Annotated in this window: 240 protein-coding genes and 2 tRNA genes (2 of these 242 only partly in view); 130 read left to right on the top strand and 112 right to left on the bottom strand. The window is 69.5% G+C overall.

Annotated features, from left to right (window positions below; all coding sequences use genetic code 11):
* From ACFWN2_RS20835 to ACFWN2_RS20825, 3 genes are all read left to right on the top strand, one after another.
* Nucleotides 1-237: the final stretch of a DsbA family protein gene (locus ACFWN2_RS20835; protein WP_382429551.1), read on the top strand. The gene continues 549 nt to the left of window position 1, outside the view; 237 of the gene's 786 nt are visible here — the last part of the coding sequence; its start codon lies off the left edge, out of view; its stop codon occupies nt 235-237.
* Between the two features lie 280 nt (nt 238-517).
* A tRNA-Ala gene (locus ACFWN2_RS20830) sits at nt 518-590 on the top strand.
* Nucleotides 591-1,252: 662 nt separating this feature from the next.
* Complete coding sequence (locus tag ACFWN2_RS20825; RefSeq protein WP_382429549.1) at nt 1,253-1,858, top strand: hypothetical protein; 606 nt, start codon at nt 1,253-1,255, stop codon at nt 1,856-1,858.
* A gap of 235 nt (nt 1,859-2,093) precedes the next feature.
* On the opposite strand, the gene ACFWN2_RS20820 is transcribed toward ACFWN2_RS20825, so the two are convergent.
* From ACFWN2_RS20820 to ACFWN2_RS20810, 3 genes are read right to left on the bottom strand one after another with little or no spacing between them, the layout of a single operon-like run.
* A complete protein-coding gene (locus ACFWN2_RS20820) occupies nt 2,094-3,317 on the bottom strand; it encodes a hypothetical protein (RefSeq protein ID WP_382429547.1) in 1,224 nt (407 codons plus the stop codon).
* Nucleotides 3,318-3,374: 57 nt separating this feature from the next.
* Nucleotides 3,375-3,932, bottom strand: a complete 558-nt coding sequence (locus ACFWN2_RS20815; RefSeq protein WP_382429545.1) for a hypothetical protein — start codon at nt 3,930-3,932, stop codon at nt 3,375-3,377.
* A gap of 9 nt (nt 3,933-3,941) precedes the next feature.
* The gene (locus ACFWN2_RS20810; RefSeq protein ID WP_382429543.1) at nt 3,942-4,553 is read right to left on the bottom strand and encodes a YiiX/YebB-like N1pC/P60 family cysteine hydrolase; all 612 of its coding nucleotides are present in this window, start codon (nt 4,551-4,553) and stop codon (nt 3,942-3,944) included.
* A gap of 181 nt (nt 4,554-4,734) precedes the next feature.
* Between ACFWN2_RS20810 and ACFWN2_RS20805 the strand changes: the two genes are divergently transcribed.
* From ACFWN2_RS20805 to ACFWN2_RS20780, 6 genes are all read left to right on the top strand, one after another.
* On the top strand, nt 4,735-7,770 hold the full coding sequence (locus ACFWN2_RS20805) for a BTAD domain-containing putative transcriptional regulator (protein WP_382429541.1): 3,036 nt from the start codon (nt 4,735-4,737) through the stop codon (nt 7,768-7,770).
* 104 nt (nt 7,771-7,874) lie between these two features.
* Nucleotides 7,875-10,361 (top strand): ATP-binding protein, encoded by a 2,487-nt coding sequence (locus ACFWN2_RS20800; RefSeq protein ID WP_382429539.1) that lies wholly within the window; start codon nt 7,875-7,877, stop codon nt 10,359-10,361.
* 100 nt (nt 10,362-10,461) lie between these two features.
* Nucleotides 10,462-10,938 (top strand): hypothetical protein, encoded by a 477-nt coding sequence (locus ACFWN2_RS20795; protein WP_382429537.1) that lies wholly within the window; start codon nt 10,462-10,464, stop codon nt 10,936-10,938.
* 102 nt (nt 10,939-11,040) lie between these two features.
* Entirely contained in the window at nt 11,041-11,604 is a 564-nt protein-coding gene (locus tag ACFWN2_RS20790; protein WP_382429535.1) for a hypothetical protein, read from the top strand.
* A 5-nt stretch (nt 11,605-11,609) separates the two neighbouring features.
* Nucleotides 11,610-12,704: a sensor histidine kinase gene (locus tag ACFWN2_RS20785; RefSeq protein ID WP_382429533.1), complete on the top strand. Its 1,095-nt coding sequence runs from the start codon at nt 11,610-11,612 to the stop codon at nt 12,702-12,704.
* Nucleotides 12,701-13,324, top strand: a complete 624-nt coding sequence (locus tag ACFWN2_RS20780; RefSeq protein WP_382429531.1) for a response regulator — start codon at nt 12,701-12,703, stop codon at nt 13,322-13,324. The genes ACFWN2_RS20785 and ACFWN2_RS20780 overlap by 4 nt, the downstream gene beginning before the upstream one ends.
* A 9-nt stretch (nt 13,325-13,333) precedes the next feature.
* On the opposite strand, the gene ACFWN2_RS20775 is transcribed toward ACFWN2_RS20780, so the two are convergent.
* The 7 genes from ACFWN2_RS20775 to ACFWN2_RS20745 form a co-directional block, all read right to left on the bottom strand.
* Nucleotides 13,334-14,506, bottom strand: coding sequence for a pyridoxal phosphate-dependent aminotransferase (locus tag ACFWN2_RS20775; protein ID WP_382429529.1), 1,173 nt, complete (start codon nt 14,504-14,506; stop codon nt 13,334-13,336).
* 28 nt (nt 14,507-14,534) lie between these two features.
* Nucleotides 14,535-15,932: a 3-deoxy-7-phosphoheptulonate synthase class II gene (locus ACFWN2_RS20770; protein ID WP_382429527.1), complete on the bottom strand. Its 1,398-nt coding sequence runs from the start codon at nt 15,930-15,932 to the stop codon at nt 14,535-14,537.
* Nucleotides 15,933-15,959: 27 nt separating this feature from the next.
* On the bottom strand, nt 15,960-17,846 hold the full coding sequence (locus tag ACFWN2_RS20765) for an FAD/NAD(P)-binding protein (protein ID WP_382429525.1): 1,887 nt from the start codon (nt 17,844-17,846) through the stop codon (nt 15,960-15,962).
* A 5-nt stretch (nt 17,847-17,851) separates the two neighbouring features.
* A complete protein-coding gene (pheA, locus tag ACFWN2_RS20760) occupies nt 17,852-18,688 on the bottom strand; it encodes a prephenate dehydratase (protein ID WP_382429523.1) in 837 nt (278 codons plus the stop codon).
* Nucleotides 18,685-19,866, bottom strand: a complete 1,182-nt coding sequence (locus tag ACFWN2_RS20755) for a LeuA family protein (RefSeq protein WP_382429521.1) — start codon at nt 19,864-19,866, stop codon at nt 18,685-18,687. Before ACFWN2_RS20755 ends, pheA begins: the two co-directional genes overlap by 4 nt.
* 43 nt (nt 19,867-19,909) lie before the next feature.
* Nucleotides 19,910-20,914 (bottom strand): TauD/TfdA family dioxygenase, encoded by a 1,005-nt coding sequence (locus ACFWN2_RS20750; RefSeq protein WP_382429519.1) that lies wholly within the window; start codon nt 20,912-20,914, stop codon nt 19,910-19,912.
* Between the two features lie 217 nt (nt 20,915-21,131).
* Nucleotides 21,132-22,388 (bottom strand): MFS transporter, encoded by a 1,257-nt coding sequence (locus ACFWN2_RS20745; protein WP_382429517.1) that lies wholly within the window; start codon nt 22,386-22,388, stop codon nt 21,132-21,134.
* 181 nt (nt 22,389-22,569) lie between these two features.
* Between ACFWN2_RS20745 and leuC the strand changes: the two genes are divergently transcribed.
* The 4 genes from leuC to ACFWN2_RS20725 are packed head-to-tail and all read left to right on the top strand — an operon-like array spanning nt 22,570 to nt 25,605.
* Nucleotides 22,570-23,976: a 3-isopropylmalate dehydratase large subunit gene (leuC, locus tag ACFWN2_RS20740; RefSeq protein ID WP_382429515.1), complete on the top strand. Its 1,407-nt coding sequence runs from the start codon at nt 22,570-22,572 to the stop codon at nt 23,974-23,976.
* Between the two features lie 7 nt (nt 23,977-23,983).
* Nucleotides 23,984-24,586, top strand: coding sequence for a 3-isopropylmalate dehydratase small subunit (leuD, locus tag ACFWN2_RS20735; protein ID WP_382429513.1), 603 nt, complete (start codon nt 23,984-23,986; stop codon nt 24,584-24,586).
* Nucleotides 24,583-25,155, top strand: coding sequence for a cysteine hydrolase family protein (locus ACFWN2_RS20730; RefSeq protein ID WP_382429511.1), 573 nt, complete (start codon nt 24,583-24,585; stop codon nt 25,153-25,155). Before leuD ends, ACFWN2_RS20730 begins: the two co-directional genes overlap by 4 nt.
* A 57-nt stretch (nt 25,156-25,212) precedes the next feature.
* Complete coding sequence (locus ACFWN2_RS20725) at nt 25,213-25,605, top strand: cupin domain-containing protein (protein ID WP_382429509.1); 393 nt, start codon at nt 25,213-25,215, stop codon at nt 25,603-25,605.
* Between the two features lie 72 nt (nt 25,606-25,677).
* Here ACFWN2_RS20725 and ACFWN2_RS20720 read toward each other — a convergent pair whose 3' ends face one another.
* Nucleotides 25,678-26,211, bottom strand: coding sequence for a CGNR zinc finger domain-containing protein (locus tag ACFWN2_RS20720; RefSeq protein ID WP_382429507.1), 534 nt, complete (start codon nt 26,209-26,211; stop codon nt 25,678-25,680).
* Nucleotides 26,212-26,304: 93 nt separating this feature from the next.
* On the opposite strand from ACFWN2_RS20720, the gene gap reads away from it, so the two are divergent.
* Nucleotides 26,305-27,309 (top strand): type I glyceraldehyde-3-phosphate dehydrogenase, encoded by a 1,005-nt coding sequence (gap, locus tag ACFWN2_RS20715; protein ID WP_382429505.1) that lies wholly within the window; start codon nt 26,305-26,307, stop codon nt 27,307-27,309.
* Nucleotides 27,310-27,377: 68 nt separating this feature from the next.
* On the opposite strand, the gene ACFWN2_RS20710 is transcribed toward gap, so the two are convergent.
* Nucleotides 27,378-28,034 (bottom strand): LuxR C-terminal-related transcriptional regulator, encoded by a 657-nt coding sequence (locus ACFWN2_RS20710; protein WP_382429503.1) that lies wholly within the window; start codon nt 28,032-28,034, stop codon nt 27,378-27,380.
* An 822-nt stretch (nt 28,035-28,856) separates the two neighbouring features.
* On the opposite strand from ACFWN2_RS20710, the gene ACFWN2_RS20705 reads away from it, so the two are divergent.
* Nucleotides 28,857-29,549 carry an excalibur calcium-binding domain-containing protein gene (locus ACFWN2_RS20705; protein ID WP_382429501.1) on the top strand — a complete coding sequence of 231 codons (693 nt, stop codon included), beginning with the start codon at nt 28,857-28,859 and terminating at the stop codon, nt 29,547-29,549.
* On the opposite strand, the gene ACFWN2_RS20700 is transcribed toward ACFWN2_RS20705, so the two are convergent.
* Nucleotides 29,501-29,734 (bottom strand): hypothetical protein, encoded by a 234-nt coding sequence (locus ACFWN2_RS20700; protein ID WP_382429499.1) that lies wholly within the window; start codon nt 29,732-29,734, stop codon nt 29,501-29,503. The two genes, ACFWN2_RS20705 and ACFWN2_RS20700, sit on opposite strands and share 49 nt — an antisense overlap.
* 167 nt (nt 29,735-29,901) lie before the next feature.
* On the opposite strand from ACFWN2_RS20700, the gene ACFWN2_RS20695 reads away from it, so the two are divergent.
* Nucleotides 29,902-30,768: a peptidase inhibitor family I36 protein gene (locus ACFWN2_RS20695; RefSeq protein WP_382429497.1), complete on the top strand. Its 867-nt coding sequence runs from the start codon at nt 29,902-29,904 to the stop codon at nt 30,766-30,768.
* A 53-nt stretch (nt 30,769-30,821) separates the two neighbouring features.
* Here ACFWN2_RS20695 and ACFWN2_RS20690 read toward each other — a convergent pair whose 3' ends face one another.
* Nucleotides 30,822-32,048 (bottom strand): PucR family transcriptional regulator, encoded by a 1,227-nt coding sequence (locus tag ACFWN2_RS20690; RefSeq protein ID WP_382429495.1) that lies wholly within the window; start codon nt 32,046-32,048, stop codon nt 30,822-30,824.
* Nucleotides 32,049-32,214: 166 nt separating this feature from the next.
* On the opposite strand from ACFWN2_RS20690, the gene ACFWN2_RS20685 reads away from it, so the two are divergent.
* From ACFWN2_RS20685 to ACFWN2_RS20660, 6 genes are all read left to right on the top strand, one after another.
* The gene (locus tag ACFWN2_RS20685; RefSeq protein ID WP_382429493.1) at nt 32,215-32,511 is read left to right on the top strand and encodes a hypothetical protein; all 297 of its coding nucleotides are present in this window, start codon (nt 32,215-32,217) and stop codon (nt 32,509-32,511) included.
* Nucleotides 32,512-32,523: 12 nt separating this feature from the next.
* Nucleotides 32,524-33,366 carry an NYN domain-containing protein gene (locus ACFWN2_RS20680; RefSeq protein WP_382429491.1) on the top strand — a complete coding sequence of 281 codons (843 nt, stop codon included), beginning with the start codon at nt 32,524-32,526 and terminating at the stop codon, nt 33,364-33,366.
* 70 nt (nt 33,367-33,436) lie between these two features.
* Entirely contained in the window at nt 33,437-34,327 is an 891-nt protein-coding gene (locus tag ACFWN2_RS20675) for an ABC transporter ATP-binding protein (RefSeq protein WP_382429489.1), read from the top strand.
* Complete coding sequence (locus tag ACFWN2_RS20670; RefSeq protein ID WP_382429487.1) at nt 34,324-35,067, top strand: ABC transporter permease; 744 nt, start codon at nt 34,324-34,326, stop codon at nt 35,065-35,067. Before ACFWN2_RS20675 ends, ACFWN2_RS20670 begins: the two co-directional genes overlap by 4 nt.
* A complete protein-coding gene (locus tag ACFWN2_RS20665) occupies nt 35,064-36,128 on the top strand; it encodes a sensor histidine kinase (protein ID WP_382429485.1) in 1,065 nt (354 codons plus the stop codon). The genes ACFWN2_RS20670 and ACFWN2_RS20665 overlap by 4 nt, the downstream gene beginning before the upstream one ends.
* The gene (locus tag ACFWN2_RS20660) at nt 36,125-36,721 is read left to right on the top strand and encodes a response regulator transcription factor (RefSeq protein ID WP_382429483.1); all 597 of its coding nucleotides are present in this window, start codon (nt 36,125-36,127) and stop codon (nt 36,719-36,721) included. The genes ACFWN2_RS20665 and ACFWN2_RS20660 overlap by 4 nt, the downstream gene beginning before the upstream one ends.
* Here the strand turns inward: ACFWN2_RS20660 and ACFWN2_RS20655 are convergent.
* The gene (locus tag ACFWN2_RS20655; RefSeq protein WP_382429668.1) at nt 36,718-37,356 is read right to left on the bottom strand and encodes a DNA alkylation repair protein; all 639 of its coding nucleotides are present in this window, start codon (nt 37,354-37,356) and stop codon (nt 36,718-36,720) included. The genes ACFWN2_RS20660 and ACFWN2_RS20655 overlap by 4 nt on opposite strands.
* 113 nt (nt 37,357-37,469) lie before the next feature.
* Nucleotides 37,470-37,985, bottom strand: a complete 516-nt coding sequence (locus ACFWN2_RS20650) for an RICIN domain-containing protein (RefSeq protein WP_382429481.1) — start codon at nt 37,983-37,985, stop codon at nt 37,470-37,472.
* Nucleotides 37,986-38,098: 113 nt separating this feature from the next.
* Here ACFWN2_RS20650 and ACFWN2_RS20645 point away from each other — a divergent pair, with 113 nt between their 5' ends.
* Nucleotides 38,099-38,902 (top strand): BTAD domain-containing putative transcriptional regulator, encoded by an 804-nt coding sequence (locus ACFWN2_RS20645; RefSeq protein WP_382429479.1) that lies wholly within the window; start codon nt 38,099-38,101, stop codon nt 38,900-38,902.
* Nucleotides 38,903-38,904: 2 nt separating this feature from the next.
* Here the strand turns inward: ACFWN2_RS20645 and ACFWN2_RS20640 are convergent, their stop codons facing one another.
* The gene (locus ACFWN2_RS20640; protein WP_382429477.1) at nt 38,905-39,270 is read right to left on the bottom strand and encodes a MerR family transcriptional regulator; all 366 of its coding nucleotides are present in this window, start codon (nt 39,268-39,270) and stop codon (nt 38,905-38,907) included.
* 6 nt (nt 39,271-39,276) lie between these two features.
* Nucleotides 39,277-39,636 carry a hypothetical protein gene (locus tag ACFWN2_RS20635; RefSeq protein WP_382429475.1) on the bottom strand — a complete coding sequence of 120 codons (360 nt, stop codon included), beginning with the start codon at nt 39,634-39,636 and terminating at the stop codon, nt 39,277-39,279.
* 168 nt (nt 39,637-39,804) lie between these two features.
* On the opposite strand from ACFWN2_RS20635, the gene ACFWN2_RS20630 reads away from it, so the two are divergent.
* On the top strand, nt 39,805-40,545 hold the full coding sequence (locus tag ACFWN2_RS20630; RefSeq protein WP_382429473.1) for a hypothetical protein: 741 nt from the start codon (nt 39,805-39,807) through the stop codon (nt 40,543-40,545).
* Here the strand turns inward: ACFWN2_RS20630 and ACFWN2_RS20625 are convergent.
* Nucleotides 40,542-40,760, bottom strand: coding sequence for a hypothetical protein (locus ACFWN2_RS20625; RefSeq protein WP_382429471.1), 219 nt, complete (start codon nt 40,758-40,760; stop codon nt 40,542-40,544). The two genes, ACFWN2_RS20630 and ACFWN2_RS20625, sit on opposite strands and share 4 nt — an antisense overlap.
* Nucleotides 40,761-40,863: 103 nt before the next feature.
* Here ACFWN2_RS20625 and ACFWN2_RS20620 point away from each other — a divergent pair, with 103 nt between their 5' ends.
* On the top strand, nt 40,864-43,605 hold the full coding sequence (locus ACFWN2_RS20620; protein ID WP_382429469.1) for an ATP-binding protein: 2,742 nt from the start codon (nt 40,864-40,866) through the stop codon (nt 43,603-43,605).
* 171 nt (nt 43,606-43,776) lie between these two features.
* The gene (locus tag ACFWN2_RS20615) at nt 43,777-44,349 is read left to right on the top strand and encodes a dihydrofolate reductase family protein (RefSeq protein ID WP_382429467.1); all 573 of its coding nucleotides are present in this window, start codon (nt 43,777-43,779) and stop codon (nt 44,347-44,349) included.
* Here the strand turns inward: ACFWN2_RS20615 and ACFWN2_RS20610 are convergent.
* Together ACFWN2_RS20610 and ACFWN2_RS20605 are read right to left on the bottom strand one after the other, a co-directional pair.
* On the bottom strand, nt 44,282-44,989 hold the full coding sequence (locus ACFWN2_RS20610; protein ID WP_382429465.1) for an HAD family hydrolase: 708 nt from the start codon (nt 44,987-44,989) through the stop codon (nt 44,282-44,284). The genes ACFWN2_RS20615 and ACFWN2_RS20610 overlap by 68 nt on opposite strands.
* Nucleotides 44,986-45,783 carry a pseudouridine-5'-phosphate glycosidase gene (locus ACFWN2_RS20605; protein ID WP_382429463.1) on the bottom strand — a complete coding sequence of 266 codons (798 nt, stop codon included), beginning with the start codon at nt 45,781-45,783 and terminating at the stop codon, nt 44,986-44,988. The genes ACFWN2_RS20610 and ACFWN2_RS20605 overlap by 4 nt, the downstream gene beginning before the upstream one ends.
* Before the next feature lie 319 nt (nt 45,784-46,102).
* Here ACFWN2_RS20605 and ACFWN2_RS20600 point away from each other — a divergent pair, with 319 nt between their 5' ends.
* Genes ACFWN2_RS20600 through ACFWN2_RS20585 form a run of 4 tightly spaced genes read left to right on the top strand, consistent with a single transcriptional unit; the run spans nt 46,103 to nt 49,539 of the window.
* On the top strand, nt 46,103-46,750 hold the full coding sequence (locus tag ACFWN2_RS20600; RefSeq protein WP_382429461.1) for an ABC transporter permease: 648 nt from the start codon (nt 46,103-46,105) through the stop codon (nt 46,748-46,750).
* Nucleotides 46,743-47,858, top strand: coding sequence for an ABC transporter ATP-binding protein (locus ACFWN2_RS20595; RefSeq protein ID WP_382429459.1), 1,116 nt, complete (start codon nt 46,743-46,745; stop codon nt 47,856-47,858). Before ACFWN2_RS20600 ends, ACFWN2_RS20595 begins: the two co-directional genes overlap by 8 nt.
* Nucleotides 47,855-48,589, top strand: coding sequence for an ABC transporter permease (locus tag ACFWN2_RS20590; protein ID WP_382429457.1), 735 nt, complete (start codon nt 47,855-47,857; stop codon nt 48,587-48,589). Before ACFWN2_RS20595 ends, ACFWN2_RS20590 begins: the two co-directional genes overlap by 4 nt.
* Entirely contained in the window at nt 48,586-49,539 is a 954-nt protein-coding gene (locus ACFWN2_RS20585) for a glycine betaine ABC transporter substrate-binding protein (protein ID WP_382429455.1), read from the top strand. Before ACFWN2_RS20590 ends, ACFWN2_RS20585 begins: the two co-directional genes overlap by 4 nt.
* 6 nt (nt 49,540-49,545) lie before the next feature.
* Here the strand turns inward: ACFWN2_RS20585 and ACFWN2_RS20580 are convergent, their stop codons facing one another.
* Entirely contained in the window at nt 49,546-50,067 is a 522-nt protein-coding gene (locus ACFWN2_RS20580; RefSeq protein WP_382429453.1) for a hypothetical protein, read from the bottom strand.
* A 161-nt stretch (nt 50,068-50,228) separates the two neighbouring features.
* Here ACFWN2_RS20580 and ACFWN2_RS20575 point away from each other — a divergent pair, with 161 nt between their 5' ends.
* The gene (locus ACFWN2_RS20575; RefSeq protein WP_382429451.1) at nt 50,229-50,765 is read left to right on the top strand and encodes a hypothetical protein; all 537 of its coding nucleotides are present in this window, start codon (nt 50,229-50,231) and stop codon (nt 50,763-50,765) included.
* On the opposite strand, the gene ACFWN2_RS20570 is transcribed toward ACFWN2_RS20575, so the two are convergent.
* Entirely contained in the window at nt 50,751-51,044 is a 294-nt protein-coding gene (locus tag ACFWN2_RS20570; protein ID WP_382429449.1) for a SelT/SelW/SelH family protein, read from the bottom strand. The two genes, ACFWN2_RS20575 and ACFWN2_RS20570, sit on opposite strands and share 15 nt — an antisense overlap.
* On the bottom strand, nt 51,041-51,913 hold the full coding sequence (locus ACFWN2_RS20565; RefSeq protein WP_382429447.1) for a helix-turn-helix transcriptional regulator: 873 nt from the start codon (nt 51,911-51,913) through the stop codon (nt 51,041-51,043). Before ACFWN2_RS20565 ends, ACFWN2_RS20570 begins: the two co-directional genes overlap by 4 nt.
* A gap of 145 nt (nt 51,914-52,058) precedes the next feature.
* On the opposite strand from ACFWN2_RS20565, the gene ACFWN2_RS20560 reads away from it, so the two are divergent.
* On the top strand, nt 52,059-53,099 hold the full coding sequence (locus tag ACFWN2_RS20560) for an NAD(P)-dependent alcohol dehydrogenase (RefSeq protein WP_382429445.1): 1,041 nt from the start codon (nt 52,059-52,061) through the stop codon (nt 53,097-53,099).
* An 18-nt stretch (nt 53,100-53,117) separates the two neighbouring features.
* Here the strand turns inward: ACFWN2_RS20560 and ACFWN2_RS20555 are convergent, their stop codons facing one another.
* Nucleotides 53,118-53,504 carry a MerR family transcriptional regulator gene (locus tag ACFWN2_RS20555; RefSeq protein ID WP_382429443.1) on the bottom strand — a complete coding sequence of 129 codons (387 nt, stop codon included), beginning with the start codon at nt 53,502-53,504 and terminating at the stop codon, nt 53,118-53,120.
* 45 nt (nt 53,505-53,549) lie between these two features.
* On the opposite strand from ACFWN2_RS20555, the gene ACFWN2_RS20550 reads away from it, so the two are divergent.
* A complete protein-coding gene (locus ACFWN2_RS20550) occupies nt 53,550-54,599 on the top strand; it encodes an alkene reductase (RefSeq protein WP_382429442.1) in 1,050 nt (349 codons plus the stop codon).
* Here the strand turns inward: ACFWN2_RS20550 and ACFWN2_RS20545 are convergent.
* Complete coding sequence (locus tag ACFWN2_RS20545; RefSeq protein WP_382429440.1) at nt 54,590-55,177, bottom strand: TetR/AcrR family transcriptional regulator; 588 nt, start codon at nt 55,175-55,177, stop codon at nt 54,590-54,592. The two genes, ACFWN2_RS20550 and ACFWN2_RS20545, sit on opposite strands and share 10 nt — an antisense overlap.
* Before the next feature lie 90 nt (nt 55,178-55,267).
* Between ACFWN2_RS20545 and ACFWN2_RS20540 the strand changes: the two genes are divergently transcribed.
* Complete coding sequence (locus ACFWN2_RS20540; RefSeq protein WP_382429438.1) at nt 55,268-55,648, top strand: nuclear transport factor 2 family protein; 381 nt, start codon at nt 55,268-55,270, stop codon at nt 55,646-55,648.
* Nucleotides 55,645-56,460, top strand: coding sequence for an ergot alkaloid biosynthesis protein (locus ACFWN2_RS20535; RefSeq protein WP_382429436.1), 816 nt, complete (start codon nt 55,645-55,647; stop codon nt 56,458-56,460). Before ACFWN2_RS20540 ends, ACFWN2_RS20535 begins: the two co-directional genes overlap by 4 nt.
* Here ACFWN2_RS20535 and ACFWN2_RS20530 read toward each other — a convergent pair.
* From ACFWN2_RS20530 to ACFWN2_RS20505, 6 genes are all read right to left on the bottom strand, one after another.
* Nucleotides 56,435-57,754, bottom strand: coding sequence for a hypothetical protein (locus ACFWN2_RS20530; protein WP_382429434.1), 1,320 nt, complete (start codon nt 57,752-57,754; stop codon nt 56,435-56,437). The two genes, ACFWN2_RS20535 and ACFWN2_RS20530, sit on opposite strands and share 26 nt — an antisense overlap.
* Before the next feature lie 44 nt (nt 57,755-57,798).
* Complete coding sequence (locus tag ACFWN2_RS20525) at nt 57,799-59,304, bottom strand: beta-xylosidase (protein WP_382429432.1); 1,506 nt, start codon at nt 59,302-59,304, stop codon at nt 57,799-57,801.
* 84 nt (nt 59,305-59,388) lie between these two features.
* Nucleotides 59,389-60,387 carry a hemin ABC transporter substrate-binding protein gene (locus tag ACFWN2_RS20520; protein WP_382429430.1) on the bottom strand — a complete coding sequence of 333 codons (999 nt, stop codon included), beginning with the start codon at nt 60,385-60,387 and terminating at the stop codon, nt 59,389-59,391.
* A 46-nt stretch (nt 60,388-60,433) separates the two neighbouring features.
* Nucleotides 60,434-61,216: a phosphotransferase gene (locus ACFWN2_RS20515; RefSeq protein ID WP_382429428.1), complete on the bottom strand. Its 783-nt coding sequence runs from the start codon at nt 61,214-61,216 to the stop codon at nt 60,434-60,436.
* Nucleotides 61,216-61,860, bottom strand: coding sequence for a response regulator (locus tag ACFWN2_RS20510; protein ID WP_382429426.1), 645 nt, complete (start codon nt 61,858-61,860; stop codon nt 61,216-61,218). The genes ACFWN2_RS20515 and ACFWN2_RS20510 overlap by 1 nt, the downstream gene beginning before the upstream one ends.
* Nucleotides 61,851-62,975, bottom strand: coding sequence for a sensor histidine kinase (locus ACFWN2_RS20505; RefSeq protein ID WP_382429424.1), 1,125 nt, complete (start codon nt 62,973-62,975; stop codon nt 61,851-61,853). The genes ACFWN2_RS20510 and ACFWN2_RS20505 overlap by 10 nt, the downstream gene beginning before the upstream one ends.
* Nucleotides 62,976-63,162: 187 nt before the next feature.
* Between ACFWN2_RS20505 and ACFWN2_RS20500 the strand changes: the two genes are divergently transcribed.
* Nucleotides 63,163-63,804: a DedA family protein gene (locus ACFWN2_RS20500; RefSeq protein ID WP_382429422.1), complete on the top strand. Its 642-nt coding sequence runs from the start codon at nt 63,163-63,165 to the stop codon at nt 63,802-63,804.
* Nucleotides 63,805-63,878: 74 nt separating this feature from the next.
* Here the strand turns inward: ACFWN2_RS20500 and katG are convergent, their stop codons facing one another.
* From katG to ACFWN2_RS20485, 3 genes are all read right to left on the bottom strand, one after another.
* Nucleotides 63,879-66,110: a catalase/peroxidase HPI gene (katG, locus tag ACFWN2_RS20495; RefSeq protein ID WP_382429420.1), complete on the bottom strand. Its 2,232-nt coding sequence runs from the start codon at nt 66,108-66,110 to the stop codon at nt 63,879-63,881.
* Nucleotides 66,111-66,128: 18 nt separating this feature from the next.
* Nucleotides 66,129-66,563, bottom strand: a complete 435-nt coding sequence (locus tag ACFWN2_RS20490) for a Fur family transcriptional regulator (protein ID WP_382429418.1) — start codon at nt 66,561-66,563, stop codon at nt 66,129-66,131.
* Between the two features lie 67 nt (nt 66,564-66,630).
* Nucleotides 66,631-68,025, bottom strand: a complete 1,395-nt coding sequence (locus ACFWN2_RS20485; RefSeq protein WP_382429416.1) for a PLP-dependent aminotransferase family protein — start codon at nt 68,023-68,025, stop codon at nt 66,631-66,633.
* 22 nt (nt 68,026-68,047) lie between these two features.
* Here ACFWN2_RS20485 and ACFWN2_RS20480 point away from each other — a divergent pair, with 22 nt between their 5' ends.
* Genes ACFWN2_RS20480 through ACFWN2_RS20465 form a run of 4 tightly spaced genes read left to right on the top strand, consistent with a single transcriptional unit; the run spans nt 68,048 to nt 70,268 of the window.
* On the top strand, nt 68,048-68,938 hold the full coding sequence (locus ACFWN2_RS20480; RefSeq protein WP_382429414.1) for a DMT family transporter: 891 nt from the start codon (nt 68,048-68,050) through the stop codon (nt 68,936-68,938).
* Between the two features lie 39 nt (nt 68,939-68,977).
* Nucleotides 68,978-69,520, top strand: coding sequence for a DUF6939 family protein (locus ACFWN2_RS20475; protein ID WP_382429412.1), 543 nt, complete (start codon nt 68,978-68,980; stop codon nt 69,518-69,520).
* 44 nt (nt 69,521-69,564) lie between these two features.
* The gene (locus ACFWN2_RS20470; RefSeq protein WP_382429410.1) at nt 69,565-69,912 is read left to right on the top strand and encodes an MmcQ/YjbR family DNA-binding protein; all 348 of its coding nucleotides are present in this window, start codon (nt 69,565-69,567) and stop codon (nt 69,910-69,912) included.
* Nucleotides 69,909-70,268, top strand: coding sequence for a VOC family protein (locus ACFWN2_RS20465; protein WP_382429408.1), 360 nt, complete (start codon nt 69,909-69,911; stop codon nt 70,266-70,268). Before ACFWN2_RS20470 ends, ACFWN2_RS20465 begins: the two co-directional genes overlap by 4 nt.
* A 3-nt stretch (nt 70,269-70,271) precedes the next feature.
* Here ACFWN2_RS20465 and ACFWN2_RS20460 read toward each other — a convergent pair whose 3' ends face one another.
* Nucleotides 70,272-71,120: a tat pathway signal sequence gene (locus ACFWN2_RS20460; protein WP_382429406.1), complete on the bottom strand. Its 849-nt coding sequence runs from the start codon at nt 71,118-71,120 to the stop codon at nt 70,272-70,274.
* 149 nt (nt 71,121-71,269) lie between these two features.
* Between ACFWN2_RS20460 and ACFWN2_RS20455 the strand changes: the two genes are divergently transcribed.
* Genes ACFWN2_RS20455 through ACFWN2_RS20445 form a run of 3 tightly spaced genes read left to right on the top strand, consistent with a single transcriptional unit; the run spans nt 71,270 to nt 72,851 of the window.
* Nucleotides 71,270-71,692, top strand: a complete 423-nt coding sequence (locus ACFWN2_RS20455) for a hypothetical protein (RefSeq protein WP_382429404.1) — start codon at nt 71,270-71,272, stop codon at nt 71,690-71,692.
* A gap of 53 nt (nt 71,693-71,745) precedes the next feature.
* A complete protein-coding gene (locus tag ACFWN2_RS20450; RefSeq protein ID WP_382429666.1) occupies nt 71,746-71,910 on the top strand; it encodes a helix-turn-helix transcriptional regulator in 165 nt (54 codons plus the stop codon).
* 50 nt (nt 71,911-71,960) lie between these two features.
* Nucleotides 71,961-72,851 carry an NAD(P)-dependent alcohol dehydrogenase gene (locus tag ACFWN2_RS20445; protein WP_382429402.1) on the top strand — a complete coding sequence of 297 codons (891 nt, stop codon included), beginning with the start codon at nt 71,961-71,963 and terminating at the stop codon, nt 72,849-72,851.
* Here the strand turns inward: ACFWN2_RS20445 and ACFWN2_RS20440 are convergent.
* Together ACFWN2_RS20440 and ribA are read right to left on the bottom strand one after the other, a co-directional pair.
* Nucleotides 72,809-73,990 carry an amidohydrolase family protein gene (locus ACFWN2_RS20440; RefSeq protein WP_382429400.1) on the bottom strand — a complete coding sequence of 394 codons (1,182 nt, stop codon included), beginning with the start codon at nt 73,988-73,990 and terminating at the stop codon, nt 72,809-72,811. The genes ACFWN2_RS20445 and ACFWN2_RS20440 overlap by 43 nt on opposite strands.
* Before the next feature lie 38 nt (nt 73,991-74,028).
* Complete coding sequence (ribA, locus tag ACFWN2_RS20435; protein WP_382429398.1) at nt 74,029-74,664, bottom strand: GTP cyclohydrolase II; 636 nt, start codon at nt 74,662-74,664, stop codon at nt 74,029-74,031.
* Between the two features lie 92 nt (nt 74,665-74,756).
* On the opposite strand from ribA, the gene ACFWN2_RS20430 reads away from it, so the two are divergent.
* From ACFWN2_RS20430 to ACFWN2_RS20415, 4 genes are read left to right on the top strand one after another with little or no spacing between them, the layout of a single operon-like run.
* Complete coding sequence (locus ACFWN2_RS20430) at nt 74,757-75,167, top strand: 6-pyruvoyl tetrahydropterin synthase family protein (protein ID WP_382429664.1); 411 nt, start codon at nt 74,757-74,759, stop codon at nt 75,165-75,167.
* The gene (locus ACFWN2_RS20425; RefSeq protein ID WP_382429396.1) at nt 75,121-76,116 is read left to right on the top strand and encodes a glycosyltransferase family 4 protein; all 996 of its coding nucleotides are present in this window, start codon (nt 75,121-75,123) and stop codon (nt 76,114-76,116) included. The genes ACFWN2_RS20430 and ACFWN2_RS20425 overlap by 47 nt, the downstream gene beginning before the upstream one ends.
* A complete protein-coding gene (locus ACFWN2_RS20420) occupies nt 76,113-76,892 on the top strand; it encodes a class I SAM-dependent methyltransferase (RefSeq protein WP_382429394.1) in 780 nt (259 codons plus the stop codon). Before ACFWN2_RS20425 ends, ACFWN2_RS20420 begins: the two co-directional genes overlap by 4 nt.
* Entirely contained in the window at nt 76,892-77,851 is a 960-nt protein-coding gene (locus ACFWN2_RS20415; protein ID WP_382429392.1) for a YbhN family protein, read from the top strand. Before ACFWN2_RS20420 ends, ACFWN2_RS20415 begins: the two co-directional genes overlap by 1 nt.
* On the opposite strand, the gene ACFWN2_RS20410 is transcribed toward ACFWN2_RS20415, so the two are convergent.
* Both ACFWN2_RS20410 and ACFWN2_RS20405 read right to left on the bottom strand, forming a co-directional pair.
* On the bottom strand, nt 77,768-78,460 hold the full coding sequence (locus ACFWN2_RS20410) for a creatininase family protein (protein ID WP_382429390.1): 693 nt from the start codon (nt 78,458-78,460) through the stop codon (nt 77,768-77,770). The genes ACFWN2_RS20415 and ACFWN2_RS20410 overlap by 84 nt on opposite strands.
* The gene (locus ACFWN2_RS20405) at nt 78,447-79,424 is read right to left on the bottom strand and encodes a zinc-binding alcohol dehydrogenase (protein ID WP_382429388.1); all 978 of its coding nucleotides are present in this window, start codon (nt 79,422-79,424) and stop codon (nt 78,447-78,449) included. The genes ACFWN2_RS20410 and ACFWN2_RS20405 overlap by 14 nt, the downstream gene beginning before the upstream one ends.
* A 41-nt stretch (nt 79,425-79,465) precedes the next feature.
* Between ACFWN2_RS20405 and ACFWN2_RS20400 the strand changes: the two genes are divergently transcribed.
* Nucleotides 79,466-80,200, top strand: a complete 735-nt coding sequence (locus ACFWN2_RS20400) for a CDP-alcohol phosphatidyltransferase family protein (protein WP_382429386.1) — start codon at nt 79,466-79,468, stop codon at nt 80,198-80,200.
* A complete protein-coding gene (locus ACFWN2_RS20395) occupies nt 80,193-80,594 on the top strand; it encodes a DoxX family protein (protein ID WP_382429384.1) in 402 nt (133 codons plus the stop codon). Before ACFWN2_RS20400 ends, ACFWN2_RS20395 begins: the two co-directional genes overlap by 8 nt.
* Here ACFWN2_RS20395 and ACFWN2_RS20390 read toward each other — a convergent pair.
* A complete protein-coding gene (locus ACFWN2_RS20390; protein ID WP_382429382.1) occupies nt 80,575-81,237 on the bottom strand; it encodes a RibD family protein in 663 nt (220 codons plus the stop codon). The two genes, ACFWN2_RS20395 and ACFWN2_RS20390, sit on opposite strands and share 20 nt — an antisense overlap.
* Before the next feature lie 78 nt (nt 81,238-81,315).
* Here ACFWN2_RS20390 and ACFWN2_RS20385 point away from each other — a divergent pair, with 78 nt between their 5' ends.
* Nucleotides 81,316-82,896: a sulfatase-like hydrolase/transferase gene (locus tag ACFWN2_RS20385; protein ID WP_382429381.1), complete on the top strand. Its 1,581-nt coding sequence runs from the start codon at nt 81,316-81,318 to the stop codon at nt 82,894-82,896.
* Between the two features lie 31 nt (nt 82,897-82,927).
* Here the strand turns inward: ACFWN2_RS20385 and ACFWN2_RS20380 are convergent, their stop codons facing one another.
* Both ACFWN2_RS20380 and ACFWN2_RS20375 read right to left on the bottom strand, forming a co-directional pair.
* Nucleotides 82,928-83,446 carry a DinB family protein gene (locus ACFWN2_RS20380; protein WP_382429379.1) on the bottom strand — a complete coding sequence of 173 codons (519 nt, stop codon included), beginning with the start codon at nt 83,444-83,446 and terminating at the stop codon, nt 82,928-82,930.
* Nucleotides 83,447-83,628: 182 nt separating this feature from the next.
* On the bottom strand, nt 83,629-83,817 hold the full coding sequence (locus ACFWN2_RS20375) for a hypothetical protein (protein WP_382429378.1): 189 nt from the start codon (nt 83,815-83,817) through the stop codon (nt 83,629-83,631).
* A 65-nt stretch (nt 83,818-83,882) separates the two neighbouring features.
* Between ACFWN2_RS20375 and ACFWN2_RS20370 the strand changes: the two genes are divergently transcribed.
* The 5 genes from ACFWN2_RS20370 (at nt 83,883) to ACFWN2_RS20350 (ending at nt 88,500) form a co-directional block, all read left to right on the top strand.
* Nucleotides 83,883-84,581 carry a hypothetical protein gene (locus ACFWN2_RS20370; protein ID WP_382429376.1) on the top strand — a complete coding sequence of 233 codons (699 nt, stop codon included), beginning with the start codon at nt 83,883-83,885 and terminating at the stop codon, nt 84,579-84,581.
* Between the two features lie 84 nt (nt 84,582-84,665).
* Entirely contained in the window at nt 84,666-85,154 is a 489-nt protein-coding gene (locus ACFWN2_RS20365; RefSeq protein ID WP_382429374.1) for a phosphatase PAP2 family protein, read from the top strand.
* Nucleotides 85,155-85,162: 8 nt separating this feature from the next.
* Nucleotides 85,163-86,542, top strand: coding sequence for a sensor histidine kinase (locus ACFWN2_RS20360; protein ID WP_382429372.1), 1,380 nt, complete (start codon nt 85,163-85,165; stop codon nt 86,540-86,542).
* Nucleotides 86,539-87,195, top strand: coding sequence for a response regulator (locus tag ACFWN2_RS20355; RefSeq protein ID WP_382429662.1), 657 nt, complete (start codon nt 86,539-86,541; stop codon nt 87,193-87,195). The genes ACFWN2_RS20360 and ACFWN2_RS20355 overlap by 4 nt, the downstream gene beginning before the upstream one ends.
* 111 nt (nt 87,196-87,306) lie before the next feature.
* Nucleotides 87,307-88,500 carry an FAD-dependent monooxygenase gene (locus ACFWN2_RS20350; RefSeq protein WP_382429370.1) on the top strand — a complete coding sequence of 398 codons (1,194 nt, stop codon included), beginning with the start codon at nt 87,307-87,309 and terminating at the stop codon, nt 88,498-88,500.
* Nucleotides 88,501-88,503: 3 nt separating this feature from the next.
* On the opposite strand, the gene ACFWN2_RS20345 is transcribed toward ACFWN2_RS20350, so the two are convergent.
* Nucleotides 88,504-90,084 carry a cation acetate symporter gene (locus ACFWN2_RS20345; protein WP_382429368.1) on the bottom strand — a complete coding sequence of 527 codons (1,581 nt, stop codon included), beginning with the start codon at nt 90,082-90,084 and terminating at the stop codon, nt 88,504-88,506.
* A gap of 3 nt (nt 90,085-90,087) precedes the next feature.
* The gene (locus ACFWN2_RS20340; protein ID WP_382429366.1) at nt 90,088-90,504 is read right to left on the bottom strand and encodes a DUF485 domain-containing protein; all 417 of its coding nucleotides are present in this window, start codon (nt 90,502-90,504) and stop codon (nt 90,088-90,090) included.
* 301 nt (nt 90,505-90,805) lie between these two features.
* Between ACFWN2_RS20340 and ACFWN2_RS20335 the strand changes: the two genes are divergently transcribed.
* From ACFWN2_RS20335 to ACFWN2_RS20305, 7 genes are read left to right on the top strand one after another with little or no spacing between them, the layout of a single operon-like run.
* Complete coding sequence (locus ACFWN2_RS20335) at nt 90,806-92,248, top strand: OFA family MFS transporter (RefSeq protein ID WP_382429364.1); 1,443 nt, start codon at nt 90,806-90,808, stop codon at nt 92,246-92,248.
* The gene (locus tag ACFWN2_RS20330; RefSeq protein ID WP_382429362.1) at nt 92,245-92,370 is read left to right on the top strand and encodes a hypothetical protein; all 126 of its coding nucleotides are present in this window, start codon (nt 92,245-92,247) and stop codon (nt 92,368-92,370) included. The genes ACFWN2_RS20335 and ACFWN2_RS20330 overlap by 4 nt, the downstream gene beginning before the upstream one ends.
* Nucleotides 92,370-94,448, top strand: a complete 2,079-nt coding sequence (locus tag ACFWN2_RS20325) for a nitrate- and nitrite sensing domain-containing protein (protein WP_382429360.1) — start codon at nt 92,370-92,372, stop codon at nt 94,446-94,448. The genes ACFWN2_RS20330 and ACFWN2_RS20325 overlap by 1 nt, the downstream gene beginning before the upstream one ends.
* A complete protein-coding gene (locus tag ACFWN2_RS20320) occupies nt 94,445-94,843 on the top strand; it encodes a roadblock/LC7 domain-containing protein (RefSeq protein WP_382429358.1) in 399 nt (132 codons plus the stop codon). The genes ACFWN2_RS20325 and ACFWN2_RS20320 overlap by 4 nt, the downstream gene beginning before the upstream one ends.
* Nucleotides 94,840-95,367 carry a DUF742 domain-containing protein gene (locus tag ACFWN2_RS20315; RefSeq protein WP_245786438.1) on the top strand — a complete coding sequence of 176 codons (528 nt, stop codon included), beginning with the start codon at nt 94,840-94,842 and terminating at the stop codon, nt 95,365-95,367. Before ACFWN2_RS20320 ends, ACFWN2_RS20315 begins: the two co-directional genes overlap by 4 nt.
* Nucleotides 95,368-95,407: 40 nt before the next feature.
* Entirely contained in the window at nt 95,408-95,998 is a 591-nt protein-coding gene (locus ACFWN2_RS20310; protein ID WP_382429356.1) for a nitroreductase family protein, read from the top strand.
* Complete coding sequence (locus tag ACFWN2_RS20305) at nt 95,989-98,904, top strand: BTAD domain-containing putative transcriptional regulator (RefSeq protein ID WP_382429354.1); 2,916 nt, start codon at nt 95,989-95,991, stop codon at nt 98,902-98,904. The genes ACFWN2_RS20310 and ACFWN2_RS20305 overlap by 10 nt, the downstream gene beginning before the upstream one ends.
* On the opposite strand, the gene ACFWN2_RS20300 is transcribed toward ACFWN2_RS20305, so the two are convergent.
* The gene (locus tag ACFWN2_RS20300) at nt 98,873-99,022 is read right to left on the bottom strand and encodes a hypothetical protein (protein WP_382429352.1); all 150 of its coding nucleotides are present in this window, start codon (nt 99,020-99,022) and stop codon (nt 98,873-98,875) included. The genes ACFWN2_RS20305 and ACFWN2_RS20300 overlap by 32 nt on opposite strands.
* Before the next feature lie 428 nt (nt 99,023-99,450).
* Here ACFWN2_RS20300 and ACFWN2_RS20295 point away from each other — a divergent pair, with 428 nt between their 5' ends.
* The 3 genes from ACFWN2_RS20295 to ACFWN2_RS20285 all read left to right on the top strand — a co-directional run bounded on the left by ACFWN2_RS20295 (nt 99,451) and on the right by ACFWN2_RS20285 (nt 103,459).
* Nucleotides 99,451-100,011: a Uma2 family endonuclease gene (locus ACFWN2_RS20295; RefSeq protein ID WP_382429350.1), complete on the top strand. Its 561-nt coding sequence runs from the start codon at nt 99,451-99,453 to the stop codon at nt 100,009-100,011.
* A gap of 144 nt (nt 100,012-100,155) precedes the next feature.
* Nucleotides 100,156-102,297, top strand: coding sequence for a germacradienol/geosmin synthase (locus ACFWN2_RS20290; RefSeq protein ID WP_382429348.1), 2,142 nt, complete (start codon nt 100,156-100,158; stop codon nt 102,295-102,297).
* Between the two features lie 73 nt (nt 102,298-102,370).
* A complete protein-coding gene (locus ACFWN2_RS20285; protein WP_382429346.1) occupies nt 102,371-103,459 on the top strand; it encodes an FAD-dependent monooxygenase in 1,089 nt (362 codons plus the stop codon).
* Here ACFWN2_RS20285 and ACFWN2_RS20280 read toward each other — a convergent pair.
* Complete coding sequence (locus ACFWN2_RS20280) at nt 103,440-105,005, bottom strand: DUF6461 domain-containing protein (protein WP_382429344.1); 1,566 nt, start codon at nt 105,003-105,005, stop codon at nt 103,440-103,442. The two genes, ACFWN2_RS20285 and ACFWN2_RS20280, sit on opposite strands and share 20 nt — an antisense overlap.
* Before the next feature lie 137 nt (nt 105,006-105,142).
* Here ACFWN2_RS20280 and ACFWN2_RS20275 point away from each other — a divergent pair, with 137 nt between their 5' ends.
* The 3 genes from ACFWN2_RS20275 to surE are packed head-to-tail and all read left to right on the top strand — an operon-like array spanning nt 105,143 to nt 108,591.
* The gene (locus ACFWN2_RS20275) at nt 105,143-106,870 is read left to right on the top strand and encodes a family 20 glycosylhydrolase (RefSeq protein WP_382429342.1); all 1,728 of its coding nucleotides are present in this window, start codon (nt 105,143-105,145) and stop codon (nt 106,868-106,870) included.
* A gap of 58 nt (nt 106,871-106,928) precedes the next feature.
* Complete coding sequence (locus ACFWN2_RS20270; protein WP_382429340.1) at nt 106,929-107,834, top strand: 1-phosphofructokinase family hexose kinase; 906 nt, start codon at nt 106,929-106,931, stop codon at nt 107,832-107,834.
* A gap of 4 nt (nt 107,835-107,838) precedes the next feature.
* Entirely contained in the window at nt 107,839-108,591 is a 753-nt protein-coding gene (gene surE, locus ACFWN2_RS20265) for a 5'/3'-nucleotidase SurE (RefSeq protein WP_382429338.1), read from the top strand.
* Here the strand turns inward: surE and ACFWN2_RS20260 are convergent.
* The 6 genes from ACFWN2_RS20260 to ACFWN2_RS20235 form a co-directional block, all read right to left on the bottom strand.
* Nucleotides 108,554-108,883 (bottom strand): hypothetical protein, encoded by a 330-nt coding sequence (locus ACFWN2_RS20260; RefSeq protein WP_382429336.1) that lies wholly within the window; start codon nt 108,881-108,883, stop codon nt 108,554-108,556. The two genes, surE and ACFWN2_RS20260, sit on opposite strands and share 38 nt — an antisense overlap.
* Before the next feature lie 6 nt (nt 108,884-108,889).
* Entirely contained in the window at nt 108,890-109,297 is a 408-nt protein-coding gene (locus ACFWN2_RS20255; protein WP_382429334.1) for a DUF5313 family protein, read from the bottom strand.
* Nucleotides 109,294-109,743, bottom strand: coding sequence for a MarR family winged helix-turn-helix transcriptional regulator (locus ACFWN2_RS20250; protein WP_382429332.1), 450 nt, complete (start codon nt 109,741-109,743; stop codon nt 109,294-109,296). Before ACFWN2_RS20250 ends, ACFWN2_RS20255 begins: the two co-directional genes overlap by 4 nt.
* 61 nt (nt 109,744-109,804) lie before the next feature.
* Nucleotides 109,805-110,629, bottom strand: a complete 825-nt coding sequence (locus ACFWN2_RS20245) for an alpha/beta fold hydrolase (protein ID WP_382429330.1) — start codon at nt 110,627-110,629, stop codon at nt 109,805-109,807.
* A gap of 9 nt (nt 110,630-110,638) precedes the next feature.
* A complete protein-coding gene (locus ACFWN2_RS20240; RefSeq protein ID WP_382429328.1) occupies nt 110,639-111,961 on the bottom strand; it encodes an FAD-binding oxidoreductase in 1,323 nt (440 codons plus the stop codon).
* Nucleotides 111,958-112,536: a TetR/AcrR family transcriptional regulator gene (locus ACFWN2_RS20235; RefSeq protein WP_382429326.1), complete on the bottom strand. Its 579-nt coding sequence runs from the start codon at nt 112,534-112,536 to the stop codon at nt 111,958-111,960. Before ACFWN2_RS20235 ends, ACFWN2_RS20240 begins: the two co-directional genes overlap by 4 nt.
* 92 nt (nt 112,537-112,628) lie before the next feature.
* On the opposite strand from ACFWN2_RS20235, the gene ACFWN2_RS20230 reads away from it, so the two are divergent.
* Entirely contained in the window at nt 112,629-113,444 is an 816-nt protein-coding gene (locus ACFWN2_RS20230) for a glycosyltransferase family 2 protein (RefSeq protein WP_382429324.1), read from the top strand.
* Here the strand turns inward: ACFWN2_RS20230 and ACFWN2_RS20225 are convergent.
* The 3 genes from ACFWN2_RS20225 to ACFWN2_RS20215 form a co-directional block, all read right to left on the bottom strand.
* Nucleotides 113,410-114,486, bottom strand: coding sequence for a PLP-dependent aminotransferase family protein (locus ACFWN2_RS20225; protein ID WP_382429322.1), 1,077 nt, complete (start codon nt 114,484-114,486; stop codon nt 113,410-113,412). The genes ACFWN2_RS20230 and ACFWN2_RS20225 overlap by 35 nt on opposite strands.
* A gap of 30 nt (nt 114,487-114,516) precedes the next feature.
* Nucleotides 114,517-115,713 carry a PI-PLC domain-containing protein gene (locus ACFWN2_RS20220; RefSeq protein ID WP_382429320.1) on the bottom strand — a complete coding sequence of 399 codons (1,197 nt, stop codon included), beginning with the start codon at nt 115,711-115,713 and terminating at the stop codon, nt 114,517-114,519.
* 678 nt (nt 115,714-116,391) lie between these two features.
* Nucleotides 116,392-116,595: a cold-shock protein gene (locus tag ACFWN2_RS20215; RefSeq protein ID WP_030479286.1), complete on the bottom strand. Its 204-nt coding sequence runs from the start codon at nt 116,593-116,595 to the stop codon at nt 116,392-116,394.
* Between the two features lie 140 nt (nt 116,596-116,735).
* Here ACFWN2_RS20215 and ACFWN2_RS20210 point away from each other — a divergent pair, with 140 nt between their 5' ends.
* The 7 genes from ACFWN2_RS20210 to ACFWN2_RS20180 all read left to right on the top strand — a co-directional run bounded on the left by ACFWN2_RS20210 (nt 116,736) and on the right by ACFWN2_RS20180 (nt 122,381).
* Complete coding sequence (locus ACFWN2_RS20210; protein WP_382429317.1) at nt 116,736-117,839, top strand: acyl-CoA dehydrogenase family protein; 1,104 nt, start codon at nt 116,736-116,738, stop codon at nt 117,837-117,839.
* On the top strand, nt 117,839-118,840 hold the full coding sequence (locus ACFWN2_RS20205) for a s-methyl-5-thioribose-1-phosphate isomerase (RefSeq protein ID WP_382429315.1): 1,002 nt from the start codon (nt 117,839-117,841) through the stop codon (nt 118,838-118,840). The genes ACFWN2_RS20210 and ACFWN2_RS20205 overlap by 1 nt, the downstream gene beginning before the upstream one ends.
* Complete coding sequence (mtnC, locus tag ACFWN2_RS20200) at nt 118,837-119,493, top strand: acireductone synthase (RefSeq protein ID WP_382429313.1); 657 nt, start codon at nt 118,837-118,839, stop codon at nt 119,491-119,493. Before ACFWN2_RS20205 ends, mtnC begins: the two co-directional genes overlap by 4 nt.
* Entirely contained in the window at nt 119,490-120,086 is a 597-nt protein-coding gene (mtnB, locus tag ACFWN2_RS20195; protein WP_382429311.1) for a methylthioribulose 1-phosphate dehydratase, read from the top strand. The genes mtnC and mtnB overlap by 4 nt, the downstream gene beginning before the upstream one ends.
* Nucleotides 120,083-120,646, top strand: a complete 564-nt coding sequence (locus ACFWN2_RS20190) for an acireductone dioxygenase (protein ID WP_382429309.1) — start codon at nt 120,083-120,085, stop codon at nt 120,644-120,646. The genes mtnB and ACFWN2_RS20190 overlap by 4 nt, the downstream gene beginning before the upstream one ends.
* Nucleotides 120,643-121,572: a prolyl aminopeptidase gene (gene pip / locus ACFWN2_RS20185; protein ID WP_382429307.1), complete on the top strand. Its 930-nt coding sequence runs from the start codon at nt 120,643-120,645 to the stop codon at nt 121,570-121,572. Before ACFWN2_RS20190 ends, pip begins: the two co-directional genes overlap by 4 nt.
* A gap of 116 nt (nt 121,573-121,688) precedes the next feature.
* Nucleotides 121,689-122,381, top strand: a complete 693-nt coding sequence (locus ACFWN2_RS20180) for a polysaccharide lyase family 7 protein (protein WP_382429305.1) — start codon at nt 121,689-121,691, stop codon at nt 122,379-122,381.
* Here ACFWN2_RS20180 and ACFWN2_RS20175 read toward each other — a convergent pair.
* The gene (locus ACFWN2_RS20175; RefSeq protein WP_382429303.1) at nt 122,366-122,854 is read right to left on the bottom strand and encodes a GNAT family N-acetyltransferase; all 489 of its coding nucleotides are present in this window, start codon (nt 122,852-122,854) and stop codon (nt 122,366-122,368) included. The two genes, ACFWN2_RS20180 and ACFWN2_RS20175, sit on opposite strands and share 16 nt — an antisense overlap.
* A 24-nt stretch (nt 122,855-122,878) precedes the next feature.
* On the opposite strand from ACFWN2_RS20175, the gene ACFWN2_RS20170 reads away from it, so the two are divergent.
* The gene (locus tag ACFWN2_RS20170) at nt 122,879-123,814 is read left to right on the top strand and encodes an asparaginase (protein ID WP_382429301.1); all 936 of its coding nucleotides are present in this window, start codon (nt 122,879-122,881) and stop codon (nt 123,812-123,814) included.
* 569 nt (nt 123,815-124,383) lie between these two features.
* On the opposite strand, the gene ACFWN2_RS20165 is transcribed toward ACFWN2_RS20170, so the two are convergent.
* Complete coding sequence (locus ACFWN2_RS20165) at nt 124,384-125,562, bottom strand: DUF222 domain-containing protein (protein WP_382429299.1); 1,179 nt, start codon at nt 125,560-125,562, stop codon at nt 124,384-124,386.
* A gap of 167 nt (nt 125,563-125,729) precedes the next feature.
* Between ACFWN2_RS20165 and ACFWN2_RS20160 the strand changes: the two genes are divergently transcribed.
* The gene (locus ACFWN2_RS20160) at nt 125,730-126,575 is read left to right on the top strand and encodes a helix-turn-helix domain-containing protein (RefSeq protein WP_382429297.1); all 846 of its coding nucleotides are present in this window, start codon (nt 125,730-125,732) and stop codon (nt 126,573-126,575) included.
* Nucleotides 126,550-126,723 carry a DUF397 domain-containing protein gene (locus tag ACFWN2_RS20155; RefSeq protein WP_382429295.1) on the top strand — a complete coding sequence of 58 codons (174 nt, stop codon included), beginning with the start codon at nt 126,550-126,552 and terminating at the stop codon, nt 126,721-126,723. Before ACFWN2_RS20160 ends, ACFWN2_RS20155 begins: the two co-directional genes overlap by 26 nt.
* Here ACFWN2_RS20155 and ACFWN2_RS20150 read toward each other — a convergent pair.
* The 9 genes from ACFWN2_RS20150 to ACFWN2_RS20110 form a co-directional block, all read right to left on the bottom strand.
* Nucleotides 126,710-127,255 carry a hypothetical protein gene (locus tag ACFWN2_RS20150; protein WP_382429293.1) on the bottom strand — a complete coding sequence of 182 codons (546 nt, stop codon included), beginning with the start codon at nt 127,253-127,255 and terminating at the stop codon, nt 126,710-126,712. The genes ACFWN2_RS20155 and ACFWN2_RS20150 overlap by 14 nt on opposite strands.
* Before the next feature lie 73 nt (nt 127,256-127,328).
* On the bottom strand, nt 127,329-127,973 hold the full coding sequence (locus tag ACFWN2_RS20145) for a response regulator (RefSeq protein ID WP_382429291.1): 645 nt from the start codon (nt 127,971-127,973) through the stop codon (nt 127,329-127,331).
* Entirely contained in the window at nt 127,970-129,781 is a 1,812-nt protein-coding gene (locus tag ACFWN2_RS20140; protein ID WP_382429289.1) for a sensor histidine kinase, read from the bottom strand. The genes ACFWN2_RS20145 and ACFWN2_RS20140 overlap by 4 nt, the downstream gene beginning before the upstream one ends.
* Before the next feature lie 41 nt (nt 129,782-129,822).
* Entirely contained in the window at nt 129,823-130,047 is a 225-nt protein-coding gene (locus ACFWN2_RS20135) for a hypothetical protein (RefSeq protein ID WP_382429287.1), read from the bottom strand.
* 118 nt (nt 130,048-130,165) lie between these two features.
* Nucleotides 130,166-131,155: a zinc-dependent alcohol dehydrogenase family protein gene (locus ACFWN2_RS20130; protein ID WP_089921935.1), complete on the bottom strand. Its 990-nt coding sequence runs from the start codon at nt 131,153-131,155 to the stop codon at nt 130,166-130,168.
* Nucleotides 131,152-131,967 carry a carbohydrate ABC transporter permease gene (locus ACFWN2_RS20125; protein WP_382429285.1) on the bottom strand — a complete coding sequence of 272 codons (816 nt, stop codon included), beginning with the start codon at nt 131,965-131,967 and terminating at the stop codon, nt 131,152-131,154. The genes ACFWN2_RS20130 and ACFWN2_RS20125 overlap by 4 nt, the downstream gene beginning before the upstream one ends.
* The gene (locus tag ACFWN2_RS20120; RefSeq protein WP_382429283.1) at nt 131,964-132,893 is read right to left on the bottom strand and encodes a carbohydrate ABC transporter permease; all 930 of its coding nucleotides are present in this window, start codon (nt 132,891-132,893) and stop codon (nt 131,964-131,966) included. The genes ACFWN2_RS20125 and ACFWN2_RS20120 overlap by 4 nt, the downstream gene beginning before the upstream one ends.
* Before the next feature lies 1 nt (nt 132,894).
* Nucleotides 132,895-134,229 carry an ABC transporter substrate-binding protein gene (locus ACFWN2_RS20115; protein ID WP_382429281.1) on the bottom strand — a complete coding sequence of 445 codons (1,335 nt, stop codon included), beginning with the start codon at nt 134,227-134,229 and terminating at the stop codon, nt 132,895-132,897.
* Between the two features lie 68 nt (nt 134,230-134,297).
* The gene (locus ACFWN2_RS20110; RefSeq protein ID WP_382429279.1) at nt 134,298-135,059 is read right to left on the bottom strand and encodes a DeoR/GlpR family DNA-binding transcription regulator; all 762 of its coding nucleotides are present in this window, start codon (nt 135,057-135,059) and stop codon (nt 134,298-134,300) included.
* A 276-nt stretch (nt 135,060-135,335) separates the two neighbouring features.
* Between ACFWN2_RS20110 and ACFWN2_RS20105 the strand changes: the two genes are divergently transcribed.
* From ACFWN2_RS20105 to ACFWN2_RS20090, 4 genes are read left to right on the top strand one after another with little or no spacing between them, the layout of a single operon-like run.
* Nucleotides 135,336-135,821: a DUF6346 domain-containing protein gene (locus ACFWN2_RS20105; RefSeq protein WP_382429277.1), complete on the top strand. Its 486-nt coding sequence runs from the start codon at nt 135,336-135,338 to the stop codon at nt 135,819-135,821.
* Nucleotides 135,822-136,280, top strand: coding sequence for a YbaB/EbfC family nucleoid-associated protein (locus tag ACFWN2_RS20100; RefSeq protein ID WP_382429275.1), 459 nt, complete (start codon nt 135,822-135,824; stop codon nt 136,278-136,280).
* Complete coding sequence (locus ACFWN2_RS20095) at nt 136,277-136,624, top strand: type VII secretion target (RefSeq protein ID WP_382429273.1); 348 nt, start codon at nt 136,277-136,279, stop codon at nt 136,622-136,624. The genes ACFWN2_RS20100 and ACFWN2_RS20095 overlap by 4 nt, the downstream gene beginning before the upstream one ends.
* Nucleotides 136,621-137,496 carry a WXG100 family type VII secretion target gene (locus tag ACFWN2_RS20090; RefSeq protein WP_382429271.1) on the top strand — a complete coding sequence of 292 codons (876 nt, stop codon included), beginning with the start codon at nt 136,621-136,623 and terminating at the stop codon, nt 137,494-137,496. The genes ACFWN2_RS20095 and ACFWN2_RS20090 overlap by 4 nt, the downstream gene beginning before the upstream one ends.
* Before the next feature lie 67 nt (nt 137,497-137,563).
* On the opposite strand, the gene ACFWN2_RS20085 is transcribed toward ACFWN2_RS20090, so the two are convergent.
* From ACFWN2_RS20085 to ACFWN2_RS20065, 5 genes are all read right to left on the bottom strand, one after another.
* Nucleotides 137,564-139,042, bottom strand: a complete 1,479-nt coding sequence (locus ACFWN2_RS20085; protein WP_382429269.1) for a glycoside hydrolase family 13 protein — start codon at nt 139,040-139,042, stop codon at nt 137,564-137,566.
* Nucleotides 139,043-139,053: 11 nt separating this feature from the next.
* Nucleotides 139,054-139,887 carry a carbohydrate ABC transporter permease gene (locus ACFWN2_RS20080; RefSeq protein WP_382429267.1) on the bottom strand — a complete coding sequence of 278 codons (834 nt, stop codon included), beginning with the start codon at nt 139,885-139,887 and terminating at the stop codon, nt 139,054-139,056.
* Complete coding sequence (locus tag ACFWN2_RS20075; RefSeq protein WP_382429265.1) at nt 139,884-140,741, bottom strand: carbohydrate ABC transporter permease; 858 nt, start codon at nt 140,739-140,741, stop codon at nt 139,884-139,886. Before ACFWN2_RS20075 ends, ACFWN2_RS20080 begins: the two co-directional genes overlap by 4 nt.
* On the bottom strand, nt 140,742-142,079 hold the full coding sequence (locus tag ACFWN2_RS20070; RefSeq protein WP_382429263.1) for an ABC transporter substrate-binding protein: 1,338 nt from the start codon (nt 142,077-142,079) through the stop codon (nt 140,742-140,744).
* 109 nt (nt 142,080-142,188) lie between these two features.
* Nucleotides 142,189-143,172, bottom strand: coding sequence for a LacI family DNA-binding transcriptional regulator (locus ACFWN2_RS20065; RefSeq protein ID WP_382429261.1), 984 nt, complete (start codon nt 143,170-143,172; stop codon nt 142,189-142,191).
* 116 nt (nt 143,173-143,288) lie between these two features.
* Between ACFWN2_RS20065 and ACFWN2_RS20060 the strand changes: the two genes are divergently transcribed.
* Together ACFWN2_RS20060 and ACFWN2_RS20055 are read left to right on the top strand one after the other, a co-directional pair.
* Nucleotides 143,289-143,456 (top strand): hypothetical protein, encoded by a 168-nt coding sequence (locus ACFWN2_RS20060; RefSeq protein ID WP_382429259.1) that lies wholly within the window; start codon nt 143,289-143,291, stop codon nt 143,454-143,456.
* A gap of 5 nt (nt 143,457-143,461) precedes the next feature.
* A complete protein-coding gene (locus ACFWN2_RS20055; RefSeq protein WP_382429258.1) occupies nt 143,462-144,505 on the top strand; it encodes a hypothetical protein in 1,044 nt (347 codons plus the stop codon).
* 1 nt (nt 144,506) lies between these two features.
* Here the strand turns inward: ACFWN2_RS20055 and ACFWN2_RS20050 are convergent, their stop codons facing one another.
* The gene (locus ACFWN2_RS20050; protein WP_382429256.1) at nt 144,507-145,643 is read right to left on the bottom strand and encodes a hypothetical protein; all 1,137 of its coding nucleotides are present in this window, start codon (nt 145,641-145,643) and stop codon (nt 144,507-144,509) included.
* 100 nt (nt 145,644-145,743) lie between these two features.
* Nucleotides 145,744-146,541, bottom strand: coding sequence for a FadR/GntR family transcriptional regulator (locus tag ACFWN2_RS20045; RefSeq protein WP_382429254.1), 798 nt, complete (start codon nt 146,539-146,541; stop codon nt 145,744-145,746).
* A 159-nt stretch (nt 146,542-146,700) separates the two neighbouring features.
* On the opposite strand from ACFWN2_RS20045, the gene ACFWN2_RS20040 reads away from it, so the two are divergent.
* The 3 genes from ACFWN2_RS20040 (at nt 146,701) to ACFWN2_RS20030 (ending at nt 148,509) form a co-directional block, all read left to right on the top strand.
* Nucleotides 146,701-146,853: a hypothetical protein gene (locus ACFWN2_RS20040; protein ID WP_170166570.1), complete on the top strand. Its 153-nt coding sequence runs from the start codon at nt 146,701-146,703 to the stop codon at nt 146,851-146,853.
* Nucleotides 146,854-147,044: 191 nt separating this feature from the next.
* Nucleotides 147,045-148,301 carry an aKG-HExxH-type peptide beta-hydroxylase gene (locus tag ACFWN2_RS20035; protein WP_382429252.1) on the top strand — a complete coding sequence of 419 codons (1,257 nt, stop codon included), beginning with the start codon at nt 147,045-147,047 and terminating at the stop codon, nt 148,299-148,301.
* A gap of 22 nt (nt 148,302-148,323) precedes the next feature.
* Entirely contained in the window at nt 148,324-148,509 is a 186-nt protein-coding gene (locus tag ACFWN2_RS20030) for a hypothetical protein (protein ID WP_382429250.1), read from the top strand.
* A gap of 64 nt (nt 148,510-148,573) precedes the next feature.
* Here ACFWN2_RS20030 and ACFWN2_RS20025 read toward each other — a convergent pair whose 3' ends face one another.
* Nucleotides 148,574-149,368, bottom strand: a complete 795-nt coding sequence (locus ACFWN2_RS20025; protein ID WP_382429248.1) for a phosphotransferase family protein — start codon at nt 149,366-149,368, stop codon at nt 148,574-148,576.
* A gap of 16 nt (nt 149,369-149,384) precedes the next feature.
* Nucleotides 149,385-149,900: a DUF305 domain-containing protein gene (locus tag ACFWN2_RS20020; protein WP_382429246.1), complete on the bottom strand. Its 516-nt coding sequence runs from the start codon at nt 149,898-149,900 to the stop codon at nt 149,385-149,387.
* 135 nt (nt 149,901-150,035) lie between these two features.
* Between ACFWN2_RS20020 and ctaD the strand changes: the two genes are divergently transcribed.
* The 8 genes from ctaD (at nt 150,036) to ACFWN2_RS19980 (ending at nt 157,059) form a co-directional block, all read left to right on the top strand.
* Entirely contained in the window at nt 150,036-151,826 is a 1,791-nt protein-coding gene (gene ctaD / locus ACFWN2_RS20015) for a cytochrome c oxidase subunit I (RefSeq protein ID WP_382429244.1), read from the top strand.
* Nucleotides 151,827-151,908: 82 nt separating this feature from the next.
* Nucleotides 151,909-153,123 (top strand): phosphoserine phosphatase SerB, encoded by a 1,215-nt coding sequence (gene serB, locus ACFWN2_RS20010; protein WP_382429242.1) that lies wholly within the window; start codon nt 151,909-151,911, stop codon nt 153,121-153,123.
* Entirely contained in the window at nt 153,123-153,800 is a 678-nt protein-coding gene (locus tag ACFWN2_RS20005; RefSeq protein WP_382429240.1) for a peptidyl-tRNA hydrolase, read from the top strand. Before serB ends, ACFWN2_RS20005 begins: the two co-directional genes overlap by 1 nt.
* Before the next feature lie 30 nt (nt 153,801-153,830).
* Nucleotides 153,831-155,210 (top strand): phosphatidylserine/phosphatidylglycerophosphate/cardiolipin synthase family protein, encoded by a 1,380-nt coding sequence (locus tag ACFWN2_RS20000; protein ID WP_382429238.1) that lies wholly within the window; start codon nt 153,831-153,833, stop codon nt 155,208-155,210.
* Between the two features lie 22 nt (nt 155,211-155,232).
* Nucleotides 155,233-155,805: a hypothetical protein gene (locus tag ACFWN2_RS19995; RefSeq protein WP_382429236.1), complete on the top strand. Its 573-nt coding sequence runs from the start codon at nt 155,233-155,235 to the stop codon at nt 155,803-155,805.
* Between the two features lie 10 nt (nt 155,806-155,815).
* Entirely contained in the window at nt 155,816-156,121 is a 306-nt protein-coding gene (locus ACFWN2_RS19990; RefSeq protein WP_382429234.1) for a helix-turn-helix transcriptional regulator, read from the top strand.
* On the top strand, nt 156,118-156,402 hold the full coding sequence (locus tag ACFWN2_RS19985) for a hypothetical protein (protein WP_382429232.1): 285 nt from the start codon (nt 156,118-156,120) through the stop codon (nt 156,400-156,402). Before ACFWN2_RS19990 ends, ACFWN2_RS19985 begins: the two co-directional genes overlap by 4 nt.
* A 48-nt stretch (nt 156,403-156,450) precedes the next feature.
* A complete protein-coding gene (locus tag ACFWN2_RS19980; RefSeq protein WP_382429230.1) occupies nt 156,451-157,059 on the top strand; it encodes a hypothetical protein in 609 nt (202 codons plus the stop codon).
* On the opposite strand, the gene ACFWN2_RS19975 is transcribed toward ACFWN2_RS19980, so the two are convergent.
* From ACFWN2_RS19975 to xrtP, 6 genes are all read right to left on the bottom strand, one after another.
* Nucleotides 157,013-159,031 (bottom strand): ATP-dependent DNA helicase, encoded by a 2,019-nt coding sequence (locus tag ACFWN2_RS19975; protein WP_382429228.1) that lies wholly within the window; start codon nt 159,029-159,031, stop codon nt 157,013-157,015. The two genes, ACFWN2_RS19980 and ACFWN2_RS19975, sit on opposite strands and share 47 nt — an antisense overlap.
* A 316-nt stretch (nt 159,032-159,347) precedes the next feature.
* The gene (locus ACFWN2_RS19970) at nt 159,348-160,157 is read right to left on the bottom strand and encodes a TIGR04222 domain-containing membrane protein (RefSeq protein ID WP_382429226.1); all 810 of its coding nucleotides are present in this window, start codon (nt 160,155-160,157) and stop codon (nt 159,348-159,350) included.
* 22 nt (nt 160,158-160,179) lie between these two features.
* Nucleotides 160,180-160,821, bottom strand: coding sequence for a nucleotidyltransferase domain-containing protein (locus ACFWN2_RS19965; protein ID WP_382429224.1), 642 nt, complete (start codon nt 160,819-160,821; stop codon nt 160,180-160,182).
* A gap of 10 nt (nt 160,822-160,831) precedes the next feature.
* Nucleotides 160,832-161,404, bottom strand: a complete 573-nt coding sequence (locus tag ACFWN2_RS19960; RefSeq protein WP_382429222.1) for a biotin transporter BioY — start codon at nt 161,402-161,404, stop codon at nt 160,832-160,834.
* Nucleotides 161,405-161,502: 98 nt separating this feature from the next.
* Nucleotides 161,503-162,825 (bottom strand): glycosyltransferase, encoded by a 1,323-nt coding sequence (locus ACFWN2_RS19955; protein WP_382429660.1) that lies wholly within the window; start codon nt 162,823-162,825, stop codon nt 161,503-161,505.
* Between the two features lie 44 nt (nt 162,826-162,869).
* Nucleotides 162,870-163,388 (bottom strand): exosortase P, encoded by a 519-nt coding sequence (gene xrtP / locus ACFWN2_RS19950; protein ID WP_382429220.1) that lies wholly within the window; start codon nt 163,386-163,388, stop codon nt 162,870-162,872.
* A 296-nt stretch (nt 163,389-163,684) separates the two neighbouring features.
* Here xrtP and ACFWN2_RS19945 point away from each other — a divergent pair, with 296 nt between their 5' ends.
* From ACFWN2_RS19945 to ACFWN2_RS19930, 4 genes are all read left to right on the top strand, one after another.
* The gene (locus ACFWN2_RS19945) at nt 163,685-164,449 is read left to right on the top strand and encodes a choice-of-anchor P family protein (protein ID WP_382429218.1); all 765 of its coding nucleotides are present in this window, start codon (nt 163,685-163,687) and stop codon (nt 164,447-164,449) included.
* Between the two features lie 16 nt (nt 164,450-164,465).
* Nucleotides 164,466-164,657 (top strand): LPXTG cell wall anchor domain-containing protein, encoded by a 192-nt coding sequence (locus ACFWN2_RS19940; RefSeq protein WP_382429216.1) that lies wholly within the window; start codon nt 164,466-164,468, stop codon nt 164,655-164,657.
* 66 nt (nt 164,658-164,723) lie between these two features.
* On the top strand, nt 164,724-165,902 hold the full coding sequence (gene wecB, locus ACFWN2_RS19935; protein ID WP_382429214.1) for a non-hydrolyzing UDP-N-acetylglucosamine 2-epimerase: 1,179 nt from the start codon (nt 164,724-164,726) through the stop codon (nt 165,900-165,902).
* A gap of 101 nt (nt 165,903-166,003) precedes the next feature.
* Nucleotides 166,004-166,684, top strand: a complete 681-nt coding sequence (locus ACFWN2_RS19930) for a hypothetical protein (RefSeq protein WP_382429212.1) — start codon at nt 166,004-166,006, stop codon at nt 166,682-166,684.
* Here ACFWN2_RS19930 and ACFWN2_RS19925 read toward each other — a convergent pair.
* Together ACFWN2_RS19925 and ACFWN2_RS19920 are read right to left on the bottom strand one after the other, a co-directional pair.
* Nucleotides 166,681-167,220 carry an isochorismatase family protein gene (locus ACFWN2_RS19925; protein WP_382429210.1) on the bottom strand — a complete coding sequence of 180 codons (540 nt, stop codon included), beginning with the start codon at nt 167,218-167,220 and terminating at the stop codon, nt 166,681-166,683. The two genes, ACFWN2_RS19930 and ACFWN2_RS19925, sit on opposite strands and share 4 nt — an antisense overlap.
* Before the next feature lies 1 nt (nt 167,221).
* Nucleotides 167,222-168,505, bottom strand: a complete 1,284-nt coding sequence (locus ACFWN2_RS19920) for a nicotinate phosphoribosyltransferase (RefSeq protein WP_382429208.1) — start codon at nt 168,503-168,505, stop codon at nt 167,222-167,224.
* A gap of 79 nt (nt 168,506-168,584) precedes the next feature.
* Here ACFWN2_RS19920 and clpS point away from each other — a divergent pair, with 79 nt between their 5' ends.
* From clpS to ACFWN2_RS19875, 9 genes are all read left to right on the top strand, one after another.
* Complete coding sequence (gene clpS / locus ACFWN2_RS19915; RefSeq protein ID WP_030479230.1) at nt 168,585-168,884, top strand: ATP-dependent Clp protease adapter ClpS; 300 nt, start codon at nt 168,585-168,587, stop codon at nt 168,882-168,884.
* A complete protein-coding gene (locus ACFWN2_RS19910; protein ID WP_382429206.1) occupies nt 168,881-169,438 on the top strand; it encodes a DUF2017 domain-containing protein in 558 nt (185 codons plus the stop codon). The genes clpS and ACFWN2_RS19910 overlap by 4 nt, the downstream gene beginning before the upstream one ends.
* Complete coding sequence (locus ACFWN2_RS19905; protein WP_382429204.1) at nt 169,435-170,346, top strand: P1 family peptidase; 912 nt, start codon at nt 169,435-169,437, stop codon at nt 170,344-170,346. The genes ACFWN2_RS19910 and ACFWN2_RS19905 overlap by 4 nt, the downstream gene beginning before the upstream one ends.
* Nucleotides 170,347-170,365: 19 nt before the next feature.
* On the top strand, nt 170,366-170,662 hold the full coding sequence (locus tag ACFWN2_RS19900; RefSeq protein ID WP_382429202.1) for a hypothetical protein: 297 nt from the start codon (nt 170,366-170,368) through the stop codon (nt 170,660-170,662).
* 74 nt (nt 170,663-170,736) lie between these two features.
* Nucleotides 170,737-171,147: a Mov34/MPN/PAD-1 family protein gene (locus tag ACFWN2_RS19895; protein WP_382429200.1), complete on the top strand. Its 411-nt coding sequence runs from the start codon at nt 170,737-170,739 to the stop codon at nt 171,145-171,147.
* A 31-nt stretch (nt 171,148-171,178) separates the two neighbouring features.
* Complete coding sequence (locus tag ACFWN2_RS19890; protein WP_382429198.1) at nt 171,179-171,451, top strand: MoaD/ThiS family protein; 273 nt, start codon at nt 171,179-171,181, stop codon at nt 171,449-171,451.
* Nucleotides 171,452-171,459: 8 nt separating this feature from the next.
* The gene (locus ACFWN2_RS19885; RefSeq protein WP_382429196.1) at nt 171,460-172,410 is read left to right on the top strand and encodes a PLP-dependent cysteine synthase family protein; all 951 of its coding nucleotides are present in this window, start codon (nt 171,460-171,462) and stop codon (nt 172,408-172,410) included.
* A 132-nt stretch (nt 172,411-172,542) separates the two neighbouring features.
* The gene (locus ACFWN2_RS19880; protein WP_382429194.1) at nt 172,543-172,995 is read left to right on the top strand and encodes a YdcF family protein; all 453 of its coding nucleotides are present in this window, start codon (nt 172,543-172,545) and stop codon (nt 172,993-172,995) included.
* Between the two features lie 57 nt (nt 172,996-173,052).
* Complete coding sequence (locus ACFWN2_RS19875; protein ID WP_382429192.1) at nt 173,053-173,637, top strand: maleylpyruvate isomerase family mycothiol-dependent enzyme; 585 nt, start codon at nt 173,053-173,055, stop codon at nt 173,635-173,637.
* Here ACFWN2_RS19875 and ACFWN2_RS19870 read toward each other — a convergent pair.
* Entirely contained in the window at nt 173,627-174,487 is an 861-nt protein-coding gene (locus ACFWN2_RS19870) for an SMP-30/gluconolactonase/LRE family protein (RefSeq protein ID WP_382429190.1), read from the bottom strand. The genes ACFWN2_RS19875 and ACFWN2_RS19870 overlap by 11 nt on opposite strands.
* A 33-nt stretch (nt 174,488-174,520) precedes the next feature.
* On the opposite strand from ACFWN2_RS19870, the gene ACFWN2_RS19865 reads away from it, so the two are divergent.
* Genes ACFWN2_RS19865 through ACFWN2_RS19850 form a run of 4 tightly spaced genes read left to right on the top strand, consistent with a single transcriptional unit; the run spans nt 174,521 to nt 177,075 of the window.
* Nucleotides 174,521-175,132, top strand: a complete 612-nt coding sequence (locus ACFWN2_RS19865) for a rhomboid family intramembrane serine protease (protein ID WP_382429188.1) — start codon at nt 174,521-174,523, stop codon at nt 175,130-175,132.
* Between the two features lie 11 nt (nt 175,133-175,143).
* The gene (gene murI, locus ACFWN2_RS19860; protein WP_382429658.1) at nt 175,144-175,893 is read left to right on the top strand and encodes a glutamate racemase; all 750 of its coding nucleotides are present in this window, start codon (nt 175,144-175,146) and stop codon (nt 175,891-175,893) included.
* 1 nt (nt 175,894) lies between these two features.
* A complete protein-coding gene (locus tag ACFWN2_RS19855) occupies nt 175,895-176,662 on the top strand; it encodes an MBL fold metallo-hydrolase (RefSeq protein WP_382429186.1) in 768 nt (255 codons plus the stop codon).
* Entirely contained in the window at nt 176,659-177,075 is a 417-nt protein-coding gene (locus tag ACFWN2_RS19850; protein WP_382429184.1) for an OsmC family protein, read from the top strand. Before ACFWN2_RS19855 ends, ACFWN2_RS19850 begins: the two co-directional genes overlap by 4 nt.
* Here ACFWN2_RS19850 and ACFWN2_RS19845 read toward each other — a convergent pair.
* Complete coding sequence (locus tag ACFWN2_RS19845) at nt 177,033-177,488, bottom strand: DUF2231 domain-containing protein (protein WP_382429182.1); 456 nt, start codon at nt 177,486-177,488, stop codon at nt 177,033-177,035. The genes ACFWN2_RS19850 and ACFWN2_RS19845 overlap by 43 nt on opposite strands.
* A gap of 88 nt (nt 177,489-177,576) precedes the next feature.
* Here ACFWN2_RS19845 and rph point away from each other — a divergent pair, with 88 nt between their 5' ends.
* Both rph and rdgB read left to right on the top strand, forming a co-directional pair.
* Complete coding sequence (rph, locus tag ACFWN2_RS19840; protein ID WP_382429180.1) at nt 177,577-178,341, top strand: ribonuclease PH; 765 nt, start codon at nt 177,577-177,579, stop codon at nt 178,339-178,341.
* A complete protein-coding gene (gene rdgB, locus ACFWN2_RS19835; protein WP_382429178.1) occupies nt 178,338-178,937 on the top strand; it encodes an RdgB/HAM1 family non-canonical purine NTP pyrophosphatase in 600 nt (199 codons plus the stop codon). Before rph ends, rdgB begins: the two co-directional genes overlap by 4 nt.
* Here the strand turns inward: rdgB and ACFWN2_RS19830 are convergent.
* The 6 genes from ACFWN2_RS19830 to ACFWN2_RS19805 all read right to left on the bottom strand — a co-directional run bounded on the left by ACFWN2_RS19830 (nt 178,934) and on the right by ACFWN2_RS19805 (nt 185,572).
* Complete coding sequence (locus tag ACFWN2_RS19830; protein ID WP_382429176.1) at nt 178,934-181,798, bottom strand: NACHT domain-containing protein; 2,865 nt, start codon at nt 181,796-181,798, stop codon at nt 178,934-178,936. The two genes, rdgB and ACFWN2_RS19830, sit on opposite strands and share 4 nt — an antisense overlap.
* A gap of 10 nt (nt 181,799-181,808) precedes the next feature.
* On the bottom strand, nt 181,809-182,147 hold the full coding sequence (locus ACFWN2_RS19825) for a DMT family transporter (RefSeq protein WP_382429174.1): 339 nt from the start codon (nt 182,145-182,147) through the stop codon (nt 181,809-181,811).
* Nucleotides 182,148-182,430: 283 nt separating this feature from the next.
* Nucleotides 182,431-182,898, bottom strand: coding sequence for a thioredoxin-dependent thiol peroxidase (bcp, locus tag ACFWN2_RS19820; RefSeq protein ID WP_382429172.1), 468 nt, complete (start codon nt 182,896-182,898; stop codon nt 182,431-182,433).
* Nucleotides 182,899-182,920: 22 nt separating this feature from the next.
* Complete coding sequence (locus ACFWN2_RS19815; protein WP_382429170.1) at nt 182,921-183,448, bottom strand: hypothetical protein; 528 nt, start codon at nt 183,446-183,448, stop codon at nt 182,921-182,923.
* Between the two features lie 338 nt (nt 183,449-183,786).
* Complete coding sequence (locus ACFWN2_RS19810) at nt 183,787-184,815, bottom strand: LLM class flavin-dependent oxidoreductase (protein WP_382429168.1); 1,029 nt, start codon at nt 184,813-184,815, stop codon at nt 183,787-183,789.
* 7 nt (nt 184,816-184,822) lie between these two features.
* On the bottom strand, nt 184,823-185,572 hold the full coding sequence (locus ACFWN2_RS19805) for a hypothetical protein (protein ID WP_382429166.1): 750 nt from the start codon (nt 185,570-185,572) through the stop codon (nt 184,823-184,825).
* Between the two features lie 94 nt (nt 185,573-185,666).
* Between ACFWN2_RS19805 and ACFWN2_RS19800 the strand changes: the two genes are divergently transcribed.
* Nucleotides 185,667-186,713 carry an FAD-dependent oxidoreductase gene (locus ACFWN2_RS19800; protein WP_382429164.1) on the top strand — a complete coding sequence of 349 codons (1,047 nt, stop codon included), beginning with the start codon at nt 185,667-185,669 and terminating at the stop codon, nt 186,711-186,713.
* A 553-nt stretch (nt 186,714-187,266) separates the two neighbouring features.
* Here ACFWN2_RS19800 and ACFWN2_RS19795 read toward each other — a convergent pair.
* Nucleotides 187,267-187,881: a DedA family protein gene (locus ACFWN2_RS19795; RefSeq protein WP_382429162.1), complete on the bottom strand. Its 615-nt coding sequence runs from the start codon at nt 187,879-187,881 to the stop codon at nt 187,267-187,269.
* Between the two features lie 318 nt (nt 187,882-188,199).
* Here ACFWN2_RS19795 and ACFWN2_RS19790 point away from each other — a divergent pair, with 318 nt between their 5' ends.
* On the top strand, nt 188,200-189,267 hold the full coding sequence (locus ACFWN2_RS19790) for an ATP-binding protein (RefSeq protein ID WP_382429160.1): 1,068 nt from the start codon (nt 188,200-188,202) through the stop codon (nt 189,265-189,267).
* 13 nt (nt 189,268-189,280) lie between these two features.
* Here ACFWN2_RS19790 and ACFWN2_RS19785 read toward each other — a convergent pair.
* Nucleotides 189,281-189,354: transfer RNA gene (locus ACFWN2_RS19785), tRNA-Leu, on the bottom strand.
* A gap of 109 nt (nt 189,355-189,463) precedes the next feature.
* On the opposite strand from ACFWN2_RS19785, the gene ACFWN2_RS19780 reads away from it, so the two are divergent.
* Nucleotides 189,464-189,685: a DUF3618 domain-containing protein gene (locus tag ACFWN2_RS19780; protein WP_030469566.1), complete on the top strand. Its 222-nt coding sequence runs from the start codon at nt 189,464-189,466 to the stop codon at nt 189,683-189,685.
* On the opposite strand, the gene ACFWN2_RS19775 is transcribed toward ACFWN2_RS19780, so the two are convergent.
* The 3 genes from ACFWN2_RS19775 to ACFWN2_RS19765 form a co-directional block, all read right to left on the bottom strand.
* A complete protein-coding gene (locus ACFWN2_RS19775; RefSeq protein WP_382429158.1) occupies nt 189,682-190,296 on the bottom strand; it encodes a TetR/AcrR family transcriptional regulator in 615 nt (204 codons plus the stop codon). The two genes, ACFWN2_RS19780 and ACFWN2_RS19775, sit on opposite strands and share 4 nt — an antisense overlap.
* A gap of 144 nt (nt 190,297-190,440) precedes the next feature.
* Nucleotides 190,441-191,193: a class I SAM-dependent methyltransferase gene (locus tag ACFWN2_RS19770; RefSeq protein WP_382429156.1), complete on the bottom strand. Its 753-nt coding sequence runs from the start codon at nt 191,191-191,193 to the stop codon at nt 190,441-190,443.
* Complete coding sequence (locus tag ACFWN2_RS19765; RefSeq protein ID WP_382429154.1) at nt 191,190-192,326, bottom strand: carboxylesterase family protein; 1,137 nt, start codon at nt 192,324-192,326, stop codon at nt 191,190-191,192. Before ACFWN2_RS19765 ends, ACFWN2_RS19770 begins: the two co-directional genes overlap by 4 nt.
* A gap of 110 nt (nt 192,327-192,436) precedes the next feature.
* On the opposite strand from ACFWN2_RS19765, the gene ACFWN2_RS19760 reads away from it, so the two are divergent.
* Nucleotides 192,437-193,471: a zinc-dependent alcohol dehydrogenase family protein gene (locus tag ACFWN2_RS19760; RefSeq protein ID WP_382429152.1), complete on the top strand. Its 1,035-nt coding sequence runs from the start codon at nt 192,437-192,439 to the stop codon at nt 193,469-193,471.
* Here ACFWN2_RS19760 and ACFWN2_RS19755 read toward each other — a convergent pair.
* Complete coding sequence (locus ACFWN2_RS19755) at nt 193,455-194,927, bottom strand: flavin-containing monooxygenase (protein WP_382429150.1); 1,473 nt, start codon at nt 194,925-194,927, stop codon at nt 193,455-193,457. The genes ACFWN2_RS19760 and ACFWN2_RS19755 overlap by 17 nt on opposite strands.
* A 115-nt stretch (nt 194,928-195,042) precedes the next feature.
* On the opposite strand from ACFWN2_RS19755, the gene ACFWN2_RS19750 reads away from it, so the two are divergent.
* A complete protein-coding gene (locus ACFWN2_RS19750; RefSeq protein ID WP_382429656.1) occupies nt 195,043-195,618 on the top strand; it encodes a TetR/AcrR family transcriptional regulator in 576 nt (191 codons plus the stop codon).
* Here the strand turns inward: ACFWN2_RS19750 and ACFWN2_RS19745 are convergent.
* The 4 genes from ACFWN2_RS19745 to ACFWN2_RS19730 all read right to left on the bottom strand — a co-directional run bounded on the left by ACFWN2_RS19745 (nt 195,584) and on the right by ACFWN2_RS19730 (nt 200,130).
* Nucleotides 195,584-196,291, bottom strand: coding sequence for a type 1 glutamine amidotransferase (locus tag ACFWN2_RS19745; protein WP_382429148.1), 708 nt, complete (start codon nt 196,289-196,291; stop codon nt 195,584-195,586). The genes ACFWN2_RS19750 and ACFWN2_RS19745 overlap by 35 nt on opposite strands.
* Entirely contained in the window at nt 196,284-197,531 is a 1,248-nt protein-coding gene (locus ACFWN2_RS19740) for a MurT ligase domain-containing protein (protein WP_382429146.1), read from the bottom strand. The genes ACFWN2_RS19745 and ACFWN2_RS19740 overlap by 8 nt, the downstream gene beginning before the upstream one ends.
* Nucleotides 197,532-197,608: 77 nt before the next feature.
* A complete protein-coding gene (locus tag ACFWN2_RS19735; RefSeq protein WP_382429144.1) occupies nt 197,609-198,094 on the bottom strand; it encodes a helix-turn-helix domain-containing protein in 486 nt (161 codons plus the stop codon).
* Between the two features lie 116 nt (nt 198,095-198,210).
* Nucleotides 198,211-200,130 (bottom strand): LCP family protein, encoded by a 1,920-nt coding sequence (locus ACFWN2_RS19730; protein WP_382429142.1) that lies wholly within the window; start codon nt 200,128-200,130, stop codon nt 198,211-198,213.
* Between the two features lie 152 nt (nt 200,131-200,282).
* Here ACFWN2_RS19730 and ACFWN2_RS19725 point away from each other — a divergent pair, with 152 nt between their 5' ends.
* Nucleotides 200,283-203,213 carry a glycine--tRNA ligase gene (locus tag ACFWN2_RS19725; RefSeq protein ID WP_382429654.1) on the top strand — a complete coding sequence of 977 codons (2,931 nt, stop codon included), beginning with the start codon at nt 200,283-200,285 and terminating at the stop codon, nt 203,211-203,213.
* A gap of 65 nt (nt 203,214-203,278) precedes the next feature.
* On the opposite strand, the gene ACFWN2_RS19720 is transcribed toward ACFWN2_RS19725, so the two are convergent.
* From ACFWN2_RS19720 to ACFWN2_RS19700, 5 genes are all read right to left on the bottom strand, one after another.
* Complete coding sequence (locus ACFWN2_RS19720; RefSeq protein WP_382429140.1) at nt 203,279-204,067, bottom strand: chitosanase; 789 nt, start codon at nt 204,065-204,067, stop codon at nt 203,279-203,281.
* Nucleotides 204,068-204,200: 133 nt separating this feature from the next.
* Complete coding sequence (locus ACFWN2_RS19715) at nt 204,201-204,986, bottom strand: chitosanase (RefSeq protein WP_382429138.1); 786 nt, start codon at nt 204,984-204,986, stop codon at nt 204,201-204,203.
* Between the two features lie 110 nt (nt 204,987-205,096).
* Complete coding sequence (locus ACFWN2_RS19710; protein WP_382429136.1) at nt 205,097-206,557, bottom strand: alpha/beta hydrolase; 1,461 nt, start codon at nt 206,555-206,557, stop codon at nt 205,097-205,099.
* Between the two features lie 56 nt (nt 206,558-206,613).
* Nucleotides 206,614-207,330 (bottom strand): MerR family transcriptional regulator, encoded by a 717-nt coding sequence (locus ACFWN2_RS19705; RefSeq protein ID WP_382429134.1) that lies wholly within the window; start codon nt 207,328-207,330, stop codon nt 206,614-206,616.
* Nucleotides 207,331-207,504: 174 nt separating this feature from the next.
* Complete coding sequence (locus tag ACFWN2_RS19700; protein ID WP_382429652.1) at nt 207,505-209,205, bottom strand: S8 family serine peptidase; 1,701 nt, start codon at nt 209,203-209,205, stop codon at nt 207,505-207,507.
* A 229-nt stretch (nt 209,206-209,434) separates the two neighbouring features.
* Between ACFWN2_RS19700 and ACFWN2_RS19695 the strand changes: the two genes are divergently transcribed.
* Nucleotides 209,435-210,532: a sugar ABC transporter substrate-binding protein gene (locus ACFWN2_RS19695; RefSeq protein ID WP_382429132.1), complete on the top strand. Its 1,098-nt coding sequence runs from the start codon at nt 209,435-209,437 to the stop codon at nt 210,530-210,532.
* A gap of 18 nt (nt 210,533-210,550) precedes the next feature.
* Here ACFWN2_RS19695 and ACFWN2_RS19690 read toward each other — a convergent pair whose 3' ends face one another.
* The gene (locus ACFWN2_RS19690) at nt 210,551-211,318 is read right to left on the bottom strand and encodes a hypothetical protein (RefSeq protein WP_382429130.1); all 768 of its coding nucleotides are present in this window, start codon (nt 211,316-211,318) and stop codon (nt 210,551-210,553) included.
* Nucleotides 211,319-211,330: 12 nt separating this feature from the next.
* Nucleotides 211,331-211,546: a hypothetical protein gene (locus ACFWN2_RS19685; RefSeq protein ID WP_382429128.1), complete on the bottom strand. Its 216-nt coding sequence runs from the start codon at nt 211,544-211,546 to the stop codon at nt 211,331-211,333.
* 238 nt (nt 211,547-211,784) lie between these two features.
* On the opposite strand from ACFWN2_RS19685, the gene ACFWN2_RS19680 reads away from it, so the two are divergent.
* The 5 genes from ACFWN2_RS19680 (at nt 211,785) to ACFWN2_RS19660 (ending at nt 215,238) form a co-directional block, all read left to right on the top strand.
* Nucleotides 211,785-211,991 carry a cold-shock protein gene (locus tag ACFWN2_RS19680; protein ID WP_030468404.1) on the top strand — a complete coding sequence of 69 codons (207 nt, stop codon included), beginning with the start codon at nt 211,785-211,787 and terminating at the stop codon, nt 211,989-211,991.
* Between the two features lie 110 nt (nt 211,992-212,101).
* Nucleotides 212,102-212,980, top strand: a complete 879-nt coding sequence (locus ACFWN2_RS19675; RefSeq protein WP_382429126.1) for a glutamate ABC transporter substrate-binding protein — start codon at nt 212,102-212,104, stop codon at nt 212,978-212,980.
* The gene (locus tag ACFWN2_RS19670; RefSeq protein WP_382429124.1) at nt 212,977-213,591 is read left to right on the top strand and encodes an amino acid ABC transporter permease; all 615 of its coding nucleotides are present in this window, start codon (nt 212,977-212,979) and stop codon (nt 213,589-213,591) included. Before ACFWN2_RS19675 ends, ACFWN2_RS19670 begins: the two co-directional genes overlap by 4 nt.
* Nucleotides 213,591-214,358, top strand: a complete 768-nt coding sequence (locus tag ACFWN2_RS19665) for an amino acid ABC transporter permease (RefSeq protein ID WP_382429122.1) — start codon at nt 213,591-213,593, stop codon at nt 214,356-214,358. The genes ACFWN2_RS19670 and ACFWN2_RS19665 overlap by 1 nt, the downstream gene beginning before the upstream one ends.
* Entirely contained in the window at nt 214,339-215,238 is a 900-nt protein-coding gene (locus ACFWN2_RS19660) for an asparaginase (protein WP_382429120.1), read from the top strand. The genes ACFWN2_RS19665 and ACFWN2_RS19660 overlap by 20 nt, the downstream gene beginning before the upstream one ends.
* Here the strand turns inward: ACFWN2_RS19660 and ACFWN2_RS19655 are convergent.
* Complete coding sequence (locus ACFWN2_RS19655; protein ID WP_382429118.1) at nt 215,235-215,675, bottom strand: ester cyclase; 441 nt, start codon at nt 215,673-215,675, stop codon at nt 215,235-215,237. The two genes, ACFWN2_RS19660 and ACFWN2_RS19655, sit on opposite strands and share 4 nt — an antisense overlap.
* 68 nt (nt 215,676-215,743) lie before the next feature.
* On the opposite strand from ACFWN2_RS19655, the gene ACFWN2_RS19650 reads away from it, so the two are divergent.
* Nucleotides 215,744-216,370 carry a TetR/AcrR family transcriptional regulator C-terminal domain-containing protein gene (locus ACFWN2_RS19650; protein WP_382429116.1) on the top strand — a complete coding sequence of 209 codons (627 nt, stop codon included), beginning with the start codon at nt 215,744-215,746 and terminating at the stop codon, nt 216,368-216,370.
* On the opposite strand, the gene ACFWN2_RS19645 is transcribed toward ACFWN2_RS19650, so the two are convergent.
* Nucleotides 216,367-218,049: an acyl-CoA dehydrogenase gene (locus ACFWN2_RS19645; protein WP_382429114.1), complete on the bottom strand. Its 1,683-nt coding sequence runs from the start codon at nt 218,047-218,049 to the stop codon at nt 216,367-216,369. The two genes, ACFWN2_RS19650 and ACFWN2_RS19645, sit on opposite strands and share 4 nt — an antisense overlap.
* Nucleotides 218,050-218,196: 147 nt before the next feature.
* On the opposite strand from ACFWN2_RS19645, the gene ACFWN2_RS19640 reads away from it, so the two are divergent.
* Entirely contained in the window at nt 218,197-219,276 is a 1,080-nt protein-coding gene (locus tag ACFWN2_RS19640) for a WD40/YVTN/BNR-like repeat-containing protein (RefSeq protein WP_382429112.1), read from the top strand.
* The gene (locus ACFWN2_RS19635; protein WP_382429110.1) at nt 219,273-219,557 is read left to right on the top strand and encodes a MoaD/ThiS family protein; all 285 of its coding nucleotides are present in this window, start codon (nt 219,273-219,275) and stop codon (nt 219,555-219,557) included. The genes ACFWN2_RS19640 and ACFWN2_RS19635 overlap by 4 nt, the downstream gene beginning before the upstream one ends.
* A 228-nt stretch (nt 219,558-219,785) precedes the next feature.
* On the opposite strand, the gene ACFWN2_RS19630 is transcribed toward ACFWN2_RS19635, so the two are convergent.
* Nucleotides 219,786-220,087 carry the 3' end of a zinc-binding dehydrogenase gene (locus tag ACFWN2_RS19630; protein ID WP_382429108.1) on the bottom strand. 664 nt of this gene lie beyond the right edge of the window, so the window shows 302 of its 966 coding nt (coding positions 665-966); the start codon falls outside the window, past its right edge — the gene reads right to left on this strand; the stop codon is at nt 219,786-219,788.

Here is a 220,087-nt window from a genome sequence, read left to right as displayed (position 1 = left end):
AAGGACCAGCTCATCAAGCTGGGCAAGGAAGTCGGCGTGACGTCGGCCGGTTTCGAGTCGTGCGTGCAGAACCAGACCTACAAGTCGCAGCTGGACGAGCTGATGTCCAAGACCAGCAACGACCCGGTCCTCCGCGACGGCGAGACCGGCCGGTTCCGCGGCACGCCGAGCGTCGCGTCCGGCGGCAAGCTCGTCGACCTGGACAACAAGAACTGGCTGTCCGACCTGGCCAAGTAGCGTTCCGCCGATCCGCGCCCGGTTCCAGGGTCTGCCTGGGCCGGGCGTTGTGCTTTCCGCCGTCCTCTGTGGACTTGGCCGGTGGCTTTGTGCTGGACGTCACTCGCTGGGTCTTCGGGTGTCTGCGAGGTGCCCGGCGCGGGGTTCTGATGGTCGTCACGTGGCTCTACCAGGCTTAATGCGGCCGGGGGTACCCCGATTTTTATCTTGTGGCATGGGTGTTGTACGGTATTGCCACACGAGAACGACGGGGAAACCCGCCGGGAACGTGGACCTTCAAGGGGCTGTGGCGCAGCTGGTAGCGCATCACACTGGCAGTGTGAGGGTCAGGGGTTCGAGTCCCCTCAGCTCCACTTGTAGGTAGAAACCCGCTTGGCTGGCGATATCGCTGGTCAGGCGGGTTTCTTGCTGTTTCGGGGTGGATCATGACCGAGCAGTTCGTCATGCCCCCTTGGCCAACGGTGTGGGGCGGCGGGATTGGTTGCGCCGCAAGCGCTGTGCCGCAGTTCGTGGGAGGTCCGTGCAGGCCGGATCGGTACCGTGCGGATGCCGGATCGAGAACGTGCTTTTGTGTCGTCGGCCGCGGGTTTGACGACACGGCGAGTGAATGTGCTGAGCCGCAAGCAGGTTCCGCTCTCCGCGGTGAACACGACCTCGTTGTCGTGCCGCTCGGGATGCTTGCGGGGTATGGCGGTGTCGCCGCCGGGTGTGGCGGCTTGTTCGGCGATGCGCTGGAGAGTCGCTCAGCCTTCTTCTTGAACGCAAGTCGAGTGTGAGGCGCCGATGGGCCACGTGACCTTGCACGCGGCCAGGCAGATGGTCGTCGCTGACGCGCCGAACCGGATGATGCGCCCCGCTACTGGCCGCAGCCATCCACGCGCGTGGTCTCTACCGGATGCGGGATGGCAGGGCGGTCGAGACCCAGCAGATTCATGCTCGCGTCGGCAACTACGAGAACCTGTTCGCGCGCGAAGGTACGTTCATCAAGCTCAAGTGACCATCGGAAGGTGACGCCGTGGAAGCCTTTGAGTCGTTCGTCGCCCTGACCATGGAGGCGGACACCGAGGACGGCCGCCTCGTGGTGTCCGAGGCGATCAAGTTCCCGGTAATCCGCCAGACAGCCAAGACCTCGCGCGTCGAGATCCAGACTCACGGCTTCGAGGTCGACCTGGTCGGCGCACGCCACGACAGGCTGGTCCTCGCCACTGTGAAGTCGTTCTTCGGGTCACGCGGCGTCGTAGCCGAGCACGTGATGGGCAAGTCCGAGACCAAGCGGTTCAATTCGCTGTACGCGTTGATCAACGACCCAGTGGTGCGGGACGCAGTCATCGACGGGGCGAGCAAGCGCTACGGGTACCCGATCAACCAGATCGAACTCCGGCTCTACGTCGGCAAGTTCGCCGGCGGCAAGACGGTCGAGCACGAACGCCTGATCCGCGAATGGGCCGCAAAGCAGATCGTCGGTGCAGGTCCGATCCGGGTCTTTGGACTGCAGGACATCGTCGCCACCGCGCGCCAGGTCGCCTCGAGCAAGACCTATCGCGACAACCCGGCATTGGTGGCCATGAAGGTGATGGACGCGGCCGGGATGCTGACTCCGAACGAGTCACGACCTCTGTGACATCGTCCAGGGCGGGCGAGCGAAGGCGCGCCGCAACCACGCTTCCGACGGGCCGAGGACGTGCGTGGCCATGGGCGCCGCCGTTATGCCGAGAACTCAGCGGATCATGCGCGCGAGTTCTTCGACGATGTGGTGCGCTTCCAGCGGGTGGTATCCCGCCAGGTCTTCCTGACCGTCGGTTCGGAGGACTCAGGTTGAGCAGCTGTCCGCTGCGGAGTGTCTCTGGACTGCGAGGTCAGGCTCCGGGCGGAACGGCGATGCTCCTCACGCTGAACTCGAGGCCGAGCTGTTCCGCCAGTCCGGACACGGCGATCTCGTTCACCAGGTTGCCGGTGGCGCGGTCGAACCGCTTGATCTTGACGGGTGTCCTGCCGTCGAACGTCTCGTGGACCACGTGGATCGACTTCTCGGTGAAGACTGCCTGGCTGGACGCGGTGACGCCTGGGGTGAGGCCTGTGTCGAAACGCGGTGCGGTGACACCTGACGCGATGTCGGTGCTCATGATCCGGCCGTCGCCGGCCAGCCATTCGAGGTGACCGTCTCGGGTGGCCCGTGCGTCGTAGGACTTCTGGGAGAACGTTTCCTGGTCGGACAGTTCCTCGGTGAGGGGGCGGCGCTGCGTGTCCACGAGGGGGTGCTCGGTGTGCTCGCCGGTCTTGGTGTCCCAGGAGACGACCGTCGTGTGGGGGTTGCCGTCGGCGTCGGTGTAGTCGGAGAGGAACGTGATGACGCCGTTGTGGCACGGCACGTGGCGGTTGTGGTCTCCCGCGTTGAAGGCCGCTCGCCAGGCCAGGGCCTTTTCGCGGCCTTCTGTTGCCGGGTAGAGCTGGGAGAGCAGTTCCGGTTCCGCGGTGGTGTCGGTCTTCGAACGCATGCCGGGGATGCCGGCCGACGCCGGGAGGTGGGTGCCCGGCTGGGTGGCGATTCCGTTGAGGACGTCACCGCACAGCGCGTTCATGTAGTAGTTGCCTTCGACCTGGTAGAGCTGTGAGCCGGACGTGGTCGTGACGGCCACCTGGTTGGTGTAGCCGGAGCCGGTGTCGGAGAAGCCCTCGTTGTAGACCGCGAGGAAGCCCTTGTCGTCGGGTAGCGCGAAGGCGGACTGCTGCAGTGACGACTTCTTGTTCTCGAAGCTCGCCGTTCCGTCCTTGCCGAGGACGTAGTCGCGCTTGTCGTCGCTGAAGAACAGGCCTCGGCCCGACCACGCGATGTGCGGCTCGCTCATGCCGTTGGTCTCGACCAGCTCCTTGCTGCCGTCCGCTCGCACCAGGGCCAGGTAGGCCGGGCGGTGCTCCGTCGCGACGTCGGAGTCCGGGCTGAGGTAGAACGCGAGGACGGTGTCGCCCAGCTTCGCCTCGTGGGGCTTGACGATGTTCGCCACTGGGGTGATGTCGGGTGCGGTACTGCAGGCCGTCATCGCCAGAACGGCGGCGAACGCGGCGAGTCGGGGCAGGGACACCGGTGGGTCCTCTCGACGGGTGTGGGGCGGTTCGGCAGGCCGCACCGCCCCACTGGGTTACCTGCGGGTGCTGTAGATGACGGTGCCGGCGTCGTTCTTGATGTCGTCGGCGTGCACGGCTGTTCCGCCGTTGTGGTCGAGATCGACGTTCGCGGCCATGTAGGCCCGCCACACCAGTTCGGCGCCGTTCAGCTCGTGGTCGCCGTTGTGCTTGTTCTTGTTGGAATGCTTGTCGTGCGGCTTGAAGCGGAGATTTCGGTACGCGTGGTCGGCCGCCGCGTCGCGGACGGCCTGCGTCGTCCTGACGTACATCTTGTGGACCGGGCCGCATTTGGTGAGCGTGGCCGCTGTGCGGGACTGGCTCTTGCTGCCCGGTCCTGGCGCCTCCACGACGATTTTCGTCGTGTAATAGATGCCGGTGTGATTGCTCGTTCCGTTCGCGGGCTTCGCGTACGAGTGGAAGATGTCGCCCTTGTACCGGGAGTTTCCGACCTTCAGCTTGGTCGTGCAGTCGCTGTCGGAGGAAACGACGGCCTGTGCGGGTGTGATGAACAGGCCGGTGACCGCCGTGCCCGCCGCGATGGTCAAGGCGAGAACACGCCCGAAATCAGACATGTGCACCTGTCACCTGCGGGTGCTGTAGACGACGGTGCTGTCGTCGTTCTTGATGTCGTTGGGGTACACGCCGGTCCCGCCGTTGTGGTCGAGCTCGATGCCCGCGGCCTTGTAGGCCCGCCAGACCAGCTCCGAGCAGTTCAGCCGCAGCGTGCTGTTGATCTTGTTCACCGCGAAGTCCAGGTCGTAGGACTTTCCGCGCAGCGAGTTGTAGGCGTAGTTGGCCGCCTTGTTGCGCGTGCTCTGCTTCGCCTTGACGTACATCTTGTAGACGGGGCCGCACTTGTTCAGCGTCGCCGCCGTGCGGGCCTTGCTCTGGCTGCCCGGTCCCGGCGCCTCCACGACGATCTTCGTCGTGTAGAAGATGCCGACGTGGTTGTGGGGGACCACGGTCTTGGCGTAGGAGTGGAAGATGTCGCCCTTGTACCGCGAGTTTCCGACCTTCACCTTCTTGGTGCAGTCGGCGTCGGACGCGGTGCTGATGTCGTCGGCGGCGACGCTGACGTCCGGCACGTCCGCCTCGACGGCCAGTGCGGGTGCCACGAGCACGCCCGTCATCGCCATTCCTGCCACCGCGCCGGCCGCGATGGACGAGACGAGAAATCGCCCGATTTTCGGCATGTGAGAACCCCTTCTGAATGACTTCGTCGATTTCCGAGCGCATTGCTCGCATCGGAATCTCCCGATGGCGCGAATGCTGGCACGCGCCGGAATACGACGAGCACACGTCGGGAACACGAGGTCGGCGGAGGGGCTGGTCCCGGAGTCCGGCGTATAGGGTATTTCGCGTCGAGGGGGTGCGATGAGGTTCGGGGTTCTGGGACCGCTGACGGCGTGGCGGGGAGACGAGGAGCTCCGCCTCGGCACCCCCAAGGCACGAGTGCTCGTGGCGGTGCTGCTGAGCCGGGCGGGTCACCCCGTCTCGGAGGACCAGCTGGCCGCGGCGCTGTGGGGCGACGACCCGCCGAAGAGCGCCACCAAGAACATGCAGACCTACGTTCACCGGCTCCGCCGTGAGCTGGGTGACCCGGCGCGCGTCGTGCGGCGGGGCGCCGGGTACCTGATCCAGGCGGACAGGGGTGAGCTCGACGCCACGAGGTTCGAGGACCTGGCTCAGGCGGGGCAGGTGGCGGAGGCCGCCGACGCACTGGACGAGGCGTCGCGGCGGCTGCACGAGGCGGTGCGGCTCTGGCGGGGGCCCGCGTTCGCGGGCATGGCCGACGTGCCGGTGCTGGCCGCGGAGGCCGCGCGGCTCGACGAGGTCCGCCTGTCGGTGCTGCAGTCGAGGATCGCCGTGGACCTGAAACTGGGGCGCCACGCCGAGTTGCTGGGCGAGCTGATCGCGCTCGTCGGCGTTCACCCGCTGCGGGAACGGCTTCGCGCCCAGCTGATGCTGGCGCTGTACCGCTGTGGCCGCAGGGCGGACGCCCTCGCCGAGTACACGCGCGCCCGCACGACCCTGATCGAGGAGACCGGCCTGGACCCGGCCGACGAGCTGCACGACCTGCAGCAGCGCATCCTCAACCAGGACCCGTCGCTCGACCTCGTCCCCGCCGCCGTCACGTTCGCGACCGAGCCGAAGACCCCCGCTCCCGCCGAGCTGCCGCCGGACATCCCGGACTTCACCGGCAGGGACGACGAAGTGGCCACCCTGACGGAGGCCCTCACCGCGCCGAGGCCGGGTGCCGTCGCGGTGGCGTCCATCGCGGGCCTGGGCGGCCTGGGCAAGACCACGCTCGCCGTGCACGTCGCGCACGCGATCGCCGGTCGTTTCCCCGACGGCCAGCTCTACGCGGACCTTCGCGGGGCCTCGGCCGAACCGACCCGCCCGGAGGACGTGCTCAGCCGGTTCCTGTTCGCGCTCGGCATCAGCGGCAGCAGCATCCCCAAGACCCTGGACGAACGCGCGGCGCTGTTCCGGAGCTGCCTGGCAGGCAGGAGGATCCTCGTCCTGCTCGACAACGTGGCGGGGGAGGAGCAGGTGCGGCCGCTCCTGCCGGGGCAGCCCGGCACGGCGGTGCTGCTCACCGGACGGGTGCGGCTGGTCGGTCTCGCGGGCGCCGGCCTGCTGGAGCTCGACGTCCTGCCGTCGGCCCAGGCCATGAACCTGATGCGCGCCATCGTCGGAGACGAACGCGTCCGTACCGATCCGGACGCGGCCAGGGAGATCATCCGGTTGTGCGGCCACGTACCGCTCGCGGTGCGCATCTCGGCGGCCAGGCTCCTCGGCAGGCGGCAGTGGTCGCTCTCCCACCTCGCCGGCGTCCTGGGCGAGGAACGGCACCGGCTCGACGAACTCGTGGCGGGCGATCTCGACGTCCGCGCGGGGTTCGAGATGAGCTACCGGATGCTGCCGGCGGGCGCGCGGCGGGCCTTCCGGCTGGCCGGACTTCTCGACGCGCCCGACTTCGCCTCCTGGGGGGTGGCGGCGCTGCTCGACCTTCCGGTGCGCGAGGCGGAACGGGAGATCGAGACGCTCGTCGACGCGCACCTGCTGAACCTCACCGGGACCGACGAGACGGGCGGGCTCAGGTACCGGTTCCACGACCTGATCCGGTTGTACGCGCGGGAACAGGCGCGGCGCGAGGACCCCGAACCTGATCGCCGTGACGCGCTCGCACGGGCGTTCGGCGCGTGGCTGGCGCTGGCGGAGGTCGCGTCGGAGCACGTTCCGGGGCCCTTCTACACGCCCATGCACAGCGACGCGGCGCGCTGGCGGCTGCCAGCGGACGTCTCCGGTTCGTTGCTGGCGGACCCGATGGCCTGGTTCGGCGCGGAACACGCCGCCCTGATGGCGGCGGTCGTCCAGTCGTGCGAGGAGGGACTGACCCAGCTCGCCTGGGACCTGGCGGGATCCACCGAGACGTACCTCAACGTGCGCGGCGTGTACGACGGCTGGCAGCGCATGCACGAGCAGGCGGTGGTGCTCTGCCGGCAGACCGGGGACAGGCGGGGCGAGGCCGTGCTGCTGCGCGGTCTCCTGCACGTCACCACGTGGAACTCGCCGCCGGGTGCCGGACCGGCGATGACGCGGATGCGCGCCAGCGCCGTGCAGCTGCTCGACCTGTTCACCGAGCTGAACGACCCGCTCGGAACCTCTGACGCGCTGGCGACCCTGGCCTGGAGCATGACGGCCGACGGGAACAGCGCCGAGGCGCTCGAACTGGCGGAGCGCGCGCTGCGGATGGCCACCGAGGTGGACTACCTCGAAGGCCAGGCGCGGGCCTATCACGTGATGGCGATCATCCACGGCGAGGACGACCCCCGCGGGGCGCTCGTGGTCCTGCGGGAGGCGGCGAAGATCGCCGAGACGCTCGGCAACCCCCACTACACCACGACGATCACCCAGTTCCTCGGCGCGGCGAAGTCGTTGTCCGGTGACGTCGCGGGCGGTCGCGAGCTGCTGGAGAGCTCGCTGGACATGGCGCGGCGCCTGAACTACCGCTACCTGGAGACGTTCTCGCTGCTCTACCTCGCGAAGCTGTTCGCGGCGGTGGGCGACGAACGGGCCAGGGCGACCGCCGAGCTGACGCGGACCTACAGCGAGGACGGCAACTTCGGCCACTACCTCGCCGACGCGCTCGCCGTCATCGGACAGGTGGACCTGGCGGAGGGAGACGTGCCCGCCGCGGTCGGCGCGTTCGAACACTCGGTCCGGGTGTGGCGGACTCGCGGCTCGATCCCCTACCTGGCGAGGACACTGCGCGCCCTCGGCGACGCGTACCTGGCCGCGGGCGACCACCACCGGGCCCGCGTCGTCTGGGAGGAGGCACGTGAGCTGTTCCGGGGGATCTCGCACGAAGAGGGCTTGAGGACCTTGAACGCCCGCCTCGGGTGAGTCCGGCCGCGTTCAGGACGTCCGAGGTTTCGGGGAACGCCCTTCGGCGAGCTCGGCTACCCTGTGTTGTCGCCGTGCGGCGGTGAGTCACCGCTGGAGGGGTTGTGGGCGCTGATCCGACTCGGGTCCGGACGCGGGCCGACCTGGTGCGCGAGCTGGAGGTGCTGCGCGGCAACGCGGCGCGGGGCTCCGGGCGGACACGGGTGTCGCTGGCCGAGCTGGCCAAGCGGATCGAGGTGCCGCGTTCCACCGTGCACACCTACCTGACGGGGCAGACGCTGGTGCCGGCCGAGGTGCTGGACCGGATCGTGATCGCGCTGGACGGTGACCACGGGAGCCAGGCGCGGTGGGCCGACGCGTGGGACCGCGTCGCGGCGCACGAGCACACGACGAAGCAGGCGCCTGTCGCCGTGGTGCCCCGGCAGTTGCCGGCGGACGTGCCGGCGTTCACGGGACGGGTGGCCGAGATCGAGGCGCTCGACCGGTTGCTGGAGCAGCCGAACCGGACTGTGGTGCTGTCGGCCATCGCGGGGACGCCCGGCGTGGGGAAGACCGCCCTGGCGATCCACTGGGGACATCGGGCCGCGCGGTGGTTCCCCGACGGGCAGCTGTACCTGAACCTGCGCGGGTACGACGTCGGTGCGCCCGTGCCGGCGGCCGACGCGGCACTGACGTTGCTGCGGGCGCTGGGGGTCCAGGACGTTCCGCACGGGCTGGACGACCGGGTCGGCTCGTTGCGGTCGGCGCTGGCGGGCAAGCGGATGCTGCTGGTGTTCGACAACGCGGACAGCGCGGAACAGGTGCGGCCGCTGCTGCCGGGCACGCCGTCCTGCTTCGCCGTGGTGACCAGCCGGGACGCGCTCACGGGGCTCTCCGTCGTCGAGGGTGCGCATCGGCTGGACCTCGACGTGCTGCCGCTGGACGAGGCCCTGCGACTGCTCGGGGAACTGATCGGCGAACGGGTCGAGTACGAGCGCGAGGCGGCGGCCGACCTCGCCGAGCTGTGCGCCAGGTTGCCGCTCGCGCTGCGGATCGTGGCGGAGCTCGCGCGGTGGACGCCACTGCACGAGGTGGCCGCCCACCTCAGGAGTGAGCGCCTCGACCTCCTCGACAGCAGCGGTGACCCGCGCAGCATGGTGCGGGCGGTGTTCCTGTGGTCGTACCGGCAGCTCCGGCCGGAGGCCGCCGAGCTCTTCCGGTTGCTCGGACTGCATCCCGGCCGCGACTTCGACGTGCCCGCCGCGGCCGCGATCCTCGGCACGGGTCTCGCCGACGCGGCACTGCGGGTCGACCTGCTCGTCAGGGCGAACCTCCTGCAGGGCGGCGGCCGGTACGAGATGCACGACCTGCTGCGCGACTACAGCCGAGAGCTCGCCGCGTCGGCGCCGGACGCCGTCACCAGCCCTGCCGTGGTGCGGTTGATCGACCACTACGTCGAGGCGCAGACCGCCGCTTTCGCCCGCGTCTACCCGCAGTTCCACCAAGGGGACGTGCCGGACGCCGGCTGGCTCACCGACCCGCGCGCGTGGCTCACGGCCGAGGCGGACAACGTGGTCGAGGTCGTGCGGCTCGCCGCCGGAGTTGGCCTCGGTGCGACGGCCCGCAGGCTCGCCGGGGTCGCCAAGCGGCACCTGGAGACGACGTCGTGCGCCGCGCAGGTGATGCGCATGCAACGCACGGCGCTCAGCTCGGCCAGGACCGACGGCGACCTGGTGGGCGAGGCGGAGGCGTTGCGCGGTCTCGGTGTCGCCGCCGAGGCGATGGGCGCGCAGATCGAGGCGCTCGACTGGTTGCGGCGCAGCGCGGACATCTGGCAGCTCGTGGGTGACTCCGGACAGCAGGCCGCGGTGTTGAACAGCATCGGGATCACCCTGGGGGAGCTGGGCCGGTTCGACGAGTCGGTCGCGACGCTGGAGCGGTCCATCGCGTTGTCCGAGGACGCGGGCAAGCTGCACAACGTCGCCATCAACCGGATGAACCTCGGCGCCACGCTGGAGAAGCGAGGAGAGCTCGGCAGGTCGCTCGCGAACCACCGCGAGGCGCTGCGGACGTTCCGGACGCTCGGCGACCGGCTCGGGGTCGCGCACGCGTCGACCAACGTCGCCAACGTGCTCAACCAGCTGGGTGAGCACGGCGAGGCGGTGGCGCTGCTCGGGGAGGCGCTGACCGGGTACCGGGAGCTGGGCAGCCGCGTCGGCGAGACGTTCGTGGTCAAGTTCCTCGGCTCCGTGCACGTGGCGAAGGGCGAGGACGGCCTGGCGACCGAACGCTACGAGGAGGCGCTGGTCATGGCCACCGAGGTCGGAGACCTGAACCTGCGGGCAGAGCTGCTCAACCACCTCGGCTTCGCCCGGTGCCGCACGGGTCACCACGCGGCGGCCCGTGAGGCGCACCACGACGCGCTCGCCCTCGCCAGCGAACACGGCCACCGGCTGGAGGAGGCCAGGGCGCGGGAAGGACTCGGCGGGGTCGCGCTGGCCACCGGTGCCTGCGAGAGCGCCAAACGGCACTGGCGGAAGGCACTCGAACGCTACGAGTCCATGGGCGTCGCCCAGGGGGAACGGCTGCGCGCCGCCCTGGCCGAGCTCTGACCGTCCAGGTTCGTCCAGCCCCGTCCAGGATCGCCCGTCCGGTCCAGCGCCCGCTGCTGGAGTAGGCGGCGTCATGATCCAGGAGAGAGGGGATTCACCAATGGCTCGGATCAAGGGGCGAACGGTCAGGGCGTCGGTTCTCGCCATGGCGGCTCTGGTCACGGGAGGGCTGTTCCTGCCGGGAACGGCTCAGGCGGCGGGGACGCCGTGGTCCGTCACCGCGTACAACGGCTCGACGTCGATCGCGAAGGCCAACGGGGACTTCGCCAACAACGGCGGCGTGTACGCCACGGCCGGCATCAACATGGCCGACACGTCCAACAACGGCAGCCCGGTCTACGTGGAGGTGAAGTTCTACTTCTGGACGCGGCCGTTCATCGGCGCTCCGGAGATCTGGATGGAGGTCGACAAGAAGCAGACCTCCAGGACCTCCAGCGCGAAGTACGTGACCGCGAACGTGTCGACCCGGCTGAGGCCCAGCTCCAGCAAGGCGCGTGCGTCGATCATGGTGTGCGAGGACCGGAACAACAAGGCGGACAAGTGCTCCGCGCCGTCGATCGTGGCCTTCGACTACTGAGCGGCACGTGCCGGACGGCACCCTTCGAGGCATGACCTCTGGCGTCCGAAATGGCCGGTCGGGACTTCGGGGCACGGCGAACGCGTCCCTAGCGTCGGTGCCGTGACGGACAACAGAGTGTTCTTGCCGAGGTTCGGGGCGGTGTGCGGGGTGGTGCTCGCGCTGTCGATCGGGGTGCCGGGGGCGGTGGAGGCCTTCACCGGGGAGACGGCCTTCACCAGTGCTGTGATCGGGCTGGGGACGGCGTTCGGGGTGCCCGCGGTGCTGGCGTTGCACGGGCACCAGGCGCACGCGTCGGGGCGGTTCGGGGCGTTCGCCTTCGGTGCGAACCTGCTCGGGCTGGGGGTGTTCACCGGGGTGGCGTTCGCGTTGAACCTGGTGATCTTCTTCCTGGAGCCGGGGTCGGTGGTGCCGTTCACGCAGGCCGTGCTGAAGGTGGGGTCGCTGGTGTTCGTGGCCGGCTCCGCGTTGTTCGGGGTGTCGATGGTGCGGGCGAAGGTGTTTCCCGCTGTGCCCGCGTGGGGGTACGGGATCGGGTTCGTGCTGTTGGCGGCGTTCGCGGTGTTGCCGGACACGCCGTTGTCCGCGCTGGTGCACGTCGCGTGCGCGGTGGTGCTGGTGTGGTTGTCGGTGGCCGTGTGGACCGCTCGTCCGGCAGTAGCCTGAGCGGCATGTACACCTCGCGGCCGGCGTTCTGGGTCTCGCCGGTGATGTGTGCCGCGGTGCTGGTCGCGGGGGTGTACGCGGCGGTGTCGGGGCTTGGGCGCACCGATCTGCCGTTGCTGGTCGGTGGGCTGGCGGTGCTGGTGGCCGTGGACCTCGCCGAGTTCCGGCGGTATCCGGTGCGCACGCCGAGAGGTGTCGCGGCGGGGTTGTTGGTGGCGAGGGCCGCCCTTTACGTCGGACTGGCCTATGTGGACGGTTCTGGGCTGGCGCGGATCCTGTTGCTGCTCGTGCCGTTCACCGCCTACTTCGCTTTCGGGTCTCGTGTGGCGGTCGGGTTGGCCTGCGTGTGTCTGGCGGTGGCCGTGGTGAGCACGCCGGACTGGTACGCGGATGTCGAACAGGCTTCGGACCTGGTGATGTTCGCGGTGGGGCTGGTGCTGACGATCACGATGGCGGCGGTGGCGGTGCGGGAACGCGACGGGCGGATCCGGTTGCAGGAGTCGCACCGGACGGTCGCGGAGCTGTCGGCCGCCGCGGAACGGGCTCGGGTGGCGCGGGATCTGCACGACGACCTCGGGCACCACCTCACGGCGATCGTGGTGTTGCTGGAGAAGGCCTCCGCGTTCCACGACCGCGAGCCCGGTACGGCCAGGGCCGCTGTGCTCGACGCTGAACGGTCGGCGCGGCGGGCGCTCGGGGAGGTGCGGGAGTCGGTCCGGTCGTTGCGGTCGTTCCACCTGCCGGCCGCGCTGGACGAACTCGTTGCGGGGCAAGGGGATGTGACGCTGACGGTCAGCGGTTCGCCGGACGAGCACGGCGCCGGCGCGCTGCACGCGTTGTACCGGGCGGCTCAGGAGGGCATCACGAACTCGCGCCGGCACGCCGCCGCCACGCGCATCGACGTCGCGGTCGAGTTGGACGCCGAGCGGGCGCGGCTGGTCGTGGCCGATGATGGACGGGGCATGGGTGCGGCGGCGGAGGGGTTCGGGTTGCTCGGGATGCGGGAACGGGTCGCGCTCGCCGGCGGCAGGGTCGACCTGGCCAGCTCGACGGCCGGGACACGGCTGACCGTCACGATCCCCGTGGCGGGGCCGGCGTGACGCGCGTGCTGGTCGTCGACGACCAACGGCTGATCCGCGAGGGCATCGCGTCGTTGCTGGGGATCCAGCCCGGTATCGAGGTCGTCGGCACCGCCGCCGACGGTCGGGAGGCCGTGGAGCAGGCCGTGGCGCTGGCGCCGGACGTGGTGCTGATGGACGTCCGGATGCCGGGGATGGACGGCGTCGAGGCGGTGGCGGTGCTGCGCACGCGGGCGCCCGCGTGCAAGGTCGTCATGCTCACCACGTTCGACGACGAGGACTACGTGGTGCGCTCGCTGCGGGCGGGCGCGGCCGGGTACCTGCTCAAGGACCTGCCGTCGCAGGAGCTCGCCGCGGCGGTCAAGCTGGCTGCTGCGGGGGTCGCGCAGTTCGACCCGGCCGCGGCGGCGCGGCTGGCGGCGGTGCTGGACAGGTCCGGTGGCGAGCGCGAACCGCTGACCGTGCGCGAGGTCGAGGTGTTGCGGCTGGTCGCGGGCGGTGCGACGAACAAGGAGATCGCCGAGCGCCTGTTCCTGTCCGAGGGCACGGTGAAGAACCACATCTCGCGGATCCTCGGCAGGCGCGGCCTGCGCGATCGCACGCAGGCCGCGCTCTACGCCCAGTCGCACGGGCTCGTGTGACGCACCGGACTAACCCTTGTGCGCCAACGCTTTCCCCATCCGCGTCAACGCCTCCGTCAGCTCCTCCTCCGAGGCCGCGAACGACAGCCGCACGTGTCCTTCGCCGCCGGGGCCGAACGCGGAACCGGGGGTCGTGACGACGCCAGCCTCGTTCAGCAGCCAGGCGGCGAACCCGGCGGAGTCCAGGCCGGTGCCGGTGATGTCCGGGAAGGCGTAGAACGAGCCTTCCGGTGCCGCGCAGGAGATTCCCGGCAGGGCGTTCAGGCCGTCGACGAGGAGGTCGCGGCGGCGGGCGTAGGCGGTGCGCATGGCGGCCACCGCCTCCGCGCCACCGGTCAGGGCCGCCTCGCCGGCGATCTGGGCGAACGTCGCGGCGCAGCTCACGCTGTGCTCGTGCACCTTCAGCGCGGCCGAGATCAGGTCGGCTGGGCCCGCCAGGTAGCCGAGTCGCCAGCCCGTCATGGCGTAGCCCTTGGAGAAACCGTTGACGGTCAGCGTGTTCTCCGGCAGGCGGCTGGCCGGACTCAGGTGGGGGCGGTCGTCGTAGCGCAGGTGTTCGTAGATCTCGTCCGAGACGACGACGAGGTCGTGGGCACTGGCCACGGACACCACGGCGTCCAGCTCGGCCTCGTCGAGCACCCGGCCGGTGGGGTTGTTGGGGCTGTTGACCAGCAGCACCCTGGTATCGGGTGTGACGGCCGCTGCCAGGGCCTCGCGGGTGATGCGGAAGCCGGAGGACGGGTCCAGCGGCAACGGCACGGGGGTCGCGCCCGCCAGCGACACCATCGCCGCGTAGCTGACCCAGCCCGGCGACGGGATCACCACCTCGTCGCCGGGGTCGAGCAACGCGGTCAGCGCCGCGTAGAGGGCGTGCTTGGCCGACGGGGTGATGATCACCCCGTCGGCCGGGTCGGCGAGGACCTCGTTGTCCCGCGCCAGTTTCTCCGCCACCGCGGCGCGCAGTTCCGGCAGGCCGCGGCTGGGGGAGTAGTGGGTGCGTCCCGAACGCAGCGCGCGGATCGCCGCGTCGGTGATGGCGGGCGGGGTGGTGAAGTCGGGTTCGCCGCGCGAGAGGTCCACCAGGGACGCCCCGGCCGCGCGGAGGTGTTGCACCGTCTCCAGCATCGCCACGGTCGCCGACCGTTCGACCGCCGCCAGCCTTCGCGCCGCACGCTTGGACATCGCCCGTCTCCTCGTTCTCTGGCTCCGGTCAGGACCGGAGCATCTCCGCGATCAGGAACGCCAGCTCCACCGACTGCTCGGCGTTCAACCGCGGATCGCACGCGGTCTCGTAGCGGCGAGGCAGGTCCGCCTCGGAGATCCGTCCGGCGCCACCGAGGCACTCGGTCACGTCGTCACCGGTCAGTTCCAGGTGCACACCGCCGGGGTGCGTGCCCAGCGCGCGGTGCACCTCGAAGAACCCCTGCACCTCGTCGACCACGCGGTCGAAGTGCCGGGTCTTGTGGCCGCTCGCAGAGCCCTGCGTGTTGCCGTGCATGGGATCGCACTGCCACACGACCTTGTGCCCTGACGCCTCCACCCGTTCCACGATCGGCGGCAGCGCCTCGCGGACCAGGCCGTTGCCCATCCTCGTGATCAGGGTGAGCCTGCCGGGCTCGTGCCGCGGGTCGAGCCGTTCGACGTACTCCAGCGCCTGCTCGGGTGTCGTCGACGGCCCCAGCTTCACGCCGATCGGGTTGGACAGGTGCTCGGCGAACGCGATGTGCGCGCCACCGAGGTCCCTGGTCCGCTCGCCGATCCACAGGAAGTGCCCGGACGTGCCGTACGCGCTGCCCGAGTCGTCGGCGCGGACGAGCGCCGCCTCGTAGTCCAGCAGCAGGGCCTCGTGGCCCGCGAAGAACTCCGGCGCCCTGGCCAGGTCGCCAGGGGACCCGAAGGCGTTCATGAACGCGAGCCCGCGGTCCATCTCGGCGGCCATCGCGGTGTAGCGCCCGCCCGCCATGGCCGGGGCGAGGAACGGCTCGTTGCTCTGGTGCGCGCCGCGCATGCTGCTCGTGCCGGCCACGGCCCGCACCATGTTCATGGTCGCGCAGGCGTTCCGGTAGGCGCGCACCATGCGGTCGGGGTCCGGCACCCTGCCCTGCGCGGTGGCCGCGAACGCGTTCACGGCGTCGCCGCGGTAGCTGGGCAGGCCGTGCTCGTCGGTGTCGCTGGAACGGGGTTTCGCGTACTGGCCGGCGATCCTGCCGAGGTGCACCACGGGAACGCCACCGTGGTAACCCAGCACCGTGCTCATCCGCACCATCGTCCGGACGTTGCCGCGCAGGTGCGCCTCTGTGTTGCCGTCGAAGGTCTCCGCGCAGTCCCCGCCCTGCAGCAGGAACGCCGAGCCGTTCGCGACGTCCGCGAGCCGTGCGGTGAGGGTGTTGATCTCGGCGGGGGTGACGACGGGCAGTGCCTCGGCCAGTTCGGCCGACGCCGCGCGCAGGGCGCCCTCGTCCGGCCAGGTGGGCTGCTGGGCGGCGGGCAGGTCGAGCGCCGCGACGAGTCCTGCCTGGACGTCCGGGCGCAGCGGGTTCAGGTGGGGACGGGTGGTGGTGCCTGTCCAGGCGGGGGCGTGCGCCAGCGTCGGGACGGTGGTGGTCACTGGATCTCTCCTTGTCGGTGGAGCACGTCACGCACCGCTCGCGGCCACTTCGGCGGTCACGCGAACGGGGGCGAGCACCGAGGCGGCGATCGCGTCGGCGTCGTGCACGAAGTCGCTCCACTGGCCTGGTCTGCTGCTTCCGACCTGCATGAACCAGCGGGTGTGCTCGGTCGGGATGCCGAGCACGTGCAGTCCGGCGTCTGGCCGGCCGTGCCGGTCGATCGGGTGGAACGGGCTGGGCGTCACGGCGACGCCCCCGGTGTCGTGCTCCTCGCCGGCGCCGCGGTTGACGTAGCTCGTCCAGATGCCGCGTTCGCGCAGGTCCCGCGTCAGCGGCGAGGAGTCCACGCGGAGATCGGGGCTGGGGATGCGGGCGTCGACCAGGACCTCCACCGGCACGGCCGATCCGGCGACCTGCGGCGACGAGAGCACGAACCGGCCGAGCCCCTCGTCGGTGGAGAACCGGGTGTCCGGCCCGGTCAGCCGCACCACCCCGGCGTCGAGCAGCGCGAGCAGCTGCCGGAGCCGCCCGGCGGGTGGTCCCGCGGCGAGGAACCCCGCCCGCGGCACGTACCAGCCGTCGAAGTCGCCGACCTGGGAACCCGGCCGCAGGCCGCCGAAGTCGACCAGCTTGCGGATGACCCACCGCGTGTCGCGCATGACGTCCAGCGCCGCGTTGAGCGGCGAGTCGACGTTGCCCATCTCGGCACGCTTCAGACCGGACCGCACCTCGGCTTCGAGAGCGCGGGTGAAGTCCTCCCCGCTCGCGAAGTGCCGCCCGGCGAACGGACGTGCCAGCGAGTCGAGGTCGGGAGCGGCCGGCAACGGGCCGAAGCGCGCCGCCGCGTCCCGCACGTCCGGTACGACCGGGCGCGACGACGAGAACGCGCGCCTGCGCACCTCGCCGGTGAACGCCGCCCGCACGTCGGGCCCGAACCTCGCCTCCAGCTCGGTGCCGCAGTGCACCAGGTCGATCTCGGCGAGCAGCCACGGCAGCACGTCGAGGCGGAAGTCCAGGCCGCCCGCGCGCGGTGCCACGTGTTCCGGCCGGAACAGCACGGGGGAGTAGGAGTAGCCGGGCGGTTTCTGGTTGCGGCCGCGGGCCGGCAGGGGCACGCCGCTGCGCGATCCGGCCACCACCAGAGGTTCCGCGCCGCTGGGCAGGTAGCGCAGGCCGTCACCGGTCTCGGTGAACACGCCTCCCCGCCCGGTCGTGAACGCCGCGACGACGTCGAAGAACGACAGACCCAGTCCGATGACACCGACCGGCGTTCCCGGCTCGACCTCGTCCAGCGGCATGTCCGCCGCCGAGTCGCCCGCGACGTAGCGCAGGCCGGGGTGGGCCGCGGCGAACTCCGCCCACCGCGCGGCCGTGCCGGTCAGCTCCGGGGTGGAGTGGCCGGTGGTCAGGACGACCCTGTCGGCGTCGACGGCGGGACGTCCGGCGAAGTGCAGCCGGTAGCGGCGTTCCGCGGGGACCAGCCGGACCACCCGGTCGCGCACCCGGTGCAGCGAGACCCCGTCCGGCAGCCCGGACTCGACCGCGTCGAGCACGTACCGCAGGTACCGCCCGTAGGTGCCGCGCGGCGAGTAGCCGTCGGGCCCGGGACAGCCGGGTTCCGCCGCCTCCCACCACTCCCAGAACGACGGCCCGGCGCCGGCACGGGCGGGTCCGTCGTCCGGCAGGCCGGAGAACGCGGAGATCTGGCCGAGGACCGTGTTCATCAGGAACCAGGAGGGCTGGTCGGAGCGGTAGACGCGGCCCGCGCCGACCTCCACCGCGTCGACGGCCCAGATCTCGACCGGCCGGTCGCCCGGTTCCGCCGCCAGCCGGGCGGCGATCCGCTCCAGCACCATCATCCCGCGCGGACCTGTTCCGATCACGGCCACGCGGTACGGCGTCGTGTCGTGCATGCCTTTCACCCCTTCCCCGCGGCTCTGGGCGCGCGGGCGTAGCTGCCCAGGACCACGACGTCGGCGTGCTCGCGCAGCGCGGTGACGGCATCGGCGAGCGGGGGATCGTCCAGATGACCTGCCACGTCGACGAAGAACCGGAATCGGCGCAGGCTCGCCCCGTCCGGCCAGGAGTGCAGCCACACCAGGTCGACACCGCGCGCGCCGAACTCCGCCAGCGACCCGGCCAGCAGCCCCGGCCTGTTGTCCCGGTGCGTGATCAGCAACGACGTGCGGTCGTCGCCCGTCGGCGCCGTGGGCTCACCCGCCGGCCCGACGGACACGAACCTCGTCCACGCGTCGGACCTGTCCCCGATGCTCTCGGCGAGCACCGCCAGGCCGTAGCGCCCGGCGGCCGCGGGAGAGGCGATGGCCGCCTCCGCGAGCGACCCGCCGGCGGCGACCGCGCTCGCCGCCGCGGCGGTGGAGTCCGACAGGACCACCTCGACACCGGGCAACGACCTGCCGACCCAGCCCGCGCACTGGTTGTGCGCGTGCGGATGGCTGAGCACGCGCGTGATGCCGGACAGACTCGCTCCGGGAGCACCGAGCAGCGCCAGCCGCACGGGCACCTCGACCTCGCCGTCGACCCGCAGGTCGCCGATCGTGGCCAGCTCGCCCAACGTCGAGGGCACCACGCCGCTCGTGCTGTTCTCCAACGGGATCACGGCCGCGTCGCACTCACCACCGCGCACGGCGGCAAGCGCGACGGAGACCGACGCGTAGGGCCGGACGGGCGCGCCGAACGTGCGTGCCGCCACCTCGCTGAACGTTCCGCGCGGCCCCAGATAGGCACGGGTCATGGCGCTCCGACCGCGGCCGGCACGACGGACAGCTCCGCGGCCAGCCTCGCCTGCACGACGGAGAGGTCCTCGCAGTCGCCGCCGGGACGTTCGGCGACGTGCCTGCGGTAGAGGTCGTCGAGCTCGGCGTCGGTCACCCGCGCGCCGAGGTTGCCGAGGATGTGCCGCAGGACCGACCGGCCGGAGTGGCGCGCGATGAGCAACGACCGGTCGCGGCCGAAGCGGGACGGCTCGACGAACTCGTAGGTCGCCGGGTTGTTCAGGATGCCCTGCTGGTGGATGCCCGCCGCGGTGCCGAACGCGTACGTGCCGAAGATCGGCTTGTTGCGCGGCTCCTCCAGGCCGATGATCTCGCGCAACCGGTTGTAGGCCGCGTACATGGCCTCCAGCCTGATGTCCGCGCGCAGACCGAGTTCGACGGACTTGTAGGCCAGCACCGCCGCCAGTTCCTCAAGTGGGGTGTTGCCCGCGCGCTCGCCGATGCCGCCGAGCGTCACCTGCACCTCGTCCGCGCCCGCCTCCAGACCGGCGATCGCGTTGGCCAGCGACAGCCCGAAGTCGTTGTGGCAGTGGGTGGACACGCGGACCGGCCGCGGCGCCCACGAGCGGATCTTGCCGATCAGCTCGCCGTACTCGGCGGGCAGGTGGCAGCCGGTGGTGTCGGCGAGGATGATGCACGTCGCCCCGGCCTCCAGCGCGCTCTCGGTGAGCGCCTTCAGCAGGTCGTCGTCACCCCGGCTCGCGTCCTCGATGCCGACCGAGATGTGCTGCACGCCAAGAGATCGGGCGAACGCGACGGTGTCGGTGACCTCGGCGACGGCGGCCGCCGCGGTGATGCCCCGCTTGTGCTCCAAGTGGATGCGGCTGCCGGTGGCCACCATCTGCACCTCGTGGTTGTCCACGCCGCCAGCCTCCACCGCGCGGGCGACGTCACCGCGGGCCGTGCGGGAGAAGGTGGCGAACCGCGTGCCGCGCAGGTGCTGCGAGATCAGGCGGGTGGCCTCGAAGTCGCTCGGGGACGACGCGGGGAAGCCCGCCTCGACGCAGTCCACGCCCAGCTCCGCGATGCGCAGCGCGAGGTCGAGCTTCTCCTCGGGGCGCATGGCGTTGCCGGGGGCCTGTTCCCCGTCGCGCAGGGTGGTGTCGAACAACGCGATGCGGCGCGCGCCCTGGTCCATGACTGCCTTCCCGGTGGGTGTGTGGTCCGTGGTCATCGGTTTCTCAGTCCCCCACCAGTCCGGGGACGCCGTCGATCCAGCGGTCCGCGTGCCGGTCGGCGGCGGCCTGGTCGCGGAAGGCGTAGGTCTTGAGCAGCCAGCGCGAACGGGAGCGCTCGACGTCCACGACCTCGATCAGCTCGCGGTTGTGCAGACCGTCCTGGTTGGCGAAGGTGAAGAGGTCGCCTTCGAGGATGCGGTGCCGCTTGCGCTCGGCCCGTGAGAGCGCGCTCTTGAGCGCCAGCAAGGCGTCCTTGGCCTCCGTCGGCGCGGACCTCGACACGGTGGTGTGCGAGTCCAGGTACCGGATGCTGTGGTCGTTCTCGAAGATGACGTGCGGTGCCGACTCGGTGAGCGCGTTGTTGTTGTCCTTGGACACCACGTCGAACGGCGTGACGAAGTGCGGCAGGCGCAGCACCTTCTCCTCGTCGTCGGTGAGGTTCGCGAGCAGCGACCGCCCGTCGACGAACGCGGTGTAGGTCATCTCCTCGGCAGGGCAGCGCATGCCGAGCAGGGTGATGAAGTCGGCGCGGACCGGGTGCGCGGTGCGGTCGTTGTGGAACACGAGCTCGCCGTCGCTGTACCCGGTCTGCTTGCCGAAGTACCTGTCGATGGCGAACACGTCGGTGAAGAAGTCGCCGTTGAACCGCGTGGCGTAGGCCAGCAGCGGAGTCGTGGTCAGCAGGCCGAACGCGGCGAGGAACGCCTCACCGACGTAGGTCTTCTTCTGCGCGTACTTGTCGGCCTGGGGATTGCTGTGCGACAGCGTGGGAAGCTCGGTGTCGATCGGGCAGTTCCGCAGCGCGTGCACGTCGGAGTGGCCGCTCTCGCGCTCGCCGCGGACCTGCTCGGCGATCTTCACCAGCACGGCGGGCAGGCCGTCCCGCACGAGGCCGGCGACCGCGGCCGCGAAGCCCGGGTAGTCCTGGTACGGGTCAACGGCGATGGTGCCCAGCGCCGCACGGATGTCGTCCCGTTCGGTGTCGGAGAACGTGTGGATCGGTTGCATCGAGCCCCCTCTGACGGTCGGATCGGTTCGATCCTCACGGCAGCGGCACGGCCGCGAAACGTCCGACGGAGGAGACCGCGCAGCCGGGAGTGGAGAGGGGTTACGTGCGTTCGGCGCAACGATCGTCATGGGGGGAGCCGGAAACGCGAACGGCGGATGTCGACTGTGGACGGTGGTCCGCAGCCGGCATCCGCCGTGGTCGTGGCGCCCCGGGAGATCAGGCCGTGGAGGTCACCTTCCTGAGCGCCGCCGGGGCCAGCGGTACCGCCACCGCGGAGGCGATGCCGACGAGCAGCCACACCAGCAGCCACGACGAGGACCAGCCGAGGACCAGCGGGATCAGCAACGGGGTCAGGAAGCCCATCGCGAACACGGTGGTGTTCTCCAGTCCCAGCGCGGTACCCGCCTTGGCCGCGCCGGCCATGGACGCGATCTCCGTGTAGGCGACGCCGTGCCAGGCGTTGGCGAACACGCCGCCGATCGCCAGCGTCGCGGCGACGAGGACCGTGGGCGCGTCGACCAGGAACGCCGACAGCACGAGCAGCACGGCGGCAGCGGCACCGAAGGCCTTGATCGCCTGCCTGCGGTTGCCGTGCTTGTCGGTGTACCTGCCGCTCCAGATGCGTGCCGCGCCACCACCGATCTGCACCACCATGAGCGTGATGACCGTGGTCAGCACGCCGGCGCCCTTCGCGTCGTGCAGGAAGACGGCGCTGAAGGTCAGGATGCCGAACTGCGGCACCGTGAGCAGCGCGCTGGCCAGCGCGAGACGCCAGATGTCCCAGCGCACCAACGGAGAACGCGCCTCGGCGGTCCCCGCGGCACCACCGGCGGCCTTCACGTCGGGTTCGTGCAGCCAGACGAACGTCGCCGCCGCGGTGACGAAGAGCAGCGCGGCCAGGAGCAGGTAGACCAGCCGGAACCCCTGCTGCTGCGCCAGTCCCGGCAGCACCGCGATGCCGATGGCGCCGCCCGCGGGCATCGCCGTCTGCCGGATGCTCATGGCCAGACCGCGCTGACCGGCGGGGAACCACGCCATGACCGCGCGCCCGGACGACCCGTTGATGCTGCCGCCGAGAGCACCGACGAGGAACATCGCGACGGCCAGCAGCCAGGTCGGGGGAGCGCTGCCGGCTCCGGGCACCAGCCCGAACGCCATCAGCGTGAGCACCGCGCCGGTCGTGAGCAGGCCGACGAGCAGCACCTTGCGCTCGCCGAACCGGTCCGTCCAGATGCCCCAGGCGATCTCGGACACGGCGATGCCCAGGTAGATGGCGCCGATGACGACGCCGAGCGTGAACGTGGACAGCAGGTAGTCGGCCCGCAGCGTCGTGCCGGTCACGGGCAGACCCGAGATGGCCGCGGAGAAGCTGGCCTGCGCCGCGACCCCGATCCCCAGCACCGTCCAGCGGTGGTTCGGCCCGAAGCGGCGGGCCTCCGTGCGTTCCTGGCCTGCGATAGCCGAGGCGGACATTCCGTCTCCCCAATAAGTAACCTGTTGAACTGGTTACTCGGACGGTAGCAGCTTGATGTTCCGCTCGGAAGCGTGACTCCACCAGGTGGATACGAAGTAGATGGTTCTCTAGCCGACGGACGAGGCCGCCTCCGCCCTCGGCCGTTGTCCGCCGCACCGCCCGGCGGCTGAGGTGGGTGGCATGCGACCAACCCAAGGCCGGACCCTGGCGCGGAAGGTGTGGGACGAGCACGTCGTGCGGTCGGGCGACGGCCTCGACGACCTGCTCTACGTGGACCTCCACCTGCTGCACGAGGTCAACACGCAGTACGCGTTCGACGACCTGAGGGCGGCGGGGCGCAGGGTCCGCCGACCCGACCTGACGCTGGCGGTCGAGGACCACAACACCCCGACGAGGTCCCTCGCCGAGGCCATCCACGAGCCCGCAGGCCGCCGCCAGTCGGCGCTGCTGCGCCGCAACTGCGCCGAGTTCGGCGTCCCGATGCGCAGGCTCGGCGACCGCGGCCAGGGCATCGTGCACGTCATCGCCCCCGAACAAGGGCTGGTGCGGCCGGGCATGCTGATCGTCTGCTGCGACTCGCACACCACGACCCTCGGCGCGTTCGGGGCGGTGGCGTTCGGCATCGGCACCGGCCAGGTCGAGCACGTGCTGGCCACCCAGACCCTGCCCGCGGCCAGGTTGAAGGACATGGCCGTGACCGTGCGCGGCGACCTGCCCGCAGGGGTGGAGGCGAAGGACCTGGTGCTGGCGCTGGTCGCGCGGATCGGCACCGGCGGCGGGCAGGGGCACGTCATCGAGTACCGAGGGCCCGCGATCTCCGCGATGTCGATGGAGGCGCGGATGACCCTGTGCAACATGGCCGTCGAGGCCGGGTCGAAGGCGGGGGTGATCGGGCCGGACGAGACGACCGCGCGCTACCTGCGCGACCGTCCCGGCATGCCGGCGGACCTCGTGGCCGAGACCGCGCGCTGGTTCGGTTTCCGCACCGACGACGACGCCCGCTTCGACGCGGAGGTGGTGATCGACGCCGGTGCGCTCACGCCGTTCGTGTCGTGGGGCACCAACCCGGCGCAGAGCCTGCCGCTGGCGGACGTCGTTCCCGACCCCGCCTCGTTCGCCGACGAACGCGAACGCTCTGCGGCGCTGCGGGCGCTCGAGTACATGGACCTGCGACCGGGAACGGCGATGCGCGACGTCCGGGTGGACTCGGTGTTCCTCGGCTCGTGCACCAACGGCCGCATCGAGGACCTGCGCGCCGCCGCGGCCGTGCTGTCGGGCCGCAGGGTCGCCGACGGCGTGCACCTGATGATCGTGCCGGGCTCCGCCGACGTGCGCGAGCAGGCCGTCACCGAGGGACTCGACCGCGTGTTCGCCGAGGCGGGCGCCGACTTCCGCGCCGCGGCGGGGTGCTCGATGTGCTGCGGCCTCAACGACGACCGGCTGCGGCCGGGCAGGCGCGCGGCGTCGACGTCCAACCGCAACTTCGAGGGCCGCCAGGGCAAGGGCTCCCGCACCCACATCGTCTCCCCGTCGGTGGCCGCCGCCACCGCGGTCGCCGGCCACCTGGCCGCGCCCTCCGACCTCTGAGGACCTCATGCTCCCCATCACCGCGCACCGGGGCACGGCCATGCCGTTGCGCCGCAGCGACGTGGACACCGACCAGATCTCGCCCGCCCGGTTCGTGCCCTACTACGCCAGGGGCGGGTACTCGAACATCCTGTTCGCGGACTGGCGCGACGACCCGGAGTTCGTGCTCAACAGACCCGAGTTCCAAGGCGCCACCGTGCTCGTGGCGGGGACCGACTTCGGCACGGGGTCCTCCCGCGAGTCCGCGGTGTGGGCGCTGCAGTCGGCGGGGTTCCGCGCGGTGCTCGCCCCGCGCTTCGGCGACATCTTCCGCGGCAACGCGCTGACCAGGGGACTGCTCGCGATCACGGTGCCGGAGCAGGAGATCCGCGACCTCTGGGACCTCGTCGAGGCCGACCCGTGGCTGGAGGTCGAGGTCGACCTGGTCGCGCGCGAGGTCCGCCACTCCGGGCGGGTGCTGCCGTTCGACGTCGACCCCGCCGCCCGCGACCGGCTGCTGCGGGGAGCCGACCTGATCACCGAGACGCTGCGGCACGAGGCGGACATCGCGGGCTTCGAACGCGCCCGGCACTCCGGCCTGCCGCTGACGACCGAGGAGGTGCCCGCGTGAGAGCGCTGCTGGTGCTCGACCTGATCAACGAGATCACCCACCCCGACGGCCGCTACCCGGAGGTGTGCCTCGACCAGGTGCGTGAGCGCGGGGTGCTGGAGAACGCCGCACGCGCCATAGCCGCGGCACGCGCCGAGGGCGTGCCGGTGGTGCACGTCGTCGTCGGGTTCTCGCCCGGCTACGCGGACTGGCCCCGGTCGTCACCGCTGTTCACCGAGGTGCCGCAGCGGGGCGCGCTGGTGCTGGGGTCGTGGGGCACCCAGCCGCACGACCTGGTGAAACCCGTCCCCGGCGAGCCGGTCGTGGAGAAGCGGCGGGTCGATCCGTTCCTGGGCACGCACCTCGACGCGCTGCTGCGCGAGCTCGGCGTGGACACGGTGCTGCTGGCCGGTGCCACCACCGACCTCGTCGTGCTCTCGGCGGCCCGGCAGGCGCACGACCTCGGGTACCGCGTGCGGGTGCTGGCCGACGCGACCGCCACCGGGGACGCCGAACTGCAGGAGGCCGCCCTGCGCCTGATCGCCCGCACCGCCGTCGTCACGACCGTCGACGACGACCTTCCCGCCTGATCTGCCGCACCGCCGTCGTCACGACGCGCTTCCCGCCTGACACCGAGGAGAGTTCCGATGTCCGAGACCCTGTCCGCCCTGATCCCCAAGCTGTTCACCGGCACGCCCGGAGTGTCGTTCGCGGAGACCGACCTGGTCTTCGAGCCCGTCATCCGCGACGGCCGGGTCGGTGCCGAGATGCACCGGCTCTACTCCACCGACGAGACCGGTCCGGACGGCCCGGCTGCGGCGATCATGCGGTACCTGCCCGGTGCCACGGCGCCCGCGCACGTCCACCCCGGCTACGAGCTGATCTTCGTGCTCAGCGGCGAGCTGGAGACCGACGACGGCGTCTACGGGCCCAACAGCCTGCTGGTCATGGCTCCGGGGAGCGTGCACGCGCCGCGCAGCCCGCGCGGGTGCGTCGGCCTGGTGGTGTGGGAGCAGCCGGTCCGCCCGACCGGGTCCTGAGCCAGCCCGCTTGAGGCCGACCATGACCTGAGTCAGCTCGCCTGAGGGGACCGTCCGCCGTGGACGGTCCCCTCAGGCGTTCGCGTGGCGCTTGCGGAACGACTGGGCCTTGGCGCGGTTGCCGCACGTCTTCATGTCGCACCAGCGGCGCGAGCGCCGTGCCGAGTGGTCCACGTACAGGCGGGTGCAGGTCTCGTAACCGCACTCGCGCACGTTCTCCCGGTCCGGCCCCGTGAGCAGTTCGATGGCGGCACGGGCCACAGTGGACAGCACGGCGTCGACGTCGCCGGTGCGGATCGCGGCGCCGCCGTCGCTCAGCCGGAGGCGGACCGGGGCCACCGCGGCCACCGCGTTCAGCAGGCGCCGGTCGTCCGCGCTGTCCTCGCCCGACGCCCTGGCCAGCCGGTACACCGCGGCCCGCAGCGCGCGTGCCTGCTCCAGGTCCTCCTGCCCGACCTCGGGACGGTCGTCGACGACGCCCGCGGCCTCGCACCACAGCGCCAGGCGCTCCGGTGCGTCGAGCAGGTCGACCTGCTCCGTGCTCCAGCGCCCCATGGTGCCGGCGAAGTCCAGCGCGACGTGAGAGCTGATGAAGGCGAACGTCATGGCTCGATCATAACTTCGTTGACAGGTTATTTCACGCTGACTAGCGTAACCATTCAGGCAGGTTAGAATTTCAGATCCGAGGGGACTTCTGCGATGACCTTGCGCATCGGCGTGAACGGGTTCGGCCGCATCGGCCGCGGCTTTCTGCGCGCGGCGCTGTCCCGGGGCGAGGACGTCGAGGTGGTGGCCGTCAACGACCTCACCGACGCGGCCACCCTCGCGCATCTGCTCAAGTACGACTCCGTCCTCGGTGTGCTGCCGCGGGACGTGACCGCGGGCCAGGACTCCATCTCGGTGGACGGCCGCAAGATCACCGTGCTCGCCGAACGCGACCCGGCCGCCCTGCCGTGGGGCGACCTGTCGGTCGACCTGGTGATCGAGTCGACCGGCGTGTTCACCGACGCCACCAAGGCCCGCGCGCACGTCGACGCGGGCGCGCGCAAGGTGATCATCTCCGCGCCGGCCAAGAACGAGGACCTCACGCTCGCGTACGGCGTCAACCACGAGGCCTACGACCCGGCGGTGCACACCGTGGTCTCCAACGCCTCCTGCACCACGAACTGCCTGGCTCCGCTGGCGAAGGTGCTGCACGACGTCGTCGGCGTCGAGCACGGGTTGATGACCACCGTGCACGCGTACACGCAGGACCAGAACCTCCAGGACGCCCCGCACAAGGACCTGCGCCGGGCGCGCGCGGCCGCGATCAACCTGATTCCGACGACCACCGGCGCGGCCAAGGCGATCGGCCTGGTGCTGCCCGAACTGGCCGGGAAGCTCGACGGCTACTCGATCCGCGTGCCGGTGCCCGTCGGTTCGCTGACCGACCTCACCGTCCAGACGAGCAGGGACACGACGGTCGAGGAGGTCAACGCGGCGTTCGCGGCCGCGGCGGCGGAGGGGCCTCTGGCCGGCGTGCTGGAGTACAGCGAGGACGAGCTGGTGTCCGCGGACATCGTCGGCAGCCGGGCGTCCTGCGTGTTCGACGCGGGTCTGACCAAGGTCGTCGGTGGCCGCACCGTCAAGGTGGGCGGCTGGTACGACAACGAGACCGGCTTCTCCCACCGCCTGCTGGACACCGCGCTGCACCTCGGCCGCTGACCGGTTCCTGCGACGCGAGCGGTGCCGGACCCTTCGCGGGCCCGGCACCGCTCGCGCGGCAGGACTGCTCAGTGACCGACGACGGACCGGACCATCAGCACGGCCTCGACTCGGTTGCGCACCCCGAGCTTCGTCAGCGAGTGCGACACGTGGCTCTTCACCGTCGCGGACGAGACGTGCAGCGCGGCCGCCACCTCGGCGGTCGTGTTGCCGGCGGAGAGCAACGTCAGCACCTCGAGCTCGCGCTCGGTCAGCGACCGCACCATCTGCTCCCGGGACAACGCGCCCGGCTTCACGCCCGCCTGCCCGGCCTCTGCCGGGCGGTACAACCGGTGCAGCTCGGGTGACAGGATCAGGTGCCCGGACCCGGCGGCGACCACGGCGGTCGCGATCGTGTCGATCCGGATGTTCTTCACCAGGCACCCGCGCACCCCCGCCGCCAGCGCCTCGCTCACCGACTCCCCGGTCCACCCGGTGCCGACGAGCAGCACGGCGAGCCCCCGGCCCGCGATCTCGCGCACGTGGGCGATCGCCTGACTGTCCGGCGGCGCGCAGAAGACCACGACGTCCGCCCGTTCCGACCCCCAGGTCCGAATCTGGTCGGGACCCTCCGCCGTGGCCACCAGCGACACCGCTTCCCCTTGGCCCAGAACGGTTCCGACCACGTGCCGCGAGATCGGGTCGTGGTCCACCAGCAACGCCCGGACCGGTGAGTTCTTCTTCACTTCAAGCCGAATGTCTTCCAGTGCAGCAGACATCTCGCTCGTACCACTCCCCCATGGTCGACCGGCTGCCAGCGCGGCCGAATGATTGTCGTCTTCCCTTGTCAGAAAGCAGCCACAACCACCGGGTTCTGCCACGACGACTCGCCCCTGAGTCCCGGTGGCAAGAACCGACCTTCGCAACACTGAGAAGGGAGAGGGTGGCGGCTCGAAAATCAGAGCTTCGAACTTCGCGCAGCTTCCCCCCAGGCATCTGCGCCATCCGCAGCCTAGCACAGCCAAACGACGAACTGCCCGGCAGAAGCGCCCGTGACCTCCTGTCAAGCCTCCCGTGTCCACGGAGTGAGAAGAATGCATCCCACTCTGATCAACTGTATTCGCACCTTTTGACTGAATCGATGCGAGCATGGCATATGTGTCGCTTCTTTCGGTGGCGATCTGCGGGTGGTGGCGGTCGTCTCCGCATATTGAGGAAAGTTCACAAATTCCTCTGGCGTGCAATCGGTGGCGCTGCTGCCGCGAATCATTGCCGACATTTCCGGCTTGTTTCTCGCGGTGCGCCTCCTTTCTTTTCGGAAGTGTGACCGGTCAGTCCCGGTCGTCGCGTCCTTCCGGTCTCCACTTCGGACGGTCTGCCCGGCCGCCGCTGTCCACTGTGGCGACCCCGGGGGACGGGGGTGACGGCGGGAACGACTGTGCGGCAGGGGATCCGCGTCGTCGGCGGTGCGCTCGACTCCGAGTGCACTCGGTCCGCGTGACCGCGCCTTATGCCCGGTCGCGCGGACTTGTGTAACGACGCGTCCTGACGGGTGCGATGTGGCGGCCATGACCGTTTTCAAGCAGCTGTCGAAGGCTGCCGCGATCGCGGCCGGTTCCCTCCTGGCGCTGTGCGCGTGCGGCGCGCAGGGGGAGCCCACCCGGCTCGCGGCCGACGCCTCGACGACGAGGACCACCGCCACCACGGCCGCCACCACGACGACCACGCCTCCGCCGGTCACCGTTCAGTCCGTTGTGGATGGTCGGACCGTGTTGCTGTCCAACGGAACCAAGGTCCAGGTGGCCGGGCTCGCCGCGCCGGGTGAGTGCTGGGCGGCCTCGTCCGTCGAGTTCGCGACGAAGACCCTGGTGGGCAAGCCGGTCCGGGCCGCGGCGTCGAGCCTGGTGCTGGCCGACGGCAAGGACTACGCGGTGCTCGCGGTCGCCGAGGGCGCCGGGCGTGCGCTCTCCGGGGCGGACGCGGCGGTCCAGACCGCCGAAGCGGCCGCCAAGAAGGCGGCGCTCGGGTTCTGGGGACCGTCGTGCGGCGGGCTGGACGTGAAGCCCGCACCCGTTGCGCCGCAACCCGTTGCGCCGCAGCCACAGCCACAGCCACAACCCGAGCCGGCACCGGCTCCCGCGCCCGCCTACTACTCGAACTGCGCCGCGGCGAAGGCGGCCGGTGCGGCACCGCTGCGCCGGGGACAGCCCGGTTACCGCTCCGGGCTCGACCGGGACGGGGACGGTGTCGCCTGCGAGTGACCACGGCCTTCGAGGTGGTCGGCGGGGACCTGGACGATCGTGTCGTTCGCGATGACCAGTCCGTTGTGGAGAATCGCGATCCGGTCGGCGAGCCTCTCCGCCTCCCCGAGGTGCCGGGTGGTGAGCAGGACCGTCGTGCCGTACGACTTGCGCGGGTCCCGGACGTGGATCGCGGGAGTGTTCATGGGGGTGAGCCTGAGGGGTTGACCCAGCGTCAAGGTTCAGCCCGCGTCCGCTGACACTTCGGTGGCCACGGGTGTCAGCGGAATGTCAGCGCTCCTCGGGAGTCTTCGAGCCGTACCGAAGATTCCCCTGCACAGGCCGGGGGACCTGTGAGCGAAAAGGGTCGATCGTGCTGAAGAAGTTCACCTTTGTGGCGCTGATGGGCGCGCTGGTCAGCGCGTCCTTCGGCGCCGGCGTCGCGAACGCGGCGACGGACCGCGACGGCTCCTGCGAGTCGGGCGAGTTCTGCCTCTACTACAACAGCGACCAGGCCGGTTCGGTCTCCGACTTCTCCGGCTCCATCGCGGACTACGGCGACTCGCAGCCGAGCTGCTACGACTTCAAGGGCGCGGGCAACGGCAAGGGCGTCTGCGTCAAGAACAACGCCGCGTCGGTCTGGAACAAGACCAACAAGGCCGTCACGGTCTTCTACAACAGCAACTACGGTGGCGCGAAGCAGACGTTCGCGGCCGGCGCCAAGGGCAACCTGAAGGCCGAGCTGAAGAACGAGAACGCGTCGCACCGCATCGGTGACGCCGGTGGCGACCCGGACCCGGCTCCGGGCACCTACCCCGCGCCGGAGACGAACCCGCACCCGTCGGCGACGGCGCGGGCGCCCCAGGCCACCAAGCGCACGCAGTTCATCGACGACCAGATCGCCTCGAAGACCGGCGAGAAGCAGTGCTGGGTGGGCGACTACCGCAGCTACGAGTCGTCGACGAGCAACCACAACACGGGCAACGCGCTCGACTGCACCATCTCCAACGCGATCGGCACCTACCCGACCGAGTCGCAGAAGGCCCAGGGCTGGAAGCTGGCCTACTGGCTGCAGAAGCACGCGTCGAAGCTCGACGTCCGCTACGTGATCTGGCAGGGCAAGATCTGGAGCGTCGCCCGCGCGTCCGAGGGCTGGCGCAACTACACCGCGGGTAGCGGTGTCACCGGCGGTCACTACGACCACGTGCACGTGTCCGTGCAGAACCCGCACGGCGACTGATCAGGGCAACCAGGGAAGGCGAGCGCATCCGTGCGCTCGCCTTCCCCGGCGTTTCAGGACCTCAGGTCGTGCACGATCAACGACGCCGAGAGCAGCCGGATGTCGGTCGGGTCGGCGGGGTTGTAGCCGGTGAGCTCGGAGACGCGCCGCAGCCGGTAGTTCAGCGTGTTGCGGTGCAGGTGCAGCTCGTCGGCCGTGCGGTGGCGGTTGTGGTCGCTGTTGATGAACGTCCGCAGCGTGTGCAGCAGGTCCGGGTGCTCGGCCAGCCTGTCCATCACGCGAGCCAAGCGCTTGCGGCCGGGGCCGGGGCGGCAGAGCTGGTACTCCAGCAGCACGTCGTCGAGGGCGTACGCGCCGGGCTGCCGTCCGAGGCGCTGGGCGAGCTCCGCGATGTCGGCGGCCTGGCGGGCGGCGGCGGGGACGTCCTCCCGGCTCTCCGCCGCCGCGATCCCGCCGATCAGGCCCGTGCCCGCGGCGGTGTGCAGGGTGCGGACCAGGTCGGCGGCGGTCTCCAGTTCCTCGTCGACACCGTCGGCCGTCGTCGGCAACAGCACCGTGCCGCCGTCGTGGTCCAACGCCGAGAGGGCGTGCTTCGGCAGTTCGGCCCGTAGACGTCGCACGAGAGCATGAGCGGCGAGCCGTGCGTCGGCCCCCTCGGCCAGTGACGGCGCCTCGACGCGTATGGCGACCACGATGTGATGACTGGACAGCTCCAGCCCGATCCGTTCCGCGAGCGGCTCGGCCTCCCTGCCGGTGAGCAGGGCCGCGACCAGCGCACGGCCCGCCTCGCGGCGTTCGGCGTGCAGGGCCTGCTGCTCGGCGAGGTACGACCCGGCCACCGCGGGCACGGCGACGCTCAGGTACCGCAGCAGCGCCGGCACCGTCGCGAGCAGGTCGGGCACCTCGTCCGGTTCGGCGACGGCGGCCATCGCCTCCCAGCCGACGGTCGCGGCGACGTGGTAGGTGCTGAGCACGATGTCGAGCGGAACGCCCTGCTGAGCGCGCCGCACGGCCGTGGCGATCTGCATGTCCAGCTCCTCGGCCGCCGGCGGGCGTTGCTCCCGCAGCGCGCGCAGGAAGACGTGCAGGTGGCGGGTCACCGCCTCGGTGATCTCACGGTCGACCAGCTGGTGCGGCAGCTGCCGGTAGGTGGCGGATCTGGCGAAGAACGCCTCCAGCACCTTCTCGGAGATGCGGGGGATCTGCGTCGCGGCACGGTCGTAGAGCGGTGCGGCGGGGTCCGGTGCGGGGATGTCGACCACCGCCAGAGGCTTGCGCATCCGGAGGCCGGGGGCGATAGCCCGTTCCGGTCTGGTTGCTTGCACGAAAGAGCTACGCCCGCGTTGTGCACGTGCCCGAAAAGTTTGACCCTATCGAGTGATGGACGTCGAGGACGGCCGCCGCGCACGGTCAGAATCGGATGTTGTGAGCAGCGTCGAGGAATGCATGAAGTTGTTGCTGCGCAGCGGGTTCCGGCGCAGTGTCGTGCGCGATCGATTCACCTGCGCCAACGCTGTGATGTTCAGAAGGGTGTGGCGCGGTACGAACGAGACGGTGCTCGCGCTGTCCGAGACCGAAGCGCTGGCCTACCGCGTGCGCGAGAGCGACGCGGACCTGTCCGACCCGTTCGTCGTGGATCCCGACCTGACGCTGTGGCAGTGCGGCGGTGGGTTCCTGGACGTCACGACCCAGCTGCTGGAGTTACCGGCAGTGCCTGGTCACTCGGTGTTCGAGGGGAAGTAGTAATCTCGGCTGGTGGGTGAGACCGTCCGGATCGGAGTGTTCTACGACGGCACGTGGTTCGCCTACCTGAGCGACTTCTACGCCACCGCGCACCCCCGAGGCGCGCGCATCTCTCTTGACGGCCTGCACGACGCGTTGCGCTGGTTCGTCCACACCGAGACGGGCCGTCCGCTCGACGAGTGCGTGGTCGCCGAGGCGCACTACGTCCGCGGCCGCATCGACACTCCCGCCGAGTCGTTCGACCGGGCACTGGCCGCCGCCGGCATCACGCGCCACGACCTGCCGTTGCACAACGGCAAGGAGAAGGGCGTCGACGTCCAGCTCGCCCTGGAAGCGTGGGACAGGGCGACGACCGTGCCGCTGCAGTGGGTCGTGCTGCTGACCGGCGACTCGGACTTCGCGCCGCTGGCGTCCCGGCTGACCGAGCGGGGCGTGCACGTGATCGTGCCCGTGGTCGACATCAGGACCGTGCAGGCACCTCCTGCCTGGACCCCGCGCACCGCCGCGCCTCTGCGCGCCGCCACGCCGTTCACGCCCGGTTTCGACGCGCTGTTCGCGCCCGGTGACCAGGCCGACTACCCGCTGCGGCGCGCGTTCGTGCGGTCGTCGCAGGCCGTGGCGTCACCGGTGGGAGCGCCGCGCGGCCGTCGCAAGGGCACCGTGGCCAGCTGGAAGACCGGGCAGGCGCACGGGTTCATCACCGACACGCGCGGCGGGTCGTGGTTCGTCTCGCGCGACGAGCTGCCCGCGGGGCTGACGTTGCTGCTGGCGGGCACGCCCGTGTCGTTCACCGGCTCGCCCGCGCCGATTCCCGGCCGCAAGTACCCGAGGGCGCAGGCCGTCCGGCCCGAATGACATTTGTCATCCGGACCTCGTGACTGCGGCTCACTACTGACCCGCGCCCGTTCCGGCCAGGCTTCTGGTCATGGAGAACGTGCTGGAAGTGCGAGGGGCGCGGCACAACTACGGTGCCACGCGGGCGCTGGACGGCGTTGACCTCGACGTCGCGGCGGGGGAGTGCGTGGCGTTGCTCGGGCCGAACGGCGCGGGCAAGACGACGCTGGTGAACCAGGTGGTCGGCCTGCTCGCGGCGCGCGAGGGCTCGGTGCGGGTGTGCGGCGGGGATCCGCGCGTCGCGTCGACCCGCCGGCAGCTCGGCGTGGTGCAGCAGGCACTCGGGTTCCCGAACACGCTGAAGGTGTCCGAGCTGGTCACCGGGGCCGCGGTGCGCGCGGGCAAGCCCCGTGCGGCAGCAGGGCCGGTGATGGCGGAGCTCGACCTCACCGACCTGGCCGGGCGGCGCGCGTCGAAGCTGTCGGGCGGGCAGAAGCAACGGCTGCAGCTCGCCATGGCGCTGGTCGGTGACCCGAGGCTGCTGGTGCTGGACGAGCCGACCGCGGGCCTGGACGTGCCTGCCCGCAGGCGGTTCTGGCAGATCCTCGCGCAACGGCGGGAGCGCGGGACCGGAGTGCTGCTGACCACCCACATCATCGAGGAGTCGTCGGCCGTCGCCGACCGGGTCGTCGTGCTCAACGGCGGCAGGGTGCTCGCCGAGGGCACGCCGGACGAACTGGTGGCGCGGCTGCCCGACCGCACGGTCATCGCCCGGACGGACCTGGGCTTGGAGCGCCTCCAAGCGCTGCCGGGTGTCGTGTCGCTGCGCAACGACGGCGAGCACGTCCACCTGGGCACGCGCGCCCCGGAGGCGTTGCTGCGGGTGCTGCTCGCGGAGGACCCCGGCCTCACCGACCTGCGGGTCGAGGGCGCCGGGCTGGAAGAGGCAGTGGCGGGTCTGATCGAGAGGGGTGCGGCGTGAGCGTGTTCGGAAGGGTCTTCGGTGTCGAGGTCGCGGACGAGCTGAGGGGTATCGTCCGCGAGCCGGCCGCGTTGTTCTTCTCGATCGTCATGCCGGTGGCGTTCTTCGCGCTCTTCGTGTCGCTGTTCGGGAAGTTCAGCAACGGCGGGCTGTCCGCGGGCACCACCATGATCGCCACGTTCGGGGCGTTCGGCGTGATCTCGGTCGTGCTGATGAACCCCGGCATCGGGGTGGCGTCCGACCGGGAACGGGGTTGGTTGCGGTCCAAGCAGGTCTCCGCCGTGCCGATCGGCCTGACGCTGGCGGCGAAGGTCGTGGCGGCGCTGCCCTACGCGGCCGGCGTGCTGGTCGCGATGACGGTGACGGCGGCGCTGACCGGTGCGTTGAACGCGCCTCTTCCCGCGCTGCTGCGGGTGCTCGCGGTGCTGGTCGTCGGCGCACTGCCGTTCGCGTTGCTGAGCCTCGCGGTCGGGTTCCAGGTCGGGGCGGGTGCGGGCGCGGCCCTGCTCAACGCGATCCTCATCCCCACGTCCGTCGTGTCGGGACTGTGGATGCCGCTGGACATCATGCCCGCGTTCTTCCGCGACGTGGCGGTGTTCCTGCCGAACTACCACCTGTCCGAACTGGCCCGCGCGCAGCTGGCGGGAGGGCCCGTGCTCACCCACGTGCTGGTGCTGCTGGGCTTCGCGGTCGTGGCTGCGCTGCTCGCGGCCGTGTCGTATCGTCATGCGCGGTCATGAAGAGAAACGTTGGGGTCTCCCGCTGGTTCCACCTGATCTACCTCGGGAACCTGTTGTGGGCGCCGGTGTTCGACCCGGCCGCGCGGTGGCCGGACTGGGCGCTGGTCGCCGTCGTGGTCGTGGCCTTCGTCCCCCTGTACGTGCTGTCGTGGCGGCGGCCCGAGCTGGTCCGCCGCTGGTCCCTGGTGCCGACGGTCGTGCTCGGCGCGCTGGCGACCCCGTTCAACGCCGGCGCCGCCGTGCTCTTCGTCTACGCGGCCGTGTTCGCGGGCCTGTCGGAGTCGCGGCGGGTGGCGATGAGGTGGTTCGTCGGCCTGTCCGCGCTGATCTGCGTGTTCGGCGTGGTGTCGGTGGTCGAGATGCCGTACCGGGTGTGGGCGCTGCTGCCGTCGCTGGTGTTCCTGTGGGTGGTCGGGCTCGTGCAGGTCGAGTGGGCCGAACGGGAGCGCGAGGGCTCCGACCTGCGCATCCGCACCGCGCGGGTCGAGCACCTCGCCACCCTCGCCGAACGGGAGCGCATCGCCCGCGACCTGCACGACCTGCTCGGCCACACGCTGACCGCGATCATCGTGCGCGCCCAGCTCGTCGCCGCGGATCCCGCACGGGCGCAGGAGGAGGCGGCGGAGATCGAACGCACGGCCCGCGCGGCGCTGGGGGAGATCCGCGACGCCGTGACGGGCTGGCGCAGCGCGTCCCTGGAGACCGAGCTGGAGGCGGCGCGCGCCGCGCTGGCGAGCCTGGGCGTGGAGGTGGTCGTGCGGCGGGACCCGGAGCTGGTGATCGTCGGCTCCACCGAGCACGAACTGGCGCTGGCGCTGCGGGAGGCCGTGACCAACGTGGCCAGGCACGCGCGCGCGAAGACGTGCCACATCGGGGTCGAGGCGCGGGACGGCGAACTGCGGCTGGTGATCGCCGACGACGGCGTCGGCGGGCACGCGCGGGAGGGCAACGGGTTGACGGGCATGCGGGAACGGATCGCCGCGCTGGGCGGCGTGGTCGCGCGGACGGCCGCGGCGGGCACCACCGTGACCATCGCCGTGCCGCTGAAGGTGGCGACGTGATCAGGGTCGTGCTGGCGGAGGACCAGGCGATGGTGCGCGGCGCGTTCGCCCAACTGCTCGACCTGCAGCCCGACGTGACGGTCGTCGCGACGGCGGGCGACGGCGACGAAGCCCTTGCGGCCGTGGCAGAACACCGGCCGGACGTGCTGCTGACCGACATCGAGATGCCGGGTCGCACGGGACTGGACGTGGCCCAGGAGCTGCAGGGGGAGCAGACCCGCGTCCTGATCATCACGACGTTCGCGCGCAGCGGGTACCTGCGGCGCGCGATGGACGCCGGGGTCGCGGGGTACGTGCTGAAGGACGCGCCGATCGCGGAGCTGGTCTCGGCGCTGCGGCGCGTGCACGCCGGCGAACGCGTGGTGGCGCCGGAGCTCGCGATGGCCGCGTGGGACAGCGCCGATCCGCTGACGCCGCGCGAACGCGAGCTGTTGCAGGAGGTCACGACCGGGGCGAGCAACGCGGACATCGCGGTCCGGCTGAACCTCGCCGAGGGCACGGTCCGCAACTACCTGTCGACGGCGATGGCGAAGCTGGGGGCGCGCAACCGTTCGGAGGCGGCGAACACCGCCCGCGAACGCGGCTGGCTCTAACCCTTGCGCTTCACCATCTCGTTGATCCAGATCGGTGCGAACGGCGACGTGCAGTTCGGCGGCGTCGGGTAGTCCTTGAGGACCTCCAGGCGTTCGCCGATCTCCAGCGCACGGGCGCGCAGCGCGGGATGCTCGATGCCGATCTGCGCCAGGCAGTGGTTCTGCGCCCACTGCAGGCGTTGCGGGGCGCCCTTCATGTCCAGCTCGATGACGTCGAGCAGGCCGTCGAGGTCGAGGCCCTCCGGCTTCTTCGCCACCCGGTCGACGGTGAGGGCCCAGCCCGCGCTCGCGACCACCGCGTCCGCGTCGTCCATCCACAGCACGCGCAGGGCTTCGGCGTGCGGGCTCTTCTTCACGACGTAGTTCACGAGCCAGTCGTGCACCTTGGGGCGTTCGGCCTCGCGCAGCATGACGTCCAGCTCGTCGTGCGAGAACGCCTTGGGGCGGCAGACCAGCAGCGCGAGCAGCCTGGCCGCGGTGTCGCCGGTGGCCCACAGCTGCAAGGCCAGGTCCTGCTGGGTCTTGAGGCGCTTCGCGATCGCGCGGAGCTTGCCGAGGTTCACGCCGTGGTCGTCGCCGTGCTTCTCGTTCACGGCACGTGCCTTCGGGTCCTCCAGGGCCGCCAGTTCGGCCATCAACCCGGTCACCGTCTCCGCCACCGCTCGACCTCCCGTTCACCACCGGTGCCCGACAGCCTACGAGCCGGAACGCGGGTCGCGCCGGGGGCACGACCCGCGAGAGGGGGCGGTCAGCCGATGGTGAACTCCTGCGCGCGGTGGGTGATGCAGTTGTTCTGGTGCAGCTTGGACTTGTTGTCGAAGTTCCTGCCCTCGATCTCCAGGCACAGGCCGCTGTGACGCGCGCGGAACTTCGTCGTGCCGGTCGAGGTCGTCTCGACGAGGAACTGCTGGTTCCACTTGGTGGGGCTGCAGGTGTACTGCGTGGCGTCCGCGGTCGGGTCCTGGCTCGAGTCCCAGATGTCGACGCACTTGCCGCTGTGCGCGACCTTGATCCGCACGGCGCCGCTGCCGTCGCCGACCTGCTCCAGCGTCCACTGCTGGTGGGACTTCGACGCGTCGCAGGTGTACTGGACGATCGCGGTCTTGTTGTCGCGGCTGCCGTCGGCGACGTCGAGGCACTTCGCGCTGTGGGAGTTGCGCAGGAGGTCGTAAGTGACGGCGGCGGACGAGGTCCCCGCGCCGGCGAACGCCGTCGCTGCGGCGGCCAGCGCGATCGCGGCGCTGATGCGGCGAAGAGAAGTCATGGTGCCCTCCGAAGCTCTGATCGGGTCCGTGTGACCGATCTGTCGTGGACGGAGCCTGGACGCCCGGTGTTCGGCGGGGATTCGGTGATCATGTGATCGGCTGGTCAGCAGGCGTGGAGTTCGGACTGCTCGGCGAGATCGAGGTCCGGGTGGGCGGCAGGGTCGTCGACGTCGGCCACGCCCGGCAGCGGTGCGTCCTGGCGGTGCTGCTGGTGGAGGCGAACCGGTTCGTGCCCGTCGACGTGCTCGTCGACCGGGTGTGGGGTGAGCACGTTCCGCACAGGGCGCGCAACGCGGTCGCCGGGTACGTGTCACGGCTGCGGCAGGTGCTCCCGGAGGTGCGGATCGCCGGACGGCGGGGCGGGTACGTGCTGACCGCCGACCCGATGTCGGTCGACCTGCACCGGTTCCCCGCGCTGCTGGAACGGGCGCGGGCCGCACCGGACGAGGCCGTGCTCGACGAGGCACTGGCGTTGTGGCGCGGTGATCCTTTCTCCACTGTGGACACACCGTGGTTCGCGGGCCTGCGGACGGCGTTGGAGGCGCGACGTTTCGCGGCTCTGCTCGACCGCAACGACCTGCTGCTGGCGCGGGGACGGCACGCGGGATTGCCGGCCGAGCTGGAGACGATGGCGGCGGCCCACCCGTGGGACGAACGGCTCGCCGGGCAGCTGGTGCTGGCGCTGTACCGGTGCGGCCGGCAGACCGACGCGCTGGCGCGGTACGAACAGGTCCGCGCGCGGTTGGCGGACGAGCTCGGAGCCGACCCCGGACCCGAGCTCCGCCTGCTGCACAAGAGGATCCTCACCGGAGACCTGGAGCCGTCCGACCAGGTGGGCACCATGTGGAGCTCGGTCGAGCGCCTGCGCCGGGACCTCGACGACCTGGCCCGGCAGCTGCACCGGCTGACCGGCTGACCTCAGTCGCTCAGCGCCGCGACCACAGGGCACTGCTCGCGGACACCGTTCTCCGCGACGTCGAGCAACGCCAGGCGCACCCTGTCCAGGTCGCGCATCCGCTCCTCGATCTCGGCGACCTTGCCGGTGACGACGTCGCCCACGTCGGGCTTCGTGGACGCGGTGAGGAGCTGCTCGACCTCGGTCAGCGTGAAGCCGAGCCGGGCCGCGCGGCGGATGAACCTCAACCGCCGCAGCGCTTCCTGGTCGTAGTGGCGGTAGCCGCCGTGGGTGCGGGCGGTGGGCACGACGAGGCCGCGGCGCTCGTAGAACCGCACGGTGCTGATGCCCACCCCGGCGGCGCGGGCCAGTTCGGATATGCGCACCACCGGAAACTACCTCCGCAGCAACGCGCGCAGCTGCGCCGCGCCCCAGAACAGCTCCAGCACCAGGAACCCGGCCAGCGCGGGCGTGTGGCCCTGCAGCAGCGCCCACGTGAACCACACGCTGAACAGCGCGCGGCCTGCCGTGTCCGCGGCGATCAGCAACGGCTCCGGGCACAGCCACCGGACGATCGACCACATCACCACGACCGTGCCGAACAGCGTGGCGAACAGGAGCGCCTGCGAGGTGTGAGGCGTACCGAGCAGGTCGAGTGCCAGGGCGGCGGTCCAGGGCGTGACGAACGCGATGCTCGCCACGAGGTCGTACAGGGCACCTGCCCGGCCCCAGCGGGCCACGTGATCTTTGGTCATGCCGGCCACGATGGACCCTGCACCGCGGTGCAGGGTCAAGCCCGGTTTCGCGTCAGCCGGTGGCGGCCGCCGACGCGCCGATCACGCCCTGGGTGTGAATCGTCCACCTCCCACCCGCTGCCACCACTACCGTGGGCGGACGAGCGTTCGCCGAGCCGAAGGAGACGGGTGACCGGCCAGATCGTCCGCCACGCCGCCCAGATCGAGGCCGTGCGGCTGCGGTTCGCGGCCGTGCACGAGGCGAGCGCGGTCGTCGTCGGCGACGAGACCGTGTACGGGCGGCTGTGCCGCTGGATCATCGGCACCGTGCTGGAGAAGCACGCCCGCCAGGACGAGCTGGTCGCTTACGTCGAGGAGAACCTGCGCCTGATCGTGGCCGGCCTGCACGACCTCTACGGGGTGCGGCGGCCGGAACCCGACCTCGTGCGCAAGGCGGCCGTGCCGTCGCTGGTCGCGCCGGTCGAGGACTCGGCGCGGGCGGCGATGGAGCGGGTCGGGCCGCTGCGGGACGTGCTGGACGGCCTCACCGGGCTGCCGGACGTCATCGCCGCGCACGCCGCGACCTGGTACAACATCGCCGCCGAGCAGCAGGCCATGGCCGACGACCTCGAAGCGTTCCTGGAGCACGACCTGCCCGAGTGGACCGGTGCCGAGGAGCACGTGCGGTTGATGGGCCACAACGTCGAGGCGATCCGGGGGCTCGGGTCGGTGTCGGCGGCGTTCGGGGAGATCACCGAGAGCGTCGGCGTGCTCGTCGCGCAGACCCGGCGGCTGGTGCGGGAACTGGTGATCAGCCTGGCCGTGGCGCCGACGGACGCGACGCTGTGGCGGCTGGCGTGCCGGATCGCGGTGTACGGGGTGGCGCTGGAGGCCACCCTCACGCACCTGGAGAGCCGCCTCAACGGTTAGGCGGTCCGGCGAGCGGCCCGGCGGCGGGCGATCTGCGGCAGGAACCACATGTAGACGCCCGTTCCCATCAGGACGAACAACGGCAGCAGCGGCACGTAGGACGCCCACACCATCTCGGCGTTCACGGTGAGTGCGACGGCCGTGAACACGACGGTGGCCATGAAGACCATGCTGACGACGCGGTGGAACTGGCGGATTCCCTTGCTGCTGGCCATTTCTTCGTCCTCCCGGTGTGGTGGTGAGGACAACGGTAGGACCGGGAGCCCGGACCCGCTTCTCGATTCCTGACCGGCTGATCTACGAGTACCCTCTGGCGCCATGCAGTCCCCGGTGCTGGTCGGTCGTGACGAGGAGACCTCAGCACTGCGGGCCGCCGTCGCACGGGCCGGGCAGGGCCGCGGTGGCGCGGTGTTCCTGGTGGGGGAACCGGGGATCGGCAAGTCGCGGCTGGCGTCCGAGATCACCGGCCACGCGTTGGAACGGGGGTTCCGCGTGCTCAGGGGACGGGCGAGCCGCGCGGTGCCGCTCAGGGCGTTGTGCGAGGCCGTGCTGTCGGCGTTCCGCAAGGCGGGCGCACCGGACGAGAAGCAGCTCGGCGCGTACCTGCCCGTGCTGCTGCGGATGACGCCGGACGCGCCCGCGGGCGTGCCGGACCCGGCCGTGGTCAGGGCCGAGGCCGTCCTGCGGTTGCTCACGGCCGAGAAGACCGTTGTCCTGCTTGAGGATCTGCACGAGGCGGACGGTGAGACGCTGGCCGTCGTCGACTACCTGCTCGACCACCTCGCCGGTGAGCCGGTCCTGCTGCTGGCGACGTCGCGGCCGCATCCTGATGGCGCGCAACGACTCGCGGACGCGGCCGCGACTCGCCGCACCGCCACGACGTTGCGCCTCAACGGACTGAGCGAGGACGAGGTCGCCGAGCTCGCGCGCCACTGCCTGGGGGAGCCGGCGCCGCAGGACGTGCTCCTGCACCTGGTCGCGGTCTCCGACGGCGTGCCCTTCGTCGTGGAGGAGCTGCTCAACGGTGACCTGCGGGCCGTGCCGCCGACGGTCGCGGCCGCCACGTCGCAGCGGGTCGACGCGCTCGGGCCCGAGTGCGTCGCGCTGCTCGAAGCCGCCGCGATCTTCGGCAGGACGTTCCCGCTCGACGTCGTCGCGGCCGTCGTGACCGGCTCGGACGTGCAGGCGTGCATGCAGGAGGCCGAACGCGCGCAGCTCGTGCACGGCCACCAGTTCCGGCACGCGCTCACCGCCGACGCGATCACGGGCCGGATGACGCCGACGGCGCGTGCGGCGCTCGCCGGGAGAGCCGCACGCGCCGCGGAAGCGTTGCGGCCCGGCGAACCGGAGCTCGTCGCCGAGCTGTGGGAGGTGGCCGGCGAGCCCGCGAAGGCCGTGGGGTGCCTGGTGCGGGCAGGGAGGCACGCCGCCGCGCTCGGCCGGTTCGGCACCGCCGTCGAGCTGCTCGAACGCGGCCAGGCACTGACGGACGACCCCGACCTCACCGCGGACCTCCTCGACGCGCTCGCCGTCGTGCTGCCGCTGGCCGCGGTCGTCGTGCCTGCGGACAACGGGGCGAGGGCCTTCGCGCTGGGGGAACGGCTTCAACAGGCCCTCACCGCGTCGCACGCCGCGCCGCAACGCCGTGCGGCCGTCCGGCTCGCGCAGGCCAGGGTCGCCGCCGTCGCGGGTCAGTGGGAGCGCGGCCTCGACCTGCTCGCCACGGCCAAGGAAAGCTCGGCGGCACTGGACGTCGTCAAGGCGACGCTGCTGCTCGGCCTCAACCAGCTCGACCTCCTGCCCAAGGCCCGCGCGCTGGCCGAACGCGCCGCCGCCACGGGCACCCCGGAGATCGTCTGCGAAGCACTCGAAGTGCTCACCCGCTGCACGAGGGGGCAGGACCTGGCCGAGGCCCGCCAGCACATCCAGCGCTGGCTCCAGACGGCCGAACAGCACGGCCTCGCGGCGTGGCGGCTGCGGGCGTTGCTGGAGCTGGGCGTCACAGACAAGTACCTGACGACCGGCGTCGACACGCTGCTCGCGGCCCGGCAGGCAGCGCTCGACACCGGCGCGATCGTCATCCTGATCGCCGCCGACCTGCACCTCGGTGGCACCTACCTCGTCCGCGGCGAGTACGAGGAGTCCGCGCGGTACGGCGCGAGCGCGAGAGAGGCAGCGGAGAAGCTCGGACTGCACGCGTTGGGAGCACTTGCCGTCGCGATCGAGGCGGGCATCGCGGCCATGCACGGCGACCGCAGGTCGACCGACAGGGCGTTGGCGCGGCTGCACGACCACGGCGGGTCCGAGGAGATCTGGTCGTACAGCTCGGCGGTGTGCGCGCTGATGGAGGAGCGGTACGACCGCGCGCTCGCCGAGTTCGACGAGGTGGAGAAGGCCGTCACGGAACCGCGCATCCTCCGCGGCACCTTCTACCAGGGTCCGCGGCTGCTGGTGCGGGTCGCGCTCGGCCTCGCGGACAGGCGTGAGTTCGAACGCCTCGCGGAGTCGCACCTCTCGCAGGTCCAGCAGCACCGCACGTACTTCGCGTGGAGCCGCGCGATCCTGCTGGGCCGCGAGGGCAGGACGGCCGAGGCGAACGCCGCCGCTGCCGAAGCCCTCGACCTGGGCAGCGGCCTCGGCCTGCCGCGTTACCTGGGCCTGAGACTCGCCGGCCCGCGAGCGCTGGCGGACGGCTGGGGCGAGCCGCTGGAGTGGTTGCGCGAGGCCGAGGAGCACTTCCACCAGCAGGGCGTGCCCGCCGTCGCCGCCGCGTGCCGGGCCGTGCTGCGCGAGGCCGGGGCGCCGAAGCAACGCCGTCGCCGCGACCACGAGACCGTGCCGGCCGGACTGCGCAGGGCGGGTGTCACCGTCCGCGAGTACGAGGTGCTGCGCCTGGTCGCCGAACGGTTCGGCAACGCCGAGATCGCCGAACGGCTCTTCCTGTCCCCTCGGACCGTCGAACGCCACGTCGCGAGCCTCAAGGCCCGCACCGGCAGCCAGACCCGCGCCGACCTGATCACGCTCGCCCGTCCGTTAATTGGGGGCTCCACCCCCATGTGAGGCCGCCGACCAGCGGCAAGACTCTCCGAGCAGCCGGCGGCGCTGGACTCGGAGGGGTGTTCAGCGCCGCCGACGCACATGCCTGAAAATCTCCTGGCGCGAGATGTCGATTCCCGCCATCTCCCGTTCGACGCACCGATGACAGCAAGCGCGAACACCAAGGAGAACCAGATGCGCACCCTCATCGCCACCGCCTTCGTCTCCCTCGACGGCGTCGTCGAGGCCCCCGGTGGCGAGCCCGGTCACCGCAGCTCCGGCTGGACCTTCAAGGACATCGAGTTCGACGAGGCCGCCTACGAGATCAAGGGCCGTGAGCAGGAAGAAGCCGCGGCGATGATGATGGGCCGGGTCAGCTACGAGGCGTTCTCCCCGGTGTGGCCGACGCTCGACTACTTCCCGCAGTACAACGCGATGCCGAAGTTCGTCGTCTCCAGCACCCTCAAGGAGGACCAGCTGGTCGACAACTGGGGTGACATCACGATCCTGCGGTCGCTCGACGACGTGGCCGCGCTGAAGGAGACCGACGGCGGCCCGATCTCCATCCACGGCAGCGCGACGCTCAACCGCGCCCTCTCCGACGCGGGCCTGATCGACCGCTACCACCTGCTGGTGTTCCCGCTGCTGCTCGGCGCGGGCAAGCGGCTGTTCAGCGAGACCGACAAGGACAAGCAGCTGCTCAAGGTCGTGGAGAGCGAGACGTACGCGAACGGGATCCAGAAGCTGGTCTACGACGTCGTGCGCTGACGACCGCCTCGGCGAACGAGCCGGCGAGCCAGGTGGGGCCGGCGCTGAGCAACTGGTCGGCGCCGTGCACGCCGTAGGTGACCGCGACGGACGACATCCCGGCTCCGCGGGCCATGTCGATGTCGTACGTCGTGTCGCCGACCATCACGGCGTTGTCCGGCGTCACCCCGAGCCTGTCCAGCACGAGGAGCCCGGCCGCGGGGTCGGGCTTGGGTTCCGGGACCTGGTCCGCCCCGACGACGACGGAGAACTCGTCCCGCAGACCGGCAGCCGTGAGCAGTTCCTCGGCGGGCGCGACGAACCTGTTCGTCGCCACGGCGAGCAGGAAGCCGTTCTCCCGCAACGACCTCAGCCCGTCGTACACACCGGGGAACACGAGCTGGGAGGCCACCGGCAGCACGATCTTGCGGAACGTCGGCCGGTAGAGCTCGACGCACCGGGTGACCACCGGCTCGTCCTCGGGCACCCCGAGGATCTTCGCGAACGCGGCGGGCAGGCCGAGCCCGATCGTGCCGCGGATGGTCGGCGAGTCCGCGGTGGGCAGGTCGAGCTGGGCGAACACGGCGGCGAACGTCGTGACGATCCCGCGCGGGGTGTCGACGAGCGTGCCGTCGAGGTCGAAGATCACGCAGCGCCTCATGAGGGGAACTCCTTCGCGTGGGCGGCGGCGAGCTCTCCCGCGACCTCGGCGACGGTGACCAGCACCGCCGAGACCGCCTTCCCGAACGGGCGGTCCGCGTCGGCCTCGGCCGGGTCCACGGCGTCCGAGGCCCTGGTCGGGGTGGTGACGAGGAACGCGCCGGTGCCGCCGAGCGCCCGGTGCGCCTCGATCGCCCTGGCCAGGACGCGCGGGTCGTCGAGGCGGTGCGGGCAGCGCAGGCCGCTGGAGACGCGGACGTGCGCGGGGAAGTCGTCCGACCGGTAGGCCACGAGCGGAACTCCTTGCGTCTCCAGGAACCCCAGCGTCCGGCCGGCGCCGTTCCGCGTGCCCGCGCAGACCACCGCGACCCCGGACCTGGTGAGCTGCACCAGGTCCGGGGAGACGCGTCCCCGGTGCACGCCGCCGATCGCGTCCGAGGAGACGAACCTCAGCCCAGCGAGCCCGGCCGCGATCATCGACGACGAGACGGTCGTCGCGCCCAGCGTCCCGCGTGCGAGCGCGACCGGGAGATCGCGGCCGCCGACGATGGAAACCCTTGGTGTGGAAGCGAACCTGTCGAGAGCGACGTCCGGCAGGCCGACGAGGATCCGCCCTCCGTCGACACCGATCGTGGCCGGCACGGACCCGCTCGCCCGCACCGCGTCCTCGACCCGTCGCGCGGTCTCGGCGCCGTCCGGGCCGTGGGTGATGACGCTGGAGGGAAGCGCCACGACGGGCTGGCCCGCCGTGATCGCCTCGGCCACTTCCTCGCAGTACACCAGGGGAATGCGCATCGGCACCTCAGTAGCTCGTGGTCTGGCGCGGGAGTTCCACGATTCCGGCGCGTCGACCTTGTCCTGCCACGCCCGCTCGGGCGCCTGCTCTTCGTTGAGCAGTGCGAGGGCGTTCTCGATGATCGGCGGAACGCATGAGGTATCGCTCGAAACGCGGTGGAGCGGACCGTTCCGGTGGCCAGCCGAGGAGGTCTACCGGAACCGGCTCGAAAATCAGTGGATTTCCGCCGGGTGAGACGGGTGGTTCGGTGGCGAATGGTTGCCCGACCGTCCACAGTGGTGTTGGGTAGACGCCAACTTCGAGGGCGGGGCCACGAGGATGAATGTGCTCGAGTACGTAGCCGATCGCTGGGATCGGCTGTCTTTGCAAGCGTTCCTGCACGTCAGTGCCGTTGTGCAGTGCACGGTTCTGGCAGCGCTGCTGGGAGTGGCGATCGGTGTCGCCGTCTACCGCAGTCCGGCCGGATCCGCGCTGGCCACAGCGTTGGCGAGCACGATTCTCACCATTCCGTCGTTCGCTTTGCTGGCGTTGCTGATTCCGGTCTTCGGCCTGGGCGCGGACACGACGGTCATCGCTCTGGTGCTTTACGCGCTGCTGCCGATCGTGCGCAACACGATCGTCGGACTGGCCGGTGTGGACCCGGCTGTGAGTGATGCCGCAAGAGGGATTGGGATGAGTAGATTCGGGGTACTCACCCGCGTTGAGTTGCGGTTGGCGTGGCCCGCGATTCTCGCCGGAATGCGCGTCGCCACGCAGATGCTGATGGGCATCGCGGTCATCGCGGCCTATGCGAAAGGACCCGGTCTGGGATCAGAGGTGTTCTCCGGACTCGCGAACGCGGGCAGTGCGAACTCCATGAACCAGGCCCTCACCGGAACGATCGGCGTGGTGATCCTCGCCCTGCTGCTCGACGGCGTTTACGTGCTGGTCAACCGTTTCACCGTGTCGAGGGGCGTCCGTGGCTGAAAAAGGCAGTGAGATCAGGCTCGACCACGTCACCAAGCGGTACGCGGGCCAGAAGGCGGCCGCGGTCGACGACTTCTCGATGGTCGTGCCCGCCGGGGAGATCGTGGTGTTCGTCGGCCCGTCCGGCTGCGGCAAGACCACGACGATGCGGATGATCAACCGGCTGATCGAACCGACCTCGGGCACGATCACGATCGGCGGCGAGGACGCGCTGAAGATCGACCCGGACGACCTGCGCAGGCGCGTCGGCTACGCGATCCAGCAGGCGGGGCTGTTCCCGCACTTCACGGTGGCGCAGAACATCGGGATCGTGCCGGGGCTGCTCGGCTGGGACAAGAAGAGGACCGCCGACCGCGTCGACGAGATGATGGACCTCGTCGGGCTCGACCCCGGCGAGTTCGCGGATCGCTTCCCCCGCCAGCTCTCCGGTGGTCAGCAGCAACGCGTCGGCGTCGCACGGGCGCTGGCCGCCGACCCGCCGGTGCTGCTGATGGACGAGCCGTTCGGCGCGGTCGACCCGATCACGCGCGGGCACCTGCAGGACGAGCTGCTGCGGCTGCAGAGCGAGCTCCACAAGACGATCGTGTTCGTCACGCACGACTTCGACGAGGCCGTGAAGCTCGGCGACAAGATCGCCGTGCTCGGTGACCGCTCCACGATCCTGCAGTACGACACGCCCGACGCGATCCTCGCCAACCCGGCGGACGACACGGTGGCCGGGTTCGTCGGCGCCGGCGCGTCGCTGAAGGCGTTGACGCTCATGAGGGTTCGCGACGTCGAGCTCGGTCACGCGGTCACGGCGCGCACCGACGCGGATCCGTCCACTGTGGAGCTCGGCGCCGAGAAGTGGTTGCTGGTGCTCGACCAGCGCGACCGGCCGGTGCGCTGGGCCACGTCGAACGAGTTGAGAAAGGCGTCTTCGCTGGCCTCGATCGGACGTCCGGTGCAGGACTCGGTGACGCTGCAGTCGACGTTGCGGGACGCCCTGGAGGCGATGGTCACCGAAGGCGGCCGCGCGGTCGTCACGGGCAGCCGCGGCGAGTACGTCGGCACGCTCGACCTCTCGACGGTCACCGACGTCGTCCAGCAGCTGCGGGCGAACGCATGACGGCCGAGCGGATCCGGTTCTGGGCGCAACCCGTCGCGGTCCTGCTGATCGTCGCCGGGGTGCTGGCGTGGGTGTTCGGCGGGGAGCTCACGGCGACCGAGAAGAGCACGCTGAACGCGACGTCGCTGCTCACGGCGTTGAAGGACCACCTGCTGATGACGGTCGTGGTGACCGCGATCGTCGTGGTGGTGGCGGTGCCGGCGGGCGTCGTCGCGACCAGGCCGTGGGCGCGCTTCCTCTCGCCGGTCTTCCTGGCGGTCGCGAACGTCGGGCAGGCCGCGCCCGCGCTGGGTGTGCTGGTGCTGTGGTTCCTCGTCACCGGTGCCTCCGGCGGACTGTGGGTGGCCGCGCTGCCGCTCGCCTTCTACTCGTTGCTCCCCGTGCTGCGCAACACGATCGTCGGCATCCAGCAGGTCGATCCGTCCCTTGTGGACGCCGGACGCGGCATCGGCATGTCGGCGCGGAGCGTGCTGTGGCGCGTTGAGCTGCCGCTGGCCGTCCCGCTGATCCTCGCCGGTCTGCGCACCTCCCTGGTGCTCGCGGTGGGCACGGCGACGTTCGGCCTGTTCGTCAACGCGGGCGGGTTCGGGTTGCTGATCGACACCGGCTACAAGCTGAACCTGATGAAGGTCCTGGTGACCGGTTCGGCGTTCGCGGCGGGACTCGCGCTGCTCGTCGACTGGGCCGGCGCGGTGATGGAGCAGCGGTTCGGACCGAAGGGGGTCAGGTGAGGAAGCTCGCGCTCGTTCTCGTGCTGTGCCTGGCCGGCTGCGGCCTGGACGTCAACAGCTCGTTGCCCTACAAGGTCCTGCCGGGCTCGATCCAGCCGGACCGGTCGTTGCAGGGCGTCGAGATCACCGTGGGGTCCAAGGACTTCACCGAGAACATCCTGCTCGGCTACCTGGCGGAGATGGCGCTGTCCGCGTCCGGCGCGGACGTCATCGACCTGACCGACCTGAAGGGCTCGCAGACCGCACGGCAGGCGTTGCTCAACGGCGAGGTCGACGTCGTCTGGGAGTACACCGGCACCGGCTGGATCAACTACCAGGGCAACGAACTGCCGGTCACCGGCGGCGAACAGGCGCAGTACGACGCCACGAAGAAGGCCGACCTGGAGAAGTTCGGCGTCGAGTGGCTCGCCTACTCGCCCCTGAACGACCAGTACGCGTTCGCCGTCACCGAGGCCTACGGCGAGCAGCACGGCCTCAGGACGACGTCCGACCTGGCCGCGTTCCTGACGAAGAACCCGGACCAGGCGGTGTTCTGCCTGGAGACCGAGTTCACCAGCCGCCAGGACGGTTTCCCCGCGGCGCAACGGACCTACGGCTTCCCGACCACCGAGGTGAAGAACTTCGGCATCGGCACGATCTACTCGGCCGTCGCGGGCGGCACGTGCCCGATCGGCGAGGTGTTCACGACCGACGGCCGCATCACCGCGCAGAAGCTCCGCGTGCTGGAGGACGACAAGACGGCCTTCCCGCAGTACAACGTGGCGCCGACCGTGCGGGCGGAGTTCCTCGCCCGGTACCCGCAGATCCGCGGCCCGCTGGAGAAGATCAGCGCGGCGCTGACCAACGACCAGATGATCGAGCTGTGCCGTCAGGTCGACGTGGAGGGCAAGGACGCGGGGGAGGTCGCGCGGGCCTGGATGGTGTCGAAGGGGTTCATCAGGACGGACTGAGGGACCTCAGCGCATCGCCCGTCCGACCGGCGGCAGCACCGACACCATCGACGCGGCCAGCCACAGCATCAACGCCACGCCCGGCACGATGATCAACGTGCCGGCGTGGTTGGTCGTGAGCCGGACGACGGCGAACACGTAGTAGGCGACCACGAGGAACCCGAGCCCGGCCAGCACCCAGCGGGCGAACGCGAGCCGTGCGAGCACCAGCGCGGCGAGCAGCAGCACCACGCCACCCGCGACGTAGGTGGCGACGATCGCCGGGTCGCCGTTGGCGATGAAACCGCGCCCGAAGGCCAGCCCCAGCAACGCGACGGCGGCCTCCGGCGTCTGCCGGATGCCCTTGCCGTCGGCCGAGTTCAGCCCTGCCAGCACGAAGCACAGCACGGCGACCACGATCCACAGCCCGCCCGCGAGGTACGCGGGCGCGGTGCTCGGCCGCAGCGGCTGGCCCCAGCCGGGCGCGGGACCGTACCCCGGGCCGTACGCCTGCGGTTGCTGCGCCTGCCAGCCCTGGTTCGGATGCACGGCGGCCACGATACGAGCCGCCAGTCCGCGCCGCAGCGAATTCGCTGGTCTGCGATACGACGAACTGGCGCACGACGAGGTGCAGCAGCGGCAGGCGTTCGCGCGATTGACCCGCGCGGTACTCCACGGGAGGTTGAACGAAACCGAAGGGGGAGAACCGGATGCGAGCAACACTGGCCGGTGTTCTGCTGGCCGTGAGCGGCGTGGTCCTGGCGGTCGAACCGGCGAGCGCGGCAGGTCCGTGCTCGGTCAGCACGACGAGGACGACACCGGGCGGCCACGTCGCCAAGCTGTCCTGCTCCAGCCCGACCGAGTTCATCGACGGCTACGGCAGCACCACCGGTGACGCGAACCGGGAAGGCCTGCTGCTGCGGCAGTTCCACGTCAACGGCGGCCCGTCGTGCAGCGGATCGCTGAGCAGCGCGGCCGTCGGCGGCTTCGAGTTCGACCTGACGTGCACCAGCCCGACGTCGTTCGCCGAGGCCTTCGGCACCACGCTGACGGACGCGGCCAGGGAGGCCAGGCTGCTCAAGGAGATGGCGCCGGACCGGCACTGCACGCACGACCTGGTGCGCGCGGTCTCCGGTGGCTACGAGGTGAAGGCGAGCTGCACCAAGCCGACCGTGTTCTTCAGCGGTGTGGGCGGCACCGTGACGCAGGCCGCGGAGAACGCGCGGCTGGCGTCAGGAATCGGCTGAGTTCCTGCGGTCGGTGTGGCCCAGGGAACGTTCCGGGGCCACCCGGTCGCGCACGAGCTGCTTGAGCACGGCGAGGTCCGGGAAGCCCTCCTGCTCCTTGCGCGACCACAGGGTCTCGCCGTCGAGCCGCACGTCGAACACGCCTCCGGTGCCGGGGATCAGCGCGACCTCGCCCAGTTCCGCGGTGAACGTGGTCAGCAGCTCCTGCGCGGTCCAGCCGGCGCGCAGCAGCCACCGGCACTGGGTGCAGTACTCGATCTCCAGACGCGGTGTCCTCATACCTCGGTATGGTGCGCCATCCCCGCGCGGGAGGCGTCGCGGCCCCAGTTCGCGAGCAGCTGCAGCGCCTCGGCGGACGCGGTGCCCGGTTCGGCGTGGTAGGTGGTCAGGAACAGCGACGGCTCGCTGGGCATGCGCAGCGTCTCGTACGCGAGAGTCATCTCGCCCACGAGCGGGTGTCGCACCACCTTCGTGCCGAAGCTCTTCTCCTTGACCTCGTGGGCGGCCCAGAGCTGCCGGAACAGCTCGCTGCGCAGCGAGAGCTCGCCGATCAGCGCGGCCAGTTCGGGGTCGTCCGAGCAGCACCCCGCGTCGAGGCGCAGGAAGCCGACGATGTCCGCGGCCTTGCTCTCCCAGTTGGCGAAGAGGTTCTGGTACTCCGGCCGCAGGAAGATCATGCGGGCCCAGTTGCGGTCGCGCGGCGCCAGTTCGGCCCAGTCGCCGAACAACGCCGTGGCCATCGGGTTCCACGCGAGGATGTCCGAGCGCCGCCCGCCGATGTACGCGGGCACGGCGATGCCGTCGAGCAGGTGCCGCAACGCGGGGCGGACCTGGGAACGCTGCTCTTTCTTCTTCTTGTGCGGCTTGCTGCGCGTGAGGTTGTTCAGGTGCTCGCGCTCGGCGTCGGTGAGGCGCAACGCACGTGCGATCGAGTCGAGCACCTCGGCCGAGACGTTGCGGCCGTTGCCCTGCTCCAGGCGTGTGTAGTACGCGACGGACACCCCTGCGAGCTGCGCCAGTTCCTCACGGCGCAGGCCCGGCACGCGACGGGTGCGGCCGTACTGCGGCAGCCCCACGTCGTCGGGAGACAGCCGTGCGCGGCGGCTGCGCAGGAAGTCGCTCAGCTCTGCGCGCGGGTCGACGGTCATGGACCCGAGTATCCCCGCGTCCGCGGCGGCGTGCCTGCTACTGCTGGTGGTAGGCACGGCAGTCGTACGAAAACCAGGTGGCTGGGTAAGCCCTCCTGACGGGAGCAGTGTCGTCACCGAGACGACGAACCGAGGAGAAACCCTGATGAGCACCGTCGCTGCCTACGCCGCTCCCGCACCCAAGGCACCGCTGGAGCGCACCACCATCGAGCGTCGCGCGGTCGGCGCGCACGACGTTCTGATCGACATCAAGTTCGCCGGCATCTGCCACTCCGACATCCACCAGGTCAACGAGGGCTGGGGCGAGGCCATCTTCCCGATGGTGCCGGGCCACGAGATCGCCGGTGTGGTCGTCGAGGTCGGCTCCGAGGTCACCCGGCACGCCGTCGGCGACCGGGTCGGCGTCGGCTGCATGGTCGACTCGTGCCGCGAGTGCGACTACTGCCTGCGCGGGCTGGAGCAGTACTGCTCGAACGGCAACACCATGACCTACAACGGCATCGACCGCCGCGGCGACGTCACCTACGGCGGCTACTCGCGCCAGATCGTGGTCGACGAGAACTACGTCGTGCGCATCCCGGACGCGCTCCCGCTGGACGTGGCCGCGCCGCTGCTGTGCGCCGGCATCACGCTGTACTCGCCGCTCAAGCACTGGGGTGCCGGGCCCGGCAAGAAGGTCGCCGTCGTCGGCCTGGGCGGCCTCGGCCACATGGGCGTCAAGATCGCGGCCGCGCTCGGCGCCGACGTGACCGTGCTGTCGCAGTCGCTGCGCAAGAAGGACGACGGGCTCAAGCTCGGCGCCCGTGACTACCGCGCCACGAGCGACCCGGCCACGTTCACCGAGCTCGCGGGCACGTTCGACGTGATCGTGTCCACGGTGTCCGCGCCCCTGGAGTTCACCTCCTACCTGGGCCTGCTCAAGACCGACGGCGCACTGGTGAACGTCGGCGCGCCGGAGGAGCCCGTCTCGATCAACGTGTTCGGCCTGCTCGGCGGCCGCAAGACGTTCGCCGGCTCGATGATCGGCGGCATCGCCGAGACCCAGGAGATGCTGGACTTCTGCGCCGAGCACGGACTGGGCGCGGAGATCGAGCTGATCAACGCCGACGAGATCAACACCGCCTACGAGCGCGTGCTGTCGAGCGACGTGCGGTACCGGTTCGTGATCGACACCGCCACGATCTGAGTGCCACGCCGTGCCCGCTCAGGCGGGCGGGCACGGCTTCCCGGTCGCGTAGGCCTCCGTGGCGTTCGCGATCACGTTGTCGAGCTGCAGGAGCGTCTCCTGCAGCTCCTCTATCTGCTTCACCACCGACGACCGGTGCCCTACCAGCTTGTCCATGACCTGTGGCGCCGCCACGCCCGTGACCACGCACGGCAGCATCTCCAGGATCGCCGCGCTGGAGATCCCGGCCGCGTAGAGCTGCTGGATGAGCCGCACCCTGCCGATGGCGTTGCCCTCGTAGTGGCGTTGCCCGCTGCCGCTGCGTTGAGCTGTGAGAAGGCCCTGCTCCTCGTAGTAGCGCAACGCGCGCACGCTCACGCCCGTGCGTTCCGCCAGCTCGCCGATGCGCATTGAGACCTCCGCCACAAAAGCTACCTCTGACGTTAGTGTCAGGTTTCTAGCCTAGCTCTCATGCTGCTCACGAGCTACCGCCTCGGAAACCTGACCCTGCCGAACCGCCTCGTCATGGCGCCGATGACCCGCTCACGGGCCGTTGACGGCGCACCGACGGCGGAGACGGCCACCTACTACGCCCAACGCGCCACCGCCGGGCTCATCGTCACCGAGGGCGTGCACCCCGCCGCGGTCGGCCAGGCCGGTCCGGCGATGCCCGGCCTGCACACCGACGCGCAGGTCGAGGCCTGGCGCGTGGTCACCGACGCCGTGCACGCCAACGGCGGCCGCATCTTCGCCCAGCTCATGCACGGCGGCCGCATCGGTCACGTCGAGGTCGCGGGCCACCACCCCGTCGGCCCGTCGGCGATCGCGGCCGACGCCCAGGTCTTTACGCCCGCCGGCATGCAGCCCGCGCCGGTGCCGAGGGCCCTGACGACGGCCGAGGTCGGCGACCAGGTCCAGGCGTTCGCCGACGCGGCACGGCGGGCCGTCGCCGCCGGGTTCGACGGGGTCGAGCTGCACGGCGCGAACGGGTACCTGATCCAGCAGTTCCTGTCCTCCAGCGCGAACGAGCGCACCGACGGTTACGGCGGCTCGGTCGCCGGCCGGATCCGGTTCGCCGTCGAGTCGGTCGAGGCGGCCGCGGACGCCATCGGGGGCGACCGCGTCGGCATCCGGCTCTCACCCGGCGGGCAGATCCAGGGCATCGTCGAGGAGAACGTGCCCGTGCTCTACGGCGAGCTGCTGAAGGCGTTGCCGGACATGGCCTACGTCCACGTCATGGTCACCGCGGACGACGAGGTGCTGATGGACCTGCGCAAGGCGTGGCCCAGCGCGTTCATCCTCAACCCCGGCGGCCAGATCGGCCCGGACGAGGGCACTCTCGAACAGGGACAGCGCTGGCTCGCGAACGGCGCCGACCTGATCAGCTACGGCCGCGCGTACCTCGGCAACCCCGACCTGGTCGAGCGCTTCCGGCTGGGCCTGCCGCTCGTCAGCACCGACCGCGAGACGTGGTTCGGGGCGCCCAACGGGTACGTCGACTACCCCAGCTATCAGCACTGAAGCGCGCGCATCAGGTGGTCGACGAGCCGTTCGAGGTAGTCGGGCTCGACCTCGGCACGCCGCACCGACAGCCGCCAGTAGACCGGTGCCGCGACCAGGTCCAGGGCGATCTCGAAGTCGAGATCGGCGGGTAGCTCACCGCGTGCCACCGCGCGCCGCAGCGTCGTGGCGCCGAGCGCCCGCCGGGGTTCGCCGATCGTCGCCGCGATCGCGTCGGACAGCGCGGGGTTGCGGACGGCCTCGGCGGTGAGGTCGGGCAGGATCGTCGCGAACCGGGGGTGCGTCAGCCAGTCGTGCACGGCCGTGACGGTGGCCAGCAGGTCACCGCGCAACGACCCGGTGTCCGGGACCTCTGCCAGCGGCACGGAGAACTCCGACAGCGCCGCGACCACCATGTCCTGCTTGGACGGCCACCGCCGGTAGAGCGCGCTCTTGCCGACCTCCGCGCGCTTGGCGACGGCCTCCATCGACAGCCGGCCGTAGCCGTTCTGGGCGAGCTCGTCGAACACGGCGTCGGTGATCGCCTGCGTCACCTGGGGCTGCAGGACGGCGGCGCCGGTCGGGGTGCGCTTGGTCATGGCGCACATCATAGGACTGGACGAGACGGTACCGTTCCGCCTAAGTTGGACGGGACGATACCGTCTCGTCCATTTCTGTTGGAGGATTCCGTGGACCTCATCCCGAGGGCGCTGCAACTGCTGCTGGACAAGGACATGATCGGCTTCGCCGGCCTGTGGGCCGTCGACGGCGTGATGGAGTTCCCGTTCGCGCCGCCCGGCTGGCCCGCCCGCCTCGACGGCCGTGCCGCGATCGAGGACTACCTGCGCGACTACCCGAAGATGCTCGACATCCAGGGCTTTCCGAAGCAGGTCGTGCACCGGAGCACCGACCCGGACGTGCTGATCGCCGAGTTCGACGCCGAAGGTGTCGTGGTCGCGTCCGGAAAGCCTTACCGCGCCTCGTACATCGCCGTGATCACGACCCGCGACGGCGAGATCGTGAGCTACCGCGACTACTGGAACCCGCTGCTGGCACAGGAGCTCGCATGACCACGTTGATCATCGGCGGCACCGGCACGACCGGCAGCCGGCTCGCGTCGCTGTTGCCCGACGCCCGCGTCGGCACCAGGAAGCCGGCGCGTCCCGGCCAGGTCCGTTTCGACTGGGACGCGCCCGAGACGTTTGACGGCGCGCTGGAAGGGATAGATGGTGTCTACCTGATCCCCCCGGTCGGCGTCGTCGACCCCGCACCGGTGGTCGAGTCGCTGCTCGCCAGGGCGCGGCTCGTGCGGCGAGTGGTGTTGCTCAGCTCGTCCGCGGTGCCGGAGAGCGCCACGGGGATGGGCGCTCTCCCGGCGCTCGTGCGCGCGATGCCCGAATGGGCGGTGCTGCGGCCGTCGTGGTTCATGCAGAACTTCACCGGCGACCACCTCGTCGCGGCCGGTGTCCGCGAGGGCGAGATCGTCACCGCCACGGGAGACGGCCGGGTCGGGTTCGTGGACGCCGCCGACATCGCCGCGGTGGCCGCCCGTGCGTTGACGGATCCGTTGCCGCACAACACCGATCACCTGATCACCGGTCCGGAGGCGCTCAGCTACGCGGACGCCGCGGCGATCATCACCGAGGTCACCGGGAAGCCCGTCCGGCACCGTTCCGTCGGCACCGCGGAGTTGGCCGAACGCATGGCCGCCGTGCTGCCGCGCGAGTTCGCCGTCGTCCTGGCCGCGCTCGACGAGGACATCCGCGGGGGAGCGGAGGACCGGGTCACCACGACCGTCCAGGACGTGACGGGCAGGCCCGCCCGGTCGTTCCGCGACTTCGTCACGGTCTCGGAGGTCAGCGCAACGCGTCGCACGGAATGAGGAAGAACCAGTCCTCCGGCGCGTGTTCCAGCCGTGCGTTCTCTTTGCCCGCAGCGCATTCCGCACGGGCGTTGGCCACGCTCTCGTCCCACGGAACGCCGGTCAGCACCGTGCTCGGCTCCCGCATGTGGGCGAAGACGCTGACCACCACCAGCATCCCGACCAGGTACCGGCTTCCCGCGACCACCGCGCGTTCCCAGGTCCGCTCCGGTGTCGCGTCGAGGCCGACGAAGATCGCGGTGAACAGGAACAGGCACGGCGCGATGCTGTAGCGCTGTGCGGCCATCACGACGTCCGGTGCCTGCACCTGCAGGATCTGCGCCCAGTTCAGCGCGAGGCACGCGACGATGAGGGCCACGCTGTACGCGCCGGCCACCAGCGCGAGCGCCCGGCCGGCCCGGTCACCGAACCGCAGGCCCGCCGCGATCGGGACGGCGGCGACCAGCACCGCGGCGAGGATCACCAGGTTGCCGCTCGACGGGTAGAAGTCGCTGACCCGCTCCGAGCCCGTGAACGCCACCACCGGCACCCGGAGCAGGCTCGCCAGCAGCACCTGCACCGGGTCGACCTCGTCGTGCGAGTACGGCGTCCTGGACGTGAACACCATCGTCAGGCCCTGTACGACCAGCGCGGCGAGGAACGCGATCGGCACCTCCCTGCGCGGCTGGAAGAGCCGCACGAGCGCGATGGGGGCCAGGAGGAAGATCAGCGGACTGGTCAGCGCGGAGAGGACCACGAACAACGCGACCGGAACGCGCGGGGCGTTGCGCCACAACAACGCCCAGAAGGTGCCGTAGAGCAGGAACCAGTGCAGGTTCGTCACGTTGTTCAACGTCTCGGAGTTGCCCGCGGGCAGCACGATGACGAGCGCCGCGAGAGCGAACCGCATCGGCGCCGACTTCAGATACGCCTTCGAGGCCGAGAACGTGATCAACGCGACGAGCGCGCGCAGCACCGCGGCGCCGATGGCGAAGCCCGCCGCCGCCTGCTCGACCGGCAACAACACGACGAGTTCGGCGACCAGGCGCGGCAGTGCGTGCAGGTAGCCGCCGTAGGGGTCGGTCAGGTTCGGCAGCGCGGGGGAGGTCAGCGCGTCGAGAAGGAACCGGGCGCCGTCCTCGGCCCACAGGTGGTCGAGCCTGGCCCAGCCGGCAGGAACGAGCAGCAGGAACGCCACCGAGGCGACGAACGCGACCGCGTTGCCCAGCCACGTGAGCTCGTGTGGCGGCTCGTCCGGCAGAGGCACGACGCTGTCGGCTAACTCGCCCGGCCGCAGCTTCGTCGAAGTCACCATTCGGTCCCCCGTGTCCGATTCGGCGTCGGGGAGAACGTAGCCGGTCAGCGCCGGGAGAGATCCGGCAGGCGCTCGTACTTGGCCCACTGCTCCGCGGTCACCTGCGTGATCGGGGACGAGTTCAGCGTCGCGACCTCGGGGGACCCGACCACCCACAGCCTGCCGTCGAGCAGCAGCCCGACCTGGTTGTCGGGGCCGGTCACGGCGGGAGCGCCGGCCGGGACGGAGACCGCGAGCTTGAGCCCGTCTACGCCCTGCGGCCGGGTGCCGAGGACACCTCGCGCGAACTTCTCCGCCACCGAACGGCGTTCGAAGCGCATCACGTTGCCGCCCACGACGACGTCGAGCGTGCGTTCCGGTGACGGCACCGCGAAACCGTTGAGCGCCCTGGCCTCCGCCGCCGTGGCGCACCCCTTGAGGCCGACCGCGTCGATGCCGAAGTGGGCGATGTCCGTCGGTCCCGCCGGGCCCTCGACGGTGCCCCTCAGCACGTCGATCGCCACGCGTCCGCAGGGATCCTTGGCGTCGACCAGCGCGTGGCCGGCCGGCGAGCGCAGCAGGCCGGGACCCTCCTTCCACGGACCGGGAATCACCACGGGCTCGAACGGGTGGCGGGTGAAGTCCTTGTTCCAGAACGTGATCGTGGTGCCGTCGTCGGTCTCGTGGGCGATGGCGAACGAGCCCACCGCCTCGATCCACATCCAGTCCGCGCTGAACGCCTCGACCACCGACCGCGTGCGCGGGCTGTTGTTCGACGTCACCGGTTTGAAGCCCTGCGTGCCGAGCGCCTGGACTCCCTGCGCGAACGTCGGATCCGTCGACCGCAGCACGTACTGGCCCGCGCCGTTCTGGTGCGAGGCGAGGCCGGTGGTGTCCGTGAACATCAGGTACACCCAGCCGTCGAGGTAGACGGCCGACTGCTGGCCGGCGCCGTAGGTGTTCTCGCGGATGTTGTCGTTGGCGGGGCCCAGCAGCGACTGGCCGCCGTTCTCCCGCTTCCAGGTGATGCCGTCCTTGCTGGACGCGACGCCGACCGAGCTGCCGTTCGCGTGGTTGTCGCGCGCGGCACCCGTGTAATACATGTAGTAGGTGTCGCTGATCTTGATCACCGACGGGTCGCACGTGTGCATCGCGTCGAAGCTGGTGCCGCTGCCGGAGAACACCGGCACCGCCGTCGAGTACGGTCCGCCGACGGAAGGCCCGTCGCTGTAGAGGATGTCGTCGCCGCCGGGCGGTGCCGCGCTCAGCTGGCTGCACCACCAGGCGCGCACGCGGCCGTTGTCGACCATGACGGCGGGCGCGTAGTTGTACGGCGCGTCCGCGGCGCCCGCGATCACCGTTCCGCCGCTCTGCCTGCCGTTCTCCACGCCGAGGGCGATCTTGTTCCTGGGCGGTGCCGCCGGGGGCGCCTTCTTCGTCGACGACGTGGGCTTCTGCGACTCGACCGCTACCCCGATCGGGTCGCCGACCGCCGCGTTGGTGCACGCTGTGACCGCACTGACCAGTGTGAGCGCAGCGAGTAACGCGACAGGTGGGCGACTCAGGGGCACGCACCCATCATAGAGATCAGGTCCTCCGTCCGGGTGAAGTCCGCCGACGCGGGCCCGTACGACAGCGTTGAGCAGGACGAACGGTCACAGGTACAGCGCACCGGCCACTCCGTTGATCACGGCACCCGTCAGCGGCCCGAAGCTCAGCACCCGGTGGTCGTCCACGTCGACGACCCTGCGCTTCTGCCCGGCGGGCGTGGCGGCGACCCCCGGCACGCCCAGGAGGCCGTCGACCCCGCCCACTGCCGCGAGCCCCTGCGACATCACCAGGATCACGTCCGCCCCCGCTACCGCCTCCGGGCTGATCGGCACGGCGCCCCGCAACCCTGCCTCGGTGGCCACGTCGACCCCGCCGACCCCGGTGATCAGCTCGTCCGCGCCGGTGCCCTCGCCGAGCACCTGGTGCACGCCTTCGCGCAGGTGGAGGAACACGATCCGCAGCTCTGCGCCGTCCGCCAGGCGCTGGGCCGTGATCTGCGCCTTCTGGACCTCGACCGTGGTGCGGTGAGCGAGTTTCTCGCCTTCGCCCGGCACGCCGAGTGCGTCGGCGACCTGCTGGATCAGCGTGCCGACGTTGTTGAGGGCACGCCGTGAATCCGTGACGACGACCGGGATGCCGCTGTCCCTGAGCCGTTGCACCACGTCCTGCGGGCCGAGCGTGGTGTCGGTGAGCACGACGGTGGGGCGCAGGGCGGTGACCGTCTGGAGGTCGAGTTCGTGGCCGTTGGTCGTGACGAGAGGAAGGCCCGCGGAGGCGTCTCTGCCGACCATGCGCTGTCCCAGGCCCAGCCCGTGCACTGTCGCGGCGAGCGTGCCGTGCCTGTCGACGGCGAGGATCCGGTCGGCACTCGCGACCGTGACCTGGGTGTTCTGCGCGTCGGTGACCGTCGTGGGCAGCTTCGGGGCCGCCTCGCCGGTGATCGGCTCGACGTCGCTGACCTTCGCGGTGCTCGGACCTGACTTCTGCCGCGGATCCTTGAGCGGTTCCGCCGAACTGCTCGTGGCTTGGGGAACGTCGCGGTTCGCCGGTGCGGTGCATCCCGCGACCAGCGCTACGGCGAGCACGACCACCCAGGTCCTCACCCCTCGACCCAACCAGTTCCGGCGTGCGCGGGGAACCCTCGTGGTCCTAGCCGAGCGGCGGGTGTTCGCGGAGTGCGCAGCGGCGGCGGAACCAGGCCAGGAACCTCGCCGGGTCGCCGTCCTGCCGGAGCGCGGACACCGCGCCGGTCAGCGGGAACATCGCCGCGTGCGTCAGCGCTCGTTCGTAGAGGGCGGGCCGGACCCGGTGGACCAGAGGCCAGCCGTAGTTCGCGAACGCGGCCGCGTCGAGAGCGGGATCGCCGAGGCAGGCGAAGTCCCAGTCGATGACTCCGCTGATCTTTCCGTTGTGCCAGCGGAGGTTCACCGGCGCCAGGTCGCCGTGCACGAAGCCCGTCACCTCCGGCAGGGCGGCGAACCGTTGCAGGACTTCGGAAGCCTGCGCGCGTTCGTCGGCGTCGAGCAGCGGGAACACGAGTTCGGTGATCGCCTCCGCGGTGCGCTCGCCGCCGGCGTGGTGCAGCGGTTCGTCCAGCAGGGCAACGAGTTCAGGGCTCGGCCGCTGAGCCGCCAGCGCGTCGAGCACGTCGCGCACGGCCTCGTCGCTCGCGGTCTCCGCCTGCTCGCCGGGCAGGTAGGAGACGATGACGTGCGCCTGGCCGAGCGGCAGGTCCAGCCGGTCCTCGACGACCTCCGGCACGGCGAACGGCAGGTCCAGCCGCGCGATGTGGACGAGCGCCCGCGCGCGGCGGCGTGCGTCGGCCAGGTCTCTGCGGGGGAACCGCGCGACCCACTTCCCCGGCAGCACCACGGCGTCGTTGAACGTGCCGCGCGCCAGGTGGGTGCCCGGAGTGCTGAGCAGGGCCTCCATCAGCTGCCCAGGTAGCGGACGACGGCCATGACCCGCCGGCTCAGGCCCGTCGAGCCGGCGAGGCCGAGCTTGTCGAAGATCGCGTTGATGTGCTTCTCCGCGGCGCTCTGCGAGATGTGCAGGGACTCGGCGATGCGCGTGTTCGTGAGGCCCTGCGCCATCAGTTCCAGCACGTCCTTCTCCCGCGCCGTCAGCGTTTCGAGCGGGTCGACGTGGGTCGTCCTGGTCAGCAGCCTGCGCACGACCTCCGGGTCGAACGCCGCGCCGCCCGCCGCGACCCTGTCGAGCGCCTCCAGGAACTCGTCGACCTGCGCCACCCTGTCCTTGAGCAGGTAGCCGACCTTGCCGCCGGTGCTGGTGATCAGCTCGGTGGCGTAGCGGTTCTCGACGTACTGGGAGAGCACGAGCACGCTGACCTCCGGCCACCGCTCGCGGATCTCCAGCGCAGCGCGCATCCCGTCGTCCTTGTGGTCCGGCGGCATCCGGACGTCGGTGACCACTATGTCCGGCAGGTGTTCCCCGGTGGCCTTGATCAACTCCGGCGCGGTGCCGACGGCGGCCACGACGTCGTGGCCCTCCTCGGCGAGCAACCGGATCAGCCCCTCGCGCAGCAGCGTCGAGTCCTCGGCCAGGATCACTCGCACGGCACCCTCGCGTAGATCGTGGTGGGACCGCCGTCGGGGCTGGTCACCTCGAACTCCCCGTCCACCGCCTTGACCCTCCTCCCCAGCCCGGACAGCCCGGTGCCGGCGGGATCCGCGCCGCCGATGCCGTCGTCCCACACCATGACCGTGATGCCCTTCGGGTCCGGCCACACGGAGATCTCGACCACCGACGGATCAGCGTGCTTGGCCGCGTTGTTGACCGCCTCGGACGCCACGAAGTAGATCACCGTCTCCAGCGCAGCCCCCGGCGACGCCTTGAGCTCGTTGCTGATCTCGACGCGCACGCTCGACCGCTCGGCCAGCACCTCCAGCGCCGCGTCCAGCCCCGAGTCGTCGAGCACCGCGGGGTAGACCCTGGTCGCGACCTCGCGCAACTCGTCGATGGCCTCACCCGCCGTGTCGCCCGCCTGTCGCAGCAGCTCCTGCAACTGCTCCTCGCCCTTCGCCCGCCGCGCCCTGCCGATCAGCATCCCGAGCGCGACGAGCCGCTGCTGCACGCCGTCGTGCAGGTCGCGCTCGATGCGCCGACGTTCGTCGTCGATCGCCTCGATCACCTCGGCCCGCGTGCTGGTGAGCTCGGCGACCCTCTGCCGCAGCAACGTCTGCTGGCTCGTCCCGAGCATCTCGGTGGTGAGCCACCGGTCGAGCGCCGCCACCCCGGCCACCCCGGCCGTCGTCACGAAAATGACCAGCACCCCGGGGATCGCCACCAGCGCGATCAGCCCCAGGGTCACCCGGTCCCCGTCCTTGATCAGCCCCCAGTCGCCGTCGAACAGCCACGCCGTCACCATCGAGATCGCGACGACGTACCAGAACGCGAGCATCCAGATCACGCCCGCGCCGAGCCCGCCGACCAGCCACCGCACCGCGAGGTAACGGCGGCATCCCTTGCGCGTCAGCGGATTCGTGTGCACGGCCCGGTCGAACCGCGTGATCCGGCCCAGCTCGTACTCGGTCAGCCGGACCACACCCACACCGGCCGCCGCGGCGGCGAGCCCCACCAGCCCCGTCACGGACCCGATCGTGAGCCCGAGGAGCATCCGGAACCAGCCCCGCACCAGCGAACCCGCACTGAGCTGCCCCTCCTGATGCACATTCGCCACCGTACCGACCCACCCGATCCCCGGCATTGCGGTTTACCGCAGTATCGCCCTGCGGTTTCCCTCAACTTTGCCCTGCGGTTTCCCCCAAGGTTATTGACGGACAACCTCATGGTCCGCCCTGCTCCCCATTCCTAACGTGGACCCCGACCAATCCGTCGTTCCGAGGGGAAATCGCAAAATGCTGGCTGAATGGGCCGTCTCACTGATGGAGTCACTGGGAGGCGTGGGCGCCGCCGTGGTCGTGGGCCTCGACAACCTGTTCCCGCCGATCCCGAGCGAACTGGTGCTGCCCCTGGCAGGCTTCTCCGCGAGCAAAGGCGTGTTCAGCCTGCCCGCGGCCCTGTTCTGGACCACCCTGGGCTCCGTCGCCGGCGCAGTCGTCGTCTACCTCGCGGGCATGCTCCTGGGCCGCGACCGCACCCGCGCCCTGGTCGCCCGCATTCCGCTGGTCCGCGTGACCGACTTCGACAAAACGGAAGCCTGGTTCACCCGCCACGGCACCAAAGCGGTGTTCTTCGGCAGAATGGTGCCGTTGTTCCGCAGCTTCATCTCCCTGCCGGCAGGCGTGGAACGCATGAACTTCCCGAAGTTCCTGATCCTCACCACTCTGGGCAGCCTGATCTGGAACACGGTCTTCGTGAGCGCGGGCTACCTGCTGGGCGAGAACTGGCACCGAGTCGAGTCCTACGCGGGCATCTTCCAAAAGCTCGTCATCGCCGCCGTGGTTCTCGCCGTGGCCTTCTTCGTGACGACCCGCCTGCGCCAGCGCAAGAAGGGCGACCCGGAGGCGACCGCCGTCTTACCGCGCGCCAACCGCTGACCAGAACCCCCTGCAGACGAAGGCACCCCAGGCCGGGGGAGTGGCCTGGGGTGCCGGGAAAGCGTCTGTCAGTCTCAGACGTCGTACCGGTCCGCGTTCATGACCTTGTTCCACGCGGACACGAAGTCCGTGACGAACTTCGAGGCGGCGTCGTCACTCGCGTAGACCTCGGCGACGGCGCGCAGCTCGGAGTTCGAGCCGAACACCAGGTCGTTGCGGGTGGCGGTCCAGCGGACGGCACCGGTGGCGCGGTCGCGGCCCTCGAAGTTCTCCTCGTCGTCGGTGACCGACTTCCACTCCGTCTCCATGTCGAGGAGGTTGACGAAGAAGTCGTTGGTCAGCGTCTCCGGCTTGGCCGTCAGCACGCCCGCCGTCGAGCCGCCGTGGTTGGCGCCCAGCACGCGCAGGCCGCCGACCAGCACGGTCAGCTCCGGTGCGGAGAGGCCGAGGAGGTTGGCCTTGTCGATCAGCAGGTACTCCGACGGCAGCGGGGTGGCCTTGCCGCCGTAGTTGCGGAAGCCGTCGACGGTGGGCTCCAGGACGGCGAACGACTCGGCGTCGGTCTGCTCCTGGGTGGCGTCGGTGCGGCCCGCGAGGAACGGCACCTCGGCGTCGTGGCCCGCGGCCTTGGCGGCCTGCTCGATCGCCGCGGCACCGCCGAGGACGATCACATCGGCCAGCGAGACCTTCTTGCCGCCGGTCGCGGAGCTGTTGAACGCCTCCTGCACGCCCTCCAGCACACGCAGCACCTGGGCGAGCTGGTCGGGCTCGTTGACGTCCCAGCCGCGCTGCGGCTCCAGGCGGATGCGCGCGCCGTTGGCGCCGCCGCGCTTGTCGCTCTGGCGGAACGACGCGGCCGAGGCCCACGCGGTCTTGACGAGCTGCGAGACCGAGAGGCCGGACTCGAGGATCTTCGCCTTCAGCGACGCGACGTCGTCGGCGGAGACGAGCTCGTGGTCGCGCACCGGCAGGCGGTCCTGCCAGATCAGCTCCTCCTGCGGCACCTGCGGGCCGAGGTAGCGCTGGATCGGGCCCATGTCGCGGTGCGTCAGCTTGAACCACGCGCGGGAGAACGCGTCGGAGAACGCCTGGTGGTCCTCGGCGAACTTGCGCGAGATCGGCTCGTAGACCGGGTCGAAGCGCAGCGCCAGGTCGGTCGTCAGCATCTCCGGCGTGCGGTTGAGCGTGCCGTCCTCGGGGTCGGGCACGGAGTTGGCGCCCGCGCCGTCCTTCGGCTTCCACTGGTGCGCGCCGGCCGGGGACTTGGTGAGCTCCCAGTCGAACGCGAACAGGTTCTTGAAGAACAGGTTCGTCCACTTGGTGGGCTGCTGCGTCCAGGTCACCTCCAGGCCGGAGGTGATGGCGTCGCGGCCCTTGCCGGTGCCGTGCGTGCTGATCCAGCCGAAGCCCTGCGCGTCGATCAGCGAGCCCTCGGGCTCGGCGCCGACGAGCGACGGGTCGCCCGCGCCGTGCGCCTTGCCGAAGGTGTGGCCGCCGGCGATGAGCGCGACGGTCTCCTCGTCGTTCATGCCCATGCGTCCGAACGTCTCGCGGATGTCGCGGGCGGAGGCCAGCGGGTCAGGGTTGCCGTTGGGGCCCTCCGGGTTGACGTAGATCAGACCCATCTGGACGGCCGCGAGGGGCGACTCCAGGTCGCGCTCACCGCTGTAGCGGGTGTCGCCGCCGAGCCACTCGGTCTCCGGGCCCCAGTAGACGTCCTCGTCCGGCTCCCACACGTCCGTGCGGCCGCCGGCGAAGCCGAAGGTGTCGAAGCCCATGGTCTCCAGCGCGCGGTTGCCCGTGAAGATCATGAGGTCGGCCCAGGAGACCTTCTTGCCCCACTTCTTCTTGACCGGCCACAGCAGACGGCGGGCCTTGTCGAGGTTGCCGTTGTCCGGCCAGCTGTTGAGCGGCGCGAAGCGCTGCATGCCCGCGCCGGCGCCACCGCGGCCGTCGTGGGTGCGGTAGGTGCCCGCGCTGTGCCACGCCATGCGGATCATGAACGGGCCGTAGTGCCCGAAGTCCGCCGGCCACCAGTCCTTCGACTCGGTGAGCACCGCGTCGACGTCGCGCGCCAGCTCGTCGAGGTCGACGGTCAGGAACTCCTGGGCGTAGTCGAGGCCACCGCCGAACGGGTCCGCCTGGACGGGGTGCTTGCGCAGGATCCGGAGGTTGAGCTGTTTGGGCCACCAGTCACGGTTGCTGCCGCCCTCGCTGGGGTGGCTGCGCCGGCCGTGCGCGACCGGGCAGCCCCCGGCCTCCTCCACGTTCAGGTCGGCCAGCTTGGCGTCAGTGCTGTCGGACACGGGAATCCTTCCGGGTGTTCAGGAACTTTTCGCGGCGGTCGTGCACTCGGGGCAGGAGCCCCAGTAGATGACCTCGGCCTCGTCGATGACGAACCCGTGGTCGTCGGATGCGTCCAGGCAGGGCGCGTGGCCGACCGCGCAGTCGACGTCGGCGATGGCACCGCAGGATCTGCACACGACGTGGTGGTGGTTGTCCCCGACGCGCGCCTCGTAGCGGGCGACCGAGCCCTGGGGCTCGATCTTCCGCAGCAGGCCGGCTCCGGTCAGTGCACGGAGCACGTCGTACACGGCCTGGTGGGAGACAGCGCCGAGGTTCTGACGCACGACACCGATGATCGAGTCCGTGTCGGCGTGCGGGTGGGAGTGCACCGCGGACAGCACTGCCATCCGCGGAGCCGTCACCCGGAGCGACGCTCCACGCAACATGCGCTCGAAATCGGAAGCCGTGGGCACGAAGGCCACCCTGCCGTCTTTTCTGGATTGAGTCAAGTTAACGAACGATGCAATTCACCCGAAGCGGTCACCGACGCACGGTGGACATGGCCTCGGCCAGCCGCCGGACCCCCTCGGCGAGCACGTGCTCCGGTGCGCCGCCGTAGGTCAAACGAAGAAAGCTGCCCGGTGGTTCAGCGGCGAACCACGGCCGTCCGGGGAACACCACGACGTCCCGCGCCGCGGCCGCCGTCGTCAGCTCCAGGTCGTCCACACCCTCCGGCAACGTCGCCCACAGGTGCAGGCCGCCCGACGAGCGAGCGACCTCGAACTCCGGCAGGTGCTCGCCGACCGCCCGCGCCAACGCGTCCCGCCTCGACCGCAGGGCCTGCTGGAGCGCGCGCAGGTGCCGGCGCCAGACGGGGGACGTCACGAGGTCGATCGCCGCCTCCTGCAACGGCCCGGCGACGTACAGGTCCTGGCGGGAACGCGTGTTCTTGAGGCGCGTGCCCGCAGGTCCGCGGGCACCGATCGCGGCGACGCGCAGTCCGGGCGCGGCGACCTTGGTGAGCGAGCGGACGTAGACGACGTGGCCGTCGGTGTCCTGCGAGACCAGCGTCGGCGGCGCGGTGCCGTCGATCGTGAAGCCGCGCGCCCAGTCGTCCTCGACCAGGAACGCGCCGACGCGGCGGACGATCCGCATGACCTCGGTGCGACGCTCGTCGGACAGCACGGCGCCGTGCGGGTTCGCGTGCAACGGCTGGCAGTAGAAGACCTTCGCGCCGGTCCGCTCGAACGCGGCCTGGAGCAGGTCCGGCCGCACACCGTCCTGGTCCGCGGGCACGGGAACGACCTTGAGCCCGGCGTCGCGGGCCGCCGCGATCGCACCCAGGTAGGTGGGCGACTCGACCAGCACCGCGTCGCCCTGGCCACCGAGCCCGCGGAACACCGTCGCGAGCGCCTCCTGGGCGCCCGCGCACACCGTGATGTCACCGGCCCTGAGCTCGCCGCCGGCCTCCTTCGCGAACCACGCGCGCAGCTCCTCCCTGCCCTCGACCGGCACGCGCCCCCACGAGGAGGGCCGGCGCGCCGCCCGGCTGAGCGCGGCGCCGAGCGCGTCGGTGGGTTGCAGGCCGGGGTCGAGGTAACCGCTGGTCAGCGGGATCGCCTCGGGTTTCGGCACCGCGACCAGGTTGGCCACGAGGTCCTCGCCGGGCCTGCCCTCGCCGAGCGCGACGGCCTGCCACGACAGGTCGTGGCTCGGCGTCGCCGTGCGCGCGGCGACGAAGCTGCCCCTGCCGGGCCGCACCTCGACCAGCCCTTCGGCGGCCACGCGCTGGATGGCCTGCTGGACCGTCGCGGGCGAGGCCCGGTGCCGCGCCATCAGGTCGCGCACCGAGGGCATGCGGTCACCGGCGCGGCCGGCACGTGCCGCTGCTCTCAGGTCCTCGATAACGCGGACGGCTGCGTTATCCTCATTCATGAGAGCCAAGAGTAACGTTATCGTGCCGGCGGGGGTAACACTCGGCGCGCTGGGCGTGCTGGGATTCAGCTTCTCCCTGCCCGCGACCCGCCTGGCGGTGGCAGGTCTGGACCCGTGGTTCGTCGCGTTCGGCCGCGCGCTGGTCGCCGGTGTCCTGGCGATCGCCTACCTCGCGTTATCGCGTGCACCGCGTCCGACGGTGACACAGGTGCGCCGCCTGGTCGTCGTCGCGGTCGGCATCGTGATCGGCTTCCCGCTCTTCACGTCCCTGGCCCTCACCACGCAGACCTCGGCCCACGGCGCCGTCGTGATCGCCGTGCTGCCCATGTCCACGGCGATCTGGGCCGTTCTGCGCGCCGGCGAACGCCCGCCCCTCGCGTTCTGGCTCTCCAGCGGCGCGGGCCTGCTCGCCGTGCTGGCCTTCGTGGCCACCGGCGGCGGCTTCTCCGGCTCACTGGGCCTTGCCGACCTCTACCTGCTCGTCGCCGTCGTCCTGTGCGGCCTGGGCTACGCCGAGGGAGGCGCGCTCTCCCGCGAACTGGGCGGCGCCAGGACCGTCTGCTGGGCACTGGTCGTCTCGCTGCCCGTGACGATCCCGATCTCCTTGTACACAGCCGACTTCTCCCGCGCCGACGGCGTCGTGTGGCTCAGTTTCGCCTACGTGGCACTGATCTCGATGTTCCTGGGCTTCTTCGCCTGGTACGCGGGCCTGGCCGCGGGCGGCGTGGCCAAGATCGGCCAGATCCAGCTGGCCCAGCCGGTCCTCACCCTCCTGTGGTCGGCATTGGTGCTGGGCGAACCTGTCGGCTGGCCCGCCCTCGCCACCGCGGCCGTCGTGCTCGTCTGCGTCGTGCTCACCCAACGAAGTCGTGTCGCGCCAGCAACGCCCGCGACGGCCCAGCCGGTGCGCTGACCGCCCGGAATTGTCAGACCCTCCTGCCATCCTCGACCCATGCCGATCGAAGTCGCGAGCAAGCGCCGCAAGGTGAAGCGCCCCGACGCGGTGGTCATCGACGTGACCTCCCGCGGTCCCGAGCCGTGGGTGCGCTTCAGCCCGTTCTTCCCGCACGGCCAGATTCCTGTGCCGTTGTCGCCGGGCGTGACGAGCGAGTCCGTCGAGGGCCTGTGGCAGGCGTTGAAGGTCTTCGAGGGCGAGGACGTCGACCCGGCGAAGCTCGCGGTGACGTCGATGAAGGGCCTGAAGCGCACGGTCCGCCGCTTCGGGCAGGTGCGGGGGCATCGCGCCGGCCTGACCGGGGAGCGCCTCCTCGACTACCGGACGGCCCGGCTGGAGATCTACTTACCGGCCTACCGCTGGGTGCTGGAACACCGCCTCGGAGCCGAGGTGGCGCGGTTGCGCGAGCTGGCGTCGTCGGCCGACGTCGTGCTGCTCGACTACACGACCAACGGCGACGTCGAGGACCTCGGCATGCCGCTGTCCCACGCCGGCCTGATCGTTGATCATCTCGGGAGGCTCGGCGCGCACGCGTCCTGAAAGCCGGATTTATACTTTCCGCTCTTCGGCTTTGGGGGTCGGTTGTGGCGACGACGAACAAGCAGCTCTTCAAGATCGTGGACGGGCTCGCCGAGGCGAAGCGCTCGTCCGGGCAGCAGTACGACACGTTCCGCGTGCGCGGCAAGGTGTTCGGCTACTACTGGCCGCGCACGCAGACGGTCGGGCTGAAGCAGACGCTGTCCGAGCAGCTGGCACTCGTGGCGGAGCGGCCCGACGTGTTCGAGGTGCAGTTCACGGCCGGCGGTTTCGGCTGGGTCGTGGTGTACCTGGAGGGCGTCGACGCGGACGAGATGAAGGAACTGGTCTTCGAGGCGTGGCGGTTGTCGGCGCCGGAGGAGCTCGTCGCCCAGGTGCCGGACCTCGCGCGATGACCAGGGTCAAGTTCGAGCTACCGGCGGACGACCTGGCGAGGGCGACGGCGTTCTACCGCGACGTCTTCGGGTGGTCGGCGCAGCGGCTGCCGTTCGACTACGTGCTGGTCGACGCCAGTGGCAAGCCGGTCGACGTCGCGGACGCGGACGGGGGCATCTCGCCGCGCACCGAGTTCGTGCGGGGGCCGGTGCTGATGATCGACGTGTCGAGCATCGACGAGGTGGCGCGCAAGGTCGTGGCGGCGGGAGGCGTGCTCCTCAACGACAAGGAGCGTGTCGGCGACTTCGGGTTCTCGCAGTACGTGAAGGACAGCGAGGGCAGCGTGCTCTGCCTGTGGGAGTCGTTGCAGGGTTGATGCTCAGCGGAACAGGATGCGGGTGATCTCCGTGTCCGTGTCGCGGCCTTCGTCGTAGGCGCCCTCGCCCTGCAGGTTGTTCATGATCGCGAGCGTGTACCGAGCGTCCTTCCCGACGAACCCGACCGAGTTCATGACCCAGCCGCCGTCCTCCTCCGACCAGCCGTTCTTCACACCAGAGTCGGGGCCCCAGACTCCCCACTGCTGCACGGGGCCGACCTCGCGCATCTGGCCGACGATGTACTCGCGGTCGGCTTCGGGGACGGTGTCGAGCACGTAGTTCATCAGGCGGTCGAGGTCGTTCGCCGTGCACTTCTCGAAGCCCCAGTACGGGAACGTGGGCGAATATCCCTTCTGCGGCACGAGATCGGTCATGCCGTACTTGCCGAACGCCGCGTTGAACGTCGTGCCGTTGTACTTCTTCCACAACGAGTCCGCCGCGTCGTCGTCGGACGTGTGCAGCATCGCGCTCATCAGCGTGCGGTCGCCCGCGCTCAGCGTGATCTTCCCGGCGCGGTGGCGTTCGAGCAGGTTGACGACCATCGCGAGCTTGATCGTCGAGGCCGTCCACGTCAGGTCGCCGGCGTGCTCGTTGCGCCAGGTCGCGCCCGTCTTGCGGTCGCGCAGCACGAAACCGACGGAGCCCGGCCGCGTCTCGGCGTAGTCCTCGGCCGCCTTCAGGCGCTTCTGGAAGTCGCACTCGAACCCGCTGTCGGGTAGCGGGCACACCTCGGGTGTCGCGACCTTCGGGGCCGCCGCCGGGGTGTGTGCCGCGGCGGGTGGTTCCGCCGTCACTGCGTGACCGCAGGCCGTGAGGGCGAGCGCGCACGCGACGAGCATCGGACGGAGCATGCGCGGCACGCTAACGGGTCCGATCGGACGTAGTCGACCGCCATCCGGCCGCGCCGCCCGCGGCAGGGTCGAGTCAAAGATGTTTGACACGATGTCTGGTTCGCTTTACCTTGGTGATGTCAGGTTTCTTTGACATCAGGAGCGGGACCATGGCGTTCGAAGAGAAGCGGGCGTGGGCGTTGGCGGTCATCTCCGTGGTCGGTTATGCCTTGTACGTCGTGCTTGTGGTGAATGGCGCGGCGGGCCGGGAGCTCGTGAATGCGCCGTACGTCACACCGATGCTGTGGACGATCGGGCTCGGAATCGTCGCCGGGATCGTGTCGGGCATCTGGTTCGGCATCGCCGCGCGCAACGACGGTCTGCAGGCCGACGAGCGAGACCGCGAGATCGGCAGGCTCGCCGACAACATCGGCCAGTCGTTCGTCGTCATCGGCGGTCTGGCCGCGATGGTGCTGGCGGTGGTCGAGGCGCCCTACTTCTGGATCGCGAACGTGCTCTACCTGTGCTTCGTGCTGTCCGCGGTGCTCGGCTCGCTGGCGAAGATCATGTTCTACCGGCGGGGGATGGCGTGAAGCCCACCAAGGTCACCAACTCCATCCGCGCGCTGCGGTTCGCGCACGGCGAGATGAAGCAGGCCGATCTCGCCGCGGCCATCGGCGTGACGCGGCAGACGCTGATCGCCGTCGAGCAGGGGAAGTACTCGCCCTCGCTGGAGGTCGCTTTCAAGATCGCGCGGGTGTTCGGGGTGTCGCTCGAAGAGGTGTTCCAGTACCCGGAGGAGGAATCGTGAAGGCTGTCGTGCAACGAAGATACGGATCGGCGGTGTTCGGTGAGCTCGCTGTGCCTGTGCCTCGGGAGGGCGAGGTTCTGCTGGAGGTGCGGGCGGCGGGCGTCGACATGGGCGTCTGGCACCTGCTCGAAGGCAAGCCGTACCTGGTGCGGATCCTCGGGTTCGGGTTCCGCGGGCCGAAGTCACCGGTGCCGGGACGGGACGTCTCCGGTGTCGTGAAGGAGATCGGGCCGGGCGTCACCGCGTTCGCGGTCGGCGACGAGGTGTTCGGCACGTGCGAGGGGTCGTTCGCCGAGTACGCCGTCGCTCCGGTCGCACGGCTGGCGCGCAAGCCGGAGGGGATCTCGTTCACCGAGGCGGCCGCGGTGCCGATCTCGGGGGGAACGGCGCTGGAGGGTCTGCGCGGAGTCCGTCCGGGACAACGGGTTCTGGTGATCGGCGCCGGCGGGGGAGTCGGGTCGTACGGCGTCCAGATCGCGAAGGCCCTGGGCGCGCACGTGACCGGCGTGTGCAGCACGGGCAAGGTCGAGCTGGTGCGGTCGCTGGGCGCCGACGAGGTCTTCGACTACACGGTCGCGGACTTCACCGGGACGTACGACCTGATCCTGTCGTGCGGCGGGGGACGGCCGTTGTCCCGGCTGCGCAGGGCGACGGTCGCGGGCGGCCGGATCGTCCTGGTCGGTTCCGAGGACGGGGGAGCGGTCACCGGCGGGTTCGAGAAGTCGCTGGCCTCGGTCGTGCAGAACCCCTTCATCAAGCAGAAGTTCGTCCCGCTGATGGCTCAGGAGCGCGGCGAGATCTTCGACGAGCTGCGCGTGCTGGTCGAGGCGGGCAGCGTGAAACCCGCCGTGGGCAAGGTCTTCCCGCTGTCCGAGGCCCTGGAAGCGGTGGACCACGTCTACTCGCGACGGTCCACCGGCAAGACGGTCGTCGCGATCTGACCACCGATCACCACGGTCGTCACGTGGTGCAACGCCGTGATGTCCCGCATGGGATCTCCTTGCACGGCGATCACGTCCGCGTCCCAGCCGGGCTTCAGCACGCCCTTGCCGACACCGCAGGCCCTCGCGGCCTCACTGGTGGCGCTCGCCAGCACCACCGAGTTCGGAACCCCGGCCTCGATCATGTTGCCGAGGGCGTGGGCGGTGATCCCGTGGGCCTTGCCCGCGCCGATCCCGCCGTCGGTTCCGGACACGGCGCGCACGCCGTGGTCGTACATGCGGCCGACCGCGTTGATCTTGGCCGCCAGGCTCATCCCCATGCGCGCGAACGCCTCCCTGATGTGCGGGGGCGGCGTCTCCGTGGAACCGAGCGTGTGGCAGACGGCGATGTCGGCCTCGGCGAGCGAGTCCATCAGTTCGACGGGGATCACCATGGCCCCGCCGGACAGGCACGTGCAGTGCTCGATGCCGTCGACGCCCGCGGCCACGGCGTGCTGGACGGCCGCGAGGCTGTGGGCGTGGGCGGTCACCGGGAGGCCGAGCGAGTGGGCCTCCTCGACGACCACGCGCAGGTCGTGCTCGGTGAACTGGCAGTCGTCGACGATCGTGCCGGGGGTCGCGAACCCGCCGCTGGCCATGATCTTCACGATGTCCACCCTGCGCTCGGCCCGCTCGCGCACGGCCGAGCGGAGCGCCTCGTCACCGGCCGCCTCACCGCCCATCGACCAGCAGTGTCCCCGCGGGCTCGTGATGGGAGGACCGGAGGCGAGGACGCGCTGCCGGTGCCGGTCGCGCTGGTCCACCACGGCCCACGCGCGGTCACCGAGGTCGCGCACGGTCGTGACGCCGGCTCTCAGCTGCCGGTCGAGACCGTCCGCGATCACCGCGTCGAGGTGTTCGGAGGTGAACTCGGGCAGGCGGTCGAGCGCGCCGTTCGCGCTGTCCGCGCACAGGTGCACGTGGGTGTCGATCAGTCCGGGTAGGACGGTCGCGGTGCCGAGGTCGACGACCTCGGCACCCGGCACGTCGGGATGACCGTGCTCGACGGCCCTGATCTTCCCGTCCTCGGTGATGACCGTGACGGGACCCGCGATCGACCGCTCACCGTCGAACGCGCGCGCAGCCCGCAGCGCCAGCATCGGCACAGTCTGAGCGCCTCATGCCGGCAAAGCAACGGTCAGCGGGCGTGCGGCAGCGTCGTGAACCCCTCGACCTGGGGCAGGTCGTGCCCGAGCCGGTCGCGCTTCGCGGTCAGGTACGCGATGTTGTGCTGGTTGGGCGTCATCAGCGACGGCACCCGCGCGGTCACCGGGATCCCGTTGGACTCCAGCGCCGCGATCTTGTCCGGGTTGTTGGACATCAGCCGCACGGACTGCACGCGCAGATGCCTGAGCACGTGCGCGGCAGGCGTGTAGTCGCGCACGTCCACGGGAAGCCCGAGCGACGTGGCGGAGTCCAACGTGTCCAGTCCCTCGTCCTGCAGCACGTGCGTGCGGATCTTGTCCACCAAACCGATTCCGCGTCCTTCGTGGCCGCGCAGGTACACGAGGATGCCGCTGCCTTCGCGCACGATCGTGTTCAGCGCGGCGTCGAGCTGCTCACCGCACTCGCAGCGCATGGCCGCGAAGATGTCGCCGGTCATGCACTCGGAGTGGATGCGCACCAGGACGTTCTCGCGCAGCTTCGTCTTGCCGTAGACCAGAGCCATGTGTTCGTGGCCGTTCGCGCGGAACGCGACTGCGCGGAAGGTGCCACGACGTGTCACCAGGTCTGACTCTGCAACGTCTTCCTCTTTGAAGGCCTGCTCGAACATCTCCGGTCCCCTTGTCGCCAGGCGCCTTCCGAACGTGCAGCTACGCTCGGATGGAGGTCGCACCGTAACCCGACCGCACAGCGGAGGTCATCCTGTTCAGCATCACCGTCCGCGATCACGTGATGATCGCCCACAGTTTCCGCGGCGAGGTCTTCGGTCCAGCACAACGTCTGCATGGAGCAACGTTCCTGGTGGACGCTTCGTTCAAACGTGCCGAGCTCGATTCGGACAACATCGTCGTCGACATCGGACTCGCGACCCAGGAGCTGAACAAGGTCCTGGCCGCCTTCAACTACCGCAACCTGGACGAAGAACCGCAGTTCGCGGGCATCAACACGTCCACGGAGTGGCTCGCGAAGCACATCGCCGACCAGCTCGCGGACAAGATCTCCGAGGGCGCTCTGGGTGAGGGCGCTCACGGGATCGATGCGATCGCCGTCACACTCCACGAGTCCCATGTGGCGTGGGCGAGCTACGAACGTGCACTTCGTCCTTCCGGCTGACGTCGAGGACCCGGGCAGTCCCAGCGGCGGCAACGTCTACGACCTGCGCGTGAGCGCGGGCCTGAACCGTCTGACCGTCGCTGGTGACTGGCCGCGCCCGCGCGACACCACAGCGTTGGAGCAAACGCTTGCGGCCGTTCCGGACGGCGAGGTCGTCCTGCTCGACGGCCTGGTGAGCTGCGGTCTGCCCGAGGTCGTCGTTCCCCACGCACGACGGCTGAGGCTCGCCGTCCTCGTGCACCTCCCGCTGGCCGACGAGACCGGGCTCGATCCCGCGACGGCCGCGTTCCTGAACGAGAAAGAAGGCCAGGTCCTGCGGGCCGCGAGCGCAGTCGTCGCGACCAGCCCGACGGCCGCGCACGACATGAGGTCCAGGCACGGGCTCGACCACGTCCACGTCGTCGTCCCCGGCACGGATCCGGCGCCGCTCGCGCACGGCACGGACGGCGTGCACCACCTGCTCTGCGTCGCGTCCATCACACCCCGCAAAGGTCACGACCTGCTGGTCAGGGCGTTGCGGCGGATCGAACGCGACTGGCGGCTGACGTGCGTGGGTCCGCACCGGCCGTTCCTGCGCGAACTGCCGCAAGACGACCGCGTCAGCTTCCCCGGGCCGCTGGCCGGCGAGGCTCTGACCAGCGCGTACGCCAGCGCCGACCTCTTCGTGCTGGCCTCCCGCGCCGAGACCTACGGCATGGTCGTCACCGAGGCCCTCGCGCACGGTCTGCCGGTCATCGCGAGCGCTGTCCCTGACGCTCTGGGAGACGGCGGCCTGCTCATTCCCGCCGGGGACGAAAATGCATTGGAAGCTGCGCTAACACGCTGGTTCCAAGATCAAGATTTCCGCGCCGGACTGCGCCGCAAAGCGCTCGCCCGACGGGCCGTTCTGTCCACTTGGGACGAATCCACAGAGGACCTGCGGAGGGTGCTGGCTACGCTCCGGCCATGACCTTCTCCCCGGAATGGCTGGCACTGCGGGAAAACGCCGACGCACGGGCGCGCTCGACGGAGCTCGTGGACGTCCTTCGAAAAACTCTGGTGAACCGAAACCCCCTGACGATCCGTGACCTCGGTTGTGGAACGGGATCGATGGGACGGTGGCTCGCCGGGAGGCTCGGCGGCGTGCAGCACTGGGTGCTGCACGACCGCGACCCCCGGCTGCTCGGGCTGGCGGAGGCCGGCATGAGCGCGTTGGAGAACGTCACCGCCGAGACGCGCGAGGGCGACCTCACGTCCCTGAAAGCCGCTGACCTCGCGGGTGCTGACCTGGTCACTTGCTCCGCGCTGCTCGACTTGCTCACTACTGACGAGATGAACGCTCTGGCGGTTGCATGCGTAGAAGCACATGTGCCCGCTCTGTTCACGCTCTCGGTGGCAGGCCGGATCGACATCGATCCGGCCGAGCCGCTCGACGCCGCCTTCCAGGACGCGTTCAACGCTCACCAGCGCCGCGTCGTGGACGGGCGCCGTCTGCTCGGACCGGACGCTCCGGCCGCTGCCGAAGAGGCATTCGTGGCGGCGGGCGCTTCGGTTCGGACGGCGCAGAGCCCCTGGCGCATGAGTGCCGACGCTCTTCAGCGGGAATGGCTGAAGGGCTGGGTCGGTGCCGCGGTGGAGCAGGAACCCGCACTCGCCGCTGAGGCGCCCGAGTACCTGCGTCGCAGGTCAGAGGCCTCCGCGGTCGTCCACCACGTCGACCTGCTGGCACTACCGGGAGCTGTGTGATGAAGAAGTTCTGGCCGTGGCTCCGCCTGGTGCTGGCGCTGGGGATCCTCGTGGCGCTGGGCGTTCGCCTGGGCACCGGGGCGTTCCTCGACGGACTGCGCGCGATCGACGCGTTCTCCGTCGCCGCCGCACTGGCGATCGGGCTCGTGACGACGGTGCTCAGCGCGGGTCGCTGGGTGCTCGTCGCGCGCCGCCTCGGCCTGCCGCTGACCCTGAAGACCGCGGTCAGCGACTACTACCGCGCCCAGCTCGTCAACGCCGTGCTGCCCGCGGGCGTGCTCGGCGACGTGCACCGCGCGGTCAACCACGGCCGCGAGTCGGGCGACGTCGGACGGGGCGTGCGCGCCGTGTTCTTCGAGCGCACCGCGGGCCAGGTCGTGCTCATCGGGATCGGGCTCGCAGTGCTGCTCACGCACCCCGCGCCCGGCCTCGACCTCGCGCCGAACGGCACCACGGTCGCGCTCGTCCTCGCCGGTCTGGCCGCACTGGTGGCCGTCGGCTGGCACATCAGGCCGGTGCGCAGGGCGCTGGTCAACACGCTCGCGGACGGCATCAGGCTGCTGTCGTTCAGGACCTGGCCCGCGGTCATCGGACTGTCGGCCGCCACGGTCGCCGGGTACGTCGCGATGTTCCTGGTGGCCGCCCGCGCCGCCGGGTCGGACGCCACGATCACCCAGCTCGCGCCGGTCGTCGTGCTGGCGCTGCTGATCATGGCGATCCCGGTCAACATCGGCGGGTTCGGCCCGCGCGAGGCGTTCCTCGCGGTGGCGTTCGGCGCCGCCGGTCTGGGCGCCGCGCAGGGCTTCACCACGGGCATCGTCTACGGCGTGCTGGCGCTCATCGCCGCTCTGCCCGGCGCGGTCGTGCTCTTCCTGTCACGCCGGAAGACCGAACAGGTCGAGGTAGTGGCGGAACGAGTCGACCAGGCCCGTGAGCAGGAGTTCGCCCTTGCGCGCTGACGCGAGGGACGGACGCCCGATGACGCCGGATTCCGTGTACGGCGCCAGACCCAGGGTGAGCATGTGCCGCCGGTCCTCCGCCAGGTGGTCAGAGGTGTCGTAGCCGGGACGGATCAGATCGGGGTGCGCGTGCAGCAGGATCGAGGTCTCCAGCTCGCCGGCGTGCATGTCGCTGTACGCCGAGGTCTCGATGCCGGCCTTCTCCCGCGCGAACGCCCAGTCGTCGCGTCCGGGGAACAGCGCCAGTCCCTCGCCCTCCTGCACGACGTTCGACAGCACGTAGTTGCCGCCGTGGCCGTTGACCAGCACGACGTGCGTGACACCGTTGCGCCGCAAGGACTCCGCGATGTCCTCGACGACTGAGACCAACGTGCGCGCGGAGATGCTGACCGTGCCGGGCCAGTCGGCGTGCTCCTGCGAGCACGAGAACTGGATCGGCGGCAGCAGCCGCACCTCGGGGTACCGGGCCGCGATCGCCGACGCGACGGTCCACGCGATCACCGAGTCCGTCGCCAGCGGCAGGTGCGGGCCGTGCTGCTCGGTGCTGCCGACCGGGAGCACGGCCACGCTCTTGCCGCGGACGTCGACCGTGGTGTCACTCGGGAACATGCGCCTGACCGTAGTCAACGCGGTGGCACAGCGCAGGAATCGACCCGTCGGCCAGCCGCGGCATCACGTCCGGCAGGTCCTCGAACGCGCTGTGGCCCGTGATCAGCGCGTCGAACCTGTCGTCGGCCAGCAGGTCCAGCGCGACGGCCATGCGTTCGGCGTAGGTGCGGTCCGGGCGGCCGACCGCGCCGACCTGGCTGCTGCGGATCGTGAGCCGCCGCGAGTGGAAGAACTCGCCGAGCGGAACCGCGATTTTCTTGTCGCCGTACCAGCTGAGCTCGATGACGCGGCCCTCCGGCGCGAGCAGGTTCAGCGCGGTGGTGAGGCCGGGTTCGGTCGCACTGGCGTGGAAGACCAGGTCGCAGCCGTCGAGGGCGTTGCCGGGCAACGCGAACCCGACGCCGAGCTTCCTGGCGATCTCCTCCCGTGCCGGATCCGCGTCCACGAGCTCGACGCGGGCGCCGGGGAACGTCGCCAGCACCGCCGCGATGCTCGACCCGACCATGCCACCGCCGACCACCGCGATCCGGTCACCGACCAGCGGACGCGCGTCCCACACGGCGTTGACCGCGGTCTCCACGGTGCCCGCCAGCACCGCCCGCTCGGCCGGAACCGCCTCCGGCACGAGCGTGACCGCGGTTTCCGGTACCACGTAACGAGTCTGATGTGGATAGAGGCAGAACACCGTGCGCCCGCTCAGGTCGCCGTTGCGCACGACGCCCACGTTGAGGTAGCCGTACTTCACCGGCCACGGGAAGTCGCCCTCCTGGAACGGCGCCCTCATCGCCGCGTGCTGATTCTCCGGGACACCACCGCGCAAGACCAGGGTCTCCGTGCCCCGGCTCACGCCGGAGAACAGCGTGCGCACCTCGACCTCACCCGGACCGGGTTCGGCCAGCGCGACCTGCCGGACTTCCCCTTTTCCGGATTCGTTGAGCCAAAAGGCACTCGCCGTACGTGTCACTCACAACACCTCCGCCGCACGAAGTTCGTTAGGGGCACCTGATGATCACACTTCAGCACACCAGGACCGCGCCCGTCCTGCGGGAGCCTGCCATCTGGGCGGGCTTCCAGGTCGTCGCGCTGGCCGTCGTCGGTGCCACAGCCGGTCTCGGCCCGATGGGCTGGGCCGCCGGTCTCGCCTACGGCTTCGCCACGTGGGCGTTCCTCGGCTACGGCATGCAACGGCACCGCATCGCGGCGTTAGGTCCCGCCGACCGCGTCACGCTCGCTCGCGGCCTGATGGTCGGCGCCGTGACCGCGCTGGTGGCGGACCGCGCCGGCCAGGACGTCCCGGTCGCGCTGGTCGTGACGCTGGCGGCCGTCGCGTTGTCACTCGACTGGGTGGACGGCCAGGTCGCCCGCCGCACGGGCACCTCGACCGCGTTGGGCGCGCGGTTCGACATGGAGGTCGACGCGTTCCTGATCCTCGTGCTCAGCGCGTACGTGGCCGTGCACATGGGCCCGTGGGTGCTCGCGATCGGCCTCATGCGGTACGTGTTCGTCGCCGCGTCCTGGCGCTTCCGCTGGATGAACGCGCCGCTGCCCGGCAGCTACGCCCGCAAGGTCGTGGCCGCGGTGCAGGGGATCTTCCTCGTCGTGGCCGCGTCGGGCCTGCTGCCGTTCGCCGAGGTGCTCGTTGGTCTCGCGCTGGCATCGTTGGTGTGGTCGTTCGGTCGCGATGTGCTCTGGCTGTGGAACAACGCGGCCGTTCCGGTGGGAGAATCCCGCCATGTCTGAGCAGACCTCAACCGCGGCGAAGGTCGGCAACGTCGTCGTCTGGATCCTGCAGATCGCGCTCGCCGTGCAGTTCTTCATGAACGGCTACGCGCTGTTCACCGACCAGTTCGTCGCGAAGTTCGACGACATCGGCTTCGGCCAGTGGTTCCGGTACTTCACCGGCGTGCTGGAGATCGCGACCGCGGTCGGCCTGCTCATCCCGCGCATCTGCGGCCTCGCCGCGCTCGCGCTGGCGGGCATCATGTCCGGCGCCGCGCTGACGGAGCTGTTCCTCGTGACCAACGGCGGCTTCAAGGGCGCGTGGATGCCGTTGATGTTCGTGGTGTGGGCGCTGGTGATCGCGGTCTACCGCCGCGAGCAGATCTTCGGGGCGCTCAAGCTCGTTCGGAAGTGACTTTCGGGAAGTAGCGCAGCACCGCGACGTCCCCGACTCTCGTGACGTCCTCCAGGTGGAAACGGCGTGCCGGTCCACCGGGGAATTCGGCGGGATTCACGAAACGCGGTGCCGTCGCCTGTCCGATCAGCATCGGTGCCACCGCCACCCGGATCTCGTCGGCCAGTCCGGCCCCGAGGAACGCCGTGTGAATGCTCGTGCCGCCTTCGACCATGAGCTTTCTCACGCCACGTGCGCCGAGATCGTCGAGAATCTCCGGGAATTCGCTGAAGGTCTTCGTTTCGGCGAGGTGTCCGACCGTTGTTCCCGCGCTGCGCGTGTAGACCAGCCGGTCGCCGCCGCAGTGGAAGAACCGCAGATCAGGGTCCAGATCGCCACTCCTGGTGACGGTGACGCGCAACGGGAACTCCGGTTTGCCGTCGGCTTTCCTCTGCGCTCGCCGTTCTTCGCTGTAGACGAGCAGTCGCGCGTTGTCACGGCGCAGCGTCTCGGCCCCGGCCAGAATCGCGTCCGACTCCGCGCGCATCCGATCGACGTGGTCGAAGTCCTCGGCGTTGGAAAGCGGAAACCTCTCGGTGCCGCGGTCGTCGATGTGGCCGTCGAGGCTGACGGCCACGCTCAGCAGAACGTGCGGGCGGGTCACGAGGCCGATCGTAGAGGAGTTGAACCGGTCGCGTGCCGCGCCGCGTTTACCTCATGGGGTTCGGGAAAGGGGTGCTCGGTGAAGACGGTGCTGCGGCGGACGATGACGGTCCTGGCGGGGCTGTTCGTGTTGTTCGTGCTCATCGCACCGAGCGACCTGGAGAAGTTCTCGTTCGAGTCGTTCCTGCGGGTGCCGCTCGAAGGTCTCATCGGCGTGATGGTGCTGGTGCTGCTGCCGGACCGGTTCCGCAAACCGGCCGCGATCGCCGGCGGTGTCGCGCTCGGCCTGTTCACGGTCGTGAAGATCATGGACATCGGCTTCGACATGGTGCTGTACCGGCCGTTCGACCTCGTGCTGGACTGGCCGCTGCTGGTGCCCGCGATCGACTTCGTGGACGTGACGTTCGGCCGTTTCGCCTCGGTGCTGGCCGTCGGACTCGCCGTGGCGCTGGTCGTCGGCATCGTGTGGCTGGCCGCGCTTTCCGTGCTGCGCCTGGGTTCTGTCGCCGCCGGACGACGCCCGATCGCGATCCGCGCGGTGGCGCTGCTGGCCGTGGCGTGCGTTTCACTTGCGGTGCCGGGGGTTCCGGTCTACTCCGACGCCGCCGCGACCTCACTGGTCGACCACGCGCGGCGCGTCCAGGCCGGGCTGAACGACCGCGAGGTGTTCGCGGCGGAGGCGGCTGTCGACGCGTTCCGCGGGCACCCCGGACTGCTGTCCTCGTTGGAGGGCAAGGACGTCGTCTTCACGTTCGTGGAGAGCTACGGCAAGTCCGCGCTCGACATGCCGGACGTGGCCGCGAAACTGGCCCAGGGCGACGACCGACTGAAGGCCGCCGGGTACACGGCCCGTTCCGCCTACCTGACCTCGCCGACCGCAGGCGGTGGCAGCTGGATGGCGCAGGCGACGTTGCTGTCCGGGCTGTGGATCGACAACCAGCAGCGCTACCGCAACCTCGTGGCCTCCGACCGGCTGACGCTGCCGCGCGCGTTCCGCGAGTCGTCGTGGCGTTCGGTCGGCGTCGTCCCGGGCATCACGCAGGCGTGGCCGGAGGGTGACTTCTTCCACTACGACGAGATCTACGCCGCCCAGGACCTCGGCTACCAGGGTCCGCGCTTCGGGTACGCGACGACGCCGGACCAGTTCACCTTGGAGTCTTTCCAACGCAACGAGCGCGCGAAGCAGCACGGCCCGGTGATGGCGGCGATCCCGATGGTGTCCTCGCACGCGCCGTGGTCGCCGACCCCGGACTTCGTGGACTGGGAGAAGCTGGGCGACGGCTCGATCTACGCGACCATGCCCGCCTCGAACGACCCGCCGGAGTCCATCTTCGGCCGCGACCCCGGTGCCGTCCGCGCCGACTACGCGCACTCCATCTCGTACTCGCTGGAGTCCGTCATCTCGTACCTGGAGCGCTACGGCGACGAGAACCTCGTGATGGTGTTCCTCGGCGACCACCAGCCGGCGCAGATGGTGACCGGCGAGGGGGCCTCCCGGGACGTGCCGATCACCATCGTTGCCAAGGACCCGGCCGTGATGAAGCAGGTCGAGTCGTGGAAGTGGGATGACGGGATCAAGCCGGGAGGGTCGGCCCCGGTGTCGCGGATGAGCGACTTCCGGGACCAGTTCCTCTCGACCTTCAGCCCGCCGAAGGCCTAGCGGGGCGTAGGCCGCCAGGCCCGCCGTGGGCTCAGCCCATCGTCTTCTGGCCGTCGATCGTCTCGCGGATGATGTCCGCGTGGCCCGCGTGCTGCGAGGTCTCCGCGACGATGTGCGCGAACACGCGCCGCGCCGACCACGTCTTGCCCTCGGGGAACCACGGCGCCGACGGCAGCGCGTGCGACAGGTCCATGTCGACCGTCGTGATCAGCTCGTCGGTGTGCGCCGCGACCTCCTTGTAGCGGGTGAGGAGCTTCTCCAGCGTCTCGCCCTCGGCCATGCGGAAGTTCGCCTCGTGGCTGTCGTAGGCCTCGGAGCCGGGGTCGGCCTCCATGGCGGAGGTGCCCTCCTCGATGAACTTGATCCAGTTCGCCTCGACGGACGTCACGTGCTTGATCAGGCCGCCGACGCTCAGAGCGCTGGCGGTCGGGGTCGACGCCGCCTGCTCGTCGCTCAGACCCTGCGCGGTGAACATCAGGAACCAGCGGTGCTGCTGCAGGGCCTCGAGGAGGTCCGCGCGCTCGCCGGTGAGGGTCTCGGTGGTGGTCATCGCTCTTGTCCTTCGCTCGTTTGTCCCGACACGAAGGACTGTATGACCACTTGCGGTCAGCTTGTGTCCTAGAGGAACGGCCGCTCCAGCGAAACTCCACCGGCGTTCGAGCGATCGCGTGCTGACCTGGGGTCACTGTGCGTGAATCATCCTGAAGTGACGCCCTTGAGTGCCGCTAGGGCTCAGCGGTCGAGGTATCCGTCGTCCGGACGGTCTACGCGGCCGCCGCCCTCCTCGGTCTCCTCGATGTGCATCGCGGTCTCTTCGGGGGCGGTGACGTGCTCACCGTCGAGGTCCAGCGCGACCGCGTCCGGCTCCTGGTCGACGGGCTCGCCGCCGCCCTCGGGCGTCGTGAACTGGTGTTCGCTCATGTCCTCGTGATTGCCGCACAGCCGAAAGCACAAACTTCACCATCGGGTGCTGCCAGACTCGTCGCGTGCTGCGAGCCCTGACCCTGCTGCTGGTGCTGACCGCGTGCTCGCCGGCGCCCCCGGACCCGGCGGAGTTGCTGAAGGAGTGGCGGCAGACCCTCCAGTCGCAGGTGTCGGTGCGCTTCGACGTCACGATCGAGCCGCGCAGGCGGACCTTCGCGGGGGTCCTGCACGTGGTCAACGGCGGTGCCACGGCCCAGCGGGACGTCACCGCGCACATCGAGAGCGATCACCGCACGGTCGACTACCGGTCGGTGCGGGTGGGCGACGAGAGCTACCTGCAGCACAGCGGCCTCACCCTGCCGCCGGGCAGGACCTTCTCCGGCATGGGGCTCAACGACGCGCCCTGGGTCGGCCCGTACACGCGGGACCTGTCGCTGGACGAGCGCTACTACCACCCCGGCAACCTCCTGAGCGACGTCGACCGCACCACCCTCCGCCTCACCGAGCACGACGGGAACAGGTACGTGTTCACGGCCGGGGGTGTGCCGCACTCTGGCGGCTTCACGAACGGTGAGGTACGGGTCGTGGTCGAGACGGACGACGAGAACCGGGTCGTGCGCGTCGAGCAGACCACGCCGTCCACCGACGGGCGGCAACAACGCCTCGTCGCCGTCTACAGCCAGTGGGGCACAGCACCGGACGTCCTGCTGCCACCACGACAGACCGTCGCGGAACCGACGGAGGTGAAGGCGGGACCATGATCGGCGTGACCCTGCCGAAAGTTAGGGTCAGCCGGTTCCGATGGGTAGGGGCGCCGGCGCCGCGATCTTCGTAGTTTCGGCTGGGTGACCTGGCTGACTGTGGGCACCGACGCGGTGCTCGGTGTGTTCGCGTTGATGTTCTTGTTGTTGTGGTTCCAGTACAAGCTCCGCGCGTTCCTCGCGGGAGCTGGCGTCGTCGTCGCCTATGCGGTCAGCGAGGTCGTCAAGCTGGTCGTGCAGGAGGAACGGCCGTGCCGCACGGCGCCGTCGATCGCGGAGTGCCCGGCGCCCGGCGACTGGTCGTTCCCCAGCAACCACTCCACGATCGCGGGCGCGTCGGCGATGGCGATCTGGTTGCTGCACCGCACCTACGGCTGGATCGCCGCGGTGTGCGCGATCGCGGCGGCGGCCTCACGTGTCGTCGTGGGTGTCCACTATGTACACGACGTGATGGCGGGGCTGGCGCTCGGAGCGCTGGTGTCGTGGGGGATCGCGTTGCTGCTGAAGAAGAAGATGCCGGTGAAGCGCGAGGAGATGGACGCACCGACCGTGGTGATGCAGCGACTGCGATGATGGGTGCCGTGTGGGAGGTCCTGCTCTACCTGGTCCTGTTCGTCGTGGCGTTCGCGGTCGTGCGCACCCGGCCCGCGGTCGCGCTGGGGACCGGGCTCGGGGCGTGGATCGTCTGCTACCTCGTCACCGTCGAGTTCGACGCCAGGGTGGTGGCGCTCGCTCCCGCCCTGGCACTGCTCAGCTTCCTCGCGGGCCGGCACGCCGCCGACCCGAGGCCGACCGCGATCGCGCTGACCGTCGCCGAGATCGCCGGTGTCGTCGTCGCGCTGACCGAGCGCGGCGGGTCGGACACCGCGCTCGCCGTCACCTCCGGCGTCGGTGTGCTCGGTGTGGTGCCCTGGGCGTTCGGGCGGTTCCGCCGCCGGTTCGCGGAACTGCGCGAGGTCGGCTGGGAGCACGCGGCTCTGCTGGAGCGCAGCGTCGACAACGCCCGCAACGCCGAACGCGCGCGGCTCGCCGGCGAGATGCACGACCTCGTGGGCCACGAGCTCGCACGGGCCGCACTCCTCGTCGGCGCCCTCGAACTGGAGCCGACCCTCACCGCCCAGCAACGCGACGCGGCCAAGACCGCGCGTGCCAGCGTCACGGCCGCCGCGGAACGACTGGCCGACGTCATGCAGGTGCTGCGCGCCGACGAGGACGAACCCGTCGCGACGATCGAGGAGGTCGTCGCCAGGAGCGGACTCGACGTCGAGCTCACCAACAACCGCAGGACCGCGATCGACGGGATCATCGCGCGGACCGTGCACCGGGTCGTCGCCGAAGCGCTGACGAACGTGATCAAGCACGCCCCCGGCGCGAAGGTCACCGTCTCGCTCACCGCGAACCTCGAACTGCGGGTCACGAACGGCCCGGCGCCGCGGACCCAGGCGGTCGGCAGCGGCAAGGGCCTGGTGGGCCTGTCCGAACGTGTCGCGCTCGTCGGCGGCTGGTTCGAGGCGGCGCCGAGCGACGACGGCGGGTTCGAGGTCAGGGCGAAGCTCCCCGAACGTCCGCGTGCCAGGACGACCCCGACGCACGTCCGCCGCGAGCGCACGGAGGAGGAGATCCGCAAGAGCGCCCGCCGGACCGTGCTCATCACCTCGGTCGTGTGCGCGGGAATCGCGATCGGCGTGCCGGGCTACATGGTGTTCGACGCGGTGACGTCCGTGCTGACCCCGCAGCAGTTCGAACGGGCGGAAACCGGGCAACACGAGGACTCCCTCGACTTGCCGCTGCGCACCCGCGTCGACAACCCGCTCGGCGTCACCGCGCCGCCCGGCACCGAGTGCCGCTACTACAGCACGCACCCCAACCCGTTCGACGGCGACCGCCACGACCTGCACCAGCTGTGCTTCCGGGATGATCGGCTCGTGTCCAAGCAGTGGCTCGCCAGGAGGAGCGGTTGATCAGGGTCGTGCTCGCGGACGACGAACCGGTGGTCAGGTTCGGCGTGAAGGCCGTGCTCGCGACCGCGGGGGACGTCGAGGTGGTCGCGGAGGCGTGCAACGGCAGCGAGGCGATCGACCTGGTCGCCCGGCACCGGCCCGACGTGGCCGTGCTCGACATCCGCATGCCCGTGTTCGACGGCCTGGACGCCGCCAAGGTGATCCGCGAGTGCCATCCGGGCACGAAGACGCTGGTGCTGACGACGTTCGCGGACGACTCGTACATCAGCCGCGCGCTGGGGGAGGGCGCTGCCGGGTTCGTGCTGAAGACCGGTGACCCGCAGGAGATCATCTCCGGCGTTCGGGCGGTGGCGGGCGGCGGCGCGTTCCTGTCCCCGCTGGTGGCCAAGCGGGTCGTCGACCGGCTCTCCCGCGCCCACCCTAGACCGCTTGCGACGCAACGGATCGAGGTCCTGACCGCGCGCGAACGCGAGGTGCTCGGCCTGGTCGGCGCCGGGCTGTCCAACGCCGAGATCGCGGCACGCCTGCACGTCGTCGAGGGCACCGTGAAGGTGTACGTCAGCACGATCTTCCGGCAGCTGGGCGTGAAGAACCGCGTGCAGGCCGCGATCATCGCCCACGAGTCGGGGATCATCCCGGACCGGCCCGCCTGACTTGTCCGAAGTGGGGCGATTGAACCCGTTGCCGCACAAGAGGAATCACCCGCGAGGTGGCGCGGATCACCGTACACTCCGGACCGTTGTCGACGGGCGAAGGGGGCCGCGGTGAGCGGTGTCAGGGTGTTGGTGACGGGGGCGAGCGTCGCGGGACCCGCGCTGGCCCACTGGTTGCACAGGCGGGGCGCCGAGGTGACCGTGGTGGAACGCGCACCGGGCCTGCGCCCCGGCGGGCAGGCGGTGGACGCGCGCGGGGTGACGAAGGAAGTCATCACGCGGATGGGACTGGACGCGACCGTGCGCGCGGCCTGCACCGACACCGCCGGCGCGCACAACGTGGACGCGGACGGGACCGTGCTGGAGACCTTCAGCGCCGAGGACGACGGCGGCGACGGGTACATCGCGGACATCGAGATCCTGCGCGGAGACCTGTCCCGGTTGCTCCACGACGACACCCGTGACGGTGCCGAGTACGTGTTCGGCGACCGGATCGCCGGGATCGCCCAGGACGCGGACGGCGTCGACGTGACCTTCGCGAGCGGTGGCAGCAGGCGCTTCGACCTGGTCATCGGTGCCGACGGACTGCACTCCTCGTTGCGCGCGACGGTGTTCGGGCCGCGCGAACGCTACCTGCGCCACCTCGGGCTCGTGCTGGCGTTCTTCACCGTGCCCAACGAGTTCGGGATCGACCGCTGGATGCTCGACCACAAGGACGGCGCTACCGGCCGCTCGGCAGGCCTTCGGCCCCTCAGGGACGCCACGAAGGCGATGGCGATGTTCTCGTTCCCCGCCAACGGCTTCGACGTCGACCACCGCGACGTCGAGGCCCAGAAGCGCCTGCTCCGCGAGCACGCCGCGGGCCTCGGCTGGCTCGCCCCGCAGATCCTCGCCCACGTGGACGACGCCCCGGACTTCTACCTCGACCAGGTCGCCCAGGTCGTGATGGACCGCTGGTCGGACGGCAGGATCGGGCTGATCGGTGACGCGGCGTTCAGCCCGTCGCCGATGTCCGGTCAGGGCACCGGACTGGCCCTGGTCGGCGCCTACGTCCTCGCGGGAGAGCTCGCCGCGGCCGGGTGGGACCCCGCGAAGGGGTTCGCGGGCTACGAGGCGCGCATGCGCCCGATGGTCGAGGCCAGCCAGGAGATCGGCCGGATGCACGTGGCGAGCCTCGCCGTTCCCGACCCGGACGCAGAGCCTGGTCCGGAGCCCGACATGGACGCGTTCATGGCACTGGTCGACCGCGCGCTCAACGGTGACGGCCTGCCGGACTACGACGGGCTGCCGGACTCCAGGGCCTGAGGATCAGGTCCGGGCACCGATCCCCGAGATCGCCCGGACCTCCATCTCCGCCGCCTTGCCGTCCATCTCCGGCTCGCGCTTGGAGAAGATCGTGGCCAGGAACCCGCACAGGAACGAGAACGGGATCGACACGAGCCCGGGGTTGCCGAGCGGGAACCACGCGAAGTCGACGTCCGGGAAGATCGACGTCTTCGCGCCCGACATCACCGGCGAGAAGATGATCAGCACCAGGCACGAGCCCAGGCCGCCGTAGATGCTCCACAGCGTGCCGATCGTGTTGAAGCGCCGCCAGAAGATCGTGTAGAGGATCGTCGACAGGTTCGCCGAGGCGGCCAGCGCCAGCGCCAGCGACACGAGGAACGCGACGTTCTGCCCGTTCGCCGCGATGCCGCCGAGGATCGACAGGAAGCCGACGACCACGGCGGTCAGGCGCGCGACCTTGATCTCCTTGCGCGGCTCCACGTTGCCGCGCTTGATCACGTTCGCGTAGACGTCGTGGGCGAACGAGGCGGAGGCCGCCAGGGTCAGGCCCGCGACGACCGCGAGGATCGTGGCGAACGCGACGGCGGACACGATGCCGAGCAGCACCGCGCCCCCGATCTCGAACGCGAGCAGCGGCGCCGCGGAGTTCTCACCACCCGGTGAGGCGGCGATCTTGTCGGTGCCCACCAGCGCCATCGCGCCGAAGCCGATCACCAGCGTGCACAGGTAGAAGATGACCATCGTCCACGTCGCCCACACCACCGAGCGACGGGCCTCGGAGGCGTTCGGCACGGTGTAGAAGCGCATCAGCACGTGCGGCAGCGACGCGATGCCGAGCACCAGCGACAGCGCCAGCGAGACGAAGTCCAGTTTGGACATCGCGCTGAACCCGTACTTCGCACCGGGGTCGAGCACGGCGTCGCCGAGCCTGTTGTTGTCGGTGGCCTGGTCCATGATCGCCGACAGGCTGAAGCCGAACTTGCCCAGCAGGAAGACGCTCATCATCGTCACGCAGAGCAGCAGCAGGACGGCCTTGATGATCTGCACCCAGGTGGTGCCCTTCATGCCGCCGAGCAGCACGTAGAGCACCATGACCATGCCGACCAGCGCGATCAGGATCGCCTGGCCCCACTTCGAGGTCACGTTGAGCAGCAACGCGATCAGGCCGCCTGCGCCCGCCATCTGCGCGATCATGTAGAAGAACGAGATCACCAGCGTCGCGTTCGCCGCGGCCGCGCGGACCGGGCGCTGCCGCATCCGGAACGCCAGCACGTCGCCGACGGTGAAGCGGCCGGTGTTGCGCAGGCCCTCCGCGATCAGCAGCAGGCCGACGAGCCACGCGACGACCCAGCCGACCGAGTACAGGAAGCCGTCGTAGCCGTGCGCCGCGATGCCGCCGGAGATGCCGAGGAACGACGCGGCGGACAGGAAGTCACCGGACAGCGCCACGCCGTTCTGCGCGCCGGTGAACGAGCTGCCCGCGGCGTAGTAGTCCGACGCCGTGACGTTGCGACTGCTGAACCGGTAGACGATGTAAAGGGTGATCAGGACGAACACCGCGAAGACGCTGAGGTTCAGCACCGGGTTGCCGGTGGTGGGCATGCCTTACTCCTCGACGCCTGTCATCTCGGCGAGCAATTTCCGCTGCGGGTCCAGCCGTCGCTTTGCGTAACGGGCATAACCGAGCGTGATGATGATCGAAGTCACAAACTGTCCGAGGCCCAGCAGGATCCCGAGGTTGATCACGCCGATCACCTTGGTGCTGACGAAGTCTTTCGCGTACGCGGACAGCAGCACGAACGTCAGGTAGGACGCCAGGAAAAGCGCGGTCATCGGGAAGATGAACGTCGTGAGACGGCGTCGCAGGACGCGGAATTCGTCGGTCTGCTGAATCCGCGCGAAGTTCGGGTTGCCGTCGGAATCGACGTACGACAAAGTCTCGGGGTCGTCGAACGACGCGAAACCCCGGATTTCCCGGTACTCGTGCTGCGCTTCGCCAGGCGACCTCATCGCCTTGGTCATGTGGCCCTGCCCCTCGGTGTGCGGCGCCTACTGTAGCGCTCTCACGTGTGCAGTCAACGTCACGAAGTGCCGAGAACCGTGTCAAACCGGACCAATGGTGAACGTGGACTCGGACAGGAACCGGACAGGATGCCGGTCCTTTTCATTCGTCTCAAATGGTTGGACCCGAGGTTTGTAGCAGGACGATGCGGGAAGTTGCGAGACGTGCAACACCTGAAGCCTTCGTCAAGACCGTTGTCGCACGTGTGCACCTGGCCTAGGATCCGGTCGGTCCACGTTATTGGTGACGGTTGGGGATAAAGTGGGGTTCTTAGCGCGCGAACGCCAAGTCGCGCCTCCCGGATGGAACCGCTGGCTCGTTCCGCCGGCGGCTCTGGCGATTCATCTCTCCATTGGTCAGGCGTACGCCTGGAGCGTCTTCAAGACGCCCCTGGAGAAATCGCTTGGCATCACGGGAACTCAGTCCGCACTCCCGTTCCAGCTCGGCATCGTGATGCTCGGGCTCTCCGCGGCCGTCCTCGGCACGACGGTGGAGCGCAGGGGTCCGCGCTGGGCGATGCTGATGTCCACGATCGCCTTCTGCTCCGGCCTGCTGATCTCGGCGCTCGGCGTGTGGGCCGGCCAGTACTGGGTCGTCGTGCTCGGCTACGGCCTGGTCGGCGGCATCGGTCTCGGCATCGGCTACATCTCGCCGGTCTCGACGCTGATCAAGTGGTTCCCCGACCGGCCGGGCATGGCGACCGGCATCGCGATCATGGGCTTCGGCGGCGGTGCGCTGATCGCGTCACCGTGGTCGACCTCGATGCTGTCGGCGTTCGGCTCCACGACGTCGGGCATCGGCCAGGCCTTCCTCGTGCACGGCATCGCCTACGCCGTCTTCATGAGCCTCGGCGTGCTGCTGATCCGCCTGCCCTCCCCGGAGTTCACGGCGGAGAAGGAAGCGCTGCTCAAGGACAGGCCCAAGGCCACCGTCACCCACAACGTCTCCGCCAACAACGCGATCAAGACGCCGCAGTTCTGGCTGCTCTGGGTCGTGCTGTGCTTCAACGTCACCGCGGGCATCGGCATCCTGGAGAAGGCCGCCCCGATGCTGGTCGACTTCTTCAAGGAGTCGTCGACGCCGGTCGCCGCGACCGCCGCCACCGGTTTCGTGGCCCTGCTGTCCGCCGCGAACATGGCGGGCCGCTTCATCTGGTCGTCCACTTCGGACATCGTGGGCCGCAAGAACATCTACCGCCTCTACCTCGGCGTCGGCGCGCTGCTCTACCTGGTGCTGCTGACCGTCGGCTCGACCAGCACCCCGCTGTTCGTGATCGCGGCGATGGTGATCCTGTCGTTCTACGGCGCGGGCTTCGCGACCGTCCCGGCGTACCTGCGCGACCTGTTCGGCACCTACCAGGTCGGCGCGATCCACGGCCGCCTGCTCACCGCGTGGTCGGTGGCGGGCGTGCTCGGGCCGCTGATCGTCAACGCCATCGCGGACGCGGGCAAGAAGGCGGGACACGTCGGTCCTGACTTGTACGCCACGTCGTTCTACATCATGATCTCGCTGCTGGTCGTTGGTTTCGTCGCGAACGAGTTGATCCGCCCGGTCGACCCGAAGTTCCACGAGCCCAAGACCGGCGAGACCGCGAAGCCCTCACCCGAGAGCGACGACGCGGTCGCCAAGTGGAACGAAGCAGAAGCTGCGGACGCCGCCGAGTCGGCCGAGAAGCAGGACGCGGAAGGCGCGGTGAAGAAGTGAGCTCACCCCAGGAGACCCGGTCGAGCACGTTGTTGCTGATCGGAGCGTGGCTGTGGGTGGGCCTGCCGCTCGCCTACGGCCTGTACCGCCTTTTCCTGAACGCGGCCAAGCTCTTCGTCTGATGTTCAACGCGCTCGTCAACTGGCGCAACTGGCGCCTGCCGGTGAAGCTCGCCGCGGTGTTGATCGTTCCGGTCATCATCGCGACGGGCGTCGGCGTGTTGCAGATCATGTCGTACATCGACCGGGCCGACTCCTACGCGGAGTTCCAGCGGCTGGTGAAGGTCCGCGCCTCCCTGGTCCCCGTGATCGAGGGGGTGCAGGGGGAACGGCGGGCCATCGCCCAGGGGTCGGGAGCCGAGTCGCTCACCGACCGGTCGCGCCGCACCGAACGAGCCCTGGAGGGGCTGCGCGGCCAGCTCGGCCAGACCGAGTTCAGCGACGTCATGACGGCCAGGGTGGCCGACGTGACCGCCAAGCTCGGCGGTCTGCCGCGCCTGCGCGAGCAGGCGGGCGACGTGCCGGCCGCGCTCACCGGCTACACCGCCGTCACCGAGTCGATGCTCGCCGTTGACGAGGTCCTCGCGGGCGAGTTCGGCGACATGGCGCTCTCCCGCACCGCGATGGGCATGCACCACGCCCTGCACGTGCAGGAGGAGGTGATGAGCCAGCAGTCGATCGTGCTGTCCGGGCTCGGCCGCGGCCAGCTCACCAGCGCCGAGGTGCGCGCGCTGCTGGAGTCGAACGTCAAGCTCGGCTACATCGCCGACCAGTTCGCCGCGCTCGCGACGCCCGAGCAGATGACCACCTACTGGACGTCGAAGTTCAACGGGCCGGACATCGAGGCGCACCGCAAGATGCTCGCCGCCGCGATGCTGCACCCGACCTCCGACGGTCCCAACGCCGGGAACAGGCCGAACCCGCTGCCGATCTCGGCCGCGGACTGGAGCACGGCCTCCGGTGCGGTCGGCGCGTCGATGGACAGCGTCGTGAAGGGCATGCAGGACGACCTGCTCGGCACCGCGAACCGGCTGCGCGACGAGACCAGCGACCAGGCCGGCACGGCGGCCGTGATCCTGTTCGCCACCCTGATCCTGGCCGCCACCATCGGCTTCGGCGTCGGCCGCTACCTGCTGCGCTCGCTGAACACCCTGCGCAGGTCCGCGCTCGACGTGGCCTGGAACAAGCTCCCCGAGATGGTCGCCACCGGCCGCGGCAGCACGAAGATCGAGCCCGTGCCCGTGGACACCACCGAGGAGCTCGGCCAGGTGGCGCGCGCGTTCGACGAGGTGCACCAGCAGGCCGTGAAGTCGGTCATCGAACAGGCCACGATGCGCGCGAACATGCGCAACATCTTCGTGAACCTCTCGCGCCGCAGCCAGAGCCTCGTCGAACGCCAGCTCAAGCTGATGGAGGAGCTGGAGAAGTACGAGGAGGACCCTGACCAGCTCGCGAACCTCTTCAAGCTCGACCACCTCGCCACCCGCATGCGCCGCAACAACGAGAACCTGATGGTGCTCTCCGGCGGCGACGTGGCCAGGCGGTTCCACAAGCCGATCCCGCTCACCGACGTGCTGCGCGCGGCGGCCGCGGAGATCGAGCAGTACCAACGGGTCATGGTGCACACGGCGCCCAACGCCGAGGTCGTCGGGTACGTGGCGAGCGACCTGGTCCGCCTGCTCGCCGAGCTCCTCGACAACGCGACGGCGTTCTCGCCGCCGCACACCCAGGTCGCGATCAGCGCGTCGATCGAGGCCGGCGGCATCGTCCAGATCGACGTCGTCGACAACGGCATCGGCATCGACCCCGAGGCGCTCACCGCGGTGAACGAACGTCTCCAGGCGGCCGGGGAGGGCGTCGACGTCCAGGTCTTCCGAGAAATGGGCCTCTTCGTCGTCGGAAGGCTCGCCGCGAGCCACCAGATCGTGGTACGTCTGGACGCGAAGCAAGGCAAGGGGACTCGCGCGATCGTGTTGGTTCCGGCCGAACTGGCACCACAGCGCGGAGAGTCCTGGGAGTCTTTCCGAGGGGAGGCGATCGAACGGCAGCAGACCTCGTGGTTCCAGCAGACGACGCCCGCCGCCGCACCGCCGCCTCCCCCCGCACCCGCGCGCCAGACGCCGGAATCGGCCCGAGGGTTCCTCGACGCCTTCCAGCGAGGTGTGCAGCGCGGCCTTCCCGAAAACCAGGAGAGTCGATGAGCACGCAGGTGGACCAGTTCGGCTGGCTGGTCACCAACTTCGCCGAACGCACGCCCGGTCTCGAACACGCCGTGGTGATCTCCGCGGACGGCCTGGTGTTGATCTCGACGTCGAAGCTGCCGGCCCACGTCGCACCCCAGTTCGCGGCGATCGTCGCCGGCGTCGTGTCGCTCGCCGACTCGGCGTCGCAGTGCTTCGCCGGTGAGTCGGTCGTCCGCACGGTCGTGCAGATGGACAAGGGCGTCATGCTGCTGTCCTCGATCAGCGACGGATCGGTCCTCGCGGTGCTCGCGTCGTCGAACGCCGACGTCGCGCAGGTCGCCTACGAGATGACGGTGGTCGTGCGGCAGGTGGGCCAGCTGCTCACGCCGGAACTTCGGGCTGAGCTCGCATGAGCGGAGAACCGGACGATCAGGTCAACTTCGGTGACCTGATGAGCGGGTTCAGCTTCGACAGCGAGCGGATCCGCAAGCGCGGCAAGAAGAAGGCCCAGCGCGCACCGGAACCCCCGCCGGAGCCGGACCCGTACGCGACCCTCCCGTTCGACGAGATCCCGCCGCTGCCCTCGGTGGAGTCGGGGTACGACTCGTCGTCGATCGTGCGCGCCTACGCGTGGACCGGCGGCCGCACCACCTCCGACGTGCACCTGGAGATCGAGACCCTGGTGTCGGTGAACGAGTTCTCGGCCACGGCCGTGCGCCCGGAACACCAGGACGTGCTGGCCCTGTGCGCGCAACCGCGTTCGGTGGCGGAGATCGCCGCCCTGCGCGGGCTGCCGCTGGGCGTCACCAAGGTGCTGCTCGGCGACATGGCCGGGCACGGCCTGATCGACGTGCACCGCACGGCGTCGTCCTACGGCGGCGACAGGCCGGACGGGATGCTGCTCGAACGCGTGCTGGCGGGTCTGCGCCGACTCTGATCTCTGCGCTACGGTCGAGTCGAGACGACTGGGGGTAGCCGTGGAGTTCCAGGACGTGGTCCGTCGCAGGCGGATGGTGCGCAAGTTCACCGACGAGCCGGTCAGCGAGGAGAGCATCCAGCGGATCATGCGCAACGCCGTGCGCGGTCCGTCGGCGGGGTTCTCGCAGGGCCAGGGGTTCCTCGTGCTGCAGGGCGAGCAGCTGCAGCGGCTGCGCGAGATGTTCGAGTGGTGGGCCGGGGAGGACCCGAAGACGGCGCCCGTCGTCGTCATCCCGTTCTCCGCCAAGTCCGTCTACCTCGAGCGCTACTCCCAGCCGGACAAGGCCTGGACCTCGCTCGGCGACGAGGACGGCTGGCCGGTGCCGTACTGGGACATCGACACCGGCATGGCCGCGTTGCTGATCTTGCAGACCGCCGTCGACGAGGGCCTGGGTGCCGTCTTCTTCGGCACGGACAAGGAGACCTGGCCGGAGCTTCGTGCGGCCTTCGGCGTGCCGGACGCGTACGTGCCGATCGGCATGATCGCGATCGGGCACCCGGCGGAGGAGGGCATCTCCGAGGGTGCCTCGCCGCTGCGGCGCAAGCGCAAGGCGTTCGACGAGGTCGTGCACTGGGGCCAGTGGACGTGAGGTCGTTCGGCCTGCTCGGGCCGCTGGAGGTGGTGCTCGACGGGCGCCGGGTCCACGTCCCGCCGGGCAAGCGGCGCGTGGTGCTCGCCGCGCTCCTGCTGCGGCCGGGGCAGGTCGTCGGGGTCGACGAACTCGTCGAGCTGGCGGGCGGTTCGCGCAACGCCCTGCAGACCGCGGTCGGCCGCCTGCGCGAGGTGCTGCCGTCGCTGGTGCTGACCAGGCCTGGCGGTTACCTGCTGGACGTGCGGCCCGACGAGGTCGACGTCCACCGGTTCGACCGGCTCGAACCCCGTGCGGCGCTGGCGTTGTGGCGCGGGCGCCCGTTCGCCGACATCGGCAGCGACGTCCTCGAACGCGACCACCTGCCGGCGTTGACCGAGAAGTACCTGACGACCCTCGAAGCGCGGATCGAGGCCGACCTAGCCGCCGGCGGGCACGAGCGGCTGGTGCCCGAACTGCGATCCCTCACCGGGCAACACCCCACCAGGGAACGGATGTGGGCGCAGCTGATCGTGGCGCTGCACCGCTGCGACCGGCAGACCGAGGCGTTGCGGGCGTACGACGACATCCGCGGCAGGCTCGCCGAGGAGCTCGGCCTCGACCCCGGCAGGGACCTGCAGCAGGCCCACCGGCAGGTGCTCACCGCCGACAACAGACCCCGCGCCCGCAACGACCTGCCGGGCGACATCGCCGACTTCGCGGGCCGAGCCTCGGACCTGGACGAGATCCTCGCCGCCGTGCCGTCCGGGTGCGTCGCGATCACCGCGATCGACGGCATGGCCGGCATCGGCAAGACCACGCTCGCGGTCCGCGCCGCGCACCGGCTGGCGTCGCGCTTCCCCGACGCACAACTGTTCGTGGACCTGCACTCCTACACGGCGGGCGTCGAGCCGCGCACCCCGTCCGACGCGCTGCTGGCGTTGCTGACCGCGTTGGGCGTGCCCGCGCAGGGCATCCCGGACGGCCTGGACGCCCGTGCGGCCCGGTGGCGCGCGGAAATGGCGCACCGCAAGGCACTCGTGGTGCTCGACAACGCGGGCAGCGCCGCCCAGGTCCGTCCGCTGCTGCCCGGCACCGGCCTGGTGCTCGTCACCAGCAGGCGCCGGCTCGTGGACCTCGACGCGGCCAGCACGATCTCGCTGGACGTGCTGTCCGAAGAGGACTCACTGGACCTGCTGACGAGCATCACCCGCAGGCACGGCGAGGACTGCCGGGAGGTCGTGCGGCTCTGCGGGTACCTCCCGCTGGCCGTGCGGATCGTCGGCGCCCGCTGGCGCACGAGGCCGGCGTGGTCCGCGAAGGACCTGGTCCGCCGCCTCACCGAGCAGCGGCTCACGGAGCTGACCGCCGGCGAACGCAGCGTCGCGGGCGCGTTCTCGTTGTCCTACCGGCAACTCACGGCCGACCAGCAGCGGTTGTTCCGCCGCTTGGGCCTGCACACGGGGGAGGACTGGGACACCTACCTCGCGGCGGCGGTGATCGGCACGACCCGCGCGGAGGCCGAACGGCTGCTCGACGACCTGCTGGACGCGCACCTGGTGCAGCAGAAGGAGAACGGCCGCTACCGCTTCCACGACCTGCTGGCCGACCACGCGAAGGCGTTGGTGGAGCAGGGGGAGAGGGCCGAGGCGATCACCCGGATCCTCGACCTCTACCTGCGCGGCGCGGAGAACTCCGCCCGCAAGATCGCCCCCGGTCGCCCGAAGTTCCACTCCGCCGTCACCCGCGAACCGGTCGACCCGCCGGTGTTCACCACCCCGGTCGAGGCCCTCGTGTGGCAGGAGGTGGAACGCCGCAACCTCAGGGCCGCCGTGTACCTGGCCGCGTACGAGGGGCACTACGGGCACGCCTGGCAGTTGCCGAGCAACTTCGCGCACTACCTGTGGCTGCACGGATCGGGCAGGGAGCGCGTCGAGGTGCAGAGCGTCGCGCTCGCGGCCGCACACGCGCTCGGTGACCTGAAGGCGCGAGCGGAAGCGTTGCGCGGCCTGGGTTCGGCGTACATGGACGACGGCAACCCGAAGGCGGAGGAACACCTGCGCGAAGCGGTCGTGCTCATGCGGCAGATCGGTGATGTGCGCGGTGAGGCTTCAGCGCTGGGACTGCTCGGCATGATCGCGCGCGAACGGCGCGACTACGACACGTCGATGGAGCTGTTCCAACGCGGTCTCGTGCTCATGCGCGAGGCCGACGCGCCCACCGGAATCGCCAACGCGTTGCACAACATCGGCATCAACCACGCGGAGCGGGGGGAGAACGAGCAGGCCCTCGCGCACATGTGGGAAGCGGCCGCACTGGTGGAGGCACGCGGCGACGTCCGCGAGTTCGGGGTGACGCTGAACAACATCGCCCACGCGCACTTCGACGCCTACCAGGACGAGGAATGCCTGGACTGCATGGAACGCTCGCTCGCCGCCTTCCGGGAGTGCGGTGACCGGCGGGGCGAGGCGCTCGCGCTGTCCGACTTCGCCCGCTGGCGCTACGAGATGGGCCACCTCGCCGCCGCGGGCGCGCTGGCGCGCGACGTCGCGAGGCTGTGCCGGGAGTACACGAACCTGCCCGACGACGAAGCCGTGCTGGCGTCGATGAGGGAGGTCCGCGACCACGTCGGGCAGATGACGCTGCTGATGTCGTTGTCGCTCGACGCCCTGACGAGCGGCCGCCCCGCCGAGTCGATCCGCTACCTGAGCCGGTTCCAGGACCTGGAGAAGGTGCGCCGCTGGTGGAGCGACGAACGCGTGCTCCAGCAGTTCGCCGCCGCGCACCTGGAGCACGGCGACCGGGAGACGGCGATCCGGTACGCCGAGCAGGCGCTGGAGGCCGCGGAGCGCGGCCACCAGCCCCGCACCCTCGCCTTCGTCCGGGCGACCCTGGCTAGAGCGAAAGCCCCAGCACCACCACGGTGATCACGGCCGCCGCCAGCACGGCGAAGGCCACCCACTGCCCGATCCTGTCCGACGTCCTGCGCATCCCCTGGCTCCCCTCGGTGGTGATGCCACCGAGGGTGTGCGAGCCCGTCCCCACGTCGTCCCCACCGCGATCACACGGATTCACCGGAATTCGAGCGGCGGCCGCGAGGATGTGTTTTGATCACCGCAGTGTGAGGTACTCGTGAGCTATTGCTCCAACGGAGTGCTTGGCTCGCTCGTAAGATTCCGTTAGGGTCGCATTCGCGAGCAATTGGCGAGGCGGTGTGCGTTACCGAAAATCGCCCGAAAATTGATCAAAAATTAGCCACTTGTTCGATTGAAACCATCTCGCTGCTCCGTCCGGGTGGTGCCGTCCACGGCAGGACCAGTCACCGCTCACCCTGCGGGACGGTGTTGACGGAGACGTGTGCGTGCAGTGGTGTGGGGTCGGCCAAAAGGGGCTTGCGAGTCGTGCGAATCGGACCAGTCTTGTCTAATGGCATCGCCGGGATCCGTCCGGCGGACGGTGGCCTCGACCAGGGGGTGGAACGCACCATGGATGGTGTCCCGACGTTTCCCCACGGCAGACCGCTGACGTGGGCGGATCTGGAGGCGATGCCTGATGATGGGCACCGTTTCGAACTCGTCGACGGGGTGCTGGTCATGAGCCCCTCACCCCGCCCCGTCCACCAGCGGGTCGTCGCCCGCCTGCTGGTGGCGCTGACCGCTGCCTGCCCTCCGGAGCTCGAGGTCCTCCCGGCTCCGGTGGACGTCGTGCTCGCCGACGACACGGTCTTCATCCCCGACCTGGTGGTGGGCCGGCGCGAGCAGTTCTCGAAACAGGCGCTCATCGGGCCGCCGGTGCTGGCGGTCGAGGTCCTGTCGCCGCGCACGCGACACGTGGACCTCGAACTCAAGCGGGCGAAGTTCCAGGAAGTCGGCTGCGAGAACTACTGGATGATCGATTACGACGCGCCGTGGTTGCGTTGTCTGCACCTCGAAAACGGCGTGTACGTCGAACAGGCCCGTTCCGACGGCGAGGAAATCATCGAGCTGCAATTCCCGTTCGCGGTGAAGCTGAGCGCCCAGTCGCTGGTGCGCTGAGTGTCGCCGGGCGAGGCCGCACTGCTCTGAACGGGCGACACCGATCCACGCTCGTGTGGATCAAGGTTCCACCATCTGGCGTTCCCGTGTGCCGGGCTGGTTGCGTGCAGTGCGTCCAGCCCGACGCGCGGAGGTCCAACGCACATGCAGCCGTTCCAGCTGCCGGAGTTCTACACGCCCCACCCGGCCCGGCTGAACCCGAACCTCGAACGCGCCCGCGTCCACACCCGTGCCTGGGCGCACGAGATGGACATGGTCGACGTGCCGCAGCACGGCACCGCGATCTGGACCGCAGAGGACCTCGAATCGCACGACTACGCGTTGCTCTGCGCGTACACGCACCCCGACTGCGACGGTGAGGCGCTCGACCTCATCACCGACTGGTACGTGTGGGTCTTCTACTTCGACGACCACTTCGTCGAGCTGTACAAGCGAAACCCGGACATCAAGGGCGCGCAGGCCTACCTCGACCGGCTGCCGTTGTTCATGCCGATCAACGGTGTCGTCAGGGAGATCCCGGCCAACCCGGTCGAGAAGGGCCTCGCCGACCTCTGGCGCCGCACCGTCCCCGCCCATTCGCCGGACTGGCGCGAGCGGTTCGCCGCCAACACCAAGCACCTGCTGGACGAGTCGATGTGGGAGCTGCTCAACATCAGCTCCCAGCGCCTGTCCAACCCCATCGAGTACGTCGAGATGCGTCGCAAGGTCGGTGGCGCGCCGTGGAGCGCGAACCTCGTCGAGCACGCCGTCGGCCTCGAAGTGCCCGCGCGCATCGCGTCGTCCCGCCCCATCGGGGTCCTGCGCGACACCTTCAGCGACGCCGTGCACCTGCGCAACGACCTGTTCTCCTACGAACGCGAGGTGCTCGACGAGGGCGAGCTGTCCAACGGCGTGCTGGTGTTCGAGAAGTTCCTCGACCTCCCGACCCAGCAGGCCGCGGAGGCCGTCAACGACCTGCTGACCTCGCGGCTGCACCAGTTCGAGCACACGGCGCTCACCGAGGTGCCGATCCTGCTCGACGAGCACGCCATCGACCCCATCGGGCGCGCGGCCGTCCTGGGCTACGTGAAGGGCCTGCAGGACTGGCAGGCGGGCGGCCACGAGTGGCACCTGCGGTCGTCGCGGTACATGAACAAAGATCCGAAGCCCCAGCTCGGCGTCCTCGGCTCGTACGCCAGGACCATGCCGCAACGGATCAGGCAGTTCTCCAGCACGCCGAAGGTCGTCGAGCCGTACGCGCTGCCGGAGTTCACGACGCCGTTCACGCTGACCCTGAGCCCGCACGTCGACCAGGCCAGGGACGAGGTCGTCGCGTGGGCCGTCGAGCACGGTATGACGGGCGAGGGCGTCTGGGACGAGGGCAAGGTGCGCGGGTTCGACTTCCCGCTCTGCTCGGCCGGAATCGACCCGGACGCTACGCCGCAGGAGCTGTTCCTGTCCGGCTGCTGGCTCACCTGGGGCACGTACGCCGACGACGTGTACCCGCTGTGGTTCGGCCAGACCCGCAACCTCCTCGGCCTGAAGACGCAGACAGCGCGCCTCAAGGCGTGCATGCCTCTCGACCTCGTGCAGACCGTCGTTCCGGGCAACGCCATGGAACTCTCGCTCGCCGACCTGTGGCAACGGACCGCGGCGCCCATGACGCCCGCGTTCCGCGCCACCTTCCGGGACACCGTCGACGCGATGCTCGACGCGTGGGTGTGGGAGGTGGTCAACATGCACCACAACCGCATTCCTGACCCCGTCGACTACGTGGAGATGCGGCGCAGCACGTTCGGCTCGGAGCTGACGACCTCGCTCTCGCGCTTCTCGCATTCCGCGACCGTTCCGGCGGAGCTGTGGGAAACGCGGGTAGTGCAGACCATGGAACGGTCGGCCATGGACTACTGCACGATGCTCAACGACGTTTTCTCGTACCTGAAGGAGATCCAGCACGAGGGCGAGGTGCACAACATGGTCCGCGTGGTGGAGAACTTCCTCGGCGTGCCCCAGAAACGCGCCTTCGAGATCACCTACGCGTTGATGGACGCGCGGCTCGGGCAGTTCGTGAAATCCGTCGGCACCGACCTGCCGAAGATGTTCGAGGACCTCTCGCTGGACGCCGGGGCACGCGCCGGCCTGACCCGGTACGCCGACGAGCTGAAGGACTGGATCGCCGGGATCGTCCACTGGCACGAGGAGACCAGCCGGTACTCCCAGGCCGGGGAGATCCCCGTGTTCAGGCAGGGCCCCTCCGGGCTCGGCACGTCGGCGCTGCGGCTCACGGGACCCGCTGTCAGCCGCTGACCGCCGATGGTCAGCGGACGGTCAGCGGCCGTCGGCACCTTGTGGGCATCACCGACTCACAGGGGGCCACACCATGAAGAACGTTCTGATCTCCGGCGCCAGCATCGGCGGACCCGCGCTCGCGTACTGGCTGCGCCACCACGGTTTCGGCGTCACGGTGGTCGAGAGGCACCGCGGCCTGCGGCCCGGCGGCCAGGCCATCGACGTCCGCGGACCGGCACTGGAGGTGATCGAGCGCATGGGGCTCGGCGACCGGCTGCGGTCGTTCAGCACCAACATGCGCGGGATGAACGTGGTCGACGCCGAGGGCAACGAGCTGTACCGCTCGACGACGCACACCCTGAGCGGCGGCGACCTGGCGAGCCCCGACGTCGAGCTGCTGCGCGACGACCTCGCCGGGATGCTCTTCGACGCGGTGGACGGCGTCGAGTACCTGTTCGACGACACGATCACCTCGATCGACGGCAACCGCGTCACGTTCGAGAAGGCCGCCCCGCGCGACTTCGACGTCGTCGTCGGCGCCGACGGCCTGCACTCCAACGTCCGCAGGCTCGTGTTCGGCCCGGAGTCGGAGTTCGTCTCGCACCTCGGCATGAACCTCGCCGTGTTCACCGCGCCGAACTTCCTCGGCCTCGACCACTGGCAGACCTTCCAGCAGGGCGGCGAGGTCGGCGGCGGCATCATGAGCGCCCGTTCGAACACGGAATGCCGCGTGTACATGGGTTTCAACGGCGAACCGGACTTCGACCACCGCGATGCGGACGCACAACGTCGTGTGCTGGCCGAGAAGTTCGAGGGCGCGGGCTGGGCGTGGCCGACCGCGGTCAAGCACATGTGGGAGGCGCCCGACTTCCACATGGACTCGATGAGCCAGATCCGGATGGACTCCTGGTCGCGCGGCAACGTCGTGCTGCTCGGGGACGCCGGCTACTGCGGATCGCCGTTGTCGGGGCAGGGCACCAGCATGGCGCTGGTCGGCGCGTACGTGCTCGCCGGTGAACTCGCCGCGGACGCCTCGACGGCCTTCCGGCGCTACGAGGAGATCCTGCGGCCGTACGTGCTCGCCAACCAGGAGATGGCGCTGCGCAACCAGGCCAGCGGTGGCGCTCCCGTCGACGACTTCGACGAGATCGTGAACAGCCTCAGCCTTCCCACCTACTGACCAGCCGCTGGAGTGCGGCGGTGAGGTCGTCCTGGGGGAGCACGGTGCCGGTGAAGCGGGTGACCGCCGTGACCCCCTTGGCGTCCTTGTGCCGCCACACACCGAAGTCGAGTCCGTCCAGAGCGGCGACGACCTCCGGGTCGTCGCCGAAGTCCGTGTGCCCCCACGGTTCGGTTGATGCCAGGACGCTGCCGCCGCGGGCGAACGACAGGCACCTGTCGCCGTTGCCGTTCCAGAAGTGGCTGGCCGCCTTTCCGTTGCGGGAGAGGCGTTCCAGCACGCCGCGTTCGGTGCCGGCGTAGTTGTTGTCCTCCAGCACGACCACGCCACCGCCGATCTCGACGGTGATCGAGTCCTCGCCGAAGCCGTCCACGTCGCCGGCGCCGAGACCGGTGACCACGGTGACGGTCGCCGCCGAACCGAGCTGCGCCGGCAGCCACCGCAGTGCGGCCTCCGGTGCCGCCGCCCGCTCGGGCTCCGGCTCGCCGCGCAGGCGGTGCCCGAGCCGGTCGGTCTTCTTGAGCGCCAACGGTTCCGTGTGCGGAGCCGGCCAGATCAGCAGGTGGTAGCTCTCGTCGTCGTCCCCGTCGCGGCCGTGCGCGTGGACGCGGACGCGGAACTCACCCGGCCAGGGCGGCATCGCGCCGTGACCGAGCCGGGCATCGCCCTCGCGCGCGGTGAAGCTCGCCTCGGCGACCTCCTCCCAGTCCGCGATCTCCGGTTCTCGCGGCACGTCGAGCAGCACGCGCACCGACACCGGGACCGTTCCCTCGGAGATCCCCGTGCGCACGGCGAAACCGGTGTCGACCGCCGCGACGATCCCGGTGGTGGTGAAGTCCGTGCCGGGCAAGCTCGCCTCCTCCGCGAACACGAACTCGTGGCCGGACACCGGGACGTTCGTGCTCCAGGACAGGCCCTGGTACTCGGCACGCCGTTTCTCCAGCAACGCCTGCTCGTACGCGGGCGGCATCGGGACGTCCGGCAGGACCTCGACCGCCGCGCCGATCGCGATCCCGACGGCCGCGACCGGGTCGGCCGCGGCGGGCGTGCCCAGCGCGTTGAGGACCGCCCTCGACACCACCACGGCCACCGCGAGGTGTGCGGCTCCGCGCTTCGTCACGATGGCGGCCTCGTCACCCGTGACGTCGCTGAGGTCCGGGAGGTGTGCGCGCACCTGCTCGACGACCAGGTCGAGGGCGCCGGGGTGCAGCGCGTTCACCAGGCTCATCGGCGTCGCCATCGCGCTCTGCCCGCTCGCCGACATCAACCCGAAGACGCTGCCGTCCGGCAGAGGTCGCAACCCCGCGACGACCTCGGCGGGCGCGGTCAGCTCCAGCCGGGCGACGCCCAGTTCCAGCGCGCCCAGCAGGCGTTCGGCGGGCAGACCGGGGAACAGGTGCAGTGCCTGCCGCACGACCGGCACGCCGGGGAACTCGTCAGGCCTCCTGCGCGCGGTGTGGCGGCCCAGTGCCGCCGCCGGTTCGCCGGGGATCAACGCCTCGATCGGCGGAACGGCATCGGCGACCAGCTTCCCGAAATCCCCCATCCGCCGATTCTGCCACCACCTCCGCGGCGCGGAAGGCCGGTCCCGAGCAAAGAAATTGGCCCAGACCATTGACGACAAAAGGGATGTTTGAGCACGCTGGAGGCAGGGTCGCCGCCCCCGACTCGTGAGGAGGAGTCGTGAGAACTCGCGTTCTGGCCGCGGTCATCGCTGTCACGGCAGCGCTGTCCGTGAGTGCGCAGTCGCAAGCCGCGGAGCCGTTGCAGAGCCTGGTACCGGTCCCGGTGTCGGTGCAGTCCAAGTCCGGTGTCACGCACACCCTGACGGCCGCCACGAAGATCTACACCGCGGCGGCCGCCCGTGACGTGGGCACCTTCCTGGCCGGAGTGCTGCGGCCCTCGACCGGCTACGCGTTCCCGGTGTCCGACACGACGGGCACGCCGTCGGACGGCATCTCGCTGCTGCTCTCGGGCGCTCCGGGCGCGGTCGGCCAGCAGGGGTACCAGCTCGACGTCTCGGCTGGGAACATCGTCCTGCGCGCCAACACCTCGGAAGGCTTGTTCGCGGGCGTGCAGACGCTGCGGCAGCTGCTGCCCGCCAAGGTGGAGAGCACGACCGCGCAGGCCGGTCCGTGGACCGTGCCGGGCGCCCTGATCGTCGACCACCCGCGCTTCTCCTACCGCGGCGCGATGCTCGACGTGGCCCGCCACTTCCACCCGGTGCAGACGGTCAAGCGCTACATCGACCAGCTGGCGCTGTACAAGATCAATTACTTCCACCTCCACCTGAGCGACGACCAGGGCTGGCGGATCGTCATCGACAGCTGGCCGCGGCTGGCGACGTACGGCGGCAGCACGCAGGTCGGCGGCGGCCCCGGCGGTTACTACACCAAGGCGCAGTACAGCGAGATCGTGCAGTACGCGGCCTCGCGCAAGATCACGGTGATCCCCGAGATCGACCTGCCCGGCCACACCAACGCCGCGCTGGCGTCGTACGCGGAGCTCAACTGCAACGGCCAGGCCCCGCCGCTGCGCACGGACATCGAGGTCGGCTACTCCTCGCTGTGCGTGAACAAGGAGATCACCTACCAGTTCGTGGACGACGTGATCCGCGAGATCGCCGCGCTCACGCCCGGCCCGTACTTCCACATCGGCGGCGACGAGGCGCACTCCACGCCCGACGCCGACTACCAGACGTTCATGGACAGGACGCTGCCGATCGTGAAGAAGTACGGCAAGACGGCGCTGGGCTGGCACGAGTTCGTGAAGACCACGACCGACACCGCCACGATCCCGCAGTACTGGGGCACCTCGACGTCCAACGCCGTGGTGCAGGCAGCGGCGGCACGCGGCCACAAGGTCATCATGTCGCCCGCGAACAAGGCGTACCTGGACATGAAGTACAACTCCAGCACGCCGCTCGGCCTGTCCTGGGCCGGCCTGATCGAGGTCCAGACCGCCTACGACTGGAACCCCGGCACGCACGTGAGCGGGGTGCCTGAGTCCGCGGTCAGGGGTGTCGAGGCTCCACTGTGGAGCGAGACGCTGGTGACGGGGCAGGACATCGAGTTCATGGCGTTCCCGAGGCTCGGCGCGATCGCCGAACTGGCCTGGTCGCCGTGGTCGACGCACAACTGGGACCAGTTCAAGGTGCGCCTGGGAGCCCAGGGCCCGCGCTGGACCACGATGGGCATCAACTTCTACAAGTCCACGCAGGTTCCGTGGGAGACCGGCGGTCCTGGCCCCGGTCCCTGCACGCAGCCCGCGTGGGAGCGCGACAAGGTCTACACCGGCGGCAACGTCGTGTCGCACAACAGCAAGAAGTGGACCGCTCAGTGGTGGACGCGGGGCGAGGAGCCCGGCACCACCGGCCAGTGGGGCGTCTGGCGTGACGGTGGCGCCTGCTGATGTCTGATTCATCCGGTGCGGGCGAATAGCGTTCGCCCGCACCGGGTACCAGAACGTCGTGGATGCCCGAGTTGCCGTATTTGCCCCGTCCCCTCAACTGACCGTCACCGTCGAGGACCTCGACGGTGAGCCGGACGTGCACCTGCACGCCGGCGGCCAGGGTTTCTGGCAGTCCAGGATGATCGCCGCCCTCGGCGTCGAAGCCGTCGTCTGCGCGACGTTCGGCGGCGAGACAGGCCGTGTGTTGCACACGTTGATGGAAGGCGAGCACGTTGATCTGCGCTCACGCCAGGTCGCCGCGCGCAACGGCGCGTACGTGCACGACCGCCGCGACGGCAGCAGGTCCGAGATGGTCGAGATGCTCCCGGACGCGTTGTCCCGCCACGAGCTCGACGACGTCTACGAGCTGGCGTTGATCGAGGGGATCCGCGCGGGCACGGCGGTGCTGAGCGGCCCGTCCGACGACCGCGTGCTGCCCCACGAGACGTACTACCGCCTCACCGCCGACCTGACCAGCAACGACTGCCGCGTGATCGTCGACCTCGCGGGGGACCGGCTCGCCGAGGCGGTGCGCGGCGGCCCGCACGTCGTCAAGGTGTCGCATGAGGAACTGGGTGAGGAGGAGCTGCCCAAGCTCATCGCCAAGGCCAGGGAGATCGCCGAGTCGTGCGTGCACGGCGTGATCGTGTCCCGTGCCGACGAACCGGCGTTGGCGCTGCTCGAAGACCAGCTCTACCTCGTGCGCATGCCCAAGCTGGAACCCGTCGACACGCGCGGCGCCGGCGACTCGATGACCGCGGGGATTTCAGCGGGCCTCGCACTGGGTATGTCGTTGACGGACGCGGTGAAGCTCGGCGCGGCCGCCGGAGCGGTGAACGTGACGCGCCACGGCCTCGGCAGCGGCAGTGGAGACGCCGTGCGCGAGTTGAGCAACCGCGTGGAACTGGAGCCGATCGAGGAATGAGCGGATGCGCGCGCTGATCACGAACGACGACGGAATCGACTCGCCCGGCCTGGCCGTGCTGGCAGCTGCCGCCCTGGAATCCGGACTGGACGTGCTGGTGGCGGCACCCGTCACCCAGGCCAGCGGCACCAGTGCGTCGGTCGCGGCGATCGGCGACGACGGCAGGGTGGTCAGCGAACGCCGCTCGCTGCCCGGCCTCGACGTGGAGGCCTACGCGGTCGCGGCGCATCCGAGTCTGATCTCGCTGATCGCGTGCCGCGGCGGCTTCGGCGGCAAGCCCGACGTGGTGCTGTCCGGGATCAACCTGGGCGCGAACGTCGGCCGGGCGGTCCTGCACTCCGGCACCGTCGGCGCGGCGCTCACCGGGCACCTCAACGACGTCACGTCGATGGCGGTGTCGCTCGACGTGGGACTGGACGGGCCCGAACCGTTGTGGGACAAGGCGGGCGAGGTGGTGCGCGTCGTGCTGCCGATGCTGCTGGAGATGCCGGACACCCCGGTGCTGTCGCTGAACGTGCCGAACGCCGACGTGCGCGGCCTGCGCTGGGCCGAGCTCGCGCGGTTCGGCACCGTGCAGAGCCGGGTCGACGACAGGGGCGACGGCCAGGTCGAGCTCGTCCACGTCTACGCCGAGCAGTCCCTGGTGCCGGGCACGGACACCGCGTTGCTGGCGGAGGGTTTCGCGACCCTGACCGCACTGCGCTCCGTCGGGCGCGACGTCAGTTCGGAGCGCGCTTTGCCGGCCTGGCCAGCGTGATCACGAGCCCGATCAGCGCGGTTCTGACCTCCAGGAAGCTCTCCGTCGTGAGGTCGTCGAGCGAGAACGCCAGCATCCCGAACCCGAGCAGCAGCACGAGACCGTACATCCGCGCGGTGTCGAGCCGCCACGCCATCACGATCCCCATGACCCCGACACCGAGCTGGATCACGCGGTAGTTGGGGTTCAACCCGAACAGGTCGAACCACCCGAACGCGAGCTGCATCACGCCCGCTGCCAGCGTGAGCACCTGAGGCCTTGTGAACTCGAACTGATCGTTCAGCAAGGCCATAGGTCTCTACCCTTCGGATCGCCGCCAGACCGCGTCGTACTTCGCCTGCTTCTCGCGGTCCTTTGCGGCGTTGCGCTCACGGCGCCCCTGAGTCGCCGTGCCTCTCGGGTACCCGTACTTCGTGAGCCGGTAGTCCACACTTTCAGGTGCATAGGACAGCGCGAAGTACAGTCCTACAACGAATCCGAGCGCACCGCACGCGATTGCCAGCGGCCACGGCGAACCGAGCCCGAACACGAGCGCCAGCGTGATGGCCGTCGTGAGCGGCGTGACCTGCACGAGACTGCGCACCGTGAAGCGCAGCAACCACTTCGGACCGGTCACGTCGTCGAGCACGAACTCCCTGTACCGCTGCGGAATCCTGCCGCCCGCGTAGTACCAGACCTTCAGCGCGGGGTTCATCGTGCCGGTCATCGGGTGGCCTTGGCGATCACCTTGTGCAGCACCTGGTTCAGCTGCGCGAGCTCTTCGAACGTCATGTCGAGCTGCTCCACGACCTTGAAGGGAATCTTGAGCGCCTCGTTGCGGAGTTCCTGCCCCGTCTCGGTCAGCGTGAGCGCGAGCGCGCGTTCGTCTGCCTTGTCGCGCTGCCGCTCGACGTACCCGATCGCCTCCAGCCGCTTGAGCAGCGGGCTGAGGGTGCCGGGGTCGAGCTGCAGCGCGTTGCTCAGGTCCTTGACCGTGCGCGGCGAGCGCTCCCAGAGCGCCAGCATCACCAGGTACTGGGGATGCGTGAGGTTCAGCGGCTCCAGGATCGGGCGGTAGACCGCGATCACCGTGCGGGAAGCAACGGCGAGCGCGAAGCAGACCTGCCGCTCGAGTTCGAGGGGGTTCTCCGGAACGCTTGGTGTACTAATCATTGGTGTACACACTAACTCGGAGGCAGGCTCAGGTCCAAGGGGTGTGGTGCACGAGACTCGGCTACTTCAAAGCCTCCGCCAGCACCTCTGCCGTGACGGCGGCCCCCTTGCGCGTCATCACGGTGCCGCCGTGGTCGACCTCGTTGATCAGCACCGGTTCGCGCAGCACGGGCAGCGCGGCGCGGAACCCGGCGGCCTGCTCGGCGGTGTAGGCGGGCGGGCTGTCCGGGCCGGTGCTCCACTCGGCGTGCACGAACCAGGTAGGCACGGTCAGCTCCTGCCAGCGGGACGGGCCGAAGATCACGTCACGGGTGTCGGCGAGCAGGGTCTCCGCGGGCAGGCGCAGGTGGCCGTCGTCGGTCAGGTCGTGGGCGAAGTACTCGCGGACCAACGGGTCGGTGGCGTCGACCAGCGGGTTCACCATCGCCTGCACGGCGAGGTACTCGTCGGCGGTCCACGTGCGTTCGCGGGCCGCCAGTTGCGGGGCGAGGGCGGCCGTGAGGATCTCCTCGGTCATCTGTCCGTGGGCGGCCATGGGGAAGCCGCCGTCCACGAGTACGAGCGCGCGCACTCGTTCCGGGTAGCGCACCGCGAGGTCCACGGCGACATAGCCGCCCATCGACATGCCCGTCACCGTCGCCGAGGGGAGTTCCAGGGCGTCGAGCACGCGGACCATGTCGTCGGCGTGCTGCCGGATCGTGGCCCCCGGCACCTCGTGGCTGTCGCCGCGACCGCGCAGGTCGGGCGTGATCAGCGAGATCCTGTGGGCGGCGACCCAGTTCCACAGCTCGCGGCTGCCGCTGACGCCGTGGATCGCCAGCACGGGCGCGGTGTCGCCGTCGTGGGTCTCGACGGCGAGGTCGCCACCGTCAACGGGAACGAACATGCGAGCTCCTTAGGCCTTGCCCGGGTTGAAGACGTTCAGCGGGTCGAGGGTGTTCTTGATCGCCAGGTGGACGGCGTGGGCGGCGGGGCCGAGCTCGCGGATCATGCCGTCGCGCTTGAGCAGGCCGACGCCGTGCTCGCCGGTGACGGTGCCGCCCAGTTCGAAGGCCTGGTCGATGATGTCCTCGAACGCCGCCTGCGCCGCGACGCGCGCGTTGTCGTCGCCGGGCGGGGTGATCAGCAACGGGTGCAGGTTGCCGTCGCCGGCGTGGGCGATGGTGGCGATCCGGACGCCGTGGCGCGCGCCGATCTCCTCGATGCGCGCGAGCATCGCGGGCACCTGGGAACGCGGCACGCACACGTCCTCGGTGAGCAGCGGACCCAGGCGTTCCAGTGCCGGGTAGGTGAGGCGGCGGGCGGCGAAGAGGGCCTCTGCCTCGGTCGAGTCGGTGGACCGCTCCGTCCAGACCGCGCCCGCGTCGGTGAAGGCCGCGACCAGGCCGTCGGCGTCCTCCGCTGTCTCGGCGCGGGCCAGCAGCATGGCCTCGGTGTCCGGCTCGATGCCGAGGTGCTTCCAGTCCTCGACGGCCTGCAGGCACGCGCGGTCGACCAGTTCGAGCGCGGCGGGCTGCAGGCCGCGACCGGTGGCCAGGGCAACGGCCTGACCCGCTGCGACGAGGCTGTCGAACGCGCCGACGACGGTGTCCGCGGGACGCGGGGCCGGGCGCAGCCGCACGGTGACCTCGGTGACGACGCCGAGCGTGCCCTCCGAGCCGACGAGCAGGCTGGTCAGGTCGTACCCGGCGACGCCCTTGGTGGTGCGCCGGCCGAGCCGCACCGCCGTGCCGTACTCGACGGGACCACCCATCACGGCTTCCAGACCGAGCACGTAGTCGCGCGTCACGCCGTACTTGAGGCAGCAGAGGCCGCCCGCGTTCGTGGCGACGTTGCCGCCGATCGTCGACCACGGCGAGCTGGCCGGGTCCGGCGGGTACCAGAGTCCTTGCGCCGCAACGGCTTTCTTCAGGTCGTCGTTGACGACACCCGGCTGCACGACGGCGAGCAGGTTGTCCGCGTCGATCTCCAGGACCTCGTTCATCCTGCTGAGGTCGAGGACCAGGCAGCCGTCGACCGCGTTGGCGCCACCGGACAGACCCGTGCCCGCGCCGCGCGGCACGATCGGGATGTTCCGCTCGGCGCAGTGCCGGACGGCCTCCTGAACGTCCTCTGTGGACTCCGGACGGAACGCGGCGTGCGGCGTGCCCGCCGGTGCCCACTCGGCCTCGTCGTGGCTGAGTCCGGCGAGGGTGTTCGGATCCGTGATGAGCTTCATGGCCTCTCCAACGCGCCGTGCGCGGCCTTGTGCACCACGCGTTCCAGTTCCGCGCCCCAGGCTGTCGGCGTGGTGTCCGCGTGGACCGGGACCACGCCCATGCCCGCCACCGCGAACCGCGCGAAGAGCAGCAGGTCGAAGGCCTGGGCGGGGGACGCGAGCGGTGGGGTGAGGATCGTCGCGATCTGCTGGGCGCCGGTGCTCAGCTCCTGCGTGCCGGTCGCGATCAGGTCGGGTTCGGAGATGATCACCGCGCGGCGCCCGAGCTCCAGCGCCCACTGCTCCGGCGTGATCGTGTCGATGGCGGTGCGCACCGCTTCCGCAAGCGCGGCAACGGGATCGGGGTCCGGTGCGAGCGCGCGGACGACACGGCTGAGGAACGCGTCGTACCAGAAGATCGCGGCCTTGGTGCCGAACGTGCGGAACAGCGTGCGCTCGGAGACGCCCGCGCGGTCGGCGATCGCCTTGGTCGACGTGGCGGCGAAACCCCTGTCGAGGCACAGGGTGATGGCCGCCTCCTGGATCGCGAGGCGGGTGCGCAGGTCCTTCGCGGCACGGGTGGTCAAGGTGTCCACGCAGTCACCGTAGCGAAGAAAGTCAGTAACTGCCATATTTCGTGTCAGTAAATGTCAGGTGTCAGCGTCTGAGTTCGGGGTAGACGGAGGTCATGGCCCGGACCACCGTCGTCATCGCCACGAGGAACCGCGCGGACAGCCTCCTGCGGACCCTGACGCGCCTCAGCGAGCTCGCGGTGCCGGTGATCGTGGTCGACAACGCTTCCACCGACGACACGGTCGCGCGAGTCCGGCGGTACTTTCCGAAGGCCACCGTGCTGCAGTCGCCTGCCGATCTCGGGGCGGCCGCGCGCAACCACGGGGTGCGTTCGGCGCTCACGCCGTTCGTGGCCTTCGCGGACGACGACTCGTGGTGGGCGCCCGACGCGTTCGAACGCGCCGAGCCGATCTTCGACGCGCACCCCGACCTCGGGCTCGTCGCGGGGCGCACGCTCGTGGGACCTTCGGAGGAGCTGGATCCGCTGCTGCGCCACGGCTTGCCCGCGAACGGCGTGGAGGGACCGGCGGTGCTGGGATTCCCGGTCTGCGCGGCGATCGTGCGGCGGCAGGCGTTCGTCGAGGCGGGAGGGTTTAGCCACGTGTTGTCCTCGCGCGGCGAGGAAACGTTGCTGCCCTGGGATCTCGCGGCGGCGGGATGGACGCTCTGCCACACCGCGGACGTGGTGGCGCACCGCCCTCCGGCCGTCGAACGCGAACCGGGCGGGGAGATGGCCGAACGGCGCGACGCCGTGCTGGCCGCGTGGATGCGGCGGCCGGTCGAACGGGCGCTCGCGGCGTCGTTGAAGGACCCGAAGGCCTTCGGGGCGGCGTTACCCCGGTTGCGTCAGGCGCTCCGGCAGCGACGGGAGCTGCCGGAACACCTGGAAGCGCAGGTCAGAGCGAGCGAACGGCCGCGGCGAGGCGCGTGATGCCCTCGTCGATCTGCTCCGGCGTGACACCCGAGAACGCGAGGCGGATGGCGTTGTCGCCGCCCTCCAGCAGGAAGTCGGAGCCCTTCACGAACTCGACGCCGTGCTCCTTCGCGACCGGCACCAGCTTGTCGATCGACACGCCCGGCAGCTCGACCCACATGAAGTAGCCGCCCTGCGGCGCGGTGAAGACCGCCTCCGGCAGTTCGCGCTGGAGCGCGGCGACAAGGGCGTCCCTGCGAGCGCGCAACGCCGTGCGGACGTTCACGACCGACTCGTCGAGACGGCCGGAGCGGCAGTACGAGTTCACGATCGACTGCGCGACCATGTTCGGCGAGATGTACGTGGTGGTGGCGATGTCCTGGACGGCCTTGATGGTCGCCTTCGGGCCCACCAGGTAACCGCAGCGGATGCCGGGCGCCATCGTCTTCGAGAACGACGACGCGTAGACGACCTTGTCGTTCTTGTCCTGCGACAGCATCGTCGGCAGCGGCTCGCCCTCGAACCGCACCTTGACGTAGGGGTCGTCCTCGAACAGCACGAAGTCGTACTTGGCCGCGAGGTCCAGCAGCCGCGCGCGCTTCGCCTCGGACAGCGTGTAGCCGGCCGGGTTGTGGAAGTTCGGGATGATGTGCGCGAGCTTCGGGCGCACACCGCTCTCCAGCAGCTTCTCGAGCGCGTCGACGTTGATGCCGTCGGTCTCCAGCTCGACGGCGTGGATGTTCGCGCCGCGCTGGCGCAGGTTCAGCAGCGTGCGGTCGTAGGTCGGAGCCTCGACCACGACGTCGTCACCCTTGTTGACGAGCAGCTCGAACAGGAACGCGTCGGCCTGCATCGAGCCGTTGGTGACGAGCACCTGCTCCGGCTCCACGCCGTGCTGCTCCGCGAGCCAGGTGCGCAACGGCACGTAGCCCACGCTCGTGCCGTACGCGAAGGTGCCGCCGGGGTCGTCCGTGAAGGCTTTCTGCGCCGCTTCGCGCAGGCCTTCCTGGTCGATGATGTCGAGAGAGGGCGCTCCGCGCGTGAACAGGATCGAGGCCATGCGCGGAGCGTACAACTCCCAACATTTGGGCTACGGCCCATATACGTATGAGTTCAACTGACCGACGGCCTGCGCCGCGCCGCCGAGGTCGTAGTGGTCGACCGCCAGGAAGTTCGGCTTCTTCCTGGCCGCGGGCTGGCAGAACTGCTGCGCCCGGTTGGCGAGCTTGCCGTTGTCCGTCGTGGCGGTGCTCGTGAACGGAACGTCGCGGAAGTGGTTCATGACGAACAAAGGCTGGAAACTGCCGGTCGCCGTGAGGGGTTTTTCATCCCATCGGGAGTAGCAGGACCAGTCGGAGCTGCCCAGTCCCGAACCCATCGACCAGTAGTTCTCGACCGTCCAGTCCTTCTGGTAGAGCACACCCGAGTCCTCGCGCCCGTCCTTGCCGTGGTCGGTGAAGATCAGCAACCGCTTGCCGGAGCTCACCATCTGGCTGCGCGTGGGCCAGCCGTTCTGCTGCACGCCTTCGGCCCGGTACAGGACATCGCCCAGCCCCTGTACCTTCCGCAGCTCGGCCCTGAGGGTGTTCGCGTCGACGTAGTCCTCCAGGAAGACCGTGACGATCTCGCTGCGGTTGTTGCGCAGGAAGTCCACGATCCGTTGCACGTCCACGTTCAGCGCCACCGGCTTGCTCACCAGCGTGCAGCTGTTGTGGCACAGGATCGCGCCGTCGGACGTCTGGTGGATGTCCAGCATGAAGCCGCGCACGCCGTCGTTCAGCTGCTGGACGATGCCGCGCGTCTGGTTCTTGGCGAGGTTGACGAACGGCGGCGCGAACCCGCCGTCCACGCCGTTCGCGTAGGCGTTGTGCGACGTCAGGAACGTCATCTGGTCCAGCCGCGGATCCGCCGGCATGGGCGACGTCGGGCTCACGACCGGCGTCAGGTACCAGCGCGACTCACCGCTGAGGCTGAAGAATTCCCATTGATCACCGAACTGACGCGGCTCGTGAACCGTATCCCCCTGTGAACACGAACCCATGGTGAGCTGACGGGTGATGCACTGACCCGGCGAGTCGGTGTTCTCGAACCTCCCGTCGCTCAGCCGCCACTGCTGGCGGTCCTCGTTGCCCTTGGGGCGGTGCAGTGCCAGTCCACTGCCGCTCTGGGCGACGTTGAGGCCGGTACGGACACTGGTGACGTAGAACGTGCCTGCCGGCGCCGCTTGCGCGGTGGCGGGCACCAGGGGAAGGAGCAGCAGGGCTGCGATGGCAGGGAGGTATCGCATGGTGCCCAGGGTCGTCCATCCGGGTGAAACATGAAACCGCTTCAAGCGTTTGGACGTTTAACACTTCGGGTATCCCACACGTCGTGAGCCGCTCCTACAGAGCAGAGAACAACGCACGAAAAGAGCAGTACAACTCCACGGCAGCCGTCGCCCGACCGAAGGGTTAGGGCCGGTACTCGGGCGCCGCCTTCACAAGCCGCGCAGGGTTCGACTCCCTCGGTTGCCACTCGCTCGCAGGGCTCCTGCCGAGCACTCCTCGTCGACATCCCGCGGCGGGAAAGACAGGCGTCGTGGCCGACGGGCCGCGGCGCCTGTGCCGTGTGCGGGGCGCTACCCAGTCCCTCTCACCACGGGCCGCCGTTGCACCGTCAACCCCGCCCGGACGGCCGAGCGATCCCCGCTCCTCCCCAAGGCCCACGGGGAGCGCGGGACGCCGCGTCGACCCGCCGGCCCCCGAGAGCCCTCCCGAGCCTCCGGTCAGGGACCTGGCTGGGAAGTTCGGCGCGAAACGTTGCGACGATGCGCACGGCGGTACCGGCCTTTCGGTGGTCGTGAGCTTCCGTACGAAGCACGTGATCACCATGACAGGCGGGTCTGACAATTTTGAGAAACTCCTGGTCAGAGCACAAAAAGAGGCCCGCCCGGCGCCAACGCCGGACGGGCCTCCAAGAGCTCAAATCAGATGGCGCGGACGTCCTGCGCCTGCGGCCCCTTCTGACCCTGGCCGATCTCGAACTCCACGCGCTGCTGCTCCTCCAGCGACTTGAAGCCCGAGCCGGAGATCTGCGAGTAGTGCACGAACACGTCCGGACCGCCGCCGTCCTGCGCGATGAATCCGAAGCCCTTCTCGCCGTTGAACCACTTCACGGTGCCCTGCGCCATACCGATTGCTCCCTAGATGATGGACCCCCGCCAGAGCGAGGTTCGCGCGCAGTCTGCCAGGCGCGGGTCTCTCTCACATCGTGGTTAGCCCGGTGGTGTGAAGAAGTAAGTTGGACCGGGCACCACCGAGAGGAGCAGGGATGACGAACTGGCTGGACGTCGCGCACGAGGTGGCGGCGACGCTCAGGTCCGACGCGGCCGACAGGGACCGGGCCAACCAGCCACCCGCCAAAGAGGTGGAACTGCTCCGGCAGAGCGGCCTGCTCAACGTCGCCGACTGGGCGCAGCAGCAGCGGATCGGGCGGATCATCGGAGCCGCCGACGCCAACACCGGACACCTCCTCGGGTACCACTACCTGCAGATCTGGCGCAGCGGGCTGTTCGACGCGCAGTTCACCGTCCACCCCGACCAGTTCTGGGCCGGAGTCAGCAACCCCCTCGACGCGGCGCTCGAACTCACCCCCGACGGCAACGGCGGGTACACGCTCAACGGCCGCAAGACCTTCGCCACCGGAGCCGCCGTCGCCGACCGCCTCGTGGTCAGCGCGACCCGCACCGACAACGGCGAGAAGCTCACGTTCCTGCTCGACGGCAAGGCCGACGGAATCACCTACTTGGACGATTGGGACAACATCGGTCAGCGCCTCACCGCGTCCGGTGGCGTCAACTTCGAGAACGTCCAGGTCTCGGAGATCCTCGGCGTCCAGCCGGCCAACGAGGAGCCGCGCCTCAGCCTCGCCGCCATCGGCTTCCAGCTCGTGCTCGCCCAGCTCTACGTGGCCATCGCGGAGGGCGCGCTCGCCGAGGCCGCCGACTACACCCGCACCAAGACCCGCCCGTGGTTCGTCAGCGGCGTCGAGGCCGCCACCGAGGACCCGTACATCGTCGTCGCGTACGGCGAGATGGTGTCCCAGACGAGGGCCGCCGGACTGCTCGCGGACGAGGCCGCCCGCCAGCTCCACGAGGCCAGTGAGCTGGGCCGCAACCTCACGCCCGCCAAGCGCGGTGAGGTCGCCGTCACGATCTCCGAGGCCAAGGTCGTCAGCACCAAGCTCGTCAACGAGGTCACCAGCCGCATCTTCGAGCAGGTCGGCGCACGCGGAACCGCGGCCAAGTACGGCGTGGACCGCTTCTGGCGCAACGCGCGCACGCTCACGCTGCACGACCCGGTCGTCTACAAGGCCCGCGAGGTCGGCGAGCACTTCCTGACCGGCGCGCGTCCCGCCCACACCGGGTACAGCTGATGCAGCCGGTGCTCGCCGACTCGGTGCGGCTCACCGACGACGGCGTGCTGATCCTCGACCGCCGGCAGTTCCCGTTCGAACGGAACTGGGTGCTGTGCCGGACGGCCGAGGACGTCGCGCGGGCCGTCGAGGACATGGTCACCCAGTCCTCCGGCCCGTACTTCGCGGTCCTGTACGGCATGGTGCTCAAGGCGCGCACCCTCGAAGGCCTGCCGTTCGACCAGGCCCGCGCACGGCTGGGTGAAACCGCTCAGCTGCTGGAGAACACGAGGCGCACCAACAACGCACTGCGCAAGGCCACGAAGGTCGTCCTGGAGGCGGTCGACGCCGCGCGGGACGTGACACACGCCCTGCAAGGCGCCGAAGAAGGCGATCGCCGGTACCGCGCCAAGAGCCAGGCGCTGGGCGAGCACACCGCGAACCTGTTGCCCGCCAACGCCACCGTCATGACGCACTGCTGGGCCGACCTGTACCTGACGGAAACGGTCAGGGCGGCCAAGGCGCAGGGCAAGACGCTCCGGTTCTTCTGCACCGAGACGCGGCCCTACCTGCAGGGAGCCCGGCTCACCGCGGAGACGTTGATCGAGATGGGCGTCGACACCACGCTCATCACGGACGGCATGGGCGCCGCGGTCCTGCAGAGCGGCGAGGTGGACGCCTTGGTGACGGCGGCGGATCGCGTCACCATGGACGGGCACGTCGTCAACAAGGTCGGCACACTGGGACTGGCTGTGGCCGCGCACGCGTTCGGAGTGCCGTTCCACGCCCAAGTGCAGGCACCCGATCTGCTGGCGCCCACGACGGACCACGTGGAGATCGAGTACCGCGACGGTGCCGAGGTGTTGCAGGTCCTGGGCAGGCCGAGCGCCACGCCCAGGGTGAAAGGCCACTACCCGGCGTTCGACGTGACGCCGCCGCGCTTCGTCACCGACGTGGTGACGGACCGGGGCGTCTACGGCGCCGGTGAGCTCGACAAGTACTACGAGGGAGAACAGCGGTGAGCAAGTGGGTCGTGCTCGACATCGAGGGCACGCTGAGCGCGACGGACCAGGTGCTGGTCGTCCTGTACGACTACGCCCGCCCGCGGCTCGGGCCGTGGATCGAGCAGCACGGTGACGACCCGGTGGTCGCCGACGCCGTGAAGCAGATCAAGGAGCTCAGCGGCCACGACGACGTCGTCAAAGCGCTGCACGACTGGATGGACGCCGACCAGAAGGTCACGCCCCTCAAGACGTTGCAGGGCCTCATCTGGCAGCAGGGCTACGCGCAGGGCGACCTGGTGGCGGAGTTCTTCCCGGACGTCGTCCCCGCGATCCGCAAGTGGCACGACGACGGCATCAGGCTCGCGATCTTCTCCAGCGGCTCGGTCGCGGGCCAGGTCGCGTTCTTCCAGCACACCACGGACGGCGACCTGACCCCGTTGCTGGAGCACCACTTCGACACGGTCAACGCCGGCCCGAAGCGCGAAGCCGCGTCGTACCACAAGATCGCGGAGACGCTGAAGTCCGACGACATCACCTTCTACAGCGATGTCCCGGCCGAGCTGCACGCCGCGCAGGAGGCCGGCTGGAAGACGGTCGGCGTCGCGCGCGCCGGTGAGCCCTACGGCAACGCCGACTTCACGCCCCACCCGACGGTCTGGGAGCTCTCGTGACGGCGGAGCTCGCCCGCGAGTGCGTCCGCTACGCCCAGATGGGCTGGATGCGCGGCACCAGCGGCAACCTCTCCGTTGTCCTGCAACGTGATCCGCTCCGCCTCGCCGTCACCGTCAGCGGTGTCGACAAGGGCGAGATCACGGCGCAGGACAGCGTCGTCATCGACGTCGACGGCAAGGCCGTGGACAGCGACAAGGTCCCGTCCGCCGAAGCCGGTCTGCACGCGCGGATCGCGCACGTGGCCGGAGCCGGCGCCGTCGTGCACGTTCACGCGCTGGCGCCGGTCGTCGCGGCCGAGCACTGGCCCGACGGCGTGGTGCTCAAGGACCTCGAAATGCTCAAGGGGTTCGGCCGGTACGACCACGAGGAGGTCGTGATCCCTGTCGTCCGCAACTCCCAGGACATGCTCGGGCTGGGCGACGCCTTCGAGAAGGGCTTCGACCCGAAGGTCCCGGCGCTGCTCGTCGCCCGGCACGGCGTCTACGTGTGGGGCGACGACCTGGTGCAGGCCCGGCACCGCCTGGAATGCCTGGAGTGGTTGCTGCGCTTCAAGGTGGAGACGCGAGACATCTTTACGGGGAGGAACGCATGACGCTGCTGACCGTGTGGCCGGAGACCGGCCCCGAGGAGACCGTGCTGCGCACCACCGACGCCGAGGAGATCGCCACCGCGCTCAAGGAGCACGGCGTGCGCTTCAGCCGGTGGTCCGTTGTGGACGGTGTCACCGCCGAGAACGCCTTGCAGGTCTTCGAGTCCGACATCGCCCGCGTCAGCGAGACGGAGGGCTACGGCTACGTCGACGCGATGGAGATGACCCCGGCCGACACCGACGAGTACCGGGCGAAGGCCGTCGAGTTCCGCAACAAGTTCCTCGCCGAGCACACGCACGACGACGACGAGGACCGCTACTTCGCCCGTGGCGCAGGCGTTTTCTACCTGCACATCGGCGACAAGGTGTACGCGGTGTACTGCACGGCGGGCGACCTGCTGAGCGTGCCGGCGAACACGACGCACTGGTTCGACATGGGCACCGAACCCGACTACGTGTCGGTCCGGTTCTTCCACGACGACGACGGCTGGATCGGCAACTTCACCGGCAGCGACATCGCCACGAGGTTCCCGACGTTCGACCAGCTCCGCGCCGGACTGTGATCGAGTCGGGCACGCTGGACGTCGGTGACGGCCACTCGCTGCACTGGGAGACGTCCGGCAACCCTGACGGCAAACCCGCCGTGGTGCTGCACGGCGGTCCGGGGTCGGGCAGCTCTCCGCGCACGCGGAACCTGTTCGACCCGGACCGCTACCGCGTGGTCCAGTTCGACCAGCGCAACGCGGGCCGCAGCACCCCGTCGGCGAGCGACCCGGTCGTCGACCTGTCCGCGAACACCACCCAGCACCTCATCGCCGACATCGAGGCGCTCCGGGTCCACCTGGGCGTCGAACGCTGGCTCGTCGAGGGCGGTTCGTGGGGCGTCACGCTCGGTTTGGCCTATGCGCAGGCACATCCGGAACGCGTGACCGAGCTGGTGCTCGCGGCCGTGACTGCGGGCGACCGGAGCGAGACCGACTGGATCACCCGCGACATGGGCCGCGTCTTCCCGCGCGAGTGGGAGCGGTTCCGCGACGGCGTGCCTCCCGCCGAACGCGACGGCGACCTGGCCGCCGCGTACAGCCGCCTGCTCCACAGCCCGGACGCCGAGGTTCGCGCTCGGGCCGCGCAGGGGTGGTGTCTGTGGGAGGACACGCACATGTCTCTGGCCCCCGACGCCGAACCGTTTCTGTCGGTCGCCGACCCGGACTTCCAGCTGACCTTCGCCCGCCTCGTGACCCACTACTGGTCCCACGGCTGCTTCTTGGAGGAGCAGCAACTCCTGCGGAACATGGAGCGGCTCCACGGCATCCCCGCCGTGCTGATCCACGGGCGGTACGACGTGAGCGGTCCACTCGGCACGGCCTGGGCGCTGCACCGCGCCTGGCCGGGAAGCGAGCTGGTGGTCCTCGACGACACCGGCCACGGCGGCGGCAGCATGTTCGAGGCGATCCGCGCCGCCACGGACCGTTTCTCGGCGAATTCATGAATGTGAAAAGTTCGCCCATCTGAACGTTGTTCCGGAAACTGAACGAACTATTGATCCCTCCGCCTTCCATCCCCACAGTGGTGCAGACCACTTATGGAAGGTCGGAGGGATTCATCGTGGAAACCCCTGCACTCCACACGCGACGCTCCGTGCTCGCCCTCGCGTTGACCGCACCCCTGCTCGTGGCCCCGGCGGCTCACGCCCTCGCTCAGCCGCCGTCTGCCCAGGACGTTTCGGCGCAGTGGGTGTCGGCGCCGTACACCTACACCGTCCAGAAGCCGCACAACCTCGCCACCAGCGCGCGCTACAAGTTCGAAGGCGGCGTCCACACCATGTGGGTGTACGACTACGACCAGCCGCACACCGCAGGCAGCCCAACGGATCCGCGCACCGAACTCCGCTTCAACCAGGAGTACTCAAGCGGCTCGCGCGCGTGGGAGGGCGAGATCTACATCCCGGCCGGCGTCAGCGGCCCGACCGTCGTGCAGATCCTGCGCGGCAGCCGCCCCGACGGCACCCGCGCCACCGACGTGATGCTCAACGTCGCGAACATCAACGGCGGCACCCTCCGCAAGGACAGCAACCAGGTGATCGCCACCGGCATCTACAACAAATGGTTCAAGATCCGCGTGGAACACACCGCGGTAGCCGGCGGCCGCGGCACCGTGAAGACGTACTACAACGGCGCCCTGAAACTGACGCACCAGGACGAAGGCCCGGCCACGCGCTATTTCAAGAACGGCGTCTACCACCACGGCAGCGGCCGCGCGGAGGCCCGTTTCCGCAACATCACCTACTGGCGCCAGTGACACTGCTCGGCGCCATAGGCCTCATAGCGCTTGTCCGCGGTGAAGCCCAGCTTCGCCAGGAGGCGCATTGAGGCCGTGTTGGCCGTTTGGGTGATGCTCGCGAGCGGCTCATCGGGGTGTGCGGCGGCGTACCAGTCAAGCGCCGCCGAACACGCCTCGTACGCGAAACCCCTGCCCCACACGGACGGCAGGAACAGGTAGCCCAGCAACCGTTCCTCGTCCACCACGTCGAACGACACGATGCCGACCATCGAGCCGTCGAGTTCGACCACGAAGAAACCAGGCCGCCGACCCGGAATCGGAGGCGCCGTGCGGTCGACCTCGTCGCGCGGCTTCGAGCCACCGATGTAGGTGCCCACCTCGGGCGACGAGAACAGCTCGACGAACGCTTCCCGGTCACGCGCCTCGGACTCGCGGAGCACGAGACGTTCGGTCGTGATCGGAGTGGTCAGCCAGGAGGCGTGTCCGGTCATGGCATCCACCCTAGAGTGGCTCGCATGAGCTCAAAGGTGGCGGTGGCATCGCTCGGCGGCACGATCACGATGACGGGCTCCGGCGCGGTGTCACCGACCCTGGGCGCCCAGGACCTGGTCCAGGGCCTCGAAGTGGGCGAGATCGCCACCCTGGCGACGATCCCCGGCGCCTCCCTCACCTCCACCACGTTGCTCGAAGCCTTCGACTGGGCCGAGAAGCAGGTCTTCGACGGCGCTGCGGGCGTCGTCGTCATCCAGGGCACCGACACCCTCGAAGAGACCGCGTACTTCTTCGACTGCCTGTGGCCACACGACGAACCGATCGTCGTCACCGGCGCCATGCGCCACCCAGGCCTCCCCGGCGCCGACGGCCCCGCCAACCTGACAGCCGCCGTCTCGGTCGCCGCAGCGTCGAACTCCCGCGGCCGCGGCGCGTTGCTGGTGCTGAACGACGAGGTCCACGCCGCCCGCTGGGTCCGCAAGACCCACAGCAGCCTCATGAACGCCTTCACCTCCTACCCCGGCCCACTCGGACTCGTCGTCGAGGGCGCGCCGCAGTACTTCCACCCCGCCCACCGCCTAGCCGCGCTGCCCAGGCCTCTCGACGTGCCGGCGGTGCCACTGCTTGAGGCCACTGTGGACGATGACGGCTCCCTCCTCGACTGGCTCGACGTCAAGGGCGCGGTGGTCGCCGCCTCCGGAGTCGGGCACGTGTCGGCAGGCATGGCGGAGGCGATCTCGCGCGCCCGGTTCCCCGTGGTGGTGGCGACGCGGACGGGCGCGGGCACGACGTTCCGCGACACCTACGGTTTCGTCGGGTCCGAGTCGGACCTGATCGCGCGTGGCGCGGTGATGGCAGGGTGGTTGTGTCCGCGCAAGGCACGCGTCCTCCTCAGGCTAGTTCTCGGTTCGGACAGCCACGTCAAGGACGTGTTCGCGTCCCGGAGCGCAATCTTCTGAACTCGCCGCCCCAGGTGCGACGAGAGCCGGGTGGTGGGGCGGGAGCCGGCGCGGGCAGCGCCGGGGTGCCGCGGTCGGGCGCGGCGAGAGCTGGGGTGCTGCGGTCGGGCGCGGCGCGGGCAGCGCTGGGTGGTGTGCTGGGCACGGCGGGAACTGGTGGTGCAGCGGGAGTCGGCGCGGGCAGCGCCGGGGTGGTGCGGTGGGCGCGGCGGGAGCTGGGTGGTGCGGTCGGGCACGGCGCGGGCAGCGCTGGCTGGTGTGCTGGGGCACGGCGCAGCGCGGCGGTAGCCAGGTGGTGCAGTGAGACCCAGGTGGTGCAGTGGGCGACGCTCGGTGGTGTGGCGGTAGCCGGGGGAACTGGGGCGGGTGCGGGTGCCCATGCGGGGCCCGCGTCCTGATGGACGCGGGCCACCCTTGGAGTGACGTCGAGGGAGTGACGTCCTTGGAACGGCGTCCTGGTGGGCGGGCACCCCTGGGGAGGGCACCTGCGGGCGGGCACCCTGGGGAGGGCACCCCTGCGGGCGATGTCCTGGGAGTTTGGGTGGCCTGGGCATCGCACGCCTGCGCACTTACGCGGCGTGGAGTGGGTTGGTTCTTGGTCTTCGGTGCGGGTCTACGAAGGCGGGTGGGTGGAACACCGGTAGGCCTGCGGCCATCCGCACCTGCCAGTCCGAGTGGTGGACCAGGTCGTGGTGGCGGCGGCAGAGCAGCACGAGGTTGTCGAGGCTCGTGGTGCCGCCGTCTGACCAGAACCTGATGTGGTGGGCCTGGCAGTGCTTTGGTGGCCTCGTGCAGCCTGGGAAGGCGCAGCCCTTGTCGCGGGCCACGAGAACTCGGCGCAGGCCCGCGTTGATCGCTCTGGTCCTGCGGCCCACGTCGTAGATCTGCGATCGGTTGCCCAGCAGCGTGGGGATGATGCCCGCGTCGCAGGCGATCTTGCGGACCTGGTTCATCGGGAGGTGCTCGCCGTTGTCGAGCAGTGCGGTGCCGATGTTCGCTCGCAGCTTGTCGTAGTCGACGGTGACCGTCAGCTGGACGCGTTCGCCGCCGTGGATCCTGCTGCCGGCGCCGCGCAGGGCCAGGTCGACGACCTCGCACAGCGCGTCGCCCTCCCGCTCCGGCGCTTGCCTCGGGTCGTTCGGCTCTGGCTTGGCCAGTGGGTCGATCAGCGCGTCGAGCTTCGCGCCCGTCTCCGCGTCCAGGTCGGCGGACAGCAGGTACCGGCCACCCCTCCACTGCCGCCGCAGCGAGTTCCTGGCCCGCGCCGGTTCCGGCTCCTTCGGCTCGGGGCCGTCCTGGTCTAGCCGGTAGGCCAGCTCCTTGCAGAACGCCTTCGCGGACCGCGGTTCGTGCTGCAGCGCGTACCCGACGACGTGCTCCTCCGCCACGGCGGGGAGACCGGCCATCGCCTCGGCCAGCACCTCGACGTGGTCCTCGGACAGCTCGCCCTCGGCCATCGCGGCCGCGACACCGGGCAGCGCCGGGGCGATCCGGGAACCGGTGGGCGTCACCGACGGGCACAGGGCCTGCGCCTGCTTGATCCTGCGGCGCGACACCCTGGGATCCCAGCGCAACGTGTGCTTGAAGACCTCGACGAGATCCTTGTACCCCAACGACTCCGCGGCGCCCTGCTGATCTAGCGCGCCGATCAGCTCCAGCACCTGGAACTGAAGCCGTTGCAGCGCACGGACCTTCCGCCTGAGCTCGTCGAGGAGCTCAAGCGGGGAGGCGAGTGCGAGTGGTGGCATGGGTTGATCGTGGCATGAACAGGTGTTCGAATGCCATTCCACGATGCGGTGAACGTGCAGGTCAGAGCCTATGGCGCCGTGCGTGCCACACGCGCCCATAGGCCACTACGTTTTCACCCGAACGAGCCCGTGGCATGGAGTGAAACCAATCCCTACGGTCACTCAGCATGACTGCGACCACTTCCACCCCGTACAGCCGGGATCTCGGCGATGAGCTACGCCGCCTGAGGGAGACGTGCACCTCGTTCCACGGCCGCGCGATGGCCATCCGACTGGGCTGGGACCCGAGCAAGGTGTCCGACATCGAACTCGGCAAGGTGCGGGCGAGCGAGGTCGATCTCGTGCAGTACCTGGCGACGTGCGGCAAGGACATCGACTTCGCCAACGAGTTCCGCAGTCGCTACTACAACGCCTTCGACCTGTTCTTCGCTCAGGTACCGGACAACGTGCGCACGATCGCGATGACCGAGGCGATGACGACGAGGATCTCCTCGTTCGACATGCTGACGATTCACGGCCTCCTGCAGGTGGAGGGATACGCGCGGCAGTTGTTCATCGACTCCCACATCGAGGCGCCCGACGACATCGAGGCGCTCGTCCGGGCGCGCATGGACCGGCAGACGATCATGAGGCGGCCGAACCGCCCGGAGTGCGTCTTCTACCTGCACGAGCTGGCCCTGCGGATGCCGTTCGGTGACGCGCGCCTTCGTGAGGACCAGTACCTGCGTCTCCTCTTCAACACCCACATCCTCAGGATCGTGCCCGCGAACGTGTGCGCTTTCCGCTCCCCGGCCACGCTGTACGAGTTCGGCAAGGCGGCGCCGGTCGTCTACAGCGACTCCGACACGGCTCAGGTGTGGGCGCAGGACACTGTCGCCGTCGCACGGGCCAAGCGGCTCTTTCAGCGGCTGGATGCCGTCGCGTTGGATGCGGAACAATCGAAGCGCAAGCTGGCGGAGTACGTCAGCGGCCTTCGAGAGGATTCCCATGGCAGCGGAACGGATCTGGCGTAAGAGCACCTACAGCAATGGTGGCGCTCCGGAGAGCTGCGTGGAGGTGTCGCTGGCCCAGGACGCGCTCGTCCGCGACACGAAGAACGCGAGCGGTCCGGTACTCGCGTTCTCCACCCCTGCCTGGCGCGCCCTGCTCAACTCGCTCTGACCACGGAGGTGTTCGCGGTCTCGACCGTCACCCGCACGGTCTGAGGCGCCAGCGACTGCAGGTACTGCGCGTGGTCCGAGCCGATCGTGTCGCTGAACGCGATGAACGCCAGCCGGGGCAGTTCGAACGCCGTGGTGGCGCAGAAGTCCTCCAGCCGGTCGAACCCGCGCCGGATGCCGGTGGCGTCGAGCCCGAACACCGCATGGGCACCCAGCTTCGCCGCGCCGATGTCGAGCAGGTGCAACGCGTGCATGGCGTGGGTGAACGCCATGGCGCACACCTCGATGCGCGAGCACGACTCCAGCAGGGTCCGCACCATCGACGGGTGCAGCGACTTGCCGGACGTGCGCAGGACGACGTCGATGCCGGCCTCGCGGAACAGTTCGACGATCTCGAACAGGCCGGGCACCCCGAGCGGTTCGCCGCCGCCCAGCGTGACGGTCTCCGGGCGCATCGAGATGAGCGCTTGGGCTACGTGCAGCATTCTGTCGTGGCTGAGTCGCGCGTGAGCGACGTCCCAGGTGATGTCCATCGGGCCCCCTTCGGCGGATGCCGCCGATCCAAACGAGGGACCAGTCCCGCCGTCAGGTGACCGGTGTCCCGACTCAGGTGGGACTTCCGAGTCCCGCCTCGCGGGCGCGCACGATGGCCTGCGCGCGATCGGCCACCTGGAGCTTGGTGAAGATCGCGGATACCCGGTTGCGCACGGTCTTGCCCGACAGGCTGAGCCGGTGCGCTATCGACGGGTTGTCGAGCCCGGTCGCCATCAGCTCCAGCACGTCCCGCTCCCGGTCCGTGAGCTGCGGGAACAGCACCGCCTTGGACGACGAGATCGCGGTGAAGTAGCCCATCATCCGCTGGGCGATGGTGGCGCTGAAGATCGCCTCACCGGCTCCTATGGCCTGCACGGCGCGCACGATCTCGTCGTCGTCGGTCGTCTTGACCAGGTAGCCGCGGGCGCCGGCCTTCATGGCGGCGAACACCAGTTCGTCGTCCTCGTGCATCGTCAGCACGAGGACACCGACGGACGGCAGCACCTCCAGGATCCGCTTCGCCGCCTCGACACCGCCGAGCACGGGCATGTGCAGGTCCATCACGACGACGTCCGGCTCCAACTCCAGCGCGGCCCGGACGGCCTCCTCGCCGTCCGCCGCGTCGCCCACCACGAAGAGGCCGTCCTCGCCGTCCAGCAACGCCTTCAGGCCGCGCCGGAACACCGGGTGGTCGTCCGCGATCACAACGCGCGTCACTGGGCCTCCAACGGGATCCGCGCCACCACCCGAGTGCCGTGTGGTTCCGCGGGTCCCACTGTGCACGATCCACCCAGCTCGGCGCACCGTTCTCGCATCGAGTCGAGCCCCACTCCCGGCTTGGAACCGGCCGCGACGCCCCGGCCGTCGTCCACGATCTCCACGACGAGGTCGCCGTCCGCGCGCACCGAGATCACGCACGACGACGCGCCCGAGTGGCGTGCGGTGTTGGTCAACGCCTCCGCGACGATCCGGTACGCGGCGACCTCCACGGCCGCGGACAGCCCCTCGATCGGTTCGGCGTCGACCTCGACGCGAAGCTCGCCGTTGAAGCGGGCGGCCTCGTCCCGCACGGCCAGGGCCAGGCCCTGGTCGAGGATCGGCGGCCGCAGCCCGTCCACGAGGCTGCGCACCTCCAGGGCCGTCGTGTCGACGTCGGCCAGCACCGGGTCGAGCACGTCGCCGAGAGAACGCCGCAAGGCCTTGAGCTGCAACCGAATGCCGACCAGCGCCGGTCCGACGCCGTCGTGCAGGTCGCGTCGTAACCGCAGCCGTTCTTCTTCGCGCGCACGCACGAGCCGTTCGCGCGCGAGCTGCAGATCAGCGGTGAGCTTGATGGACTGCGCGGCGGGTGCGGTGGAACGGGCGAGGTCCACCAGCAGGCTCAGCTCCTGGTCGCTCAGCCGCTCGTCAGGCGCACGCGGTTCCACGACGAGGTCACCGACCGACGAACCCCGGTACGTCATGGGAAAGCGCAGCTGCGGCCACCCGCGACTGCGTCCGTGCTCGGCCAGCACCGACCCACCGCGAATAGCCACGTACGGCAGCTTGAGCGACTCGGCGACAGTGGCAGCCACGGTCGGAAGCACGTCCTGCGACCGTTCGAGCTTCTCGCTCAACGTCGACAGCGCGGCATAAGGATCCGAACGCTGGCCATAGAGCCACAAATCCAGTCGACGCTGCATCCACGACCGGATCGGCGCGAACGCCAGACCCGCCGCCACGACCCCGATCACCTCGGCGTCGTTGGTGAACAACTCGCCCGCGCCGACCATCACGCCGAGGTAGACCAACAGCAAGACCACGGTCAACGAGCCGTAGAGCAACGACCGGTGGATGAGCAGGCTGATGTCGTACAGGCCGTACCGCACGATGGCGATGACAGCGGCAGCCGGAAACGCAAGCACGCCAACGACCCACGCGACGTGTCCGTCCGTCGTCTCCACGACGGTCGCCACGCCCGCCAGCGTCAGCAACGCGAACGCCCACACGAGCAGCCGGCGTTCGTCCCCTTCAGCCCTCCGCCACCGCAGAGCCAAGGACACCACCGCCGCGATCACCGAGACCCCGGCCGCCAGCACGGCGACCAGCGTGATCGTCTTCGCGAGCCCGCCGCCACCCGACTGCCAGAACGAGGCGGGATCGCCCCACGAAGCCCAGGCGATCCCCACAGTTCCCACGACAGCGCTGAACAGCGACGCGCCGATGGCGATCCACCAGCGGCCGCTCAACGGCTTGCCGTTCGGGAACACCAGGGCCACCGCGGGCAGCAACGCGTACGTGGGCCACCAGACCCACGCCTCGACCCATCGGGCGGGGTGGTCGGCGGGCTGGCCCGCGACCGCGACGGCGATGCCGCCGAACACGCCCATGGCCAGCAGCAGCCACCCGACGGACGACCTGCGGACGTGGCCGATCACCCGCACCCCGAGCAGGGTGCAGGCGAACGCGACCAGCCAGTTCCGCGGATGCGAGACGGCGCCGGTGACCGCTGTGTGCACGACGGCGAAGAGCACACAGACGGCCACCAACGCACCAATGACCCGCGCGAGAGTTACCTCGCGACGGGTCAGTCGCTGAGCCAGTGCCACAGGTTGTGGAACGGAGAACCGGCGTCCAGGGTGCTCAGACCTCCCGGCCAGCCCTGGAACGTCATGATCCGGTGGCGCAACTGCTCCACGGTCACCGGTTCGGAGGCCTTGTGGACGTGGTCGAAATCGACGTCCCCAGGCGGCGGGTTGACCGCGCGCGCCTGAAGCTCCGCGTACCAGGCGAGGAGCTCTTCGTCGGACATGTGCGAAAAGTACGGCGGTACCACTTTCTGCCCGGACTTCGACATGCCCGAAAAGAGTCGTGGGCACTCGTCTGGATACACGAGTGCCCACGAACTTCGAGAACTTTCTTAGAACGACCTACGGAAGGACCTGGATCTTGCGGCCCTTACCCGCCTTGAACTGGTCCAACGCCCCGGCGTAGTCGTCCAGCGGCACCCTGTCACTGATGAAGATCTCGGGGTCCAGTACTCCGGTCGCGAAGAGGTCCGCCGCCCGTTCGAACGAGTGCAGCACCGCCATCGAGCCGGTGATGGTGATCTCCTGGTTGTAGATCTTGTACGGCTCGATGGTGACCCGCGCGGAGTAGTCCGAGACGCCGAACTGGAGGAACGTGCCGCCCTTGGCGACCCGGTTCAGCCCGTCCTGGATGGCCTTCTCGTTGCCGGTGGCGTCGATGACGACGTCCCAGCCCTGCGGCCGGTCCAGCTCGTCCGGCGTCGCTGCCACGGCCGTGACGCCGAGCTGCTTCGCCGTCGCCAGCCGGTCCGGGTTCAGGTCCACGACCTCGATCGACGACGCGCCCGTGAGCTTGCCGAGCTGCAGCATCATCAGGCCCATCGTGCCCGAGCCGTAGATCAGCACCCGCGACGCCATCTGCGACCGCAGCACGTCGTAGCCGCGCACCGCGCACGACAGCGGCTCGATGAGCGCCGCGTCCTCGGTCCGCACGTGGTCCGGCAGCTTCACGCAGTTGGCCACGGGGGCCTTCGCGAACTCCGCCGCGCCACCGGACGTCGTGACGCCGATGGCGGCCCAGCGCTCGCACAGGTTGTTCTTGCCGGAACGGCACATGCGGCACTCGTAGCAGTACAGCGACGGGTCGACGGCGACCCGGTCGCCCACGGCCACCTCGTTGACCTGCGAACCGATCTCGACGACCGTGCCGGCGAACTCGTGACCCGGCACGACCGGCAGGGTGGGCGCGAACTCGCCCTGCAGGATGTGCAGGTCCGTGCCGCACAGCCCGCAGGCCGCCACCTGCACGACCACTTCGCGAGGACCGCACGTGGGATCGTCCACAGTGGTCACTTCGACGGACCCGACGCCGGTGATCACTGCTGCTTTCACTTGACCGCTCCCAACGAAAGGCCCTGGACGAGCTTGTCCTGGGCGGCGAACCCGGCGATGAGCACCGGCAGAGAAACCACGACCGCGGCCGCGCACACCTTGGCCAGGAACAGGCCCTGGGAGGTGACGAACCCGGTGAGGTACACGGGCGCGGTGCCGGCGACGACACCGGTGAGCACCCGTGCGAAGAGCAGCTCGTTCCAGCTGAAGATGAAGCAGATCAACGCCGTCGCCGCGATGCCGGGCATCGCGATGGGCGCGACCACCCTGCGCAGGATCGTGATCAGCCCGGCGCCGTCGATCGAGGCGGCCTCAAGGATCTCCTTGGGCACCTCGGACAGGAACGAGCGCATGAGCCACACCGCGATCGGCAGGTTCATCGAGCAGTACAGCAGCGTGAGGAACGAGATGTTGTCGAGCATCCCGGAGAACTGCGCGATCAGGTAGATCGGCAGCAGCGCCGCGACGACCGGCATCATCTTGGTGGAGAGGAAGAAGAACAGGACGTCCGTCCACTTCTCCACCGGCTTGATCGACAACGCGTACGCGGCCGGGATCGCCAGCAGCAGCACGATGATCGTCGATCCGATCGAGGCGCTGAACGAGTTGATCAGCGGCGGCCACGCGCCGGAGTCGAAGAACTCCGCGTAGCCGTCGAACGTGATCGGCGCGAGCAGCGACGGCGGGTTCGTGGCCGCGTCCGTCTCGCTGTGCAGCGAGGTGAGGAACATCCAGGCCACCGGCGCGAAGAACACGATGCCGGCGAGCCAGGCGAGCACACCCCAGCCGTGCTTGACCAGTCGGGAGGTCATCGCTTCTCCTCCTTGAACAGCGAGGACACCGTGCGCAGCGCGAACGTCGCGATGACCATCGAGCCCGCCACCACGATCACGCCGGCCGCGGACGCCTCGCCGTACTCGTGCGCCTGGTAGAAGGTCTGGTAGATCATGTACGGCAGGTTCGCCGTGCCCAGACCGCCGGACGTGATCGTGAAGACCGCGTCGAAGTTCTGCACGATGTAGATCGAGCCGAGCAGACCGCCGAGCTCCAGGTACTGGCGCAGGTGCGGGAACGTCAGGTACTTGAAGATCTGGAACGACGACGCGCCGTCGATCGTCGCCGCCTCGACGGGTTCGATCGGCTTGGACTGCAGGCCCGCCAGCAGGATCAGCATCATGAACGGCGTCCACTGCCACACCAGCGACAGCACGACGGCGGTCATCGGCATGTTCGAGATCCAGTCCGGCTGGGCGTCGAAGCCCAGCCAGTTCAGGATGCCGTTGAACAGGCCGTACTCCGGGTTGTAGAGCACGTGCTTCCAGATCAGCGCCGCCGCCACCGGGACCACGAGGAACGGCGCGATCAGCAGGGTGCGGACGAAGCCGCGACCCGCGAACTTCTTGTCCAGCAACAGCGCGAGCCCCAGCCCGAGGAGCAGACTGATGATCACGACCGACGCCGTGAGCACGATCGTGTTGACGACCGAGGAGCGCAGGTCGGGGTCGGTGAACACGTTGACGTAGTTGTCGAACCCGGCGAACCCGCGGTTGGTGGGGTCGAGCGAGTTCCACTTCATGAACGAGATGACGAGCGTCGCGACGAACGGCAGCTGCGTCACGATGATCAGGAAGATCAGGGCGGGCAGCAGAGGCGCCCGCCGCGCCCACTTCGAGTACCCCTTGCGGGGGACGGGAGGCGGCCGGTCCACTGCCGGCCGCTCCCTCGTCATGACAGCCATGTCACTGTCCCTTGTACTTCGCGGCGACCTTCTCGGCGAGACCCTGACCGTTGTTCAGCGCGTCGTCCACGGACGTCGCACCCGCGATCGCGGAGCTGATCTGCTGCGACACCTGGGTTCCGAGGTCGGTGAACTCGGGGATGCCGACGAACTGGATGCCGGGGGCCGGCCGCGGCTGCAGACCGGGGTCGTTCGGCTTCGCGCCCTTGATGGCTGCTTCGGCGGCCGCGGCGAACGAGCCGGAGGACTGCTTGTACTCGGCGCGCTGGTAGGTCGAGGAACGCTTGCCGTCGGGGAGCTTGGACCAGCCGAGGTTCTTGCCGACGAGCTCCTCGTAGCCCTTGCCGGACGCCCACGAGATGAACTTCCAGGCGTTGTCCTGCTTCTTCGACGCCTTCTGGATGCCGAACGCCCAGGTGTAGAGCCAGCTGGAGGTGTCGGTCTTCACGACCGGCGCCTGGGTGAAGCCGAGCTTGCCCTTGATCGGCGAGTCGTCGGCCTCCAGCAGACCGGCGGCGACCGTGGCGTCGTACCACATCGCGACCTTGCCCTGCGTCATGTTGTTGAGGCACTCGGCGAAGCCGGCCTGCGGGGCGCCGTTCTCACCGTAGTTGCGGACGAGGTCCACGTAGAACTTGGTGGCCTCCTTGAACTCCGGCGCGTTGACCTGCGCCTGCCAGTCCTTGGTGAACCAGGTGCCGCCGAAGGTGTTCACGACCGTCGTGAGCGGCGCCATGACCTGGCCCCAGCCCGGCTGGCCGCGCAGGCAGATGCCGCGGACCTCGGGGGTGGAGACCTTCGCGGCGGCCTCCGCGACCTGCTGCCAGGTCGGCTTGTCGGGCAGCGTGACGCCCTTCTCGGCGAAGATGTCCTTGCGGTACATGAGGAACGACGACTCGCCGTAGAACGGCTGCGCGTAGACCTTGCCGTCGGCGGCGGTCAGCGACTGCCTGATCGGCTCCAGGATGTCGGCCTGGTCGAACCCGCTGTCCTTGGACACGAAGTCGTCCATCGGCGCGAGCCAGCCGTTCTTGGCGTACATCGGCGTCTCGTAGTTGGAGATCGTCGCGACGTCGTACTGCCCGGCCTGGCTGGAGAAGTCCTGGCTGATCTTGTCGCGGACGTCGTTCTCGGGCAGCACGGTGAAGTTCACCTTGATGCCCGTGTCCTTGGTGAAGTTGTCCGCGGTGAGCTTCTGCAGGTCCTGCATCTGCGGGTTGTTCACCATCAGGACGTTCACCGAGTTCTCACCGCCGCCCCCACCACCGGCTCCTGAGCAGGCGGACGCGAGCAGCAACACAGCGGTGGCGGCTCCGAGTGTGCGAATCGACGACATCGTCGGTTCCTTTCAAGGGTTTTTGGGCGCGTCGAAGAAGGGGGATGACGCCCAAAGGTGAGGGCAGGTCAGGCTCTGATGACCTTGGGGCCTAGCAACGTGTACCGGTGGGCCTCGTGCGCGCTGAGGCCGCTGTCGGTGACGACCGCCTCCAGATCGGAGACCTCGGCGAACCGGTGGAAGCTGGAGACGCCGAACTTCGTGTGCGTCCCGACGAAGATCTTTCTGCGGGACGCGCCGAGCGCCTTGGACTTCACCGCGCCGACCGCCGGGTCGGGCGTGGTCAGACCGTGCTCGCGGGAGATGCCGTTGGCGCCGATGTAGGCGAGGTCGATGACCATCTCGCCGAGCATCCTCGTGGTCCAGTGGTCCACAGTGGCCAGTGTGTGGCCCCTGACGCGACCGCCCAGCAGCAGGACGGTGCACGACGGGTGCTCGGACATCGCCGCCGCGGTCGGCAGCGACGCGGTGATGATCGTGAGCGGGTTGGTGGTGGGCAACGCCTCCGCGACGAGTTGCGGCGTGTAACCCTCGTCGATGAAGACCGTTTCCGCGTCGTCGAGCCGTTCGGCGGCGGCCTTCGCGATCCGCCGCTTCTCCGGGACGTGGGACCCGGCGCGGAACCGGAGCCCTGTCTCGAAGCCGGCGCTCTCGACCGGGACACCACCACCGTGCGTGCGGCGAACCAGGCCGTGCTCGTCGAGCACGCGCAGGTCGCGCCTGACCGTTTCGGGAGCGACGCGCAGTTCCTGCGCCATCTCCACCACGTCGACGCGGCCGTCGGCGCGGGCCCTGGCCAGGATGCGCCGTTTGCGTTCCTCGGCTCGCATGTCACCTGCCCACTCGGCTATCGGGTTGCCCGTTCGGGCCGTGCATAGATGAAACACCCTTGAAACATTGTGGCGGGTACCACAACTGGGTGAGATCCTGCCCGATTTTCGCCCGCTTCGCACTGTGTGACGCCTCGTTCACGCAGGTCGACCAGACTGGGCACGCCCGATTCGCCGTTTTCGCGTGCCCGGATGGCCCCCAGCTCGTTGCTGAATTCGGTGGAACCGGGCGACTCGGTGCAAAGTCCAACAGGGACCGACGAGGGGACGAGACGCATGAAGTGGGTCGCTGGGCTGTTCGCCCTGGTGATCTTGGGTGCCGGCGTCCTGCTGGGACTGACGGGCTTCACGAAGTTCGACCCGGCGGCGGGCACGAACAGCCGGCCTCTGGTGGACCGGGGTGTCGCGCGTGTGACCGAGTGCACGAGCGAGGGGCCTGTCAGCGTTCGTGGCTTCGGCACCTGGTGGAGCTGCCGGGCCGACATCGTGTGGGAAAGCGGGCGGCAGGAGCAGATGAGGGCCGAGCCGGGCCAGCTCACGCCGTCCGACAAGGGTTCCGAAGTACCGGTGGTGCAGCGGGGCGAGGGCGCGGTCCGCAACGGATCGGGGAACTCACCGGTCTACCGGGCCGATTTCGAACCGAGCGTGGTGCTGGGCATCGGGTCGGCTTTCGGAGGCTTGGGCATCGGGGTGATCGGGGCGCTGGCTGTGGTCGGCACCCTGGGTTCCCGTGGCAAGAAGGCACAGGAGAGGGACTACTAGATGAATCCGGCTGCAGCTGACCCCGACGCGATGATGCGTCAGTGGAACGAGCAGATCCAGGCCAAGCTCAAGCAGGCCGACGAGATGAAGCAGGTCGCGAACGCGGTCTCGGTGACGCAGCGTTCCTCTGACGGTTCGGTGTCCGTCACGGTCGACCAGAACGGCATCGTGTCGGCGCTGGACCTGACCGACGCGGCGTTGCGCAAGCAGCCCGCGCAGCTGTCGGCCGACATCCTCGGCGCGATGCGGACCGCCCAGGCACAGATCGCGGCCAAGATGCAGGAGGCCATGGCACCGATCATCGGTGGCGACTCCGCGACCATGGACGCGCTGATGGGCGGCTACCACGAGCGCTTCCCAGAGCCGCCGCCCGTCGAGCCTCCTGCTCGTCCCACCGGTCCCTCTGATGACGACGACTTCGGCGGGCACAACTTCGCCCGTGACAACAAGGGCTGGTGATCACCGTGACCGGACCGGGTTTCAACGTCCACACGCAGGCGATGCGTGATCACGCTCGCCGCCTCGACGGCATCGTGAAGCAGATCGAGACCGCCCAGCAGGCCATCGGGCAAGCCCGGATCAACGGGGCCAATGCCTACGGGATTCTGTGCAGCCCCTTGCTGGAGCCGCTCATGGGCACCATCGAGGCAGCTGGCACCGGTGCTGTGAACACCGCGCACGGCGTTGTCGACGCCACTGTGGACGGTGTCAACGGCATGGCGGACGCCTACGACAACGTCGACCAGGCGCTCAGTGGCAACTTCAAGAAGATCGTCGAGAAGCTCGGGGAGCTGACGTCATGACCGCACCGAACCCGTTGGTGGCTGCCGGACCTCCTCCCACTCCGTTGCTCGCGGGTGCTGCCGTGATCGAACCTGCTGGAGACGCCATCTCAGCGATCCAGCGCGGCGACTGGGCGGAGGCGGGCATCAACGTCCTGGGAGCGGGCGTTGACCTGCTCAGCGTGGCTGTGGACCCGTTCGGCGCGCTCCTGTCGTCGGCCTTCGCGTGGTTCATCGAGCACGTCGAGCCGTTGAAGCAGATGCTGGACTCGCTGGCGGGCAATCCCGGTGTGATCAACCAGAACGCCGCGACCTGGGGCAACGTCGCCGATCACCTGAAGAGGGCCGGCGAGGACATGGCTCGCATGGTCGACACGGACACGAGTGCGTGGCAGGGCGACGCGGTCTCCGCCTACACCGCTGTGGCCAAGGCGGAGGCGACCGGCGTGAAGGCCGCCGGTCTGGCCGCCGAGGGCGTCGGTGCCGCGCTGACCGGTGCGGGAGTCGCCGTCGCCACGGTGCGGACGATCGTGCGCGACCTGATCTCGATGGCGATGAGCGAGCTCGTACAGGCCCTGATCCGGTGGGCGGCGGCCGCGTTGATCACGGTCGGGCTCGCGACGCCGGGCATCGTCGCCGACGGCATCCGGCTGGTCATGAAGTGGGCCAAGAAGGTCTCGGACTGGCTCGACAAGGTGATCAAGACCATCCGGAACCTGTCAAAGGTCGTCAACAAGATCTTCGAGGTCCTGGAGAAGTGCAAGACGGGTCTGGCGGCGATCATGCCGAAGGGCGCGGCGGACGCCATCGTGGACACGACCGCGATCGGCATCGCGAAGAACCTGCCCACCGAGGCCGCGAAGGCCGACGACACGCCGTACGCGACGCGCTGAAGCCCGACCCGCTCCAAGTGAAGTCCGGGGGTGACCCGTTGCCGGTCACCCCCGGCCCCCTTTCGTTCTACAGCCAGGCCGCCGCGTCCGCGGGGAGCTTGCCGCCCTCCAGCGGGACGCTTGACAACGTTGGCACGCCCGGCAGGTCGATCGGTTCCGCTGACAGGTTCACGACGCAGGTGTGGTCCCCGCGCTTGAACGCCACCACGTCGTCGCCGAGGTCGAGCCACTCCAGGTCGCCGCTGATGCCGCGGCGCTGCGCGAACACCCGGCGGTACAGGGTGAGCATCGACTCGGGGTCGTCCTGCTGGGCCGACACCGAGAAGTCCTGCCAGTTCCCCGGCTGCGGCAACCAGCTCGGTCCGTCCTCAGTGGACCAGGGGAGCGGCACCCGGCAGCCGTCGCGGCCCCGGTCGGTGAAGCCGGAGCGGTGCCACACCGGGTCCTCGCGCAGCTCGTCCGGCAGGTCCTCGACCTCCCAGAGCCCCAGCTCCTCGCCCTGGTAGACGTACACCCCACCGGGCAGTGCGGCGGTGAGCATGATCGCCGCGCGGGCCCTGCGCGTGCCCAGTTCGAAGTCGGTCGGGGCGCCGTGCTGCCTGTCCGCGAAGGAGAACCCGGTCTTCTCGCGGCCGTAGCGGGTCACGTGCCTCGTGACGTCGTGGTTGGAGAGCACCCAGGTCGGTGGCGCGCCAACGGGTTCGTGCGCGGCGAGGGTGCTGTCGACGACCTTGCGCAGCTCGTCGGCGTCCCACGGGCAGCACAGGAAGTCGAAGTTGAACGCCGAGTGCATCTCGTCCTGGCGGAGGTACCGGGCGAACCGCACCGGGTCCGGCAGCCACATCTCGCCGACGAGGATGCGGTCGCCGTCGTACTCGTCGACGATCTCGCGCCAGCGGCGGTAGATGTCGTGCACGCCGTCCTGGTCGGAGTAGGGGAGATCCGCGTTGGGCTTGGAGAAGTCCTTCACCAGGCCGTCGGCGACGTCGATGCGGAAGCCGTCGACACCCCGGTCGAGCCAGAACCGCAGGATGTCCTCGAACTCGTCGTGGACGACCTGGTTCTCCCAGTTGAAGTCCGGCTGCTCGGCGGCGTAGAGGTGCAGGTACCAGCGGCCGTCCTCCAGCCTGCTCCAGGCGGGGCCGCCGAAGCGCGACTGCCAGTCGTTCGGGATCTCCTCGGTGTCACGGACGTGGAAGCGGTCCCACAGGCCGTCCTTGAACCACGGGTGCTGGTCGCTGCTGTGGTTCGGGACGAGGTCGATGATGATCCGGATGCCGAGGCCGTGGGCGTCCGCGATGAGCTTCTCGGCGTCGGCGAGCGACCCGAACACCGGCTCGATGTCGCGGTAGTCCGCCACGTCGTAGCCGCCGTCGGCGAGCGGGCTCGGGTACCACGGGTTGAGCCAGATCGCGTCGAAGCCGAGGCTCGCGATGTGCTGGAGCTTCGCGCGGAGGCCGGCGATGTCACCGATGCCGTCGCCGTTCCCGTCCGCGAAGCTGCGCAGGTAGACCTGGTAGATGGATGCGTTGCGCCACCAACTCATCTGGTGTCCTTTCAGCCTTTTACGCCGCCCGCGGTGAGCCCCGCGAGGATGTGCCGCTGGAACGCCAGGAACAGCGCCACCATCGGCAGGCTCGCCAGCACGAGGCCCGCGAGCAGGAGGTTGATCGGGGTGTCCGGCGCGAAGCGTTGAAGCGCAACGCTGAGCGTCTGCTTCGCCGGATCGGGGAACACGAGCAGCGGCCAGATGAAGTCCTTCCACGCCGCCACGACCGCGAAGATCGAGACGACGGCGAGGATGGGCCGCGAGATCGGCAGCACGATGCGCACGAGGGTGGTCCACGTGCCCGCGCCGTCGATCCTGGCCGCTTCGAGGAGCTCTTCCGGGATCTGGTCGAAGAAGCGTTTGAGCAGGTAGACGTTCAGCGCGTTCGCCGCGGCAGGCAACCAGATGCCCGCCGGGTTGTTCAGCAGGTCGAGGTCGGTGAGCGTCAGGTAGACCGGGACCAGCACGGCCGTCGAGGGCAACATCAGCGTCGCCAGCATCAGGCCCATGATCGCGTTGCCGAAGATCGGCCGGAGCTTGCTCAGCGCGTAGGCCGCGGGGACGATCACGGCCATCTGCACCGCCCACGCGCCGATCGCGACGACGAACGTGTTGAGGAAGAACTTGCCGAGCTCCATGTAGTTCCAGGCTTCGGCGTACGCGCCCGGTTCCCACGTCTGCGGCAGGATCGTCGGTGGTTGCTGGGCCAGTTCCGCCGGCGGTTTGAACGCGCCGAGCAGCACCCAGACCAGCGGGAGCAGGAACGCGGCGGTGAACAGGACCAGCGTGATCGTGAGGACGACCCAGTAGAGCGGGCCGGTGCCCCTGGTGAGAGTCCTCATGCGTCGGCCTTCTTCGTGATCTTGAGGTAGAGGAAGGAGAAGACGCCCAGCACCGCGAAGAGGATCAGGCTCAGCGCACTTGCGGTGCCGAAGTCGTTGTAGTAGAAGGCGTACCGGTACAGCAGGAGCAGCACGGTGACCGTGGACTCCTCCGGCCCGCCGCCGGTCATGATGAACGGCTCGGTGAAGATCTGCATGGTCGCGACGACCTGCAGGAGCAGCAGCATCAGGATCACGAACTTGGTCTGCGGGATCGTGATGTGCCAGACCTTCTTGACGATGCCCGCGCCGTCCAGGTCCGCCGCCTCGTACAGCTCGCCGGGGATGGTCTGCAGCGCCGCCAGGTAGATCAGCGTCGCGGAGCCCATGTTCGCCCAGGTGATCACCAGGACGAGGCTGATCATGCTGGTGTCGGCGGAGTCCAGCCACTGGAGCGTGGGGAGGTTCAGTCCTCTGAGGACGGAGTTGAAGAGGCCCGGTCCCGGGTCGTAGAACCACTTCCACAGCAGGGCCGTGACGACCGGCGGCAACATCACCGGTAGGTAGACCAGCAGGCGGAAGTAGCCCTTGGCGTGCCGCAGCTCGTTGAGCACCACGGCCGTGAGGAACGGGACGCCGAAACCGAGCACGAGCGCCAGCAGTGTGAAGTACAGCGTGTTGCGCCACGCCACCCCGAACAGCGGGTCCGCGAAGAGTCGCTCGAAGTTCTCCCAGCCCACCCAGTCGGGACTCGTGACGAAGTTGACCTGCTGGAAGCTCAGGACCACCCCGCGCACGATGGGGTACCAGGAGAACACCGCGAAGACGACCAGCGCGGCACTCAGGAAGCCGTACGCGGTGACGTGGCGCCGCACCTACTTCACCTGCGCCAGGACGGCGTTGACCTTGGTCTCGGCGTCCGCGAGGAGTGCCGCGTGGTCCGCGTCCTTGTTGGTGAGCACGGCCTGCACGACGGAGTCGAGGATCGCGTAGACCTGCTGCGCCTGCGGCGGTTCGAGCGAGCCCTTGGTCTTCTCGGAACCGTCCACATAGGCCTGGAAGTTCTTCACCGGCATGGTGGCGTACTTGGCCTTCAGCGCCTCCTGCTTGCTGCGCGGCTCACCGGTCCACACGTCGGCGATCGGCGGGATCGGCAGGCCCACGGGCTGGCCGCGGTCCTTGTACTTCTGCAGGTTGCCTTCGAGCCGGTCCGGGTTCAGGTACTTCCACTGGATCCACTTCAGGCCGGCCTTGATCTTCTCCGGCGTGGCCTTCGGGTTGATCATGTAGCCCTCGCCGCCGAGCAGGGTGCCCTTCTGCTCAGGGATCGCGGCCAGGCCGTAGTCGTCGTACTTGCCCTTGAACTGGTTGACGATCGCGGCGACGTTGTCCGGCGCGGCCAGGTACATGCCGAGCTGCCCGGCGCCCATCATGTTCTGCACGTCACCGATCTCCAGGAGCTGCTTCTCGCCCATGGAGTTGTCGTCCCAGCGCATCTCCTTGAGCCTGCGCAGGACTTCCTTGCCCTTGTCGTTGTTGAAGTCGGCCTTGTAGGTCTCGCCGTCCTTGCGCGCGATGTCACCGCCGACGGACTTGACCCACGTCGTGAAGTGCCAGCCGCCCTGGTTGCTCTTGCTGTACTCGGCGAACCCGGTGACACCGGCGTCCTTGAGCTTCTTGGCCGCCGCGCGCACCTCGTCCCACGTCTTCGGCGGCGAGTCGGGGTCGAGGCCCGCTTTGGTGAAGTTGGTGCGGCTGTAGAGCAGGCCCATCGTGTAGTTGGCGGTCGGCAGTCCGTAGACCTTGCCGTCGACCGTGAAGACGTCCTTGAGCTCCTGCTTGATGTCGCCGTAGTGCGGCACGTCCTTCACGTAGTCCGTGAGGTCGGCGGCCTGCTTGCGGGCAATCAGCGCCGCGGGGTCGGTGAAGTAGACGTAGAAGACGTCCTCCAGCTGCCCGCCGGCGAGCTTGGCGCTGAACGTCTTCGGGTCCATGAACCCCTCGTGCGGCACGAGGTCGATGTCCGGGTTCGCCTGTTCGAACTCCGCGACGTCCTCGTCGAAGACCTTGCGGTCGAACGCCTGGGTCTGCGGCGGCTGACCGTTGATGTTGATCTGGACCTTGCCGCCGGGCTCGGTCGTGGAACCGCTCCCACAGCCGACTGAGCTTAGGGCCAGGACACCGCCAATCAGCACGGCAGCGGACTTCTTCATGGTGGGGCCGCCCTTCTCGCGAGCGCGTCGATGTGACGGCGACCATAAGTCCCCGTTACATCTGAACGCAATATCCAGACGAAAACTCGCAAGAAGCTGACTGCGTTCGTTACCTAGCGGGCGCGCTGCTGGCCCTCACCACCAACTCGGGCTCGAACAACAACTCGTCCGGCGCCACGGCGTTGCCGGAGATCTGGTTGGCCAGCAGCTCAACAGCCGCCCGCCCCATCGCCTCGATCGGCTGCCGCACCGTCGTGAGAGGCGGATCAGTGCAGGTCATGAACGCGGAGTCGTCGTACCCGATGATCGACACGTCCTTGGGCACGTCCAAGCCGGCCCTCCTGACAGCCCTTATCGCACCGAGCGCGAGGGGGTCGCTGGCGCAGATGATCGCCGTCACCCCGCGCTGCACGAGCTTGGTGGCCGCGGCCTGCCCGCCCTCCAGGCTGAACATGGCGTGCTCGACATCCGCGCCACCACACCGGTTGATGGCTTCGAGCTTCCGCTGGCTGGGCACGTGGTCAGGCGGCCCGAGCACGGCCCCGATCCGCTTGTGCCCGAGCGAGGTCAGATGCCCGTACGCCTGCTCCACCGCCACCGTGTCGTCACACGACACCCGCGGGAACGCCAGATCGTCTATCGCGGCGTTGACCAGCACCGCAGGCAACTTCCGGGACATCATCTGCTGGTAGTGCCCATGGCTCGCGTCCTTCTGCGCGTACAGCCCGCCGGCGAACACGATCCCGCTGACGTGCTGCTCCAGCAGCAGCTCCAGGTACTCCGCCTCAGTAACCCCGCCAGCCGTCCGCGTGCACAGCACGGGCGTGAAACCCCTTTGCGCCAGCGCGTTCCCCACGACATCCGCGAACGCGGGGAAGATCGGGTTCTGCAACTCCGGCAACACCAGCCCCACGAGCCGCGCCCGTTCACCCCTGAGCTGGGTCGGCCTCTCGTATCCCAGCACGTCAAGGGCGGTAAGAACAGCACTGCGCGTGGCGTCGGAGACCCCCGGCTTGCCGTTCAGCACCCGGCTGACAGTGGCCTCGCTGACCCCGACCTTGGCCGCGACCTCAGCCAACCTCCGTTGCGTCATGACGCAAGTGTACGCAATTTCTTGCGTCCGTTTGCAAGCCGTGGTCACCCACTCGGCAGGCGCTCGCGAACCCGGTCCTGGCTAGGCTTCTCTGCCATCCGCGAGGGGAGACCACGATGGCCACCGATCCGCTGAAGCCCGTGCCGGTCCCGGTCCCGAAGGACGACCCCGGCTCGTGCTGGCCGCTCAAGCCGCCGACGAAGAACAAGCCGGTCCGAGGCGTCGACTGGTTCCGCCGGATGCCGAACGGCGGCGGCACGGTCTACGTGCGGCCTGCTGACTGAGCTTCATGCGATCACGCGCGCTCGTCTACTTCGGCAGCCTGCTCGCGACGATCGCACTGATCAACACACCGGTTCCGCGGATCGTGGTCTCCACGGTGCTGAACCCCGAGGCGGGCGACGCCGTCGCGCGCAGCCTCGGGTCGATCACCAAAGATCTCGTGCTGGTCCTGCTCGTCTCGATCTACTTCGAATGGGTGCGCACCAGGGAACAAGGCGAGCTGTTGCGAGGGATCGATCGCAAACTGGATGCGACGGGCGTCGTGGCTGTGCCTGCCATCCGGAAGCTCGTGCTCGACGCCACCTCACCAGAGGAACTGGTCACCACCGCGCTGGACCGCCACATGCCGCGCACCGAGGACAAGTCCTCGCTGGTGTCGCTGATCCTCTCGCCGAGACCCGCGCACTACGACGTCTCGGTGACGGCACGGGTGGAGGCTGTCGTCGGAAGGGTCGTCGACCTCAGCATCAAGTACGAGCTGACTGTTCCACGAGGACCGCTGCTGATCGCTGTGACCTCGTTGTCAACGCACTCGATCGCGTTGTCCGACGCCTGCCCCGAGCTGTTCAACGTCTCGACCTTGGACGGGTCGTCGGCGTTCGAGGAGGACGCGAAGCGGTTCGGGGAGCAGATCGAGTGCTACGTGGAGACTCCCCGTGGCAAGACGGAGCGTGTCGAGTTCCGCAGAGTGCCGACGAACGCGGTCCGACGGCACATCACGTTGCCGGTCGGGATCACGGCGTCCGACGTCGCGCTGTTCTTCGCGGACATCAGCGCGGTGGAAGAGGAGTTCGTGCGGGTCCGCTGCCAGCTGCGCTGGTCAGGCGACATCGACGATCACTGCCTGTGGTGGTACGCCGATCGCCCGATGTTTGTGAGGACGCTCACCATGGACCTCAAGGAGATCGTCCGCGACCAGAGCAGGAAGGCCTACGTCCAGGTCTTCCTCGGCAGCGTGGGCTCGCTGGTGCTCGACGCGGAGAACGGGTACCTCTCGCTGAGGCTCGACCGCTGGGTGGTGCAGGGCCAGGGAGCGATCGCGATCTGGTGAGTCAGCGGCGCTGTTCCCGCCACAGCAGGGCCACCCCGTGCCCTGGCAACATCCACGACCGCACGTCCAGGTCCCCGAGCTGGTCGGCCCGCAGCCACTGCGCCGCCTCGGTCCCCGACCGGAACGTGAACGGCATGATCCGGAACTCGTGACCGGGGGAGTGGTCGACCGCGAGCTCGTTCGCGTCGAAGCTGATGGTGTCCACATAGGACGGATAGGGCGACTGCCAGTACGCGAAGCCGTCGTTCGTGCGCTGCAGGGAACGTGACGACACGGTCAGGCCGAGGATCGCGCGCACCACGTGGTCGTCGGCGATGCCGCTGAGGTCGCACTCCAGGATGCGCAGGTCGCTCATGTGGTCCACCGGACTGAGCTTCGGCAGCGGAGCCATGGCCTCGCGGAAGAACGTCAGGTAGTTCGACCACTGGTCGAAGCGGACCTCCACGGGCGGGATCTGGCTCGGCTCGGCCGAGCGGCTCTTGCCGTCGTGGTCGAGGTAGTCGATGGTGATCTTGGTGGAGTCGCGGATGTCGTCGACCGAGTCGAGGAACAGCGACGCGTCCGGCATGAAGTAGAGCTCGAAGAGCGGGAAGCGGCAGGCCGCGCTGATCGTGTCGCGCAACGTGGCGTTGCTGGTGGCGAAGATGACGAACCTGTCGACCGGGACGCTGTGCCGGAACTCGTGCCTCTGCGTCGTGGTCAGGTGGTAGGTCAGGGTGTCGACGCCCTGCAGCGTCAGCCGGACCGTCGTGCGGGTGCTGATCGTCAGGTCGTCGCCCTTCGGGCGCATGCCGCTGCCGCCGAGCACGCCGGACACCACGTCGTCGTTCTGCTGGCCGGTGCCGTAGATCCTCGACAGGAACGTCCTGAGCACCTCGCTCGGCAGCAGGTGCTCGACGATGCCGGGGCCGGAGATGCGGCCGATCTCGCTCACGAGGCGCTTGTGCAGGAAGAGCTCGTATGAGCCGAGCAGGAAACCCGCCAGCGCCGGCAACGGCCACAGCACCACCAGCACGTCGTGCAACAGGCTTCGCGACGTGGGTTGCCAGAGCAGCACCGCGGTCAGGTCGGCGGCCGCGACGAGCACCAGGAGGAACGCGACGGTCAGCGCCTGTCTTTCCCTGCGCGCCGCCGTCACCTGGTCGCCGCCCCCTCACTCCACCCGGTTGTCCATACATGGTGGGAGTGGAGGGCGGTCAGCGCCAGACCCTTTCGGCCCGTGCCGTATCAGCGACGCGTCAGCGCGAGGTGCCCCAGATGGGGTTGTCTGACACCCCCACGTAGGTGCTCAGCGTCGCCCGCGGCTGCGTGTCGTCGGCGGCCACGTCGTTGTACAGCCCGAGCAGGTGGGTGGTCATCGCGCTCTTCGCGCCGACCTCGTCGTGGCGGCGGAGGAACCAGATCACCTGCTCGTGCTCGTTCGCGGACCGGTTGTGCACCTCGCGGGACGGGTGCGCGTGCCGCTTGCAGTCCTGCAGCCCCGGGACGAGTGCCTGGTACATCTGCTCCAGGAGCTCGTTGTGCGACGCGCGGATCAGCGCCGAGTGGAACTCCTCGTCCGACTCGATCATCTCCTGCACGTCGTCGACCGGCGCGCGCTTGTAGCGGTGGTTGAGCTTCGCGAGCTCGTCCAGTTCACCGTCCCCCGCGCGCACGGCGGCCAGCGACGCGGCTGTGGTCTCCAGCGCGATCCGCACTTCCAGCAGGTCCGTGTGGGAGAACTGCTTCGCGGCGAGCCTGCCTTCGAGGTGCTGGTCGACGTCCGCGAGGTCGGTGCGGCGGACGTACCAGCCCAGGCCGCGGCGGACCTCGACGATGCCCTGCAACTGCAGCCTCTGCAGGGCTGTGCGCAGGGAGGACCGCGCGACGTCCAGCTTGCGGGCCAGCTCGGGCTCGGTGGGGAGGCGGTCACCCGCCTTGAGGGTGCCGCCGATGATCTGCTCCCGGAGCTTCTGCTCGATGAGCTCCGGAAGAGGCCGTCGCGAATCAGGCGAGAGCGACCAGCTCTCGCCGGGATGGACGTCGTCGGCGGGCATTGGTCCAGCTTAGGCCTGTTGCCTGTCGGTTGCAACTTGTCTGGCAACCTGGTTACCGTTGACAGACAACCTACAACACGGGACCCTACAACCATGGCGACACGCCCGGGACCGCCCACACCCGGGAGCACGTGCTCGCCTAGTCGGGAGGGGAACGAGATGTCCGCAGGGAGTGCACTCGGAATCGCAGCAGCCGTCGCCGTCGCCGTCACCGCGATCGGCTGGCGCACCGTGCTCACGATGATCGCCGTCTCGGTCGTCGCGCTGGCCGTCGTCGGCTTCGTGAACGTCACCAGCATCATGTTCGGCTGATGAGCAGAACAACCTGAAAATCGTGCCCCGGATGCGTCTCCCACAGGACGTGTCCGGGGCACCGGCTTTTGTAGGGGGATCCAACGTGTCGCAGATGTCACTGCGTGCTCTACGCTGCGCCGCTATCAAGGCCGCGCCGTGGTGCGGCCATGACTCGTTGGCGTCGGGGGACGTGAGTACGGGGTCGTTTGATGACGGGTTCGCCCACCACGAGCACGCATGTGTTGCATGCGGCGCTGATTCCTGCGCCCGCTCTGGTGGACGAGAGGCGCACCCTGTACCGCCTGGCGGCTGAGATGTTCTCGCCGGGAACCGAGTTGTCCGACAACTTCGCAGATCACCCGATCGTCCGATACGAGATCGGCAAGGCCCTCGCCGGCCATGGCGATGTGGACCCCGCACTGTTGATCCAGGTCGCCACTATGGGCGTGCGTGACGCCGGTGTTCTCGTCGCTTCGGATCCCACGGCGGCCGAGGTTCTCGAAGCTCCGCTCCGCATCGTCGCCCCGCCGGGTGTGCGTCCAGAGCCGCTGACCGAAGCCGACGGCGAACGGTTCGAGAGCGCTCTGCACATCATTGAAGAAGGCGTCAGGCTTCTGGAGAAGTTCGCGCCGGACATGGCCGAGGACCTGCTCGCCCACGTCTCGATGCTCGCGGTTCTGAAGCGTGAGACCTCTGGTGGGCTGGTGTCGGCGTCGTCCCGGTACGTACCCGGCATCGTGCTGATCGACGAGCCGACGTTGCCGATGGAGGTGGCTGAAGCTCTGGTGCACGAAGGTGCGCATGAAAAGTTCTTCGACCTCGCCATCGCGAGAGAATTTCTTGACGAATCCGCGGAAGACGCGGATTATTTCGAGACTTCGTGGTCGCATGCACAATGGCCACTGGAACAGACCTTCGCGGCGTGGCACGCCTACAGCTGCCTTGCGCAGTTCAATCTTTCGGTTGGATCCGAACAAATCGGGCCTGATTCATTGCTGGTGAAAGCAAGGGAACGGGCTGACGAGATCGGTGAGTGGTTGCTCAAGCACGAGAGCGACCTGCGTGCGGACGCCCGGTGGCTCCTTCGCGGCCTAGCGGGCGACACGGTTGAACTCAGAGGTGAGGCTGCCGCGCAGTCTCAAGTGGACGGTGTCACACTGTCCTCTGAGATTTCAGATGACCGCCACTTCTGCCTGCTCCCGGACGTGCGTCACAAACGCGCTGCCTCGGGCAGAGTGGCGGTGGGCAGGGCAGCACGACCGCCCCTGGTTTTCTGGCTCGATGAAGACGCGAGCTGGACTCTGGACCAATGGCGTATCGATGGAGAGGCGAAAACGCTCGGGCAGATGCTTGCCCGGGCGGCCGAGGAATGGCAGGTGGACCCCGTGACAGCGGCAGTTCGCCTGCGCGCCGCACTCGGTTCGCTGCTTGACTTCTCGATCGTCGGGTTGCTCGAAGAACATTAAATACGCCTCCCGAGAAGGAACAATGACCTCCCCGAACCAGCTTCCACGCCTGCCGCAGTTCCCGCAGAACGCCGGCATGCCTGTTGCCCACCCCGCGCCAGTGGTGGGTCCGGTGATCGGCCAGCCGGTCACCCCCGTTCAGTGGTTCAGGCGTATGCCGACCGGGGGAACGGTCTACGTGAAGCCCGCCGAGGGCTCGCAGAGCTGAGCTTCGCGCGTTGAAGGGGGCCGTCTTCGCAGGCCCCCTTCGGCATTCGGCCGCCCGGACGCGCCTAGCTGTTCTCCATCAGCAGGCCCCAGAGGCCGCCGAACAGCACCCGCACCTCCAGCCAGAACTCCACGTCAGCTGGAGAAACACCGCCGCCGTACAGCTCCGCGGCCCGGTGAGCGGCCTCCGCGCCACGAGCGCCCGCGAGGCAGGCCAGGTCCCACGCGATCGGCCCCCTCCAGGTGTCCTCGAAGTCGTTCCAAACAGGCCCTGCGGACGTCATCAGCAGGTTGCCGTGGTGCGAGTCGCCGTGCAGCGCCTGGACGTCGTTGAAGTGAGCGTCCCAAGAAGCCAGCAACTCCTCCCGCCGCGCACGGAACGGCGACAGGTCGGGCACGCCGAGACCGTCCAAATAGGCCAGCGTGTGGTCGACGTCGTCCATGGGCCCACGCGAAGGCAGAACACCGTCGTAGGACCGCAGTTCGGCGTGCAGGTCGGGGAGCAGCTTGAGCACGTCGGGACGTGAGAGTTCCACGTCGGCGAAGTGCGGCACGTAGGTGCTGAAGCTGAGAACGAAGCCGTCAAAGACATGAGGTCCGGCGGGCAGTTCGGACGAAGGCGTTACGACCGGTACGCCGCGTGAGTCCAGGAACGCCGACACGGACAGGTCGCGGGCGAAGTGCTCGCCCACCGCGGGGCGCACCAGGGCTGTGCGGGCCGCGATGCGTGCGACTACCGGGGCCGGGCGCAGGTGGACGATGACGTTGCTGCCGGTTGACAGGATGTCGGGGTCGTTGCACATCACGCCGTGCGAGGCCGCGAGAGAGATGGCGGCGCGTACTGCCCTGGAAGTGCTCACCCGGAAGAGGCTGGCATCAGCCCTGGGGGAGGAGCGACTCCATTTCCGCGATCTCCTTCTCCTGGTGGGAGACTACGTCCTGCGCGAGCTTGCGGGTCTCGGGGTCGGTGCCGGCGTCCAGGTGCTTCTGCGCCATCTCCACGGCGCCGCGGTGGTGCTGGATCATCAGCGCGAGCCACTGGCGGTCGAACTCGGTGTCGTCCAGGTCGGCGAGGTTGCCGAGGTTCACCATGCCGTGTGACTCGGTGTGGCCGTGCGAGGTGTGCGACGAGGCCTGCACGGGGGCGTTCCACGTGCGGAGCCAGCCGTTCATGCGGTCGATCTCGGGCTTCTGGGCGTCCGCGATGCGCTTGGCCAGGTCGATCACCCGCTGGTTCTCCGTGCGGGACGCGACCAGGCCCGACATCTCCAGCGCCTGTTCGTGGTGCGGGACCATCCCCTGGGCGAACGCGACGTCCGCGGAGTTGTGCGTGGCGGGGGTGCCACAGGCGGCCAGCAACAGGACAGAAGCGACAGCGAGCAATCGGAGCACGGCGGCAGGATACGTGTGACGTGCGCTACGCCGCTGGCCACCGGCCATGGCCCACCCGAATGGAGCTGATCGGCTCCGTCTAATATCCCGGGGAGTTTCCCGAACGAACTGGTCCCACCAAGGCCTGGAGGCACCGTGACGGCCGTAGCCCCGCAGCCGATCGCAACGCGTCCTTATCCGACGCGCACTGCGGTCAAGGGGTCCTTCCTGCTGCGGATGTTCCGCACCACGGACCACAAGCAAATCGGCATCATGTACCTGGTCACCTCGTTCGCCTTCTTCATGGTCGGCGGCGCGATGGCCATGCTGATGCGGACCGAGCTGGCCCGGCCCGGCATGCAGTTCCTCTCGCAGGAACAGTTCAACCAGCTCTTCACGATGCACGGCACCGTGATGCTGCTGCTGTACGCGACGCCGATCGTGTTCGGCTTCGCCAACTTCGTCCTGCCGCTGCAGATCGGCTCGCCCGACGTGGCGTTCCCGCGGCTCAACGCCTTCTCGTACTGGCTCTACCTCTTCGGTGGCCTGATCGTGATGGCGGGCTTCATCACCCCCGGTGGTGCGGCTGACTTCGGCTGGTTCGCCTACACGCCGCTGTCGAGCGCGATCCACTCGCCCGGCGCGGGTGCCGACCTCTGGATCTCCGGCCTGGTGGTCGGTGGTCTCGGCACCATCCTCGGCGCGGTGAACATGATCACCACCGTGGTCTGCCTGCGCGCGCCCGGCATGACGATGTTCCGGATGCCGATCTTCACCTGGAACATCCTGGTGACGTCGGTGCTGGTGCTGCTCGCGTTCCCGATCCTGACCGCGGCCCTGCTGGGCCTGCTGGCGGACCGGCATCTCGGCGCCCACGTGTTCGACCCCGCCAACGGCGGTGTGATCCTGTGGCAACACCTCTTCTGGTTCTTCGGCCATCCGGAGGTCTACATCGTCGCCTTGCCGTTCTTCGGCATCGTGTCGGAGATCTTCCCGGTGTTCAGCCGCAAGCCGATCTTCGGTTACAACGGTCTCGTGTACGCGACGCTCGGCATCGCGGCCCTGTCCGTCGCCGTGTGGGCGCACCACATGTACGCGACCGGCGCGGTTCTGCTGCCGTTCTTCGCCTTCATGACGTTCCTCATCGCGGTCCCGACCGGTGTGAAGTTCTTCAACTGGATCGGCACGATGTGGAAGGGGCAGCTGACGTTCGAGACGCCCATGCTGTTCAGCATCGGCTTCATCGTCACGTTCCTCTTCGGTGGTCTGTCCGGCATCCTGCTGGCCGCGCCGGCGATCGACTTCCACGTGTCCGACACGTACTTCGTCGTGGCGCACTTCCACTACGTGCTGTACGGCACGATCGTCTTCGCGACCTTCGCGGGCATCTACTTCTGGTTCCCGAAGATCACCGGCCGCTTCATGGACGAGCCGCTCGGCAAGCTGCACTTCTGGACGACGTTCCTCGGCTTCCACGCGACGTTCCTCGTCCAGCACTGGCTGGGCAACGAGGGCATGCCGCGCCGGTACGCCGACTACCTCGCGTCCGACGGCTTCACGACGCTCAACATGATCTCGACGATCGGCGCCTACATCCTGGGCGCGTCGACGCTGCCGTTCATCTGGAACGTCTTCCGGAGCTACCGCTTCGGTGAGGTCGTGACGGCGGACGACCCGTGGGGCTACGGCAACTCCCTGGAGTGGGCGACCTCGTCCCCGCCGCCGCGGCACAACTTCACCGAGCTGCCCCGGATCCGTTCGGAGCGCCCGGCGTTCGAGCTGCACTACCCGCACATGATCGAACGCATTCGGAACGAGGGCCACGTGTCCTTCACCGGCAAGACGATCGCGCACAAGGACGCCAAGCCCGCTCCCTCGGAGCTGGCCGCCGCGGCCATCAAGTCCGGTACGGCCTCCGAGAAGGAAGAACCGGACCACGACAAGTAACCTGCCAGTAACAGGTTCACCGTCGAGCCCCGCCTGCTGCGATGCAGTCGGGGCTCTTCGCGTCTTACGAGGAGACGACGACGTGAAAACGCCCGTGCTCATCACCGTGACCGGCCCCGACAAGCCCGGTGTCTCCTCCGTGCTCTTCGCGGTGCTGACCAGGCACGGCGTCGAGGTGCTGGACGTGGAGCAGGTCGTGATCCGGGGCCGGCTGGTGCTCGGCGCGCTGGTCTCGACCGAACACGACCCCGAGGGCCTGCAGGAGTCGGTCGAGCAGGCCATGGCGACCGTCTCGATGCACGTCGAGATCGAGATCGGCGCCGACTCGAAGCGCACCGCGCGCCTGGAGTCGTCGCACGTGCTGATCGTGCTCGGCAGGCCGGTCACCGCGAAGGCGTTCACCGAGGTCGCGCGCCGGCTGGCGTCCCTGGGCGTCAACATCGACGCGATCCGAGGCGTCGCCGACTACCCCGTCACGGGCCTTGAGCTGCGCGTTTCGGTCGCGGACGACACCATGGAGAACGACGCCGCGCTGCGGTCCGCGCTCGCCGAGGTGTCGGTGCGGGTGGGGCTCGACATCGCCGTCGAACGGGCGGGGCTGACCCGCAGGGCCAAGCGCCTGGTGGTGTTCGACGTCGACTCCACGCTGATCCAGGGCGAGGTGATCGAGATGCTGGCCGCGCACGTCGGGTGCGAGGAGCAGGTGCGCGAGATCACCGAGGCCGCGATGCGCGGTGAGCTCGACTTCGCCGAGTCGCTGCGGCGCCGGGTCGCGCTGTTGGAGGGGCTCGACGAGAAGGTGCTGGACGAGGTCGGGGCGTCGCTGGAGCTCACGGCCGGTGCGCGCACGACGATCCGCACGCTGAAGCGCCTCGGCTTCTTCTGCGGGGTGGTGTCCGGCGGGTTCACGAAGGTCATCACGGGCCTGGCCGACGAGCTCCACCTCGACTTCTGCGCCGCGAACACGCTGGAGGTCGTGGACGGCAAGCTGACCGGGAAGGTCGTCGGCGACATCGTCGACCGGGCGGGCAAGGCCGTGGCGCTGCGCCGGTTCGCCGAGGAGGTCGGCGTGTCGCTGGCCCAGTGCGTGGCGGTCGGTGACGGTGCGAACGACATCGACATGCTGAACGCGGCTGGCCTCGGCATCGCGTTCAACGCCAAGCCCGCTCTGCGCGAGGTGGCCGACACGGCGCTGTCGCACCCGTTCCTGGACGCCGTGCTGTTCATCCTCGGCGTCACGCGGGCGGAGGTGGAGGCCGCCGACGCGGCCGACGGCCTGGAGCTGACCCGGCTGTGATGATCCTCGACCTGATCGCCTCCCGGAACTACGCCGAGGAGTCGGAAGTCCGCGCGATGCCGATGGTGCTGCGCATCGAACGCGTCGACCCGCCGTCGCGGACGGCGTTGCTGGAGGCCGCGGCCGCTTCGGCGGTCGCGGTGTGCCTCGACCCGCGTGCCGACGTCGACGGCGAGTGGCACGAGGCCGTGCGGGCGTGGGTGGCCGGGCGGATCCGCAAGGTGTCGCGCCGGGCCCGTGGCGTGCAGTGGGAGGCCGTGCAGGACCTGCCGGGCGTGACGATCACCGTGGACGGCGCGTCGGTCCGGTCGTTGCTGCCGGTGCTGGTGTCCGAGACGCCCCGGGAGGTCGCCAAGCTGCAGATCTCCGGGTCCGACCTGCCCGTGGACGAGCCGGGCGCGGTGCCGGAGGGCGCGCGGCTGCTGTACGTGAACCCTCGGGTGGAGATGTCGGCCGGCAAGCTCGCGGCCCAGGTGGGGCACGCGTCGATGTTGCTCGCCCCGAGGCTCTCGGAGACCGAGCTGAAGGCGTGGGCGGCGCTGGACTACCGCTGCGCGGTGCGGACGCCGTCGGTCGCCGAGTGGGACTCGTTGGTCGGCAGCGGTGACGTCGTGGCGGTGCGGGACGCGGGTTTCACCGAGGTCGAGCCCGGCACGACGACGGTGCTCGCGGTTTAGAAGCGCCCGAATCGGGTAAATCCGCGTTTCGTGGGCTTACTCGACGTTCTTGACGCCCGGCTCGGTGACGGGCTGGAGAACATGCTGTGCACGCACCACACCCGCCGGCTGACGAAGCTGGGGTGGGGTGACGTGCTCGCCGGTGAGGGCGCGGGGTGGTTCACCCCGCGCCGGCCCGTCCAACGCGGCAACAAGATCGAGGTGCTGGTCGACGGCGCGAACGCGTTTCCCGTTGTGGCGCAAGCGATCGAGAACGCGCAGAAGTACGTGCACATCGCGAACTGGCACGCGTCGCCGGACTTCCGGCTGACCCGCGAGCCGGGTGCGCCGCAGTTGCGCGAGCTGCTTTCCGCCGCGGCGGAACGGGTTCCGGTGCGCGTGCTGCTCTGGGCCGGGCCGCCGTTCCCGATGTTCGAGCCGACCCGCAAGCGCGCACTGAACGCGCAGAAGGCCTTCTGGGAGTGCGGCGCCGTCCGCTGCGAGCTGGACGCGCGCGAGCGCACACTGCACTGCCACCACGAGAAGATCGTGATCGTGGACGACGTGGCGTTCGTCGGCGGCCTCGACATGACGGCGGTGGAGGGCGACCGCCACGACTCGCCGGAGCACCCGCCGCGCGACCTCGGCTGGCACGACCACATCGCCAAGCTGGAGGGGCCGGTCGTGGCGGAGGTGGCCGCGCACTTCGCGGCGCGCTGGCTGGAGATCGCGGGGGAGACCCTGCCCGCTCCCGAGGTGCCGCCCGAGGCGGGGTCGTCGTCGGTGCAGCTGGTGCGCACGATCCCGGAGAAGACCTACTCGTTCGCCCCGCACGGCGACTTCAGCCTGCTCGACTCGTACCTGCGGGCGCTGCGGGCTGCCGAGTCGCTGGTGTACGTGGAGAACCAGTTCCTGTGGTCGCCGGAGATCACCGAGGTCCTGCTGGAGAAGCTGCGCAAGCCGCCGTCGGACGAGTTCCGGATGGTGTTGCTGCTGCCGCAGAAGCCGAGCAACGGCGCTGACACCACCCGCGGTCAGCTCGGCCGGCTGCTCGACGCGGACGTGGACGACCGACTGGTGGCGGCAACCCTTGTCGCACATGGTGATGCGCCGGTCTACGTGCACGCGAAACTGGCCATTGTGGACGATCGGTGGATGTCGGTCGGCTCGGCGAACCTGAACGAGCACTCGCTGTTCAACGACACCGAGGTCAACGTCGTGACCGACGACCCCGAGGTCGTGCGCGCGACGCGGCTGCGGCTGTGGACCGAGCACCTGGGCAAGGACGCCTCCGGGCCCGCGCACGAGGTCGTCGACGAGGTGTGGCGGACCGAGATCGAGGGGTCGGGACGTGTGACGTCGCTGCCCGGTGTGTCCCGCCGTGCCGGAAGATTGCAAGGACCGTTACGCGGATTGCTGGTCGACGGCTGACCTGCGGCGCTAGCGTGGCCGGGTGGCCAACGAGGTGACGATCCCGCTGCTGCCGTGCGCCTCCGTCGACGAGGTGGCCGAGTTCTACGTGATGCTCGGGTTCACGGTCACGTACCGGCAGTACCGGCCGAACGCGTACCTGTCGGTGCGGCGGGAGGAGATCAACCTCCACTTCTTCGGCATCCCCGGCTACGACGCCGAGCAGTCGTACAGCTCGTGCCTGATCCAGGTCGAGGACCCTCGTGAGCTGTACGAGGCGTTCGCGGCTGGCATGCGCGCGGTGTACGGGCAGGTGCTGGTCACCGGGATCCCGCGGATGACCAGGCCCCGGCGCGACGGGTTCCTGTTCGTCGACCCCGGCGGCAACTGGATCCGGGTGGTGCCGGCCGTGCGCGAGCGCGAGGCCACGCGGAACGGGCTGTCGCGGGCGCTGACCAACGCGGTGACGCTGGCGGGGTCGCACGGGGCCGAGCGGCAGGCGTTGAAGATCCTCGAAGGGGCGCTGGTGCGGGAGGTGCACGCTTCGGAGGAGGAGCGTGCGTCGGCGTTGGAGTTCCGCGAAGAGCTACTTGAACGGCTTAATCTACATAGGTAGTCTTAGTGGCGTGGAGCCACTGCAACGCATCGGCAAGGCCACCGTCGACGTGCTGGTCGTGCTGCTCGGCGCGGACGAGCCGCGCTGGGGCCTGGAGATCATCAAGCTCACCGGCAGGCCGTCGGGCAGCGTCTACCCGTTGCTGGACCGGCTGGAACGGGCCGGGTGGGTGACGTCCGCGTGGGACGACGACGCGGAACGGCGTGGGCCGCGCCGGCGGATGTACCGGCTGACGGCCGAAGGCGCTGTGGAGGCGCGCAAGGTCGTGGCGCGGGCTGCGCCCGAGCCTCGGTTCGTTCCTCGGACGGCGACATGAGAGTCGCGTTGTTGTTGGTGCGGCTCTTCGCGCCGGATGAGCGCTATCGCGAGCAGTGGGAAGCGGATGTCGTTGGTGCGCGCGAACTCGGCATGTCGCCGTTCTCGGTGGCGTTCGGGGCTGTGCGTGCTGCCGTGGTGATGCCTTCGAAGGGAGCCGTTGTGGTCGGTCCGTTGGGAATCGCGTTGAAGCACGCCGGAACGTCGCGGGGGCGAGTGCTCGCCATCGCTGTCGTGTCGGCGCTGATGCTGCTGGGTGGAGTCGTCCTGCTGTTCGCTTGAGCAAATAGCTCCGTGTCGTTTCGGCGATTCCGGGCTTAGCTTCGGGCGGTGGCAAACGAACTGACGATCCCCCTCCTGCCCTGTGTCGACATCGACGAGATGACGGCTTTCTACGAGATGCTCGGCTTCTCCATCACCTACCGGCAGATGAAGCCGAACCCGTACGTCGCGATGAAGCGCGAAGACATCAACCTGCACTTCTACGGACTGGAAGGGCACGTTCCGGAGAACTCGCACAGCACGTGCGTGGTCGTCGTCGAGGACACCGGGCCGCTGTACGAGGCGTTCGCGGCGGGGATGCGCGCGGTGCACGGGAAGGTGCTGATCTCCGGCATCCCGCGGATGACCCGGCCGCGGGTGCGCAACGACCGGTACACCGGGTTCGCCGTCGTCGATCCCGGTGGCAACTGGGTCCGGATCAACAAGGCCGCGCAGGAACCCGAGCCGCGGACGAAGCTCGCGAAGGCCATGGAGGACGCGGCACGGCAGGCCGACGCGCGCGGCAACGAGCGGCAGGCGTTGAAGATCCTCGAAGGCGCGTTGAAGCGGGCCGACGCCTCCGAGGACGTGACGGAGGCCGAGGCCTACCGCGACGAGCTGATCGAGCGGATCACTTCGTCTTCGCCGACGGAGCCTGAGCCGCGTCCAACCGCTTGAGGGCGGCGCGGACCACCTCGGGGTCGTACGTCGTCCAGAACGGGGGGAGTGAGGCCCTGAGGAACCCGCCGTAGCGGGCCGTGGCGAGGCGCGGGTCGAGCACGGCCACCACGCCCTTGTCCGACATCGAGCGCAGCAACCGGCCCGCGCCCTGGGCCATCAGCAGGGCGGCGTGCGTGGCGGCGACGGTCAGGAAGCCGTTGCCGCCACGCGAGCTCACGGCCTTCTGCCTGGCTGAGGCCAGCGGGTCGTCCGGGCGCGGGAACGGGATCCTGTCCATGATCACGAGCTGGAGCGACGGGCCGGGGACGTCCACGCCCTGCCAGAGCGACAGCGTGCCGAACAGGCACGTGCGCTCGTCCTCGGAGAACTTCTTGATCAGAAGGCCGGTCGCGTCGTCGCCCTGGCACAGGATCGGGTGGTCGAGCTTGTCCCTCAGTGCTTCGGTGGCCTGCTTCGCGGCGCGCGTCGAGGAGAACAGGCCGAGCGCGCGGCCACCCGCCGCGTTCACCAGGCCCTCGATCTCGTCGAGGTACTCCTGCGGCAGCCCGTCACGACCCGGCTGGGGCAGATGCCGTGCCACGTAGAGGATTCCGCTCGTGCCGTGCTGGAACGGCGACCCGACGTCGAGACCTGTCCACTTCGGACCGTCGATGTCCTTGTCGGTCGCCGCGCCCTCGATCTTGCGGACCTTCTCCGACGGCGGCAGGCCCCACTGGCGCGCCATCGTATCGAAGGCGCCGCCCAGCGTCAGCGTCGCGGACGTCAGAACGGTGGTGCGCTTGGCGAACAGCCGTTCCCGGAGGAGCCCGCCGACGCCGAGCGGGGCGACCCTGATCGACGGGGCCTTCTGGTTGAAGTCGCCGGAGATCCACACGACGTCGTGTTCCTCGTCGAACGCCTCCAGCACCCGCACCGCGCAGTCGTGGACCTCTTCGAGCAGGGCGAGCGCGAGCTTGCGCGCCGTCGCGCCCTCCGGGTCCTCCTTGCGTTCCGAACCCATGGCCGACATGCAGTTGTGCGCCGCGTCGCGCGTGGCGGCGAGGGCGCCGGCCAGCGCTCGGGGCAGCGCGTCGAGACGGCCCGACGGCATGTCCTCCAGGATCATCGCGAGGCCGTCGCTCGCCTCGGCCAGTCTGTCGGCGATGTCCTGGTCGATCAGCCGGCCGCACCGGCGCGCGGCCATGGAGACGCTGGCGCCGCTCAGCTCCTCCGTCGCCACGGACGTGATGCGGTCCACCAGGTCGTGCGCCTCGTCGATCACCACCACGTCGTGGTCGGGCAGGACCTGGTAGCCCTCCAACGCGTCGATGGCGAGCATCGCGTGGTTCGTGACCACGACATCGGCCTTGCCCGCCTCGGCCCGCGCCCGTTCCGCGAAGCAGTCGGACCCGATGGGGCACTTGCTCACGCCGAGGCACTCGCGGGCCGTGACGCTGACCTGCCGCCACGCCTGCTCGCTCACGCCCGGCACCAGCTCGTCGCGATCGCCGGTCTCGGTGTCCGACGACCACTCGTGCAGCCGCTTCACCTCGCGCCCGAGCTTCGACACGGCGAACGGGTCGAACAGCGCGTCTTCCTCGGGTTCGTCGGGCGCGCCGTTGTGCACGCGGTGCATGCACAGGTAGTTCCTGCGGCCCTTGAGGATGGCGAACGTCGCCTCCCTGCCCAGCTCCTTCTTCAGGGCCTTGGACAGGCGCGGCAGATCCCGGTCGACCAGCTGCCGCTGCAACGCGATCGTGGCCGTCGAGACCACCACCGTCTCGGCCTCGGCCACCGCGTGCCGGATCGACGGCACCAGGTACGCGAGCGACTTGCCGGTGCCGGTGCCCGCCTGCACCGCGAGGTGCTCGCCCGTGCGGATCGAGTGGTCGACGGCCTCGGCCATCTCCACCTGACCAGGGCGCTCCGCGCCGCCGACGGCGTGGACGGCGGTTTCGAGCAGGCTCAGGGTGGGGGGAACTTCAGGCACGGGACAGACCGTACCCGCCAGGTCCGACAGTCTCGTCAGACCCGCTCGGTCACCGGGACGTGGAGGGTCGGAGGGCGGCGGGGAAGTGCAGCGAGGCGCAAGGAAGGCGGCGAGGTGAGTGGAAGGGCTGCGGGTGGGGTTCGGCGGTCGGAAGGCGGCGAGGAGGAGCGGCGAGACGGAGTGGAGGGCTGCGGGTGAGGAGCGGCGGGAGGAAGGCGGCGGTGGAGGGTTGGTGGGGGCGGCAGGCGGGCGGCGGGTGAGAGGGCGGCGGGGTGAGGGCCGCGCGGTTCGGGACCCCGGGCTGTGACGCCGGTGCTCAGTCACCACCGCCTCCACCGCAACCACCACCGCAACCGCCTCCGCCGCAGCTGCTGCCACCGCTGTCGCTCGACCCGCAGCCGCTGTCCGACGAGCAGCCGCCCCCGCAGCTGCTGCTGGACGTCGTCTCGCGCCCCGGCAGCATCCCGAGCGCGAGGGCGCTGACGCCGAACATCCCCGCGATCGCCAGTCCGCTGGCCCTGCCGCGCAGTCCTCGTGCCGCTACCGCGCCGACCGGGTCCTTCGAGGTCACCCGGCGCTGCGCCCGCTTCACCAGCACGTAGCCGGCCCTCGTGCGCAGCCTGCCCGGGTCGCGGGCGCGCAGCACGGAGGCCCAGACGACCGCCACCACCGCGCCCGCGAAGAAGTACCAGAACGGGAACTCGGTCAGCGGTGGGCCGAAGTCCAGGAAGTCCACGAGGAGGTGCGGGGCCACGGCGCTCATCACGCCGGCGATGGCGAGCACCGGGGCCGCCAGGAACAGCCACGGGTACAGGCGCGGGCGCCACGAGCGGCGGCGGCGCAGCAGGCGGCGGTTGACCAGGTGGGAGCGCAGGCCTTCCGCCTCGGGTGAGCTGAACGCGCCGTAGACGACGTCGTTGAGGAGCCGGCCGTGGCGCAGGCCCTTGAGGATCTGCGCCTCCAGCGGGGTCGCGGGACCCTGGCCCGGCACGTGGACGGCGCTCAGCACGCCCTCGCGCGAGACCCGGACCAGGCCAGCCTGGATCAGGCGGGCCAGGGCGACCTCGGCCGCGCGGGCCGGGCCGCCCGCGAGGCAGCCCAGCTCTTCGTGGGTATGCGTCGTCACGCGGATTTCTCGGCAGCGGGCCTCACGTCGTTACGTCGGCCATGATCCGGTCGAACAGTTCGACGGTGGCGCGGGTGTGCACGGCGGTGAGTTCCGCGGGCGAACCGCGGCGCACGGACACCACGTCCAGGATCGGCAGGTCCGGCCAGCGGGCCGCCGCCAGCTCGCCGGCGCGCGACTTGCTGACGATCTCGCCGGTCCTGATCGTGTGCCACAACCGCGCCGGGCCCAGCCCCACCCACACGATGCCGTCACGCGGCACCTCCGGCGCGACTCGGACCTGGTCGAACAACGGCGTCCAGTAGCTGACGAGGTTCGAACGGCAGTAGTCCTCGACGTCAGCGGCAGTGCCAGGACACGTGGGTCGTGCGCCGCGCACGGTCTGACCGGCGGTCCGCAGCTGTTGCCACAGCACGGGAGTGATCTCCCCGGCCAGCGGAGTCACGTCGAAAACCGGCTTCTCCAACGAGCCCGCCGGCACCACGGCCACGTCCGCACCCTCGAAGGCAGGCACCTCCGCGGCGGACGACAGCTCGATCACGATGTCGAGGTCCGAGCCCGGCACCACGTCGTCGAGCACGTGTGAGCCATGAAGATGCGCGCCTGCCACGAGACCGGGCAGGCGCGCATCCAGGAAAGACAGGTACTCCCCAGGTGTGACCACCTGGTCCAAGCTACCGACGGCGCACGAGCGCCCAGGCTCCCGGCAGCAGGCCCGCGGCCAGCGCTACCTTCAGCGCGTCACCGATCAGGAACGGCAGCACGCCGACGGCCAGGGCCTTGCCGAACGACAGACCCGCCGCGGCCATCAGCCACGGCACGCCGACCGAGTAGATCACCAGGTTGCCCAGCGCCATGGTGCCGATCGTCCGCAACGGCGTGCGGTCACCACCGCGTCCGGCCAGGTAGCCGACGAGCGCACCGGCGAACACGAAGCCGACGACGTAGCCGAGCGACACCGGGACGCCGGACGACCCGCCCTGGAACCACGGCACGCCCGCGACGCCCGCGATCAGGTACAGCAGCATCGAGGTCGCCCCTCGCTGCCAGCCCAGAGAGGCGCCGACCAGCAGCGCGGCGAACGTCTGGCCGGTCAGCGGAACCGGGCTGCCGGGGATCGGCAGCGCCACCTGGGCGGCGAGGCCGGTCAGGGCGGCACCGGCGACGACCAGGGTCAGGTCGCGGGCCAGTGCGCCCGGCACGAAGTCGGCGAGCACGGTGCGACGAGGCGCGAGTGCGAGAGTCACGTTCCCTCCCAGGCGGAATCGAGTGAACCGAGGTTAACCAGGGAGACTCGAGAACGTCTTTGTCTGATCTCTACAAAGTGACCGGTCACACACGCAGGTCAGACGTCCAGGGCGACCTTGCCCGCCACGCGGTCCTCGTTGCGGCGCGTCTTGGTCCAGCCGTTGTTGCCTCGCACCAAACGGATCAGCGCACGCCACGACGTGATGTAGAAGGTGTAGATGTACAGCGCGTAGCCGAACCCGTACCCGATGGACTTCCAGAACCCGACGTCCACGCAACGCGCGCGGTACACCGGTCCCCACAGGACGAACGGCAACAGGCCGAACGCGCCGTACACGGTGAAGAGGATCCACGCGCCGTCGAAGAACCACGTGACGACTTCTGTGGGCGACACCGCGAACCGGTAGGCCATCATCGCCATCGGGATCGGGTAGATGAGTGTGCCGAGCAACTGCATCCACGGCTGCGCGAGGTAGTACATCATCTCCGCCGCGCCGAGGGTCGTCAGGTGGTCGGAGTCCCAGATGCGCCGCAGATAACGCATGCACTGCATGGTTCCCTGCCCCCAACGGGTGCGTTGGGCGAGGAACCGGCGCAACGAGTACAGCGCCTCCTGGTTCACGTGGGTGTCCAACGAGAAACCCGTGTGCCAGCCCGCCGTCAGCAGGTGCACGCCGAGTTCGAAGTCCTCCAGCAACGACCCGCGCCACGGACTTCCGGTCGGTCCCGCGATCGAGTCCAAAGCGGACAGACGGGTGAACTGTCCGTTGCCGCCCATGGAGATCGTGCCGGTCGCACCGCGCGACATCTGGATCGCCGCGATGGCCGTGCGGAACTCCAGGTCCTGCATCCGCACGAGACCGGCGCCGAACGCGCGCCGCCACCACGTCACACCCGGCTGCCGCTCGCCCGCATTGATCATCCGCACGTCCACCTGCACGGCGCCGATCCGCGGGTTGCCGAAGAGGTGCGTGGCCGCGCAGACCTCCAGGCAGTTCGGCGCGGGCCGGCCGTCCGCGTCCACCACGACGATGATCGCGCTGTCGGCGTCGGCCCTGCGGCCCATCCACATCTTCAACGTGCGGTACGCGTCGTTCAGCGCGTTGCCCTTGCCGGTACGGGCATAGGGCCGTTGGCGTTGCACGAGGTGGATCTGCGGATCGCGGATGCCACCGTTGCGCTTCAACGCGCGCACGACCCCGGCGGTGCGGTCGTCGGAGTCGTCGTCGATGACCCACACGTGCGCGATGGGGAACGTCTCGCGCAGGTACCGGATCGTGCCGCCGATGACGGCCTCCTCGTCGCGGCACGGCACGAAGAAGTGCCACTCCAGCGACGAAGGCTCCCCGACGGGCGCGGGCTTGCGCTTCAGGTAGGGGATCACGATCACGAACACGTACGTCACGAAGGCGACGCTCATCGTCAGGGCGAGCGCCTGCGTGAACCCGAGGACGAGGTCGAGGCTCACTTCCGCGTGGCCAGCCAGACGAACGCGACCAACGCGGCCGCGCCACCGAACACGCTCACCATCGAACCGAGCAGCGTGTGACCCCAGTAGTACCCGGTGTCGACGCCCAGCCAGTTCACCAGGCCCACCAGCGTCAGCACGCGGAACTGGTTCACGACCACGACCGCCAGCCCGGCGACCGCGAGCGCGAACAGCACGCGGCTCTGGATGCGCGGGCGCAGCGCGATCATCACCGCGCCGACCACGATCAGCGGCAGCACCAGGAACGCCGAGGTGCACTCCGGAGTCATGCGCAGGCCCAGCGGGGTGTCGGAGCCGAGTCCGAAGTAGACGGTCTGGCGTTCGGGGACCACGTCGACGCCGTACGAGCTGAACACGGTCAGGACCGCGCCGGACAGGGAGATCTCGGCCGTGCGGTACAGGCGGTGTGCGAAGACGAGTCCCGCGGCGACGGCCAGCAGGACCACCACGGTCACCCGGCTCGGGAATGCGGTGCGGCGCAGGGCAAGCGACACCCGAAGATCCTTTCCACCGATGAGGGAGCGCCCAGACGGGCTACTTGACGTTCCATCGGTAGACGCAACGTCATCCCTCACCCCCGGATCGGGTGACGCCGTGACCGGAAATTGATCAAAAACCCCACGATGAGTGGCCTCGATTGGTCGAGACGAGTGGTCGTGTCGCCCGATACGGGGAGTAACCCTCAGTTCCCTCGAAAGAAAGCCGATGCCGGTAATTGCCCCCGGAAAGCGTGAAACCAGATTGGTATCAACACGCCCTGGGGGCCGGAGGAATCAAGGGAAGGAGTTTCATGCGTGTCCGAATGACGGGACTGGCTGGAGTCGTCGCGATTGCCGCACTCCTGGTCGGTGCCGCCCCTGCTTCGGCCGCTCCGGGGGACGCCTCGGCCTACGGTGCGAAGCTCGACGTGACGCTGCTCGGCAGCCCCGCGGTGAACGCGGAGCCCTTTGCCGCAGCCAATGCGAACGGGCCCACGAAGAACTCGTTCGCAGGCGTCGACCTCACCGGGATCCTGAAGACCGGTGTCATCAACGCTTCGGCGTCGCGGGACGAGAACTCGGGCGGTGTGTACTCGCGGGCGAGCACCGCGGACGTCCGCCTCGACCTGCTCTCGAAGGTCACCGGCGGGATCTCCGCCGAGTTGGTCGAGGCGGAGTGCACGGCCACCCAGAAGGGGCTGGCCGGCGCGACCAAGCTCGCGGGCGTGAACCTCGGCAAGCTCGGCCAGGTCAACGCCGATCCCGCCGCGAACACCAAGCTCGACGTGCAGCTCGCGGGGATCAAGATCGCTGAGGTGATCTTCAACGAGCAGGTCAAGAACAAGGACGGCAGCCTCACCGTGAACGCGGTGCACATCAAGCTGCTGCAGGGCGTGCTCGGCTCGATCGGCACCGGCGACGTGATCATCTCGTCGGCCACGTGCGGTCCCGCCGGCCTGCCCATCCCGATGGCGTCGGGCGCCGGCCTGTGGATCGGCCTCGGCCTGCTCGGTGTCGTCGCCGCTCCGGTCGCCTTCGTGGCGCTGCGCCGCCGCGCGTCGCTCAACGCGGCCTGACCGAGGAGAACGGCGGATGTACAAGGTCCCTGGTACCGGCGTGGGTGTCGGCACTGGAGTGGGTGCCCTCGCGGTCACCGGCGCGGACGTGACGTGGTGGATCGTCGCGGGAATCGTCCTGCTCGTCGCGGGTGCGGTCGTGCTGCACCTGACGAGGCAGAAGCGCCGCGCGGTCCCCGTCCAGACCAGACCGAACCGAGCCGGCTGAATCGGTCCGCCTGGGGTTGCCCCCGGCCCCAGGCGGACCTCCCGGTCTCCCCGAGAGAGGACAACGGTGAGCAAAGAGGTTCTGCTCGTGGCCGGCACGCGGCCAGAAGCACTGAAGATCGCCCCGGTCGCCATCGCGCTGAGGGGGCACCCCGGCCTCCGCCCCACGATCGTCCACAGCGGACAGCACTCCGGCATGGTCGAGCAGGCGCTCTGCGCGTTCGACCTGGTGCCCGACGTGCGGCTGGACGTGCCCCGCAGCACCGGAACGCAGGCCGAGCTGGTCTCCCGGCTGCTGCCCGAGTTCGACGCCGTGCTGGAGGAGCGCGAGCCGGCGGTCACCCTCGTGCAGGGCGACACCACGACGACCCTGGCCGCGGCGCTCGCGTCCTACTGGCGCGGAATCCCCGTGGCACACCTGGAAGCCGGTCTGCGGACCGGTGACCTGTACGGCCCGTTCCCCGAGGAGGGGAACCGGCAGATGATCTCCCGCATCACGTCGCTGCACCTGGCGCCGACCGACGACGCCGCGAACGCGCTGAACTCGGAATGCCTGCCGGACAGCCACATCGTCGTCACCGGCAACACCGTCGTGGACGCCGTGCAGCGCGTCGCCTCCGCCGACCTGCCCGCGTCCAGCGCGGACGTCGTCGCCCTGGAACGCACCCTGGACGCGACCGGCGGACGGCTGATGCTCGTCACCGTGCACCGCCGTGAGTCGTGGGGCCGCCCGCTCATGCGCGTGCTCAACGCCGTGCGCGCCATCGCCGACCGCCACCCCGACCTGCACGTGATGATCCCCGCGCACCCGAACCCCGGTGTGCGCGAACAGGTCGTGTCGCACCTCGGCGGTCACGAGCGCGTCGTCATCACCGACCCGCTCGACTACCCGGACCTGGTCCGCGTGCTCAAGCGCGCCTCCCTCGTGCTGACCGACTCCGGTGGCATCCAGGAGGAGGCGCCCACGTTCGGCGTGCCCGTGCTGGTGCTGCGCGAGACGACCGAACGCATGCTCGCCGTCGACGCCGGGTGCGCCTGGCTCGTCGGCACCGACACCACCCGCATCCTCGCCGAGGCGGGCTGGGTGCTCGGCTCCCGGCTGCGGCTTCCTCTGGGGCGCAACCCGTTCGGCGACGGGCGTGCCGCCGTGAGGGTGTGTTCCGCGCTGGAGAGGCTGGCGGGACTCCCGACGGCCCTGCCGCGCCGGGAGCCGTACGCCACGCTGGTCGGCGTCGGATCCCGCTGACCGAAAGCATCTGTCGCTCAATCAGGTAATTGGCCACACGAACGGGTGACATGGGGTGCTGGGTTGTTATCAGCGCCTCGCGACACAACCATTATCGGGCGGTGGGAATCGAGGCAATGCGAAAAGTGCGCAAGAGTTCGATCGCAGGCGCTGTGGTCGCGTTGACGTTCGCGACCGCGGGACCCGCCTTCGCGGCCAACCCGCCCGGCACCGCGTCGTCGGGGGCCGCGGACTTCGCGAAGGCGGAGCAGGCCTACCGGGTGGAGCCGCTCGCGGTGTGCGACGTGAACCCGGACCAGGCCAGCACCGTCAAGGGCTCCAGCCCCGCCGTGAGCAGGACCGGGCTCAAGATCGGTGCGACCGGCTCCACCTGCACGACCGAGGTGGTGAACCCGGCCGAGCTCACGACGAAGACCAGCTCGGTCGCCACGGGCGAGGGCTTCGAGCTGTCCGCGCTGGTCGGGGCGGGCGGGCCGCGCCTGAAGATCGGCAAGTGGACGGTCACCTGCGACGCCGACGAGAAGAAGACGACCGCCGGCTGGTCGCTCGAGAAGATGTCCGGGTGGGCCGGTCTGCCGCAGGACCTCACGCCCGGCTACGTGCACGACATCAAGTCGGGCAGCGGAACCGTGCTCGCCAGGGCCAAGTTCAACGACTCGGTGTTCCCGGTGCCGAACGACGGCAGCATCGCGCTGACGCTGCTGAAGATCACCTTCGAACCGTCGTCCGGCTACACGGGAAGCGTCACCGTGGGCACGGTGGCCTGTTCACCAACGCCTTAGGACACGCGGACGCCCGCGGCGAGCAGCTCTTCGACTGCCGCGTCGCGGGTCGTCTGCGCGACGGCCGCCGTCAGGTCGACGAGCACCGTCGTGCGGAAGCCGTTGCGGTGCGCGTCGAGAGCGGTGGCGCGCACGCAGTGGTCGGTCGCGATGCCGACCACGTCGACGTCGGTCACGCCCTTGTCCGTCAGCCAGCCCGCGAGGTCGTTCTCGGCCTCGAAACCCGAGTAGGCGGCGGCGAACCGGCCCTTCGAGAAGACCTGCTCGATGCCGGACACGTCGAGCTCAGGGTGGAACGACGACCCCGGCGACCCCGCGACGCAGTGCACCGGCCACGAGTCGATGAAGTCCGGCGTCAGCGAGAAGTGCGGGCCGGGGTCGACGTGGTAGTCCCTGGTCGCGACGACGTGGTCGTACGCCGAGGTGGCGATGTGCTGCGAGATGGCCGCCGCGACGGCCGCGCCGCCCGCCACCGCGAGCGAGCCGCCCTCGCAGAAGTCGTTCTGCACGTCGACGACGATCAGTGCCTTGGTCATGTCAGTTCTCCAGGTAGATCGTCGGGATCGCGGGCTCGCCGCGCGAGAGCTTGAGGCCCTCCCACGGCACGCTCACCAGCGCCGCGCGCAGGCGTTCGCGGCTCTGCTCCAGCGTGGGCACGTCGTCGGTGAGCTCGCCGGCGCGCACCAGCGGGATCTGCACCAGCCTGTCGTGCGGGCCGAGCTCGGGCTCGGACGGGGCCTGGAACACGACCTCCTCGATGGCCGTGCCCGTGTCCTTGTGGCGGCGCAACGCCTTCTTCCAGCCGCCGCGCGACTGCTTCGACGTGCTGCGCTTCTCAACGTGCCTGCCGTCGACCTCGACCAGCTTGTAGACCATGCCCGCGGTCGGCGCGCCGGAACCGGTCACGACGGACGTGCCGACGCCGTACGCGTCCACGGGCTCGGCGCGCAGGGCGGCGATGGCGTACTCGTCGAGGTCGCTCGACACGACGATCCGGGTGTTCTTCGCGCCCAGCGAGTCGAGCAGGTCGCGGGCCTGCCTGGCCATCACGCCCAGGTCGCCCGAGTCGATCCGGATCGCGCCGAGCTCCGGGCCGGCGACCGCGACGGCCGTCTTGATGCCCTCGGTGATGTCGTAGGTGTCGACCAGCAGCGTCGTGCCGACGCCCAGCGCCTCGACCTGGCTGCGGAACGCCTCTTCCTCGCTGTCGTGCAGCAACGTGAACGCGTGCGCGCACGTGCCGGCCGTCGGGATGCCGTGGCGGCGGCCCGCTTCGAGGTTCGAGGTGGCGTGGAAGCCCGCCAGGTAGGCGGCACGGGCGCTGGCCACGGCGGCTTCCTCGTGCGTGCGGCGCGAGCCCATCTCGATCATGTGACGGCCGTTGGCGGCGGTCACCATGCGGGCGGCGGCGGACGCGATGGCGCTGTCGTGGTTGAGGATCGAGAGCGCGAGCGTCTCCAGCACGACACCCTCGGCGAACGACGCGCGGACCGTCAGCACCGGTGATCCGGGGAAGTACAGCTCGCCGTCGGGGTAGCCGTCGACCTCGCCGGAGAACCGGTAGTTCGCGAGCCATTCCAAAGTGGAATCGTCGACCACCGAGTTGCGGCGGAGCTGCTCGATCTCCTCGTCGCCGAACCGGAAGTCCGCGATCGCGTCGAGCAGCCTGTTCACGCCGGCGACCACGCCGTAGCGGCGCCCGTCCGGGAGCCTCCGTGCGAAGACCTCGAACACGCACGGACGGTCACCGGTCCCGTCACGGAGCGCGGCCGCGAGCATCGTGAGCTCGTAGTGGTCGGTCAGCAAGGCCGTCGAGTTCATGGTCACCAACCCTAAGGTCGCATCCGGTTTACCCGCACGCGGTCTCCGTCACTGCGGCGAACATGACACCATTGGCGGTATGACCACGCCCGTCGAACAGGAACGGACGCAGCCGGAGGCCGTCGGCGAGGAAGTCGCCGCCGAGGACCGACCCTGGCAGACCGTGGTCTGGAACGACCCGGTAAACCTGATGTCCTACGTGACGTACGTGTTCCAGAAGCTGTTCGGCTTCAGCAGGGACCATGCGACCAAGCTGATGCTCGACGTGCACCACAAGGGCAAGGCGATCGTGACATCGGGGACCAAGGACAAGGTGGAGGCCGACGTGGCGAAACTCCACGCGGCAGGGCTCTGGGCGACCATGCAGCGGGCCTCGTGAAGAGGTGGACCCGCGACGGCGACGTGGTCGTCGGCCGGCTGGATCGGCAGGAGGCCGCGGTCGTGCGCGGTCTGGTCAGCCAGATCCAGGACATGCTGCTGGCCCGCGCCGAGGAGGCGCCCCAGGACGAGCTCGCGGAGCTGACCGGCATCAGGACCGGCCCGTCGGAAGCACCCGACGACCCGATCCTGGGCAGGCTGCTGCCCGACTTCCACCGCCTCGACGACGACGCGCCCGACCCGGACGAGGTCAACTCGGCCGCGGCGCTGCGCTCGTTGCACGAACCGGAGCTTCTGGACCACAAGACGGCGGCGGCCGAGACCGTGCTGCAGACCTGCTCGCCCGATGGCGGTGAGCTGCGGCTGACCATCGCGCAGGCCGAGGCCTGGATGGCGTCGCTCAACGACGTCCGTCTGGCTCTCGGGACGGCTCTCGACGTCACCGAGGACATGCCGGACGAGCTGCCGCCGGAGGACCCGAGGTCGCCGCACCTCGGCGTCTACCACTGGCTGACCTGGGTGCAGGACACCCTGGTCGAGGCGATGCTGCCGTGATTCCCGGCGTCCTCGTCGGCCATCACCACCGCGTCGAGGCGGGCTGGGCCACGGGCACGACCGTCGTGCTGGTGCCCGCCGGGGCCGTCGGCGCCGTGGACGGACGCGGCGGCGCGCCCGGCACCCGCGAGACCGACCTGCTGGACCCGGCGAACCTGGTCCAGCAGGTGCACGCGGTGTGCCTGTCCGGCGGTTCCGCCTACGGTCTCGCGGCCGCGGACGGCGTCATGCGCTGGCTCTCGGAACGCTCGATCGGCTTCCGCGTGGGCGCCGAGCCGCACCACGTCGTGCCGATCGTGCCCGGCGCGGTGATCTTCGACCTGCCGATGTCCGAGTGGGGCAACCGGCCGGACGCCTCGTTCGGCTACTCGGCCTGCGAAGCCGCCGGCGAGAGCTTCGACCTGGGCTGCGTCGGCGCGGGTGCCGGTGCGCGGGTCGGGTCGTTGAAGGGCGGCGTCGGCGTCGCCTCGTCCACGGTCGGTGCCCACCGGATCGGCGCGTTGGCCGTGGTGAACGCGGCCGGCGAGGTCGTCGACCGCGCCTCGGGTCTGCCGTGGCTGCCCTCGTTGGGGACGTCCTCGGTGGCGTTGCCCGAACGCAAGCCCGAGGGTCTCAACACCACGATCGGGGTCGTCGCGGTGGACGCGGACCTGTCCAAGGCGGAGTGCCAGCGGATTGCGATGGCCGCGCAGGACGGCCTGGCCCGCGCCGTGCGTCCCGCGCACTCGATGTTCGACGGCGACACGGTGTTCGCGCTGGCCACGGGGGCCGTGCCGCTGGCGGAACCGCGCGCGTTCGCGTTGGACGCGCTGTGCACGGCCGCCGCCGAGATGTTCGCGGAGGCCGTGGTGTCCGGTGCGCGCGAGGCGACGTCGCTCAACGGTGTGACGGCGTTCCGCGACCTCTGAGCTTGGGTAACCGGCTCGCATGGCCGATGTCATCGATCAAGCAGCAGCTGTCGTCACCGAGCTCGCGCCGCCCGGCGCGGCCCGCGAGATCCCCGGCAGGGAGCTGGCGGTGGTCGCGCCCGCCGGGTTGTTCGCCCTGGCGTTCCTCGTGCCGCCGGGCGTGGGCAAGGTGCTGATGAAACTCGGCGTCGCCGTCACGCCGCTCGCCGCCTGGGCCGAGCTGGCCGCGTGGCGCGACCTCGACCAGGCGCAACGGCGGCGTGGTGTCGCACTGCTCGCGCTGTACGCCGTGGTGGTGCTCAGCCGACGTCGCTGACCTGCGAGAACAGGCCGTGTGACGCAGGTATCTCGCATTCCGAGACAACTCTCGCCAGCCCGTAGGATGAGAGCGTGCTGGTGATTCGCCGTGACCTGGTGGACGCGATGGTGGCCCACGCGCGCCGCGACCATCCCGACGAGGCGTGCGGGCAGATCGCGGGGCCGGAGGGCTCCGACCGCCCGGAGCGCCTCATCGAGATGGAGAACGCGGAGCGGTCGCCCACGTTCTACCGGTTCGACGCCGCGGAGCAGTTCAAGGTGTACCGCGAGATGCAGGCCAACGACGAGGAAGCGGTGGTCATCTACCACTCGCACACCGCGACGGAGGCGTACCCGTCTCGCACCGACATCTCGTTCGCAGGCGAGCCCCAGGCGCACTACGTGCTGATCTCCACGCGTGACCCGATCGAGCACGAGCTGCGGTCGTACCGCATCGTCGACGGTGTCGTGACCGAGGAACCGGTCAAGATCATCGAATCCTGAGTTGCACCCGTTTCCCGGAGGTAGAACCACCATGGCAGTCACCGTGTCGATCCCGACGATCCTGCGCACCCACACCGGGGGCGAGAAGTCGGTGTCCGCCGCCGGTACGACGCTCGCCGAGGTCATCGACGACCTGGAGAACAACCACGGCGGCCTCAAGGCCCGCCTGGTCAAGGAGGGCTCGCTGCACCGCTTCGTCAACGTCTACGTCAACGACGAGGACGTGCGCTTCTCCGGTGGCCTCGCGGCCGAGGTGAAGGACGGCGACAACGTCACCATCCTCCCGGCCGTCGCGGGCGGCTGATCTTCTTCATGACCCGCTACGACTCGCTCCTGGACGCGCTCGGCGGCACCCCGCTGGTGGGCCTGCCCCGCCTGGCGCCGTCCGAGAACGTGCGCATCTGGGCGAAGCTCGAGGACCGCAACCCGACCGGCTCGATCAAGGACCGGCCCGCGCTGGCCATGATCGAGGCGGCGGAGCGGGACGGCGTGCTGCGTCCCGGTGCGACGATCCTGGAGCCGACGTCCGGCAACACGGGCATCTCGCTGGCCATGGCCGCGAAGCTCAAGGGCTACGGCCTGGTCTGCGTGATGCCCGAGAACACCTCGACCGAACGCAAGCAGCTGCTGCAGGCGTACGGCGCGCGGATCGTGTTCTCGCCTGCCGCCGGCGGGTCGAACCAGGCCGTCGCCACCGCCAAGGAGCTCGCCAAGCAGAACCCGGACTGGATCATGCTCTACCAGTACGGGAACCCGGCGAACGCCGAGGCGCACTTCCGCGGCACGGGCCCGGAGATCCTCGCCGATCTGCCTTCGATCACGCACTTCGTGGCCGGCCTGGGCACGACGGGCACGCTGGTGGGCGTCGGCCGGTACCTGCGCGAGGCCAAGCCGGACGTGCAGATCATCGCCGCCGAACCGCGGTACGGCGAGCTGGTCTACGGCCTGCGCAACCTCGACGAGGGCTTCGTGCCGGAGCTGTACGACGAGTCGGTGCTGACCGGGCGCTACTCGGTCGGCTCGTACGACGCGTTGCGCCGCACCCGGCAGCTGCTGGAGACCGAGGGCATCTTCGCGGGCATCTCGACGGGCGCGATCCTGCACGCGGCGCTGGCCGTGGCGCAGAAGGCCGAGGTGGCGGGGAAGTCCGCGGACATCGTGTTCGTGGTGGCGGACGCGGGGTGGAAGTACCTGTCGACCGGCGCGTACGCCGGGACGCTGGACGAGGCCGCGGCGAAGCTGGACGGTCACCTCTGGGCGTGAGCCCGACGATCTTGTTGGACTGGCTGAGTACGTTGTGACGCAGGGGTTCCCAGCTCGGGGGACCCCTGCGTGAGCGGCATACCGGATGGGTGTGCACGGCACCGGCCCTCGTCAGCCTTAAGGTGCCTCGACATGGCGGCCACGGTGCTTCCCCGAGACTTGCACTACCGCGAACACGCCATCAGCCTTGGCGTACCCGCCGAGGTGATCAGCATCGAGACGCAGGCCACCAACACCAGCCAGAACCTCAGCAACAGCCGCCAGATCCTCGCCGAGGCGGGAGTCCGACCCGAGTCGGTCATGCTGATCTCCCGGCCTTATCAGCAGCGACGAGCCTATGTGACCTGCCGCAAGGTATGGCCTGAGATCAACGTCGTGTGCTCGTCCCAATCTCTGCCGCTCGACGAGTACATCGCCGGCATCGGCGATGTCGACCGCGTGATCAACATGTTGGTCGGCGACACCCAGCGCATCACCGAGTACGCCCGACGAGGATTCGCCATCGAGCAGGACATGCCCGACAACGTGGGCGATGCGTTCCAAAGGCTCGTTGCGGCCGGGTACACCAGTCGGCTGATCCTGTGACGCAGGGGTTCCCAGCTCGGGGGACCCCTGCGTGAGCGTTGCCACTACCCTGCGGCGGTGCCTGTGACCGCTGACGACCTCGACGCCGCAATCTCCTGCCTGGCCGACACACTCGGCCCCGCGACCGCCCGCGACTGGGCGAGCCCGCCCGGCACGGGCGACTGGAACTGCCGCACCACCGCAGAACACATCGGCGACTGCCTGCTGTCCTACGCGGCGCAGCTCGTCGCCCAGCCCGCGACCCGCTACGTGCGGTTCCTCGCCGCCGTGGACGAGGACGCGAGCCCGGCCGAGGTGCTGGAGTTCGCGGTGACCGGCGGCAGGATCCTCTCCTCGGTGGTGCGGACGACGGCGCCGTCCGCGCGCGCCTACCACCCCACCGGCATGGCGGGTCCCGCCCACTTCGCCGGCATGGGCTGCGTCGAGGCACTGGTGCACGGCGAGGACATTGCCCGCGGGCTCGGACTGAGCCTCGACCCGCCCCGTGACGTCTGCGCTCGCGTGCTCGCCACGATGTTCCCGCACGACGACCTGGACGTGGATCCCTGGACCGGCCTGCTCTGGGCGACCGACCGCATCAGCCTGCCCGGCCGTGAGCGGCAGACCGGCTGGCGCTGGGTGTCGGGGGAGATCAGCCGTTGAAGGCGGTGCCCGGCACGCCCTGCCCCACCCCGGGCAGCACCAGCACGGACCCGTTGAGCTGCCGGTCGAACAGCGCCTGGTCGGACAGGCCCGACCGCGCCGAGGTCACGTAGAGGTCGGTGAAGTCGGCTCCGCCGAAGCAGCACGCGGTCGGGTTGTCGACCGGCAGCTCGATCTCCCGGTCCAGCTCACCGGCCGGCGTGTACCGCCGCACCGCGTGCCCACCCCACAACGCGACCCACACGCACCCTTCGGCGTCCACGGTCAGCCCGTCCGGCCAGCCCTCGGTGTTGCCGACGTGCGCAAACGGACGGCGGTGCGCGACGGTGCCGGCGGCGTTGTCGAAGTCGAGGACGTCGATGCGGCGGGTCGGCGTGTCGATGAAGTACATGAGCTTCGCGTCCGGGCTCCAGCCGACGCCGTTGCTCGTGTTCACCTTGTCCACCATGACCTTCGCGGCGCCCTCGCCGGTGACCCTGGCGAGCCAGCCCTCGTCGGCTGCCTGGTCGTAGCGCATCGTGCCCGCCCACAGCCGGCCCGACGGGTCGATGCCCGCGTCGTTGCCGCGCACGCCCTCACGCGCCCAGTAGACGAGCCACGACTTGGTGCCGTCGCGGTCGATCAGCGCGATGCCGTCCCGCAGGTTGCAGACGATGCCGCCCTGCGCGCGTGGCTTGGCGGCGCCGACGTGCTGCGGCACGGTCAGCACCGCGTCGTCGTCGCGCGCCGGTGCGTACCGGTGCACCTCGGAGGCGAGGATGTCCACCCACAGCAAGGTGGAACTGCCGTGGTCCCACGTCGGACCTTCGCCGAGCTGGGCCGACGCGCGCACCGCTACTTCGATAGCCACCCAACCACCTTAAATCCCACGTACGCTGGACCTGTGGACCGCACCGCGCTCGCGAAACGGGTCATCCCGCCGCACCCCGTGCTGTCGTTGCTCGTCGTGGCCGGGTTCGTCGGCTTCCTCTACGTCGTCGAGGCCTTCGACGTGGCCACCGGTGGTTCGCTGGAGGACGACGGCGTGCGGCCGCGCGACTTCAGCGAGTGGGACAACCTGCTCTGGATGCCGTTGATCCACGGCGACTGGAGCCACCTCACCGGCAACGCCGTTCCGCTGCTGCTGCTCGGGTTCCTCGCGACCTCGGGCGGGTTGAAGCAGTTCTTCCAGATCACCGCCATCATCTGGCTCAGCAGCGCGCTGGGGGTCTGGGTGTTCGGCAGTCCCGGCAGCCACATCGGCGCGTCCGGGCTGGTGTTCGGGTTCCTCGCGTTCCTGCTGGTGCGCGGGATCTTCGCGCGCTCGTGGCTGCAACTGGTGATCGCGGTCGGCGTGTTCGCGCTGTACGGCGCCGCGCTGTGGGGCGTGCTGCCCGGCCAGCCGGGTGTGTCGTGGGAAGGCCACCTGTTCGGCGCAATCGGCGGCGTTCTGGCTGCGTGGGGTGTGTCTCGGGACAACCGCCGCACTACAACACCGGCTACATTCACGGCGTGACGATCGGGATCATGGACTCGGGCGTCGGCGGCCTGACGGTCGCCCGCGCGATCATGGACCAGTTGCCGGGCGAGTCGATCCACTACATCGGCGACACCGCGCACGGTCCCTATGGGCCGCTACCGATCGCACAGGCGCGCAAGCACGCGCTGGAGGTCTGCGACCGGCTCGTGGACGAGGGCGCGAAGATGCTGGTGATCGCGTGCAACACCGCGTCCGCCGCCTGCTTCCGCGACGCCCGCGAGCGCTACGACGTGCCGGTCGTCGAGGTGATCCTCCCGGCGGTGCGGCGCGCGGTGATGACGACCCGCTCCGGCCGCGTCGGCGTGATCGCCACGGTCGGCACGATCAACTCCCACGCCTACCAGGACTCGTTCCAGGCGGCGCGCGACGTGACGGTGACGGCGGCGCCGTGCCCGCGGTTCGTCGACTTCGTGGAGCGCGGCATCACCTCCGGCCGGCAGGTGCTCGGGCTGGCGCAGGCCTACCTGGAGCCGTTGCAACGCGCCGACGTCGACACCGTCGTGCTGGGCTGCACGCACTACCCGCTGCTGACGGGCGTGATCCAGATCGTCATGGGCGAGCACGTGACGCTGGTGTCGAGCGCCGAGGAGACGGTCAAGGACGTCGTGCGGCTGCTGACCGAACGCGACGAGTTCGCGTCCGAACCCGCCGTGCACCGCGTGACGTGCACCGGTCCGCCGGAGCGGTTCGCGAAGCTCGCCGCCCGGTTCCTGCCGACCTTCGAACAGTGGGGCTGACGTGCTGCTGACCGTGCTCGGCTGCTCCGGCAGCATCCCAGGACCTGGCGCGGCCGCGTCGGGATACCTGCTGGAGGCCGACGGGTTCACGCTGGTGCTGGAGTTCGGCAACGGCGTGCTGTCGCGGTTCCAGGAGGAACGGCCGCTGTTCTCGATGGACGCCCTGGTGCTCTCGCACCTGCACCCCGACCACTGCGTCGACGTGTCCTCCCTCTACGTGGCGCGGAAGTACCACCCGGAACCGCCTCCCGGGCCGTTGCCCGTCTACGCGCCCGCCGAGGCTCCCTCGCGGTTCGTCGCGGCCTACGCGCCGAACGAGGCCGAGCGGTCGTCGCTGGACTTCACCGACGTGTTCTCGTTCCACGGCCTGGGTTCCAAGGTCGAGATCGGACCGTTCACCGTGGACTCCGCCGTGGTCGCACATCCTTGCGAGGCCTACGGGTTCCGGATCTCGTGCGGCGGGGTGACGCTCGCCTACACCGGCGACAGCGGGCCGTGCGAGGCGCTGGACTCGCTGGCCGACGGCGTCGACGTGCTGCTGAGCGAGGCGAGCTGGACGCACGCCCCCGGCCGCCAGCCGGACCTGCACCTGTCCGGGCGCGAGGCGGGAGAGCTCGCGCGGAGGGCCGGCGTGGGACGGCTGCTGATCACGCACGTGCCGCCGTGGACGTCCCGCGACGCCGTGCTGGAGGAGGCCCGGTCGGCGTTCGGCGGGCGCAGTGAGCTGGTCGTGCAGGGCGGCCGGTACGAGGTGGGGGAGCGGACATGATCAACCTGGAGCGCGTCGGCGAGCACGAGTTCGTCGCGACGAACGACAGAGGCGCGTCGGTGCGGATCGGGCGCAAGGACCAGGACGGCTCGTTCAGCCCGGTCGAACTGCTGGTCGCGGCCGCCGCCGGCTGCGCGATGGTCACGTCGGAGACGCTGATCCTCCGGCGAACAGGCGGCGATCGGCTGACAGCGGTCGCGGACGCGGTGCAGTCCGAGAGCGGCAACGAGGTGGTCTCCATCCCGGTGACGCTCTCGTACGACCTGTCCGCCGTGGAGGACGCGGAAGCGCTCGAAGTCGTCGTCCGGCGCGCCGTGGAGCAGTTCTGCACGGTCACGCGGACGTTGAAGCAGTCGGCGACTGCCCCGCTTCAGCTCCCGACACCGCTCCAGACGGCCTCCGACCCGCTGTGACCGGCGCGCACGGTCTGCACCGTCGTCCCGACCGCGAGCAGCACGACCAGCACGGACACCACGACTGAGATCACCCGCCACGTCTTCGTGGTGGGTGCCTCCGCCTGGCGTTCGCGGTCCGCGAGCCGTCCCGCGACCAGCAGCGCGATCACCGCGACGCCGAAGCCGAGCGCGATGGGCAGCAGCATGGTGCCGAGGTCCGCGTGGGTCTGGATGGCGGGGTTCTGCACGCCGTTGCGGGCCAGCGCGGCCTGGAAGTCCTCACCGGCCTGCTTGGCCAGCGGAACGGCCGCGACACCGGCCAGCGTGACGCCCAGGACCGGCCACGCGTACTTGCGCCGCCAGGCCGGGACCAGCGAGATCGCGATCGAGCTGAGCGCCGCGAGGGGCAGCAGCACGACCACCGCGTGCACCAGTAGAGGGTGAAGCGGAATACCGTCGATCGTCAGCATGTCTCTCCCTACGCCATGGCGCTCCGCAGGGTTCATTAGGGTAGGCGCCGTGGTGCGAACCGACGGCCGAAACGACGACGTGTTGCGTGACATCCGGATCACGCGTGGATATCAGACCTGGCCCGCGGGCTCGGTCCTGATCGAGTTCGGGAACACCCGCGTGCTCTGCGCCGCGAGTGTCACCGAAGGCGTCCCCCGGTGGCGCCAGGGCTCCGGCCTCGGCTGGGTGACCGCCGAGTACGCGATGCTCCCCTCCGCCACCCACAGCCGCAGCGACCGCGAGTCCGTGAAGGGCCGCATCGGCGGCCGCACGCACGAGATCTCGCGCCTGATCGGCCGTTCGCTGCGCGCCTGCATCGACCTCGCCGCCCTCGGCGAGAACACCATCGTCATCGACTGCGACGTCATCCAGGCCGACGGCGGTACCCGCACGGCCGCGATCACCGGCGCGTACGTGGCCCTCGCCGATGCCGTGACGTACCTCGGTGCGGCAGGCCGCCTGGCCGACCCGTCGCCGCTGTCGTGCGCGGTGTCCGCCGTGTCCGTGGGCGTGGTCGACGGCCGGGTTCGGCTGGACCTGCCCTACGAGGAGGACTCGCGCGCGGAGGTCGACATGAACGTCGTCGCCACCGACGCCGGCACGCTGATCGAGGTCCAGGGAACCGGCGAGGGCGCCACCTTCGCCCGGTCCACTTTGGACCGCATGCTCGACATCGCCCTGCAGGGCTGCGCCGAGCTGAACCGCCTCCAGGCCGAGGCGCTCTCCGCCCCGTACCCCGGCGTGCTGCCGGAGCCCAAGGCGAGCAGGCGATGAAGCTCCTGCTGGCTTCGCGCAACGCCAAGAAGCTCCGCGAACTTCAGCGCATCGTCGTCGCGGAATCGCTGGACGGCATCGAGGTGCTGTCTTTGGCGGACGTTCCGGAGTTCCCCGAGGCACCGGAGACGGCGCCGGACTTCGAGGGCAACGCCCTGGCCAAGGCCCGTGACGCGGCAGCCGCCACGGGGCTGGTGTCCGTCGCCGACGACTCCGGTCTCGCGGTGGACGAGCTGAACGGCATGCCCGGCGTGCTGTCCGCCCGGTGGTCCGGCCGTCACGGTGACGACGACGCCAACCTGGACCTGTTGCTGGGGCAGCTCGGCGACGTGCCGGACGAGCGCCGCGGCGCCGCGTTCGTCTCCACCGTGGCCCTCGTCGTCCCCGGTGGCGACGAGGTCGTCGTGCGCGGGGAGTGGCGCGGCACGTTGCTGCGCGCGCGTCGTGGCACCAACGGGTTCGGGTACGACCCGATCTTCGTGCCGGAGGGTGCGGAGATCACGTCCGCCGAGATGACGGCCGAGGAGAAGGACGCGGAGTCCCACCGGGGCCGCGCCCTCAAGCTCCTGGTGCCGCACCTGCGCAAGCTCGCTTAGCTCTCCCATCTGGTTCTTACGTCGGGGCCGAGTTTTTCGACCCCGACGTAAGTGCTCTTTCGGTGCAGCAGCAGCGTCAGCGACATGTGACGCACCGGACGGACGTCGATCAGCTTGTCACCGGATAGCGCAAGAGTGCGCAAGGCTGGTATCGCTGCAAACACAGTGGGATCTGTCCAATTACGGCAGTACACGGCCTCTAGTCCTGCCACCTCGGTGAGGACGCCCAAGGTGCAGCCGGGAGCCGTTTCGCTGAGATGCAGGCTGCGGATCGACTTGCCGCGAAGGAATTCGAGGCTTTCCCACGGCTCCCACTGAATCAGGCCGATGGAGCGAGCGTCTGGAAGGCTTTCGAGATTCGTGTAGCGCTGGGCCCCGAGGAGATGGATCATCTCTGGACTCGTCCGCGAGAGTGGGCTGAGATCGATCTCCCCCTTCATCCACGCGAGTAGATACCTAAGTCGAGGCAGCTCATCGACGACGTGAAGGCTCCCCAACGACTCGTCCGGTGGCAGCCAGGCGTCTACACCGGTCAGTTTGCTGAGTAGGTGCAAATGGGGAAACTGCTGGATCGACTTGACCTCGGCGAGTCCATTCTCCAGTGGCGCGTCCGCCAGAACCTCCTCTGCGTAACGCTGGAGATCGAAGTTCAGCCAGGCTTCGATCAACGCTTTCTGGACTGAGGATCGTGGGTCGTGTGCATATCCGGCGAGTTTCATCATCGCCTCTGGTGAGGCGACCAGCGCTGCGGTGCGTATGGTCGAGGCCGCTACGGCATCGGAGAGTTCGTCGAGCGTCGCCGGCAGGTAGCGGAGCACGCGGTGGCCGATGGTCGCGAGCGACGCGGTCTCCTCCGGGGTCCGCGGCGGTACGAGCCGGTCCCTGACGATCGCGTCGATCCGGTCGCACAGGTCGGCGTCGACGTCGCGGACGGTCTCCAGGCACGCGGCCGCCAGCAGGTGGAACCGGCGGGCGTCCTCCGGCTGCCGGTCGGCGAGGTCCAGCAGCGCGGTCAGCAGTTCGGTCACCTGGGACCGGTGCCCGTGGCCGCAGGCCAGCACGATCGTCTGCGTCCACGAGTCCTGGTCCGCGTGTGCCACCAGGGTTTCGACCTGGCCGTCCTGCATCGCCTCCTCGCCCGCCAGGTACTCCTGGAAGGTCCTGTGCACGAAGTCGACCTGGCCGGGGACCGGTTCGCGGAGCACACCACTGCGTTCCAGCAGGTGTGCGACGACGGCGTCGGGGTGCTCGTCGACGTTCGGCATGGAGCGGATCTTGCGGGCGACGTGTTCGTGCACCTTGGTGGTCGGGAGCTGGGACAGGCCGCCCAACGTCAAGCGCCAGGCCAGGTCTCGCAGCAGGACGGTCTTGTCCGAGGTGGTGAGAATGCGGGCGATGCCGCGTTCGGCGTCGCGCAGGTCGAGCAGCATCGTGAGGGCCGCCGCGTAGAGCTCCATGCGGTTGTGCGGGAGGTCGGAGACCCTGCCGAGGTTCAGGGCGCACAACATCGCGCACAGCAACGGAGAAGACGCCAGGCCCTGGAGGTGTTGGCGGCTCTCGATCTGGGTGACGAGACGGCGCTGGGCTTCCTCGGGCGCGTCGGCGGCTTCGTGCCAGCGTTGCAGGAAGGCTTTCACGTCGCCAGGGCTCATCTGCTCCAGCGACAGCACGGAGAAGTTCAGTTCTGCCAACCACTTCTCGTCCGTGGCGGCGGGGCGTGCGGTCACCACGGCCCGTGCCTCGGGGAAGGCCTGGAGGAGTTCGCGCAGCCATTCGCGGACCTCCGGGCGCTTCTCCGGCGGTACCTCGTCGACGCCGTCGACCAGTAGAAGTCCTTTGCCTGCACGGAGAACTCGGTGGGCCCAGCCTGCGGGCATGATGCCCGCGAGCCAGCCGGTGACGAAGTCCTCCGGCTTGGTTGGGAGTGGCTTGTCTGCGTAGGAGCGCAGTCTGATCGGGAACGGGACCATGCCGTTCCACCTGTGCAGCCTGCCGGTGAAACCGTTGCGGGCGGCGGTGACGGCGAGCCAGTCGAGCAGCGTCGTCTTGCCAGAGCCCGCTTCGCCGCGGATGTAGGTGCGTCTGACGAGCGCGGATTCGACGCGCATGCCCGAGTAGGCGTGGTGGTCGGGTTCGGCGAACCAGTTGTCGCGCCGGTGTTTCTCGCCCGAGACCGTGAGGCTCAGGTACGCGACGCTCAAGGCGAGGCGAGGGCGGTCCCTCATGGTGAGGCCGAGGAGTTCGAGCTTGTCCAGGTTGGTCTGGATGAACCGGAGGTACTCGTCGCGGAACTCGTCGTCGTTGTCGGTGCCCTGTGGGGCGTACAACGACGTGCGGGGGAGGCGGGAGAGTACTTCGTCGAGCATCGCGGCCTGAGCCGTGGCGCGGGAGAGGACCTCGGCGAGCGCTCGTGGCTGGAAGGACGGCAGGTTCCTGATGATCTGCACGAGGTAGCGGCAGGACTGGTCCAGCGCGATCTCGTAGCAGCGGCCCAGGTCCTGGCGTGGCAGTGAACGGCGGACGCGTTGGGCCAGGCCCTCGGGGTCCGCGTTGTCGGCCAGGAGGGCGGCGTCGGACAGGTCGACGGACGACAGCGCCACCTCCACTGCGGTGAGGGAGGCGGCGATGTCGTTGTCGGAGAAGCGTTCCAGCGCTGATTCCAGCTGCTCGGTCACCTGGAGGCCGATGTGGTGGATCAGCGTGTCGAGCTTGGCTCGTTGGGTGGGCCTGGAGAGTTCCGCCGCGGCGATCTCGGCCAGGGACGCGGTCCGGTCGTCGGTGTTGGTGGCGAGCCACTCGGTGGCGGCGCGCATCGCGACCGACTGGCCGAGCTTGGAGACGGCCTGGATTTCTAAGCCCACCCAAACGAGGTTAGACGGCCGCCTGCGCGTGCGAGGCCACCGACACGACGCAGACGCCCGCGGCGATCAGGGCCATGCCGCCGAGCATGGCCAGGTTCAACGGGTCGGCGAACAGGACGCGGCTCGTGATGGCCACCAGCGCGATGCCGGCGCCCGCCCAGATCGCGTAGGTGATGGCGACGGGCAGGCCCATTCTGATCACGAGCGATTCCAGGTACAGCGCGGTGAGGAAGCCGGCCGCCAGACCCGCGACGGGCCACGGTTTTGTGAAGCCTTCGGAGTATTTGAGGCAGAGGGTCGCGAAAACCTCCGCGCCCACGGCGAGGGCGAGCAGAATCCACTTGAGCATTGAATTTTCCCAGCACGAAATGCGCGCAGCCCGAGGCGTGCGCGTTGAAGAGAGCGGTGGACGGTTGGGTGAAGAAGCCCTGGTCAGCCGCCGCGTGCGGGGAAGTGGACTCGCAAGGTGAAATCAGACGGGATGTCGGGGCCGTTAGGTGCCGTCAAACGACACACGGTGTATCACCCTCACCGGAACAGGGGCGGCTTTGTTGCACGCCCTCCTCCCGACCATACCTGAAAAAAGGGCCGTCGTCGCAACCAAAGCGACGACGGCCTCACATCAGGTGAAATCAGGCGGGGAGTTCGCGCAGGAGCTTGGCGACGTGGCCGGTGGCGCGGACGTTGTACATGGCCTTGACGATCTTGCCGTCGGGGCCGACGAGGAACGTCGAGCGGATCACGCCCTGGACGGTCTTGCCGTAGTTCTGCTTCTCGCCGAACGCGCCCCACTCGGTGAGCACCTTCTTGTCCGGGTCGCCGAGGAGCGGGAAGTTGAGGCCCTCGGTGTCGCGGAACTTGGCGAGCTTCTCCTGCTTGTCGGGCGAGATGCCGACGACCTCGTAGCCGGAGCCGGCGAGGACCCCGAGGTTGTCGCGGAAGTCGCAGGCCTGCTTCGTGCAGCCCGGCGTGCTCGCGGCCGGGTAGAAGTACACGACCACGGACTTGCCGAGGTAGTCGGACAGGGACACCGGCTTGCCCTCGCTGTCGGGCAGCGTGAACGCGGGCGCGGTGTCACCAGGTTCGAGACGACTGGTCATGCCCCAGAGACTATTCCGGGTACTAGGACTGGCCCTCGAAGACGGTGGGCGCGTCCTGGTCCTGTCCACCCGGCTTGATGGTCAGCTCCATCCGCACGGGCGACTCCGGCACCACGAACGCCAGCTGGAGCTGCGTGTCGCGGCCCGGCGGGAGTTCCGCCACGGCGGCGGCGAGGCCGTTGAGGCCCTGCACGGAGTCGACGAGCTCGGCGGCGGGCTGACCGTCCGCCAGTGCCCTGACGGCGAGCTGGGAGGGCCGGTAGGACGCCTTGGAGCCGTTGTAGACGGTGATCGTGAAGACCGCCGTGCGCTTGGCCGGGGGAACCGCGGTCTCGGACGGTGTGAGGGAACGGGGCGCTGACACCACAACGGACAGACCCGACGTCCACACGCGTTGCGTGCCGAACGCGGCGGCACCGGAGGCACTGGGCTTCTCGGCTCGCTGCTCGACGGTCAGCTTCTCGTCGGGGGTGACGGCGACACTGGGGCCCGCACATCCCGCCACGGCCAGCAACAGGCACAGGCCCGCGGCCGTTTTGGCGAACTTCACGAACTCCCCTTTCCCACCCCGGCGGTGGGTGTGAACGAACTCCCGTCAACTGTGACGGTGCCGAAGGGGGAGTGCGAACGAAAGTGGCCTGAAGAAGCGGACCTGGTGCCGGGCCGTGGCCGACTCGTGATGGGCGGCGTGGGCGGCGCCACAGAAGCGCCGGCCCCACGCCGTCCTAGTGGTCGAGACCACTGGGTGAAGCTAGGGAGCGCGTCGGGGGGCGTGCGCGCTCACACCGATCATCGCCCACTGTGTCCCACGCGCTACAAGCGGAGCCGATTATCACCCGTTCAGAGCAGTGCCAGTCGTACAAAACGTGAAGGTCACGCCTGGGCGACTCACGTATGTGCGGCTGAACGGCCCAGCGACGGCGTCCGTTCGGCCACTTCGCTGAGGAGTTCGAACGAACGCAGACGGTCATCGTGGCCGTGCACGATGGTCGTCACCATGAGCTCGTCGGCCGCCGTCGACTCCATCAACTCGTCCAGTCCTGCGCGGACCGTTGAGGGGGATCCGATGATCTGGGTGGACATGCGGTCCTCCACCACCAGCTGGTCGATCTCGGTGTACGGGTAGTCCGCGGCCTCCTGCGGCGTCGCCAGCGGACCGGGGCGGCCCTGGCGCAGCTTCACGAATGAGAGCGCTCCCGGACCCGCGAGGTAGCGCGCCTGCTCGTCGGTGTCGGCGATGAGCACCGAGGCGCACACCATCGCGTACGGCGCGTCGAGGACCTCGGACGGCCGGAAGTGCCGGCGGTACAACTCCAGTGCCGGCAACGTGTTCTGCGCGCTGAAGTGGTGGGCGAACGCGAACGGCAGGCCCAGCAGCCCCGCGGCCTGCGCGCTGTAGCCGGACGAGCCGAGCAGCCAGATCGGCGGCTTGTTGCCCGCGGCGGGCACGGCGTTGAGCTCGGCGGTGCCGTCGAAGTACTTGATCAGCTCGGTCAGCTCCTGCGGGAAGTTCTCCGCGGACAGACCGGCCTCCGTGCGCCGCAACGCCCGCGCCGTCTTCTGGTCGGTGCCGGGCGCGCGACCGATGCCCAGGTCGATGCGGCCGGGGTGCAGCGCTTCGAGCATGCCGAACTGCTCGGCGACGACGAGCGGCGCGTGGTTGGGCAGCATGACGCCACCGGAGCCGACGCGAATCGACTCGGTGGCGTCCGCGACGTGCCCGATCAACACGGCCGGCGCCGACGACGCGATGCCGGGCATGTTGTGGTGCTCCGCGAACCAGTAGCGGTGGTAGCCGAGGCGTTCTGCCTGCTGAGCGAGCTCCCGCGAGTTCCGCAGCGCGGTCGTCGCGTCCGAACCCGACGTGATGGGCGCGAGGTCGAGAACGGACAGGGGGATCTCACTCAGACGGCTCATACATCGATCAACACCGATACTTCGTGACTTCTTCCGTGAGCCGGGTAACTCGTTTCGCGGCCTTCTCGTACGTGGTGCCCTCGGGATGCAGGGTCAGCACCGCGACGACGCTGAACCAGCACGTGCCGGACGTGTGCAGGGCAGGCGACTTCGTGTCGAGCTCCCACTGGATGCGCGGCCGCGGCCGGTCGACGCACGGCTTCGTCGGATCACCGAATCCCGACCAGCCCTGCTTGAACGCGGGCTTCCACGTGGCGGACGGCAGCCCGAACGACTGGTCGAACCCGTCCGACGCGCACTTCTCGGCCCGCTGCAGGTGCCCCATGATCGTGCGCCGCACGTGCGGCTTGGCGTCCTCCAACAGGTACTTGTAGATCTTCACGACGTCATGCGCGCTCACCGCCGTGTAACCCCACATGCCTCGGTTCTCCGGTGGCAGCGTGTCCTTGAGCTTCAGCCGCTCGGCCGTGCGCACGACGAGCTGCTCCCAGCCGTTCTCGACCCACAGCTCGCTGGCCGCGTTGTCGTCGCTGACCCGCAACATGGGTTCGATGCGCGGGTCGTCGCCGCGCGTCTCCAGCTGTTCGATCGCGATCAGGATCTTCACCAGCGAGGCGGATCTGATCTGCTTGTGCACGTCCCGGCCGGTCACCTGGTGCGTGATCCGGTCGTAGACCGCGTAGGAGGCCGTCGGTGCGGGAACCGGGGCCGTTGTGGTGGGTGCCGCGAGCAACGCCATCGTCAGAAGTAGGTGCACGGCCCCGGAAGTTAGCGATGCTCGCGACCTTTTGCGCGATGTTTTGTAGCTCACACGTGAGACGGACCGGCTGCCTCCTTCCGTTGTTCGTGATGTGACGGACGTGGTGGTGATCGGTGCCGGACAGGCGGGCCTGTCCGCCTCCTACTTCCTGCGGCGGCGCGGCGTGGACCACGTCGTGCTCGACGCGAACCCCTCGCCCGGCGGCGCGTGGCTGCACCGCTGGCCGAGCCTGCGCATGCGGACCGTGCACGGCATCCACGAGCTGCCCGGCATGCCGTTCGAGCAGCCCGCACCCGAAGAGCAGGCGAACGAGGCGATCCCGTCCTACTTCGCCCGCTACGAACAACTCTTCGACCTGCCCGTGGTGCGCCCGGTGAACGTCACCCAGGTGGTGAACGACGGTGCGCTGCTCAAGGTCGAGACCACCGGCGGCGTCTGGACCACCCGCGGCTTGATCAACGCGACGGGCACCTGGCGCCGCCCGTTCTGGCCGCACTACCCGGGCCAGGAGACGTTCCGGGGCCGCCAGCTCCACACCGCCGACTACCAGGGCCCGGCTCCGTTCGAGGGCAAGCGCGTCGTGGTCGTCGGCGGCGGCGCCTCGGCCACGCAACAGCTGATGGAACTCGCTCCTTTCGCGGCGGAGACCCGCTGGGTCACGCGGCACGAACCGGTGTGGCGGGAGGGCCCGTTCACCGAGGACTACGGCCGCTGGGTGGTCGGCATGGTCGAGGAACGCGTGCGGGCGGGACTGATCCCGCGCAGCGTCGTCAGCGTCACGGGGCTGGCGCTGACTCCCGAGACGCGTGCTGCTTTGGACGCCGGAGTGCTGCAGCGGTGGCCGATGTTCTCGCGGGTCACGCCCGGCGGTGTCGAGTGGGCGTCCGGGGAGCGCTTCGACGCCGACGTCATCTTGTGGGCCACCGGATTCCGGCACGACCTGGAGCACCTCGCGCCGTTGCACCTGCGGGCTGCCGGGGGCGGGATCCAGGTGGAGGGGACGCGGGTGGTGTCGGATCCTCGGATTCATCTTGTGGGGTACGGGCCTTCGGCCAGCACCATCGGGGCCAACCGGGCTGGGCGGGCCGCTGTTCGTGAGTTGGTGGGGTACCTGGACGGTGCGACGGTGGCTGGCTGAGGGGCTGGCCCGGTTGTGTGGCGTGGCCGGTGCGGTTTGCGGTGATGGGGTGAGCCGGGTTGGGGCTGGGTCGGCGGGCCGGTGGGGAGCGGGCTGCGGGCGCAGGTTGGCTGGCCGGGTTGGCTGCGGGGCGTGGGTTGGCGGGCCGGGTGCCGGTGGCGGTAGCCGGGCTGGGCGGCGGGTCGGTGCGTTGCCGGCAGGGGGCGTGGCAGCGAGGGGGCGTCAGTAGGTGGGCTGGCCGGAAGGTGGGTGGGCTGGCCGGAAGGTGGGTGGGCTGGCCGGAAGGTGGGTGGGCTGGCCGGAAGGTGGGTGGGCTGGCCGGAAGGTGGGTGGGCTGGCCGGAAGGTGGGTGGGCTGGCCGGTGGGTGGGCTGGCTGGTGGGTGAGCTGGTCGCGAGGTCGGCCGGGTTGGCCGGTTGTTGGCGGGTGACTGGGGGTCGGACTGAGGCGGCTGTTGGCGGTGACTGGGGGCCGGACTGGGGCGGCCGTCTGCGGGTGGCTGGGGTCGGACTAGGGCGGGCGTTGGCGGGTGCTGAGGCCGCGCCCTTGTGCGGTCAGGCGGTTGTGTTGGTTCGGCGTTTGGAGATGCGGGTCGCCACGAAGATGGTCACCGCTACGACTGCCAGGCCCAGGACCACCTTGGAGCCGATGCCCACGTACTGCTCGACCAGGTGCCAGTTGTCGCCCAGCAGGTAGCCCGCGAGGATCAGCGCCGTGTTCCAGAGGAGGCTGCCGGCCGCCGTGTAGGCGAGGAACGGTGCTAATCGCATGCGTTCGACGCCGGCCGGGATCGAGATCAGGCTGCGGAAGACCGGGATCATGCGGCCGAAGAAGACCGCGCGGTAGCCGTTGCGGAGGAACCAGGCCTCTGTTCTGTCCACATCGGACACTCGGACCAGGGGCATGCGGGCGGCTATGCGGCGGACTCGGTCGCGGCCCAGCATCGCGCCCACCCAGTACAGGATCAGTGCGCCCGCGACTGAGCCGAAGGTGGTCCAGGCGATGGCGTCGAAGAGCGACATCTTGCCCTGGGCCGCGGTGAAGCCGGCCAGGGGCAGGAAGACCTCGCTGGGCAGGGGTGGGAACAGGTTCTCCAGCGCGATCGCCAGCGCCGCTCCGGGTGCGCCGGCCGTCTGCATCAGGTCGGTGACCCAGTCGACCAAGTTCATGGGTTCCAAGTTACGGACGGGGGCGGGGTGGGGCATTGGGGTGATCCGCAATGTTGGGGTGGGGTAAACCGCACCCCAGCATCCGGGACATCCACTAGGGGTCGGCGGTTCCTTGCGTCTGAACAGGAAGTCGAGCGGGGCGCGCGACACCGGTGCGTCCGAGGAGCACGAGGGTGAGAGTCCTCACGCAACCTCACGCAGCCCTGCATATCCGAACAATTTTCACGATCCATCCACAAAGGATCGGAACGGTCCGTTCGTCCACATCGGGAGGGAAAGGCCTTTCCGGACCGGGATCGTTTGACTACGATCTTTCCGATGGCTGACCAGGTGGCGACGTGCGCGATCTGCGGCACCACTACCGCCGCCTCCCGGCACAGACGTGCGCGGTACTGCTCCAACGCGTGCCGGCAGCGGGCCTACCGGCAGCGCGTGAACGAACCCGGCCCCGCGCTGGACAGCTTCATCGGCCGCGACGCCGAACTCGAAGGTCTCGCGAGGAGTGACGCCCGCGTGCTCACCCTCGTCGGACCGGCCGGTGTCGGAAAGAGCAGGCTGGCCAAGGAGTTCGCCGGGAACCGGGCGGCGTGGGTCGACCTCGCAGGGACGTCGGACGTGGCGGGGGCGTGCGCGCAGGCGTTCGGCCGGCGGGCCGACGAGCCGGTGCTGAGCACGCTGGTGCGGGAGCTGAACCGGAACACCTTGCTGGTGCTGGACAACTGCGAACGCGTCGCGGCGGACTGCGCGGCGCTGCTCGAACCTCTGCTGCTCGGCTGCCCTGAGCTGAGGATCATCGCCACCAGCAGGGAACCGCTGCGGGTGCCGGGCGAGGTGCTGTTCGCCGTGGAGCCGTTGTCGATCACGAACGCCGTCGAGCTGTTCGCGGACCGCGCCCGCGCCAGCCAGGTGGGGCTGCGGCTCGGCGAACGGGAGGCGCTCGCCGCCCTGTGCGCGAAGCTGGACCGCCTCCCGCTGGCCATGGAGCTCGCGGCACGGCTCGTGACCGTGCTGCCCGTCGCCGAGCTCCTCAACCGCCTGGACGACCGGCTGGAGCTGCTCAACCGCGGCAACCGCACCGCCGCCGAACGCCACCAGAGCCTGCGCGCCGCGATCGGCTGGAGCTACGACCACCTGAGCGCCGAGGAGCAGCACGTGTTCCGGTGCATCTCGCAGGGGCCGGGAGGTTTCGGGCTCGACGGCGCGGTCCAGGCGTGCGACCTGCCGACGGACCGGGTGCTGGTGCTGTTGTCCGCGCTCGTGGCCAAGTCGTTGCTCACGTTCACCGGCACCGGCCGGTTCGAGCAGCTGGAGTCGATCAGGCTCTACGGCAGGGAACGGCTGGCGGAGCAGGTTCGCCGCGGGCAGACCCCGGCGGCGAACCGCTGAAACCGCTGATCAATGAGGTCGGGGGGACTCGAACCCCCACTGGCTGGGACCTAAACCCAGTGCCTCTGCCAATTGGGCTACGACCCCTCGGGTGGAAGCCTATCCGCCCTTCATGGACTCGCTCTCGCGGGTCGCGCGAAGCCCCGCGGAAGACCGTCCACTACGGTTGGCGGAAGAACCGCTGCTAGGAGGACATGTGGCTCGCGATCCCGACACCATCCAGCGCGAGATCGAGCAGGCTCGCACCGCGCTGGCCGCCACCCTGGACGAGCTCAGCGAGCGCGCCAACCCGCAGAAGCTCGTCGAGCAGGGCAAGTCGTCCGTGCTCGACGTGCTGAGCCAGCCCAAGGTCAAGTACACGCTGATCGCGGTCGGCGCGGTGGTCGGCTTCGCGCTGGTGCGCAAGCTCTTCCGCTAGGAGACCCGCACCAGAGGCAGGAGCACCTGCTCGACGACCTTCTCCACGAACGGTTCGTCGAGCGGGTCCCCGGTCAGCATCAGCCGGTAGATCAGGGCGGCGCCTGCGATCTCGACCGCCATGCCGCGCGGGGCGTCGGCCCGCAGCTCGCCCCGTTCGGCGGCCCGGTCCAGGATGCCGCGCAGCACGTCGCGCTGGGAGATCAGGAAGGTCTCGCGGAACGCCGCTGCCAGCTCGGGCTCGTGCGGGAGCTCGCCCACGAGCGCCTGAGCGGCCTTGCCGATCGGTCCGGAGAGGAACGCGGCGAACGACGAGAGGAACTCGCGCAGGTCTCCTGCGAGAGAACCGGTGTCCGGTGCCGCGAGGTTCTGCGTGGCGAGCTGGGTGCACGTGTCGATCACGAGATCGAGCTTCGACTCCCACCGCCGGTAGATCGTCGCCTTGCCCGCTCTCGCACGGGCCGCCACCGCGTCCATGGTGAGCGCCCGGTACCCGACCTCGGCCATCACCTCGAGCGCTGCCTGACGTAAGGCGTCGTCCCTGCTGGCGTCCCGGGGACGGCCCCGTTGCGGGGACCTGCCCTCGTTGAACGCCGTCGTTGACACGGCCATGCCACCTCCTCGTACAAGGACACGGCACGCGCGTGTCTCCCCGCCCCTTTGGCGGAACATCCTAGGCGTCCTGCCCACCTCGCAGGGTGAGCAGCACCCGTATGTTGCATCGTGTTGTAGTTAGTGGGGTCTTGCGCGATGCGTTCAGGAGGACCGGGAAACGGAGTGTGCGCTGGCCAGCTGGGTCATGTACCGCTTCACGACCCGTCCGTCGTACCGAGTGTCGATCAGCCGCCGGATGTCCGCGATCAACCTGTCGCGGTCCGGCAGCGCGATGTGGTTCGAGTACGTGAGGAGCAGGTCCACGTACGACTCGGTGTCGTAGGCCCGCTCCCACTCGTACCGGAAGAACTCGGGCGGCTCGAAATCGGCGCTCTCGTCGAACTCGGCGGGGATCTCCGACGCGGGGACGAGCCGCAGATCCGGTGGCGTGGAAGGATCCCAGCGCTCGTAGCACTTCTGCACGTCCACGAAGAACGGCCCGGTGCCGCCCGCGACGTGGTGCGTCGAGATCACGGCGAGCACCCCGCCGGGACGCAACGCCGCCGCGCAGCGCGCCATCCGCGTGGCCGGGTCGAGCCAGTGGAAGGCCGTCGCGGACACCACGAGGTCGAACGGCTCCGCGGGCAACGGCCAGACGTCGAAGTCCGCCACGACCACCTGGGCCGCGGGAGCGTGCCCACGGGCGACAGCGGCGAGATCAGGGCTCAGTTCGACCGCCGTCACGTCGCCGAGCGCCGTCAGCGGCAGCGTGGCCTGCCCGGTGCCGGGGCCGATCTCCAGGATGCGGGGACCGGACAGCCGGGTGAACATCTCCGGGGGATAGGTGGGACGTGCCCGGTGGTAGCGGGCGGCGTCCCCTCCGAACGTGGTGCGCAGGTGCTCGCGGTCGGTCACCCGCCGAATTCAAGCGAGCGGGACGGCAGCGCGTCCATCCCGTTTCGCGCGAACCCCGCCCACAGCGCGCGCATCATCTTGGCCAGCACGGGATCCGGCTCCTCCCCGGCGAGCATGCCGCAGCCGAGCCAGCCGTCAGGGTCGAACAGGAACGGCAGCTCCATGCAGTGGCACGAGCCCAGCGGGGCGTCGGCGGGCGCCCACCTGAACGCGTAGGTGGCGACCTGCCCGCCCGCCGCCGCCCAGTCCCTGGCCAGGTCACGGGCGCCGCCGGCGAAGATCAGCTCGGTCACGGCCTCCCAGTGCTCACGGCTGGGCACGTACGGGCTGCCGTCGTCGGCCGTGTGCCCGACGAGCAGCTCGACCCGTGAGGCCGCCGCCGTGAGGTCCACGTCGTCCAGCACGGGCGCGAACGGCATGCCGCCCGACGGCGCGAACCTCGGTCCCATCTCGGCGACGGCGGCGGTCTGGGCCGCCAGCGCGTCCTCGACGGACGTGGAGGCGTCGACCGAAATGGACGAACGCAGCGCGGCTGTCATCTCCGCGCGTTCGGGGCTGCGCGTGCCCAGCGGCGCGCTCTGCAGGATCGCCCGCCGGAACAGGTTCTCGGTGTCGACGAGCATCAGCGCGTACACGGAGTCCGCGCCCGCGGACTGCCCGAACGCCGTCACGTTCGACGGGTCGCCGCCGAACGAGGTGATGTTGTCCCGCACCCACCGCAGCGCCGTGAGCTGGTCGAGCAGCCCCAGGTTGTCGCGCAGGTAGCCGAAGACGCCGAGGCGGTAGCTGACGCTGACCACGACCACGCCCTCCGACGCCAGCAGGCCGGCGTCGTACTTCGCCGACTCACCGCTGCCGGTCACGTAGGCGCCGCCGTGGAACCAGACCATCACCGGCAGCCCGGCCGCGTCTGCGGGCGCGGTGACCGAGAGCACCTGGCAGTGCTCGTCGAACGCCAGCCCCTCGACCGAGTTGCCTACCAGGGCGGCCAGTGCCGACGGCGGTTGCGGGCAGGCGGGGCCGCGTTCGGAGGGGCGCGCGCCGTCCCAGGCGAGCGGTTCGGGCTTCGCGAAACGGGAAGCCGTCGCATAACGGATACCGCGCGCCCGGACGAGGCCATCGTTGATCAGCACGCTTCCGATACTAAGCATGCGTAACCAACTACACACCGTCTCGATTCGGCGCGAACCGCCGACCAGGAGCACGATGCAAAGGACGAACACCGAGGCAGAGGAGGCGCCCTGTGCGGGCTACGACGATCTACGGCACCCGAGACATCCGCGTTGAGGAGGTGCCGGACGCGGCGGTCCAGGAGGCCACGGACGTCGTCGTCCGGGTCGAGCTCGCGTGCATCTGCGGCAGCGACCTGTGGGCGTACCGGGGCGTGGCCAAGCGCGAGGGCGGGCAGCGGATCGGGCACGAGTTCCTCGGCATCGTCGAGGAGGTCGGCAGCGAGGTCCGCAGCGTCCAGGTCGGCGACCGCGTCATCGCGCCGTTCGTCTGGAGCGACGGCACGTGCGCGTACTGCCAGGCCGGGCTGCAGACGTCCTGTCGCGCCGGCGGGTTCTGGGGCAGCAAGGGCAGCGACGGCGGGCAGGGCGAGGCGGTCAGGGTGCCGCAGGCCGACGGCACCCTGGTCCGGGTTCCCGCGGACGCGCCGGCGTCGCTGCTGCCCGCGTTCCTGAGCCTGAGCGACGTCATGGGCACCGGGCACCACGCGGCCATGGGCGCTGGTGTCGGTCCCGGCGCGACGGTCGCGGTCGTCGGTGACGGCGCGGTGGGCCTGTGCGGTGTGCTGGCTGCCAAGCGGCTCGGTGCCGAGCGGATCATCGCCATGGGGCGGCACGAGGACCGGGCGAAGATCGCGAAGCTCTTCGGCGCCACGGACCAGGTCGCCGAACGCGGTGAGGCCGCCATCGAGCGCATCAAGGAGATGACCGGCGGGCTCGGCGCGTCGGCGGTGTTGGAGTGCGTCGGCACCGAGCAGTCGTGGACGACCGCGATGGGCATCGTGCGCGACGGTGGCCGGATCGGGTACGTCGGTGTGCCGCACGAGATGCCGGGGCTGCCGCTGAACAAGCTGTTCAACCGCAACATCGCCATCGGCGGAGGTGTCGCGCCGGCGCGGGCGTACCTGCCCGAACTGCTGGCCGACGTGCTCGCCGGCCGGATCGACCCCGGCCCGGTGTTCGACAGGACGGTCTCGCTCGCCGACGTCGCCCAGGGCTACCAGGCGATGGACGAGCGGACCGCCCTGAAGGTCATCGTGCAGCCGTAGTCAGGACGTAGTCCTCGGCGCGCACGCGCTTGGTCCGCATCCAGTACCGCCAGGTGAATCCCGGCCACACGGTGCGGTTCACGCCCTGCGCGTCGAGGTACCAGCTCTTGCAGCCGCCCTGGGTCCACACGCCCTTGGTGAGCTTGCGCTGGATCTCGGTGTTGAACTCCTGCTGGGCCTCCAACCGCACGTCCAGCTCCGCTGCGCGGTGTTGGTCGAGGAGCCGGAGGCACTGCGAGATGTACCGGATCTGGGACTCGATCATGAACACGACCGAGTTGTGCCCGAGTCCGGTGTTGGGGCCCAGCAGGAAGAACAGGTTGGGGAAGCCCGAGACCGTGATGCCGTAGTAGGTCTCGATCCCCTCTTGACGCCACTGCTTCGCGAGGTCGACGCCGCCCTTGCCCTGGATGTCCAGGTAGTCGAACGAGTCGACGACGTGGAACCCGGTGCCGTAGATGATGACGTCGACCTCGTGCTCGACGCCCGCACTGTCCACGACGGACTTCTCGCGCACCTCGGAGACCTTGTCCGTCACCAGGTCCACGCCGGGGTACCCCAGCGCGGGGTAGAAGTCGTTCGAGATCAGCACGCGCTTGCAGCCCATCGTGTAGTCGGGCTTGAGCTTGCGGCGCAGCGCCGGGTCCGGCACCTGCTTCTTCAGGTGCCGCAACGCGATGCCCTGCGCGAACCGCATGATCTTCGGGTTCACCGCGAAGCCCAGCGCGGACGACTCGCGCGTCCAGTACACGAAGTTGCGGTAGGCGCGTTGCGTGAACGGCAAGGCGCGGAACAGCTTCTGCTCCCAGCCGTTGATCTCGCGGTCCGCCTTGGGCATGATCCACGGCGGCGTGCGCTGGAAGATCTTCATCGACGCCACCTGGCCGGCGATCTTCGGCACGAACTGGATCGCCGACGCGCCCGTGCCGATGACGGCGACGCGTTTGCCGGTGAGGTCTTGGTCGTGGTCCCACTGCGCCGAGTGGAAGGTCTTGCCGCCGAACTTCTCGATGCCGGGCAGTTCGGGGATGTTCGGGATGTGCAACGCGCCGACGCCCGCCACCAGGGCCTGCGCGGTGTAGGTGTCGCCCTGCTCGGTCGTGACGGTCCAGCGCTTGGCCTCGTCGTCCCACCGCGCGCCGGACACCTTGGTGTTGAAGCGGATGTGCGGCCGCAGCCGGTACTTCTCGGCGACGCGCTGCAGGTAGCCCTGGATCTCGCCCTGCTGCGCGAACATCCGCGACCACTTGGGGTTCATCTCGAACGAGAACGAGTACATGTGCGACGGCACGTCGCACGCGCAGCCCGGGTAGGAGTTGTCCCGCCACGTGCCACCGAGGTCGGCGGCCTTCTCGAGAACCACGAAGTCGTGCTCGCCGCGGCGCTTCAGTTCGATGGCCATGCCCAGGCCGGAGAAGCCGGTGCCGATGACGAGCACTTTCGTCTCTCGATGCATGGGGAGGTCCCTCCGCTCGCGGTTGCTACTTCGCAGTAGGTTACTCGAAGTAAGTTACGAGCGGTAGACTCCTTTCGTGACTGCTCCGCGGCGCCGCATGCCCAAGGCCCAGCGCATGGCGCAGATGCTCACCGTCGCCGAGGAGATCTTCGCCGAGCAGGGGTATCTGGCCACGTCGATGGACGAGATCGCCGAACGCGTCGGCGTCTCGAAGCCGATGCTCTACGAGTACTTCGGTTCGAAGGAAGGCCTGCTCATCGGCTGCATCCACCGTGCGCGCACGGAGTTGCGCGAGAAGACGGCGGCGGCGATCTCGGGTGCGGCGAGCCCGGAGGAGTTCCTGAGGCTCGGGCTGCTCGCGTTCTTCGAGTTCATCGACGAGCACCGCCGGTCGTGGGCACTGCTGCGGCAGGAGGCGGCCGTGGCCGTGCCGTCGGCGCAGGAAGAGGTGGAGGGCATCCGCCAGCAGCAGACGGACATGATCGGGGCCGTGCTGGCGTCGTTCACGCCGGAGATCGACCCGCTGGAGGCGGAGGCGTTCGCGGAGATGGTCGTCGGCGCGACCGAACGGCTCGCGGTGTGGATGGAGCGCAGGCCCACGGTGGGACCTGCGCTCGCAACCGACTACGTGATGAACGTGATCTGGCCGGGTGTGGCTATGAAGCTGCCTTCACCCGTTCCGCACGCATAGCGGTGACGGCCGGGAGATCGATCGGCGCGACCTTCGTGCCGGTCGCCCACTCGATCAGCATGTCCGCCAGCGCGGGATTGCGCGGCAGCACCGGGCCGTGCAGGTAGGTGCAGACGATCCGGCCCTGGACGGCGCCCTCGACGCTGCCGTCGTTGCCCGTGCCGACCTTGACGTGCGCGAGCGGCCGGGCGGCCGGGCCCAGCACCGTGCGGCCCTGGTGGTTCTCGAACCCGGTCAGCGGGCCCGCGAACAGGCCGTCGGCCGGCTCGGCGACGACCTCGCCGATCGCGCGGCTGCCGCCGGCGTGCGAGGTCGAGTCGATCAGGCCCATGCCGGGGTGCGTCACGTTGTCGGCGCGGGTGAAGCTCTCGCCGAAGATCTGGATGCCGGCGCACACGCCCAGCACCACGGCGTTCTTCGTGACGGCGCGCTGCAGGCCGGGGTGCTCGCGGAGGTGCTTGACCGCCAGCGTCTGCGCGGTGTCCTCACCGCCGCCGACGACGTAGATGTCGCACGAGTCCGGCACCGGCTGGCCGTAGTTGATCGGCACGATCTCGGCCTTGATCCCGCGCCACGTCATGCGCTTCTCGAGGACCACGGCGTTGCCGAAGTCGCCGTACGTGCCGAGGAGATCCGGCAGCACGAGCGCGATCTGGATTGTCGACTCACTCATCAGCGGCAGCCCTGGCATTCAAGTCGCGGAACGCGGTGTAGTTGGCGATGACCTCGACCGCGCCCTGCGGCATCTGGTCGATGGCCTTCAGCGGGTCGGGAACGATCGTGTGCTGGACCTCGGCGTAGGTCAGACGCACGGCGAGGTCGGTCGCCCGTTCGCCCGACGCGATGACCGTGCGGCCCTGCAGGCGTTCGAAGGGGACGTCCCACAGCCAGCTCAGGTCGCGGCCGTCGGCCTCCTGGGCGTTGATCACCAGGACGGCCGGGTGGTTGGCCTCCTTGACGACCGTGAGGGTCTCGCTCCAGCCCGCCGGGTTCTTGCTGAGCAACAGGCGCGCGCTGCGGCCGTTGCGCTGGATCGTGCGGTAGCGGCCGCTCACGTTGGAGACACCCCGCAGGCGGCGCACGGCCTCCTCGGCGGGGACGCCCATCGCGTGCGCGGCCGCGGACGCCATGACGGCGTTGGCCTGGTTGAACTTGCCCGGCAGCGTGAGCCGCAGCTCGAGCTTCTGGTGCTCCGGCGTGATCATCGCTTCGTCGGCGGTGATCCAGTTCGGGTGCGGGCGCGCGAGGTCGCAGCCCGTGCAGTGCCAGTGCTCGCCCTGCCAGCGGATCGGGCTGCCGCAGCGCGGGCAGCTCGCCGAGTCGTGGTGCCAGCCCGTGCCGGTCGCGACCCAGATGACCTTGGAGGCGTTCCAAGCCGCGCTCGTCACCATCACGTCGTCGCAGTTGGCGACGATCGTGCAGTTCTGCAGCTTGTTGACGGAGTCGCGCAGCGAGCGCTCGATCGTCCTGACCTCGCCGACGCGGTCGAGCTGGTCGCGGCTCAGGTTCAGGATCACGGCGACGGACGGGTTGCTGGCGCCCGCGACGGCCGGGAAGTAGGCCTCGTCGCACTCCAGCACCGCGTACGGCGCGTCCGGCTGCTTCGAGAGCGCCGTGACGTGGCCGTCGGGCATGTTCGCGCCGCTGTGGTTCGTGGCGACCTCGCCCAGCGCGCCCACGGCCCTCGCCAGCATCATCGTGCTGGTGGTCTTGCCGTTGGTGCCCGTCACGACGGCGACCCTGCGGCCCTGGGTGAGGCGGTTCAGCGCCTGCGGGTCGAGCTTCAGCGCGACCCGGCCGCCGATCATGCCGCCGGCGCCGAGGCCCATCTTCTGCGACAACGTGGAGCTCAGGTTGCCCAGCTTCACGGCGGCTGCGGTCCGCAGAGGGAGGCGGGCGGGGGAATCGTTCACGCAGGCGACTCTACCGGCGTTGGAATCCGCCCCTTTCCAGGCGGTCGTTGCGTTGGTGTGAACGGGGTTCGGTACAACTACCGGCTCAGTCCGCGCAGGATCCGGATCAGTTCCACGGTCGGGAGTTGGCACAGCTGCGCCATGTTCTCTAGGGCAGGCAGGTCGAGGTGCACCTCGGGTGAGGCACCTGGCGGAAGCGCGTGCAGCCGTCCGGCCGCCCACCGCTTGAGCGGCAGGATCCGCGGGTTGTCGGCGGCGGCGATCGCGGTGAGGCTCAGCGACAGGTGACCGGCGGGGGTGTCGCCGAAGAAGCGTTCGTGCACACGAGCGAGGACTTCGTGCGCAGGGACGTCGAGGGCGTGGCAGATCTCCACGAGGCGCACGACGGAACACTGCCGCGTGCCGAGTTCGTAGGTCGCCAGCGTCTGCAGCGAGATCTCGGTCTGCAGGCGCTTGTTCAGCTCCTTGCGGGTCCATCCGCGCTGCTTGCGAAGGCTGCGGATCTCATCACCGAGCACGCGCTGGTACGCCGCTGTGTCGATTTGGCCGTTCGCAGTCTGCACTCTTGTCCTCCACCCCGTGAGCGGGTCTCACGGTGATGGAAGGCGCTGGTGCTTCGTCGCTTACGCAACTTACTGGCAGAATCCCCCGAACGGGGGATAACTCTCTACTCTGAGTATCAGTTCACGCAGCGCACGCCGTCCGCGGAGATGGGCGGAGGGGCCGCGGGGTCAGCCGGTTGCTGACGCGCACCGTCCAGGGCGAGCATTCCCGACCCGGTGAAACCCTGGGCGCCGGGACCGGAGTAGTCCGAGCCGAGGAAGACGCGGGCGGCGCCGGCCGGCACGTTGACGTCCTCCTCGATCTTGAGACCGCCGAGGGCCTCCTGGACGGCGTTCGCGCCCGCCTCGCCGCCCTTGCCGTAGCGGACGACGGACTTCGTCATGGCCTCGGCGTTGCCCGTCTGACCCTCCTTGAAGCCCTTCGCGACGAGCGACTGCAGCACCAGGCCCGCGAGGCCGGGCTGACCGGACGCGTTGCGGACGTCGACGGTCACCGTGGCCTTGTCGAACTTCGGGTCGGCGGGGTTCGACGACGCGGGCGCCTTGCCGAGGTTCTTGACGAACGTCTTGACCTCGGACTCGGTCACCTCGACCGCGGAGCCGTCCTCCGGCGTCTGCAGGTCGGGGTTGCCCGTCGGGATCGTCTGGAACGTCAGGTTGCCGCCCGTCAGGTCCTTCATCTGCAGGGCGAAGTTGGTGATGTCCCAGCCGTCGTCGAGCACGATCGCGCTGCCGAGGGCCTTGATCAGGTCGCTGCGCTTGGTGCTGTCGGTGAGCACGCCCGCGGACAGCACCTTCTTGGCGAGGCCCGCCATGAAGACCTGCTGGCGCACGACGCGGTCGAGGTCGCCCATCGGCAGGCCGTGGCGCTGGCGGACGAACGCGAGCGCGTCCTTGCCCGAGATGGTCTGCTGGCCGGCCGGGAAGTTCGCACCGGAGAAGCTGTCGCGGACCTTGGTGTTGAGGCAGACGTCGATGCCGCCGATGGCCTTGGTGATGTCGTAGAAGCCGACGAGGTTGACCTCGGCGTAGTGGTCGATCGTCGCGCCGGTGAGGGTCTGGATCGTCTCGATGAGGTTGTTCGCGCCCGCCTTGCGCGACTCCATCTCGACCTCGGGCCCGGTCTTGCCGCTGCCCTGCAGCTTCTCGGCCGCGTCGTTCTTGGCGTACCCGTAGGCGGAGTTGATCTTGTGTCGCCCGTAGCCGCCCGCGATCCTCACGTAGGAGTCGCGCGGGAACGAGACGGCGTAGGCCTTGCCGCTGTCGTTCGGGATGTGCAGCAGGATCAGCGTGTCGGTGTTGAAGCCGCCGTCGTCGGTGCCGCCCGCCTGCAGTTCGTTCAGGATGTTCTGCGGCAGGGGGTTGCCCTTGGCGTCGGTGCGGCTGTCCATGCCGACCAGCAGGATGTCGATCGCGCCGTCGGCGGGCCGTTCGGACGCGTCAGCGAGGTTCAGGTCCTGCTTGGTCAGACCGTCGGTCAGCGCCGTCAGGTTCTGCCACGCGATACCGGTGACCAGCAGGATCGTCGCCGACACCATGCTGATGAAGATCTTGGCGCCGGTGGGCGCGCCGCGCTCGGACTTGACCGGGCGGCGGGCGGCGGGACGGGGCCGCGGGCGGGGCGCGGGGGCCTCGGACCTGGCCTTCGCCGGGGTGGTGCGGACCGTGGGGCGGTCGGCGACCGGGCTCGCGGCGGACGACGAGGAGCGGGTGCGCTGGGGCTCACGGCGCGGAGGCTCGGAGCGACCGGCCGACTCGCGGCGGGGCGGTTCGGAACGGCGCGGGGGCTCGCTGCGGCTCGCCGACTCGCGGCGCGGAGGGTCGTTGCGGCCCGCCGACTCGCGACGCGGTGGTTCGGAGCGCTTCGGGGGCTCCCGCCTCGGCGGTTCGGCCTTGCCCGGCTGCCTGCGCGGGGGCTCTGAGCCTCGCGGCGGCACCTGCGGGCGGCGGGGCTGACCTGCCTGCGGACGCGGGGTGGCGGAGGGTCGCCTGGGATTCCCGTTCGGGTCTCCTGGCCGCGGCGGCCGGTTGTCCACACCCACTCCTCTCGGCACATTCGGGTACACCAAGTAGACGTGCGGGGCCGCCACTCGGTTGTGCACAGGGTGGCACAGTGGCGAAGACCACCTGATCAAGGCCCCCTGACCAGCGGTTTTGTCTGTTTCGTAGACTCGTCGCCGTGTTGACGATGCAGGACGCGCTGCTCGCGCTGACCAAGTACTGGACCGACCGAGGTTGCATCGTGGTGCAGCCGTTCAACACCGAGGTCGGGGCGGGGACACTGAACCCCGCCACCGTGCTGAGGGTGCTGGGTCCCGAGCCGTGGCGCGTCGCCTACGTGGAGCCGTCCGTGCGGCCCGACGACGCCCGCTACGGCGAGAACCCGAACCGGCTGCAGACGCACACGCAGTTCCAGGTGATCCTCAAGCCCGACCCCGGCGACCCGCAGGAGCTCTACCTCGGTTCGCTGGAGGCGCTGGGCATCGACGTGCGCGGCCACGACGTCCGGTTCGTCGAGGACAACTGGGCCTCGCCGGCGCTCGGCGCCTGGGGCCTCGGCTGGGAGGTCTGGCTCGACGGCCTGGAGATCACCCAGTTCACGTACTTCCAGCAGGCCGGCGGCATGACGCTGGACCCGGTGTCGGTGGAGATCACCTACGGCATCGAGCGGATCATGATGGCGCTGCAGGGCGTCGACCACTTCAAGAAGATCGCCTACGCGCCCGGCATCTCCTACGGCGAGGCGTTCGGCCAGGCCGAGTACGAGATGTCGCGGTACTACCTCGACGACGCGGACGTGGAGGCGAACAAGCGCCTCTTCGAGGAGTTCGCGGCCGAGGCCCGTCGCATGCTCGACGCCCGGCTTCCCGTGCCGGCGCACAGCTTCGTGCTGAAGTGCTCGCACATCTTCAACGTGCTCGACGCGCGCGGCTCGATCTCCACGACCGAGCGCGCCCGCGCGTTCGGTCGGATGCGCGGGCTGGCGCGGGAGGTCGCCGCGCTGTGGGCGGAGAGGCGGTCCGAGCTCGGGCATCCTCTCGGTGTCGCGGAACTCCCTGCCGTGGTGGAGAAGCCCTCGTCCTTCGAGGACGTCGTCGCGCCGGCGACGCTGCTGTTCGAGATCGGCACCGAGGAACTGCCCCCGCACGAGGTGCTGCGGACCGTCGACGCGGTGCGTTCCGCCGTGACGACGAAGCTGGCGGCCACGCGGCTGACCTCGGGCGAGGTGACCGTGCACGGCACGCCGCGCCGGATCGTCGTGCTGGTGCCCGCCGTCTCCCCGCGTGAGCCGGACGCCGAACGCACGGTGCGCGGCCCGCGCGTGTCCGCCGCGTTCGACGCCGACGGCAACCCGACGAAGGCCGTGCAGGGCTTCGCGCGCGGCCAGGGCGTCGAGGTGTCGTCGCTGGGCCGCGTGGTCGAGAACGACGTCGAGTTCGTGGCGCTGACGAAGAGCGACGCCGGACGTGGTGCCGTCGAGGTGCTCAGCGGGCTGCTCGGTGAGGTCGTCGCGGAGCTGCGTTCCGAGAAGAACATGAAGTGGAACGACCCGAAGCTGTCGTTCACCCGCCCGATCCGCTGGCTGCTCGCGCTGCTCGGCTCGACGCCGGTGCCGGTCGCGGTGTCGTCGCTCGCCTCGGGCACCTCGACCCGCGTGCACCGGACCGTCGACCAGCCGGTCGTGGAGGTGTCCACGGCGGACGGTTACCTGGAGTTCCTGGAGTCGCACGGCATCCAGGTCGACGCCGCCGCCCGGTCGGCCGCGATCGTCGCCGCCGCGCAGGAGCTCGCCGCGTCCATCGGCGGTGTGGTCGAGGTCGACGGGTTGCTGGACGAGGTCACGAACCTGGTCGAGTGGCCGACGCCGCTGCTCGGCTCGTTCGAGGAGCGGTACCTGGAGCTGCCCGCGCAGATCCTCACGACCGTGATGCGCAAGCACCAGCGCTACCTGCCGGTGCGGTCGTCCGACGGCTCGTTGCTGCCGCACTTCGTGGCCGTGGCGAACGGGTCGGTGGACGTCGACCTGGTGCGGGCGGGCAACGAGGCCGTGCTGCGGGCGCGGTACGAGGACGCGGCGTTCTTCTGGCGCGCGGACCTCAAGACGCCGCTGGAGGAGATGAAGGCCGGTCTCGCGAAGCTGACGTTCGCGGACAAGCTCGGCTCGATGGCCGACCGCGCCGGTCGCATCGCCTCGCTCGCCGGCCGGTTCGCCGGTGTGGTCGAGGTCGACCGCGAGACGCTGGACCGCGCCGGTGCGCTGGCCAAGTTCGACCTCGGCTCGCAGATGGTGATCGAGCTGTCGTCGCTGGCCGGTGTGATGGCACGGGAGTACGCGGCACGGGCGGGGGAGACCTCCGAGGTCGCGCTGGCCCTGTGGGAGATGGAGCTTCCCCGGTCGGCCGGTGACGCGCTGCCGTCGTCGGTGCCCGGCGCGCTGCTGTCGCTGGCGGACCGGTTCGACCTGCTGGCCGGTCTGTTCGGGATCGGCGCGCAGCCGACCGGTTCGTCCGACCCGTTCGGCCTGCGCCGTGCGGCTCTCGGCGCGGTGACGGTGCTGCGGGCGTTCCCCGACCTGCGGGCGATCACGCTGCCGGTGGCGCTGTCCCTTGCAGCTGAAGGGATTGAGGTCTCCGCCGAGGCCCTGGAGACCGCACGGGAGTTCGCGGTCCGGCGGTACGAGCAGGCGCTGCTCGACGCGGGGCACGAGCACCGGTTCGTGCAGGCGGTGCTGCCGCTGGCCGACTCGCCGGTGCTCGCGGACGAGACGCTGGCGCAGCTGGAGTCGTTGGCGGGCAACGAGTCCTTCGACGCCCTGGCCGCTGCCCTGCAGCGCGTGCGGCGGATCGTGCCGGGTGCCGTCGAGGCCTCGTACGACGCCTCGGTGCTCTCCGAGCCGGCGGAAGTGGCGCTGCACAAGGCGTTCGACGACGTTCCGCGTGACGTCGTCGGCCTGGCCGCGTTCTTCGCCGCCGCCGAGGGGCTGACCGCGCCGATCAACACGTTCTTCGACGAGGTGCTCGTGATGGCCGAGGACGAGAAGGTGAAGGCGGCCCGGCTCGGCCTGCTGGCGTCGATCCGCGACTTCGCGGCGCCGGTGCTGGACTGGACCCAGCTGTAGGACCGACGTGCGGAAGAGGGGCGCTCCGGACTGGGGCGCCCCTCTTCCGCTGTGTCAGCGGGATTTCAGTTGATGGTGAAGCTGTCTCCGTAGACCTTCCACTTCAGCGGCGTCTTCAGGTCGAAGTTGCCGGCCTTGAGCCACACGCGCTGTGCGGTCTCGATGCGGGAGACGTCCTCGTGGGCCGCCTCCTGCTTCATGGCCCACACGCGGGCGTCCATGAAGGCGTTGAGCCACGTGGTCTCGTTGCCGCCCTGCGACGGGGGCTTCGCCTTGCCGAGGGCGCGCTTGCGGATGTTGCTGAAGCTGGTCTTGTCGCCGCCGTCGCCGTGCACGACGATCGCGTCGTAGTAGGCGAACTGGCCCAGGGCCCGCACGCCGTCGGCCTTGCCCTGCGCCACGGCCGGGTTGAAGTAGACGCGGTCGCGTTCGGACTCCTGTGCCGCCTTGAAGGTGGAGTCCTTGGCCGCGGTCTTCCAGTCCTTGGTGAAGTTCGGGTCCAGGCCCGAGTGGGACTCGGTGCCGTTCACCTTGCGCAGTGCGGGGAGGTACTTCTCCAGCACGTTGCCGGGCTTGCGGTTCTTGTACAGCTCGACGAGGTCGAGCATGTCGCCGGTACCGCTGCAGAAACCGATGATGCCCGCGGTGTAGCCGCGGCCGTCGTCGATGTCCTCGATGTAGCCGAACTGCGCTTTCCAGTCCGTGGAGGAGTTCTCCGCGCTGGACACGATCTGCATCGCGATGTCCTTGAGGCGCGGTTCGTCCAGGTTGGCCGCCGAGGCGGTACCGACCGTCGTGGTGAAGAGCGCGGCGCACGTCAGCAGTGCGGCCGCGATGCGACCAGTGATTTTCACGAGTTTCCCTCCGGGGCAGGGATGTGGGGTCCCGGGCGGCGTGAGAGCCACGGTAAGGGGTTCAGACCTTTATTGGCAAGAGTCTTTACTAATTCGCGAAACGGACAATTGTTGCCAGGCGGCGCATTCCGGGTCACCTGATCTCGAACGGCTGCCCGTAGACGTGCCACTGCAGAGGGCGTTCCAGGTTCAGCTTGCCCTCGTTGAGGAACCGGCGCTGAGCTGTGTCGACGCGGCTGGTGTCCTCGTGCGCGGGCTCCTGCTTCATCGCCCACGCGCGGGCGTCCAGGAATGCGTGCAGCCACTGGGTTTCGGAGCCGCCCTCGGCCGGCGGACGGGCGCCGGTGTTCAGCGCGCGTTGACGAATGCTGGAAAAGTCCAGATCGCCCCAACCGTCACCGTGCATCACGATCGCGTCGTAATAGATGAATTGCCCGAGCGCCTGCACGCCGTCCTGCTTCGCCCGGTTGACGGCGGGGTCGAAGTAGACGCGGTCGCGCTCGTGTTCCTGCGCGTCCTGGAACGTGCCGTCCTGGGCGGCGGAGCGCCAGTCGTCCTGGAAGGTCGGGTCGAGGCCGTCGTGCGACGGCGTGCCGTTCACGCGTTCCAACGCCGGCAGGTACTTCTCCAGGACGTTGCCGGGCTTCCAGTCGCGGTAGAGGCGCACGAGGTCGAGCATGTCGCCGGTGCCGCTGCAGAAGCCGATGATGCCCGCGGTGTAGCCGCGGCCGTCGTTGATGTCCTCGACGTAACCGAACTGGGCGCGCCAGTCCAAAGAGGAGTTCTCCGCGCTGGACACCAGCTGCATCGCGATGTCCTTGAGCTGCGGGTCGTTCAGGTCGGCCGCGTGGGCGGTGCCTGGCGTGACGAGGGCCGCCGCGCACAGAACCGTTGCGGCGAGGCGTGTAAACGTCTTCATGTCGCTCCGTTCCACAGTGGAATCGGCGGCGACGTTCAGGGCCAAGCTAGCGTGGGAGCGCTCGCACGGCAAGGGCCCGGCTCGCGAACGAGCCGGGCCCCTGTCTGTCATCAGCCGTTCTCGGCGGCGCACTTCTGGTCGTTCGGACGCTGTCCGCCGAGCAGGTACTCGGTGACCTTGTCGTTGGCGCACTTGTTCTTGCCGAAGATGTAGGCGCCGTGCCCACCCTGGTCGATCGTGATCATCGCGGCCCTGTCGCCGAACGCGCGGCGCGTCGACTGGGCACCGACCAGCGGGGTCGCGGGGTCGCGCTCGTTCTGCACCAGCAGCACGTTGCGCGGGCCCCGGTCGGACGGCAGCACCTGCTTCTCCACCGGCTTCGGGAAGAACGCGCACGGCTGGATGTTCGCCGCGCCCGCGCCGAACATCGGGTTGCGGACGCGGTCGATCGCCACGTTGCGCTCGTACGCGCCGACCGACGACGGCCAGGTCGAGTCACCGCAGATCACGTTCAGGCGGCCCGCCAGCAGGGCCTGGACGCGCGGGACCTCCGGGTACTCCTGCGGCGGCTGCGGCTGGCCGGTGTCGAACGCCTTCCAGGAGGCTGCGTGTTTCGCGAACGCCTCGTCACCGGTGGCGTAGAGGGCCGTGAAGTTGAGGAAGCGGAACATCCTGCCGTCGATGCCCTCGACCGAAGGCTTCTTGTCCAGCCGCGCGGCCAGGTCGAAGAACTTGGCGCGCACCTGCTGCGGCGTCGTGCCGAGGTTGTACTCGGGGTGCGCCGCGGCCCACTTCGCGAAGTCGGGGAACGTGTCCTCGACACCGCGGCCCATCAGCCGGCCGCCCTCGACGTCCCAGCCGCCCTTGGGCAGGTTGCTGTCGATCACGACGCGGTCGGAGGTCTTCGGGAACAGCGTGGCGTACACCGAACCCAGGTACGAGCCGTACGAGTACCCGAGGAACGACGCCTTCTTCTCGCCCAGCGCCGCACGGACCGAGTCGTAGTCACGCGCGATGTTCTGCGTCGTGTTGTACGGCAGTTCACCGGCAGAGGCCGACTTCAGGCACTGCTCCGCGATCTTCTTGACCTCGTCGGCGCGCTGGCGCACCTCGGCGGAGTTGTTGGCGTACGGAGGCACGCTGCCGTCCGCCATCTGCTCGTCGGTCATGTCGCATGTGGACGGTGAGCTGTAGCCGATGCCCCGAGGGTCCATGCCGATGATGTCGTACGTGTCCTGCACGTCCTGCGGCAGTCCGACGGCCTTCAGCACGGCCGGGAACGTCAGGCCCTCGCTCGGCCCGCCGGGGTTGGTCAGCAGGATCCCCTTGCGCTTCTCGGGGTTCTTGCTGGCCAACCGGGTGATCATCACCTCGGTCTTGCGGCCCTCGGGCTTGCGGTAGTCGAGCGGCAGCTGCAGCTTTCCGCACTCCAGACCGGGAAGCGCCACGTCGGCGGGACAGGCGACCCACTGCACCTCGGGCTTCGGCGTGGCGGCGGACGACACCCCCGGCACCGCCACCAGCCCTGCGGCGGCGGTCACGACCGCGGCCAGCGACAACGTTTTTCGCATTAGCAAATACCTCCCCGACGGCGTGCCCCCTCGGCACGCCTGAACCAATGAAAAAGTCAGCCGCTCATGCGGACCAGGACGTCGATCTGCGCCTTGTTGTAGAGCTCGACGATGACCTTCACCAGCGTCTGCGACACGAACTTCTCGCTGTGCTGCGAGCCGCTGTACATGCTGATCGGGTTCGGGAACGCGGCCTGCACCTCCAGCACGTGCGGGTGCACGCGCATGCGGTCCGCCAGGCTCTGGCGGGTCTCCTCGTCCGCGTCCTCGGACAGCTCGTCGAACTCCACCAGCACCGGATCCCTCGTGTAGCCCTTCAGCAGCTCCGCGTACGAGGTCAACGCCTCCGGCGAGAGCAGCTGCGCCAGCACGACCGTGAACGCGCGGTCCTGTGGAGACAGATCCACGTTCGCGAGCGTCCCCGCGATCTCCGCGGGCAGGTCGGTCGGCGACTCCTGGCGCAGGATCACCGCGAGTTCGGCGCGGGCGACCTGCAGGCGCTTGATCCTCGCCTCCAGCTCGGCGTCCAGCTCCCGCAGGGCTTCCCTGGGATGTTCGTCTCCCTCGCCCAGGTCCGCGATCTGCGTGAGCGACAGCCCGAGATCGGTGAGACGCTTGATCCTGAGCACCCGCACCAGGTGCGGCACGCCGTAGCTCTTGTAGCCGTTGGCCCTGCGTTCGGGCTCGGCCAGCAGCCCCACGTCGTGGTAGTGCCGGATCGTGCGCAACGTCGTGCCGGCGAGATCGGCCAGCTGACTGGTGCTCCACCCCACGACGTCCTCCGCTCTCGTTTCCGTCCCTGACACGACCCAGTTGAAACTATGCCGTTGCGGCACGGTCAAGGCAGGCCGGAACAGTTCAGACGAAGGTGTCGGCGGGAGTCCACTTTCGTCGCACGCGAAAGGCCCCCGGCAAGACACCGGGGGCCTTTCGTTGTGGCGCAGTGACTACAGGAACTGCTTCCCGCGGGTGACAGCGCCGTAGGCGTCGACGATGCCGTGACCGTAGAAGCCGTTGAACTTCGCGTCACCCTCACAGGTGGCGTCGAACTCCGGCGTGCGGCCCACGTTGACGTACGACACGGTGCGCGGGTTCGGGCAGGCGCGCTGCGTCGCGGTCTTGTAGAGCACCTTCTCGACCTTGTCCGGGTCGAGGGTCAGACCGGGGTTCTTCTTGTCCTTCTTGCCGTACTCGCTCACGACCAGCGCGGCGACACCGGCGGCGTGCGGGGCGGCCATCGAGGTGCCCTGCAGGTACTGGTAGTAGCCGACCTTGTCGCCCTGCACGGCCTTCTTCACGCCCGCGGCCTCACCGGCGGGGGTGATGTTCCCGGCCTCGTCGATCGCGCCATCGGCGAGAGCGACGTTGCGCGGGTAGGTCGACAGGATCAGGTTCTCGTTGGTGCGGTACCACGGCGTGCCGAGGCCGTCGCGGAAGTAACCACCGGGAGCCGACAGCGCGGTCTGCTCGACGCCGTAGTTCGAGTAGTCGGCCTTGGCGGTCGACGGGCCGAGGGCCGACACGGAGATGACGTGGTTGCCCTCGGTCGGGAGGTTGAGGCACGTCGCGTTGTCGACCGGACGCGGACGCGCGTGGCCCGGCGGGTAGTTCGGGCTCACGACGTCCTGGCGCGGCTTGCCCAGGTCCTCGTGGTTGTTGCCACCGGCACCGATCAGCGTGACGCCCTTGCGGTGCGCGTAGTTCAGCGCGCGCTGCACGGTCGCGGTGATCGTGCGCTGCTCCAGCTGCTCCTCGGCCGAGGCCGTGGGGTCGTTGGTGCAGTTCATGTACCAGGGGTCGACGTAGAACGACATGTTGATGACGTCCAGGCCGATGTCGGCGCCGTAGGTGAGCGCGTCGACGACGGGGTTCAGGAAGAACGAGCCCGCGTCCTGGCCACCGCGGATGTTGACGAGCGACACGCCCGGTGCGACACCGGAGATGCCGAAGCCGTTGGCAGCGGCGCCGATGGTGCCGGCGACGTGCGTGCCGTGGCCGCCGTCGTCCCAGTTCGCCGGGTCGACACAACCGCGGAACTCACACGGGCCGTCGAACACGCCACCGTCGGCGTCGTTGGGGATGTCGACGGTGAAGTTGCGCGAGAGCTCGTTGTTGAAGTTCGGCGCGATGTCCGGGTGGGAACCGTCCACACCGGTGTCGAGGATGCCGACGTACACGCGCTTGTCGCCTGCCTGCTTGGCCCGCGCGATGTTGGAGCGGACCAGGTTCAGGCCCCACAGGTCCCCGTCGAGCGGGTCCATGCCGGCGGTCGACCCCTGCTGAGCGGGAGCCTTGTTCGGCTTCTCGCTCTTGTTCTCCTTCTCGACGTTGTCCCGCTTGGTCTTCTCGGCCTTCGCCGCGGGCGAGTGCCCGATCGGCTTGGACCGAGCGGCACCGACGATCGCGCTCGAAGCGGAGACCTTCTCCGCGAAGCCGGTCGCGGGCGCCTTGACCGTCAGCAGGCCGACGGCGTCGTTGCTCCGCACGACCTCGCCGCCCGCCGCTTCCACGGCGTCGATCGCGAAGTCGCGGTTTCCGGGTTCTTCCAGGAGGACGGTGTACTCCGTGGTCGGCCCTGTGGAGGCCGGTGCGGCCCCCGCCGCCGAAGTGCCCGCGGCGATCAGCGACACCGTTGCCGCCACCGCCATCACGGTTCTGCGCGTTCTCACCTAGCTGTCTCCTCACACCCGGTCAGGGCTGGATCCAACAACACGGTGCGGCCCCCGATTGCCGCCCAAGTTGGACACAGTGGCACGAAAATGCGTCACGCATCAGCGCCTTTCGTACGGAATCGAACTGTAGCCGATCGGAAGCGGAGCGTGATGTTATGAGAAGAAATCTTGACTTAACAAGATTCAAGGACTGGACTCCGCGTTTATGCGAAGACGGGTAATGGCATCGTCGGCGTGCCTGCTCTTTCTCCTGACTGCCTGTGGTGACGCTGGTCAGGGCTCTCCGACGCTGCCTACGCGCGGTCCCAAACCAATCGTCGGGGTAATCCTTCCCGACCGAACGACATCCGCGCGTTGGGAAGAGCAAGATCGCCCCCTGCTCACGCAGGCGTTCAACTACGCGGACATCGAACCGTTCATGGAGAACGCCGAGGGTGACGAGGCGAAGTTCGCGCAGATCGCCGACGAGATGATCCGCCGCAAGGTGAAGGTCATGATGATCACGCCCTTGTCGGCGGCGGGCGGCATCGCGGTGCAGAAGAAGGCGAAGGCGGCGGGCATCCCCGTCATCGACTACGACCGCGTGACGCTCGGCGGCCAGGCGGAGTACCACGTCGGCTTCGACAGCGTGAACGTCGGCCAGCTGCAGGCGGACGGCCTGCTCGGCTGCCTCGGCGAGAAGCCGGGGGCCCAGATCATCGAGATCCAGGGCGCGCCGACGGACCACAACGCCACGCTCTTCGCCCAGGGACAGAAGACGAGGCTCGCCCCGAAGTACGACAGCGGCGCTCTCAAGCTCGTGAAGACGCAGCCTGTCGCCGACTGGGACAACGACCTCGGCGGCAAGCTGTTCGAGCAGATCCTGGGCGAGAACGGCGGCAAGGTCGACGGCGTGGTCGCGGCCAACGACGGTCTTGCCGGAGCGGTCATCGGCGTGCTCAAGAAGAAGAACATCCGGGTTCCGGTCACCGGCCAGGACGCCACTGTGGAGGGTCTGCGCGCCGTGCTGGCGGGCGACCAGTGCATCACCGTCTACAAGCCGGTGCGCGACGAGGCCGAGGCCGCGGCCCGGCTGGCCATCGCCATCGCGCGCGGAGACCTGGAGGGTGCCGACGACCTCGCCACCGGCAACCTCAGGGACCCCGTCTCGCGGCGCGACATGAAGTCGGTGCTGCTCGGCGCGACGCTGATCAAGAAGGACACCGTCCGGTCGCTGGTGACCGAGGGCATCATCAAGCCGGCGGAGCTGTGCGCCGGCGAACTGGCCCCGGTCTGCGCCCAGCAGGACATCGTCGGAGGCTAGGAACCTCGCTCGGACCCGTCACGGCCTGTCTTGATCAGGCAGGTCGTGACGCCCCGAGATGAACTCCTGCACGGCGATCTTCGCCCGGATGATCGGCTGGCGGATCCGCGCCTCCCGGCGGTACGCGCGGCTCAGCTTCCGCGAGCCCTCCGGGTAACGCCAGCGCGCCCACGGTGAGCCGGGGCGTGCGAGCCGCACGGCGCCCACGGCGGGCACCACCGGCACGAGCAGGCCGAGCAGACCGGTCCAGATCTTGCCCTTGAGCAGCGCCACGATCGCGAAGCACAGGTTCACGCCGATGGCGATCACCCTGAGCGTGAACGTGGACGCCGGCGTCGTCTCCGGGTTGAGCGACAGCACCTCGTCGTAGCCGAACGGGCGCGCGCCCAGCAGGAACGTGCCGGTGAGGCCCACGGCGAGGAACACGGCGTCCACGGACAGCCGGCCCGCCTTCGTCCAGTACACGTCCCTCAGGTGCAGGATCAGCGCGAACTCGTCCAGCACCAGCGCCGCGCCCACCCCGAGCCCGGCCGCGGCGGCCAGCCTCGCGCCGTGCAGGTCGTCCGGGATGACGAGGCTCGTGACGCTCGACAGGAGCAGCAGCACCGTGCCGAACACGACGTGGTGCACGTGCGTGTCACCGGCCACGATGTTGCCCGGCCACCACCGCACCTTCGCCCTGATCATGCGCACGCTGATGCGGATGAACACGAACGTGGTCACCAAGCCGATGAAGAAGAAGAGCAGTCGTTCGCTGCCGGTCAAAGCCACGGCCCCCTGGGTCAACGACCCTCCAGGTTACCGGCCGTCCGGCAGGTTCATGTTGTTCACGTTCCCGATCTGGAACAGGGTGCCGTGCACGTCGCCGTGCACCGTGTTGACGACGGACCGGCGACCCTCGCCGCGGCTCTTCCGCTGGCCGCTCGGCAGGTGCTTCACGACGAACGCGGACAGGCCGCCGAGGACCGGCGGGGCGACGCTGACCGTGATCGACATCGTCGTCAGCTCGGACACGAGAACCTCCGCGCGCTCATCCAGGATCTCAAGGTAGCAGCGAAATCGATGGCTCGACTGGGGGCGGGGAGCCGTGGTTGACTGTCTGCGGTCGTACGTTTCGTGTTCGTGGAATCACCCCGCTCGCGGAACGAGGTTGCGAGCGTGCGGGTTCTCCAGGTTCCGGAGTACACGCTGCTGTGACTTGACCCGGTGGTCGCGAGCGCGATCCGGCACCTGTTAGAGGAGAAGTAGCAAGATGGCAGTACAGGGCACCGTCAAGTGGTTCAACGCGGAGAAGGGCTTCGGCTTCATCTCCCCCGACAACGGTGGCGCCGACGTGTTCGTCCACTACTCCGAGATCCAGATGAACGGCTACAAGGCTCTCGAGGAGAACCAGCGGGTCGAGTTCGAGATCGGTCAGGGCCAGAAGGGCCCGCAGGCCCAGGGCGTTCGCGCCGTCTGAGTCTGACTGGTCAGCACATCTGATCTGACACCAAAGCCGTCTGTCCTGTATCGGACAGGCGGCTTTGTTGCGTCTTGTGCGGGGTTCGGCACGATCAGTAGCTTCTGTCCATGGGGAGACTGTTCGTAGCCGCTCTGTTGCTCTTCGTGGCCGGGTGCTCCGGCGGTTCCGACGCCGTGCCGGGAGCGGGCAAGATCGACGCGCTGCTCGCCAAGGCACCCGTTTATGCAGGTCAGGTGACTCCTGGCTCCGCTGTCGACCGCATCAGGAAGCGTGGCGAACTGCTGATCGGCGGCTCCCAGGACGCCCCGCTGCTCTCGCAGCTCGACCCCGTCAGCGGCGAGCTCACCGGCTTCGACGCCTACCTGGGCAAGCTGCTCGCGCACTACATCGTCGGCAAGCCCTCGACGGAGCTGTTGTCCGCCACCTCGGAGACCCGCGAACCGTTGCTGGCCAACGGGACGGTCGACGTGATCATCCAGACCTACACGATCACGCCCGCCCGCCGGGAGCGCGTGGCGTTCGCCGGTCCGTACTACCAGTCTGGGCAGTCCATCGCGGTCCGCAAGGGCACCACCGGCATCGCGAAACCCGCCGACCTGGCCGGGAAGACCGTGATCGTCGGCGCGAACACCCCTGGTGTGAAGGCGGTTCAGGAAGCGGCGCCCACCGCGAAGATCGTCGAGTTCGGCTCCGACCCCGAGTGCGTGACGGCGTTGAAGCAGGGCCGTGGCGAGGCCTACGTGCAGGACCAGGCGATCCTGGTGGCCGACGCGTCCAAGGACAGCGAGCTGGAGCTCGTCGGCGAGCCGTTCACCGAGGACCCGTACGGCATCGGCATCAGGCACGGCGACGCCGAGTTCACGAAGTTCGTGAACGACTGGCTGCGCGAGATCGGCGAGTCGGGGCTGTGGCAGGAGGTCTGGAAGCAGACGATCGGCACCGTGGTCACCGGCGACGCGCCGGCGCCACCCGCGATCGCCTCATGAGCCTGGTCCTCGAAGGCTTCCTGAACACCGTCGCCCTGACCCTGCTGTCGTTCGCCGGCGCTTTGCTCGTCGGGCTGGTGGTGGCCGTGCTGAGGATCGTTCCCGTGCCGCTGCTGCGGGCCGCCGGCGCGGTCTACGTCGAGGTGTGGCGGAACGTCCCGCTGCTCGCGTGGCTGGTGCTGTTCGTGTTCGGGCTGCCCGAGGTGGGCGTGACGATGCCGTTGTTCTGGACCGCTTTCACGGCGATCGCCCTGTACGAGGCGGCTTTCGTGGCGGAGGCGCTGCGGTCGGGCGTGAGCTCCGTGGCGTCCGGGCAGGGCGAGGCCGCGCGGGCGCTGGGGCTGTCGCCGCGCCAGTCGTTGCGGCACGTGATCCTGCCGCAGGCGTCCAGGCGGGTCGTGCAGCCGCTGGCGAACATCGCGATCGCGTTGACGATGGCCACGGCGCTGGCCGGTGTGGTCGGCGTGGTGGACATGACCCGTGCGGCGCAACGGATCAACCTGGAGCTCGCGCAGCCGTTGCTGGTCTTCACGGGCGTGGGGCTCTGCTACCTGGTGATGGCGGCCGGGATCGGGTTCGGGGCGCGGGTGCTGGAACGGCGGTTCGCCTGATGTTCGACGCTCCCGGCCCCCGGTTCCGCCGGCGGGTCTTCTGGGTCTCGGTGGTGTCCGGCCTGGTGCTGCTCGGGTTCGTGGCGCTGGGGTTGCGGCAGTTCGCGCTGAACGGGCAGCTGGATCCCGCGCGGTGGAGGCCCTACCTGACCTGGCCCGTCTGGCGTTATCTGCTCGACGGGCTGTGGTCGACGGTGCTGGCGGCGGTCGCGACGGGCGTGCTGGCCGCGGCGGGCGGGTTGGTGCTCGCGTTGCGGCCCAACCGGTTCACGCGTGCGTATGCCGAGGTCATGCGCACGGTTCCGGTGCTGCTGCTCGTGTACGTGATGCTGTTCGTGCTGCCGTCGTTCGGCGTGAACCTGCCGTTGTTCTGGAAGCTCGTGGTGCCGCTGGCGTTGTCGCACGCGGCGTCCTACGCGGTGATCTTCCGCGCGGGGGTGGACTCGGTCGACCCCGGGCAGCGCGAGGCCGGGCTCTCGCTCGGCATGCCGGACGGGGTGGTGACGCGGTTCGTGGTGCTGCCACAGGCCGTGCGGCACATGACGCCGTTGCTCGTCACGCAGGCCGTGAGTCTGTTGAAGGACACCTCGCTGGGGTATGTCGTGTCCTACACGGAGTTGTTGTTCAACGGCCGTGTGCTCGCCAACTACAACGGTCTGCTGATCCAGACCTTCGTCGTCGTCGCGTTCGTCTACCTCGTGGTCAACCTGGCGCTGTCCAGGCTGGCCCACCGGCTGGAGGCCACCCGTGCCCGCACTGCTCGCTGAGGTGACCCGGTCGGGGTTCGTGGAGAGCCTGCACCACGGCAGCGTCGTGGGCCTGCTGCCGTCGGGTGAGGTGGGTGTGTCTCTCGGCGCGGTGGGGGATCCGGTGCTGCCCCGGTCGTGCATGAAACCGTTCCAGGCGCTGGCGTGCCTGACGGCGGGAGCGCCGTTGACCGGTCCCGCGCTGGCGATCGCGGCCGGGTCGCACACGGGGGAGGACCGGCACGTCGAGCTGGTGTCGCGGCTGCTCGGTGAGGTGCCGGCGGACTCGTTGCGGTGCCCTGCCTCCTGGCCTGAGGACGAGGAGACGCGCCAACGTCTTGATGAGCCTTCTCGGATCCGGATGAACTGCTCCGGCAAGCACGCGGCGATGCTGGCCGCGTGTGTGGTGGCGGGATGGCCTGTCGAGACCTATCTGGAGCCGTCGCATCCGTTGCAGCGGTTGGTGAGGCGCACGGTGGAGGAATTGTCCTCCGAGTCCGTTGTGCACACTGCGATCGACGGATGTGGTGCGCCCGTGTACGGGTTGTCGTTGCACGGCTTGGCGCGCGCGATGCAGGGGTTGGTGCACACGCCCGTTGCCGGTGCCATGAGTGAGTTTCCCGAGTACGTCGGTGGAACCGGACACGTGAACACCCTGGTCATGCAGCGGTTGCCGGGAGTGGTGGCGAAGGGCGGCGCGGAGGGTGTGCTGGTGCTCGCGACCACCGCCGGGCACGCCGTCGCGGTGAAGGTGCTCGACGGGAATCCCCGTGCCACCACGGCGGTCGGGCTCACGGCGCTGGCGGCGATGGGGTTCGACGTGTCGCCCGCGGAGGAGTTGCTGTCCGTGCCGGTGCTCGGGGGCGGGCAGGTCGTCGGAGAGGTGCGGGTGGTGTTCTAGAACTTCTCGGGGACGTCGAGCATGCCGAGCTGGGACATCACGGTCGCCGTGTCGCCGTAGACCCGTTCGCAGACCAGGACGTCCTTGTCGAACAGGAAGAAACCGACCATCCTCACCTTGAACGACCGTCCGGTAACTTCTTCACCGATGAGACTGCCGAGGTGAGTGCCCTCCAGCTCGAACTCGAGGATCACGGCGTCGTCCGCGTGGTGGACGTCCATGACCTTGTTGCGCTGGTCGGGAAAGGCCGCGCGGGTGCGTTGCCAGTAGCCGCGCACCGCGTCCACGCCCTCGAAGACCTGGCCGGACGCCATGATCTCGTAGCGGGGGTGCGGAAACGTGTTCAGAGAGGTGTCGAAGTCGTGTTCGTTCTGCGACTCCATGTGCTCCAAGACGATCGCTTCACGCAGCGCTCTGAGCGCCTTGGACTCGGTCATTCCGGCCGACCTTCCTACGTACGCCGTACGTCGCAGGGAAGCTACTCCACGTCACGTGGTCTTCGCCAGTGTCATCCCGTGAACCGCTGACCCGCGCCCGCATCGTGGATGCGGCGGTGCGGTTGATCGAGCGCGAAGGTGTCGAGGCCGTCTCGATGAGACGTCTCGCCGCCGAGCTCGGCGCGGGCACGATGTCGTTGTACAACCACGTGCCGAACAAGGCGGTGCTGGTCGACCTGGCGGCCGAGCGGATCATGGGACAGGCGCGTCCGTACCAGGTGGACAGCGACGACTGGCGCGACCACATCCGGGCGCACGCCCGTGCGGTGCGGGAACTGGCGCGGCGCCACCCGCGCGCGTTCGTGATGCTGGCGACGCGGCGGCTCAGCAGCGAGGCGGGGTTCCGGACGATCGAGGCGGCGCTGATGAACTTCGACCGCGCGGGGTTCCGGGGCAAGATCGCCGTCGGGATGATGCGGGCGATGGTGTCGTACCTGCTGGGCACGCTGATGCGGGAGGTCGCGACGTCACCGGAGCTCGGCGGGATCGCGTTGTCGCCCTACGAGGACGTCGACGTGTCGGCGTTCCCGCTGTCCGCAGGCGTGATGGACGAGCTGGGGACCTACGACCACGACCATGAGTTCGAGTTCGGGCTCGAACTCATGATCGCGGCGTTGGAGCGCTACCAGGACTAGGGGCGCATCTCGTACTGGCCGGAGAGCGCTTCCACCTGCTGCCAGACGGCGTCGAAGCGGGCCTGGTCGACGTGCGGCTTGCGGATCTGCCCCACGGCCCACTGCTGCTGGGCCTCGGTGCTGCTCGCCTTGCCGTGCAGGGCGGTCGCGTAGCCGGCGAAGTCGCGGACCAGGACGTCGAAGATCTGGTCGAGCACGTTCTGGTCGGTTCCGGTGATCTTCGCCTGCTCCAGGACCAGCTGGCCGTAGACGACCAGCGTGAAGAGGTGGCCCAGGTTCAGCAGGAAGTCGAGGTCCTTCTGCTGGGCCTCGTCCGGGGCGGCCTTCGTGAGCAGGGCCTTGATGGCGCTCGCCTGCTCGTGGAACAGCTTCACGTTGGGCAGGTGGGCGTGCTCGGCGTAGACCGGTTCCCAGTCGTGGAACTGGATCTTGCCGAGGCCGCGTGCCGGGCCCTGGCGCCAGAAGAAGTCGTCGTCCGTCGCGTCGTGGCGGGTCGGGACCTCGTCGTACTGCGCGGGGTTGAAGAGGTAGTTCGGCATGAACTTGAGCACCAGGGCCAGGTTCACGTGCACGGTGCCCTCAAGCTTGGGCAGCGCGCGGATGTCGGCCGTGGCGCGGGTGAAGTAGGTGTCCTTCTCGAAACCCTTGGCGGCGATGACGTCCCAGAGCAAGTCGATGACGTTCTCGCCCTCGCTCGTCACCTTCATCTTGGTGATGGGGTTGAAGAGGAGGTAGCGGCGGTCGTTCTCGTTCGCGCTGCGGAAGTAGTCGACGCTGCGGTCCGCGAAGAGCTTCATGGCGGTGAGGCGCGCGTAGGCGTCCACGAAGTTCTGGCGCACGTGTGGGAAGTCCGTGACCGGGTTGCCGTAGAGGATCCGGTTGTGGGCGTGGGTGATCGCCTCGTAGAAGGAGTGCTCGCAGATGCCGATGCTGGCGGTGCAGAGGTTGAACTTGCCGACGTTGACGGTGTTGAGCGCCGCTGAGAACGCGTCGGTGCCGCGGTGCAGGACGTCGGCGTCGGTGAGGGGGTAGTCGTTGAGGCGGAACTCGCTGACGAACATCTGGCTGTCGACGACGTTCTTGACGAGCTCGAAGCTCTCGTGCTGACTGTCGACCGCGAAGAAGAGGTACTCGTCGCCGATCTTGCCGAAGACGCTGACCATGCCGGCGACGTTGCCGTTGCCGATGTAGTACTTGCTGCCGTTGGCGCGGTAGCCGTCGTCGGTCTTCGTCACGATCATGTCGGTGCTGTAGACGTCGGCGCCGTGCTCCTTCTCGGAGAGGCCGAACGCGAAGACCGCGCCGGAGTCGAGCAGGGCCGCCGCCTTCTGCTTGGCCTCCTCGTTGCCGCTCATCCAGATGGGACCGAGGCCGAGGACCGTGACCTGCCAGGCGTACCAGTACTGCAGGCCGTAGAAGCCGAGGACCTCGCTGAACGCGGCGTTGCGGGCGGCGTCCCAGCGCTTGGTGCCGTCGACGCCGCTCGGCGTGCAGAAGGTGGCGAAGAGCTTCTCGCGCTTCACGAAGTCGAGGAACTCGGTGTACCAGACCTTGTCCTGCGCGTCCGCGATGAGCTGCCGCTTGCCGCGGGCCTCGAACCAGTCGACGGTCGCCCTGAGCAGGCGGCGCGTCTCCTCGTCGAGGTGGGCGGGGTCGTAGTGGTTCGGGTCGAGCAGCACTGTGCGCCTCCTTGCGTCTCTGCTCTCGGACGCTACCAGTGAGTAACTTGCGGGTCTACGTGGGGTTTCTCGCCACCTCAGAAATTGTCAGACCCCCGGCGTAACGTGCTCCGCATCACATCTTCTGAGTCTGGAGGCTGCGTTGCGATGACGGTGGTCGTGGCGATCGGTACGCGCAAGGGGCTGTGGCTCGCCCGCAGTGAGGATCGTGTCTCGTGGCAGGTCGACGGCCCGCACCACGCGATGCAGGAGGTGTACGCGGTCGCGTTCGACACGCGTGCCGGCGTCCGCCTGCTGGCCGGCGTGGCGTCACCGCACTTCGGTCCCGGCGTGTCCATTTCGGGCGATCTCGGGGTGAGCTGGGAGGAGTCCTCCTCGCCGCCGATCGCGTTCCCGGTGGAGGACGCCGCCCTGGAGCGCGTCTGGCAGCTCCAGCCCGCACCGGCATCGCAGCCCGGCGTCGTCTGGGCGGGCACTCAACCGTCGGCGCTGTTCAAGTCCTCGGACGGCGGCCGCTCGTTCGAGTTCGTCGAAGGCCTCTGGAACCACCCGCACCGCCCGGAGTGGGAGGCGGGCTTCGGCGGCCAGGCCGTGCACACGATCGTGCCCGACCCGGTCGACCCCGACAGGATGCTGGTGGCGATGTCGACCGGCGGCGTCTACCGCACCGCCGACGGCGGCAAGTCCTGGGAAGCCCGCAACAAGGGCATCAAGGCGTACTTCTTCCCGGACCCGTGGCCGGAGTTCGGCCAGTGCGTCCACAAGGTCGCGCAACACCCGGCCTCGCCGTCGCGCTTCTACGCCCAGAACCACCACGGCGTCTACCGCAGCGACGACGGAGGCGACACCTGGCAGTCCATAGCCGAGGGCCTGCCCACCGACTTCGGCTTCGCGATGGTCGTCCACCCCCACGACCCGGACACGATCTTCACGTTCCCGATCGAGGCAGACGGCCGCCGCTTCCCACCAGAGGGCAAGTGCCGCGTCTACCGCTCGCGCGACGCGGGCGACACCTGGCAGTCCCTCGGCGCGGGCCTACCGGACGACTTCTGGACGGCAGTGATGCGCGACGCCATGTGCACCGACAACGCCGAAGTCCCCGGCGTCTACTTCGGCTCCCGCTCAGGCGAGGTCTACGCCAGCCCGGACGAGGGCGAGACCTGGCACCGGGTCGCCGCCCACCTCCCGGACGTGATGTCGGTGCGAGCGGCGGTGATCCCGACGTGAAGGTGACGGTCCTGATCCCAGGCGTGCTGCGCTCGGCCGTGGACGGCGCCACCCACCTGGACGTGGACGTCCCGGACCCGGCCACCTTGGGCGCGGCCCTGGACGTGCTGGCGGACACCTACCCGGGCCTCGACCGCCGCCTGCGCGACGAACGGGCAAGCCTGCGCCGCTACGTGAACTTCTACGTCAACGGCGAGGAGTGCCGCCGCCTGTCGGGCCCGGACACGCCGCTGCCGGCAGGAGCGGAGATCCAGATCCTGCCGAGCGTGGCGGGAGGGTGAGCGGGCCGGTGCGCCGCACGGGGACGGCGGCGCACCCCCGGCCGCAGCGGTGGATGGCCTCGGCCACGGTGGTGGGAGGCCTTCGCCGCCCGCCGCTGCTCTCGCCGCACGCCGTCGTCATCGCCGCCGTCGCCTGGCCGCCTGCCGCCCCGACTGCCGCCCCCGCCTCTCGCCGCCTGCCGCCCGCCACCCTCAACCCCACCGCACCCCTGCCCGCCGCACCCGCGCTCACACCACCAGCAGCGACTTGCCGAGCGTCGCCCGCTCCTCCAGCGACCGATGCGCCCTCTCCGCCTCCTCCAACGGATAGCTCGCACTGATCACCGGCCGGATCCGCCCCCGCACCACCAACTCAAGCGCCTCGGCGAGCAGCTCCCGCACCACAGCCATGTCGGGCGCGCCGTCCGCCAGCACGTCGTCCACGTGCACCCGCCGCCGCGCCGCCTCCTCCAGATCAACCTCGGCGAGCCCGTCCGAAGAGCCGTAGGTGACGAAGCGGCCGCCCTCGGACACGAGGTCGAACGTCGCCC

The sequence above is a fragment of the Lentzea sp. NPDC058436 genome (assembly GCF_042721515.1).
Taxonomy (GTDB): Bacteria; Actinomycetota; Actinomycetes; order Mycobacteriales; family Pseudonocardiaceae; genus Lentzea.
This window is presented reverse-complemented; position numbering and strand designations above follow the sequence as displayed.

Excerpts from the sequence above, each read along its gene's own strand:
- ACFWN2_RS20815 (WP_382429545.1), bottom strand. The coding sequence starts at position 3,932 with ATGTCTGATTTCGGGCGTGTTCTCGCCTTGACCATCGCGGCGGGCACG.
- ACFWN2_RS20810 (WP_382429543.1), bottom strand. The coding sequence starts at position 4,553 with ATGCCGAAAATCGGGCGATTTCTCGTCTCGTCCATCGCGGCCGGCGCG.
- ACFWN2_RS20805 (WP_382429541.1), top strand. The coding sequence starts at position 4,735 with ATGAGGTTCGGGGTTCTGGGACCGCTGACGGCGTGGCGGGGAGACGAG.
- ACFWN2_RS20795 (WP_382429537.1), top strand. The coding sequence starts at position 10,462 with ATGGCTCGGATCAAGGGGCGAACGGTCAGGGCGTCGGTTCTCGCCATG.
- ACFWN2_RS20785 (WP_382429533.1), top strand. The coding sequence starts at position 11,610 with ATGTACACCTCGCGGCCGGCGTTCTGGGTCTCGCCGGTGATGTGTGCC.
- ACFWN2_RS20775 (WP_382429529.1), bottom strand. The coding sequence starts at position 14,506 with ATGTCCAAGCGTGCGGCGCGAAGGCTGGCGGCGGTCGAACGGTCGGCG.
- ACFWN2_RS20765 (WP_382429525.1), bottom strand. The coding sequence starts at position 17,846 with ATGCACGACACGACGCCGTACCGCGTGGCCGTGATCGGAACAGGTCCG.
- pheA (WP_382429523.1), bottom strand. The coding sequence starts at position 18,688 with ATGACCCGTGCCTATCTGGGGCCGCGCGGAACGTTCAGCGAGGTGGCG.
- ACFWN2_RS20755 (WP_382429521.1), bottom strand. The coding sequence starts at position 19,866 with ATGGACCAGGGCGCGCGCCGCATCGCGTTGTTCGACACCACCCTGCGC.
- ACFWN2_RS20750 (WP_382429519.1), bottom strand. The coding sequence starts at position 20,914 with ATGCAACCGATCCACACGTTCTCCGACACCGAACGGGACGACATCCGT.
- ACFWN2_RS20745 (WP_382429517.1), bottom strand. The coding sequence starts at position 22,388 with ATGTCCGCCTCGGCTATCGCAGGCCAGGAACGCACGGAGGCCCGCCGC.
- leuC (WP_382429515.1), top strand. The coding sequence starts at position 22,570 with ATGCGACCAACCCAAGGCCGGACCCTGGCGCGGAAGGTGTGGGACGAG.
- leuD (WP_382429513.1), top strand. The coding sequence starts at position 23,984 with ATGCTCCCCATCACCGCGCACCGGGGCACGGCCATGCCGTTGCGCCGC.
- ACFWN2_RS20725 (WP_382429509.1), top strand. The coding sequence starts at position 25,213 with ATGTCCGAGACCCTGTCCGCCCTGATCCCCAAGCTGTTCACCGGCACG.
- ACFWN2_RS20720 (WP_382429507.1), bottom strand. The coding sequence starts at position 26,211 with ATGACGTTCGCCTTCATCAGCTCTCACGTCGCGCTGGACTTCGCCGGC.
- gap (WP_382429505.1), top strand. The coding sequence starts at position 26,305 with ATGACCTTGCGCATCGGCGTGAACGGGTTCGGCCGCATCGGCCGCGGC.
- ACFWN2_RS20705 (WP_382429501.1), top strand. The coding sequence starts at position 28,857 with ATGACCGTTTTCAAGCAGCTGTCGAAGGCTGCCGCGATCGCGGCCGGT.
- ACFWN2_RS20700 (WP_382429499.1), bottom strand. The coding sequence starts at position 29,734 with ATGAACACTCCCGCGATCCACGTCCGGGACCCGCGCAAGTCGTACGGC.
- ACFWN2_RS20690 (WP_382429495.1), bottom strand. The coding sequence starts at position 32,048 with ATGCGCAAGCCTCTGGCGGTGGTCGACATCCCCGCACCGGACCCCGCC.
- ACFWN2_RS20685 (WP_382429493.1), top strand. The coding sequence starts at position 32,215 with ATGAAGTTGTTGCTGCGCAGCGGGTTCCGGCGCAGTGTCGTGCGCGAT.
- ACFWN2_RS20675 (WP_382429489.1), top strand. The coding sequence starts at position 33,437 with ATGGAGAACGTGCTGGAAGTGCGAGGGGCGCGGCACAACTACGGTGCC.
- ACFWN2_RS20665 (WP_382429485.1), top strand. The coding sequence starts at position 35,064 with ATGAAGAGAAACGTTGGGGTCTCCCGCTGGTTCCACCTGATCTACCTC.
- ACFWN2_RS20655 (WP_382429668.1), bottom strand. The coding sequence starts at position 37,356 with ATGGCCGAACTGGCGGCCCTGGAGGACCCGAAGGCACGTGCCGTGAAC.
- ACFWN2_RS20650 (WP_382429481.1), bottom strand. The coding sequence starts at position 37,985 with ATGACTTCTCTTCGCCGCATCAGCGCCGCGATCGCGCTGGCCGCCGCA.
- ACFWN2_RS20635 (WP_382429475.1), bottom strand. The coding sequence starts at position 39,636 with ATGACCAAAGATCACGTGGCCCGCTGGGGCCGGGCAGGTGCCCTGTAC.
- ACFWN2_RS20625 (WP_382429471.1), bottom strand. The coding sequence starts at position 40,760 with ATGGCCAGCAGCAAGGGAATCCGCCAGTTCCACCGCGTCGTCAGCATG.
- ACFWN2_RS20620 (WP_382429469.1), top strand. The coding sequence starts at position 40,864 with ATGCAGTCCCCGGTGCTGGTCGGTCGTGACGAGGAGACCTCAGCACTG.
- ACFWN2_RS20615 (WP_382429467.1), top strand. The coding sequence starts at position 43,777 with ATGCGCACCCTCATCGCCACCGCCTTCGTCTCCCTCGACGGCGTCGTC.
- ACFWN2_RS20610 (WP_382429465.1), bottom strand. The coding sequence starts at position 44,989 with ATGAGGCGCTGCGTGATCTTCGACCTCGACGGCACGCTCGTCGACACC.
- ACFWN2_RS20605 (WP_382429463.1), bottom strand. The coding sequence starts at position 45,783 with ATGCGCATTCCCCTGGTGTACTGCGAGGAAGTGGCCGAGGCGATCACG.
- ACFWN2_RS20600 (WP_382429461.1), top strand. The coding sequence starts at position 46,103 with ATGAATGTGCTCGAGTACGTAGCCGATCGCTGGGATCGGCTGTCTTTG.
- ACFWN2_RS20590 (WP_382429457.1), top strand. The coding sequence starts at position 47,855 with ATGACGGCCGAGCGGATCCGGTTCTGGGCGCAACCCGTCGCGGTCCTG.
- ACFWN2_RS20575 (WP_382429451.1), top strand. The coding sequence starts at position 50,229 with ATGCGAGCAACACTGGCCGGTGTTCTGCTGGCCGTGAGCGGCGTGGTC.
- ACFWN2_RS20570 (WP_382429449.1), bottom strand. The coding sequence starts at position 51,044 with ATGAGGACACCGCGTCTGGAGATCGAGTACTGCACCCAGTGCCGGTGG.
- ACFWN2_RS20565 (WP_382429447.1), bottom strand. The coding sequence starts at position 51,913 with ATGACCGTCGACCCGCGCGCAGAGCTGAGCGACTTCCTGCGCAGCCGC.
- ACFWN2_RS20560 (WP_382429445.1), top strand. The coding sequence starts at position 52,059 with ATGAGCACCGTCGCTGCCTACGCCGCTCCCGCACCCAAGGCACCGCTG.
- ACFWN2_RS20550 (WP_382429442.1), top strand. The coding sequence starts at position 53,550 with ATGCTGCTCACGAGCTACCGCCTCGGAAACCTGACCCTGCCGAACCGC.
- ACFWN2_RS20545 (WP_382429440.1), bottom strand. The coding sequence starts at position 55,177 with ATGACCAAGCGCACCCCGACCGGCGCCGCCGTCCTGCAGCCCCAGGTG.
- ACFWN2_RS20535 (WP_382429436.1), top strand. The coding sequence starts at position 55,645 with ATGACCACGTTGATCATCGGCGGCACCGGCACGACCGGCAGCCGGCTC.
- ACFWN2_RS20530 (WP_382429434.1), bottom strand. The coding sequence starts at position 57,754 with ATGGTGACTTCGACGAAGCTGCGGCCGGGCGAGTTAGCCGACAGCGTC.
- ACFWN2_RS20515 (WP_382429428.1), bottom strand. The coding sequence starts at position 61,216 with ATGGAGGCCCTGCTCAGCACTCCGGGCACCCACCTGGCGCGCGGCACG.
- ACFWN2_RS20500 (WP_382429422.1), top strand. The coding sequence starts at position 63,163 with ATGCTGGCTGAATGGGCCGTCTCACTGATGGAGTCACTGGGAGGCGTG.
- ACFWN2_RS20485 (WP_382429416.1), bottom strand. The coding sequence starts at position 68,025 with ATGAATGAGGATAACGCAGCCGTCCGCGTTATCGAGGACCTGAGAGCA.
- ACFWN2_RS20475 (WP_382429412.1), top strand. The coding sequence starts at position 68,978 with ATGCCGATCGAAGTCGCGAGCAAGCGCCGCAAGGTGAAGCGCCCCGAC.
- ACFWN2_RS20465 (WP_382429408.1), top strand. The coding sequence starts at position 69,909 with ATGACCAGGGTCAAGTTCGAGCTACCGGCGGACGACCTGGCGAGGGCG.
- ACFWN2_RS20460 (WP_382429406.1), bottom strand. The coding sequence starts at position 71,120 with ATGCTCCGTCCGATGCTCGTCGCGTGCGCGCTCGCCCTCACGGCCTGC.
- ACFWN2_RS20455 (WP_382429404.1), top strand. The coding sequence starts at position 71,270 with ATGGCGTTCGAAGAGAAGCGGGCGTGGGCGTTGGCGGTCATCTCCGTG.
- ACFWN2_RS20450 (WP_382429666.1), top strand. The coding sequence starts at position 71,746 with ATGAAGCAGGCCGATCTCGCCGCGGCCATCGGCGTGACGCGGCAGACG.
- ACFWN2_RS20440 (WP_382429400.1), bottom strand. The coding sequence starts at position 73,990 with ATGCTGGCGCTGCGGGCTGCGCGCGCGTTCGACGGTGAGCGGTCGATC.
- ribA (WP_382429398.1), bottom strand. The coding sequence starts at position 74,664 with ATGTTCGAGCAGGCCTTCAAAGAGGAAGACGTTGCAGAGTCAGACCTG.
- ACFWN2_RS20425 (WP_382429396.1), top strand. The coding sequence starts at position 75,121 with ATGTGGCGTGGGCGAGCTACGAACGTGCACTTCGTCCTTCCGGCTGAC.
- ACFWN2_RS20420 (WP_382429394.1), top strand. The coding sequence starts at position 76,113 with ATGACCTTCTCCCCGGAATGGCTGGCACTGCGGGAAAACGCCGACGCA.
- ACFWN2_RS20415 (WP_382429392.1), top strand. The coding sequence starts at position 76,892 with ATGAAGAAGTTCTGGCCGTGGCTCCGCCTGGTGCTGGCGCTGGGGATC.
- ACFWN2_RS20410 (WP_382429390.1), bottom strand. The coding sequence starts at position 78,460 with ATGTTCCCGAGTGACACCACGGTCGACGTCCGCGGCAAGAGCGTGGCC.
- ACFWN2_RS20400 (WP_382429386.1), top strand. The coding sequence starts at position 79,466 with ATGATCACACTTCAGCACACCAGGACCGCGCCCGTCCTGCGGGAGCCT.
- ACFWN2_RS20395 (WP_382429384.1), top strand. The coding sequence starts at position 80,193 with ATGTCTGAGCAGACCTCAACCGCGGCGAAGGTCGGCAACGTCGTCGTC.
- ACFWN2_RS20380 (WP_382429379.1), bottom strand. The coding sequence starts at position 83,446 with ATGACCACCACCGAGACCCTCACCGGCGAGCGCGCGGACCTCCTCGAG.
- ACFWN2_RS20375 (WP_382429378.1), bottom strand. The coding sequence starts at position 83,817 with ATGAGCGAACACCAGTTCACGACGCCCGAGGGCGGCGGCGAGCCCGTC.
- ACFWN2_RS20345 (WP_382429368.1), bottom strand. The coding sequence starts at position 90,084 with ATGCCCACCACCGGCAACCCGGTGCTGAACCTCAGCGTCTTCGCGGTG.
- ACFWN2_RS20340 (WP_382429366.1), bottom strand. The coding sequence starts at position 90,504 with ATGACCAAGGCGATGAGGTCGCCTGGCGAAGCGCAGCACGAGTACCGG.
- ACFWN2_RS20325 (WP_382429360.1), top strand. The coding sequence starts at position 92,370 with ATGTTCAACGCGCTCGTCAACTGGCGCAACTGGCGCCTGCCGGTGAAG.
- ACFWN2_RS20320 (WP_382429358.1), top strand. The coding sequence starts at position 94,445 with ATGAGCACGCAGGTGGACCAGTTCGGCTGGCTGGTCACCAACTTCGCC.
- ACFWN2_RS20315 (WP_245786438.1), top strand. The coding sequence starts at position 94,840 with ATGAGCGGAGAACCGGACGATCAGGTCAACTTCGGTGACCTGATGAGC.
- ACFWN2_RS20290 (WP_382429348.1), top strand. The coding sequence starts at position 100,156 with ATGCAGCCGTTCCAGCTGCCGGAGTTCTACACGCCCCACCCGGCCCGG.
- ACFWN2_RS20285 (WP_382429346.1), top strand. The coding sequence starts at position 102,371 with ATGAAGAACGTTCTGATCTCCGGCGCCAGCATCGGCGGACCCGCGCTC.
- ACFWN2_RS20280 (WP_382429344.1), bottom strand. The coding sequence starts at position 105,005 with ATGGGGGATTTCGGGAAGCTGGTCGCCGATGCCGTTCCGCCGATCGAG.
- surE (WP_382429338.1), top strand. The coding sequence starts at position 107,839 with ATGCGCGCGCTGATCACGAACGACGACGGAATCGACTCGCCCGGCCTG.
- ACFWN2_RS20260 (WP_382429336.1), bottom strand. The coding sequence starts at position 108,883 with ATGGCCTTGCTGAACGATCAGTTCGAGTTCACAAGGCCTCAGGTGCTC.
- ACFWN2_RS20255 (WP_382429334.1), bottom strand. The coding sequence starts at position 109,297 with ATGACCGGCACGATGAACCCCGCGCTGAAGGTCTGGTACTACGCGGGC.
- ACFWN2_RS20250 (WP_382429332.1), bottom strand. The coding sequence starts at position 109,743 with ATGATTAGTACACCAAGCGTTCCGGAGAACCCCCTCGAACTCGAGCGG.
- ACFWN2_RS20245 (WP_382429330.1), bottom strand. The coding sequence starts at position 110,629 with ATGTTCGTTCCCGTTGACGGTGGCGACCTCGCCGTCGAGACCCACGAC.
- ACFWN2_RS20240 (WP_382429328.1), bottom strand. The coding sequence starts at position 111,961 with ATGAAGCTCATCACGGATCCGAACACCCTCGCCGGACTCAGCCACGAC.
- ACFWN2_RS20230 (WP_382429324.1), top strand. The coding sequence starts at position 112,629 with ATGGCCCGGACCACCGTCGTCATCGCCACGAGGAACCGCGCGGACAGC.
- ACFWN2_RS20225 (WP_382429322.1), bottom strand. The coding sequence starts at position 114,486 with ATGGCCTCGATCCTGTTCACGCGCGGAGCGCCCTCTCTCGACATCATC.
- ACFWN2_RS20220 (WP_382429320.1), bottom strand. The coding sequence starts at position 115,713 with ATGCGATACCTCCCTGCCATCGCAGCCCTGCTGCTCCTTCCCCTGGTG.
- ACFWN2_RS20215 (WP_030479286.1), bottom strand. The coding sequence starts at position 116,595 with ATGGCGCAGGGCACCGTGAAGTGGTTCAACGGCGAGAAGGGCTTCGGA.
- ACFWN2_RS20210 (WP_382429317.1), top strand. The coding sequence starts at position 116,736 with ATGACGAACTGGCTGGACGTCGCGCACGAGGTGGCGGCGACGCTCAGG.
- ACFWN2_RS20205 (WP_382429315.1), top strand. The coding sequence starts at position 117,839 with ATGCAGCCGGTGCTCGCCGACTCGGTGCGGCTCACCGACGACGGCGTG.
- ACFWN2_RS20190 (WP_382429309.1), top strand. The coding sequence starts at position 120,083 with ATGACGCTGCTGACCGTGTGGCCGGAGACCGGCCCCGAGGAGACCGTG.
- ACFWN2_RS20175 (WP_382429303.1), bottom strand. The coding sequence starts at position 122,854 with ATGACCGGACACGCCTCCTGGCTGACCACTCCGATCACGACCGAACGT.
- ACFWN2_RS20170 (WP_382429301.1), top strand. The coding sequence starts at position 122,879 with ATGAGCTCAAAGGTGGCGGTGGCATCGCTCGGCGGCACGATCACGATG.
- ACFWN2_RS20165 (WP_382429299.1), bottom strand. The coding sequence starts at position 125,562 with ATGCCACCACTCGCACTCGCCTCCCCGCTTGAGCTCCTCGACGAGCTC.
- ACFWN2_RS20160 (WP_382429297.1), top strand. The coding sequence starts at position 125,730 with ATGACTGCGACCACTTCCACCCCGTACAGCCGGGATCTCGGCGATGAG.
- ACFWN2_RS20155 (WP_382429295.1), top strand. The coding sequence starts at position 126,550 with ATGGCAGCGGAACGGATCTGGCGTAAGAGCACCTACAGCAATGGTGGC.
- ACFWN2_RS20150 (WP_382429293.1), bottom strand. The coding sequence starts at position 127,255 with ATGGACATCACCTGGGACGTCGCTCACGCGCGACTCAGCCACGACAGA.
- ACFWN2_RS20135 (WP_382429287.1), bottom strand. The coding sequence starts at position 130,047 with ATGTCCGACGAAGAGCTCCTCGCCTGGTACGCGGAGCTTCAGGCGCGC.
- ACFWN2_RS20125 (WP_382429285.1), bottom strand. The coding sequence starts at position 131,967 with ATGACCTCCCGACTGGTCAAGCACGGCTGGGGTGTGCTCGCCTGGCTC.
- ACFWN2_RS20120 (WP_382429283.1), bottom strand. The coding sequence starts at position 132,893 with ATGGCTGTCATGACGAGGGAGCGGCCGGCAGTGGACCGGCCGCCTCCC.
- ACFWN2_RS20115 (WP_382429281.1), bottom strand. The coding sequence starts at position 134,229 with ATGTCGTCGATTCGCACACTCGGAGCCGCCACCGCTGTGTTGCTGCTC.
- ACFWN2_RS20110 (WP_382429279.1), bottom strand. The coding sequence starts at position 135,059 with ATGCGAGCCGAGGAACGCAAACGGCGCATCCTGGCCAGGGCCCGCGCC.
- ACFWN2_RS20105 (WP_382429277.1), top strand. The coding sequence starts at position 135,336 with ATGAAGTGGGTCGCTGGGCTGTTCGCCCTGGTGATCTTGGGTGCCGGC.
- ACFWN2_RS20100 (WP_382429275.1), top strand. The coding sequence starts at position 135,822 with ATGAATCCGGCTGCAGCTGACCCCGACGCGATGATGCGTCAGTGGAAC.
- ACFWN2_RS20090 (WP_382429271.1), top strand. The coding sequence starts at position 136,621 with ATGACCGCACCGAACCCGTTGGTGGCTGCCGGACCTCCTCCCACTCCG.
- ACFWN2_RS20085 (WP_382429269.1), bottom strand. The coding sequence starts at position 139,042 with ATGAGTTGGTGGCGCAACGCATCCATCTACCAGGTCTACCTGCGCAGC.
- ACFWN2_RS20080 (WP_382429267.1), bottom strand. The coding sequence starts at position 139,887 with ATGAGGACTCTCACCAGGGGCACCGGCCCGCTCTACTGGGTCGTCCTC.
- ACFWN2_RS20070 (WP_382429263.1), bottom strand. The coding sequence starts at position 142,079 with ATGAAGAAGTCCGCTGCCGTGCTGATTGGCGGTGTCCTGGCCCTAAGC.
- ACFWN2_RS20065 (WP_382429261.1), bottom strand. The coding sequence starts at position 143,172 with ATGACGCAACGGAGGTTGGCTGAGGTCGCGGCCAAGGTCGGGGTCAGC.
- ACFWN2_RS20060 (WP_382429259.1), top strand. The coding sequence starts at position 143,289 with ATGGCCACCGATCCGCTGAAGCCCGTGCCGGTCCCGGTCCCGAAGGAC.
- ACFWN2_RS20055 (WP_382429258.1), top strand. The coding sequence starts at position 143,462 with ATGCGATCACGCGCGCTCGTCTACTTCGGCAGCCTGCTCGCGACGATC.
- ACFWN2_RS20045 (WP_382429254.1), bottom strand. The coding sequence starts at position 146,541 with ATGCCCGCCGACGACGTCCATCCCGGCGAGAGCTGGTCGCTCTCGCCT.
- ACFWN2_RS20040 (WP_170166570.1), top strand. The coding sequence starts at position 146,701 with ATGTCCGCAGGGAGTGCACTCGGAATCGCAGCAGCCGTCGCCGTCGCC.
- ACFWN2_RS20035 (WP_382429252.1), top strand. The coding sequence starts at position 147,045 with ATGACGGGTTCGCCCACCACGAGCACGCATGTGTTGCATGCGGCGCTG.
- ACFWN2_RS20030 (WP_382429250.1), top strand. The coding sequence starts at position 148,324 with ATGACCTCCCCGAACCAGCTTCCACGCCTGCCGCAGTTCCCGCAGAAC.
- ACFWN2_RS20005 (WP_382429240.1), top strand. The coding sequence starts at position 153,123 with ATGATCCTCGACCTGATCGCCTCCCGGAACTACGCCGAGGAGTCGGAA.
- ACFWN2_RS19985 (WP_382429232.1), top strand. The coding sequence starts at position 156,118 with ATGAGAGTCGCGTTGTTGTTGGTGCGGCTCTTCGCGCCGGATGAGCGC.
- ACFWN2_RS19955 (WP_382429660.1), bottom strand. The coding sequence starts at position 162,825 with ATGAGCGTCGCCTTCGTGACGTACGTGTTCGTGATCGTGATCCCCTAC.
- ACFWN2_RS19945 (WP_382429218.1), top strand. The coding sequence starts at position 163,685 with ATGCGTGTCCGAATGACGGGACTGGCTGGAGTCGTCGCGATTGCCGCA.
- ACFWN2_RS19940 (WP_382429216.1), top strand. The coding sequence starts at position 164,466 with ATGTACAAGGTCCCTGGTACCGGCGTGGGTGTCGGCACTGGAGTGGGT.
- ACFWN2_RS19925 (WP_382429210.1), bottom strand. The coding sequence starts at position 167,220 with ATGACCAAGGCACTGATCGTCGTCGACGTGCAGAACGACTTCTGCGAG.
- ACFWN2_RS19920 (WP_382429208.1), bottom strand. The coding sequence starts at position 168,505 with ATGAACTCGACGGCCTTGCTGACCGACCACTACGAGCTCACGATGCTC.
- clpS (WP_030479230.1), top strand. The coding sequence starts at position 168,585 with ATGACCACGCCCGTCGAACAGGAACGGACGCAGCCGGAGGCCGTCGGC.
- ACFWN2_RS19900 (WP_382429202.1), top strand. The coding sequence starts at position 170,366 with ATGGCCGATGTCATCGATCAAGCAGCAGCTGTCGTCACCGAGCTCGCG.
- ACFWN2_RS19890 (WP_382429198.1), top strand. The coding sequence starts at position 171,179 with ATGGCAGTCACCGTGTCGATCCCGACGATCCTGCGCACCCACACCGGG.
- ACFWN2_RS19885 (WP_382429196.1), top strand. The coding sequence starts at position 171,460 with ATGACCCGCTACGACTCGCTCCTGGACGCGCTCGGCGGCACCCCGCTG.
- ACFWN2_RS19880 (WP_382429194.1), top strand. The coding sequence starts at position 172,543 with ATGGCGGCCACGGTGCTTCCCCGAGACTTGCACTACCGCGAACACGCC.
- murI (WP_382429658.1), top strand. The coding sequence starts at position 175,144 with ATGGACTCGGGCGTCGGCGGCCTGACGGTCGCCCGCGCGATCATGGAC.
- ACFWN2_RS19850 (WP_382429184.1), top strand. The coding sequence starts at position 176,659 with ATGATCAACCTGGAGCGCGTCGGCGAGCACGAGTTCGTCGCGACGAAC.
- rdgB (WP_382429178.1), top strand. The coding sequence starts at position 178,338 with ATGAAGCTCCTGCTGGCTTCGCGCAACGCCAAGAAGCTCCGCGAACTT.
- ACFWN2_RS19825 (WP_382429174.1), bottom strand. The coding sequence starts at position 182,147 with ATGCTCAAGTGGATTCTGCTCGCCCTCGCCGTGGGCGCGGAGGTTTTC.
- bcp (WP_382429172.1), bottom strand. The coding sequence starts at position 182,898 with ATGACCAGTCGTCTCGAACCTGGTGACACCGCGCCCGCGTTCACGCTG.
- ACFWN2_RS19810 (WP_382429168.1), bottom strand. The coding sequence starts at position 184,815 with ATGAGCCGTCTGAGTGAGATCCCCCTGTCCGTTCTCGACCTCGCGCCC.
- ACFWN2_RS19795 (WP_382429162.1), bottom strand. The coding sequence starts at position 187,881 with ATGAACTTGGTCGACTGGGTCACCGACCTGATGCAGACGGCCGGCGCA.
- ACFWN2_RS19790 (WP_382429160.1), top strand. The coding sequence starts at position 188,200 with ATGGCTGACCAGGTGGCGACGTGCGCGATCTGCGGCACCACTACCGCC.
- ACFWN2_RS19775 (WP_382429158.1), bottom strand. The coding sequence starts at position 190,296 with ATGGCCGTGTCAACGACGGCGTTCAACGAGGGCAGGTCCCCGCAACGG.
- ACFWN2_RS19755 (WP_382429150.1), bottom strand. The coding sequence starts at position 194,927 with ATGCATCGAGAGACGAAAGTGCTCGTCATCGGCACCGGCTTCTCCGGC.
- ACFWN2_RS19750 (WP_382429656.1), top strand. The coding sequence starts at position 195,043 with ATGGCGCAGATGCTCACCGTCGCCGAGGAGATCTTCGCCGAGCAGGGG.
- ACFWN2_RS19745 (WP_382429148.1), bottom strand. The coding sequence starts at position 196,291 with ATGAGTGAGTCGACAATCCAGATCGCGCTCGTGCTGCCGGATCTCCTC.
- ACFWN2_RS19725 (WP_382429654.1), top strand. The coding sequence starts at position 200,283 with ATGCAGGACGCGCTGCTCGCGCTGACCAAGTACTGGACCGACCGAGGT.
- ACFWN2_RS19715 (WP_382429138.1), bottom strand. The coding sequence starts at position 204,986 with ATGAAGACGTTTACACGCCTCGCCGCAACGGTTCTGTGCGCGGCGGCC.
- ACFWN2_RS19710 (WP_382429136.1), bottom strand. The coding sequence starts at position 206,557 with ATGCGAAAAACGTTGTCGCTGGCCGCGGTCGTGACCGCCGCCGCAGGG.
- ACFWN2_RS19700 (WP_382429652.1), bottom strand. The coding sequence starts at position 209,205 with ATGGCGGTGGCGGCAACGGTGTCGCTGATCGCCGCGGGCACTTCGGCG.
- ACFWN2_RS19695 (WP_382429132.1), top strand. The coding sequence starts at position 209,435 with ATGCGAAGACGGGTAATGGCATCGTCGGCGTGCCTGCTCTTTCTCCTG.
- ACFWN2_RS19680 (WP_030468404.1), top strand. The coding sequence starts at position 211,785 with ATGGCAGTACAGGGCACCGTCAAGTGGTTCAACGCGGAGAAGGGCTTC.
- ACFWN2_RS19675 (WP_382429126.1), top strand. The coding sequence starts at position 212,102 with ATGGGGAGACTGTTCGTAGCCGCTCTGTTGCTCTTCGTGGCCGGGTGC.
- ACFWN2_RS19670 (WP_382429124.1), top strand. The coding sequence starts at position 212,977 with ATGAGCCTGGTCCTCGAAGGCTTCCTGAACACCGTCGCCCTGACCCTG.
- ACFWN2_RS19665 (WP_382429122.1), top strand. The coding sequence starts at position 213,591 with ATGTTCGACGCTCCCGGCCCCCGGTTCCGCCGGCGGGTCTTCTGGGTC.
- ACFWN2_RS19655 (WP_382429118.1), bottom strand. The coding sequence starts at position 215,675 with ATGACCGAGTCCAAGGCGCTCAGAGCGCTGCGTGAAGCGATCGTCTTG.
- ACFWN2_RS19640 (WP_382429112.1), top strand. The coding sequence starts at position 218,197 with ATGACGGTGGTCGTGGCGATCGGTACGCGCAAGGGGCTGTGGCTCGCC.